Annotated in this window: 233 protein-coding genes, 8 tRNA genes, 1 other RNA gene and 1 pseudogene (2 of these 243 cut by a window edge); 100 read left to right on the forward strand and 143 right to left on the reverse strand. The window is 66.5% G+C overall.

Going from position 1 to position 221,854, the window contains the following annotated elements; all coding sequences use genetic code 11:
* On the forward strand, positions 1–2 hold a 2-nt sliver of the coding sequence (locus EG854_RS04140; protein WP_123286461.1) for a M48 family metallopeptidase. The gene continues 1,012 nt to the left of window position 1, outside the view; a 2-nt sliver of its 1,014-nt coding sequence is all that appears in the window; the start codon falls outside the window, past its left edge; only part of the stop codon is in view: it crosses the left edge, with 2 bases visible at positions 1–2.
* A gap of 67 nt (positions 3–69) precedes the next feature.
* Here EG854_RS04140 and EG854_RS04145 read toward each other — a convergent pair whose 3' ends face one another.
* Entirely contained in the window at positions 70–804 is a 735-nt protein-coding gene (locus EG854_RS04145; protein WP_123286852.1) for an arginyltransferase, read from the reverse strand.
* A 139-nt stretch (positions 805–943) separates the two neighbouring features.
* Complete coding sequence (locus EG854_RS04150; protein WP_123286462.1) at positions 944–1,843, reverse strand: flagellar motor protein MotB; 900 nt, start codon at positions 1,841–1,843, stop codon at positions 944–946.
* A 104-nt stretch (positions 1,844–1,947) separates the two neighbouring features.
* On the opposite strand from EG854_RS04150, the gene EG854_RS04155 reads away from it, so the two are divergent.
* Together EG854_RS04155 and EG854_RS04160 are read left to right on the forward strand one after the other, a co-directional pair.
* On the forward strand, positions 1,948–2,454 hold the full coding sequence (locus EG854_RS04155) for a flavin reductase family protein (RefSeq protein ID WP_241153124.1): 507 nt from the start codon (positions 1,948–1,950) through the stop codon (positions 2,452–2,454).
* On the forward strand, positions 2,451–3,317 hold the full coding sequence (locus tag EG854_RS04160) for an NAD(P)-dependent oxidoreductase (RefSeq protein WP_123286463.1): 867 nt from the start codon (positions 2,451–2,453) through the stop codon (positions 3,315–3,317). The genes EG854_RS04155 and EG854_RS04160 overlap by 4 nt, the downstream gene beginning before the upstream one ends.
* On the opposite strand, the gene EG854_RS04165 is transcribed toward EG854_RS04160, so the two are convergent.
* The gene (locus EG854_RS04165; protein WP_164461823.1) at positions 3,314–3,991 is read right to left on the reverse strand and encodes a carbonic anhydrase; all 678 of its coding nucleotides are present in this window, start codon (positions 3,989–3,991) and stop codon (positions 3,314–3,316) included. The two genes, EG854_RS04160 and EG854_RS04165, sit on opposite strands and share 4 nt — an antisense overlap.
* A 94-nt stretch (positions 3,992–4,085) precedes the next feature.
* The gene (hemB, locus tag EG854_RS04170; RefSeq protein WP_123286465.1) at positions 4,086–5,090 is read right to left on the reverse strand and encodes a porphobilinogen synthase; all 1,005 of its coding nucleotides are present in this window, start codon (positions 5,088–5,090) and stop codon (positions 4,086–4,088) included.
* Between the two features lie 112 nt (positions 5,091–5,202).
* On the opposite strand from hemB, the gene EG854_RS04175 reads away from it, so the two are divergent.
* The 20 genes from EG854_RS04175 (at position 5,203) to EG854_RS04265 (ending at position 21,246) form a co-directional block, all read left to right on the forward strand.
* The gene (locus EG854_RS04175; protein WP_123286466.1) at positions 5,203–6,342 is read left to right on the forward strand and encodes an isobutyryl-CoA dehydrogenase; all 1,140 of its coding nucleotides are present in this window, start codon (positions 5,203–5,205) and stop codon (positions 6,340–6,342) included.
* On the forward strand, positions 6,339–6,701 hold the full coding sequence (locus EG854_RS04180; RefSeq protein ID WP_123286467.1) for a hypothetical protein: 363 nt from the start codon (positions 6,339–6,341) through the stop codon (positions 6,699–6,701). The genes EG854_RS04175 and EG854_RS04180 overlap by 4 nt, the downstream gene beginning before the upstream one ends.
* A gap of 38 nt (positions 6,702–6,739) precedes the next feature.
* Entirely contained in the window at positions 6,740–7,801 is a 1,062-nt protein-coding gene (locus EG854_RS04185) for an enoyl-CoA hydratase/isomerase family protein (protein ID WP_123286468.1), read from the forward strand.
* Between the two features lie 30 nt (positions 7,802–7,831).
* Positions 7,832–8,626 (forward strand): class I SAM-dependent methyltransferase, encoded by a 795-nt coding sequence (locus tag EG854_RS04190; protein ID WP_123286469.1) that lies wholly within the window; start codon positions 7,832–7,834, stop codon positions 8,624–8,626.
* A 73-nt stretch (positions 8,627–8,699) separates the two neighbouring features.
* Positions 8,700–9,605: a 3-hydroxyisobutyrate dehydrogenase gene (gene mmsB / locus EG854_RS04195; protein WP_123286470.1), complete on the forward strand. Its 906-nt coding sequence runs from the start codon at positions 8,700–8,702 to the stop codon at positions 9,603–9,605.
* A gap of 4 nt (positions 9,606–9,609) precedes the next feature.
* Positions 9,610–9,873: a hypothetical protein gene (locus EG854_RS13075; RefSeq protein ID WP_164461825.1), complete on the forward strand. Its 264-nt coding sequence runs from the start codon at positions 9,610–9,612 to the stop codon at positions 9,871–9,873.
* Positions 9,874–9,996: 123 nt separating this feature from the next.
* Entirely contained in the window at positions 9,997–11,223 is a 1,227-nt protein-coding gene (hemA, locus tag EG854_RS04200) for a 5-aminolevulinate synthase (RefSeq protein ID WP_123286471.1), read from the forward strand.
* A gap of 41 nt (positions 11,224–11,264) precedes the next feature.
* The gene (locus EG854_RS04205) at positions 11,265–11,621 is read left to right on the forward strand and encodes a hypothetical protein (RefSeq protein ID WP_123286472.1); all 357 of its coding nucleotides are present in this window, start codon (positions 11,265–11,267) and stop codon (positions 11,619–11,621) included.
* Positions 11,618–11,815 carry a DUF6898 family protein gene (locus EG854_RS04210; RefSeq protein ID WP_123286473.1) on the forward strand — a complete coding sequence of 66 codons (198 nt, stop codon included), beginning with the start codon at positions 11,618–11,620 and terminating at the stop codon, positions 11,813–11,815. Before EG854_RS04205 ends, EG854_RS04210 begins: the two co-directional genes overlap by 4 nt.
* A 30-nt stretch (positions 11,816–11,845) precedes the next feature.
* Positions 11,846–12,280: a hypothetical protein gene (locus EG854_RS04215; protein WP_123286474.1), complete on the forward strand. Its 435-nt coding sequence runs from the start codon at positions 11,846–11,848 to the stop codon at positions 12,278–12,280.
* A gap of 83 nt (positions 12,281–12,363) precedes the next feature.
* The gene (glyA, locus tag EG854_RS04220; protein WP_123286475.1) at positions 12,364–13,647 is read left to right on the forward strand and encodes a serine hydroxymethyltransferase; all 1,284 of its coding nucleotides are present in this window, start codon (positions 12,364–12,366) and stop codon (positions 13,645–13,647) included.
* A 7-nt stretch (positions 13,648–13,654) separates the two neighbouring features.
* The gene (gene nrdR / locus EG854_RS04225; protein WP_123286476.1) at positions 13,655–14,140 is read left to right on the forward strand and encodes a transcriptional regulator NrdR; all 486 of its coding nucleotides are present in this window, start codon (positions 13,655–13,657) and stop codon (positions 14,138–14,140) included.
* Entirely contained in the window at positions 14,137–14,769 is a 633-nt protein-coding gene (gene ribD, locus EG854_RS04230) for a bifunctional diaminohydroxyphosphoribosylaminopyrimidine deaminase/5-amino-6-(5-phosphoribosylamino)uracil reductase RibD (protein ID WP_123286477.1), read from the forward strand. Before nrdR ends, ribD begins: the two co-directional genes overlap by 4 nt.
* Positions 14,770–15,360 (forward strand): riboflavin synthase, encoded by a 591-nt coding sequence (locus EG854_RS04235; RefSeq protein ID WP_123286478.1) that lies wholly within the window; start codon positions 14,770–14,772, stop codon positions 15,358–15,360. It abuts the gene before it with no gap.
* Positions 15,357–16,490, forward strand: coding sequence for a 3,4-dihydroxy-2-butanone-4-phosphate synthase (gene ribB / locus EG854_RS04240; RefSeq protein ID WP_123286479.1), 1,134 nt, complete (start codon positions 15,357–15,359; stop codon positions 16,488–16,490). Before EG854_RS04235 ends, ribB begins: the two co-directional genes overlap by 4 nt.
* Positions 16,487–16,948: a 6,7-dimethyl-8-ribityllumazine synthase gene (gene ribH / locus EG854_RS04245; protein ID WP_123286480.1), complete on the forward strand. Its 462-nt coding sequence runs from the start codon at positions 16,487–16,489 to the stop codon at positions 16,946–16,948. The genes ribB and ribH overlap by 4 nt, the downstream gene beginning before the upstream one ends.
* Positions 16,945–17,457 (forward strand): transcription antitermination factor NusB, encoded by a 513-nt coding sequence (gene nusB, locus EG854_RS04250; protein ID WP_123286481.1) that lies wholly within the window; start codon positions 16,945–16,947, stop codon positions 17,455–17,457. Before ribH ends, nusB begins: the two co-directional genes overlap by 4 nt.
* A complete protein-coding gene (thiL, locus tag EG854_RS04255; RefSeq protein ID WP_123286482.1) occupies positions 17,457–18,446 on the forward strand; it encodes a thiamine-phosphate kinase in 990 nt (329 codons plus the stop codon). The genes nusB and thiL overlap by 1 nt, the downstream gene beginning before the upstream one ends.
* 88 nt (positions 18,447–18,534) lie before the next feature.
* Complete coding sequence (locus EG854_RS04260) at positions 18,535–18,915, forward strand: hypothetical protein (protein WP_241153125.1); 381 nt, start codon at positions 18,535–18,537, stop codon at positions 18,913–18,915.
* 171 nt (positions 18,916–19,086) lie between these two features.
* Positions 19,087–21,246 (forward strand): sodium-translocating pyrophosphatase, encoded by a 2,160-nt coding sequence (locus EG854_RS04265; protein WP_123286484.1) that lies wholly within the window; start codon positions 19,087–19,089, stop codon positions 21,244–21,246.
* An 80-nt stretch (positions 21,247–21,326) separates the two neighbouring features.
* Here the strand turns inward: EG854_RS04265 and EG854_RS04270 are convergent, their stop codons facing one another.
* Entirely contained in the window at positions 21,327–21,803 is a 477-nt protein-coding gene (locus EG854_RS04270; protein ID WP_123286856.1) for an outer membrane protein assembly factor BamE, read from the reverse strand.
* Between the two features lie 88 nt (positions 21,804–21,891).
* Between EG854_RS04270 and EG854_RS04275 the strand changes: the two genes are divergently transcribed.
* The 7 genes from EG854_RS04275 (at position 21,892) to EG854_RS04305 (ending at position 26,051) form a co-directional block, all read left to right on the forward strand.
* On the forward strand, positions 21,892–22,422 hold the full coding sequence (locus EG854_RS04275) for a ubiquinol-cytochrome C chaperone family protein (RefSeq protein WP_123286485.1): 531 nt from the start codon (positions 21,892–21,894) through the stop codon (positions 22,420–22,422).
* Entirely contained in the window at positions 22,419–22,943 is a 525-nt protein-coding gene (locus EG854_RS04280) for a YceD family protein (protein ID WP_123286486.1), read from the forward strand. The genes EG854_RS04275 and EG854_RS04280 overlap by 4 nt, the downstream gene beginning before the upstream one ends.
* 80 nt (positions 22,944–23,023) lie before the next feature.
* Positions 23,024–24,106: a phosphate acyltransferase PlsX gene (gene plsX / locus EG854_RS04285; RefSeq protein WP_123286487.1), complete on the forward strand. Its 1,083-nt coding sequence runs from the start codon at positions 23,024–23,026 to the stop codon at positions 24,104–24,106.
* Positions 24,103–25,080 carry a beta-ketoacyl-ACP synthase III gene (locus EG854_RS04290; protein ID WP_123286488.1) on the forward strand — a complete coding sequence of 326 codons (978 nt, stop codon included), beginning with the start codon at positions 24,103–24,105 and terminating at the stop codon, positions 25,078–25,080. Before plsX ends, EG854_RS04290 begins: the two co-directional genes overlap by 4 nt.
* 76 nt (positions 25,081–25,156) lie before the next feature.
* Positions 25,157–25,459 (forward strand): integration host factor subunit alpha, encoded by a 303-nt coding sequence (locus EG854_RS04295; RefSeq protein WP_123286489.1) that lies wholly within the window; start codon positions 25,157–25,159, stop codon positions 25,457–25,459.
* 14 nt (positions 25,460–25,473) lie between these two features.
* Complete coding sequence (locus EG854_RS04300; RefSeq protein WP_123286490.1) at positions 25,474–25,902, forward strand: MerR family transcriptional regulator; 429 nt, start codon at positions 25,474–25,476, stop codon at positions 25,900–25,902.
* 72 nt (positions 25,903–25,974) lie between these two features.
* A tRNA-Pro gene (locus tag EG854_RS04305) sits at positions 25,975–26,051 on the forward strand.
* Positions 26,052–26,604: 553 nt separating this feature from the next.
* Here EG854_RS04305 and EG854_RS04310 read toward each other — a convergent pair.
* The 3 genes from EG854_RS04310 to EG854_RS04320 all read right to left on the reverse strand — a co-directional run bounded on the left by EG854_RS04310 (position 26,605) and on the right by EG854_RS04320 (position 27,405).
* Complete coding sequence (locus EG854_RS04310) at positions 26,605–26,868, reverse strand: DksA/TraR family C4-type zinc finger protein (protein WP_123286491.1); 264 nt, start codon at positions 26,866–26,868, stop codon at positions 26,605–26,607.
* A gap of 79 nt (positions 26,869–26,947) precedes the next feature.
* Entirely contained in the window at positions 26,948–27,154 is a 207-nt protein-coding gene (locus EG854_RS04315; RefSeq protein WP_123286492.1) for a DUF2842 domain-containing protein, read from the reverse strand.
* The gene (locus EG854_RS04320) at positions 27,154–27,405 is read right to left on the reverse strand and encodes a transglycosylase (RefSeq protein ID WP_123286493.1); all 252 of its coding nucleotides are present in this window, start codon (positions 27,403–27,405) and stop codon (positions 27,154–27,156) included. The genes EG854_RS04315 and EG854_RS04320 overlap by 1 nt, the downstream gene beginning before the upstream one ends.
* A gap of 133 nt (positions 27,406–27,538) precedes the next feature.
* On the opposite strand from EG854_RS04320, the gene EG854_RS04325 reads away from it, so the two are divergent.
* Positions 27,539–28,639 (forward strand): COX15/CtaA family protein, encoded by a 1,101-nt coding sequence (locus EG854_RS04325; protein ID WP_123286494.1) that lies wholly within the window; start codon positions 27,539–27,541, stop codon positions 28,637–28,639.
* Here EG854_RS04325 and EG854_RS04330 read toward each other — a convergent pair.
* The 6 genes from EG854_RS04330 to EG854_RS04355 form a co-directional block, all read right to left on the reverse strand.
* Entirely contained in the window at positions 28,608–29,990 is a 1,383-nt protein-coding gene (locus EG854_RS04330; RefSeq protein ID WP_123286495.1) for an alkaline phosphatase PhoX, read from the reverse strand. The genes EG854_RS04325 and EG854_RS04330 overlap by 32 nt on opposite strands.
* 80 nt (positions 29,991–30,070) lie before the next feature.
* Positions 30,071–32,140, reverse strand: a complete 2,070-nt coding sequence (gene parE, locus EG854_RS04335) for a DNA topoisomerase IV subunit B (RefSeq protein ID WP_123286496.1) — start codon at positions 32,138–32,140, stop codon at positions 30,071–30,073.
* Positions 32,141–32,144: 4 nt separating this feature from the next.
* On the reverse strand, positions 32,145–33,446 hold the full coding sequence (locus tag EG854_RS04340; protein ID WP_241153126.1) for an O-antigen ligase family protein: 1,302 nt from the start codon (positions 33,444–33,446) through the stop codon (positions 32,145–32,147).
* 75 nt (positions 33,447–33,521) lie between these two features.
* Complete coding sequence (locus EG854_RS04345) at positions 33,522–33,800, reverse strand: type II toxin-antitoxin system RelE/ParE family toxin (protein WP_164461827.1); 279 nt, start codon at positions 33,798–33,800, stop codon at positions 33,522–33,524.
* The gene (locus EG854_RS13080; RefSeq protein ID WP_164461829.1) at positions 33,797–34,066 is read right to left on the reverse strand and encodes a hypothetical protein; all 270 of its coding nucleotides are present in this window, start codon (positions 34,064–34,066) and stop codon (positions 33,797–33,799) included. The genes EG854_RS04345 and EG854_RS13080 overlap by 4 nt, the downstream gene beginning before the upstream one ends.
* A gap of 43 nt (positions 34,067–34,109) precedes the next feature.
* Complete coding sequence (locus EG854_RS04355) at positions 34,110–36,419, reverse strand: ATP-dependent helicase (protein ID WP_123286860.1); 2,310 nt, start codon at positions 36,417–36,419, stop codon at positions 34,110–34,112.
* Between the two features lie 119 nt (positions 36,420–36,538).
* Here EG854_RS04355 and EG854_RS04360 point away from each other — a divergent pair, with 119 nt between their 5' ends.
* Positions 36,539–36,763 carry a hypothetical protein gene (locus EG854_RS04360; protein ID WP_123286499.1) on the forward strand — a complete coding sequence of 75 codons (225 nt, stop codon included), beginning with the start codon at positions 36,539–36,541 and terminating at the stop codon, positions 36,761–36,763.
* A gap of 28 nt (positions 36,764–36,791) precedes the next feature.
* Here EG854_RS04360 and EG854_RS04365 read toward each other — a convergent pair whose 3' ends face one another.
* Positions 36,792–37,511, reverse strand: a complete 720-nt coding sequence (locus EG854_RS04365; RefSeq protein WP_123286500.1) for an SIMPL domain-containing protein — start codon at positions 37,509–37,511, stop codon at positions 36,792–36,794.
* Between the two features lie 49 nt (positions 37,512–37,560).
* The gene (locus EG854_RS04370) at positions 37,561–37,797 is read right to left on the reverse strand and encodes a ribbon-helix-helix domain-containing protein (RefSeq protein WP_123286501.1); all 237 of its coding nucleotides are present in this window, start codon (positions 37,795–37,797) and stop codon (positions 37,561–37,563) included.
* A gap of 75 nt (positions 37,798–37,872) precedes the next feature.
* On the opposite strand from EG854_RS04370, the gene EG854_RS04375 reads away from it, so the two are divergent.
* Positions 37,873–38,649 (forward strand): Coq4 family protein, encoded by a 777-nt coding sequence (locus EG854_RS04375; protein WP_123286502.1) that lies wholly within the window; start codon positions 37,873–37,875, stop codon positions 38,647–38,649.
* On the opposite strand, the gene EG854_RS04380 is transcribed toward EG854_RS04375, so the two are convergent.
* Positions 38,646–39,173 carry an OmpA family protein gene (locus tag EG854_RS04380; RefSeq protein ID WP_123286503.1) on the reverse strand — a complete coding sequence of 176 codons (528 nt, stop codon included), beginning with the start codon at positions 39,171–39,173 and terminating at the stop codon, positions 38,646–38,648. The genes EG854_RS04375 and EG854_RS04380 overlap by 4 nt on opposite strands.
* Complete coding sequence (locus EG854_RS04385) at positions 39,170–41,035, reverse strand: cation:proton antiporter (RefSeq protein ID WP_123286504.1); 1,866 nt, start codon at positions 41,033–41,035, stop codon at positions 39,170–39,172. Before EG854_RS04385 ends, EG854_RS04380 begins: the two co-directional genes overlap by 4 nt.
* A gap of 183 nt (positions 41,036–41,218) precedes the next feature.
* Between EG854_RS04385 and EG854_RS04390 the strand changes: the two genes are divergently transcribed.
* A complete protein-coding gene (locus EG854_RS04390; protein WP_241153127.1) occupies positions 41,219–42,130 on the forward strand; it encodes a DMT family transporter in 912 nt (303 codons plus the stop codon).
* A 140-nt stretch (positions 42,131–42,270) separates the two neighbouring features.
* On the opposite strand, the gene EG854_RS04395 is transcribed toward EG854_RS04390, so the two are convergent.
* Positions 42,271–42,456: a DUF4169 family protein gene (locus EG854_RS04395; protein WP_123286506.1), complete on the reverse strand. Its 186-nt coding sequence runs from the start codon at positions 42,454–42,456 to the stop codon at positions 42,271–42,273.
* Between the two features lie 72 nt (positions 42,457–42,528).
* Between EG854_RS04395 and EG854_RS04400 the strand changes: the two genes are divergently transcribed.
* Both EG854_RS04400 and EG854_RS04405 read left to right on the forward strand, forming a co-directional pair.
* Positions 42,529–42,930, forward strand: a complete 402-nt coding sequence (locus tag EG854_RS04400) for a YccF domain-containing protein (RefSeq protein WP_123286507.1) — start codon at positions 42,529–42,531, stop codon at positions 42,928–42,930.
* A gap of 77 nt (positions 42,931–43,007) precedes the next feature.
* Complete coding sequence (locus tag EG854_RS04405) at positions 43,008–43,241, forward strand: DUF2171 domain-containing protein (RefSeq protein ID WP_123286508.1); 234 nt, start codon at positions 43,008–43,010, stop codon at positions 43,239–43,241.
* A 55-nt stretch (positions 43,242–43,296) separates the two neighbouring features.
* Here the strand turns inward: EG854_RS04405 and EG854_RS04410 are convergent, their stop codons facing one another.
* Genes EG854_RS04410 through fumC form a run of 3 tightly spaced genes read right to left on the reverse strand, consistent with a single transcriptional unit; the run spans position 43,297 to position 45,309 of the window.
* Positions 43,297–43,611 (reverse strand): CcdB family protein, encoded by a 315-nt coding sequence (locus EG854_RS04410; protein WP_164461831.1) that lies wholly within the window; start codon positions 43,609–43,611, stop codon positions 43,297–43,299.
* Positions 43,608–43,856 carry a type II toxin-antitoxin system CcdA family antitoxin gene (locus tag EG854_RS04415; protein ID WP_123286510.1) on the reverse strand — a complete coding sequence of 83 codons (249 nt, stop codon included), beginning with the start codon at positions 43,854–43,856 and terminating at the stop codon, positions 43,608–43,610. Before EG854_RS04415 ends, EG854_RS04410 begins: the two co-directional genes overlap by 4 nt.
* Positions 43,857–43,911: 55 nt before the next feature.
* Positions 43,912–45,309: a class II fumarate hydratase gene (gene fumC / locus EG854_RS04420; RefSeq protein ID WP_123286511.1), complete on the reverse strand. Its 1,398-nt coding sequence runs from the start codon at positions 45,307–45,309 to the stop codon at positions 43,912–43,914.
* Positions 45,310–45,428: 119 nt separating this feature from the next.
* On the opposite strand from fumC, the gene EG854_RS04425 reads away from it, so the two are divergent.
* A complete protein-coding gene (locus tag EG854_RS04425; RefSeq protein ID WP_123286512.1) occupies positions 45,429–46,031 on the forward strand; it encodes a peptidylprolyl isomerase in 603 nt (200 codons plus the stop codon).
* Positions 46,028–46,384, forward strand: coding sequence for a RusA family crossover junction endodeoxyribonuclease (locus tag EG854_RS04430; protein WP_123286513.1), 357 nt, complete (start codon positions 46,028–46,030; stop codon positions 46,382–46,384). Before EG854_RS04425 ends, EG854_RS04430 begins: the two co-directional genes overlap by 4 nt.
* A gap of 1 nt (position 46,385) precedes the next feature.
* Here EG854_RS04430 and EG854_RS13085 read toward each other — a convergent pair whose 3' ends face one another.
* The 8 genes from EG854_RS13085 to ssrA all read right to left on the reverse strand — a co-directional run bounded on the left by EG854_RS13085 (position 46,386) and on the right by ssrA (position 52,345).
* Positions 46,386–46,799 carry a hypothetical protein gene (locus tag EG854_RS13085; RefSeq protein WP_164461833.1) on the reverse strand — a complete coding sequence of 138 codons (414 nt, stop codon included), beginning with the start codon at positions 46,797–46,799 and terminating at the stop codon, positions 46,386–46,388.
* 66 nt (positions 46,800–46,865) lie between these two features.
* Positions 46,866–47,273: a GFA family protein gene (locus EG854_RS04440; protein ID WP_123286515.1), complete on the reverse strand. Its 408-nt coding sequence runs from the start codon at positions 47,271–47,273 to the stop codon at positions 46,866–46,868.
* Positions 47,274–47,345: 72 nt separating this feature from the next.
* Positions 47,346–48,119: a C13 family peptidase gene (locus EG854_RS04445; protein ID WP_164461835.1), complete on the reverse strand. Its 774-nt coding sequence runs from the start codon at positions 48,117–48,119 to the stop codon at positions 47,346–47,348.
* A 98-nt stretch (positions 48,120–48,217) separates the two neighbouring features.
* The gene (locus tag EG854_RS04450) at positions 48,218–49,120 is read right to left on the reverse strand and encodes a prolyl hydroxylase family protein (protein ID WP_164461837.1); all 903 of its coding nucleotides are present in this window, start codon (positions 49,118–49,120) and stop codon (positions 48,218–48,220) included.
* Between the two features lie 112 nt (positions 49,121–49,232).
* Entirely contained in the window at positions 49,233–50,147 is a 915-nt protein-coding gene (locus EG854_RS04455) for an endonuclease/exonuclease/phosphatase family protein (protein WP_164461839.1), read from the reverse strand.
* A 121-nt stretch (positions 50,148–50,268) separates the two neighbouring features.
* The gene (locus tag EG854_RS04460) at positions 50,269–51,381 is read right to left on the reverse strand and encodes a hypothetical protein (protein ID WP_123286519.1); all 1,113 of its coding nucleotides are present in this window, start codon (positions 51,379–51,381) and stop codon (positions 50,269–50,271) included.
* A 35-nt stretch (positions 51,382–51,416) separates the two neighbouring features.
* Positions 51,417–51,902: an SspB family protein gene (locus EG854_RS04465; protein WP_123286520.1), complete on the reverse strand. Its 486-nt coding sequence runs from the start codon at positions 51,900–51,902 to the stop codon at positions 51,417–51,419.
* 79 nt (positions 51,903–51,981) lie between these two features.
* Positions 51,982–52,345, reverse strand: a transfer-messenger RNA (tmRNA) gene (gene ssrA, locus EG854_RS04470).
* Positions 52,346–52,427: 82 nt separating this feature from the next.
* Between ssrA and EG854_RS04475 the strand changes: the two genes are divergently transcribed.
* Positions 52,428–52,994, forward strand: coding sequence for a hypothetical protein (locus EG854_RS04475; protein WP_164461841.1), 567 nt, complete (start codon positions 52,428–52,430; stop codon positions 52,992–52,994).
* 3 nt (positions 52,995–52,997) lie between these two features.
* Here EG854_RS04475 and miaA read toward each other — a convergent pair whose 3' ends face one another.
* A complete protein-coding gene (gene miaA, locus EG854_RS04480; RefSeq protein WP_123286862.1) occupies positions 52,998–53,966 on the reverse strand; it encodes a tRNA (adenosine(37)-N6)-dimethylallyltransferase MiaA in 969 nt (322 codons plus the stop codon).
* Here miaA and EG854_RS04485 point away from each other — a divergent pair.
* Together EG854_RS04485 and EG854_RS04490 are read left to right on the forward strand one after the other, a co-directional pair.
* Positions 53,944–55,020, forward strand: coding sequence for an Mrp/NBP35 family ATP-binding protein (locus tag EG854_RS04485; RefSeq protein WP_123286522.1), 1,077 nt, complete (start codon positions 53,944–53,946; stop codon positions 55,018–55,020). The two genes, miaA and EG854_RS04485, sit on opposite strands and share 23 nt — an antisense overlap.
* A gap of 81 nt (positions 55,021–55,101) precedes the next feature.
* The gene (locus EG854_RS04490; protein ID WP_123286523.1) at positions 55,102–56,199 is read left to right on the forward strand and encodes an NADH:flavin oxidoreductase; all 1,098 of its coding nucleotides are present in this window, start codon (positions 55,102–55,104) and stop codon (positions 56,197–56,199) included.
* A gap of 109 nt (positions 56,200–56,308) precedes the next feature.
* Here EG854_RS04490 and EG854_RS04495 read toward each other — a convergent pair whose 3' ends face one another.
* The 6 genes from EG854_RS04495 to EG854_RS04515 all read right to left on the reverse strand — a co-directional run bounded on the left by EG854_RS04495 (position 56,309) and on the right by EG854_RS04515 (position 60,145).
* Complete coding sequence (locus EG854_RS04495; RefSeq protein WP_123286524.1) at positions 56,309–56,827, reverse strand: dihydrofolate reductase; 519 nt, start codon at positions 56,825–56,827, stop codon at positions 56,309–56,311.
* Positions 56,824–57,120: a nucleoside triphosphate pyrophosphohydrolase family protein gene (locus tag EG854_RS04500; RefSeq protein ID WP_123286525.1), complete on the reverse strand. Its 297-nt coding sequence runs from the start codon at positions 57,118–57,120 to the stop codon at positions 56,824–56,826. Before EG854_RS04500 ends, EG854_RS04495 begins: the two co-directional genes overlap by 4 nt.
* Positions 57,121–57,128: 8 nt before the next feature.
* Positions 57,129–57,512 carry a hypothetical protein gene (locus EG854_RS04505; protein ID WP_123286526.1) on the reverse strand — a complete coding sequence of 128 codons (384 nt, stop codon included), beginning with the start codon at positions 57,510–57,512 and terminating at the stop codon, positions 57,129–57,131.
* Positions 57,491–57,913, reverse strand: coding sequence for a DNA-binding protein (locus EG854_RS13090; RefSeq protein WP_164461843.1), 423 nt, complete (start codon positions 57,911–57,913; stop codon positions 57,491–57,493). Before EG854_RS13090 ends, EG854_RS04505 begins: the two co-directional genes overlap by 22 nt.
* Positions 57,914–57,916: 3 nt before the next feature.
* On the reverse strand, positions 57,917–58,771 hold the full coding sequence (locus EG854_RS04510; RefSeq protein WP_123286527.1) for a thymidylate synthase: 855 nt from the start codon (positions 58,769–58,771) through the stop codon (positions 57,917–57,919).
* Positions 58,772–59,602: 831 nt separating this feature from the next.
* Entirely contained in the window at positions 59,603–60,145 is a 543-nt protein-coding gene (locus tag EG854_RS04515; protein WP_123286864.1) for a DUF924 family protein, read from the reverse strand.
* Here EG854_RS04515 and EG854_RS04520 point away from each other — a divergent pair.
* Positions 60,137–60,895, forward strand: coding sequence for a hypothetical protein (locus EG854_RS04520; RefSeq protein ID WP_164461845.1), 759 nt, complete (start codon positions 60,137–60,139; stop codon positions 60,893–60,895). The two genes, EG854_RS04515 and EG854_RS04520, sit on opposite strands and share 9 nt — an antisense overlap.
* A gap of 5 nt (positions 60,896–60,900) precedes the next feature.
* The gene (gene ilvC, locus EG854_RS04525) at positions 60,901–61,893 is read left to right on the forward strand and encodes a ketol-acid reductoisomerase (RefSeq protein ID WP_183211062.1); all 993 of its coding nucleotides are present in this window, start codon (positions 60,901–60,903) and stop codon (positions 61,891–61,893) included.
* A gap of 57 nt (positions 61,894–61,950) precedes the next feature.
* Here the strand turns inward: ilvC and EG854_RS04530 are convergent.
* Positions 61,951–62,027 (reverse strand) — tRNA-Pro (locus EG854_RS04530).
* A 175-nt stretch (positions 62,028–62,202) separates the two neighbouring features.
* Here EG854_RS04530 and EG854_RS04535 point away from each other — a divergent pair.
* Positions 62,203–62,276, forward strand: a tRNA-Gln gene (locus tag EG854_RS04535).
* A gap of 99 nt (positions 62,277–62,375) precedes the next feature.
* Complete coding sequence (locus tag EG854_RS04540; protein ID WP_123286530.1) at positions 62,376–62,825, forward strand: surface-adhesin E family protein; 450 nt, start codon at positions 62,376–62,378, stop codon at positions 62,823–62,825.
* A gap of 3 nt (positions 62,826–62,828) precedes the next feature.
* Here EG854_RS04540 and EG854_RS04545 read toward each other — a convergent pair whose 3' ends face one another.
* Positions 62,829–63,431 carry a sensor histidine kinase family protein gene (locus EG854_RS04545; RefSeq protein ID WP_123286531.1) on the reverse strand — a complete coding sequence of 201 codons (603 nt, stop codon included), beginning with the start codon at positions 63,429–63,431 and terminating at the stop codon, positions 62,829–62,831.
* Positions 63,432–63,587: 156 nt separating this feature from the next.
* Here EG854_RS04545 and EG854_RS04550 point away from each other — a divergent pair, with 156 nt between their 5' ends.
* Positions 63,588–64,037 carry a response regulator gene (locus EG854_RS04550; RefSeq protein ID WP_123286532.1) on the forward strand — a complete coding sequence of 150 codons (450 nt, stop codon included), beginning with the start codon at positions 63,588–63,590 and terminating at the stop codon, positions 64,035–64,037.
* Positions 64,038–64,051: 14 nt separating this feature from the next.
* Here the strand turns inward: EG854_RS04550 and EG854_RS04555 are convergent, their stop codons facing one another.
* Both EG854_RS04555 and EG854_RS04560 read right to left on the reverse strand, forming a co-directional pair.
* Positions 64,052–66,274, reverse strand: a complete 2,223-nt coding sequence (locus EG854_RS04555) for a S9 family peptidase (protein WP_123286533.1) — start codon at positions 66,272–66,274, stop codon at positions 64,052–64,054.
* Between the two features lie 91 nt (positions 66,275–66,365).
* Positions 66,366–68,150, reverse strand: a complete 1,785-nt coding sequence (locus EG854_RS04560; protein WP_123286534.1) for an acyl-CoA dehydrogenase — start codon at positions 68,148–68,150, stop codon at positions 66,366–66,368.
* A 104-nt stretch (positions 68,151–68,254) separates the two neighbouring features.
* On the opposite strand from EG854_RS04560, the gene EG854_RS04565 reads away from it, so the two are divergent.
* Complete coding sequence (locus EG854_RS04565) at positions 68,255–68,806, forward strand: cytochrome b (protein WP_123286535.1); 552 nt, start codon at positions 68,255–68,257, stop codon at positions 68,804–68,806.
* The gene (locus EG854_RS04570; RefSeq protein WP_123286536.1) at positions 68,803–69,723 is read left to right on the forward strand and encodes an L-threonylcarbamoyladenylate synthase; all 921 of its coding nucleotides are present in this window, start codon (positions 68,803–68,805) and stop codon (positions 69,721–69,723) included. Before EG854_RS04565 ends, EG854_RS04570 begins: the two co-directional genes overlap by 4 nt.
* On the opposite strand, the gene EG854_RS04575 is transcribed toward EG854_RS04570, so the two are convergent.
* The 4 genes from EG854_RS04575 to EG854_RS04590 all read right to left on the reverse strand — a co-directional run bounded on the left by EG854_RS04575 (position 69,720) and on the right by EG854_RS04590 (position 73,936).
* A complete protein-coding gene (locus EG854_RS04575) occupies positions 69,720–70,754 on the reverse strand; it encodes a patatin-like phospholipase family protein (RefSeq protein ID WP_123286537.1) in 1,035 nt (344 codons plus the stop codon). The two genes, EG854_RS04570 and EG854_RS04575, sit on opposite strands and share 4 nt — an antisense overlap.
* Before the next feature lie 5 nt (positions 70,755–70,759).
* Positions 70,760–71,548: a 3-hydroxybutyrate dehydrogenase gene (locus EG854_RS04580; RefSeq protein ID WP_123286866.1), complete on the reverse strand. Its 789-nt coding sequence runs from the start codon at positions 71,546–71,548 to the stop codon at positions 70,760–70,762.
* A 132-nt stretch (positions 71,549–71,680) separates the two neighbouring features.
* Positions 71,681–72,451 (reverse strand): peroxide stress protein YaaA, encoded by a 771-nt coding sequence (gene yaaA, locus EG854_RS04585; protein ID WP_123286538.1) that lies wholly within the window; start codon positions 72,449–72,451, stop codon positions 71,681–71,683.
* A 78-nt stretch (positions 72,452–72,529) separates the two neighbouring features.
* Positions 72,530–73,936: an FAD-binding oxidoreductase gene (locus tag EG854_RS04590; RefSeq protein WP_123286539.1), complete on the reverse strand. Its 1,407-nt coding sequence runs from the start codon at positions 73,934–73,936 to the stop codon at positions 72,530–72,532.
* A gap of 40 nt (positions 73,937–73,976) precedes the next feature.
* Between EG854_RS04590 and EG854_RS04595 the strand changes: the two genes are divergently transcribed.
* The 3 genes from EG854_RS04595 to EG854_RS04605 all read left to right on the forward strand — a co-directional run bounded on the left by EG854_RS04595 (position 73,977) and on the right by EG854_RS04605 (position 75,988).
* Positions 73,977–74,417, forward strand: coding sequence for an NUDIX hydrolase (locus tag EG854_RS04595; protein ID WP_375782286.1), 441 nt, complete (start codon positions 73,977–73,979; stop codon positions 74,415–74,417).
* 93 nt (positions 74,418–74,510) lie between these two features.
* Complete coding sequence (locus tag EG854_RS04600; protein WP_164461882.1) at positions 74,511–75,509, forward strand: SPFH domain-containing protein; 999 nt, start codon at positions 74,511–74,513, stop codon at positions 75,507–75,509.
* Between the two features lie 17 nt (positions 75,510–75,526).
* Complete coding sequence (locus EG854_RS04605; protein ID WP_123286542.1) at positions 75,527–75,988, forward strand: NfeD family protein; 462 nt, start codon at positions 75,527–75,529, stop codon at positions 75,986–75,988.
* A gap of 65 nt (positions 75,989–76,053) precedes the next feature.
* On the opposite strand, the gene EG854_RS04610 is transcribed toward EG854_RS04605, so the two are convergent.
* Complete coding sequence (locus EG854_RS04610) at positions 76,054–76,266, reverse strand: cold-shock protein (RefSeq protein ID WP_123286543.1); 213 nt, start codon at positions 76,264–76,266, stop codon at positions 76,054–76,056.
* A gap of 171 nt (positions 76,267–76,437) precedes the next feature.
* On the reverse strand, positions 76,438–77,199 hold the full coding sequence (locus EG854_RS04615; RefSeq protein ID WP_123286544.1) for a DNA polymerase III subunit epsilon: 762 nt from the start codon (positions 77,197–77,199) through the stop codon (positions 76,438–76,440).
* 494 nt (positions 77,200–77,693) lie between these two features.
* Here EG854_RS04615 and EG854_RS04620 point away from each other — a divergent pair, with 494 nt between their 5' ends.
* A complete protein-coding gene (locus tag EG854_RS04620) occupies positions 77,694–78,842 on the forward strand; it encodes an ImmA/IrrE family metallo-endopeptidase (protein WP_123286545.1) in 1,149 nt (382 codons plus the stop codon).
* The gene (locus tag EG854_RS04625) at positions 78,842–79,309 is read left to right on the forward strand and encodes a PIN domain-containing protein (RefSeq protein ID WP_123286546.1); all 468 of its coding nucleotides are present in this window, start codon (positions 78,842–78,844) and stop codon (positions 79,307–79,309) included. Before EG854_RS04620 ends, EG854_RS04625 begins: the two co-directional genes overlap by 1 nt.
* Before the next feature lie 6 nt (positions 79,310–79,315).
* On the opposite strand, the gene EG854_RS04630 is transcribed toward EG854_RS04625, so the two are convergent.
* Positions 79,316–79,405, reverse strand: a tRNA-Ser gene (locus EG854_RS04630).
* A gap of 103 nt (positions 79,406–79,508) precedes the next feature.
* On the opposite strand from EG854_RS04630, the gene EG854_RS13440 reads away from it, so the two are divergent.
* The 6 genes from EG854_RS13440 (at position 79,509) to EG854_RS04660 (ending at position 84,093) form a co-directional block, all read left to right on the forward strand.
* On the forward strand, positions 79,509–80,105 hold the full coding sequence (locus EG854_RS13440) for a septal ring lytic transglycosylase RlpA family protein (RefSeq protein WP_375782287.1): 597 nt from the start codon (positions 79,509–79,511) through the stop codon (positions 80,103–80,105).
* Positions 80,106–80,172: 67 nt separating this feature from the next.
* Positions 80,173–80,817 carry a dTMP kinase gene (gene tmk, locus EG854_RS04640; RefSeq protein ID WP_123286547.1) on the forward strand — a complete coding sequence of 215 codons (645 nt, stop codon included), beginning with the start codon at positions 80,173–80,175 and terminating at the stop codon, positions 80,815–80,817.
* Positions 80,814–81,791: a DNA polymerase III subunit delta' gene (locus EG854_RS04645; protein ID WP_123286548.1), complete on the forward strand. Its 978-nt coding sequence runs from the start codon at positions 80,814–80,816 to the stop codon at positions 81,789–81,791. The genes tmk and EG854_RS04645 overlap by 4 nt, the downstream gene beginning before the upstream one ends.
* Positions 81,785–82,573 carry a TatD family hydrolase gene (locus EG854_RS04650; protein ID WP_123286549.1) on the forward strand — a complete coding sequence of 263 codons (789 nt, stop codon included), beginning with the start codon at positions 81,785–81,787 and terminating at the stop codon, positions 82,571–82,573. Before EG854_RS04645 ends, EG854_RS04650 begins: the two co-directional genes overlap by 7 nt.
* Complete coding sequence (locus EG854_RS04655) at positions 82,570–83,373, forward strand: MBL fold metallo-hydrolase (RefSeq protein WP_123286550.1); 804 nt, start codon at positions 82,570–82,572, stop codon at positions 83,371–83,373. Before EG854_RS04650 ends, EG854_RS04655 begins: the two co-directional genes overlap by 4 nt.
* 15 nt (positions 83,374–83,388) lie before the next feature.
* A complete protein-coding gene (locus tag EG854_RS04660; RefSeq protein ID WP_123286551.1) occupies positions 83,389–84,093 on the forward strand; it encodes a flavodoxin family protein in 705 nt (234 codons plus the stop codon).
* 102 nt (positions 84,094–84,195) lie between these two features.
* Here the strand turns inward: EG854_RS04660 and EG854_RS04665 are convergent, their stop codons facing one another.
* The 16 genes from EG854_RS04665 to lipA all read right to left on the reverse strand — a co-directional run bounded on the left by EG854_RS04665 (position 84,196) and on the right by lipA (position 99,121).
* Positions 84,196–86,016, reverse strand: coding sequence for an LVIVD repeat-containing protein (locus tag EG854_RS04665; RefSeq protein ID WP_123286552.1), 1,821 nt, complete (start codon positions 86,014–86,016; stop codon positions 84,196–84,198).
* 15 nt (positions 86,017–86,031) lie between these two features.
* On the reverse strand, positions 86,032–86,763 hold the full coding sequence (locus EG854_RS04670; protein ID WP_164461847.1) for a DUF305 domain-containing protein: 732 nt from the start codon (positions 86,761–86,763) through the stop codon (positions 86,032–86,034).
* A gap of 124 nt (positions 86,764–86,887) precedes the next feature.
* Complete coding sequence (lpdA, locus tag EG854_RS04675; RefSeq protein WP_123286554.1) at positions 86,888–88,294, reverse strand: dihydrolipoyl dehydrogenase; 1,407 nt, start codon at positions 88,292–88,294, stop codon at positions 86,888–86,890.
* Positions 88,295–88,304: 10 nt separating this feature from the next.
* Positions 88,305–89,570 carry a pyruvate dehydrogenase complex dihydrolipoamide acetyltransferase gene (locus tag EG854_RS04680; protein ID WP_123286555.1) on the reverse strand — a complete coding sequence of 422 codons (1,266 nt, stop codon included), beginning with the start codon at positions 89,568–89,570 and terminating at the stop codon, positions 88,305–88,307.
* A gap of 7 nt (positions 89,571–89,577) precedes the next feature.
* Positions 89,578–89,877 carry a DUF5076 domain-containing protein gene (locus EG854_RS04685; RefSeq protein ID WP_123286556.1) on the reverse strand — a complete coding sequence of 100 codons (300 nt, stop codon included), beginning with the start codon at positions 89,875–89,877 and terminating at the stop codon, positions 89,578–89,580.
* Positions 89,874–91,232: a pyruvate dehydrogenase complex E1 component subunit beta gene (locus tag EG854_RS04690; RefSeq protein ID WP_123286557.1), complete on the reverse strand. Its 1,359-nt coding sequence runs from the start codon at positions 91,230–91,232 to the stop codon at positions 89,874–89,876. Before EG854_RS04690 ends, EG854_RS04685 begins: the two co-directional genes overlap by 4 nt.
* Positions 91,229–91,612 carry a hypothetical protein gene (locus EG854_RS04695; protein ID WP_123286558.1) on the reverse strand — a complete coding sequence of 128 codons (384 nt, stop codon included), beginning with the start codon at positions 91,610–91,612 and terminating at the stop codon, positions 91,229–91,231. The genes EG854_RS04690 and EG854_RS04695 overlap by 4 nt, the downstream gene beginning before the upstream one ends.
* Complete coding sequence (gene pdhA, locus EG854_RS04700) at positions 91,613–92,632, reverse strand: pyruvate dehydrogenase (acetyl-transferring) E1 component subunit alpha (RefSeq protein ID WP_123286870.1); 1,020 nt, start codon at positions 92,630–92,632, stop codon at positions 91,613–91,615.
* 116 nt (positions 92,633–92,748) lie between these two features.
* Positions 92,749–93,081, reverse strand: coding sequence for an FtsB family cell division protein (locus EG854_RS04705; protein ID WP_241153128.1), 333 nt, complete (start codon positions 93,079–93,081; stop codon positions 92,749–92,751).
* A gap of 111 nt (positions 93,082–93,192) precedes the next feature.
* A complete protein-coding gene (gene eno / locus EG854_RS04710) occupies positions 93,193–94,470 on the reverse strand; it encodes a phosphopyruvate hydratase (protein ID WP_123286560.1) in 1,278 nt (425 codons plus the stop codon).
* 82 nt (positions 94,471–94,552) lie between these two features.
* Complete coding sequence (locus EG854_RS04715) at positions 94,553–95,170, reverse strand: hypothetical protein (protein ID WP_164461849.1); 618 nt, start codon at positions 95,168–95,170, stop codon at positions 94,553–94,555.
* A 104-nt stretch (positions 95,171–95,274) separates the two neighbouring features.
* Positions 95,275–95,457, reverse strand: a complete 183-nt coding sequence (gene rpmF, locus EG854_RS04720) for a 50S ribosomal protein L32 (protein ID WP_123286562.1) — start codon at positions 95,455–95,457, stop codon at positions 95,275–95,277.
* Between the two features lie 108 nt (positions 95,458–95,565).
* Positions 95,566–96,600, reverse strand: a complete 1,035-nt coding sequence (locus EG854_RS13405) for a GNAT family N-acetyltransferase (RefSeq protein ID WP_123286563.1) — start codon at positions 96,598–96,600, stop codon at positions 95,566–95,568.
* Positions 96,593–97,702, reverse strand: a complete 1,110-nt coding sequence (locus EG854_RS04730; protein WP_123286564.1) for an NAD(P)/FAD-dependent oxidoreductase — start codon at positions 97,700–97,702, stop codon at positions 96,593–96,595. The genes EG854_RS13405 and EG854_RS04730 overlap by 8 nt, the downstream gene beginning before the upstream one ends.
* Positions 97,699–98,151 carry a type II toxin-antitoxin system RatA family toxin gene (locus tag EG854_RS04735; protein WP_123286565.1) on the reverse strand — a complete coding sequence of 151 codons (453 nt, stop codon included), beginning with the start codon at positions 98,149–98,151 and terminating at the stop codon, positions 97,699–97,701. The genes EG854_RS04730 and EG854_RS04735 overlap by 4 nt, the downstream gene beginning before the upstream one ends.
* Before the next feature lie 7 nt (positions 98,152–98,158).
* On the reverse strand, positions 98,159–99,121 hold the full coding sequence (gene lipA, locus EG854_RS04740) for a lipoyl synthase (RefSeq protein WP_123286566.1): 963 nt from the start codon (positions 99,119–99,121) through the stop codon (positions 98,159–98,161).
* A 206-nt stretch (positions 99,122–99,327) separates the two neighbouring features.
* On the opposite strand from lipA, the gene EG854_RS04745 reads away from it, so the two are divergent.
* A complete protein-coding gene (locus EG854_RS04745; protein ID WP_123286567.1) occupies positions 99,328–100,872 on the forward strand; it encodes an AMP-binding protein in 1,545 nt (514 codons plus the stop codon).
* 76 nt (positions 100,873–100,948) lie between these two features.
* Positions 100,949–101,347 carry a DoxX family protein gene (locus EG854_RS04750; RefSeq protein WP_123286568.1) on the forward strand — a complete coding sequence of 133 codons (399 nt, stop codon included), beginning with the start codon at positions 100,949–100,951 and terminating at the stop codon, positions 101,345–101,347.
* Positions 101,348–101,389: 42 nt separating this feature from the next.
* Here the strand turns inward: EG854_RS04750 and wrbA are convergent, their stop codons facing one another.
* From wrbA to EG854_RS04765, 3 genes are all read right to left on the reverse strand, one after another.
* On the reverse strand, positions 101,390–101,992 hold the full coding sequence (wrbA, locus tag EG854_RS04755) for an NAD(P)H:quinone oxidoreductase (RefSeq protein ID WP_123286569.1): 603 nt from the start codon (positions 101,990–101,992) through the stop codon (positions 101,390–101,392).
* An 82-nt stretch (positions 101,993–102,074) separates the two neighbouring features.
* Positions 102,075–102,524, reverse strand: coding sequence for a hypothetical protein (locus tag EG854_RS04760; protein WP_123286570.1), 450 nt, complete (start codon positions 102,522–102,524; stop codon positions 102,075–102,077).
* A complete protein-coding gene (locus EG854_RS04765; protein WP_241153129.1) occupies positions 102,521–103,408 on the reverse strand; it encodes a D-alanyl-D-alanine carboxypeptidase family protein in 888 nt (295 codons plus the stop codon). The genes EG854_RS04760 and EG854_RS04765 overlap by 4 nt, the downstream gene beginning before the upstream one ends.
* A gap of 123 nt (positions 103,409–103,531) precedes the next feature.
* Between EG854_RS04765 and EG854_RS04770 the strand changes: the two genes are divergently transcribed.
* Together EG854_RS04770 and mazG are read left to right on the forward strand one after the other, a co-directional pair.
* Positions 103,532–104,923 carry an MFS transporter gene (locus tag EG854_RS04770; RefSeq protein ID WP_164461851.1) on the forward strand — a complete coding sequence of 464 codons (1,392 nt, stop codon included), beginning with the start codon at positions 103,532–103,534 and terminating at the stop codon, positions 104,921–104,923.
* Positions 104,924–104,932: 9 nt separating this feature from the next.
* The gene (gene mazG, locus EG854_RS04775) at positions 104,933–105,733 is read left to right on the forward strand and encodes a nucleoside triphosphate pyrophosphohydrolase (protein ID WP_123286573.1); all 801 of its coding nucleotides are present in this window, start codon (positions 104,933–104,935) and stop codon (positions 105,731–105,733) included.
* Positions 105,734–106,412: 679 nt separating this feature from the next.
* On the opposite strand, the gene EG854_RS04780 is transcribed toward mazG, so the two are convergent.
* From EG854_RS04780 to EG854_RS04815, 8 genes are all read right to left on the reverse strand, one after another.
* On the reverse strand, positions 106,413–109,610 hold the full coding sequence (locus EG854_RS04780; protein WP_241153130.1) for a discoidin domain-containing protein: 3,198 nt from the start codon (positions 109,608–109,610) through the stop codon (positions 106,413–106,415).
* Positions 109,611–109,626: 16 nt separating this feature from the next.
* Positions 109,627–110,448, reverse strand: coding sequence for a carbohydrate ABC transporter permease (locus EG854_RS04785; protein ID WP_164461853.1), 822 nt, complete (start codon positions 110,446–110,448; stop codon positions 109,627–109,629).
* A complete protein-coding gene (locus EG854_RS04790; RefSeq protein WP_241153131.1) occupies positions 110,445–111,398 on the reverse strand; it encodes a carbohydrate ABC transporter permease in 954 nt (317 codons plus the stop codon). The genes EG854_RS04785 and EG854_RS04790 overlap by 4 nt, the downstream gene beginning before the upstream one ends.
* On the reverse strand, positions 111,395–112,672 hold the full coding sequence (locus EG854_RS04795) for a sugar ABC transporter substrate-binding protein (RefSeq protein WP_123286574.1): 1,278 nt from the start codon (positions 112,670–112,672) through the stop codon (positions 111,395–111,397). The genes EG854_RS04790 and EG854_RS04795 overlap by 4 nt, the downstream gene beginning before the upstream one ends.
* Positions 112,669–114,105 (reverse strand): glucoamylase family protein, encoded by a 1,437-nt coding sequence (locus tag EG854_RS04800; RefSeq protein ID WP_123286575.1) that lies wholly within the window; start codon positions 114,103–114,105, stop codon positions 112,669–112,671. Before EG854_RS04800 ends, EG854_RS04795 begins: the two co-directional genes overlap by 4 nt.
* Before the next feature lie 97 nt (positions 114,106–114,202).
* Positions 114,203–117,244, reverse strand: a complete 3,042-nt coding sequence (locus EG854_RS04805) for a TonB-dependent receptor (RefSeq protein ID WP_241153132.1) — start codon at positions 117,242–117,244, stop codon at positions 114,203–114,205.
* A gap of 1 nt (position 117,245) precedes the next feature.
* Complete coding sequence (locus tag EG854_RS04810) at positions 117,246–118,334, reverse strand: LacI family DNA-binding transcriptional regulator (protein WP_123286577.1); 1,089 nt, start codon at positions 118,332–118,334, stop codon at positions 117,246–117,248.
* A gap of 389 nt (positions 118,335–118,723) precedes the next feature.
* On the reverse strand, positions 118,724–120,220 hold the full coding sequence (locus EG854_RS04815) for a carboxylesterase/lipase family protein (protein WP_241153133.1): 1,497 nt from the start codon (positions 120,218–120,220) through the stop codon (positions 118,724–118,726).
* Positions 120,221–120,375: 155 nt separating this feature from the next.
* Here EG854_RS04815 and EG854_RS04820 point away from each other — a divergent pair, with 155 nt between their 5' ends.
* Complete coding sequence (locus tag EG854_RS04820) at positions 120,376–121,884, forward strand: PAS domain-containing protein (RefSeq protein ID WP_241153134.1); 1,509 nt, start codon at positions 120,376–120,378, stop codon at positions 121,882–121,884.
* A complete protein-coding gene (locus tag EG854_RS04825) occupies positions 121,881–122,261 on the forward strand; it encodes a response regulator (protein ID WP_123286580.1) in 381 nt (126 codons plus the stop codon). Before EG854_RS04820 ends, EG854_RS04825 begins: the two co-directional genes overlap by 4 nt.
* Here the strand turns inward: EG854_RS04825 and EG854_RS04830 are convergent.
* Positions 122,248–123,837 (reverse strand): phytoene desaturase family protein, encoded by a 1,590-nt coding sequence (locus EG854_RS04830; RefSeq protein ID WP_123286581.1) that lies wholly within the window; start codon positions 123,835–123,837, stop codon positions 122,248–122,250. The genes EG854_RS04825 and EG854_RS04830 overlap by 14 nt on opposite strands.
* Positions 123,838–123,976: 139 nt before the next feature.
* On the opposite strand from EG854_RS04830, the gene EG854_RS04835 reads away from it, so the two are divergent.
* On the forward strand, positions 123,977–124,486 hold the full coding sequence (locus EG854_RS04835; protein ID WP_123286582.1) for a hypothetical protein: 510 nt from the start codon (positions 123,977–123,979) through the stop codon (positions 124,484–124,486).
* A 139-nt stretch (positions 124,487–124,625) separates the two neighbouring features.
* On the opposite strand, the gene EG854_RS04840 is transcribed toward EG854_RS04835, so the two are convergent.
* Positions 124,626–124,717, reverse strand: a tRNA-Ser gene (locus EG854_RS04840).
* A 139-nt stretch (positions 124,718–124,856) separates the two neighbouring features.
* On the opposite strand from EG854_RS04840, the gene EG854_RS04845 reads away from it, so the two are divergent.
* The 4 genes from EG854_RS04845 to EG854_RS04860 are packed head-to-tail and all read left to right on the forward strand — an operon-like array spanning position 124,857 to position 129,763.
* The gene (locus tag EG854_RS04845; protein WP_123286583.1) at positions 124,857–126,428 is read left to right on the forward strand and encodes an exopolysaccharide biosynthesis polyprenyl glycosylphosphotransferase; all 1,572 of its coding nucleotides are present in this window, start codon (positions 124,857–124,859) and stop codon (positions 126,426–126,428) included.
* 13 nt (positions 126,429–126,441) lie between these two features.
* The gene (locus EG854_RS04850) at positions 126,442–127,893 is read left to right on the forward strand and encodes a lipopolysaccharide biosynthesis protein (RefSeq protein WP_123286584.1); all 1,452 of its coding nucleotides are present in this window, start codon (positions 126,442–126,444) and stop codon (positions 127,891–127,893) included.
* Entirely contained in the window at positions 127,890–128,825 is a 936-nt protein-coding gene (locus tag EG854_RS04855) for a glycosyltransferase family 2 protein (protein ID WP_123286585.1), read from the forward strand. Before EG854_RS04850 ends, EG854_RS04855 begins: the two co-directional genes overlap by 4 nt.
* Positions 128,825–129,763: a glycosyltransferase family 2 protein gene (locus EG854_RS04860; RefSeq protein WP_123286586.1), complete on the forward strand. Its 939-nt coding sequence runs from the start codon at positions 128,825–128,827 to the stop codon at positions 129,761–129,763. Before EG854_RS04855 ends, EG854_RS04860 begins: the two co-directional genes overlap by 1 nt.
* On the opposite strand, the gene EG854_RS04865 is transcribed toward EG854_RS04860, so the two are convergent.
* Positions 129,760–130,461, reverse strand: coding sequence for a P-loop NTPase family protein (locus EG854_RS04865; RefSeq protein ID WP_123286587.1), 702 nt, complete (start codon positions 130,459–130,461; stop codon positions 129,760–129,762). The genes EG854_RS04860 and EG854_RS04865 overlap by 4 nt on opposite strands.
* Positions 130,462–130,514: 53 nt before the next feature.
* On the reverse strand, positions 130,515–131,957 hold the full coding sequence (locus tag EG854_RS04870; RefSeq protein WP_123286588.1) for a GumC family protein: 1,443 nt from the start codon (positions 131,955–131,957) through the stop codon (positions 130,515–130,517).
* A gap of 121 nt (positions 131,958–132,078) precedes the next feature.
* On the opposite strand from EG854_RS04870, the gene EG854_RS04875 reads away from it, so the two are divergent.
* Positions 132,079–132,816 carry a polysaccharide biosynthesis/export family protein gene (locus EG854_RS04875; protein WP_123286589.1) on the forward strand — a complete coding sequence of 246 codons (738 nt, stop codon included), beginning with the start codon at positions 132,079–132,081 and terminating at the stop codon, positions 132,814–132,816.
* On the opposite strand, the gene EG854_RS04880 is transcribed toward EG854_RS04875, so the two are convergent.
* The gene (locus tag EG854_RS04880; RefSeq protein WP_420886906.1) at positions 132,813–133,109 is read right to left on the reverse strand and encodes a sel1 repeat family protein; all 297 of its coding nucleotides are present in this window, start codon (positions 133,107–133,109) and stop codon (positions 132,813–132,815) included. The two genes, EG854_RS04875 and EG854_RS04880, sit on opposite strands and share 4 nt — an antisense overlap.
* 192 nt (positions 133,110–133,301) lie before the next feature.
* A complete protein-coding gene (locus tag EG854_RS04885; protein WP_123286591.1) occupies positions 133,302–134,027 on the reverse strand; it encodes a glutathione S-transferase N-terminal domain-containing protein in 726 nt (241 codons plus the stop codon).
* A 165-nt stretch (positions 134,028–134,192) separates the two neighbouring features.
* On the opposite strand from EG854_RS04885, the gene EG854_RS13350 reads away from it, so the two are divergent.
* Together EG854_RS13350 and EG854_RS13270 are read left to right on the forward strand one after the other, a co-directional pair.
* Positions 134,193–134,768 (forward strand): RcnB family protein, encoded by a 576-nt coding sequence (locus EG854_RS13350; protein WP_123286592.1) that lies wholly within the window; start codon positions 134,193–134,195, stop codon positions 134,766–134,768.
* A 177-nt stretch (positions 134,769–134,945) separates the two neighbouring features.
* Positions 134,946–135,839 carry an RcnB family protein gene (locus EG854_RS13270; RefSeq protein WP_241153136.1) on the forward strand — a complete coding sequence of 298 codons (894 nt, stop codon included), beginning with the start codon at positions 134,946–134,948 and terminating at the stop codon, positions 135,837–135,839.
* A 103-nt stretch (positions 135,840–135,942) separates the two neighbouring features.
* Here EG854_RS13270 and gatB read toward each other — a convergent pair whose 3' ends face one another.
* Entirely contained in the window at positions 135,943–137,460 is a 1,518-nt protein-coding gene (gene gatB / locus EG854_RS04905; protein WP_123286595.1) for an Asp-tRNA(Asn)/Glu-tRNA(Gln) amidotransferase subunit GatB, read from the reverse strand.
* Positions 137,461–137,587: 127 nt separating this feature from the next.
* Here gatB and EG854_RS04910 point away from each other — a divergent pair, with 127 nt between their 5' ends.
* The gene (locus EG854_RS04910) at positions 137,588–137,911 is read left to right on the forward strand and encodes a hypothetical protein (protein WP_123286596.1); all 324 of its coding nucleotides are present in this window, start codon (positions 137,588–137,590) and stop codon (positions 137,909–137,911) included.
* Positions 137,912–138,108: 197 nt separating this feature from the next.
* Here the strand turns inward: EG854_RS04910 and EG854_RS04915 are convergent, their stop codons facing one another.
* The 4 genes from EG854_RS04915 to EG854_RS04930 all read right to left on the reverse strand — a co-directional run bounded on the left by EG854_RS04915 (position 138,109) and on the right by EG854_RS04930 (position 140,914).
* The gene (locus tag EG854_RS04915) at positions 138,109–138,498 is read right to left on the reverse strand and encodes a hypothetical protein (RefSeq protein ID WP_164461855.1); all 390 of its coding nucleotides are present in this window, start codon (positions 138,496–138,498) and stop codon (positions 138,109–138,111) included.
* Positions 138,489–139,967 (reverse strand): Asp-tRNA(Asn)/Glu-tRNA(Gln) amidotransferase subunit GatA, encoded by a 1,479-nt coding sequence (gene gatA, locus EG854_RS04920; protein ID WP_123286598.1) that lies wholly within the window; start codon positions 139,965–139,967, stop codon positions 138,489–138,491. Before gatA ends, EG854_RS04915 begins: the two co-directional genes overlap by 10 nt.
* 1 nt (position 139,968) lies before the next feature.
* Positions 139,969–140,256, reverse strand: coding sequence for an Asp-tRNA(Asn)/Glu-tRNA(Gln) amidotransferase subunit GatC (gene gatC / locus EG854_RS04925; RefSeq protein ID WP_123286599.1), 288 nt, complete (start codon positions 140,254–140,256; stop codon positions 139,969–139,971).
* Positions 140,257–140,350: 94 nt separating this feature from the next.
* Positions 140,351–140,914, reverse strand: coding sequence for a hypothetical protein (locus EG854_RS04930; RefSeq protein ID WP_164461857.1), 564 nt, complete (start codon positions 140,912–140,914; stop codon positions 140,351–140,353).
* A 71-nt stretch (positions 140,915–140,985) separates the two neighbouring features.
* Here EG854_RS04930 and ruvX point away from each other — a divergent pair, with 71 nt between their 5' ends.
* From ruvX to topA, 6 genes are all read left to right on the forward strand, one after another.
* Positions 140,986–141,450: a Holliday junction resolvase RuvX gene (gene ruvX / locus EG854_RS04935; protein WP_123286601.1), complete on the forward strand. Its 465-nt coding sequence runs from the start codon at positions 140,986–140,988 to the stop codon at positions 141,448–141,450.
* A gap of 51 nt (positions 141,451–141,501) precedes the next feature.
* The gene (locus EG854_RS04940; RefSeq protein WP_123286602.1) at positions 141,502–142,488 is read left to right on the forward strand and encodes an aspartate carbamoyltransferase catalytic subunit; all 987 of its coding nucleotides are present in this window, start codon (positions 141,502–141,504) and stop codon (positions 142,486–142,488) included.
* Positions 142,485–143,771 (forward strand): dihydroorotase, encoded by a 1,287-nt coding sequence (gene pyrC, locus EG854_RS04945; RefSeq protein WP_123286603.1) that lies wholly within the window; start codon positions 142,485–142,487, stop codon positions 143,769–143,771. Before EG854_RS04940 ends, pyrC begins: the two co-directional genes overlap by 4 nt.
* Positions 143,772–143,831: 60 nt before the next feature.
* The gene (gene plsY / locus EG854_RS04950; protein ID WP_123286604.1) at positions 143,832–144,470 is read left to right on the forward strand and encodes a glycerol-3-phosphate 1-O-acyltransferase PlsY; all 639 of its coding nucleotides are present in this window, start codon (positions 143,832–143,834) and stop codon (positions 144,468–144,470) included.
* On the forward strand, positions 144,470–145,552 hold the full coding sequence (gene dprA / locus EG854_RS04955; protein ID WP_123286605.1) for a DNA-processing protein DprA: 1,083 nt from the start codon (positions 144,470–144,472) through the stop codon (positions 145,550–145,552). Before plsY ends, dprA begins: the two co-directional genes overlap by 1 nt.
* A 112-nt stretch (positions 145,553–145,664) precedes the next feature.
* Entirely contained in the window at positions 145,665–148,286 is a 2,622-nt protein-coding gene (gene topA, locus EG854_RS04960; protein WP_123286606.1) for a type I DNA topoisomerase, read from the forward strand.
* Here topA and EG854_RS04965 read toward each other — a convergent pair.
* Positions 148,273–149,112: an NAD(P)H-hydrate dehydratase gene (locus EG854_RS04965; protein ID WP_123286607.1), complete on the reverse strand. Its 840-nt coding sequence runs from the start codon at positions 149,110–149,112 to the stop codon at positions 148,273–148,275. The genes topA and EG854_RS04965 overlap by 14 nt on opposite strands.
* Before the next feature lie 127 nt (positions 149,113–149,239).
* Here EG854_RS04965 and EG854_RS04970 point away from each other — a divergent pair, with 127 nt between their 5' ends.
* Together EG854_RS04970 and glnA are read left to right on the forward strand one after the other, a co-directional pair.
* Complete coding sequence (locus tag EG854_RS04970) at positions 149,240–149,578, forward strand: P-II family nitrogen regulator (protein ID WP_123286608.1); 339 nt, start codon at positions 149,240–149,242, stop codon at positions 149,576–149,578.
* Between the two features lie 69 nt (positions 149,579–149,647).
* Complete coding sequence (gene glnA / locus EG854_RS04975) at positions 149,648–151,054, forward strand: type I glutamate--ammonia ligase (protein ID WP_123286609.1); 1,407 nt, start codon at positions 149,648–149,650, stop codon at positions 151,052–151,054.
* Positions 151,055–151,123: 69 nt separating this feature from the next.
* Here the strand turns inward: glnA and EG854_RS04980 are convergent, their stop codons facing one another.
* From EG854_RS04980 to EG854_RS05005, 6 genes are all read right to left on the reverse strand, one after another.
* The gene (locus tag EG854_RS04980) at positions 151,124–151,363 is read right to left on the reverse strand and encodes a hypothetical protein (protein WP_123286610.1); all 240 of its coding nucleotides are present in this window, start codon (positions 151,361–151,363) and stop codon (positions 151,124–151,126) included.
* A 58-nt stretch (positions 151,364–151,421) separates the two neighbouring features.
* Positions 151,422–152,309, reverse strand: a complete 888-nt coding sequence (gene tatC, locus EG854_RS04985) for a twin-arginine translocase subunit TatC (protein ID WP_123286611.1) — start codon at positions 152,307–152,309, stop codon at positions 151,422–151,424.
* Positions 152,306–152,806: a Sec-independent protein translocase protein TatB gene (tatB, locus tag EG854_RS04990; protein ID WP_123286612.1), complete on the reverse strand. Its 501-nt coding sequence runs from the start codon at positions 152,804–152,806 to the stop codon at positions 152,306–152,308. Before tatB ends, tatC begins: the two co-directional genes overlap by 4 nt.
* A 29-nt stretch (positions 152,807–152,835) precedes the next feature.
* Positions 152,836–153,042 (reverse strand): twin-arginine translocase TatA/TatE family subunit, encoded by a 207-nt coding sequence (locus EG854_RS04995; protein WP_123286613.1) that lies wholly within the window; start codon positions 153,040–153,042, stop codon positions 152,836–152,838.
* A 94-nt stretch (positions 153,043–153,136) separates the two neighbouring features.
* Complete coding sequence (locus tag EG854_RS05000; protein WP_123286614.1) at positions 153,137–153,532, reverse strand: type II toxin-antitoxin system death-on-curing family toxin; 396 nt, start codon at positions 153,530–153,532, stop codon at positions 153,137–153,139.
* Complete coding sequence (locus EG854_RS05005) at positions 153,529–153,756, reverse strand: AbrB/MazE/SpoVT family DNA-binding domain-containing protein (RefSeq protein WP_123286615.1); 228 nt, start codon at positions 153,754–153,756, stop codon at positions 153,529–153,531. Before EG854_RS05005 ends, EG854_RS05000 begins: the two co-directional genes overlap by 4 nt.
* A gap of 80 nt (positions 153,757–153,836) precedes the next feature.
* Here EG854_RS05005 and rnhA point away from each other — a divergent pair, with 80 nt between their 5' ends.
* A complete protein-coding gene (gene rnhA / locus EG854_RS05010) occupies positions 153,837–154,286 on the forward strand; it encodes a ribonuclease HI (protein ID WP_123286616.1) in 450 nt (149 codons plus the stop codon).
* A gap of 9 nt (positions 154,287–154,295) precedes the next feature.
* Here the strand turns inward: rnhA and hutI are convergent, their stop codons facing one another.
* Together hutI and EG854_RS05020 are read right to left on the reverse strand one after the other, a co-directional pair.
* Positions 154,296–155,501, reverse strand: a complete 1,206-nt coding sequence (hutI, locus tag EG854_RS05015; protein WP_123286617.1) for an imidazolonepropionase — start codon at positions 155,499–155,501, stop codon at positions 154,296–154,298.
* Complete coding sequence (locus tag EG854_RS05020) at positions 155,498–156,391, reverse strand: arginase family protein (RefSeq protein WP_123286618.1); 894 nt, start codon at positions 156,389–156,391, stop codon at positions 155,498–155,500. The genes hutI and EG854_RS05020 overlap by 4 nt, the downstream gene beginning before the upstream one ends.
* Before the next feature lie 24 nt (positions 156,392–156,415).
* On the opposite strand from EG854_RS05020, the gene hutU reads away from it, so the two are divergent.
* From hutU to hutH, 3 genes are read left to right on the forward strand one after another with little or no spacing between them, the layout of a single operon-like run.
* Positions 156,416–158,086, forward strand: a complete 1,671-nt coding sequence (gene hutU / locus EG854_RS05025) for a urocanate hydratase (protein ID WP_123286619.1) — start codon at positions 156,416–156,418, stop codon at positions 158,084–158,086.
* A 37-nt stretch (positions 158,087–158,123) separates the two neighbouring features.
* A complete protein-coding gene (locus EG854_RS05030; RefSeq protein WP_123286620.1) occupies positions 158,124–158,996 on the forward strand; it encodes a bile acid:sodium symporter family protein in 873 nt (290 codons plus the stop codon).
* Positions 158,993–160,519 (forward strand): histidine ammonia-lyase, encoded by a 1,527-nt coding sequence (gene hutH / locus EG854_RS05035; protein WP_123286621.1) that lies wholly within the window; start codon positions 158,993–158,995, stop codon positions 160,517–160,519. The genes EG854_RS05030 and hutH overlap by 4 nt, the downstream gene beginning before the upstream one ends.
* On the opposite strand, the gene EG854_RS05040 is transcribed toward hutH, so the two are convergent.
* The 9 genes from EG854_RS05040 to dusB form a co-directional block, all read right to left on the reverse strand.
* Positions 160,516–161,283 (reverse strand): hypothetical protein, encoded by a 768-nt coding sequence (locus tag EG854_RS05040; protein WP_123286622.1) that lies wholly within the window; start codon positions 161,281–161,283, stop codon positions 160,516–160,518. The genes hutH and EG854_RS05040 overlap by 4 nt on opposite strands.
* A gap of 50 nt (positions 161,284–161,333) precedes the next feature.
* Positions 161,334–162,098: a hypothetical protein gene (locus tag EG854_RS05045; RefSeq protein WP_123286623.1), complete on the reverse strand. Its 765-nt coding sequence runs from the start codon at positions 162,096–162,098 to the stop codon at positions 161,334–161,336.
* Between the two features lie 752 nt (positions 162,099–162,850).
* The gene (locus EG854_RS05050) at positions 162,851–163,990 is read right to left on the reverse strand and encodes a GNAT family N-acetyltransferase (protein ID WP_123286624.1); all 1,140 of its coding nucleotides are present in this window, start codon (positions 163,988–163,990) and stop codon (positions 162,851–162,853) included.
* A 69-nt stretch (positions 163,991–164,059) separates the two neighbouring features.
* Positions 164,060–165,376: a GTPase HflX gene (gene hflX / locus EG854_RS05055; RefSeq protein WP_123286625.1), complete on the reverse strand. Its 1,317-nt coding sequence runs from the start codon at positions 165,374–165,376 to the stop codon at positions 164,060–164,062.
* 91 nt (positions 165,377–165,467) lie between these two features.
* Positions 165,468–165,710 carry an RNA chaperone Hfq gene (hfq, locus tag EG854_RS05060; protein WP_123286626.1) on the reverse strand — a complete coding sequence of 81 codons (243 nt, stop codon included), beginning with the start codon at positions 165,708–165,710 and terminating at the stop codon, positions 165,468–165,470.
* Positions 165,711–165,828: 118 nt separating this feature from the next.
* Positions 165,829–166,692, reverse strand: coding sequence for a D-amino-acid transaminase (locus EG854_RS05065; RefSeq protein WP_123286627.1), 864 nt, complete (start codon positions 166,690–166,692; stop codon positions 165,829–165,831).
* Positions 166,692–168,104 carry a nitrogen assimilation response regulator NtrX gene (gene ntrX, locus EG854_RS05070; RefSeq protein WP_123286628.1) on the reverse strand — a complete coding sequence of 471 codons (1,413 nt, stop codon included), beginning with the start codon at positions 168,102–168,104 and terminating at the stop codon, positions 166,692–166,694. Before ntrX ends, EG854_RS05065 begins: the two co-directional genes overlap by 1 nt.
* Before the next feature lie 9 nt (positions 168,105–168,113).
* On the reverse strand, positions 168,114–170,402 hold the full coding sequence (locus EG854_RS05075) for a sensor histidine kinase NtrY-like (RefSeq protein ID WP_241153137.1): 2,289 nt from the start codon (positions 170,400–170,402) through the stop codon (positions 168,114–168,116).
* A gap of 62 nt (positions 170,403–170,464) precedes the next feature.
* Complete coding sequence (dusB, locus tag EG854_RS05080) at positions 170,465–171,454, reverse strand: tRNA dihydrouridine synthase DusB (protein WP_123286630.1); 990 nt, start codon at positions 171,452–171,454, stop codon at positions 170,465–170,467.
* 63 nt (positions 171,455–171,517) lie between these two features.
* Here dusB and EG854_RS05085 point away from each other — a divergent pair, with 63 nt between their 5' ends.
* The gene (locus EG854_RS05085) at positions 171,518–172,687 is read left to right on the forward strand and encodes a bifunctional 2-C-methyl-D-erythritol 4-phosphate cytidylyltransferase/2-C-methyl-D-erythritol 2,4-cyclodiphosphate synthase (protein WP_123286631.1); all 1,170 of its coding nucleotides are present in this window, start codon (positions 171,518–171,520) and stop codon (positions 172,685–172,687) included.
* Here the strand turns inward: EG854_RS05085 and EG854_RS05090 are convergent.
* Positions 172,684–174,951, reverse strand: a complete 2,268-nt coding sequence (locus EG854_RS05090; RefSeq protein ID WP_123286632.1) for a spermidine synthase — start codon at positions 174,949–174,951, stop codon at positions 172,684–172,686. The genes EG854_RS05085 and EG854_RS05090 overlap by 4 nt on opposite strands.
* A gap of 78 nt (positions 174,952–175,029) precedes the next feature.
* Between EG854_RS05090 and EG854_RS05095 the strand changes: the two genes are divergently transcribed.
* Complete coding sequence (locus tag EG854_RS05095; RefSeq protein ID WP_123286633.1) at positions 175,030–175,518, forward strand: CinA family protein; 489 nt, start codon at positions 175,030–175,032, stop codon at positions 175,516–175,518.
* Positions 175,515–175,760 (forward strand): sulfurtransferase TusA family protein, encoded by a 246-nt coding sequence (locus tag EG854_RS05100; protein ID WP_123286634.1) that lies wholly within the window; start codon positions 175,515–175,517, stop codon positions 175,758–175,760. Before EG854_RS05095 ends, EG854_RS05100 begins: the two co-directional genes overlap by 4 nt.
* On the opposite strand, the gene EG854_RS05105 is transcribed toward EG854_RS05100, so the two are convergent.
* The gene (locus EG854_RS05105; RefSeq protein WP_241153138.1) at positions 175,726–176,682 is read right to left on the reverse strand and encodes a YihY/virulence factor BrkB family protein; all 957 of its coding nucleotides are present in this window, start codon (positions 176,680–176,682) and stop codon (positions 175,726–175,728) included. The two genes, EG854_RS05100 and EG854_RS05105, sit on opposite strands and share 35 nt — an antisense overlap.
* A 167-nt stretch (positions 176,683–176,849) precedes the next feature.
* Between EG854_RS05105 and EG854_RS05110 the strand changes: the two genes are divergently transcribed.
* Positions 176,850–178,184: a diguanylate cyclase domain-containing protein gene (locus tag EG854_RS05110; RefSeq protein ID WP_123286635.1), complete on the forward strand. Its 1,335-nt coding sequence runs from the start codon at positions 176,850–176,852 to the stop codon at positions 178,182–178,184.
* A gap of 187 nt (positions 178,185–178,371) precedes the next feature.
* On the opposite strand, the gene mfd is transcribed toward EG854_RS05110, so the two are convergent.
* Together mfd and EG854_RS05120 are read right to left on the reverse strand one after the other, a co-directional pair.
* Positions 178,372–181,809: a transcription-repair coupling factor gene (mfd, locus tag EG854_RS05115; RefSeq protein WP_123286636.1), complete on the reverse strand. Its 3,438-nt coding sequence runs from the start codon at positions 181,807–181,809 to the stop codon at positions 178,372–178,374.
* Complete coding sequence (locus EG854_RS05120) at positions 181,809–182,117, reverse strand: FAD assembly factor SdhE (RefSeq protein ID WP_241153139.1); 309 nt, start codon at positions 182,115–182,117, stop codon at positions 181,809–181,811. Before EG854_RS05120 ends, mfd begins: the two co-directional genes overlap by 1 nt.
* Before the next feature lie 95 nt (positions 182,118–182,212).
* Between EG854_RS05120 and recG the strand changes: the two genes are divergently transcribed.
* Positions 182,213–184,300, forward strand: coding sequence for an ATP-dependent DNA helicase RecG (gene recG / locus EG854_RS05125; protein ID WP_123286637.1), 2,088 nt, complete (start codon positions 182,213–182,215; stop codon positions 184,298–184,300).
* A gap of 20 nt (positions 184,301–184,320) precedes the next feature.
* On the opposite strand, the gene EG854_RS05130 is transcribed toward recG, so the two are convergent.
* The 4 genes from EG854_RS05130 to kdsA are packed head-to-tail and all read right to left on the reverse strand — an operon-like array spanning position 184,321 to position 188,776.
* On the reverse strand, positions 184,321–185,418 hold the full coding sequence (locus EG854_RS05130; protein WP_123286638.1) for a DUF3089 domain-containing protein: 1,098 nt from the start codon (positions 185,416–185,418) through the stop codon (positions 184,321–184,323).
* Positions 185,415–186,416, reverse strand: a complete 1,002-nt coding sequence (gene rfaD, locus EG854_RS05135; RefSeq protein ID WP_206423373.1) for an ADP-glyceromanno-heptose 6-epimerase — start codon at positions 186,414–186,416, stop codon at positions 185,415–185,417. Before rfaD ends, EG854_RS05130 begins: the two co-directional genes overlap by 4 nt.
* Positions 186,413–187,861: a D-glycero-beta-D-manno-heptose 1-phosphate adenylyltransferase gene (gene rfaE2 / locus EG854_RS05140; RefSeq protein ID WP_123286640.1), complete on the reverse strand. Its 1,449-nt coding sequence runs from the start codon at positions 187,859–187,861 to the stop codon at positions 186,413–186,415. Before rfaE2 ends, rfaD begins: the two co-directional genes overlap by 4 nt.
* 48 nt (positions 187,862–187,909) lie before the next feature.
* Positions 187,910–188,776 carry a 3-deoxy-8-phosphooctulonate synthase gene (kdsA, locus tag EG854_RS05145; RefSeq protein ID WP_375782288.1) on the reverse strand — a complete coding sequence of 289 codons (867 nt, stop codon included), beginning with the start codon at positions 188,774–188,776 and terminating at the stop codon, positions 187,910–187,912.
* 102 nt (positions 188,777–188,878) lie between these two features.
* On the opposite strand from kdsA, the gene EG854_RS05150 reads away from it, so the two are divergent.
* Genes EG854_RS05150 through sseA form a run of 3 tightly spaced genes read left to right on the forward strand, consistent with a single transcriptional unit; the run spans position 188,879 to position 192,413 of the window.
* The gene (locus tag EG854_RS05150) at positions 188,879–190,324 is read left to right on the forward strand and encodes a cryptochrome/photolyase family protein (RefSeq protein WP_123286641.1); all 1,446 of its coding nucleotides are present in this window, start codon (positions 188,879–188,881) and stop codon (positions 190,322–190,324) included.
* A gap of 36 nt (positions 190,325–190,360) precedes the next feature.
* Entirely contained in the window at positions 190,361–191,581 is a 1,221-nt protein-coding gene (locus tag EG854_RS05155) for an SAM-dependent methyltransferase (protein ID WP_123286642.1), read from the forward strand.
* A gap of 4 nt (positions 191,582–191,585) precedes the next feature.
* Positions 191,586–192,413, forward strand: coding sequence for a 3-mercaptopyruvate sulfurtransferase (sseA, locus tag EG854_RS05160; RefSeq protein WP_123286643.1), 828 nt, complete (start codon positions 191,586–191,588; stop codon positions 192,411–192,413).
* A gap of 4 nt (positions 192,414–192,417) precedes the next feature.
* On the opposite strand, the gene EG854_RS05165 is transcribed toward sseA, so the two are convergent.
* The 13 genes from EG854_RS05165 to EG854_RS05225 all read right to left on the reverse strand — a co-directional run bounded on the left by EG854_RS05165 (position 192,418) and on the right by EG854_RS05225 (position 202,325).
* The gene (locus EG854_RS05165; protein WP_206423374.1) at positions 192,418–193,731 is read right to left on the reverse strand and encodes a dicarboxylate/amino acid:cation symporter; all 1,314 of its coding nucleotides are present in this window, start codon (positions 193,729–193,731) and stop codon (positions 192,418–192,420) included.
* 152 nt (positions 193,732–193,883) lie between these two features.
* On the reverse strand, positions 193,884–195,176 hold the full coding sequence (locus EG854_RS05170) for a dicarboxylate/amino acid:cation symporter (RefSeq protein WP_123286644.1): 1,293 nt from the start codon (positions 195,174–195,176) through the stop codon (positions 193,884–193,886).
* A gap of 96 nt (positions 195,177–195,272) precedes the next feature.
* Positions 195,273–196,403 (reverse strand): amino acid ABC transporter substrate-binding protein, encoded by a 1,131-nt coding sequence (locus tag EG854_RS05175; protein WP_123286645.1) that lies wholly within the window; start codon positions 196,401–196,403, stop codon positions 195,273–195,275.
* 62 nt (positions 196,404–196,465) lie between these two features.
* Positions 196,466–196,542 (reverse strand) — tRNA-Arg (locus EG854_RS05180).
* A gap of 37 nt (positions 196,543–196,579) precedes the next feature.
* Positions 196,580–196,885 (reverse strand): ETC complex I subunit, encoded by a 306-nt coding sequence (locus EG854_RS05185; protein WP_123286646.1) that lies wholly within the window; start codon positions 196,883–196,885, stop codon positions 196,580–196,582.
* Between the two features lie 88 nt (positions 196,886–196,973).
* Positions 196,974–197,050, reverse strand: a tRNA-Pro gene (locus tag EG854_RS05190).
* A 51-nt stretch (positions 197,051–197,101) separates the two neighbouring features.
* Positions 197,102–197,602, reverse strand: a complete 501-nt coding sequence (locus EG854_RS05195; protein WP_123286647.1) for a DUF192 domain-containing protein — start codon at positions 197,600–197,602, stop codon at positions 197,102–197,104.
* 4 nt (positions 197,603–197,606) lie between these two features.
* Positions 197,607–198,098 (reverse strand): DUF192 domain-containing protein, encoded by a 492-nt coding sequence (locus tag EG854_RS05200; protein ID WP_375782289.1) that lies wholly within the window; start codon positions 198,096–198,098, stop codon positions 197,607–197,609.
* 17 nt (positions 198,099–198,115) lie between these two features.
* A complete protein-coding gene (locus EG854_RS05205; protein ID WP_311716671.1) occupies positions 198,116–198,826 on the reverse strand; it encodes a cold-shock protein in 711 nt (236 codons plus the stop codon).
* Between the two features lie 57 nt (positions 198,827–198,883).
* Positions 198,884–198,958, reverse strand: a tRNA-Glu gene (locus EG854_RS05210).
* A gap of 70 nt (positions 198,959–199,028) precedes the next feature.
* Entirely contained in the window at positions 199,029–200,840 is a 1,812-nt protein-coding gene (recJ, locus tag EG854_RS05215) for a single-stranded-DNA-specific exonuclease RecJ (protein ID WP_123286649.1), read from the reverse strand.
* Positions 200,841–200,847: 7 nt separating this feature from the next.
* Entirely contained in the window at positions 200,848–201,807 is a 960-nt protein-coding gene (glpX, locus tag EG854_RS05220) for a class II fructose-bisphosphatase (protein WP_123286650.1), read from the reverse strand.
* Between the two features lie 59 nt (positions 201,808–201,866).
* On the reverse strand, positions 201,867–202,325 hold the full coding sequence (locus EG854_RS05225; protein WP_123286651.1) for a hypothetical protein: 459 nt from the start codon (positions 202,323–202,325) through the stop codon (positions 201,867–201,869).
* Between the two features lie 94 nt (positions 202,326–202,419).
* Between EG854_RS05225 and phaC the strand changes: the two genes are divergently transcribed.
* Complete coding sequence (gene phaC / locus EG854_RS05230) at positions 202,420–204,381, forward strand: class I poly(R)-hydroxyalkanoic acid synthase (RefSeq protein ID WP_123286652.1); 1,962 nt, start codon at positions 202,420–202,422, stop codon at positions 204,379–204,381.
* Between the two features lie 5 nt (positions 204,382–204,386).
* Positions 204,387–204,752, forward strand: coding sequence for a hypothetical protein (locus EG854_RS05235; protein WP_164461860.1), 366 nt, complete (start codon positions 204,387–204,389; stop codon positions 204,750–204,752).
* On the opposite strand, the gene msrB is transcribed toward EG854_RS05235, so the two are convergent.
* From msrB to EG854_RS05260, 5 genes are all read right to left on the reverse strand, one after another.
* Entirely contained in the window at positions 204,749–205,249 is a 501-nt protein-coding gene (gene msrB / locus EG854_RS05240; protein ID WP_123286654.1) for a peptide-methionine (R)-S-oxide reductase MsrB, read from the reverse strand. The genes EG854_RS05235 and msrB overlap by 4 nt on opposite strands.
* Before the next feature lie 33 nt (positions 205,250–205,282).
* Complete coding sequence (gene argC, locus EG854_RS05245) at positions 205,283–206,215, reverse strand: N-acetyl-gamma-glutamyl-phosphate reductase (protein ID WP_123286655.1); 933 nt, start codon at positions 206,213–206,215, stop codon at positions 205,283–205,285.
* A 697-nt stretch (positions 206,216–206,912) separates the two neighbouring features.
* On the reverse strand, positions 206,913–207,434 hold the full coding sequence (gene rpsI, locus EG854_RS05250) for a 30S ribosomal protein S9 (protein WP_123286656.1): 522 nt from the start codon (positions 207,432–207,434) through the stop codon (positions 206,913–206,915).
* A gap of 2 nt (positions 207,435–207,436) precedes the next feature.
* Complete coding sequence (gene rplM, locus EG854_RS05255; protein WP_123286657.1) at positions 207,437–207,913, reverse strand: 50S ribosomal protein L13; 477 nt, start codon at positions 207,911–207,913, stop codon at positions 207,437–207,439.
* Between the two features lie 185 nt (positions 207,914–208,098).
* Complete coding sequence (locus EG854_RS05260; RefSeq protein ID WP_123286658.1) at positions 208,099–208,494, reverse strand: hypothetical protein; 396 nt, start codon at positions 208,492–208,494, stop codon at positions 208,099–208,101.
* Positions 208,495–208,733: 239 nt separating this feature from the next.
* On the opposite strand from EG854_RS05260, the gene EG854_RS05265 reads away from it, so the two are divergent.
* The 3 genes from EG854_RS05265 (at position 208,734) to EG854_RS05275 (ending at position 212,313) form a co-directional block, all read left to right on the forward strand.
* Entirely contained in the window at positions 208,734–210,317 is a 1,584-nt protein-coding gene (locus EG854_RS05265) for a DEAD/DEAH box helicase (protein ID WP_123286659.1), read from the forward strand.
* A 126-nt stretch (positions 210,318–210,443) separates the two neighbouring features.
* Entirely contained in the window at positions 210,444–211,499 is a 1,056-nt protein-coding gene (locus EG854_RS05270; RefSeq protein ID WP_123286660.1) for a GGDEF domain-containing protein, read from the forward strand.
* Positions 211,483–212,313: a lysophospholipid acyltransferase family protein gene (locus tag EG854_RS05275; protein WP_375782290.1), complete on the forward strand. Its 831-nt coding sequence runs from the start codon at positions 211,483–211,485 to the stop codon at positions 212,311–212,313. The genes EG854_RS05270 and EG854_RS05275 overlap by 17 nt, the downstream gene beginning before the upstream one ends.
* Here EG854_RS05275 and EG854_RS05280 read toward each other — a convergent pair.
* From EG854_RS05280 to EG854_RS05335, 12 genes and pseudogenes are all read right to left on the reverse strand, one after another.
* Positions 212,301–212,693 carry a HesB/IscA family protein gene (locus EG854_RS05280; RefSeq protein WP_123286661.1) on the reverse strand — a complete coding sequence of 131 codons (393 nt, stop codon included), beginning with the start codon at positions 212,691–212,693 and terminating at the stop codon, positions 212,301–212,303. The genes EG854_RS05275 and EG854_RS05280 overlap by 13 nt on opposite strands.
* A gap of 4 nt (positions 212,694–212,697) precedes the next feature.
* Positions 212,698–213,084 carry an SUF system Fe-S cluster assembly protein gene (locus EG854_RS05285; protein ID WP_123286662.1) on the reverse strand — a complete coding sequence of 129 codons (387 nt, stop codon included), beginning with the start codon at positions 213,082–213,084 and terminating at the stop codon, positions 212,698–212,700.
* Between the two features lie 2 nt (positions 213,085–213,086).
* A complete protein-coding gene (locus tag EG854_RS05290; RefSeq protein ID WP_123286663.1) occupies positions 213,087–214,469 on the reverse strand; it encodes an aminotransferase class V-fold PLP-dependent enzyme in 1,383 nt (460 codons plus the stop codon).
* Positions 214,448–215,509, reverse strand: a complete 1,062-nt coding sequence (gene sufD, locus EG854_RS05295; protein ID WP_123286664.1) for a Fe-S cluster assembly protein SufD — start codon at positions 215,507–215,509, stop codon at positions 214,448–214,450. The genes EG854_RS05290 and sufD overlap by 22 nt, the downstream gene beginning before the upstream one ends.
* Entirely contained in the window at positions 215,506–216,255 is a 750-nt protein-coding gene (sufC, locus tag EG854_RS05300) for a Fe-S cluster assembly ATPase SufC (protein ID WP_123286665.1), read from the reverse strand. Before sufC (EG854_RS05300) ends, sufD begins: the two co-directional genes overlap by 4 nt.
* Positions 216,256–216,561 (reverse strand): hypothetical protein, encoded by a 306-nt coding sequence (locus EG854_RS05305; RefSeq protein WP_123286666.1) that lies wholly within the window; start codon positions 216,559–216,561, stop codon positions 216,256–216,258.
* Positions 216,558–216,818: a hypothetical protein gene (locus EG854_RS05310; protein ID WP_123286667.1), complete on the reverse strand. Its 261-nt coding sequence runs from the start codon at positions 216,816–216,818 to the stop codon at positions 216,558–216,560. Before EG854_RS05310 ends, EG854_RS05305 begins: the two co-directional genes overlap by 4 nt.
* Positions 216,819–216,856: 38 nt before the next feature.
* Positions 216,857–216,973, reverse strand: a pseudogene (sufC, locus tag EG854_RS13275) (Fe-S cluster assembly ATPase SufC); the annotation flags it as partial.
* A gap of 2 nt (positions 216,974–216,975) precedes the next feature.
* On the reverse strand, positions 216,976–217,392 hold the full coding sequence (locus tag EG854_RS05320) for a hypothetical protein (RefSeq protein WP_164461862.1): 417 nt from the start codon (positions 217,390–217,392) through the stop codon (positions 216,976–216,978).
* Positions 217,393–217,442: 50 nt separating this feature from the next.
* Entirely contained in the window at positions 217,443–218,909 is a 1,467-nt protein-coding gene (gene sufB, locus EG854_RS05325; protein ID WP_123286669.1) for a Fe-S cluster assembly protein SufB, read from the reverse strand.
* A complete protein-coding gene (locus EG854_RS05330; RefSeq protein WP_123286670.1) occupies positions 218,909–220,033 on the reverse strand; it encodes a cysteine desulfurase family protein in 1,125 nt (374 codons plus the stop codon). The genes sufB and EG854_RS05330 overlap by 1 nt, the downstream gene beginning before the upstream one ends.
* Positions 220,030–220,524, reverse strand: a complete 495-nt coding sequence (locus EG854_RS05335; protein ID WP_123286671.1) for an Rrf2 family transcriptional regulator — start codon at positions 220,522–220,524, stop codon at positions 220,030–220,032. Before EG854_RS05335 ends, EG854_RS05330 begins: the two co-directional genes overlap by 4 nt.
* A gap of 160 nt (positions 220,525–220,684) precedes the next feature.
* On the opposite strand from EG854_RS05335, the gene EG854_RS05340 reads away from it, so the two are divergent.
* A complete protein-coding gene (locus EG854_RS05340) occupies positions 220,685–221,335 on the forward strand; it encodes an alpha/beta hydrolase (protein ID WP_123286672.1) in 651 nt (216 codons plus the stop codon).
* A gap of 6 nt (positions 221,336–221,341) precedes the next feature.
* On the opposite strand, the gene EG854_RS05345 is transcribed toward EG854_RS05340, so the two are convergent.
* A protein-coding gene (locus tag EG854_RS05345; protein WP_123286673.1) for an exo-beta-N-acetylmuramidase NamZ family protein crosses the window boundary here: on the reverse strand, positions 221,342–221,854 show its final stretch. The gene runs 690 nt beyond the window's last position; 513 of the gene's 1,203 nt are visible here — the last part of the coding sequence; its start codon lies off the right edge, out of view — the gene reads right to left on this strand; its stop codon occupies positions 221,342–221,344.

Below are 221,854 nucleotides of genomic sequence, written 5' to 3' on the forward strand. Positions count from 1 at the left end.
AGAGCCTGATCGGTTGAGGTGGAATCGCTTCGCGATTCCGCCGATGCCGTGAATCAGGATCTCGAATAACTAGGGCAGGTCGCGCCAGCCCTCGCGGGTCAGGGCCTGTAGCGGGCGCAGGCGGGCCTTGTAGTCCATCTTGGCCGACCCCTGGATCCAGTAGCCCAGATAGACGAACGGCAGGGCCTGTTCGCGCGCCTGCATCAGATGGTCCAGAATGGCGAACTGGCCGAGGCTGCGGCGACCCAGCAGCGGGTCGAAGAAGCTGTAGACCATCGACAGCCCGTCCGAGAGCATGTCGGTCAGCACCACCCCGACCAGATCGCCCGGACCGGCGCCGTCGGCGGGCAGGCGGTATTCGATCAGATGGGTGCGCACGGCCGTGTCCTCGACCATGGCGACATAGTCCTCCCAGCCCATGTCGCTCATGCCGCCGCCGGCGTGGCGGGCCAGCAGGTAGCGGCGCAGGAGGTCGAACTGCTCCATGGTGGCTTCGGCCTCGACCTGGTCGCGGGTCAGATCGGCATTGCGCTGGAGGATCCGCTTCTGCGAGCGTGACGCCGAGAACCCACACACCGGGACCCGAACCGAGACGCAGGCGTCACAGCCTTCGCAGGCCGGGCGATAGGCGATGTTCTGGCTGCGGCGAAACCCGGCCTGGGTCAGTTCGTCATTCACCCAGGCACCGTCGCTGAAGGGCAGATTGGCGAACACCTTGCGTTCGATCTTGCCCGGCAGATAGGGGCAGGGCGCCATGGCCGTCAGATAGAAACGCAGCTGACGCTGGGGCACATGCCGGGTCATGACCGCGCTCCGCATTCCCGGTCGCGGGGATGGCCTGCAATGTCTGTCAGACGCGCACCATGCATGGCGCGATGGGAGACCAGTCCGGGCCCCGGCGCAAGGCCCTTCGCCATCAAGGCGCGAAGGGCCGGGGCCGCTGTCACAGGCTGGTATCGCTGGGCAGGACCGGCGCCTCGCGCAGCAGGATGATCGAGATGCGCCGGTTGCCCGCGAGGCTTGGATCGTCGGGATAGAGCGGGTCGGACCCCGCCTTGCCGTTCACCGAATAGATGCGGTCGACATCGACCCCGGCCCCTTCGAGGATCAGGCGGGCGGCGTCGGCGCGGCGGGCCGACAGGCTCCAGTCCGCCGGCGCGCTGGCGCGATTCGATCCGGCGACCGAACTGGTGTGGCCGGTGATCGAGATGCGGTTGGGTAGGGCCGTGATGATCCGCGCCACGGCCCGCAACAGGATCTGGGCGCGGGCGTTGGGGCGGGCCGAGTCTTCCTCGAACATCGACCGGCCTTCCTGATCGACGATCTGGATGCGCAGCCCCTCAGGGGTCTGGTCGATGATCAGCTGTTTCGACAGCTCGGCCAGCTCGGGCATGGACTGCATCGCCTGACGCAGCGATTCCGCAGCGCTGGCAAAGTCGGAGGCCTCGCGGCGGGCGATCTCCTCGCGCAGCTGGTCCTCGCTGGCGGCGGCCAGATTGCTGTTCTGGCCGGCCTGATCCGGGGCCTCGGGGGCCTCGGGCGCCATCTGGGTGATGACCGACATCGAGCCCGAGCTCTTGGAGCCGTCGTCGCCCAGGGATGTCCCGCCCAGAATGCCGCCCGATCCCGAGGTGGTCGTCGAGATGCTGGCCGGGGCGAAATATTCGGCGATGCCGCGCTTCTGCTCCGGGTCAGTCGTGTTGATCAGCCACATCAGGAGGAAGAAGGCCATCATGGCCGTGACGAAGTCGGCATAGGCGACCTTCCACGCGCCGCCGTGGTGGCCGTGTCCCGCAACCTTCTTGACCTTCTTGATGAGGATCGGACGATCGCTCAGGGACATGGGCGCCTCACTGGATTCGGGGCAGTCTTGGGCGATCAAGGTTAAGGCGACGTTTCCCGTGTCGCCCGGCTTGTATGCGCAAGCCCGGACGCTAAGGTCGCCGCGTGACCGACATTTCCCTTTCTGAACCTGACGGCGTCGACGCCCGTGCCTATCGCCGCGCCATGGGGGCCTTTGCCACCGGCGTCTGTGTCGTGACCGTCGACGGCCCCGAGGGCGCGGTCGGCATGACTGTGAACTCGGTGACCTCGGTGTCGCTCGAGCCGCGGCTGTTGCTGTGGTGTCTGGACGACAGCGCCGAGCGGGCCGGGGCGTTTCTGGATGGACGGCCCTTTTCGGTCCACGTGCTGGAGGCGGATGAAGCCGATTGGGCGGATCGATTCAGCCGGGGAGACTGTCGCCTGTCGGCCGAAGAAATCGATCGGGCCGAGACGGGCGCGCCGGTGCTCAAGGGCGCGCTGGCGCGGTTCGACTGTGTGCTGCACGAGCAAATCCCCATGGGGGACCACCAGATTCTGGTCGGGCGGGTGGATCATTTCGAGGCCCGGGAGGGCGCCGGCCTGACCTTCTTCCGGGGTCGCTACGGACGTATCCAGGAGGGCGTGGAATGAAGATCGCATTTTCCGGTCTGGGCGTGATGGGCGCGCCGATGGCGGGGCATCTGATCGCGGCGGGGTATATGGTCACGGGCCATAACCGCAGTGCGGCCAAGGCCGAGGCCTGGGCGCAGAAGACCGGCGGGACGGCGGCGGCAACCGCAGCCGAGGCCGCGCGGGGCGTGGACCTGTTGATCCTGTGCGTCGGCAATGATGACGATGTGCGCGAGGTCGTGGGCCCGGCCCTGCCGGAGCTGGCCCCGGGTGCCGTGATCGTGGATCACACCACCACCTCGGCCAAGGTGGCGCGCGAGATGGCGGAGCGGGCGGCCGAGCAGGGCGTGGCCTTCCTCGACGCGCCGGTGTCGGGCGGGCAGGCCGGCGCCGAGGCGGGCAAGCTCAGCATCATGATCGGCGGCGATGCCGATGCGCTGGCCCGCGTCGAGCCGGTGCTGGCCGTTTACGCCAAGGCCATCAAGCACATGGGCCCGGCGGGCAGCGGACAGCTGACGAAGATGGCGAACCAGATCGCCATCGCCGGTGTAGTGCAGGGGCTGGCCGAGGCGGTGCATTTCGCCCAGAGCGCGGGGCTCGACACCGATGCCGTCTATGAGGCCATTTCGCAGGGCGCGGCCCAGAGCTGGCAGATGGACAACCGCTGGAAGACCGCGGCGGCGGGCCAGTTCGACTTTGGCTTTGCCGTCGACTGGATGCGCAAGGATCTGGGGCTGGTGCTGGAGGAGGCCCGCGCCAACGGCAGCCATCTGGCCGTTACCGCCCTGGTCGACCAGTTCTATTCCGAGGTGCAGGCGATGGGCGGCACCCGCTGGGATACCTCAAGCCTTGCGGCCCGACTGCAGGCCCGCAAGCGCACCTAGCCGAGGAATTTCACCTCACCCGAATGCATCTGTTTGACGGCGGCAACGACCTTGAGGGTGCCCGCCTCCAGCGCATCGGCCAGCGAGGCATCGGCCACGCGCAGCTTGTCGGCGACCCGCTGGGCGTTCAGCTCGACAGCGCGGACGGCCATGTCGGTCGCGTCTGACCGGCGGGCTTCCAGCACGGCGGGAATGATCGGCACGATCATCTCTTCCAGCGAGGGATCCAGCGGCATGACCCCGTCGACGATGGCCTCGGCCGCCGCCACGGCGCCGCAGCCGGTGTGCCCCATGACCACGACCAGCGGGCAGTTCAGGTGTTTGACCGCATAGACGATGGAGGCGAGGCCCCGGCGGTCCACCGTATTGCCTGCGACCCGAATGGAGAACAGTCTGCCAAAACCTTGATTGAAAAGAATTGTCGGGGGCGTACGGCTGTCGGCACAGCCGACGATGGTGGCGATCGGGTTCTGGCCACCCTGCAGGGGTTCGAGATCGTCGACCTTGACGTAGCCGAGGTTGTTTTCGCCGCGCAGGAAGGCGTCGTTGCCGGCCTTCAGCTCGGCGAGGGCCTGATCGGGCGTGGGGCCAGCGGGGGCCGGGGCCTCGGGTTCAGGCGTCGGCGCCTCTCTCTCAAGAACCGCCACTCCGGGACGCACGGGTTTTTTGCCCAAGCCAAACAGACCCATGATGTCCCCCCGTTGAACTGATCAGGCTGGTTAACAGCGTTCGGCGTAAATCCGGTGACAGTGCGCGTCTGTCAAGCGGTCAGCGGTTCAGCCATTCAGCGACGCGCGGCGCGAAATAGGTCAGCACCCCGGAACAGCCCGCGCGTTTGAAGGCGCCGAGGCTCTCGAGGATGGCGCGTTCCTCGTCCAGCCAGCCGGCGTCGATGGCGCCCTGCATCATGGCGTATTCGCCGGACACCTGGTAGGCGAATATGGGCACTGAGAAGGTGTCTCGAACCCGCTGGATTATATCGAGATACAGGGTTCCCGGCTTGACCATGACGGCGTCGGCGCCCTCGGCCAGGTCCATGGCGACCTCGCGCAGGGCCTCGTCGGAATTGGCAGGGTCCATCTGATAGGTGCGCTTGTCGCCGATGAGGGCGCGGGCCGATCCGACCGCATCGCGGTACGGCCCGTAGAAGGCTGAAGCGTATTTGGCGGCGTAAGACAGGATCATAACGTTCTGATATCCATTGGCCTCAAGCGCCTCGCGGATGGCCTGCACCCGACCGTCCATCATGTCGGAGGGCGCCACGACATCGGCCCCGGCATGGGCGTGGATGAAGGCCTGTTCCGCAAGCCGTTCCAGCGAGCCGTCGTTGACGATCCGCCCGTCCTCGACGATGCCGTCGTGGCCGTGGTCGGTGTAGCAGTCGAGCGCCACATCGGTGATGACCCCGATCTCGGGCACGGCCGCCTTGATGGCGCGCAACGTCTCGGGGACCAGGCCGTCGGGGTTGGTGGCCTCGGTGCCGACGGCGTCCTTCAGGGCATCGTCGATATTGGGGAACAGGGCGACGGCCGGAATGCCCAGATCGCGCGCCTGGCGGGCGGCCTCGACGGCTGCGGCGGTCGACAGCCGGTCGACGCCGGGCAGGGTGGCCACCGGCACCCGGTCGGCCTTGCCGTCGTGCAGGATCAGCGGCCAGACCAGATCGGCCGGGGTCAGGGTGGTCTCGGCGACCAGACGTCGCACCCAGGGCTGGCTGCGCAGGCGGCGACCGCGGGTCAGGGGGAAGCTGGCGGGAAAGACGAGCTTGGACATGGGGCCTCATAGCCTTTGCCGGGCGGGGGGAGAAGCCATCCGGGCGGCCCGAGGGGGTTCAGTTTGCCGTTCCATGGTCTAGAAGGCCGCAACGACAGATGAGAGGACCCCCATGGATTTCGCCCTGACCGAAGACCAGCGCGCCATTCAGGACGCCGCCCGCGCCTTTGCCGAGGCCGAGCTGGCGCCGCACAGCGCCGAATGGGACGAGACCAAACATTTCCCGGTCGATGTGATGCGTCAGGCCGCCGAGATGGGATTCTGCGGCATCTATACCAGCGAGGAGCACGGCGGCATGGCGCTGGGCCGGGTTGAATCGGCGGTGATCTTCGAGGAGCTGTCGAGCGGCGATGTCTCGACCGCTGCCTTCATCTCGATCCACAATATGGCGACCTGGATGATTGACAGCGTCGGCTCGGCCGAGCTGCGGGCCCGCTATGTGCCGTCGCTGGTGACGATGGAAAAGATCGCCTCCTACTGCCTGACCGAGCCGGGCTCGGGCTCGGACGCGGCGGCGCTGCGGACCACGGCGGTGCGGGACGGCGATCACTGGGTGCTGAAGGGCTCCAAGGCCTTCATCTCGGGCGCGGGCACCTCGGACGTCTATGTGGTGATGGCGCGGACGGGCGCAGACGGGCCCAAGGGCATTTCGACCTTCGTCGTCGACAAGGACGCGCCGGGCCTCAGCTTTGGCGGGCAGGAACGCAAGATGGGCTGGAACAGCCAGCCGACCGCCATCGTCCAGTTCGACGACTGCCGCGTGCCGGCCGAAAACCTGATGGGGCAGGAAGGGCACGGCTTCCGCTATGCCATGATGGGGCTGGACGGCGGGCGGCTGAACATCGCCGCCTGTTCGCTGGGCGGGGCGCGGCTGGCACTGGAGACCGCGCAGGACTATGTCGCCAGCCGCAAGCAGTTCGGCAAGCCGATCGGCGACTTCCAGAACACCCAGTTCAAACTGGCCGACATGGCGACGCAGCTGGAGGCCGCCCGGCTGATGGTGCTGCGCGGCGCCTGGGCCATCGACACCAACCACCCGGAAAAGACCAAATGGTGCGCCATGGCCAAGCGGCTGGCCACCGACGCCTGTTTCCAGATCGCCGACGAGGCCCTGCAGCTGCACGGCGGCTATGGATACCTCAAGGACTATCCGCTGGAACGCATCGTCCGCGACCTGCGGGTGCACCGCATCCTGGAAGGCACCAATGAGATCATGCGCGTGATCACCGCGCGGGAGATGATGCGGCAGTGAAGCCCGGCTTCTATTCCATCGCGCAGGCAGGCGGAGATCAGGATCCGGCCGACGATGAGGCGTACGGCCTCGCGGCTCTTACGCATTTTCGGGACGGGCAATTCGTTGGCGTTGATCCCGGTGGGTGCAAGGTGTCCGGCGAATACCGGATCGACGAAGACGGGCGGATCGCCCTGCATCTCAACTACGATTTTCGAGCCGGGATCGAGCTGGCGAATGGCACGATCTTCGACCGGGCGACCCGACTGGAGGCCGACCTTGTGCTCGCGCCGGCGGCCGCAGAAGGAGAGCCCCAGCCCGTGAATATAGGCCTGGGCCCCATGTTCATTCGCCTGAACTGGCTGGCCGACCCGATCTGAGGCTGGACCGGGCAGGCGACGTTTCGTAGACGCAGCACATGACCGACGAACCTGAAATCCTCGCGCGTATCCAGTCCGGTCTGGGTCGGATCACGCTGAACCGGCCCAAGGCGATCCATGCGCTGAACAAGGGCATGTGCGACGCCATGATCGCGGCGCTGCTGGCATGGAAGGACGATCCGGCGGTCAAGTCCGTGCTGATCGACCATGCGGGCGAGCGCGGCTTCTGTGCCGGGGGCGATATCCGCATGATCGCCGAAAGCGGGGCGGGGGATGCGTCGGAGGCCAAGGCCTTTTTCCATGCGGAATATCGGCTGAACCACCTGCTGTTCGAATACCCCAAGCCGGTGACGGCGCTGGTGGACGGCATCGTGATGGGCGGCGGCGTCGGCATTTCCGAGCCCGCCGAGGTGAGGATCGCGACCGAGAACACCACCTATGCCATGCCCGAGACCGGGATCGGCCTGTTCCCCGATGTCGGCGGTGGCTGGTTTCTGCCGCGACTGCCGGGCTTCGTCGGCACCTGGCTGGCCCTGACGGGGGCGCGCCTGAAGGCGGCGGATACGGTGTTTCTGGGCATTCACAGTCACTATCTGCCGGCAGATGCGGTCGAGGCCTTCCGGTCCATTCTGGCGGCGGATCCGGCCCATCCGGCCGACTTCGCCGACGGGCTGGAAGATGACGCGGGCGAGGCCCCCATCGAGGCGCATCTGCCGACCATCGACCGGCTGTTCGGCCTTGACACCCTGGAAGAGATTTTCGCGGCGCTGGAGGCCGACGGCTCGGAGTGGGCCACGGCGCAACTGTCGACCTTGAAGACCAAGTCGCCCCTATCGATGAAGGTCACCCTGCGCCAGCTGCGCACCGGAGCGACGCTCGACAGCTTTGCCGACAATATGGCGATGGAATACCGGTTGGGCGGTCGGGTCGTCCGCACCCACGACTTCCAGGAAGGCGTGCGGGCCGTGATTGTCGACAAGGACAATGCGCCGAAATGGTCGCCGGCCAGCATCGAAGGCGTGACCGATGAGACGCTGGACGCCCTGTTTGCGCCGCTGCCGGCCGATGAGGAATGGACGCCCCTGCCGCAACTGGCGTAATCCTGAACCGAACCGGCCGGGAGTCAGACCATGCGCACCATCCTGAAGACCACGCTTGTGATCGCGGCGGCGCTCGCTGCGTCGGGCTGTATCATCATCGCCAATGACGGCGGGGGGCAGACGGTCATCACCTCGACCTCGCCGGCCAGCGCCCGGGCCGATACCCGCGCTGCCATGGCCCTGTCGGATGACCGCCGTCCGGAAGAGGACCGCGCCCGCGACTCGCTGCGCATGCCGCTGCAGGTGATGGTGTTCTCCGAGATCAGCCCCGGTGACCACGTGGCCGACATCCGGCCTGAGGAGGGGTATTACACCCGCCTCTTCGCCCCGGCCGTGGGCGACGAGGGCCGGGTCTATGCCTTTGTTCCCACCCGCACAGCCGAGCGCGAAAAGCCCTATGCCGATGCCCTCGCCGAGACCTATGGCAATGTCGTGCCGGTCGTGGGCCTGCTGGACGAGATGCGCTTCGACACCCCGTTGGACGTGGTGTTCATGAGCCAGGAGTATCACGACTTCCACATCCCGGCCTTTGGCGTCGACGTCGCCCGGATGAACCGTGCGGTCTATGACGCGCTGAAGCCCGGCGGCCTTTATATCGTCATCGACCACTCGGGCCGGGCCGGAACCGGCAATACCGAGGTGCAGAGCCTGCACCGGATCGAGGGCGACTTCCTGAGGGCCGAGGTCGAGGCGGCGGGCTTTGTCTTCGAGAGTGCCAGCCCGGCGCTGGCCAACCCGGATGATGACCGCACCGTCAGCGTGTTCGACGAATCGATCCGCGGCGAGACCGACCAGTTCGTCTATCGCTTCCGCAAGCCGGGCTAAGGTCACGCTGGCCTTGCCCGGTCCAAACGGCTAACCCTCCGCGCAAGAAACGCGACCACAGGGAGACGCCGACATGACCGAGACCATCGCCTTCATCGGACTGGGAAACATGGGCGGGGGCATGGCCGCCAACCAGGCGAAGGCGGGCCGCAAGGTCCGGGCGTTCGACCTGTCCGAAGCGGCGGTGGCACGCGCGGTCGAGGCCGGCTGCGAGGCCGCCGGCTCGGTCGTCGAGGCGGTCAAGGACGCTGACATCGTCATCACCATGCTGCCCGCGGGGCCGCACGTGCTGAAGGTCTATTCGGAGCAGATCATCGGGGCCGCGCCGTCCAGCGCCCTGTTGCTGGATTGCTCGACCATCGACGTCGACACGGCGCGCAAGGTCGCGGGTCTGGCCAAGGAGGCGGGCTATGCCTTTGCCGACGCGCCGGTCTCGGGCGGGACCATGGCGGCCGATGCCGGAACGCTGGCCTTCATGGTCGGCTGCGACGAGGGCGACTTTGCCCGGATCGAGCCGGCGCTGGAGCCGATGAGCCGCGCCACCTTCCGCGCCGGTGACCACGGGGCGGGGCAGGCGGCCAAGATCTGCAACAACATGATCCTCGGCATCACCATGCTGGGCACCTGCGAGGCCATCGGTCTGGCGGAAAAGCTGGGGCTGGACCCGGTCAAGATGTTCGACATCGTCTCCAAGTCGTCGGGCCAGAGCTGGTCGACGACCACCTATTATCCCTGGCCCGGGCCGGTGCCGACCGCGCCGTCCAACCGCAACTATGACGGCGGTTTCGCCACGGCCATGATGCTCAAGGACCTCAAGCTGGCGCAGGATGCGGCGGCCAAATCGGGCGCCTCGACCCCGCTCGGCGCGCAGACCGAGGCCCTGTTCCAGATGTTCGACCGGCTGGGCTATGGCGGACGGGATTTCTCGGCCATTCTGCAGTTGCTGCGCGGCAAGCTGGATGAGCTGCCGAGGGATTGAGGCAGTGTCGGCCCTCTGGATCGTGCAGGTTTCCGCCGAGAATGGCGGGAGTTCATTCAATGTCATCGTTTACAATGAGGAGCGGTCAGTCGCAGAAATGACGGCGGAAAGCGCGGTGTCCGCTGACGGCTGGTCGGACGTGCGTGTCTTGCGCTCAGGGATGGTTGCGGAAGATCGTTTGCATGAACGTAATTCCGTTTTTCGCGACGCAGCAACGGCGGCGCGCGCAATGGGCTGGGCTATCATCCGCTATCGACCCACGATCTAGACTTTGAGAACCGTTATCAATTAAAGGTTTGCGGCCAATTCGCCGCACTCTGAACATGGACTTTCAGCCGTCCGGAGCGCAAAAGAGCCGCGTCCGGAATGCATAAGCGAAAGACCGCCGATCTTGTTCGACTATAAGGCCGCCTTTGGAAACGCCGTGGACCAGGTCCGGGCCGAGGGGCGCTATCGCGTCTTCGCCGACCTGAAGCGTGTGCGTGGCCAGTTTCCGCGCGCGGTCTGGCGTCGGGATGACGGCACCGAGCAGGACGTGGTGGTCTGGTGCTCGAACGACTATCTGGGCATGGGCCAGCACCCCGAGGTGCTGACCGCCATGCAGGCCGAGATCGATTCGGTCGGCGCCGGGGCCGGGGGCACGCGCAACATCTCGGGCACGACCCGTTCGGCGGTCGATCTCGAGGCCGAACTGGCCGCCTGGCACCACAAGGAAGCGGCACTGCTGTTCACCTCGGGCTATGTGGCCAATGAGGCGACCCTGACGACCCTTCAACGGATCATGCCGGGGCTGATCATCTTCTCCGACAGCCTGAACCATGCCTCAATGATTGCGGGCATCCGCAACGGCGGCTGTGAGCGGCACATCTATCAGCACAATGATCTGGAGCATCTGGAGGCCCTGCTGGCGGCGGCGCCGGCCGATGCGCCCAAGCTGATCGCCTTCGAGAGCGTCTATTCCATGGACGGCGACATCGCCGATCTGGCCGGGACGATTGCGCTGGCGAAGAAATATGGCGCCCTGACCTATCTGGACGAAGTCCATGCCGTGGGCCTGTACGGGGACGCCGGCGCCGGCATTGCTGAACGCGACGGCGTGCTGGACCAGATCGACATCATCGAATGCACCCTCGGCAAGGCCATCGGCGTGATGGGCGGCTATATCGCTGCCGACGCCCTGATCATCGATGCCGTGCGCAGCTGGGCCGCGGGCTTCATCTTCACCACCAGCCTGCCGCCGGCCCTGACCGCGGGGGCACTGGCCTCGGTGCGTCACCTGAAAGCCCACCCGGAACTGCGCGCGGCGCATCAGGCCCGGGCCCAGGCGCTGAAGGAGCGGTTCCTGGCCGCCGGCATCCCGGTGATGCCGTCCGAGAGCCACATCGTGCCGGTGCATGTGGGCAATCCGGTACACTGCAAGATGATCTCGGACATGCTGCTGGAAGAGCACGGCATCTATGTCCAGCCAATCAACTATCCGACCGTGCCCAAGGGCACCGAGCGCCTGCGCTTCACGCCCTCGCCGAACCACGACGACGGCATGATGGACGCGCTGGTGACGGCGATGGACAAGCTGTGGACCCACTGCAACGTGGCGCGCCTACCTGCGGTGGCTTGAGGCCGTTTTCGATACGTCCGAAATTGCGGTATGCTGGCGCTATGAACATCCAGCGGCCCATCCGTGAGACACCGGTCGAGGAGGAAGACTTCTTCGACATGTCAAACCTGCGTCCCAAGCACACCGGGCTGCCGATGGTCGTCTGGGTCAGCCACCGAGGCCGTGCACGCCATGACGCCCGCGAGAAGGTATGCCGGACCCCGGGGGACCGGATCGACATCGACGACATGGCGGTTGTGGGGATCCGTCCGACGCCCACCCTGATTGAAGGACCGCTTGATGCCGCCAGCCTGAAGCTGGTCCAGAAGTGGATCGTGCTGAACGAAGCGACCCTCATTGGCTATTGGGACGGCGAGCTGGATACGGTCGAAATGCTGCAGAGGCTGCAGCGCATTTGACGAACCGGGAAGGCCCCGACGAGGTGATCGTAGAGTTTGTGCGCAATGGCGCATACCTGAAATGCTCGGTCGTGCATGTGGCGTCGGGGGTCGAGGTCTCGGCCGTCGGGCCGGTGACCGAGCGTCACGGTCTGGAACGCATCGCCCTTTCCAAGCTGAAACGGGCGCTGGCGGCGCGGGGACAGTGGCAGTAGGGTTTGCCCCCGGCCACGGAGACGAATGCTATGGGCGACTGCGTAATGGCATTCCTTTATGTCTGCCTGAGTTCGCAGGGGCTCCAGACTGCTGAATATGAGCAGCACCATGGGTTGGAAGTTCGCGCCGACTATGCTGGCTTCGACCTTCGCGTGATTGCGCCTGACCTCGTCTATACGCTCGACAAGGACGCTGAAGATGTGGCCTGCGGCGCAGGGCTTTGCGTCACCTATCACCAGTGGTGTGAAGCCGACCTAACCTCTTGTGAGTACACGCTGCAGCGACACGGCCCTCCAGAACTCATCGTCGTTCAAGCAACCTCGAAGGATGGGCCTCTGCCGAGCGACTGGCGCCAGCGCGTGGCCATCCGCTCGCCAGGCTCTGACACCGAGGTGCGCCTCGAAGAGATGACGCGGATCAGTCAGACGCGAGAGCCGGCAGTGGCGCGGCGGCCTCGCGACTGAGCCTGCGTCTCCGCTGACCACAAGATGTTGTGGTCGCCCCGTGTGAGGCCTAGATAGGTTCATCATCGAATTCGGGGACTGCCGTGACTGCTCATACCCATGACGCCTTCTTCTCGCGCACGCTGGCCGAGGCCGATCCGGACATATTCGGCGGCATCCAGGGCGAGCTGGCCCGGCAGAAGGAACAGATCGAGCTGATCGCGTCGGAAAACATCGTCTCGAAGGCGGTGCTGGAGGCGCAAGGCAGCGTCCTGACCAACAAATATGCCGAGGGCTATCCGGGCCGTCGCTATTACGGCGGCTGCGAGTACGTCGATGTGACCGAGAACCTGGCGCGGGAGCGGGCCAAGGAACTGTTCGGCTGTGCCTTTGCCAACGTCCAGCCGCACTCGGGCGCGCAGGCCAACCAGGCGGTGTTCATGAGCCTGCTACAGCCGGGCGATACCTTCCTCGGCATGGATCTGGCGGCGGGCGGGCACCTGACCCACGGGTCACCGGCCAACCAGTCGGGCAAGTGGTTCCGGCCCGTGACCTATACGGTGCGCCAGGACGACCACCTGATCGACTATGACAACGTGGCCGAGATGGCCGAGCGCGAAAAGCCGAAGCTGATCATCGCCGGGGCCAGCGCCTATTCCCGCCACATCGACTTTGCGCGGTTCCGCGAGATCGCCGACAGCGTCGGGGCGTATCTGATGGTCGACATGGCCCATTACGCCGGCCTGATCGCCGGCGGCGTCTATCCCGACCCGCTGCCGCACGCCCATGTGGTGACGACCACGACGCACAAGACGCTGCGCGGGCCGCGCGGCGGCATGGTGCTGTCGAACGACATCGACCTGGGCAAGAAGATCAACTCGGCCGTCTTCCCGGGCCTGCAGGGTGGACCGCTGGAGCATGTGATCGCGGCCAAGGCCGTGGCCTTTGGGGAGGCGCTGAAGCCGGAGTTCAAGACCTATGCCCAGCAGGTGGTCGACAATGCCCGGGCACTGGCGGCCGTGCTGGTCGAGCGCGGCGCTGCCATCGTGTCGGGCGGCACCGACAGCCATCTGATGCTGGTCGACCTGCGGCCCAAGGGCGTGACGGGCAAGGCGACCGAGGCGGCGCTGGAGCACGCCCTGATGACCTGCAACAAGAATGGCGTGCCGTTCGATACGGCGCCCTTCACGGTGACGTCGGGTGTTCGTCTGGGGACTCCTGCGGGCACGACGCGCGGCTTTGGCGTGGGCGAGTTCCAGCAGGTCGGTCACTGGATCGCCGATGTCATCGACAGCATGAAGGGCGGCGACGAGGCCGATCCTGAGGTCTCGCGTCGCGTGGCGGGAGAGGTGCGCGAGCTCACGCGTCGCTTCCCCATTTACGGATAACCGTCTGATGAAATGTCCCTTCTGCGGTCACGCTGATACCCAGGTGAAGGACAGCCGGCCGTCCGATGACGGGGCGGCGATCCGCAGACGTCGGTCCTGCCCGCAGTGCAGCGGCCGGTTCACGACGTTCGAACGGGTGCAGTTGCGCGAGCTGGTGATCCTGAAGCGCAATGGCCGGCGCACGCCGTTCGACCGCGACAAGCTGGAGCGGTCGCTGGGGATTGCGCTGCGCAAGCGCCCCGTCCAGCCCGACCAGATCGAGCAAATGGTCAGCCGGATCGTGCGCCAGCTGGAGAGCCTCGGCGAGACGGAGATCCCGTCCAGCGTGGTCGGCGACTTCATCATGAAGGCGCTGAAGGGGCTCGATGAGGTGGCCTATGTCCGCTATGCCTCTGTTTACAAAGACTTCCGGCACACGGGCGACTTCGCCCGCTTCCTCGGCGACGAGGGCTACAACGACGACAAGCCGGGTGGCGACGGCGCGCCGGAATGACCGGTCGTCCGACTGTCACGCTGAAGCTGGCCACCTCGCTGGATGGCCGTATCGCCATGGCGTCGGGCGAGTCCCAGTGGATCACGGGCGAGGCGGCTCGGCTTGAGGGGCACCGGCTGAGAGCCTGTCATGACGCGGTTCTGGTCGGTATCGGCACGGTACTGGCCGACGATCCGGCGCTGACGGTTCGGCTGCCCGACCATAGCGGCCCCCAGCCCCTGCGCGTGGTGCTGGACAGCCGACTGAGAACGCCGGAAACGGCACAGGTGACCGGGGGTAACAGCCTGATCCTGACCACGGTTGAACCGCGCCCCGTTGGCGAGGCCGAAGTGGTAGAGGTTGTCGAGGTGGACGGCCGCGCGGACCTCCATGCCGCCCTCGACACCCTGTATGCGCGCGGCGTTCGCTCGGTCCTGATCGAGGGGGGAGGCGAGGTTGCGGCCTCCTTCCTGCGCGAAAGCCTGATCGACCGCATGGAATGGTTTCGCGCACCGATCCTGCTGGGCAGCGAGGGACGGCCCTGTGTCGCCGCCCTGTCGCTTGCAAAGCTGGCGGATGCCCCCAAGTTTCGGCGCAAGGCTGTCCAGGTCGTCGGTGACGATCTGTGGGAGCGGCTTGAAAGGATCTGAATGTTCACCGGCATCGTCACAGATGTGGGTCGGGTGCGCCGCATCCAGGCCACCGCGCGCGATCACCGCTATGAGATCGAAACGGCGTTCGACACGGCCACGATCGAGCTGGGTGCCTCCATCAGCCATGCGGGTTGCTGCCTGACGGTCACCGAAAAGGGGCCCGACTGGTTCGCAGTGGAGGTCTCGGGCGAGACCCTGTCGAAGACGACGCTGGGGGACTGGGCCGAGGGCACGCACATCAATCTGGAGCGGGCGGCGAAGCTGGGCGACGAGCTGGGCGGCCATATCGTTTCGGGCCATGTGGACGGACTGGGCACCGTCGTGTCGATCACACCTGAGGGCGGGTCGCACCGGCTGGTGATCGAGGTGCCGGCGCCGCTGCACCGCTATATCGCGGCCAAGGGGTCGATCACGGTCGACGGCGTGTCGCTGACGGTCAACACGGTCGAGGGCCGGACCTTTGGCCTGAACATCATCCCCCACACCTGGGATCACACGACGCTGGGCGGGCTTCAGGTCGGAAATTCCGTCAATCTGGAGATCGACATGCTGGCGCGTTACCTTGCCAGGTGGCAGGAGACGCAATGATGCAAACCGCGCACCAGACCGACACCCCGATCAGCCCCATCGAGGACATCATCGAGGACGCCCGCAACGGGCGGCCCTATATCCTTGTGGATGCCGAGGATCGCGAGAACGAGGGCGATGTCATCATCCCGGCCCAGTTCGCCACGCCCGACCAGATCAACTTCATGGCCAAGCACGCGCGCGGCCTGATCTGTCTGGCGATCACCGCCGACCGGGCGCGCCAGTTGCGTCTGCCGCCCATGGCCGCCGAGAACCGCGAGAGCATGGGCACCGCCTTCACCGTCTCGATCGAGGCGAAGGAGGGGGTGACGACCGGCATTTCGGCCGCCGACCGGGCCCGCACGGTGCAGATCGCGGTCGATCCGAACCGGGGCGCGGACGATCTGGTCTCGCCCGGCCATGTGTTTCCGCTGGTGGCGCGTGATGGCGGGGTTCTGGTGCGCACCGGCCATACGGAGGCCGCGGTCGACATCAGCCGCATGGCCGGGCTGACGCCCGCCGGGGTGATCTGCGAGATCATGAATGACGACGGCACAATGGCCCGCATGCCGGATCTGGTGGCCTTTTCCCAGTTGCACGGCATCAAGATCGGCACGATTGCCGACCTGATCGCCTATCGCCGCCGCACCGAAACCTTTGTTGAGCGGGTGCTAGACACCGATCTCGACAGCATCCACGGCGGCCCGTTCCGCATGGTCCTGTACCGCAACACGATCGAGGGCGTGGAACACGTCGCCCTGGTCAGCGGCAAGGTCGATCCGTCGAAGCCGACCCTGGTGCGCATGCATCAGGTGGACTTTGCTGCGGATCTGCTGGGCCATGTCGAGGGCCGTCAGGACTATGTGCCCAAGGCGATGAAGACCATCAGTGACCATGGCGGAGCCGGCGTGGTCGTCTTCCTGCGCGATCCGGAACTGCATGGTCTGGCCGAGCGGCTGATGGGCGCCCCCCGGCCCCAGGCCGTGGACCGGTCGATCCGGAACTATGGCGTGGGGGCACAGATCCTGAAGGACCTCGGCGTGCGCGACATGATTGTGATGAGCTCGACCCGCCCCAATCCGACCGCGCTGGAGGGCTATGGCCTGCGCATTGTCGGCTGGCGTGACATGGATGGAGAACCGGTGGCGTGAAGGATCCCGATCGTATTCTGATCGTCGAGGCGCGGTTCTATGACGAACTGGCCGATGCCCTGCTGGACGGCGCGACCGACGCGCTGAAGGCCCAGGGCGTCCAGTATGACGTCGTGACCGTGCCCGGTGCGCTGGAGGTGCCCGGCGCCATCGCGGCGGCCGAGGAGGCCGGGCGGTATCCGACCGCGCCGCGCTATGACGGCTATGTGGCGCTGGGCTGTGTGATCCGCGGTGAGACCTATCATTTCGAGATCGTCTCGGACCAGTCGGCGGCCGGCCTGATGAACCTGAGCATCAAGGGCCTGTCGATTGGCAACGGCATTCTGACCACCGAAGACGAGGATCAGGCCTGGGCCCGGGCCCGCCGTAGTGAAGGCGACAAGGGGGGCGGTGCCGCCCGTGCGTGTCTGGAGATGATTGCCCTGAAGAAGCGGTTGCGCGTAGGACTGAACCGGTGACCGAACCGAACAGCCTCAAATCCATCCTCGACCTTCTGGACGAGAAGTCCGGGGACACGCTGACGTCGCGTCAGCGCCGCGCGCGCACGGTTGCGCGGTTGGCCGCCGTGCAGGCCCTCTATCAGATGGAGCTGGCCGGAGAGGGCGTCGACACCGTCATTGAGGAGTTTTCGCGCCACCGCTTCGACGGGGACATCGAAGGACAGATGCTGGCCGAGGCCGATGAGGCCTGGTTCGCCGATGTCGTGCGCGGCGTCGTGACCGAGCAGAAGGCCGTCGATGCCGCCATTCGTGCGCGTCTGGCCTCGAACTGGAAGATCGAACGGCTGGACGCCACCCTGCGTGCGCTGCTGCGCTCCGGGGCGTGGGAGCTGATGCGCAAGCCCGAGGTCGCCCTCGAAATCGTCATCGATGAATATGTGGAGCTGGCCAAGGCCTTCTTCGACGATGCCGAGGCCAAGTTCGTCAATGCTGCCCTGGACGGGGTGGCGCGCGACACGCGGTCCTGATGCCGGCGGTCGACGTCGCCGACGAGTTTGAGACCATCCGCCGATTGCTTGCGCCGCTGGCCCACCCCGAATGGGGCCGGGGGCTGGCCGATGATGTGGCCCTGATCCCTTCACGCAAGGGGCATGATCTGGTGGTGACCAAGGACGCCCTGGTCGAGGGGGTGCATTTCCTTGCCACCGATCCGCTGGATACGGTCGCCCAGAAGCTGCTGCGCGTGAACCTGTCGGATCTGGCCGCCAAGGGCGCCGAGCCGTTCGGCTATCTGCTGGCGTGCCACTGGTCCGAGCGTTGCGGCTGGCCGGAGCGCAAGGCCTTCGTCGAGGGATTGGCCCGGGATCAAGTGGAGTTTGGCGTGGCCCTGCTGGGCGGAGACACGGTCTCGACGCCGGGACCGGCCTCGTTCTCGATCACCCTGATGGGCTGGGCGGCGAAAGGCCGGATTGTCGGTCGGGCAGGGGCCCAGCCCGGAGATCTGGTGTTTGTCACGGGCACGGTCGGCGAGGGCTGGCTGGGCCTGCGAGCTGCGCGGGAGCTTTTGCATCTTGAGCCTGCGCGGCTGGCGGCGCTGGTGGAGCACTATCGCCGGCCTCTGCCGCGCACAGCCTTTGCGACTGCGATCCTTGAGCATGCCAGCGCGGCGCTGGACGTGTCGGACGGCCTGATCGGTGATCTGGGGCATCTGGCGCGGGCGAGCGGGGTCGGGCTGGAAATGCAGCTTGAGAGCCTACCCCTGTCGCTGGCGGCCCAGGCCTGGTTCGACGGTCGGGCCGATGCGGTCCAGGCCCTGTCGCAGCTGGCGACCGGAGGCGACGACTATGAGATCGCCTTCACCGCCCGGCCCGGCCATGAATCGGCCCTGCGCCGGGAGGCCGAGCGGTTGCATCTGCGCCTGACCCGGATCGGTGAGGTGAAGGCGGGAGAAGGCGTCCGGGTCCGCTACCGGGGCGAAGACGTGCCGATCTCGCGACCCGGCTGGGTTCACAGCTGAACCCGGCAACGGAATTCTAACGCCTGTCGGGTATCCGGGCAGGATGGATCGCAGACATTTTCTCTCCCTCATGGGCGCTGGCCTCAGCATGGGCGTCGCCGGACCCGCTCTGGCCTCGGGCGACGAAAAGCCCGCCGCCGCTGTCGTCAACCTGCAGGGCGTGGGCCTGCCGGTGATCTCGGGCGGGCGGATTCGCAACTATGTGTTCGTCAGCATCCGGCTGCATCTGTCGGCATCGGCCGTGATGGAGACCGTCCGGGCCAAGGATGCGCACTTTCGCGATGCGCTGGTCAAGGCGGCCCACCGGACGCCCTTTACGCTTGCTGATGACTGGTCACAGCTGGACACGGCGGCTCTGTCGCGCAGCCTGATGGCGTCAGCGACGCGTATCGCCGGGCAGGGCAAGGTCGCCCGGGTCGAGGTCCTGCATCAGGCACCCCGCCGACGTACGGGCATTCCCACCGGCTGATCAGCGTTCTGCTGTTGCGATTCGTCCGGGCATTTGGCACGTTTCCGCCGCAATCCCGAAGGACGCATTGTCGCGTCCATCGCGCACGGGGGGACCGGAAGGCGGACAGAGGCGAAAAGCCCGCCGCGCCAAGGGTCCGGGCGCCTTGCATGAACAGGGTACGGAAACGCCATGACAAACTATCTGTGGCTGGTCATCGCCGCAGGCGCGCTGGGGGTCCTTTACGGGCTTGTCCAGACCGCCGCGCTGATGAAGGCCTCAACCGGCAATGACAAGATGCGCGAGATCGCTGCGGCGATCCAGGAAGGGGCCTCGGCCTATCTGAAGCGCCAGTACACCACCATCGGCATGGTCGGGATCGTCATCCTGATCGCGGCCTATTTCCTCATCGGCGAATGGGCCGCTATTGGCTTCGTCATCGGCGCAGTGCTTTCGGGCGCCGCGGGCTATGCCGGGATGCTGATCTCGGTGCGGGCCAATGTTCGCACCGCGCAGGCGGCATCGGAAAGCCTGTCCAAGGGTCTGGATCTGGCGTTCCGCTCGGGCGCCATCACCGGCCTGTTCGTGGCGGGCGGTGCCCTGATCGGGGTCGCGGGCTATTATGCGATCATGACCGAGATGATGGGTCTGGAGCGGACCGGTCGTGAAGTGATCGACGGTCTGGTGGCGCTGGGCTTTGGGGCCTCGCTGATCTCGATCTTTGCCCGTCTGGGCGGCGGCATCTTCACCAAGGGTGCGGACGTCGGCGGCGACATGGTCGGCAAGGTCGAGGCCGGCATCCCCGAGGATGACCCCCGCAACGCCGCGACCATCGCCGACAATGTGGGCGACAACGTCGGCGACTGCGCCGGTATGGCCGCTGACCTTTTCGAGACCTATGCGGTGACCACGGTCGCCACCATGGTGCTGGCGGCGATCTTCTTCCGCGACCAGCCCTATGTCGATGTGATGATGCTGCTGCCGCTGGCGATCTGCGGCGTCTGCATCGTGACCTCGATCATCGGCAGCTTCTTCGTCCGTCTGGGCAAGTCCAACAACATCATGGGGGCCCTGTACCAGGGGCTGATCGTGACCGGCGTACTGTCGGTCGCGGCGCTGTGGTTCGTGGTCGACCAGATGGTCGGTGGACCGGTGACGGCGCTGGGCGGTCAGGCAGGTGAGCGGATCATCGAGCCCATGAACCTGTTCTGGGCCGGTCTGGTCGGTCTGGCGGTCACGGCCGCCATCGTGGTGATCACCGAATACTATACGGGGTCGAACTTCCGTCCCGTGCGGTCGGTGGCCAATGCCTCGGTCTCGGGTCACGGCACCAATGTCATCCAGGGTCTGGCGGTCTCGCTGGAATCCACGGCCCTGCCGGCGCTGACGATCATCGTCGGCATCGTCACCAGCTATCAGCTGGCCGGTCTGTTCGGCATCGCCATTGCCACCACCACCATGCTGGGTGTGGCGGGGATGATCGTGGCGCTGGACGCCTTTGGTCCGGTCACCGACAACGCCGGCGGCATTGCCGAGATGGCGGGTCTGCCGAGTGAAGTGCGTCAGTCGACTGACGCGCTGGACGCCGTGGGCAACACCACCAAGGCCGTGACCAAGGGCTATGCCATCGGCTCGGCGGGCCTTGGCGCGCTGGTGCTGTTTGCCGCCTATACCTCTGACCTCGACTACTTCGCGGCCAATCCGGAGCTTTATCCGTTCTTTGCCGGGATGGGCGAGATCAACTTCGGCCTGACCAACCCCTATGTGGTCGTCGGTCTGCTGTTCGGGGGGCTGCTGCCCTTCCTGTTCGGTGGCATGTCGATGATGGCGGTCGGACGCGCGGCCGAGGCCGTCGTGGCCGAGGTTCGTCGTCAGTTCCGCGAGAACCCGGGCATCATGACCTATGAGACCAAGCCTGAGTACGGTCGCGCGGTCGACATCCTGACCAGGGCGGCCATCAAGGAGATGATCGTGCCGTCGCTGCTGCCGGTACTGTCGCCGATCGTGCTGTTCGTCGGCATCCTGGCCATCTCAGACAAGGCCACGGCCTTTGCCGCGCTGGGTGCCATGCTGATGGGCGTGATCGTCACCGGTCTGTTCGTCGCCATCTCGATGACGTCGGGCGGCGGGGCCTGGGACAATGCCAAGAAGGTGATCGAGGAGGGCTTCACCGACTCGAACGGCGTGCTTCACGGCAAGGGATCCGAGGCCCACAAGGCCGCGGTGACCGGCGATACGGTTGGCGATCCCTACAAGGATACGTCCGGCCCGGCCGTGAACCCCATGATCAAGATCACGAACATCGTGGCCCTGTTGCTGCTGGCCGTGCTGGCCAGCGGGAATATCGGCTGATCGAGGACATCAAGACCTGAAACTGAAAACGCCCCGGAGAGCAATCTCCGGGGCGTTGTTCTGTGTGGGAATATGAAAGGTCAGTCCGGGCGGCGCTGGCCGGGGACGTCCTCGTCGGTGCGGGGCAGCTGGCCGCGGCCGACGTTGCCGAGCAGCTGTTCGATGATGGTCAGCTCGCGACCGCGGGTCGGGGTCTCGTTGCGGTTCATGGCGACTTCCTGACCGTCTTCGAGGCCGAGGGTACGCACGCCCGCGACATTGCCGGCGCCGTCGAAGGTGATCTCGGTCACATTGCGTTGCGCGATGAAGGCCCGGTTGAAGGTGTATTTCCGCGTTGTCTGGCTGATGTAGTACCAGACGCTGTCGTCCTCGAAGACCGAAGTGGCCGACGGCGAGCCCAGCCGGGCCAGCACGGTTTCCTTGGTGTCGGTACCGACCGCGATGTCGGCGGGCTTCACATCCACGGCCTGAAAGCCATGCACACCCACGACCGGGGCACAGGCGACCAGCCCGGCGGACAGGACAAGAGCGGCGACGAGGGACTTGGAACGGTTCATGGACAGCGCCTGCGACAATACAAGGTCTTTGACCTAGACCCTGCCGCGTCCTAGTTCAACGTCGCGGCGGAAAAGGGGCCGTACGATCATGCTGAAAAATCTTCTCGGGCTCAGGGAAAAGGCCACACCGGGCCGCGAGGCCTACGGACTGGCGGTCGCCCGGGCCCGGGCGCGCGACTTCTACGTCGATCATGGGGTCGACGACCGGATCGACGCGCGATTCGAGCTCTACACCCTGCACGTGCTGCTGCTGGTGCTGCGTCTGCGGGACGAAGACACCGCACCAGCCCGCGATGCGGCCCAGGACCTGTTCGACACCTATGTCTCGGCGCTCGACAACGCCCTGCGGGAGCTGGGGGTCGGCGATGTCGCTGTGTCCAAGAAGATGCGCAAGCTGGGCGAGGCGCTCTACGGCCGCATGCAGGCCTATGAGACGCCCCTGCGTGCGGGCGATGCGGCCGGTCTGGCCGAGGCGCTGGAGCGCAATGTCTATGCGGGCGCGGGTGCGGATCATGCGCCCTGGCTGGCGCGTTATGCCCTCGAGTCGCGGCAGCGTCTGGCGGCCCAGTCTGTCGAATCCTGTCTGAAGGCCCCCGACTGGGCCGGAGTGTCCGCATGAGTGCCCAACCGCCCGTCCTGCTCGAGGCCGTCCGCATCAACCAGATCGGCGAGAAGCGGACCTTCAGCCTGGCCCCCGATGCCGAGGCCCGCCGGACCATCGCCAGGTGGCTGAAGATCCTCGACCTGCCCCGGTTCGAGGCCGAGCTGACGCTGGTGCCCTCGCGCGCGGGCTGGCACCTGTCGGGGCGCCTGACGGCCGAGGCCGTCCAGGCCTGTGGCCTGACGCTGGAGCCGGTCGAGGAGCAGATCGACGAGACCTTTGGCCTGGATCTGGTCGAGGCCGATGAGGACGCCGCCAGCCCCGAGGTCGAGGTAAGTCTGGAGGAGGATGCGCCCGATCTGGTCACCGACGGGCGGATCGACCTGAGTCGCCATGTGCTGGAACATCTGTCGCTGGCGCTTAACCCGTTTCCGCGCAAGCCGGGGGCCGTGTTCGAGGCCCCGGAGGAAACAGCCGAGATCTCGCCCTTTGCCGTGCTGAAGGGCCATGTGAAGCCGCGCACCGATAGCGACGACTGACTCGGCAGAACGGTTGCATCCGGCGGGCCGGGCGCTATCGTCCGGCACCCGAGCCGACCGGCCCCCAGGAGTTTTTCTGCTTGTCGAAGACCCTCGTCATTTCGCTGGACGCCATGGGCGGCGACCACGGCCCCTCCGTGGTTGTGGGCGGCGTTGCGGACTATCTGAAAGCCCATCCCGATTCGGACCTCCGGTTTCTGGTTCATGGCGATGCGGCTGCCATCGAGGCCCAGGTCCGGGCGCATCGCCTGCCCGCAGACCGGATCGACGTCCGCCACACCGACAAGGTCGTGGCCATGGACGAAAAGCCGGCCCAGGCCCTGCGGCGGGGCAAGGGCTCGAGCCTGTGGAACGCCATCGAGTCGGTGAAGTCCGGCGAGGCCGCCGCCATCGTCTCGGCCGGCAACACCGGCGCCCTGATGGCGATCTCCAAGCTGCAGCTGCGCATGGCTGCGCCGGGACTGGAGCGGCCCGCGATCGTCGCCAGCTGGCCGACCCTGCGCGGTATCACGGCGGTGCTGGACGTCGGCGCCAATATCGACTGTGACGCGGCCCAGCTGATCGAGTTCGCCATCATGGGTGAAGCCTTCCAGACGGCGGTCCACGGCACGAAACGCCCGACCATCGGCCTGCTGAATGTTGGCTCGGAAGACATGAAGGGCCACGAACAGGTGCGCGAGGCCCACCGCCTGCTGCGCAGCGGGGCGTTTGATCTGGACTATCACGGCTTTGTCGAGGGCGATGACATCGCCAAGGGCACGGTCGATGTGATCGTCACCGACGGCTTTACCGGCAATGTCGCGCTGAAGACGGCCGAGGGCACGGCGCGCTTCATCTCGGCCCTGCTGAAGGAAGCGCTGATGTCGGGTCTGCCGTCGCGGTTCGGGGCCATGATGGCTCTGCCGGCGCTGAAGAAGATGCGCAACCGCATCGACCCCAATGCCATCAACGGCGGGCCCCTGCTGGGCCTGAACGGCATCGTCGTCAAAAGCCATGGCGGTGCCAGCGCCTATGGGTTCGGCAATGCCATCCGCGTGGCTGGCGACCTGGCCCGCAGTGATTATATGACCAAGGTCAGCGCCAATCTGAAGCGCATGACGACCGTCCTCGAGGAGGACGATGCCGGATCGGCGTCCGGGACCGGTGTGGAGACTGCCCAGTGACTGTTGTTCGTAGCGCCGTGACCGGCGTCGGTGCCTATCTGCCGGAAAAGGTCGTGACCAATGCCGATCTGGCGAAATTCGTCGATACCTCTGACGAATGGATCGTCGAGCGGACCGGCATTCGCCAACGCCATCAGGCGGCGCCCGACCAGCCGACCAGCGATCTGGCCGTTGAGGCGGCGCGCAAGGCCTTGGCCGAGGCCGGCAGGACGCCTGCCGATGTCGATCTGATCATCGTCGCCACTACCACGCCGGACATGACCTTTCCGGCCACAGCCTCGATCGTGCAGCGCAAGCTGGGCGTGCCGGTCTGTGTGGCGTTCGACATCCAGGCGGTGTGCTCGGGCTTTGTCTATGCGCTGAGCGTGGCCGACGGCTTTGTCGCGCGCGGCACCTCGACATGCGCGCTGGTCATCGGCGCCGAGGAAATGACCCGGCTGATGGACTGGGAAGACCGCACCACGTGCGTGCTGTTCGGCGATGGCGCCGGCGCCGTGGTGCTGGAACCGGTCGAGGGGCAGGGGACGCCTGCGGATCGCGGCATTCTGGGCTCGGCCCTGCGCTGCGACGGCACCAAGACCGACCTTCTGTACGTCGACGGGGGCCCGGCCACGACCGGTCAGGTCGGCCATCTGCGTATGCTGGGCAATCAGGTGTTCCGCCACGCGGTTGTGAACATTGCCGAAGCCATCACCGCTGCCGCCAAGGCCGCCGGGATCGAGATCGCCGATGTCGACTGGTTCGTGCCGCACCAGGCCAATCAGCGCATCATCAAGGGGGTCGGCGACCGCCTGGGTCTGGACGAGAACAAGGTTGTCTCGACGGTCGCAATGCACGCCAATACCTCGGCCGCGTCTATCCCGCTGGCCCTCGATTCAGCCATCCGCGACGGTCGCATCAAGCGCGGCGATCTGGTCCTGCTGGAGGCCATGGGTGGCGGTTTGACGTGGGGCGCCTGCGCGCTTCGCCTGTAAAACGAATTTACGCCTTTCCATTTCAACGCCTTTCAGCCTTTATTGGCGGTTGGAACTTCAGAGAGGGGAGGGACGCTTGGACGACCATCACACGCTGACCCGGGCCGATCTGTGCGACGCCGTGCACGAAGCGCTGGGCCTGTCGCGCAATGAATGCGCGACGCTGGTCGAACGGACCCTCGGTCTGATCGTCGAATCGCTGGAACGCGGCGAGACCGTAAAACTGTCCGGGTTCGGCGTCTTTCAGGTCCGCGAAAAGCGCGCCCGCATGGGCCGCAATCCCAAGACCGGCGTACCCGCCGCCATCAATCCGCGCCGGGTGATCAGCTTCCGGGCCTCGCAGATCATGAAAAGCCGCGTCCACGGCGCCGCTGGCTGAACGGAGGGCCGCGCGTGGCCAAAAGCCCCGAAGCCTTTCGCAGTATTTCCGAAGCCGCCACCGAGGTCGGCGTCCCCCAGCATGTGCTGCGCTTCTGGGAGACCAAGTTCGCCTTCGTGTCGCCCGTCAAGCGCGCCGGCGGACGGCGTTTCTATCGCCCCGAGGACATCGACATCCTGAAGGGCGTGCGGCGCCTGCTGCATGAAGAGGGGCTGACGCTCAAGGGCGTGGCCCGCCTGCACAAGGCCCAGGGCATCAAGCGCATCCTGGGCAAGGAGGCGGCCGGACCCGCACCCGAAGCCCCCGTTCCGGAGATGCCGGTGCGGCCGGCAGCGCAGCCGGCTCCGACCGGCCTGTCCTCCGACCAGCGCCAGCGTCTGGCCGAGGTCCTGCGCGACATTGAGGCCGCGCAAAGCCGACTGGAAGCCGCCCTCAGCCGCTGACAGCTTTATTGTGCCGCCCAGCCCCAATTTGGGTTTACGACGCAACGGCTCCCCGTCTATAGGGAGCGCCTTCGGAGCGTGGCGCAGCCTGGTAGCGCACTTGACTGGGGGTCAAGGGGTCGCAGGTTCGAATCCTGTCGCTCCGACCATCTTCCGCAATGAAGACGGTTGGTTGAAGGGGTCGCACTCGAGCGGCCCCTTTGCAATTGCGGCGGTTGTCGCGGGCTGGTCCAGGGTCCGCAATCTGGCATGGCGCCGATGACCGATCTCGACCCATAGCGGAAGTTCGGCTGGTCGACTAATGTGCAAATCGTGGATGGCGAATTCTTCTTTGCAGTCGCTTGGGTGGCCCTGGTTGTCCACGGACTCACCTTCTTGGGCGCAGCCGGCCTAGAATGGGTTTCTAATCCGCGTGGGTGGAACCGAGGGGTGATTAGCATCCAAGGCAGGCTGTTTACCGCCCGACGTGGAGACGTGCGGTCCCCTTTCTCATGGCTCCTGATCTGGACAGCCAGATTGGCCCTACTGGCTGCAGCGGCTGCCGTGGTCGCGGGACTCATTCTACATAATCTATGAGGTCCACTCCTAACCCTTCCGAGACCTCCCGCAAGTCCGTTGGTCGGTGACTGGCGGTGTTGCAGACTCTCCGGCGGGGCCATGTTCGTCGGGCTCGAGCAGACGTCGCGCTCGCCCCCGCGGCGCCTACCGCAGCTGGCTGTCCTTGCTGCCGCAGCGGTTGATGGCGGAGTGGCGGATGGTGGCATCGCGGCCGGACTGGCACTGGACGCAGGTGGTGACGCCGGGCAGGGCCAGGCGCCGCCGTTCGGGAATATCCTCGCCGCACTCGATGCACTCTTCCGTGCCGGGACCGGTGGGCAGGCGGGCGCGCGCCGACGACACACCGTCGCCGACCGTGTCCTCGATCTGGTCAAGAACCGCGCCGTCGCGTGTCCAGCCGCCTGCCATCGTGTCGTCACTCCATCCGGTTCGTTCCGTATGGATATGGAAAGCTGGCAGGAATTTTAAAGTTCCCGAAGGGCGCGGGTCAGCGGGGCGGGGGCTCTTGCTCGGCCCATTTCAGCAGGGGGAACAGGGGGATGCCCCAGGCGATGCCGGCGATCGGATAGAAGATCAGGTCGGTCCAGAAGGAGCGCGGCAGGAGGGCGTGGATCGCCAGCACGGCCCAGATGTAGAAGGCCAGAAAGGCGATGATGCCGATCATGGCCACCAGACGCCGGACGCGCACCGGCATCAGCGGGTATTCCGGAACAGGAAGTGAGCCCCCAGCGCCAGCGCCGCCCCGACGACCGACCAGATGACCCACGGCCACTGGTCCATGGTCGCCACGCCGAACACCCGCACGGCCAGAAAGCCGCCGCACAGGGCGCCGGTGAAGGCCACCAGCAGCGGCGCGGCCAGGCCCCGCCGTCCGGTCACGGCATCAAACCCGAAGGCCAGGGCGGCTGTCAGGATGACGGCCACCGCGATGTCCAGATTGCCCATATCCGTCTCCGATCCTGTGCGACGGCATGACCGTCAGAAGCGACTCGATCTTGCCGTCATCGACAGGCATATCGCCTGTATCGAGGTCGGGTCCATCGGCCTTTCACTGTAGTGTACCCGTGGCGAGCTTTGAATGAACCGATTTGGTCAGCCCGAGCGTAGCGTTTCCGTGGCCGTGTGGCTGTTCCTTGTGGCCGGACTGGTGTTCGCCATGGTGGTGGTGGGGGGCATTACCCGCCTGACCGGTTCGGGCCTGTCGATCACCGAATGGAAGCCGCTGATGGGCGCCATCCCGCCGATGAACGCGGCCGACTGGCAGGAAGCCTTCGACAAGTACAAGGCCATTCCCCAGTACCAGCTGGTCAATGCGGGCATGAGCCTGTCGGAGTTTCAGGGCATTTTCTGGTGGGAGTGGATCCACCGGCAACTGGGCCGGTTGATCGGTCTGGCCTTTGGCCTGCCGTTTCTGGTGTTCCTTCTGGCCCGCCATATCCCCCTGTTGCGGCGTGTCGGGCTGCCGTCGCTGCCGGATCGGCTGGTGTGGCGGTGCCTGATCCTGCTGGTTATGGGCGGGATGCAGGGCGCCGTCGGCTGGTGGATGGTGTCGTCAGGGTTGCAGGACCGGGTGGATGTGGCGCCCGAGCGGCTGGCCTTCCACCTGGGGCTGGCGCTGCTGATCTTCTCGGCCCTGATCTGGACGGGGCTGGAGGCGCTGAACGGGCCCGAGCGGTCCGAGTCGCCGTCCGGCTGGACGCTGGGCGCCGGCCTGCTGCTGGGGCTGGTGTTTGTGCAGTGCCTGCTGGGGGCGCTGGTCGCGGGGGGCAAGGCGGGGCTGGTCTATACCGACTGGCCGCTGATGAACGGCGCCTTGCTGGCGCCGGTCGACTGGGGGCAGGGGGCGCTGGCCTTCCTGCACGATCAGGCCCTGACCCAGTTCAATCACCGGATGACCGCCTATGCCCTGATGCTGGCCGTGGTCGTGTATGCGGTCCAGGCTTGGCGGTGGAGACTGGCCGAAGGGGCGGGGGCCTCGGCCTATGTCGTGCTGGCAGCCGTGATGATACAGGCGGGGCTGGGCATCGCCACCCTGATGCAGGCCGTGCCCGTCTGGCTGGGCGTGCTGCACCAAGCCGGGGCCGCCGTAGTGCTGGCGGCCGCGACGGTCAATCTGTGGCTGGTGATGCGGTCGCGGCCCCGGCGGTTTATCGCCGGACCGAGGTCCATGGGCCTCTGATCGCCAGGGTCATGCCCGGGTACATGATGTTGACGAACAGCACCTGGCCGTCCGGCGAGAAGCAGGCGCCGGCGAACTCGGCATTGCCGGTGAACACATTGCGGGCGATCGTATAGAGCTTGCCGTCGGGCGTTACGCCCTTGATGTGGTTGCGGATCTGGCTGGAATAGTTGTCCTCGCACAGGATCAGGTCGCCCCACGGCGCGATGGTCAGATTGTCGGCCATATTGACCATCTTCTCGTCGGTGCTCTCGACGAACAGCTGCAGGCGGTCGGGCCCGCCGTCGACGTTCGGCTGCAGGCGCATGACCTGACCGCGGCGGACCGGCCCGCCCGAGGTCGCGGTCATGTAAAGCTCGTCCTGCCCCCACCACAGGCCCTCGCCGCGTGCCACAAGGGCCGCGCCCGCTGCATGGCCGCGCTGGCGCAGGTCGTCTTTCGGCGACTCGACGTCCTCCATGTCGATCCAGTCGACCTCCAGCCAGTCGCCGACGTTCCATGACCGGCTGTCCTGGTTGCGGGTATCGGCACCGCCCTGACCCCGGATCACCATGGCCTGCAGCGTGCCACCCTCGGCCAGCTTGTCCGGAACATTGGGAATGAAGCGGTAAAACAGGCCGTCGTTCATGTCCTCGGTCAGATAGACAATGCCGGTGCGCGGATCGATGCAGACCGCCTCGTGATCAAACCGGCCCATGGCCTTGAGCGGCACGGGCTCGACCAGTCCTTCGGCCGTGGCCGGGACCTCGAAGACAAAGCCGTGCGGCCGGGTGACGTTGTCCGTCTCCGGCAGTTCGGTGTTCTCCTCGCAGGTCAGCCAGCTGCCCCAGGGGGTGATGCCGCCGCAGCAGTTGGTCGAGGTGCCGATCAGTGACAGATATTCGCGAACCGTCTGGCGGCTCTCGAGGTCATAGACAAGAGTCGTGGTGCCGCCCGGCAGGGGGCGCCCGTCCTTGTAGGTGTCATACGACAGCGCGGCATCGACGCCGTTGATGCGCTCCTGATTCAGACCGCCCGGCCCGAGGTTCCGGTGCAGGGCGCTGGAGCCCTTCAGTTCGTGATTGCGGACCAGCGCCACGCGCCCGCCGCCGAGGTCGAAACAGCCCATGCCATCCGGCTGGCCGGGCACGAACAGCCCGTCATCCATGGTGTCGCCGCTCTGGGAGATGACCTGATAGGTGAACCCCTCTGGCAGATCCATAAGCCCGGCGGGGTCCGTCTTCAGCGGACCATAGCCCTCGACCTCATTGATATAGGTCTCTTCAGACTGCGCATGGGCGAAACGGGCGAGGCCGGAGAAGGCCAGGCCGGCAGCACCGGCGGTCAGCAGCTGTCGACGGATCAGGGACATGGGGCTCTCCTTGTGCCCCGTGTATGCCGCCTCAACATGCCCGGATCATCACCATTCGATGACGATTGCGGGACGGATCGTCACAGGTCCAGATCGGCCTGTGCAAAGCGGGCGTTCTGCTGGATGAAGTCGAAGCGCGGTTCGGCCTTCTTGCCCATCAGCCGCTCGACCAGATCGGCGATTTCGTCCTCGGACTCGGGCAGGGTAACGCGCGCCAAGGTCCGCTTCTTCGGATCCATGGTGGTTTCCTTGAGCTGGGACGCCATCATCTCGCCCAGGCCCTTGAAGCGACCGATCTCGACCTTGCGGCCCTTGAAGGTGGTGGCCAGCAGCTCGTCGCGGTGGGCGTCGTCGCGGGCGTATTCCGACAGGCTGCCCGCCTGGATGCGGTACAGCGGCGGCAGGGCCATGAACAGCCGGCCCTCACGGACCACCTCGGGCATGACGCGATAGAAATAGGTGATCAGCAGGGCGGCGATGTGGGCGCCGTCCACGTCGGCGTCGGTCATGATGATGACCCGCTCATAGCGAAGATCGCCGAGGTTGAACCGGTTGCCCGGCTGGACCCCGAGGGCCAGCGCCAGATCGGACAGTTCGATATTGGCGCGCAGCTTGTCCGCCGTGGCCGAGGCCACGTTCAGGATCTTGCCCCGCAGCGGCAGGATGGCCTGGGTGGCCCGGTCGCGCGCCTGCTTGGCCGAGCCGCCGGCCGAATCCCCCTCGACGATGAACAGTTCGGTGCCCTCGGCCGCCTGACGGGTGCAGTCCGCCAACTTGCCCGGCAGGCGCAGCTTGCGGGTGGCGGCGGCGCGCTGGACTTCCTTGTCCTTGCGGCGCTTCAGCCGGTCCTCGGCCCGGTCGATGACAAAGCCCAGCAGGGCGTTGGCCTGTTTCGGGCTTTCGGTCAGCCAGTGGTCAAACGGATCGCGCAGCAGGGCCTCGACCAGCCGCTGCCCCTCGGGCGACGACAGCCGGTCCTTGGTCTGGCCCTGGAATTCGGGATTGCGGATGAAGACCGAGATCAGGGCACCGGCATTGGCGATGACATCCTCGGCGGTGATAATGGCGGCGCGCTTCTCGTTGGACAGCTCGCCATAGGCCTTGAGGCCCTTGACCAGAGCGGCGCGGAAGCCCGCCTCATGGGTGCCGCCATCGGGCGTGGCGACCGTGTTGCAATAGGACTGGACGAAGCCGTCGGCCTCGCCAAAGCCGATCGGGCTCCAGGTCACGGCCCATTCGACGGCCCCGGCCTCGCCCTTGCGCTCGACCCGGCCGCTGAAGGTCGGGGTGACGGTCTCAAGCTCGCCGATCCGCTCGACCAGGGCATCGGCCAGACCATTGGGGAAGTGGAAGACCGCCGTCTCGGGCGTCGCATCGACGATCCGTTCGGACGCGCAGGTCCAGCGGATTTCCACGCCCCGGAACAGATAGGCCTTGGACCGCGTCATGCGGAACAGGCGCGCGGGCTTGAACGCCACGCCGGTGCCGAAGATTTCGGCGTCTGGCCGGAAGCGGATCAGGGTGCCGCGCTTCTTGGACGGCTGACGCTTTTCGAGGCCGCCCTGCGGCAGGCCGCGTGAGAAGCTCTGGTGCCACTCAAAGCCGTCGCGCCAGACGGTGACCTCCAGCTGGTCCGACAGGGCGTTGACGACGGACACGCCCACGCCGTGCAGGCCGCCCGAGGTCTCATAGGCCTTGCCCGAGAATTTGCCGCCGGAGTGCAGCACGGTCATGACGACTTCGAGCGCCGACTTGCCGGGGTGTTTCGGGTGGGGGTCGACCGGGATGCCGCGGCCGTCGTCCTGCACCGACAGAAAGCCCTCGGCGTCCAGCTCGACCTTGATCAGCTTGGCATGGCGGGCCACGGCCTCGTCCATGGCGTTGTCCAGCACTTCGGCGAACAGGTGGTGGAGCGCCCGCTCATCCGTCCCGCCGATATACATACCGGGGCGTTTGCGGACAGGCTCCAGCCCCTCCAGCACCTCAATCGAGGAGGCGGAATAGCCGGTCGTGCCCGCAGGAGCCGCCACCGGCTCTGACGCCTTGATCGCCGCGACAGGTGCAGCAACCGGGCGCACGGGCTCGACCGCCGGCTTCTCGGGCTCGGGCTCGGGCAGGTCGAACAGGGACGGCGAGGAGGTGGGAGGCATGACCTCAGTTTGGAACGATTCGAGGGGAGGTGAGGTAGGCCCCTCTACGGCGTCGGGCAAGCGGAACCGTGGCAGTGTGGCGTCGGGGCATCGGATCGGGCGTCAGCGCCCGGGCCGTCAGGGCCAGGAACAGCGCCCACGGCAGGTTGGCGTGGCTGAGCAGTACGCTTTCCGACGCGCTCAACAGCGCAAACACCAGCAGATAGGCCAGTGAGAATCCGCCCTCACGAAAGCCCTGTCCGCCCAAACGGATGACGAGGGCAAACAGGGTAATGGCCATCACCGTGCCGACCAGGACGGCGCCGGGCCAGCCGACCTGCACCAGCAGGTCGATCCAGCCATTGTGGGCCGACGGCACCAGCCAGCCGGTTTCAAGCCGCACATAGTGGGCTGGCACCGACTCCTTGCCCCAGAAGGCGCTGTAGCCAAAGCCGGTCCAGGGCCGCTCGGCCACGCGCCGCATCAGGCTTTCCCAGATGTCGGTCCGCCCGGTCAGGGTCGGGTCCTTGCCCAGCAGTTCCAGGATCAGCGCGGAATTGTCGGTCCAGACCCAGGCGGCGATGCCGACAGCGGTCACCGCCCCCCAGACGGCGACGACGGACAGCACCGGTCCGCCCCGGCGCATGATCCACAGGCCCCCAATGACTCCAAGCCCGGCCATCAGACACAGCAGCGAGGTCTTGGATTGGGTCCCCAGCATCAGGCCGATGCTGATCGCCAGGGTCAGCAGGGCTGTCCAGACCGTCCGTTCGTGCCGGTCGGGGGCGGCCAGCACCGCGGCCGAGGCCACGGCGGTTGCCACCATGACGATGCCCATCTGGTTCTTCTCGTACCAGAGCCCGCGCCACAGGCCGGCATTGTCGTCCTGATGGATGCCGATGGCGGGGAAGGCCAACACCATGACCAGACTGCCGATCGCCATCACGAGGCCGGTATGCATCAGCAGACGCGGCAGCTGTGCCCCGGTAAAGGCGACGCCCAGATAGACGGCAAAGGCGCTGGTCATGAACAGGGCGATCACCCGCCGGTCGGTCACGCCCGGATCGATTGACCAGTAGCGCGAGGCAAGCGCCAGCAGGGTCAGAAGGCCGAGAATGATCCACGCCGGCCATGCCGATGCCATCCGTCCGAGCCGGTTAAGAATCAGCCCCAGGGTGATGGCATAGACGGGCAGCCAGATCAGCCGCAGGATCGGCGTCTCCCCTTGGTCCGGCGCAAAAACGGGGCCGATCAGCGCCCCCGTCAGCATGACGATCACAAACCCCGCCGCCACCTGTTCCCACAGGGGCGGCGCGGGTAGGGACAAACCCGAATCTCTGGCTGTTGCGCGCACCCCCGGAAGGTGAGCGTTTGGCGTTAACGAAGCGTTGGGGAAGGGGCTTCAATCCCGCTCCTGGCGACTGTGAAATATCCTGCGCACCAGCAGGTGATCCGGCATGACTTGGTAGCGCAAGACGTATCCGTCCCGTCCAAAGCGAACCGGAAACTGCCGTGTGCTGTCTGCGCAGGACGAACCGCTGAGCGGAAAGAGAGTCAGCAGGTCGATGGCCAGATAGATGGCCGCTTCAGCCCTGTCCGCCGCCGACGGCGACCGGTCATCCAGCCAGGCGATATGCCCAAGCAAATCGGTCCTGGCCTGAGCCGACAGCCGAACCTTCACGCGCGCTTGCGGCGGGCCCCGGCACGCTGCGCCTGAAGCTCGCCCTTCACGTCCTCCCAAGCATGGGTAGGCTCATTCACGTCGAGCGGTGGAAGGAGTTGATCGGGATCGCCATTGCCCCATTCGACGTCGCGAGCATCAAAGAAGTGCTGATCGAGCAGCATCGCAGCCAGATGTTCGACCGGCATGCCAAGAACCTTGGCCTTTTCCGCAATGCGGATGGCCGTCGCGTCGCTGAGCTTGAGGGTCAGGCTACCGTCGGGCATGCGCGATAATACTCCATTTCGGTAGCCCCGACCATGTGATCGCTCACGCCTTCTCGACGAAGCTGTCGATGACCTTCTTCTCGCCGGCCTTGTCGAAGGCGACGCGCAGCTTGTTGCCCTCGATCCCCTGGATGCGGCCATAGCCGAACTTCTGGTGAAACACGCGCTCGCCCCGGCTCCACTGGCCCGAAGGGGCCGCCGTTGCCGGGCTTTCGATGCGGCGGGCGACGCCATCGATGGGCGGGGTGCGCTGGGCCGAGCCGGAGGTCGCCCTCTGCTGGGCGCGCTTCCAGCCCGGGCTGTCGTACCCGCCGCCAAAGGTTGTGCCTTCGGACCACCGGTCCTGCACCTGACGGGCGCTGGGGGCGGCGCCGTAATAGCCGGTCTCGCTTTCCGGCTGGACGTTGTCGATCGGCAGTTCGTCGACGAATCGGCTGGGCATCTGGGCGGTCCAGCGGCCATAGACCAGACGGTTGGCGGCAAAGCTGATGCGGGCATCGCGGCGCGCGCGGGTCAGGCCGACGTAGGCGAGGCGACGTTCCTCCTCGAGGCCCTTTTCGCCCTTCTCGTCGATGCTCCGCTGGCTGGGGAAGACGCCTTCCTCCCAGCCGGGCAGGAAGACCAACGGGAACTCCAGCCCCTTGGCGCCGTGCAGGGTCATGATCTGGACGGAGTCGTCGCCCGAGGCCCGCTCCATCTCCATCACCAGCGAGACATGCTCCAGATAGGCCTGCAGGGAGTCAAAGCCCTGCATGGCCTGGACCAGCTCCTTGAGGTTATCCAGCCGCGTCTGGCCGGTCAGCCGGTCAGCCTTCTGCATGTCGGTATAGCCGCTCTCCTCCAGAATGACTTCGGTCAACTGGGGGTGGGGGGTGTCCGAGGCGAGCGTGCGCCAGCGGTGCAGGTCGCGTGCAAAGCCGGCCAAGGCCGTGCGTGTCCGGGCCTGAAGCTCGTCCGACTCGATCAGCCGATGGACAGCCGCCATGGCGGATATGCCGGCGGTGCGCGCCAGGTGCAGGATCTTCTGAACCGAGGTGTCGCCGATGCCGCGCTTGGGCACATTGACGATCCGCTCGAAGGCCAGATCGTCGTCCTCGGACTGGATCAGCCGGAGATAGGCATGGGCGTCACGGATCTCGGCCCGTTCGAAGAAACGCGGCCCCCCGATCACCGTATAGGGGATGGCCAGCATGACGAACCGTTCCTCGAACGCCCGCATCTGAAACGACGCGCGAACAAGGACGGCCATGTCCTTGTATTTCAGCCCCGTCTTGCGCGCTGTCTCGATCTCGTCAGCGATCAGACGGGCCTCGGCCTCGCCGTCCCAGACGCCGCGCACGCGCACCTTGTCGCCGCCCTCATCCTCGGTCCACAGGGTCTTGCCCAGCCGGTCACGGTTGCCGGCGATCAGGCCCGAGGCCGCGCCCAGGATATTGCCGGTCGAGCGATAGTTGCGCTCCAGCCGCACCATCTTCGCGCCGGGAAAATCGCGCTCGAAGCGGAGGATGTTGTCGACCTCGGCCCCGCGCCAGCCATAGATCGACTGGTCGTCATCGCCGACGCAGCAGACATTGCCGGTCGAGGACGTCAGCAGCCGCAGCCACAGATACTGGGCGACATTGGTGTCCTGATATTCGTCGACCAGAATGTAGCGGAACCGACGGCGATATTCCTCTGCAATATCTGCATGCTCGGAAAGAATCGTCAGGTTGTGCAGCAACAGATCGCCAAAGTCGCAAGCGTTCAGGGTCTTCAGCCGGTTCTGGTAGGCGGCGTACAGCGACTTGGCCTTGCCGTTAGCGAAATCCTCCGTCCCCGGAAGTTTGGCCGGCGTCCAGCCGCGGTTCTTCCAGTGGTCGACCAGGCTGGCCAGGGTGCGGGGCGTCCAGCGCTTGGTGTCGATCCCCTCGGCTTCCATCAGCTGTTTCAGCAGCCGTTCCTGATCGTCCGTGTCCAGAATGGTGAAACTGGACCGCAGGCCCACCAGCTCGGCGTGACGGCGCAGGATCTGGGCGGCGATCGAGTGGAAGGTGCCCAGCCAACGCAGGCCCTCGGCCGACGGCCCGATCAGATGGGTGATCCGCTCCCGCATCTCGCGCGCGGCCTTGTTGGTGAAGGTGACGGCCAGCAGCTCCCACGGGCGCGCCTTGCCGGTCGCCAGAATGTGCGCCAGCCGCGTGGTCAGCACACGCGTCTTGCCCGTGCCCGCCCCCGCCAGCACCAGCAACGGGCCCTCGGTCGTCTCGACAGCCTCACGCTGTTCGGGATTCAGCCCCCGCAGATAGTCGGGCAGGGGCGCGGCCGCCCGGGCCAGGTCGGAAATGCGGGGAGAGAGGGGGAGCGAGTCGGACATGAGCGAAACATAATAGGAACCGGCGCACGCCAAGGCCACCGCCTGCAGCAATACAGAGGTTGGCGGGAACCTGTGCCGTTCGCCTCCGTTTGGATCAGCAGGTTTAACCGGAGGAAGACATGTCGGATCAATCGAACAATACGGGTGGCAACAACGGCGGCGGCGGCGGCGGCAATGCCGGGCTGGCCTTCATCGTAGGCGGGGTCGTCGTCGTTCTGGCCATCATCGCCTATTTCGTCTTTGCAGGCGGTGGCATGGGCACCCAGGACAAGAACATCGACGTCGACGTCGATATGCCTGAAGTGTCGGCACCTGACGTCCCTACGCCCGCGCCGGCTGAATAAGCCGATGTGATCGACCGTCCGTTATGGCCTAGCGCAGGCTGTAGCGGACGGTCGTCACCACCCGCACCTTCTTGTCGGGGGATTGGCTTTCGTCGCCGATCTCATCGCGCGACAGGATCTGGAACGACCCCTGGGTCGCTTCACGTATCGGGCCCAGCGGTGTGCCCGAGTCCTTGGCAAACTGTTCGGCGCCTGTGCGGGCCGAGGCGGTGGCTTCCGCGATCATTTCCGGGCGCACATCGTTCAGCTGGGTGAAGACATAGGTCGGCCCGCTGAAGTCCTGAATGACCACCCCCTGCCGGACCAGATCGTTGAGCGACCGCGTCGTGGTCTGGACCCTGTCCACATCCGTCGTCCGTACAATCACCGTCTGCGCCAGAATGAAGCGCGGCCCGTTGTTCTGGCCGCCGTACTCCCGCGATTGCATGTCTGTGACCTCCAGCCGCCCGAGGGTGATGGCGTCGGCGGGATAGCCCTGGGCCGCGAGGAACTGCCGGACCGTCGCCAGGTCCGCATCAATGCGCGCCTGCACCTCGGACAGGATCTCGCCTGTCGCCGTGAACCGGACCGGCAGGATGGCGAGGTCGGCCACGACGTCTCGCTCGGACAGGCCGCGCACGGTCACCACCCGGTCGCCGACGCGGGCGTTGACCACGCCCTGACCGATCAGGGCTCCGGCCCCGATCAAGCCAACCGAAATCACCCCGGCCACAATGACTGCGGGGACAAGACGTGGATCGATTTTCATGGGAGCATCCTGTGGATATCTCCGCACCATGCGCCGATGACCCGGCGAGTCAAACGCTATCGGAAGCAGGACTTTCCGGAGCGGATTGCACCACCCATTCCAGTGCCTTGACCCTGCAGGCCGAGGCCAGTGGCCGCCGCCCACGCGTGGCGTCGATCTGCTTCAGCAGTGCGGCCAGACTGATATCCAGCGCCGCCGCGCGAGCCTCCAGAACGGCCCAGAATTCCGGCTCCAGCGCGATGGATGTCGCATGGCCGGCCAGCAGGACGGACTTCTTCTTCAGCATGGCCCCTCCTGATCGGGCGTGACGTCCAGACGGGCTGAGGGTATGCTAAAGCAACCGTCCTGTCCGGAACCCGCCATGACCGACCTTGTCACACATATCCCCGGCATCGACAGCTTCAATCCGGTGCGGGTCGAGCGTCTGCGCCCCCTGACCGCGTTTCGGGCCTTCCGGCGGCTTGTGCGGAACAAGGAAGACACCACCCAGGTGTTCGAGATCATGAAGGCCCTCAACGGTCGCTCGACCACGCGCGGCTATCAAAAGCTGCTGCGCACCTTCGAGGGCGGGCGCCAAGCCTATCTGCGCGAGGAACTGGCGCACAAGCTGGATGACCCCGACTGGCTGGCCCGCTTCCCCGAGGGCTCGGTCGGCGCCACCTATCGGGCGTTCCGCGAGGTGCGCGGCTTCACCGCCGACGGTCTGGCCCAGGTAGAGCGCGAAGTCGTGCCCTTCATCGACGCCGAGCATCCGACCGTGTGGTATTCGCGACGTCTGCGTGATGTGCACGACATCTGGCATGTGCTGACCGGCTTTGAGACCGACGCTCTCGGCGAGGCCTGTGTGGTGTCGTTTTCCTACGGCCAGACCGGCAGTCTGGGCTTCGCCTTCATTGGCTGGGGCGCGGCCCGGGAAACCCAGCGCGAGAACCACAGCGTCCCGGCCCGTCGCGCCGTCTGGCAGGCCTGGCAGATGGGACGGCGCGCCAAATGGCTGCCCGGGCTGGATTACGAGGCCCTGTTCGCCTGTCCGCTGGATGAGGCCCGTCAGCGGCTCGGTATCGGCACGCCGGACATCTACCTGTCGGTCCCGGCCGGGGTTCGCCAGTCGCTGAAGCTGCGCGGCCAGGGCGTCTAGCGACGGGCCTCGGCCCGGATATCGACGCGGCGGTGCTGCATCGGGCTGGCGGCGGTGGCGGCGTCCAGCTCTGGCTCTCCGGCCGCGACGACCTCGATACGAGCCCCCGGCACGCCTCGCTCAACCAGATGGGCCCGCACCGCTTCAGCACGGTCTTGTGCCACCCGTTGATTGGTCTCGGCATCGCCACTGGCATCGGTTCGCCCGGTCAGCGTCAGGGACCAGTTTCCGTCGGCCAGCGCCTTGCCCTCAATCAGGGCGTCCAGCATGGCGCGGGCCTCATCCGTCAACGTCGTCTCGCCCAGTCCGAACAGGACCCTGGCCTCGACGGGATCGGGCAGGGGCGCAGGCGGCTCGGCCTCGGCCAGCACTTCAGGGCGCATGATCGATGTGCCTTCAGGCGGCGTCTCCGTCTCGACGCGGGGCGTGGGCGGTTCTACCGGCTCAGGAGCCGGCTCGGGTCGGTCCTGACAGGCGGATACGATCAGCCCCAGACCCAGCAAGGCGGGAAAGAGAGGTCTCATGTGCCTGACGGCGAAGGAAGCGGGATCATGCCTTCGTCTCCTTTCGGGGGCGGTGTTTTCTTGGCGCGGGCCAGAGCAGGCTCGCGCAGCGGGGCATAGGATACCACGGTGTCACCGGGCTGGGGTTTCGGCCGCGAGGCGTGGCTGAAGAAGTGCAGCTTGCCGCCGTCGCGCACCAGCACAAGCAGATCCGCATCGGGCGGCAGGTCGGCGCGCGCGTCCTCGAGCGTATATTTGTCGGTAAGCCGGGTCTTGCGGAAGTCCCAGCCCTCTCGTTCGCGCCGCGCGATCTCCTCGACCCCGAGACCCGAGGCGAACAGGGTCCGGCCGCGCAGGGTGGGGGGCAGGGCGCGCGGATTGTCGTCCGAGGTGTCGCCCAGCTGGAACACCGCATGTCGCCCGACCTCGGGGGCCAGTTCATTGCAGACCAGCGCGTTATAGGCCTCGTTGTCCGTGGTCGCGACGAGAGCCTGAAACTCGCTCATGTCGACATGATCCTCTGTCACCTCGGCCAGGATTTCGCCGTGGAAGACCCGCATGCCCCGTTGCCGGGCCGTGGCCAGACGTTGCCAGCTGGTGTCGGCGATCAGCACCGGGATGTTCAGCGACTTGAGCAGTTCCGCCAGCGACAGGCTCCACTGCGTCGTCCCCACGATCAGGACGCCCTTGTCACCCGATCCTGTGACCTTGAGCCAGCGGGCGGCCAGTTTGGCGGTAAAGCTGTGCGCAAGGATGGTGGCGATCACCACGGCGAACGACAGGGTGACCAGGGTGCCGCCGTCGGCATAGCCAAGCTCGCCCAGCTTCAGCGCGAACAGGCCGCTGATGGCCACGGCGACAATGCCGCGAGGGGCGATCCAGCCGATGAACAGCTGTTCGCGCATCGGCACCCGGCTGAAGGCGAGGCTGAGGAGTACAGTCGCCGGTCGCACCAGAAACAGCAGCACCAGCAGAAAGGCCAGGAACCGCCATTCGAACTGGCGCAGCACCTCGAGATTGAGCGAGGCCGACAGCATCACGAACACGCCGGACACAAGCAGGACGGTGACGTTCTCCTTGAAATGCATGAAGTCGCGGAAGCTGGCCAGCTTCATATTGGCCAGCGCCACGCCCATCACCGTCACGGTCAGCAGGCCGGACTCCTCCTGAATCATATTGGCGCCGACGAACACGCCGATCACGGTGATCAGCAGGATGGGCGACTTCAGGAATTCGGGCACATAGCCCCGGGGGAAGGCCCAGGCGACGATCCGGGCCGCACCCCAGCCGATCAAGCCGGCGACCACAGCGGCCAGCAGCAGCGACATGACCACGCCGACGACCGTATCGCCCTCGCCGGCGCGGTGCAGGACCTCATAGGTCAGCACGGCACACAGGGCGCCCAGCGGATCGTTGACGATGGCTTCCCACTTGAGGATGGCGCGGGGCCGCTGGGCCAGGTTGGTCTGGCGCAACAGGGGCAGGATCACGGTCGGCCCGGTGACCACCAGAATCCCGGCGAACAGGATGGACACCGGCCAGATCAGCCCGGCGACATAATAGCAGGCCAGCGCTCCCAGCGCCCAGGCGATCGGCACGCCCAGAAACACCAGCCGGTGGACCGCGCCCTCGGCGTGGCGCAGCTCGCGAAAGTTCAGGTTCAGCCCGCCCTCGAACAGGATGATGGCGACGGCCAGGGCGATGATCGGCTCCAGCAGAGGGCCGAAGACCTCTTCGGGACGGATAAAGCCGGTGACAGGTCCGCCGATGATTCCGGCCAGCAGCATCAGGGCAATGGCGGGCCAGCCGGTCTTCCACGCGACCCATTGCGCGCCAATTCCCAGCACGCCGATCGCCGCCAGTACCAGTGCCTGATGTTCCATTATCCCCGCCGTGACGCGCAACGCTCCCGGCCCTAATGGACCAGCCGCCCAAGCGTTACAGGGAAAGTGCCCCGGCTGAAACCGGCTGGAACCCGATGTGACCGCCGAACCCCGGGCAAGGCTCGCAATGGCAGGCGATTCGGCGCAAGGGTCCGGGCGTCTCCCGCTCCCATGGTTGCCCCCGTGCCTGCTCCGTCTGCCGTCCCTGTTGCCACCCGCTGGTTGATTGCGGGCATTGTCGTGTGCGCCATCATCTGGGGCACGACCTGGTATGCCATCACCCTGCAACTGGGGCCGGTTGCGCCGACGGTCTCGATTGTCTGGCGGTTCGGACTGGCGGCGCTGGCCCTGTTTGTCTTCTGCCTCGCGACCCGACGTCCCCTGCGTCTGAACCGGGTCCAGCATCTGGCAGCGCTGGGGCAGGGGGCCTTCGTCTTCGCCATCTCCTACGGCTTCGTCTACGCCTCGGAAGAGCGGGTGCCGTCGGCCGTGGTCGCGGTCATCTTCGCCGGTCTGGCCTTCATCAATCTGGTGCTGTTCCGCGTCATCGCCGGGCAAAAGGCCTCGCTTCTGGCCTGGGGTGGGGCGGCGCTGGGCCTCTTGGGCGTCGCCGTTTTGTCGGGCTCGGAGATTCTGGGCAGCGACATGACTGAGGCGGCGGGCCTTGGCGTCGGCATGGCGGCGCTGGCGGTGCTCAGCTCGGCCTTCGGCAACTATTTCGCCTGGAGGGGACAGGTCGCCGGATCAGCCGTCATGCCCGCCACCGCCTGGGCCATGGCCTATGGCACCGCCATGCTGGCCGTCTTCGGCCTGACGCAGGGGGTCGAATGGCGGATCGAGCCCACCTTCAGCTACATCGGCTCGCTGCTCTATCTGTCGCTGTTCGGCTCGGTCGTCGCGTTCGTGATCTATTTCACCATCGCCCGCAGCCGGGGCTATGCTCTGGCCAGCTATATCTCGGCCCTCACCCCGCCCATCGCCATGCTGGTGTCGGTGCTGTTCGAGGGGGCCAGCTTTGGTTTGACGGCCCTGATCGGCCTCGCCCTGGTACTGGCCGGTCAGGTCCTGCTGATCCGCGCGCCGAAGGTCAGCTAGCGTCCGGATCGTCGAGATCCCGTTTCGCGGCCTTCTTGCCGCTCTTTGCGGATTTTCGCGCCTCCTCGATCATGGCCTTGCGGCGCAACATGACCATCAGCAGGATCAGTCCGTGGCTGACACGCTTGTCCTAGCGGGGATCACTCATCGTCGTCTTCCCGTTTGTGGCCGTCCAGGTGGCGGTCTGCGCGGTTTCGCGCGGCGTCCTGCCCGGTCCGGTCGGCGCGGGTCCGCCCGTGACGTGCGCGGCTGGCTTCTGCGGCCGCCTTGCTCTCGGCTTTGGCGCGCGCCTTGCGGGCGCGGTTCAGGTTGATGATCTCGGCCATGTGGCGAAGCCTACTCCAGCATGTCAGGGAATTCACTCGGTGCCAGCCGGGTCCGTCCTTATATTTCCGCGCATGGACCTCATTCGACTCATTCTCAACGTTCTCTGGCTGATCTTCGGCGGCCTGATCTCGGCCTTCGGCTGGTTCTTTGGCGGGGCGCTGCTGGCGCTGACCATCGTCGGCCTGCCGTGGACCTTCGCGGCCTGGCGGATCGGCGCCTATACCCTGTGGCCGTTCGGGCGCGAGGTCGTCTGGCGCGACCCGGACGCCGGCGACATCGGCGCCGGCCCGGTGGGTGTGGTGTTGAACGTCATCTGGTTCATCTTTGCCGGCTGGTACATCGCGCTCAGCCACCTGATCGCGGCCTTCTTTGAGGCCATCATCATCATCGGCATCCCGTTCGCCATCAAGGATCTGGAGTTGGCCAAGCTGGCGCTGGCGCCTGTCGGACGCACCATTCGCGACAAACCCTGACGCGTCTTTCAGCGCTGCCGTATGCAACGGCCTTCTGCCCCTTCCCGTTGATTGGAGACATCCAACAGACAGGGAGCATGACCATGCTGGAAGCCATCAAGGAACATATGGACGTCATTGGGTCGGACGGCGGTCGCATCGGCCGCGTTGACCACGTCAAGGGCAACCAGATCGAGCTGGCCAAGCTGGATCTCGACACCGGCTTCAAACACCGGATGATCCCCATGGACTGGGTGACCCGCGTCGATGAGCACGTCCACCTCAACCTCACCGAAGACGAGGCCAAGGCCCGCTGGACCGACAAGCCGTAGGCTGGTCCGCCGACATTCTGGAAGGCCCCGCTATCGTCGGCAGGGCCTTTTCGCGTCAGAAGCCGGTGAGCAGCCGATCCAGCGCGCGGCGGATGTCGTCTTCACGGTCACCCAGCGACCCTCGGGTCGCCCCGAGCGAGCGGCGATCCAACGCCGCCAGTTCTGAGAGCATCAACACGAACGCCTCATTCGCGTGGACAACCCTCAGGGTCACCTTCGTAAGGACCGCCTCATCCGGCATGCGGAAGAGCGGGGCCACCAGCACCGTCGGCCCCTCATCGTAGAGGTGGGACTGCACGACCATCACGAAGGGGGCGATCTCGCGGGATCGCGGCGCCGGATTGTCCAGAATGTCGAACTGGCGGATCACCAGGTGCGGACATCCTCGCCAAACACACCGTGGCGGTCGATCCGGTCACGGTGCAGGGCGATGGCCTCAGCGTTTTCGGAGGCCCACTGACGGGCCTTGTCGGGGTCTGGAACGACACCAGCACGCTTATGGTCCAGCACGGATCTGAGACTTTCGACGGTCAGGGCCTCGACGTCGATATTCAGCGCGCGTGCCTCATCCAGCAGCGCCTGATCGATCTCGAGTCTGAGCTCGGCCTTTCCCATCCCGGAATCCTAGCACGAAGTCGTGGCGTGGGCGATCCAGCCGCGCCACGCCTCGTCAGCCCGGGGCGATCATCGTCTCGGGCCGGACGATGGCGTCGAAATCCTCGCCGGGGATGCCGAGGGCGATGGCTTCCTCGCGCAGGGTGGTGCCGTTTTTGTGCGCGGTCTTGGCCACCTTGGCGGCCAGGTCATAGCCGTATTTTTCCTTGAGCGGCGTCACCAGCATCAGCGAGTTCTTCAGGCCGCGCTCGATGTTGTCGAGGCGGGGCTCGATGCCGACCACGCAGTTGTCGGTAAAGCTGACGGCCGCATCCGCCAGCAGCCGCACCGACTGCAGGAAGTTGTAGGCCATCATCGGATTGTAGACGTTCAGCTCGAAATGCCCCTGCGAGCCGGCAAAGCCGATGGCGGCATTGTTGCCGTGGATGTGGACGCACACCTGGGTCAGGGCCTCGCACTGGGTCGGATTGACCTTGCCCGGCATGATCGAGGAGCCCGGCTCATTCTCCGGCAGGGCCAGCTCGCCCAGACCCGAGCGCGGGCCTGATCCCAGGAATCGGATGTCGTTGGCGATCTTGAAGCACGACATGGCGACCGTGTTGATCGCGCCATGGGTCATGACCATGGCGTCGTGCGCGGCCAGGGCCTCGAACTTGTTCGGGGCCGAGGTGAAGGGCAGGCCGGTGATCTGGGCGATCTTGTCGGCCACGCCCTCGGCGAATCCGACGGGCGCTGACAGGCCGGTGCCGACCGCCGTGCCGCCCTGGGCCAGCTGCATCAGGTCGGGCAGAGTCGACCGGATCCGCTCGATTCCCTTGGCGATCTGCTGGGTATAGCCGCTGAACTCCTGGCCGAGGGTGATGGGCGTGGCGTCCTGGGTGTGTGTGCGGCCGATCTTGATGATGTCCTTCCACGCCTGGGCCTTGTCGTTCAGGGCGTTGTGCAGGGTCTGCAGCGCCGGCAGCAGGCGGTGCACCACCTCTTCGGCGCAGGCGATGTGCATGGCCGTTGGATAGGTGTCGTTCGACGACTGGCTCATGTTCACATGGTCGTTCGGGTGCACCGGCGCCTTGGAGCCCATCTCGCCGCCCAGCATCTCGATGGCGCGGTTCGAGATCACCTCATTGGCATTCATGTTGGACTGGGTGCCCGATCCGGTCTGCCAGACCACCAGCGGGAAGTGGTCGTTCAGCTTGCCTTCGATCACCTCATCGGCAGCCTTGAGGATGGCCTGACCCAGCTTCGGATCCAGCTTGCCGAGCGCCATATTGGTCTCGGCCGCCGCCTTCTTGACGATGCCCAGTGCGCGCACGACCGGCAGGGGCTGCGTCTCCCAGCCGATCTTGAAATTCCCCAGGCTGCGCTGCGCCTGGGCGCCCCAGTAGCGGCTTGCGGGCACATCGATCGGGCCAAAGGTATCGGTTTCGACGCGGGGCTTGTTGGTATCGGTCATGAGCGGATTTCCGGGTGCGGGGATCAGGGGCTTGGCGCGGGAATGGGCGGGGGTGTAGCACGAAGTGTCAGGGGGGCAAGCGACCCCGGGGGGCGGAGGATAAGATGCGATACCGGGCCATGATCACCCTTGCCGCTGCGGCCCTCGCAGGGTGCGCGACCGAGGCGCCCGTGACCGGTGAGCCGGTGCGGGTCGATCTGGTGACCGAGCGGGGGGTCATCACGCTGGAACTGGCTACGGACAAGGCGCCGCTGACCGTCTGCAACTTCCTGTCCTACGTCACCGACGGTCACTATGAGGGCGGCAGCTTCTTTCGCACCGTGGTCGCCTCGACCAATGACAATCCCAACCCGATCAGCGTGATTCAGGGGGCCACGCCGCGCGGCTCTGACGACGACCTGAACTCGCCGATCCCGTTGGAGCGTACGCGCGACACCGGCCTCAGCCACGTCGCCGGCACCATCTCCATGGCGCGCGACGGGCCCGATACGGCGACGTCCAGCTTCTTCATTGTGGTCGAGGATGCGCCGGCGCTCGACTATGGCGGCGCCCGCAATCCAGACGGGCAGGGCTTTGGCGCCTTTGGCCGGGTGACCGCCGGCATGGAGGTGATCCACGACATCCATCGCAGCCCGGCCGACGCCGACGAACAGCTGACACCGCCGGTCAAAATCCTGACCGCGACCGTGGTGGGCGAGGTGCCCGCCCCCTGTCGTCCATGAGCGCCGACTGGATAGGGATCGGCAAGGTCCGGGCGCGGGAGACGGGGCAGGGGGTCGAGATCACCATCGACGGCCTGACCACCCAGGCCAAATACTACAAGCCGCTGGTCTATGAGTTCATGCGCAAGGAGTGGCGCGGTGCCCGGCCCTCATGGGGTGATCACGTCGTCGAGATCGACATGGAGCATGTCGGCGAGCCCCCGCACATGGACCTCGACAATCTGGCCAAGGCCCTGCTGGACGCCATCAAGGGTTATCTGTTCCACGACGATGCCCAGGTCGCCCGCCTGCTGGTCCAGCGGCACGAGGGCGAACGCGAGCGGATCACGATCCGGGTGTTTCCCAGACCCTGACTCAAGGGACGATCGTATACCCCGGCGGAGCTTTGGTTTCGACGTGGCTGGGGTGATACATATCCAGGTAGATCACATTGGTTGCCGGCTGTGAGCCGGGGCAATCGACCTGATAGCCATCCATGATGGTGCCATAGGGCCCATCTCCAGCGCTGCCGAGACGCTCGAACGTCGGGGCCTTTCCATCGGCGCAGCGAAGGCGGGACAGATAGGCTCTTTGCCCGGCCGGCATGTTGACCCGTACGGGATTTTGCTCTGTGCCAAGGGGATGGGCAGCTGCCTCGACTGCAACGCGTGCAGCCCGATCTTCAGGAACCCCGCCAAACATATCGGCGAATGGATCGTCAGCCTCCATATCAGAGGCACACCCCCCCAAAACCAGCACGGCAAGGACGGGCACAAGTCGCTTCAGCATTCAGACCTCCCAAAACACGGGTGCAGGTTGGAACCGATACGCGGCCGAGGCAAGGTTAGGTCAGTCTCAGGCGTCGGGCCCGATCGGCGGATAGCGGTCAAAGGCCGGGATCTGGTCCAGAGTCGCCATCCAGCCGATGCGTTCGGCCGTCTGGATCTGGACCTGAATCGGCAGGGCGTCGGGATCGTCCAGCGTGGCCCCCTGGATATCCGTCATGCCCGGGAAGATGACCTCATTCGCATAGAAGAGGCCCGTTCCGCAGGCGACGCAGAAGGACCGCCGCCCATGTTCGGAGGAGGCGTACGCCCGGGTCTCACCCGTGATCGTCAGGCTGTCGGTCGGCACCAGACACCAGCTGACGGCCGGAGCGCCCGCCGATTTTCTGCAGTCCAGACAATGGCAAAGCGCGTGATGCTCAACCTTGCCGTCTGTCTTGTATCGCACCGCCCCGCAGTGGCATCCGCCCTCAAGCATGTCGTCCTCCCTCGCTCCATGTTCCGCAAATGTTCCACACCTGACGGGTCGTGGCAAGCGGCGAAGGCGGCCTCAGCGACGGAAGGCGTATATGGTGCTGAGCAGCGGTGCGATGTCCACGCCGACCAAGGTCTGCGGCTCCGAGGCCGGGCTGAGCCCTTCCTCCCGCTCACGCCGCTGGACGCATTGCGCTGCCTGATCCGCCAGGACCAGGAAGTTCGGCGCGGTCGGCAGGCTTTCCAGAATACAGCCGTCGAAATAGGGGTAGGTGGCATCCTCCGAGCAACCGAACGACGACCGGTCCCGCCGGGCCGCGCTCATGATCATCCGGTTGGGCGCGGCCAGCCGGTCCGTGAACACGCCCGAGAAACAGGCCGAGACAATCACGACGGTCGGGCGGGTGCCGCACCAGTCGTCGACCCGGCGCGCCATCTCATCGGGGCTCAGAAGACGATTAGGCCCGAACACGATCCCGCGCGGCGATCCGTGCGAGGTAAAATACAGGAAACACCCCCGCGTCGCCTGTTCGGCATTGCGCCCAATGGCATTCAGCGCCTGATCGGCCGAGGTCGGATTGGGCACATCGGGGCGCAGGGCGAAGTCAACCATGTCGGCCCGCGCAAAGCCGACCTCCTGAAAGCCGGCCACCAGATCGCGCCGCGCATTGTCAAAGGCCTGGATCGGCGTACCCCGGCTGGTGGTCCAGTCCGCCGCCACGATCGACGCGGCCCATCCGTCAAACGCTCCGCTCGAGGGCTCCCCGCCCGTCGCCGCCCCGCCCGAAGTGGTGGCACAGGCCGCCAGCGACAGGCTGGCGATGAGTGTGACGACGACACGACGGATCATGATGCAACTCCCCGGCCCAATCAGCATTGCCCGCCATTGATCCCCGCGCAAGGCGGGCGGTCAACCCGTCCGGTCCTGATTCCGGATCCCCGCTCGACTCAGCCCGGCGGACGCCACTTGCCGGGGGGCTGCCAGGTGGGGGCCTGACCGCCGGGTGACAGGACGGACAGGGGACTTCCGGCGGGCCTGGACTGGGGCGGTCTGAGGAGAGACGCCAGGGACTGGACCGGGGCCGGAGTGAGGGTCGTGGCGGGAGCGGGCGCCGGCGCATTCAGCTCCGGATAGATGTGCCCGTCCGCCTTGCGTTGATCGAAGGTGTAGAAGGCCGGCATCGTGATGCGGCGGCCCTGGGTCACCTTCAGTACGCCGTGCTCGTGGTGATAGCCGGCGCTGAACGCCACCAGCATGCCGCGCTGCGGCTTCAGCACCCGGTCCTTGGCGGTGAAATACAGCTCGCCGCCCTCATAGTCGTCGTTCAGATAGACGATGCTGGAAAAGTCCCGCCACGGCGTGCTGTGGGCGGTGCCGTCCGGGTTGCTGTTGTCGGTATGCGGCGGCAGGCACGAGCCTTGCTCCCAGATGTTCAGTTGCACCGTATCGGTCCACAGCGGCCGGGTCAGGGCGTAGAACTCGCCCAGCATGGCCGTGGCCCGTTTCTGGAAACCGCCCATGATCTCCGCCGCCGAGGCGTCGTGCGCCGCCACATCGTTCATATAGACGATGCGGCCCTCCCAGAAGTCGATCCCGATCCGGCGATGCTTCACCAGACCATGCACCTGATCAAACATCTCCAGCAGGCGATCACACTCAGCCGGCGTCAGAAAATCCGGGACGATGATGAAGTCCTGCGCGCCATACTCGGCCGGCGTGATCGGGGCAGTGGCCTCGGACGGCGTCAGCACACCATCGACGACCCGCCTGCGCCCCGCGAAATTGGCCTCGGTCTGACCGGGATCAATGGACGCCATCCGGCTGTCCGACGCCCACGCCCTGCGATCCACGCGTTACACTCCTTCGGCGATTTCAATGGTTTCGCCGGGCACCGTGCATTGCAAACGGAAACATATCAAGCGGCTGGTTACCGTCTACCCCGGCGGCAATGCGAGGGTCGCATCAGCCCTCGCAGCGCGCCTGCGGTAAACCTTCGCCGGCCTTGAATCGCGCGCGCACCGGCTGATGGTCCGAGTGACGGAATCCCAGCTCGACCCCGGCCACGGACACAACGTCGACACCCGGGGAGACAACGAAGCCGTCGATCACCGTCGTGTAGTTTTCGCCCGGCTGATAGGCCCGCTCGTTCGTCCGCACTGAGGGCGTCGCGCCATCAGCGACCACACGCCAGCCCTCGGGCAAGACCTCGGGATCGAAGTCATGGATCCAGCCCAGATACTCATCCTCCGTTGTATGAGGGAACTGCGTGGCGACCAGTCGCAGGTTGAAGTCACCGCCCATCACGACTCGATACCCCAGGGCGTGTGCAGCCACGGCCCGCTCCAGCAGCGTCGCCACCTGACGCTTGCGCAGGGCTCCCCCCTCGTCGAAGGCCGAAGTATGAAGGTTGACGAACACCCAGCACCCGCCGGGCCCCTCGACATAGGTAGCAAGCGCGCCGTAGCGCCGTCGGATCAGCCCGTCGTACGGATCTCCGTCACTGGGCATGGGCCAGATCTCTGACTGCACCAGCCCGTGACGGGCGTAGGTGGCCATACCGTTACTGATGCGGAGCGGCGGCGGCAGATAGCGGGTGCGGAAGTCCGCGTGGAAGAGCCTCTGATACCCAGCCAGCGCCCGGTCGGTGCGACCCTTGAGATCGGTCCAGTAGTTGACCACGCTGGCGCGCGCGTTCTCCTGCGTCAGAATAATGTCGGCATCGCTCTCGCCCAGCCAAGCGGCGATTGCACCGGCCGATTCACGCGTCGTGCCCGGCCCGGGCGGCAACCACGACCGCCCGCCATCGGCGAAGAAGTCCGACCCTCGACCGAGCCCGCTGTAGCCCAGGTTCCAGGTGATGACGCTGATCGTGTCCATGGACTGCGGCCACTCCGGGTGCGCGGGGAAGCTGCGCGACGTACCCTCTTTCCCGGTCGTCGAACAGGCATGCAGAACAAACAGGCCCGCGCAGAACACGGCCGCGGCGGCCAAAGTGGCTCTAGCCCGCATTTGGCCGGAACCGCGCATTGGGCAGACGCAGGGGCACAGCTGCCTCCTTCTTGTCGGAAATCTTGTCGAGCGCGAATTGGACACCCCAGGCCAGAATGGCGAATCCGCCGCCCTCGCCGGCGATCATCCGGATGAAGCCGAACAGGTTCATGGAATTGGCCAGCTCCGAAACCATTTCCGCGTGACGCTGGGCCAACTCCCAGTCGTCCGTGGCGGGGGGCGGCGTGAATGCCTGGACATTGTCCAGAACACCCTGAAGAAGGGTCTCGTAAGAGCCCATGTACACAGCCAGGGCGAAGGCTCCGATGATGGCAAGTGGCCCATAGGTGAAGACGGCCGTCATCACGACCGCCTCGCCCATGAACATATGCTTCAAAGACGTGAAGTTGATCAGCATGTTGATCCCAATCAGCAGGCCGGCGAACACGAACAAGGGATTGAACTGGCTCTGCAGCAGCTTGGCGGCGAGGGCGATGTGGCCGAACCCGCTCTCTGCCAGGATCATGGCGCCGACATAGCCGTCGCCCGATCCGGCGGTCGGTGACGGACCGGAGACGGCGGTCTCCCGCGCAAGGACAAAGATGTCCGAGATCACGCGAGCCTCGGCCCGAAAGGATGCGCCGTCACTGAGGTATTGTGCGGCGAGCATCAGCAGGACCATGGCCCCCACGCCGAACAGGCAGACGCTGTAAAAGTTGTAGGTGGCATAGGCGGCCTGCAATCGCTTGCAGTAGACCGGCTTTCGGCCTTCCTTCACAGCCGCCCGGGTCACGGTCGTCGAATAGATGTGAACGACAAGAACAACGAGGAGAGTGGCGAGCAGGGCCTGCCACCACCAGCGTGCAAGGATGCCCACCAGCGAAATGTCCGGCGTGAAATAGGCGATGATCAGGCTGGCTGCGGCGGCGATGGTCAGGATGACAGCCTCGCCGACCCATCCCTCTACATAGGCGCGCTGTGAGGGTCGGCGGGCGTGCGGCACCACGATGCAATGCCGCAGGACCCACACCCTTCCGCTGCGCTGGTAAGAAGCACGCAGCAGGGCGAAAGCGACAGCGTAGACGAACGCGATCAGCAGGGCATCGGCAGCGAGTGAAGGCAATGGCGGGCTCCGTCAGCTTGCCCGCCGAACCTTAGCTATTTTTTCCGGAACTGGTCCAGTGAGACGACCTTGGGGCCGTCGTCGCCGGTGGAGGGGGGCGGCGCCTCGGGTTCGGCCGGGGCCACCTCGACCTCGTCCTCGATCACCTCGACCGTCTCGAACTGCAGCAGGAACTGCACCGAGGGGTCGAAGAAGCGGGTGATGGCGCGGTAGGGCACGGTCATCGCCTTGGGCACGCCGCCAAAGCGCAACATGATGCTGAACTGGTCGGCGTCGACCACCAGATCCTCATACTGGTGCTGCAGCACGACCGTCATCTCTTCCGGATATTTGGCCACCACATCGGGCGGCAGCATCACACCGGTCGCCCGGGTCTGGAAGGTGATGTAGAAATGGTGGCCGCCGGGCAGGCCCTCGGGCTGGGCCGCGCGTTCCAGCGCCGCACGAATCACGCCGCGCAGGGCATCCTGCGCCAGGCGTTCATAGTGCATTTCGTCGACGGGAGGGGTCGGGTTGGTCATGCCTGCCTCTGTGAGGGTCGCCTCCTGATAGCCCCGTGGGTCCACCAGTGAAAGGGGCGCATTGCCCTCAATGCAGGAAAGCGCCGGGATTCTGTTGCCAGGCTCCCGACAGGCCCCGCCTGAAGATCTGAACCTCCAGGAGTTTAGATTGGAATTACCGGAACCGCATTACGCGGCGACAGCGTATTCCCCAGCGAAGTTATCGTTCGCAGTTACAAAATGGCCCGATAACGATGGGCCAGCACGGGCGAAAGCAATCCTCTTTACACGTCCGTCGATGCTAGTCGGCCCCATACATTCCGCCGATAACGCGGGGGAAAATGGTGGAGCCGCCGGGAATCGCACCCGGGTCCGGTCCGCTTATTACAAGCGCCTTTATCGCCATAGTCCGGGCGAACCCGGACGCCCCCAATATAGGGGCGAAGGGATGAAAATCCAATAACCTGATGCCGTCATCCGTTTGCACTGGCCAGCGGTGCGGACGTCGGGCAATCATCGGGGCTCATTTTTCCGAGGAGCGTCCCCGTGTTCACCCGTCTTGCAATGTTCGCCATGGTTCTGGCACTCGGCTCGGGCCTCGCCGCCGCGCCCGCCCTGGCGCAGGAGGCTCCGAAAGCCACCCTGTCCGCTGCCGACCGCGCCGGCCTCGACGCACGGATCGATCAGCTGAACGGCATGGTCGAAGCCGGACAGTTCTCGGCCATGATAGAATTCCTGCCGCCGAAAGTGCTGCAGACGATTGCCGACACCTATGGGGCCACCGTCGAGGAAGCGCAGAACGCCAGCCGGGAGATGGTCGATGAGCTGATGAGCCAGGTCGCCATCCTTGCCTTCGACATCGACCGGGCCGGGGCCCAGACCTTCGTCACCCCGGATGGCAGCCGGCAGTATGTCGTCCTCGACCTCACCATGCTGATGGAAACCCAGGGCATTCAGATCAAGGCCGTATCGCCCAACCTCGCCTTCAAGGACGACGGTGTCTGGTATCTCATGGACGTCAACGATCCCGCCCAGGCCAACATTCTGCGCGAGGCCTATCCCGAGTTCGAAGGCGTGACGTTCGAGCCCGGCACCATGGACATGATCGAGTAGCCGTCAGACCCGGTCCCAGTCCGGCATCTGGTTCCTGAACCAGGTCAGCTGGCGCTTGGCATAGTTGCGAGTGGCCTGACGCATCTGGTCCAGCGCCTCCTCGCGCGAGGTCTCGCCGCGTAGGTGGGCGGCCAGTTCGCGCACGCCGACGGCCTTCATCACCGGCAGGGCAGGGGACAGGTCCCGGTCCAGCAAGGCCTGCACCTCCTCCAGCGCCCCCCGCTCCAGCATCACCGCGCAGCGGGCGTCGCAGGCCGTATAAAGGGCCTCGCGCTCGGGCATCAGCACCTGTCCGGTCCAGCTGCCCGGCGTCAGCACTGGCCGCGTGTCCGCCTGCCAATCCGACAGGGCGCGCCCCGTATGGTCCGCGACTGCCATGGCCCGGATCAACCGTTGCCGGTCGTTCTCCTCGATCCGGGCTGCGGCCCCGGGATCCACCTCCGCCAACCGCTGACGAAAGGCCGCTTCGCCCAACCGGTCATAGTCCGCCTCAACGGTCTGTCGCACGGCACCCGGGACCGGCGGAATGTCGGCCAGCCCCTTCGTCAGAGCGGTAAAGTAGAGGCCTGTGCCGCCCACCAGCACCGCGGGCCGCCCGTCGAGCTCTTCCAGCAAGTCCTGCACCGCCCGCACCCAGCGCCCGACCGACCAGGGGTCATCGCCTGCTGCCACGCCGTACAGCCGGTGCTCGGCCCGCACCTCTTCCTCGGCATCCGGCCGGGCGCTCAGCACGCGCAGCTCGGCATACAGCTGCTGGCTGTCGGCATTGACGATCACCGCCCCGGTCCGTTCGGCCAGCTCGAGCGCCCGCGCCGACTTGCCCGAGGCGGTCGGCCCCCCGATCAGGGTCAGTCTGGCAGGCTCGCCCTGGGACAAATGGAACCTCGCGCCGATGCGGTCAGGGGGATAGAAGGCCCGGTAAACCCCCTCGCGCGCCAAGGAGCAAGCCGTGCCCGACAGACAGGCCGTCATCGATCTGCTGAACCGCCTGACCGATCCGGTCACCGGCGGCGGCCTGATGGACGGCGGCAAGGTCAAGGGGCTGGTGGTGGCCGAGGATCGTGCCGGCTTTGTGCTCGAGGTCGATCAGGCCGAGGTGGCCCGCTATGCTCCCGTCCGCGATCAGGCCGAGGCGGCGCTGAAGGGCCTGCCGGGCATCACGCGCGTGTCGGTTATCCTGACGGCCGAGACCGCCCCCGCGCCCGCCCGCCGCACCGCCGGCCTGTCCAAGGCGGCCGTCGATCAGGGCCGGGCCAAGGCCCCCGTGCCGACCGACCGCCCCGACCATGTGCGCCGCGTCATCGCCGTCGGCAGCGGCAAGGGCGGCGTCGGCAAGTCGACCGTCGCCGTCAACCTGGCCATTGCCTTGTCGCAACAGGGGCTGCGCGTCGGCATCCTCGACGCCGATGTCTATGGCCCGTCCCTGCCGACCATGCTCGGCATCTCGGGCAAGCCTGAGTATGTCGAGGGCAAGATGGAGCCGCACCGCGTGCACGGTCTTGCGGCCATGTCGGTCGGCCTGCTGACCGAAGCCTCCGACGCAATGATCTGGCGCGGTCCCATGGCGTCTCAGGCCCTGACCCAGATGCTGACCCAGACCCGCTGGGGCACAGCCGAGGTCCCGCTCGATGTGCTGGTCGTTGACCTGCCGCCCGGCACCGGCGACGTTCACCTCAGCCTGATCCAGAAGACCCCGCTGGACGGCGCGATCATCGTCACTACCCCGCAGGAGGTCGCCCTCGCCGACGCCCGCCGCGCCCACCGGCTGTTCGAAAAGGTCGGCACGCCGGTCCTCGGTCTGGTCCAGACCATGAGCGGTGACATCTTCGGCACCGAAGGCGGCCCGGCCGAGGCGGCCCGCTTAGGGATCCCCGTCCTCGGCGACATCCCGCTGGACGCCGCCGTCCGTCAGGCCGGCGATGCGGGCCGTCCCCTGACCCTCGACAGCCCCGACGGGGAGGCCGGCCGCCGCTTCACCGACTTGGCCCGCGCCGTCGCCGACACCCTCAATCTCAAGGCCTCCTGAGAAAAATCGCGGCCAAGGGTTTTCAAACGCAACGCTAATCGCCACCTTGCCGGTTCCAGTCACACGAACCGCGAGCCTGCCATGTCCGTCGATGCCCTGTTCCAGCCCTTCCAGATCAAGTCGCTGAAACTGCCCAACCGCATCGTCATGGCGCCCATGACCCGCTCCTTTTCGCCGGGAGGCATCCCGACCGAGGACGTCGCGGGCTATTACCGGAGGCGTGCCGAGGGTGATGTCGGCCTGATCATCACCGAGGGCACGGTCGTCGAGCGCCCCGCCGCCCGCAATGACGCCAATGTCCCCGTCTTCCACGGCGAGGCCCTGCCCGAATGGAAGAAGGTGGTGGACGAGGTCCACGCCGCCGGCGGCCTGATCGCGCCGCAAATCTGGCACGTCGGCTCGGCCCGCGGCCAGGGGGCGGACTGGACGCCGCTCGGCAAGGTCGACAGCCCGTCCGGCATGACCACCCCCGGCAACCGCAAGCTGGAGCCGATGACCGAGGAGGACATCGCCGACACCATCGCCGCCTTCGGTCGCTCGGCCAAGGCCGCCCGCGAGCTGGGCTTTGACGCGGTCGAGATCCACGGCGCCCACGGCTATCTGATCGATCAGTTCTTCTGGAGCGGCCTGAACGACCGCAACGACCGCTGGGGCGGCCCGACCATCGCCGACCGCGCCCGCTTCGGCGCCGAAGTCGTCAAGGCGGTGCGCGAGGGCATCGGCGAGGACATGGCCCTGATCCTGCGCATCTCCCAGTGGAAGTCGCACGACTTCGCCGCCAAGAACGGCCACGATCCCGATGAGTTGGCCCAGTGGCTGGCCCCGCTGTCGGAGGCGGGCGTCGACGTCTTCCACGGCTCGCAGCGCCGCTTCTGGGAGCCCGAGTTCGAAGGCTCGGACCTCAATTTCGCCGGCTGGATCAAGAAGCTGACCGGCAAGCCCACCATCACCGTCGGCTCGGTCGGACTGGACGGCGAGTTCATCGCGGCCTTTGGCGGTGCCGGCTCAAAGCCCGCTTCGCTGGACGGCCTGATCGACCGGCTGGAGCGCGAGGAGTTTGACCTGGTCGCCGTCGGACGCGCCCTGCTGGCCGACCCTTACTGGGTGCAGAAAATCCGCGACGGCCGCCTCGACGAGCTCAAGGATTTCGAACGCAGCGCGTTGGCGACGCTCAGCTAGGAAGCGGTGAATAGTGAGTGGTGAGTGGTGAGTGGTCAGTGGTGAGTAGAAATCAGTACAGCCAGACGTTCGCGGCTCTACTCACGACTCACTAACACTACTCACCCTCTCACCGCCTCCGATCCAGCACCCGAAACACATAGGGGTGGTCGTCCTTCTCGCCCGCATCATGCGCCTCGGACGCCACCTCGACAAAGGCCGCCTCGTCAAAGGCCGGAAACAGGGTGTCGCCCTCGGGCTCGGCCTCGACCTCGGTCAGGTACAGCCGGTCGGCCCGGTCCAGCACCGCCTCATACAGCTGCGCCCCGCCGATCACGCAGATCTCGTCGACGCCGTCCTCGCGCGCCTGTTCCCGCGCCATCTCCAGCGTCTCGGGCAGGCTGGTACAGACGACCGCCCCGGTCGCCTCAAAGCTCTCATCGCGGGTCAGCACCAGATTCAACCGCCCGGGCAGGGGCTTGAGCGGCAGGCTCTCCCACGTCGCCCGCCCCATCAGACACGGCTTGCCCATCGTCACGGCCTTGAACCGCTGCAGATCGCCGCGCAGCCGCCAGGGCAGATCGCCCTTCATCCCGATCACGCCATTCCGCGCCCGGGCCGCGACGAGGGACAGGCGAGGGCGGATCATGCGGGGGCCTTTTCAAGCCAGTGCAGCCATTTCCGCTGCATGGCGGCTTCCAGATCGATGCCCGCGCTGTCGCAATAGATCAGCAGCATGCCCAGCACATCCGCCGCCTCATCGCCCAGCTTTGACGTATCCGCCTTACCCCGCGCCCGCCCGCTCATCCGCAGATGCTCGGCCGTCAGCTCGCCCAGCTCCTCCTGCAGCTTCAGCAGCGCCCAGTCGCGGTCACGGTCGATCCCGTGCTCGGCCGCATAGATGTCGGAGATGCGCAGGACGTCGGCCTGCAGGTCGGCCATTTTTAGGTTCAAGCTGGAAGCCTGTAGATCATCGCATCTTCCAGATAGACGCCATTGATGCGGTTCCTGCTGAAGCGGACGCGGTTATTACCTTCGACGCCAATCACACCCTTCAGGGCCGCGAAGATGGAACGGTCCGGATCAACGATGTCCACGCGAGACAAGTCGAGGAGGTTCTGGGTGCCTGCCTTCGAAGTGGCCTTCGCAACGTCCAGATAGAAACTGGTGATGTCCTTGCGTGCTTCCTTGAATGCAATCACGAACCGCCACCGCTCAGCGTCGCTGTCGTAGAGCCACAGCGCACCGCGCACCGCCAAGCCATGGTCATCCAGAAACGACACAAGCTGTCCGGCCGCTTCGATGTCTTCGGCTACCAGTGCGTTTTCAACCATTGCAGAACTCCGGACCTTGGATCACCGACAGCCATGATCATGCGGTTGGCAGTGAACGGGTCGATAGTCTCATATCGAGAGCTCTCTTTCCATCCGGCTATGAAAGCCCAGTTCGCCTCTAACTCAGGATTCTCCGCAGCTGCGATATCGAGCTGCTGCTTAAGGCCCGCGAGCGCAATCAAGGCTTCCAAATTGTGAGTGTGGATCGCACTCACGAATTTCGGGGAAGGAATCACGGTCGCGCGAAATGACAATGCAATGATCGCCTTCAGTCCGCACTCAACAACGTAACCGGCGAGGTAATAGGCGCCACTGTGCCTGCCAGCACCGAGTAGGACTTCAGCGTCGTTCCACCGTAGTTGGGCCAGAGCTTTCAGATGTTCTGCGCTGGGATCTGCCATGAACTAAACCGCGACCGCGGCCTTGATGTGAGGCCAGGGGTCGTACCCCTCCAGCGTCACGTCCGACAGTTCATAGGCGAACAGGTCGTCGCGCGGGGCCAGTGTCAGGGTGGGGAAGGGGCGCGGCGCCCGCGACAGCTGCTCCTCGGCCTGATCCATATGGTTAAGATACAGGTGCACGTCCCCGAAACTATGGACGAAATCGCCGGGCTCCAGTCCCGTCGCCTGGGCGATCATCAGGGTCAGCAGCGCATAGCTGGCGATGTTGAACGGCACGCCGAGGAAGATGTCGGCCGAGCGCTGGTACAGCTGGCAGCTCAGCTTGCCGTCGGCGACGAAGAACTGGAACAGGCAGTGACAGGGCGGCAGGGCCATGTCGTCGACATCGGCCGGGTTCCAGGCCGTGACGATGTGCCGGCGGCTGTTGGGATTGGCGCGGATGCTCTCGACCACCTTCTCGATCTGGTCGATCACCCGGCCGTCGGGCGCGGTCCAGCTGCGCCACTGCTTGCCATAGACGGGGCCCAGCTCGCCCTCGGCATCGGCCCATTCGTCCCAGATGCGGACGCCATTGTCCTTCAGCCAGCGGATATTGGTCTCGCCGCGCAGGAACCACAGCAGCTCGACGATGATCGACCGGGTGTGCAGCTTCTTGGTCGTCAGAAGCGGAAACCCCTTCGACAGATCAAAGCGGATCTGCCGCCCGAACACACCCAGCGTGCCCGTGCCCGTCCGGTCCCCGCGCTGGACGCCATTGTCCAGAATGTCCCGCAGCAGGTTCAGATATTGATATTCGGGATGCGCGGGATCGACCGCCGGTCCGGCATGGTCGGTCAGGGTCGGGGCGAGCGCGTTCATCGCGCCACTCTGCCCGATTCGCGGGGCGGCGGCAGGTCTGCCGAATCAGCATCCACAGAAAACTGGGCGGGTGCGTCCCCCGTTGCCGTCATCCTCCGACTTGATCGGAGGATCGGTCCGGGCAGGCCGTCACCCGTTCAGGGTGACACCGATCCTCGGGTCGAGCCCGAGGATGACGATGGGTTGGGGGCAGTGGCCCGGATGGCTGGTCCCCGAATGCCCAAGCCCTTCAACACCCTCGCCGCTTCCCGGACCGTTCTTCCCGACCTGGTCCGCGCCGCGCCCATACTGTCCGGTTGCTCAAGCCACCGAAGGCCCGGACGTGATTTCAGACCATTCAGACCATTCAGACGGTTCAGACGGTTCAGACGGTTCAGACGGCAAAGTACATCCCCTCTCCCGGGGGGAGAGGGGGCAGGGGGTGAGGGGCTCTCTGCATCTTTCGGCGTGAGCCGTCGCACCGCCCCTGCCACGGCTTGCGCCGACATACACCGCCAACCCTCATCCGGCGCTCACGCGCCACCTTCTCCCACTGGGAGAAGGGGACCACCTCGTTGGAGCACCGCGATTTCAGACGGTTCAGACTGTTCAGACGGTATTTTACCATCACCTCCCCATCTTGATGGGGAGGGGGACCACGGAGTGGTGGAGGGGGCGGCGCTGCCTTGCCCTGCAAAGCCGCTGTCCGCACCCACAGTCATGGCAAGCCGTCCCGCCGCCCCCTCCGTCACGTTGGCTACGCCGCCGCGCCAGCTCCCCATCACGGATGGGGAGGTGATGGAGAACGCCATTCAAGACCATTCAGACGGTTCAGACGGTATTTTACTCGCGCTACCCCCCGAACCCGCCCTCATCCAGAAACGCCTGCTCCTCGGCCGTGGTCTCCCGACCCAGCGCAGCGTTGCGGTGCGGGAAGCGGCCGAAGCGGACGATGATGTCGCGGTGGATCTCGCCCCATTTGCGCAGGTCGGCGTTATCCCCGGCCAGTTCCAGATACCGGTCCTGGTCCTCCAGCCGCTCGGAATGCTCGAAGGGCAGCAGGATGAAATTCCGCAGGTCGGGGGGCACGGCGCGATCATACTCCCGCGCCACGGCGTCCCGGGCCAAACTCAGCGCCAGCGGGTCGGTCGCGAACTGGTGCGCCGTGTCGCGAAACGCATTCCGGGGCAGCTGGTCCAGCAAGATGATCAGCGCCAGCGCCCCCTCGGCCGTCTCCATCCACCCGTCCAGCTCGCGCCGCGCCCCGGCCATGTGCGCCTCCAGAAACCGGTCCTTGAAGGCGGCATCAAACGCCTCATCCTTGGCGAACCACTTGCCGGGGCCTGCCTCTTTCCAGAAGGCGATCACGTCATTGGGAGAAACATCTTGGGTCATGCCAACCATAATCCTTTCAAAGTGAACCTGCTTTCAAGCCTGCTGCTCGCGACAGCGCTGCTGGCGTTCGCAAGTTCGACGGCTAATGGCCAGGACGCGGGGGCTCGTGCCGATGCCTATCTGGCCTGCCCTGCCGCGGGAATAGCCCTGTGGATACCTGCGCCCAGACGCGCGCCTTCGCCCCCGGATGATCCGACCTTGATCGTTATGGAGCGGGATCCAATCGACGTCCGTTGGGCCGGCGACGATGACTGGATCGATCCTCGGGCAGTGCCTGAGGACGTGTTGTCGGACCCGGAGACTTGGATCCGGCCTGCTTCCGTGCGCGAGGAGCACGAGGCGGTCAGGGGACAGGCCGTGGCCGAATTTCCTGCGGGTTCGCCGAGCGTCCTGCTGTTCCAGCGGACAGAACATTGGGCCTGGCACTCCGAAAGCACCGTTGCCGTACGCTTCCCGGATGGGAGTTGGCGGGTAGACTACGTGCAACGCTACGACGATGGCACTGTCAGGCGCGATCAACGCACTCTGGACTCCGAGGCATCTCGGCGCATGGACGAACTCGTTTCCGACCCTTGCCTCGCTCGTGAGCCGTTCGTTTCAGAGTTTGCCCATGTCACCTCATCCGATAACACGCGCTGGACGCTTGAAGTTGATGACGGCTCACTGACGACGAGGATCGCCGGCCGGGATTCCGGTTTCGGGCGCGCCGGGGCCATTATTTATTTACTCCTTGGAGGGACTGCGTTTTGACCCCGCTGCCCGTTTTCCACGACCGTGATTGTGACCTGTCCATCATCCGCGGCAAACGCGTCGCCGTGATCGGCTATGGCAGTCAGGGGCGGACCCATGCGCTGAACCTGCGCGATTCGGGGGTCGCCGACATCGTCGTGGGCCTGAAGGCCGGATCGAAGACCCGGGCGGTGGCCGAGGCGGACGGCTTTGAGGTCATGACCGCCGGCGAGGCCACGGTCGGGGCCGATGTCGTGGCCATCATGGTCTCGGACGAGGCGCACCGCGATCTGTGGGCCGACGAGATTGAACCGGCCATCAAGCCGGGCGCCGCCCTGATCTTTGCCCACGGCCTGTCGGTGCGGTTCGGTCTGGTCCAGCCGCGCGCGGATCTGGATGTGATTCTGGCCTCGCCGAAGGGCATCGGGCCGCGTATCCGCGACCTCTATGAAGAGGGGCAGGGGGTCTTCTGCCTGTTCGGCGTGCATCAGGATGCCTCGGGCAAGGCCCATGCCCTGGGCCTGTCCTATACTGCGGCGCTGGGCTGTGGGCGCAAGGGTATTATCGAGACCACCTTTGCCGCCGAGTGCGAGAGCGACCTGTTCGGCGAGCAGGTGGTGCTGTGCGGCGGGGTCAAGGATCTGGTCGATGGCGCCTTCACGAAGCTGGTCGAGGCCGGCTATCCGCCCGAGGTCGCCTGGTTTGAATGCTTCTATGAGCTGAAGCTGGTCACCGATCTGATGTTCGAAAAGGGCATCGCCGGGGCCTTTGGCCGGATCTCGAACACCGCCGAATACGGCGCCTATCTGACCGGGCCGCGCGTGCTGGGCGAGGCGTCAAAGGCGGCCATGGACGAGGTGCTGGCCGAGGTCCGCTCGGGTGCCTTCGTGCGCACGCTGATGGCAGACTATGACGCGGGCTCTCCCGACCTGCTGGCGCGCAGGAAGGCCTTGGGCGAGCGGCCGATCGAGGCCGTGGGGCGGCACCTCGCCGAGGTGGCTGGCAGATTTAAGGAGTAGGGAGGGGGAGGGGCCGGAAGGCCCCCGATCAGCGCCCGGGTCGCGCTGCAGATAAAATGGTCGGAGTGAGAGGATTCGAACCTCCGACCCCTGCGTCCCGAACGCAGTGCTCTACCAGGCTGAGCCACACTCCGACTTGAGGAGGGGGCTTATACCGAGGCCGGACAGCCCCCGCAAGCCGGGATCGCGGCTATTTCTCAGGAAGGAAGAAACCGCTGCAAAGAAGCGAAAAGGGGGTGTTGCATCGCCCGCGACCTTGGCGTATCTCGGCGCCTCTCGCGAGCCTGTCTCGCGACGCACCGGCCCTGCTGGGGAATGGTGTAATGGTAACACTCCGGTTTTTGGTACCGTCATTCTAGGTTCGAGTCCTAGTTCCCCAGCCACCGCCTCCGGGCCCGCCTCGATCAGATTTCATCAGGATGCCGCGCTCGACGGCCCGCCCATCCTGAGGCAGGCTGGGCTCCTCATCGGGAGAGGCCAACATGTTCAAATCCATCGGTATTGCAGCGACCCTGGCGGTCATCGGGGCCACCCCCGTTCTGGCCCAGAGCTGGGAAGCGGTGTCATCGTCCGACTCGGCTGTGGCGGCGATCGACTGGAGTTCGATCGACATCAACGGTAACCGCCGCGAGGTGACCTTCGCCATGGTCTCGCTGGTCCCGGACGCCGTGCCGTTCGACTACGCCGTCTCGACCATCAACATGGACTGCTCACAGCTGCGCTACGCTACGCTCCGATCCAGCTTCTACGATCGTTCGGGGACCAGCGTGATCGACGATTTCGTCGGCGACGGCTCCTGGACCGCTCTGGCTGAGGGCACGATCATGGGGGATGTGCGTCGCGAGGTCTGCGCCAGCGATTCCTCGCGCACCGGCGCGTTCACGAGCGCCCAGCAGTTCGCGACCAACGCCTGGCGCATTGTGGAACAGTAGGCCCTACTGCAACTGACGCGCTGTAAGGGGCAGGTGGACCTTCACGGTCAGCCCGCCCCGTTGCGGCTCTGAGGCGGTAGCCTGACCGCCCAGCAGGGCCACCAACCCCTCCACCAAGGCCATGCTCTCGGCGTGGACCGCGTCGTCGCCGGCCGGTGTCGTCGCGCTGACGACCATGCTGATATCGGTCGCGGAGGCCGCAAACGCCACGGCAGCGGCCTGACCGACCGCGCCCGGCTCGTAATGCCGTACGACCTCGCCCATGATCTCATGCAGGACGAGGGCAAGCGGCAGGTGCAGATTGTCCGGCAGGGCGGGAACCTCGCCGTTCACCGACAGCTTCAATCCACGCGACTCGCACAGCCTCGTCCAGAAGCTGAGGGTCTCTTCCATATAGGTGCCGAAGTCCGGAGCTCCGGATCGCGTGCCCCGCTCAACCATCAGGCTCATGGCGCTGACCAGGTCGCTGACCCAGTTCATGTGCCGCCGCCCTTCGGGATCGGTCACGCCGCGCAAGCGGATGGAAATGAGCGTCTGGATGAGCCTCAGTTCACGCGTCGACGCCGGTTGCGCCCCGTCCAGAGGATCGATTGCTGATACGCCCATTTGATACCCGAAAGACACGCCCCGACCGGGTGAATAGCAAAGGTCGAACCAATCCGATACAGGTGCGTTCCAAGTGTACGCAATCGGACAATTGCGGTCTTTGGTCTGTGACGCCGCCCTGTTCAGCGGTGCGTGGTAGTGTTGTTGAACCTTAACTTGCCCAAAGACATCAAGGTCATGGTCGTCGAGGACCAGCCCATCCTGGCGATGGAGCTGGAACTGATGCTGACCGATTACGACTGCGAGGTCGTGGGCCTGGCCATGGATCAGTCAAGCGCGCTCATGCTGGCGGGCCGGCACGAGCCCGACCTGGCCTTCGTCGACGTCAATCTGCTGGATGGGCTGACCGGGCCGCAGGTCGCCCACGAGCTGGTCGAGCACCACGGCGTGGCTGTGGTCTTCATGACCGCCAACCCCGAGCAGATTCCCGAGGGCTTTGCAGGCGCGCTGGGCGTGGTCTGCAAGCCGTTCGACGAATCGACCTTGCGCGACGTGGTCGACTTTGCCTGCCGCTTCCGGCTGTCGGGCGATATCTCGTGCCCGCCGCGACGCCTCAAGTTGGCCCCTTGGCTACGCACCCCGCCGTCGAGCATCGCCCCTCACTAGGCGGTGCGCGGCTCTCATGCCGCTTCCCAGCCCTTGTCGATTGCCCAGATAGCGAAGGCATAGTCGTGGGCGACTTCCTTCAGATAATCGAAGCGCCCCGATGATCCGGCATGGCCGGCCTCCATATTGATCTTGAGCAGCACCGGCTTGCCAGAGGTCGTGGCGGGGCGCAGGCGGGCGACCCACTTCTCGGGCTCCCAATAGGTCACGCGGGGGTCTGACAGGCCACCGGTAGCCAGCACGGCCGGATAGGCCTTGGCCTCGATGTTGTCATAGGGGCTGTAGCTGGCGATGTAGTCGTAGGCTTCGGCATCCTCGAGCGGATTGCCCCACTCGGGCCATTCGGGCGGGGTCAACGGCAGGCTGACGTCGCTCATGGTGTTGATCACATCGACGAACGGCACCTGGCCGATCACCCCCGCCCACAGGTCGGGCCGCATGTTGTTGACCGCGCCCATCAGCAGACCGCCAGCCGATCCGCCCTGGGCCACGATGTGCCCGGCCTTGCCGTGTCCGGTCGAGATCAGGTGCTCGGCCGCCGCGATGAAGTCGGTGAAGGTGTTCTTCTTGGTGAAGCGGCGAGCGTCGAGGAACCAGCCCCAGCCCTTGTCCGAACCGCCCCGGATGTGCGCGATGGCATAGATCCAGCCCCGGTCCACGAGCGAAAGCCGGTTGGTGGAGAAGCTGGCCGACATGGGGATGCCATAGGAGCCATAGCCGTAGAGCAACAGCGGCGCCGAGCCGTTCACCGGCGTCGTCTTGCGGCGCACGATAGTGACGGGCACCAGCTGTCCGTCACTGGCCGGGGCATTCAGCCGCTCGACGACGTAGTCAGCGGCGTTGTGGCCAGAAGGGATTTCCTGAACCTTGCGCAGGGTCCGCTCGCGCGTCGCCAGATCATAGTCATAGGTCGACGTCGGCGTGGACGGCGAGTTGTAGCCATAGCGCATGACCGTGGTGTCGAACTCGGACGCCCCGGCCAGATTGAGCGCATAGGCGGGCTCGTCGACGGCGATCTCATGCTCGGCGCCCGCGCGGTCGCGGATCACGATCCGGGTGTTGGCATCGGCGCGCTCCTGGCGGGCGATGAAGTCCTTCACCAGCGAGATGCCCTCGATGTAGCGGCCCGGCGTGTGGGGGATCAGGTCGGTCCAGTTGGCCTTGCCCGGCGATCCGGTCGGCGCCTCACAGACCTTGAAGTCGATCGAGTCGTCGGCATTGGTGTGAATGACCCAGCGATCACCCCAGTGGTCGGCGTCATACTTGCGGGCGACCTCGCGCGGCTCAACGACTCGCGGCGTGGCGGTGATGTCGTCGGCGGGAATGTAGCGGGTCTCGGAGGTTTCCTGATTGCCGATGCCCACGATCATGAAGCGGTCATCGGACGTGCGCCCGACGCCGATGAACATGCCCTCGTCCTCTTCCTCATAGACCAGGGTGATGTCGCCGCCGCGTGCCGGGCGGCGGAAGATCTTGTCCGGGCGGCCGTTGTCGTTGCGGTTGGTCCAGAAGATCCACTGGCTGTCCGGCGAGAAGGTCAGGCCGCCCGAGGCGGACTCAATCGGCTCGCCCACCAGTTCGCCGGTCGCCAGATCCTTGACGTAGATGCGGTAGACCTCGGACCCCTGTGCGTCCTCCGAATAGCCGAACAGGGCGTGGTCGGGGCTGTGGGTCGCCTGACCGACATCGGAGTAGGCCTTGCCCTCGGCGAGCGTATTGGCATCGAGGAGAAGCTCAGGACCATGAAGCACCCGCACAGACGTGAGCCGGATGCCATCTATGTTGAAGGGAGGGACACGCCCCTTTCGCATGTAGCGAGGGTGCTGGTCGCCCTCTAGGTATTCGACGTAATACTCCCAGTAGCCGTCCGGTTCGGGGACCGAGCTGTCCGCTTCCTTGATCCGGCCCTTCATCTCCTCGAACATCGCGGCCTGGAGCGGGAGGGTCGAGGCCATCATGGCCTCGCGGTAAGCGTTCTCGGCGGTCAGGTGCTCCTTGACGTCGGCCTTGATCAGGGTCGGATCGCGCAGCACGGCCTGCCAGTTGTCGTCCTTCATCCACTGATAGTCGTCGACCCGGACGCGGCCCAGCTGTTCGATGGTGACCGGGATCTTCTTGGCGACGGGGGGGACGGGCATGTTGGAGAGGGCGCCTTTCGCAGAGCGGGCAAGGGTCGGGGAGGCGGCGGCCGCAAGGGCGGTGGCGGCGGTGGACGCGATCATCTGCCGACGGTTCATGACAGGCTCCAGAGAAGGGCGGAAATCGGAATGCGGCACCATGATCCGCGCCGCGCCGGGGCGTCAAATGAACTAACGGCCATGATGGGGTTCAGGGGGCCAGAACCGCCGGGGTCATGCGCAGCAGCAGGTCGCCGCCCTGACCAATGGCGGCCAGACGGCTCGACACATGGCCGAGCACATTGGCGGCATAGACCTCGTAAAGTGCGATGCGGCCGTCCAGCCAGTCGGCGTCCCCCTCGCCATTGGCCTTGAGCGTCTGGGCCGCCAGCGCGCCCCGGGCCAGGAACCAGCCACCGATCACGTCGCCCATCAGCTTCAGATAGGCGTCGGCCGCAGTCAGTACATCGGCGGTGCCATCTTCGGCCGCCTTGCGATCCAGCAGCCACAGGGTGGCGTCCTCGACTGCCGACAAGGCGTTGGCCATCCGCTCGACCGGCTTGCCGTCATAGAGGGCCGCAAGAGGAGTCAGGACCGTCTTCATCTCCTCTATCAGCAGGCGCGCCGAGGCCCCACCGTCCTGCGACAGCTTGCGGCCAACCAGATCCATGGCCTGGATGCCATTGGTGCCCTCATAGATCGGGGCGATGCGGGCATCGCGGTAGTATTGGGCCGCGCCCGTCTCCTCGATGAAGCCCATGCCGCCGTGGATCTGGATGCCCATCGAGGCGACCTCGACCCCCATGTCGGTTGACCAGGCCTTGGCGATCGGCGTCAGCAGGTCCTCGCGGCCCTTCCACTGGCGGGCGACATCCGGATCGGCCGAGCTACGGGCCAGATCGGCGGCCATGCCGGTCGCCAGACAGATAGCGCGCCCGGCGGCGATCCGGGCCTTCATGACCGACAGGGTGCGGCGCACATCGGGGTGGTCAAGGATCGGGGCCGAGGCCTCGCCGGTCCAGACCGACCGGCCCTGACGGCGGTCCGTGGCATAGGCCAGGGCGTTCTGATAGGCGCGCTCGGCGATGCCCACACCCTCGACGCCCACGGCCACGCGGGCGGCGTTCATCATGGTGAACATATGGGCCAGCCCCTCATTGGGAAGGCCGACCAGTTCGGCGGTGGCGCCTTCATAGGCCATGACACAGGTGGGCGAGGCGTGGATGCCCAGCTTGTGTTCGACCCCGACCGGGCGGAAGGCGTTGCGTTCGCCCCGCGAGCCGTCGGCGTTCAGCAGGTATTTGGGCGCCAGGAACAGGCTGATGCCCTTGGGGCCCAGGGGGGCGTCGGGCAGGCGGGCGAGGACCATGTGGACGATATTGTCCGTCATGTCGTGGTCGCCCCAGGTGATGTAGATTTTCTGGCCGTTGAGGCTGTAGGTGCCGTCGCCCTTGGGCGTTGCTGTGGCCGTCAGGGCGCCGAGGTCCGAGCCGGCATTGGGCTCGGTCAGGACCATGGCCCCGGTCCATTCGCCGGAGATCAGCTTTTCGAGATAGGTGGTCTTCTGGGCCTCGGTGCCGTGGGCCTCCAGCGCCTCGATGGCCGCCAGCGACAGCATGGGACACAGGCCAAAGGCCATATTGGCCGAGTGCACGGTCTCGAACGCGGCCAGCTCCAGCGCCTTGGGCAGGCCCTGACCGCCGTGCGCCGTCGGGGCGGCCAGCCCCATCCAGCCCCCCTCGATGAAGGTGCGATAGGCCTCGCCAAAGCCCGGCGCGGGAATCACCCCGTCGCCTTCCAGCTTCGAGCCCGCGCGGTCCCCGGACACGTTCAGGGGCGCCAGCGTGCCCTCGGAGACCTGACCGGCGGCCTCGAGCACAGCATCGACCACATCGGCGTCAAGGTCGGGATAGGCCCCGGTGGCCTGAAGGTCCTCAAGGCCGAGGACGTGCTTCAGGGTGAAACCCAGGTCGCGAAGCGGGGCGCGGTAACTCATTGGGACTCCCTTGATCGAACAGGTAGCGATACGATTGCGCCGACACTTGGCCGGGATCGCTTCATTTGCCAAGTTTGCTCCACTGCCGTCACGGAAGGGAAGTCATGGCTGAGCCCCGGAACCGATACTCGCAGGTGTCCCTGATCCTGCACTGGCTGATCGCCCTGATGGTGATCGGTCAGATCGCCCTGATCATGGCGCATGACGCCACCGAGGGCGATCTCAGCCGGTCCTTCGTCATGCTTCACAAGGCTGTGGGGTTGTCGATTCTGGTGCTGACGCTGGTGAGGCTGGGCTGGCGGATCGCCAATCCTGCCATTCCGCTGCCGGCGGAGATGCCGAAATGGCAAGCCCTGCTGGCCCGCGGCACGCATGTGCTGTTCTATCTGGTGCTGATCAGCATGCCGCTCGGCGGGTGGGCCGCATCCTCGGCCGCAGGTCGCGACATCGACTTCTTCGGCCTGTTCAACTGGCCGCTGCTGCCGATCTCCGGCGGGCGCGAGGTCGCGGGGCAGTTCATGGATGCCCACGAAATGGGCGCCAAGCTGCTGTACGTCCTGTTGGCGATGCATATCCTCGGGGCGCTCAAGCACCACTTCGTCGACCGTGACAATGTGCTGCACCGGATGCTGCCCTTCATTCCCCGCCGCCCGTGAGTGATCGGGTCGCGGAGGCCGCGGCGGCCCTGTCGCGCGGCGAGCTTGTGCTGTTGCCGACCGAGACCGTCTACGGGCTGGCCGCCGACGCCGGCAATGCCGAGGCCGTGGCCCGCATCTTTGCCGCCAAGGGCCGCCCACGCTTCAACCCCCTGATCGCCCATGTCGACAGCGTCGAAGCGGCCGCGCGGGTGGGCCAAATGACCCCGATGGCCGAGGCCCTCGCCGCCCGCTTCTGGCCCGGTCCGCTGACGCTGGTGCTGCAGGCCCTGCCCGACGGTCCGGTCTGTGATCTCGCACGGGCGGGGCTGGACAGTGTGGCGGTGCGGCTGCCCGCCCATCCGCTGGCGCGTGCGGTCATCGGCGCGTCTGGCGGCCCTGTCGTGGCCCCGTCGGCCAACCGCTCTGGCCGCCCCAGCCCCACGACCTTTGCCGACGCCGTGGAGGAGACCGGACCGTCCGCTGCGGTGACGCTGGACGGTGGGGACTGTGAGGTCGGGCTGGAGAGTACCGTCGTCTCCCTGCTGGGGGATCGTCCGCGCCTGTTACGCCCCGGCAGTGTCACGCGCGCCGGGATCGAGGCCGTGATTGGGCCGCTGGAGGCCGACGCGGGCGAGGGGCACCGGTCGCCCGGGCGACTGACCCTGCACTATGCGCCCGACGCGCCGGTCCGGATCGAGGCCGCAGATGCCGCTCCGGGCGAGATCCTGCTGGGCTTCGGCCCCGGCGTCGGCGATCCGCGCTGGAGCCTCAGTCCCTCAGGCGATCTGACCGAGGCGGCTGCGCGCCTGTTCCGCCTGTTGCGCGAGGCCGACCGTGAGCATCCAACCGGGATTGCCGTGTCGCCGATTCCCGACACGGGGCTGGGTGAAGCCATCAACGACCGCTTGCGCCGGGCTGCAGGGTTCGTCGGTTAGAGGAAACGAGCCTTGAGATCGACGCTGGGCGTCCTGCCGACGTGGGCCAGACAGTCGCTGATCCAGACGTCCGCCGCTGCCCGGCCCTTGTCCTTCAGCCGGTTGAGGAAGGTCCATTCCGTGTCGAATTTCGACCGTAGCGGCAGGTCCGACAGATGGGTGTCAGCCTCGATGGCGTGCATCCGCAGCTTGCGATAGCCGTCGTCGCCGGTCTGGTTCAGCCGCCCGGCCTCAATCAGGTCCTGAACGAAGGCGACGGCCCGCAGTTCGGCCACCAGCGGGGCGTTGAAGACGATCTCGTTCAGACGATCCATGATCACATCGGCGTCCCGGGGCGTCTCGTCCCGCTGGAACGGGTTGAGCGGCAGCAGCAGGATATCATCGGGGGTCGAGGCATAGAACAGCGGCCACAGCGGCGGATTGGCCAGATAGCCCCCGTCCCAATAGGGCTCGCCCTCGATCTCGACCGCCTGGAACAGGTGCGGCAGACAGGCCGAGGCCAGCAGCACATCCGCGGTCAGTTCGGCATTGTCGAACAGACGAACGCGGCCCTGTTTGACCGCCGTCGTGGCCACGAACAGCTGGATGTCAGATCCCCGGACCGCCTCGAAATCGACGACCGCGCCCAGAACTCGTCGAAGAGGATTGAGGTTGAACGGATTGAATTGATAGGGCGACATGGTCATGGCCAGGCTTTCGGCCGACCGCCACAGGGGCGTATCCTTCATCCAGGCCGGGCTGAAGGTTGCGCTCCAGATCGAGCTGTCGCCAAAGACGTTGCGGCCACCGGACAGATTGATCTCGCGCCACAGCTTGTCTAACGCCTTCCGGGCCCCGTCGAAGCCTCCAGCCTCGAGACCGGAAATCAGGGCGGCGGCGTTCATGGCACCGGCCGAGGCGCAGGTCACGGCGCGGTAATCCAGCGCCTCAGTCTCCAGCAACCGGTCCAGCACACCCCACTGGAAGGCCCCATGCGAGCCTCCGCCCTGCAGGGCCAGGCAGACCGGCGGAGGAGGGGCCTTGCGCGCCATCCGGCCTAATGCGCCGTCCAGCCACCGTCGATCGAGAAGGCGGTGCCGTTGGCGGACGCCCCGAGGTCGGAGACCAGATAGAGGAAGATGCCGACCAGTTCATCGGTCGTCACGAACCGCTTGGTCGGCTGGGATTTGAGGATGATCTCTTCCAGCACGCGGTCCTTTGAGATGCCGTGGGTGCGGGCCTGATCGGCGATCTGCTTGTCGACGATTGGCGTCTCGACAAAGCCGGGGCAGATGGCGTTGCAGGTGATCCCCTCGCGCGCCAGTTCCAGCCCGACGGTCTTGGTCAGGCCGATCACGCCGTGCTTGGCGGCGACATAGGCGGACTTGAAGGGGCTGGCCACCAGACCGTGAGCCGAGGCGACATTGATGATCCGGCCGCGGCCCTGGGCCTTCATGATCGGCACCGCCGCCCGCGTGGCATAGAAGGCCGACGACAGGTTGATGGCGAGGATCTGTTCCCACTTGTCGGCGGGAAATTTCTCGATGGCCTCGACGTGCTGGACGCCGGCGTTGTTGACCAGAATGTCCAGCCGTCCCAACTCGTGCTTGGCAAAGGCCACCATGTCGGCGACCTCTTCGCCGTGACGCATGTCGGCCCCGTGATAGCGGACGCGCACGCCACAGGCGGCCTCCATCTCGGCGCGATTGCGCTCGATCTCGGACGGGTCACCCAGACCGTTCAGCACCACATCGCCGCCGCGCGCAGCCACAGCCCGGGCCAGAGCCAGCCCAATCCCGGAGGTCGACCCCGTGATCACCGCGACCTGGCCGCGCAGGTCATTCATGTCGCGCGGGCGGGCCTGTTCGGACTCTGCCTTGTCACCGCGCTTGGGCCACTGGAACATCGAATGCCTATTCGTGAGTGAAACGTGGCGTGATCTATAGCGGGTGATGCTGCGGTGCGCCACGCGGCGATGTCAGGAATTTCCTGTTCGGGTGAATATCCAGTCGTTCTCGGTCGACGGGCTGGCCTGAAAGCCATAGCCGTCGCGGTCAAAGGCCTTGAGATCCTCGGCCCGGTCGATGCGATTTTCGATGGCGTAGCGCGCCATCGTGCCGCGCGCCTTCTTGGCAAAGAAGGAGATGATCCGGCTTTCGCCGTCCTTCTCTTCGCGGAAGTGGATGTTGACAACCGGCAGCTTCAGCGCCTTGGCGTCCACGGCACCGAAATACTCCTGGCTGGCCAGATTGACGAGGGTCGGATCAGCATGGCCCTCGGCATCGGCGTTGAGGGCCTTGGAGATCCGGTCGCCCCAGAAGTCGTAAAGGCTCGACCCCCGGCGGGTCTTCAGCCGCGTGCCCATCTCAAGCCGATAGGGCTGGATCCGGTCCAGCGGCCGCAGCAGGCCGTACAGCCCCGACAGGATGCGCAGGTGATCCTGCGCCCAGCCCAGATCGTCTGCGGCAAGGCTGCGGGCGTCCAGGCCCTGATAGACATCGCCGGCGAAGGCGAGCGCGGCCTGCAGGCCGTCTTCACTGTCGGGGTCAAAGGCCTTGAACCGAACCTGATTCAGCTTCGCCAGATCGGCCGAGATACCCATCAGCCGCCGCAGATCGGCCTGGGTCTGGCGCCGCGCCGTCACCGACAGGCTGCGGACGTCATCGGTCATCCGGTGCGCCGTCGCGGGCACGTCGGTTGCGGGGTCTGAGAAGTCCAGCCGCTTGGCCGGAGACAGGATCATCAGCACATCGGGTCTCCCTTTGACGGGGGCTGACTTAGTCAGGTTCGTCCGGGAATGAAACCGGCGGCAGTCCGTCGCAGGGGTTCAGAACAGGACGCCGGGGTTGAGGGTCCCCAGCGGGTCCAGCGCCTTGCGAACCGCGCGCATGGCATCCAGTTCGACCTCCGATTTGTAGCGGCGTGCCTCGTCGGTCTTCAGCCGCCCCAGGCCATGCTCGGCCGATATCGAGCCGTCATAGCGCGCGACGATGTCGTGGACGATCCGCGACCCGGCTTCCCAGCGGGCCAGAAACGCTTTCAGGTCCGCGCCTTCGGGACACAGGACGTCATAATGAAGATTGCCGTCGCCGACGTGGCCGAAGACGCTGATCCGGGCGCCGGGCTCAAAGGCCTCGACGGCTGCCGAGGCCTCCTCGATGAAGTCTGCAATCTGCGAGACGGGCACGGAGACGTCGTGCTTCCAGCCGCCGCCCTCGGGCTTCAGCCCTGCCGACTGTTCCTCCCGCAGCCGCCAGAAGGCCGCAGCCTGGGTCTGGTTAGCAGCTATGGCGGCATCCTGGATCAGGCCATCCTCGAAGGCCCCGGCCAGCAGCCGTTCCAGCGCCGCAGGAGCTGTGTCGGCATCGCCCGAGCCCAGCTCGATCAGCACCGACCAGGGCGGAGCGCTCTCCAGCGGTTCACGTGTGTCGGGGATCCATTTCAGGACCAACTCGGTGCCGAGCCGCTTCATCAGTTCGAAAGCCTCAACGCCGCCGCCCGACTCGGCCTTCGCGCGGGCGAGCAGTGCGACCGCCTGCTGCGGCGTGTCCAGCCCAACCATGGCCGTGGCCCGCCCCCGCAGAACCGGCGACAGCTTCAGGGTCGCGGCTGTGATGATGCCCAACGTCCCCTCGGCCCCGATCAGCAGCTGTTTCAGATCATAGCCCGTGTTGTCCTTGCGCAGTCGCTTCAGCCCGTTGAACACGCGCCCGTCGGCCAGAACGGCCTCGATGCCCAGCACCAGGTTGCGCGCCATGCCGTAGCGCAGCACCGACGTGCCGCCCGCATTGGTCGACAGCACCCCGCCGACGGTCGCCGTACCCTCGGACGCGAGGCTGAGCGGAAAGCGCCGCTGGACCGCCAGTGCTGCCTGCTGGGCTTCGTGCAGGGTCACCCCCGCTTCGACCGTCAAGGCGTCATCGAGAGGGCTGACGTCTCGAATGGCGCGCAGACGGCGGGTGGTCAGCAGGACCTCGCCCATCGGGATCTGGCCGCCGACCAGGCCCGTGTTGCCGCCCTGGGGGGTGATCGCCACCCGATGCCGCGCACAGATGGCGACCACGGCAGCAACCTCGGCTGTCGAGCCCGGCTGCAGCAACAGGGGGGTGTGGCCCTGCCAGCGATCCCGCCATTCTCGCAGATAGGGGGCGAGGGTATCGGCATCCTCGCTCCACCCCTTGGGACCAAGGGCGGCTTTCAGCTTGGAGAGGGCCTGGGGGGAGGGGACAGCCATATCCGCTTGTCTCAGATGCCGGGGCCGGGGAAAAGGGCGGATGACTGATCTGCCATCGACCGACTGTCCTCCGATGAGCGCGCCGGTCGCGGCCGTGGGGGTGATCTGCTTGCGCGGCGATCAGGTCCTGCTGATTCGACGGGGTCAGCCGCCGCGACTGGGCGAGTGGAGCCTGCCGGGCGGGCGGGTCGAGCCCGGAGAGACCCTGCGCGACGCCGCCTTGCGTGAACTGGCCGAGGAAACCGGAGTCGAGGCGGACCTCGGCCCGCTGGTCGATGCGGTCGACGGCATTTTCCCCGAGAGTGGACGCCACTATGTGCTGATCGACTTCCTCGCGCGCTGGACGTCGGGCGAGCCGGTTGCCGGAGACGACGCTGCTGATGCTCGCTTCTGGCCACTGGACGAGGTCGAGCAACACGTCGCCTGGGCTGAGACGATCCGCGTCATCCGGCTGGCGGTGGCGCGGCTCGCGGCAGAGTGATGCACCCTTGTCCGGTTTCTGTGGCGGGGCGGCGTTTTACCGCCTAGCCTGTCGCAAACACAGGGAGACGCGTGGCTGATGCAAATCTTGGATATCTTTGGAATCGTGGTCGTCGTCTTTGCGGTGATCCTGCTCTTCAGCGTGATCAAGATCGTGCCGCAGGGCCGGGAGTTCACGGTCGAGCGCTTCGGCAAATACACCAAGACCCTGTCGCCCGGCATCAGCCTGCTGACCCCGTTCGTCGAGCGCATCGGGCGCCGTATGAACATGATGGAGCAGGTCCTCGACGTCCCCCAGCAGGAGGTCATCACCAAGGACAACGCCATGGTGAAGGTCGACGCCATCGTCTTCATCCAGGTGATGAGTGCCTCGGCCGCGGCCTATCGGGTTGAGGACCTGCCCTATGCCATCACCCAGCTGTGCTCGACCAACCTCAGGACCGTGATCGGCTCGATGGAGCTGGACGAGGTCCTGTTCCAGCGCGACAGCATCAACAGCCGCCTGCTGACGGTTATCGACGCGGCGACCGAGCCCTGGGGCGTCAAGGTCAACCGGATCGAGATCAAGGACCTGACCCCGCCGGTCGACATCACCAATGCCATGGCCCGCCAGATGAAGGCCGAGCGCGAGCGGCGCGCCGTCATCACCGAGGCGGACGGCGAGAAGCAGGCCGCCATCGCGCGCGCCGAGGGCGCCAAGCAGTCGGCCATCCTCGAGGCCGAGGGCCGCCGCGAAGCTGCCTTCCGCGACGCCGAGGCCCGTGAACGCGAGGCCGAGGCCGAGGCCAAGGCCACCGCCATGGTGTCGCAGGCGATCGCAGCCGGCGACGTCAACGCCATCAACTACTTCATCGCCCAGAAGTATGTGGAGGCGTTCGCCGAGCTGGCCCGCAGCCCGCAACAGCGGACCGTCATCGTGCCCGCCGAGATGTCGGGCCTGGTCGGCACCCTGGCCGGAGTCGGCGAACTGGTCGGCCTGGCCCGCGAGCAGCAGACCCGCACGCCGCCGACCGCGCCGCAACCGCAGCGGACCGCCGCGCCGCGCACCCCGCCGACCCGCCCCGCCGGGGGTGGTTCGGTGCCCCGTACCTGACGGCAGGACAGACGCACATGGACGCGCTCATTTCGCTTCACGCCAGCCAGCCGTGGTGGATATGGCTGGGCCTCGGCCTCGTACTGCTGGCCGTGGAGTCGGCCCTGTCGAGCGAGTGGCTGCTGTGGCCGGCGGTTTCGGCCGGGATCGTCGCGGTGCTGACGGCCATCGGCCTGCGCTACGGCTTTGCGGTCGAGATCATCGCCTTCGGCCTGCTGACAGCGGGGCTGACCCTGCTGTCGAACCGGCTGATCAAGCGGATGAACCCGGTCGACATGCCCGACATCAACGACCGGGATTCGCGGCTGATCGGACAGCAGGCCCAGGTCATCACGCCGTTTCTGGACGGGCGGGGCCGGGTGTTCATCTCGGGCTCCGAGTGGGCCGCCGAGCTGGAGGGCGAGGCTTCTCCGGCTATCGGCTCGCGCGTCGTTGTCGAGGCCATCCAGGGCGCTCGCCTCAAGGTCCGGACCCCCTGAACAGCAAAAGGCCCGTCCCCTCCGAAGAGAGGGCGGGCCCCGAAAACATCGGATAAAACCGAGGTTTAGGCTTGGACTTGCAGTTGTCCGGCCGACGTCTTGCCGCTGCGCTGATCGCGCTCCAGCTCGTACGAGACCGTCTGGCCTTCATTCAGAGAGCCGAGGCCCGCACGCTCGACGGCCGAGATGTGGACGAACACGTCCGTGCCGCCGTCGTTGGGTTGGATGAAGCCGAAGCCCTTGGTGGTGTTGAACCATTTAACAGTGCCGGTAGCCATGTTGAGACCTCCGTTGGCGTTGGCCCGGAGAAACACTCCCTGGGCCCGTCGTGTCTGAGGTAACGGCTTATCTCGATGCGTCGCAAAGTAGAAAAAGGGCGTTGCGCAGAGATGTTGACCCGCGCCTTATGCGCCGGAACCCGGGCGAAAGCAAGGCACTCCTCGTGTCCGTCAGAGCAAGGTCGGCTGAGCGGGCTTGCCCGACCCGACCGAAGCCTGCCCGCCGCGACGCCCGATCTCGGTCGCGGCGCTGAAGCGAATGTCGATGTCCCGGTCGCGGGCGAGGGTCGCCAGCACCGTATCGCTCAGGCACGACCACGGCTGGCCCCGGTGCGCGCCACTCGGCACACGGGGCAGCAGGCCGGGCTCGCGGCTCCACTCCAGCAGCTGCTCCAGCGACACGGTGTTCAGCATGTCGCGCAGATGGTGGGCGGTGACATAGGCGTCGGGCAGGGCCCTGTGGGCGGGCAGGCCCTTGTCGTGGTCCAGCCCCTCGGGCCGACGCAGATAGCGTAACATCTGGTTGGAAAACCGCGGCAGGTCCGGCCACAGCCGCAGGGCGCATTTCCAGGTACAGATCCAGTCCGCCGAACCGGTCAGGTCGGGGGTGCAGAACCGCTGTTCAAAGCTGGCCCGGTGGGCGGCCAGGGCACTCACAGCACCATCAGGCCGGAGAACCGCGGGCGCCACATCCCGCCAGTAGCCGGCGCCTTGAACCCATTCGTCGAGGATATGGTGGATCGCCATGGTGCCCGGCGAGATCGGTCGCCCCGGATCGACGAAGCGGGCCCCGCGTGAGCCGGCCGAGACCTGCCAGGTGCCGTCGGTCTGCTGCTCGACATCTTGCCAGCCAACCTCGCACACGTCGGACGGGCTGCTTCCGGCGGTCTCCAGGTCGATGACCCGGACGCGGAGGGTAGCTGTCTGGCTCATGCGGGGCTCAATGGACCGAGGGCCGGCCGGTTGCCGACCCCGGCGGGTGGGTGCGAGAAAGACCGTCTGAACCGTCTGAATAGTCTGAAAGGGAGTCAGGAACCAAAACAGACTCCCCTTTCTCCATAGAGCCAAAAAGCCCCGTGTGCATTGGGGTTCAGGGCCATCGAGCGCCTGGAGTCTACGGTCCAGACTCCACGCCCGTTCCCGGAAATTACCATCTGAACCGTCTGAAATGGAGGATTGGAATTCCCACCGTCAGAGTTGGATGCCGATACCGCGCGGCCCTTCATGAATGCCCTCGCTGTTGTTGAGCGCGGAGTCTGCCACAGCTCACAGGTAAGGCGGGAAGATTGGGTCGGGCGTCGTGGATGTGGGGCGTGGATGGCTTAAGATGAGGTGCCTGTGTCCTCGAGGTTGATGTAAACCGAAGTCGAACTGCCCTCGGATTCAGGATAGGAAAGACGCCTGTCATCGCGGTAGGCTGAGGGGGCATGGCCGATCAGATTCCCATCAACCCTGTCCTGTTGTCATGGGCGCGCGAGCGCGCGGGCCTCAGTCGGGAGGAGGCGCTTCAAAAGTTCACGCGACTGGACGAGTGGGAAGCTGGCGAATCCGCTCCGACCTACCCGCAACTTGAGCAGCTGGCAGCCTTGCTGAAGGTCCCAATCGCGGTCTTCTTTTTTCCCGAGCCTCCGGATGTCCCAGCAATCAACGAGACCTTCCGAACGCTTCCAGAAGCTGAGATGGGACAGCTCCCGAGCCGTATCCGTCTCCTCATGCGGAAGGCAAAGGCTATGCAGCTCAGCTTGGCCGAGCTGACGGAGAACCGAAACCCCGCCGAGCGGCTGATCACCCGAGATTTAAGGTTTTCCGCTGACGTGAATATTCAGGCGATGGCTGCGGCAGTGCGCGAGTACATCGGCTTGTCCGTCGATGATCAGCGGGGATGGCGCGACGACGAAGCCGCGCTGAAGGAATGGCGTGCGGCTCTTCTCAGGGTCGGCATTTTTGTATTCAAGGACGCTTTTCGAGTCGAGGAGTTTTCGGGTTTCTGCCTCTACGATGACGAGTTCCCGGTCATCTACGTCAACAACAGCTCAACCAAGACGCGGCAGATTTTCACCTACTTCCACGAGCTGGCACACCTGATCTTCCACACCAGTGGCATAGACAAGGTCCGCGACAACTACATTCAGCGGCTGGCTGTCGACGCTCAGCAGATCGAGGTCCTCTGTAACCGTTTCGCTGCGGCCTTTCTGCTCCCGGAAGATGACTTTAGGGCGGCAATGGCGGGCCGGGAGGCAACTGAGGCGACAGCCGAGGTGCTCGCGGCCCAATTTCATGTAAGCCGAGAGGTGGTTTTCCGGCAGCTCATGGACCAGGGCAGGGTCACCGAGCAGCAGTATATGCACGCGGTAGAGCGCTGGAACGGGCAGCGGCAGGGGGGTGCCGGAGAGGGTGGAAGTGGAGGGAATCACTACTGGACCAAGCTGGCATACCTCGGCCGCGATTATGTGGGTTTGGCCTTGCGGGAGTTCCATCGCAACCGGATTGATGAAGACCAGCTCGCCGACTACCTCGACACGAAGCCGAAGAACATCGGTACCTTGGAAGCGTATTTCGAGCGGGGGAACGCCTGATGTACGTGTTCGACACCTCGCCGCTTTCCACGCTCTTCAAGAACTACTACCGGGCACGTTTTCCGTCTTTGTGGAATCGCTTCGACGGCTTGGTGGGGGACGGCCACATCGTGTCCACCCGAGAAGTCCTGCGCGAGGTCGATGACGGGCCGGTAGAAAGCCTCCGTGTGTGGGCGGCGGACAGATCAGAATTTTTTCACATTCCAAATGCCTCTGAAGGCGCTTTTGTCGCCGAGATCTACCGGGTCGCGCACTTTCAGCAGAATATCGAGCAGAGGAAGCTCCTGAAGGGCGGACGCAACGCAGACCCATTCATCGTGGCCAAGGCCGCGTCAGAGGGGCGGTGCGTGGTCACTATGGAGCTGTATAAGGACAATGCCGCCAAAATCCCGAACATTTGTCGCCACTTCCGTGTCGACTGCCTGACGCTCGAGGAGTTCATGGAGCGCGAAGGCTGGCAGTTCTAGTATGGATGGCGGACAGGGTGGGATTCGAACCCACGGTAGGCTTCCACCTACGGCGGTTTTCAAGACCGCTGCCTTAAACCACTCGGCCACCTGTCCCCGGTGTGGGTCGGCGTCATAGCAGGGGGAGGGGGCGTTAACCAAAGAAGAAAATGATGCCGGCATTCTGACGGCCTCAAATTGATTTCGGGGCCGGTGCGTCATGTCCACACCTGTATCTGCGGTTCGCATTCTGACGGTTGTGCTGGCGGGCTTAAGCCTGTCGGCCTGTGGCACGGTGGGGGCCGCTGCGGGCCTGGCGGGGGATGTGGCCGAGGGCGGCTATAACCTGGCGGCGGGTACGGTGCGGCTGGGGGCGCGGGCGACGGGTCTGACCGGCGGGTCGCGGTCCGGGGCCTCGGTCCGGGTCGACAATCCGGCGCCGATCGTGTCGGGGACCATGCGGCCCTATCAGATCCGGGGGCGCTGGTACCATCCGGCCGAGGACCCGGATTACGAGGAGGTCGGCATGGCCTCCTGGTACGGGCCGGGCTTTGACGGGCGGCCGACGGCCACCGGCGAGCGGTTTGACCAGAATGCCCTGACAGCGGCGCACAAGACCCTGCCCCTGCCCGGTCTGGTCGAGGTGACCAATCTGGACAATGGCCGCACCGTGGTGCTGCGCCTGAACGACCGGGGGCCGTTCGTGGATGGCCGGATCATCGACCTGTCGCGCGGGGCGGCGAACGAACTGGGCCTGCTGCAGAGGGGCGTGGGCCGGGTGCGGGTGCGTTATCTGGGGCCAGCGCCGAGGCTCTGACCGTCGCGCCTGTTGAAATCGACGCATCGGGCTTGGTTTCGCCCCGGCATGTCGCCATTCTGGACGGATGACGCGCGGACGGTTCATCACCTTTGAAGGCGGGGAGGGCAGCGGCAAGTCGACCCAGGCGGGGCGGCTGGCCGAGCGGCTGCGCGCGCGGGGCCTCGAGGTCCTGCTGACGCGGGAGCCCGGCGGATCGGCCGGAGCCGAGGCGATTCGTGAACTGGTGGTCAATGGCGAGGGCGAGCGCTGGTCGCCCCAGACCGAGGTGCTGCTGATGTTTGCGGCGCGCAACGACCATCTGGAACGTACCATCCGCCCGGCACTGGCCGCGGGGCACTGGGTCATCTGTGACCGGTTTGCGGACTCCAGCCGGGCCTATCAGGGCGGCGGCGGCGGGGTCGACCGGACCTTTATCGAGGCGCTGGACCAGGCCGTGGTCGGGGCGGACCAGCCGGATCTGACGCTGATCTTTGACCTGCCGGTCGAGGAGGGGCTGGAGCGCGCCTTTGGTCGCGGGCTGTTCGAGACGCGGTTCGAGTCCAAGGGGTTGGCGTTTCACGAGCGGCTGCGGCAGACCTTTCTGGACATCGCCGCCGAGCATGAGGACCGGTGCCGGGTGATCGATGCGCGTGGGACCGAGGATGGCGTGGCGCTGCGCGTCTGGGATGCGATCGAGGCCCGGCTGCCCCTGCCGAAGGTGCCGGCGTGACGGACCATCCGCGCGATCGCTATGACGAGGTCAGCCATGAGGCGGCCGAGCAAGCGTTCGTGGACGCCATGGCCGGCGGTCGGCTGCACCATGGGTGGCTGCTGTGCGGGCCCGAGGGCGTGGGCAAGGCGGGCTTTGCCTATCGCGCCGCGCGACGGCTGTTGGGGGCCGCGCCGGACCCGCAGCGGGGGCCGCTGGGGAGTGCGCCCGACGACCCGACCAACCAGCTGGTCGCGGCCCAGTCGCACCCCGACCTGATGGTGCTGGAGCGGGTGACCGAGGGGACCAAGGCCCGCAAGACCATCTCGGTCGATCAGGCACGCGAGCTGCCGGGGTTCTTTTCCAAGAGCCCGTCCCGGTCGCAGTGGCGGGTGGCAATTGTCGACAGCGCTGACGACCTGAACGTCAATGCAGCCAATGCCTTGCTGAAGATTCTTGAGGAACCGCCACAGAGGGGGGTGCTGTTCCTCGTGGCCCATGCGCCGGGACGGCTGCTGCCGACGATCCGGTCGCGGTGCCGACGGCTGAGCTTTCCAATCTGGGGCGAAGACCGGCTGGCGGCCCTGCTACAGAATCGGCTGGGGCTGGAGGGCGAGCAGGCCCGGGCGACCGCGCGGGCGGCGGGGGGATCGCCGGGACGCGCCCTGTCGCTGGCGGGCGATGAGGTCGCGGGCATCGACGCCCTGGTCAACGGCTGGATGCAGGGGGCCGACATGAGCGCGGTGATCCCGGTTGCCGAGAGCCTGAAGCGCGCCGATGGCGGGCCGAAGTTCGAGCTGATCCTCGATCGGCTGGCTGCCGCCGTGAAGGGGCGGGCGCTGTCGGGCGGGCCGGGCGCGGATGCCTGGGCCGAGCTGTGGTCCAGCATCCAGACGCGAGCGGATCAGACGGCGGGGCTGAACCTCGACCGGCAGGATGTGCTGTTCACCCTGATGGCCGAGGTGGACCGGGCAAGGGCCCGCGCCGCATGCTGATCGACAGCCACGTCAATCTGCACGCGCCCCAATTCGACGAGGACCGCGATGCGGTCATCGCCCGGGCGCGCGAGGCCGGGGTCGGGATGATGGTCGAGATTTCGGACCGCCTGTCGACCTTTGACGCCACCCACGGTTTGGCCATGGCGCATGACGACATCTGGTGTACGGTCGGTGTGCATCCTCATGAGGCGCGGCACTATGAGGATCTGAGCGTCGACCGTCTGGTGGAGCTGGCGGGGCGAGAAAAGGTTGTCGGAATAGGGGAGTGTGGGCTGGACTTCCACTATGACCTCAGTCCGCGTGAGGTTCAGGCAGCCGTGTTTCGCGTGCATATTGAGGCTGCGCGCCGGACGGGTCTCCCGCTGGTGGTCCATACACGCGAAGCCGATGGCGTGATGGCCGACATCCTGCGCGAGGAGATGGCGGCTGGACCCTTCAAGCTGTTGATGCACTGCTACACCAGTGGCCCAGAACTGGCGGAACTGGCAGCAGAATTGGGCGCCTGGTTCTCGGTCTCGGGCATTGCCACCTTCAAGGCGGCCGAGGACGTGCGGGCGATCATCCGCGACATGCCGGGCGACCGGATCATCGTCGAGACCGACTGTCCGTATCTGGCGCCGGTCCCGCACCGGGGGCGGCGGAACGAGCCGGCCTATGTGGGCCATGTCCTGGACAAGCTGGGCGAGATCCGGGGCTGGAGCCGCGAGGAGGCCGAGGTGCGCACGACGGATGCCTTCTTCGGCTTGTTTGACCGCATCCCCCGACCGGAGGGCGCATGAGCCGCGAGCTTGAGATAGTCATTCTCGGCTGCGGGTCGTCGGGCGGGGTGCCACGCGGGGACGGCGACTGGGGCGCCTGTGATCCGGCCGAGCCCAAGAACCGGCGTATGCGCTGTTCGATGCTGGCGCGGCTGACGGGGGCAGAGGGCGAGACGACGGCGCTGATCGACACGTCGCCGGACCTGCGCGAGCAGGCGCTGATGACCGGGCTGAAGCGGATCGATGCGGTGCTCTATACCCACGATCACGCTGACCAGACGCACGGGATCGATGATCTGAGGGTGTTCGTGCTGCGCAACCGGGCCCGTATTCCGGCCTGGATGGACACGCCGACCCGGGCGGCCCTCGAGAGCCGGTTCCCCTATATCTTCATGGACCAGCAGGGCTATCCGGCGCTGCTGGAGGCGCGGGACATTCCCCCGCACGGCACGCCCTGGACCGTTGAGGGGGCAGGGGGGGGCATCCCGGTTGTGACCTTTGATCAGGGGCACGGACCGATCCGCTCGGTCGGCTACCGGCTGGGCCCGGTCAGCTATTCCAGCGATGTGGATGCGATGGATGAGGCGGCGCTGGACGCCGTGCGCGGAAGTGACCTCTGGATCGTCGATGCGCTGCGCTGGACCCCGCATCCGACCCACGCCCATGTCGACCGGGCACTGGAGTGGATTGAACGAACGGGCGTCCCGAACGCTCTACTGACCAACCTGCACCTCGACCTCGACTATCGGTCGCTGAAGTCGCGCCTGCCGGCCCATGTCGATGTTGCCCATGACGGATGGACCGCGCGCTTCAATCTTTGACGAAAGGACTTTCGCGTGGCCCGATATGATGACCTCAAGGCCCTGTTCCTGAACTGCAGCCTGAAGCGGTCCAGCGAGCCCTCGCATACCCAGGCCCTGATGGACGTGGCCATCGCCATCATGAAGGCCAATGGCGTCTCGACGATGACGATCCGCTGCGCCGATCTGGATATGCCGCCGGGCGTGCAACCCGACATGACGGAACACGGGTTCGAGAGCGACGGCTGGCCGACTGCGCAGAACCAGGTGATGGACGCCGACATCCTGGTGGTCGGAACACCGATCTGGCTGGGCGACAAGTCGTCGATCTGCACCCGGGTGATCGAGCGGTTGTACGGCTATTCCGGCAAGCTGAACGACAAGGGACAATATGCCTATTACGGACGGGTCGGTGGCTGCATCGTCACGGGCAATGAAGACGGCATCAAACATGTCGGCATGAACGTGCTGTATTCCTTGCAACATCTTGGATATGTGATCCCGCCGCAGGCGGATGCGGGGTGGATCGGCGAAGCGGGCCCCGGGCCATCCTATGGCGACGACGGCACGGTCGGGCTGGACAATGAGTTCACCCAGCGCAACACGACCTTCATGGCCTGGAACCTGATGCATATGGCGCGGATGCTGAAGGACGCGGGCGGTATTCCGGCCCACGGCAACCAGAAGACCCTCTGGGACAAGGGCGAGCGGTTCGACCATCCCAACCCGGAATACCGCTGAGCAGCCTCATAAATTTCGCATAATATATCTTAGGCGACATTTCGATATCGGGAATCACCCGCCGGAATCGCACCGGCGGGCTCCCCTTTTGTCAGATCAGCGTCAGCTGGCGGCGCTGGCCAGCACCTCGGCGAGAGCCTTCATGCGGCGGGCCGCCAGAGGCGTAACGCCCTGGGTCTCGGCCGTGACTGCGAGCGACGCGACCGCAGCGGCAGCGGCGATCGGATCGATCTCTCCTGCACGCCATCCCTCAATCACGGAGTCAATCTGCTGAGCAAGATCGGCCTCGATCGCATCGGCACGACGCAGCTGGGCGAGATAGGCCCCGGCGACGTCCGGGGTATTGGCCCAGCTGACACGGGTCTGGGTCTGCGGGTTGATCTCGTCTTCCATGACGGCCTCGGCAGCGGCGATTTCAGCGGCCGACAGCTGATCCGACGGGACCAGACGCAGAACGTCGAGCCCGCGGGCGATCTCGCTGGAGTAGATGCGACCGTTAAACCAGTAAGCCGACCACGAACCGCCGATCATCAGCCGCTCGCCCAGCGGGCCACGGTCGAAATAGGCGATTTCCATCGGGTTCATCGGATCGGTGAAGTCCATGATGGAGATACCGCCTTGGTACCAAGCCTGGACCATCAGGTCGCGACCGGGCACCGGGATGATGTTGCCGTTATGGGCCACGCAGTTTTCGTTGGCGCCCTGGACCGACGGCAGCTTGTGGAAGGCGCGGCCGCGCAGCTCGCCATTGGTGATGGTGGCGACCAGGTTGGCACCCCAGTTGCCGGGCGCATCGGCCGTGCAGCGCGGCGAGGTGCCGCCGCCCCACTCATCCGTGAAGACGACCTTGGAGCCGGTGTTGTCGAAGGTCGCCGAGTGCCAGTAGGCCATGTCAGCGTCGAAGATTTCCGAGATGCGCGTCGGGTTCTTCGGGTCCGAGATATCCAGCAGGATGCCGTTGCCCGAGCAGGCGCCGGCGGCCTGGCCGATTTCCGGGAAGACCGTGATGTCGTGGCAATGGTTGGTGCGGGCCGTGGCCTGGCTGGCGACACCGGCGCGACCGCCCATCCAGAGACCGGCCACGGCGCCCGTCTCGCGATCCTCGAAGATGCGCGGGCGGTTAACAATGGCGGCGTCCTGCGGGCGATCCAGCGGCACTTCGATCACGTCGATGGAATACAGGGCCGTGTCGGGGTTGGTACCGGGCTCGCCGTCCGAACAGATCGACAGTTCGTCGCTGCGGCGGACGCCCGAGGTGGCCGAGTTGTAGACATAGAGAATGTTCGAGTCGGCCGGGTTCGGCACCAGGGTATGGGTGTGCGATCCGCGGCAGGTCTGGACGGCCGCGACCTGCTGCGGGGCCCTGATGTTGCTGATGTCGAAGATCCGCACACCGCGGAAGCGCTCAGGGTTCACAGCGCCGTCGGCACCCGATGCGCCGCAATCGATCCGGCCGTTGTTCTGCTCGACCGACATGAACAGCAGATTGCCGTGAACCGACACATCGCCCTGCCCGCCCGGGCAGACGACCGAGGTCAGCAGTTGAGGCTCCCCTCCCCCGCTGATGTCATAGATGTTGAAGCCGTTGAAGTTACCGACGAACAGCTTGCCGTCCGACACGGCCATGTCGCTGTTGGCCAGGGCCAGAGGGCTGTAGCGCGGCGGGTTGGCGCGGTAAGCTGCGGCCTCTTCCCGCGTGGTCGGCGGCGCGAAGATGGCGTCCGGATCGAAGAAGCCGGGAGGCGGGGCCAGCGTGTGCTCCAGCGCGAGGCCCGAGCTGGCCTCGGCTGCGTCATAGATGCCCGGTGCGAGCTCGGTGCGTTCGTCGGACGGAATGGTCTGGACCTGGGCCGAGGCGACGCTGGCCCCGAGCAGGACGGCCATGGCGGCGACGGATGAATACAGGGCTTTGCGAACAAACATGGCCGCTCCTCAGGGTCAGAGTTCAGACAGAAGGGATTGCATACGCAGGATTTCGGCCGACTGGTCGGCCACGACGGATGAGGCGAAGTCCGAGAGCATCGGGTCATTGCCGGAGTCGGAATAGGACAGCAGCTCGTCGACCATGTCGAGGGCACCCTTATGGTGCTGGATCATGCCTTCAAGGAACAGGCGATCGAACTCGGGGCCTTCGGCTGCGGCAAGGGCGCGCATCTGGGCGGGCGACAGCATGCCCGGCATGATCGGGACGGTGTCGGGATCGACCGGGGCCGCGCCGTGATCGCCATGGCCGGCGTGGGCGTCGTGCCCCGCGTGCGCATCATGGGACGGTGAGGCCGGCGCTGTGGGCCCGTGACCGGCGTGCAGGTCTGCGGCTTCCAGCGGCAGGCCACGCGACAGCAGCCAGTTCTGCATCAGGTCGATCTCGGCTTCCTGGCTGAGGGCGATGCGGCGGCCGATGGCCCGAACGGCGGGCGAACTGGCCCGGGTCTGCAGCAGTTCGACCATCTCCACGGCCTGACCGTGGTGGACGATCATGTGCTGCATGAAGCGCACGTCTTCGTCGGTGTAGGTGGTGCGGCTGAGGTCGACGGCCTCGGCAGCCGTGATCTGGCGCGAAGCCGCGCCGGGCGCGCCCGGGTTGACGATCGGGGCTGCTGCCGGGTCCTGAACGACCGGGTCCTGGCCGATAATCAGACCGGCCAGGGCAATGCCCAGATAGTGCAACAAGACGCGAACCCTTACCCGTTTCAGACGCGGGGCAGACTAGGTCCGCAACGGTCGGGCGCGCAAGGACAAAGACCCCTGCCCCAACCTTACAAATCGCTCATGTTAGAGGCGGGTGGCGCCGGTCCTAGATGTGGATCACCCGGCCGTAGGCGTCCAGCGCGGCCTCGTGCATGGCTTCGGACAGGGTCGGGTGCGGATAGATGATGCCGTGGATGTCTTCCTCGGTCGCCTCAAGCGTGATGGCGGTGACATAGCCCTGGATCATCTCGGTCACCTCTGCGCCGATCATATGGGCCCCGATCAGGGCGCCGGTCTTCGCGTCGAAGATGGTCTTGACGAAGCCCTCGGTCTCGCCCGAGGCGATGGCCTTGCCGTTCACCTTGAAGGGGAAGCGGCCGATCTTGACCTCGCGGCCCGCCTCCTTGGCACCCTGCTCCGTCACGCCGACCGAGGCGACCTGGGGCTGGGCATAGGTGCAGCCGGCGATGGGGGAATGGACGTTCGGGGTTTTGAACCCGGCGATATGCTCAGCGGCGTGGATGCCTTCGTGCGAGGCCTTGTGCGCCAGCCAGGGGGCGCCGGCGCAGTCGCCGATGGCGTAGAGGCCCTTCACATTGGTCTGGCAATGACCGTCGATGGTGATGTGGCCCCGGTCCATGTTGACGCCCAGCGCCTCCAGCCCGATGCCGTCGGTGTTGGCTGTGATGCCGACCGCCGAGATGCAGACCTCGGCCTCGAGCGTTTCGTCCCCTTTGGCCGATTTGATCGAAACGGCGACTCCCTTGGTCGATTTTTTCACCGAATTGACCGTGCAGCCGGTGCGAAACTTCATGCCGCGCTTTTCGAACGCCTTTTGCGCAGCCTTGGATACCTCGATGTCCTCGACCGGCATGATGCGGTCGATGGCCTCGACGACCGTGACCTCGGCGCCGAGCGCCCGATAGAAGCTGCCGAACTCGATGCCGATGGCGCCCGAACCGATCACGACGATGGATTTGGGCATGAATTTCGGCGCCATGGCCTCACGATAGGCCCAGATGCGGTCACCGTCGGCTTCCAGCCCGATCTGGGGAATGGCCTTGGCCCGGGCCCCGACGGCCAGGATAACGGCTTTCGTTTCGACCGTGCGGCTACCGCCGGCCTTGAGATCGATCACGACCTTCGGCGCCGTCTTGCCCTTTTCCAGCTTTGCCGTGCCCTCGATGACCTCGATCTTGTTCTTTTTCATCAGGAAGCCGACGCCGCTGTTCAGCTGTTTCGCGACGTTCCGCGACCGCTGGATGATGGCGTCGAAGTCGAACCCGACCTTGTCGGCGCTGAGGCCATAGTCCTTGAGGTGGCTCAGGCTCTCGTACTTTTCGCCCGACTTGAGCAGCGCCTTGGTCGGGATACAGCCCCAGTTCAGGCAGATGCCGCCCAGGTTCTCGCGCTCGACGATGGCGACCTTCTGGCCCAGCTGGCTTGCGCGAATGGCCGCCACATAGCCGCCCGGGCCCGAGCCGATGACGATGAGATCGAAGGTGTCAGCCACAGTGTCGTCCTTACGCCAGCATCGTCACGGGGTTTTCGATCATCGGCTTGAAGGCCTGCAGGAAGCGGGCGCCGATGGCCCCGTCAACCACGCGGTGATCGCAGGTCAGGGTGACGGTCATGACGGTGGCGACCGCCAGGCTGTCGCCGCGCACGACGGGGCGCTTCTCCCCTGCCCCGACACTCATGATCGCACCTTGCGGCTCGTTGAGGATCGAGGCGAAGGACTTGATGCCGAACATGCCGAGGTTCGAGACCGAGAAGGTGCCGCCCTGGAACTCCTCGGGCTTCAGCTTGCGGTCGCGCGCGCGCTTGGCCAGGTCCTTGGACTCGGTGGCGATTTCGGCCAGCGACTTGGTCTCGGCCGCACGAATGATCGGCGTGATCAGGCCGCCGTCGATCGCCACCGCCATGGCGACATCGGCATGATGGTGCATGGCGATGCCTTCGGGCGAATAGCTGGCATTGGCTTCCGGCACGGCCTTCAGGGCCATGGCCACCGCCTTCATGATGAAGTCGTTGACCGAGACCTTGATACCCTGCGGTTCCAGCAGGGCGTTGACCTGGGCGCGAGCGGCCAGCAGGCCGTCGATCTCGCAATCGATGGTCAGCGGGAAGTGCGGCACATCGCGGAAGCTGTCGGTCAGGCGGCGGGCGATGGCCTTGCGCATGCCGTCCAGCGGGATGAGGTCATAGCTGCCGTCCGGGATGCCCATCTGGGCCAGCGACTGAACCTTGCGGGGTTCGCCGGCGGTGGCGGCGGCAGTGGCGCTCTTGGCCGTGCCGCCCTTGCCGGCGGATTCGACGTCCGCCTTGACGATACGGCCGTGCGGGCCGGTGCCCTTGAGGGTCTTCAGATCCAGACCGGCGTCCTTGGCGAGACGACGCGCCAGCGGCGAGGCGAAGATGCGCTCACCGTCCTTGGCCGGTGCGGGCGGCGCCTTGGTGGCCTCCGCCTTTTCTGCCGCAGGTTCAGGCTTCGGCCCAGCCTTGGCGTCTTCCTTTGCGGTCTCGGGCTTTTTCGGCGCGGGCGCGGCGTCGTCGCCGGCCAGACGGGCGATGGGGGTGTTGACCTTCACGCCTTCGGTCCCGGCCTCGACCAGGATTTCAAGCACTTCGCCCTCATCGACCGCTTCGACCTCCATGGTCGCCTTGTCGGTCTCGATCTCGGCGATGACGTCTCCGGCCGAGACGGTGTCGCCGACCTTGACGTGCCATTTGGCCAGAACGCCCTCTTCCATCGTCGGGGACAGGGCGGGCATCAGAATGTCGGTCATGCGGCGCTCACTCCTTCTCGACGAGGGTCTGGACGTCGTTGCGCTTCAGGACTTCCGAGAAGCCTTCGAGGATGGCGTTATAGGCCTTGCGCTCATCGTGGCCGTGACGCACCGCATAGCCGTGGGCCATGTGCTTGGCCGCGAGCGCCAGCATGTGGCCGTACTGGCGCGGGTCGCTGAAGGCCGGCTTGATCGACATGACCGGCTCGCCCTTCGACCACCACATGCGGGTCAGCTCGATGGCATTGGGGTCGGACGCGACGCTTTCCGGCGTCGTCAGCTGGTATTCGGACGGTTCCTGGGTCATGCGGTCACCGCCTTCACAGCCTTGATGATCTTGTCGACGCCCGGAAGCGACAGGGCCTCCAGATTGGCGGCATAGGGCAGCGGCACATCTTCCTGATGCACGCGCAGTGGCGGGGCGTCCAGATAGTCAAAGGCGTGCTCGATCACCCGGGCCACGACCTCGGCGCCGACGCCCATGGGCCCCCAGCCTTCCTCGGCCGAGACCAGCCGGTTGGTCTTCTTCACGCTCTCGACGATGGTTTCGTGGTCCAGCGGGCGCAGGGTGCGCAGGTCGATGACTTCGCAGTCGATGCCTTCTTCGGCCAGCTTTTCAGCGGCCTGCAGGGCAAAGCCGACCATACGGCTGTGTGCGGTGATGGTGACATCGGTGCCTTCGCGGCGGACCTTGGCCTTGCCGATCGGCAGAACGTAGTCGTCGACCTCCGGAACGTCGAACTCGATGCCGTACATCATCTCGTGCTCGAGGAAGACGACCGGATTCGGATCGCGGATAGCCGCCTTCAGCAGGCCCTTGGCATCGGCCGCATCATAGGGGGCGATGACCTTCAGGCCGGGCACCTGGGCGTACCAGGCGGAATAGTCCTGGCTGTGCTGGGCCCCGACGCGGCTGGCGGCGCCGTTGGGCCCGCGGAACACGATGGGCGCGCGGATCTGGCCGCCCGACATATAGAGGGTCTTGGCCGCCGAGTTGATGATGTGGTCGATGGCCTGCATGGCGAAGTTGAAGGTCATGAACTCGACGATCGGCTTCAGCCCCGCCATGGCCGCGCCCACGCCCAGACCGGCAAAGCCGTGCTCGGTGATCGGGGTGTCGACGACGCGCTTGTCGCCGAACTCCTGCAGCAATTCGCGGCTGACCTTGTAGGCGCCCTGATACTGGGCGACCTCCTCGCCGATCAGAAAGACACTCTCGTCGCGGCGCATTTCCTCGGCCATGGCGTCGCGCAGGGCGTCGCGGATGGTCGTCTTGACCAGCTTGGCATCGGCCGGGATTTCCGGATCTTTCAGCTCGGTTTTCGGCTTGACCGGCGCATCGGCAGGGGCGCCTTCAGACTCAGGCGCCTCCTCGGCTTTGGCATGGGCCTTGGGAGCTTCGGGCGCAGGGGCGGCGGCGCCATCCTCACCGGCCAGACGGGCGATGGGCGTATTGACCTTCACGCCCTCGGAGCCCTCGGCCACGAGGATTTCAAGCACTTCGCCTTCATCGACGGCCTCGACCTCCATGGTTGCCTTGTCGGTCTCGATCTCGGCGATCACATCCCCGGCGGAGACCGTGTCCCCCGCCTTGATGTGCCATTTGGTCAGCGTACCCTCTTCCATCGTGGGGGACAGCGCCGGCATCAGAATGTCGGTCATGCTTGAACCTTCAGATCACGGATCAGCAAGCTGCCGTCCTTCTCAAATGCGTGTTGCTCCAGGAGTCTGCGACCAGCCTCCAACGCGTCATTTCTCAGCGCTACCAACGACGTGAACAGATCCTTCCACTGAGGGTCTGCCAGGCGGATAGCGTCAATGGTCACTCCCCACCTTGCCGATCGATCACCAATTTCCACCAGGAAGCTGGCGTAGCCTCGATCACGATGAACCAGCTCGCCGCCGATATATGCGAATGGTCCCTGCGCGTCGAAATTGCGCATGTCGTCGAGGTCGTTTGACTTGGGTTCAACACCATACGCCCAAGCCGTCAGCGACCGTTGGGCGGACTTCGGCAGCACCGAGAACAGGCGATCTAACACCTAAACCTCCACGTAGACGTCAGTATAGAGCTCGGAGGGGTCCGGTTCGGGACTTTCCTGGGCGAACTGGACAGCCTCGGCGACGATACCCTTGATCTCGGCGTCGATGGCCTTGATCTCGTCCTCGGTGGCCTTGGCCTCGGCCAACAGTTTTTTCACATGCTCGATCGGGTCGCGAGTGGTCTTCATTTCGTCGACCTCTTCCTTGGCCCGGTATTTGGCCGGATCGCTCATGGAGTGGCCGCGATAGCGATAGGTCTTCATCTCGAGGATGAAGGGGCCGCCGCCTTCGCGGGCGCGCTTGACCGCCTTGGCCACGGCGTCGCGCACGGCGATGACGTCCATGCCGTCGACCTGTTCGCCCGGAATGCCGAAGCTGGCGCCGCGCTCGCTGAGCTGGGTCGTCGAGGACGACCGCTCGATGCTCGTGCCCATGGCGTACTGGTTGTTCTCGATGATGTAGATGGCCGGCAGCTTCCATAGCTGGGCCATGTTGAAGCTTTCGTAGACCTGGCCCTGGTTGGCCGCGCCGTCACCGAAATAGACGAAGGCGACCGAGTCATCACCGCGATAGCGTCCGGCAAAGGCCAGACCGGTGCCGAGCGCCACTTGGGCGCCGACGATGCCGTGGCCGCCATAGAAGCCGGTCGGCACGTCGAACATGTGCATCGAGCCGCCCTTGCCCTTGGACGAGCCGCCGATGCGGCCGGTCAGCTCGGCCATGACCTCTTTCGGGTCCATGCCGGCGCACAGCATGTGGCCGTGGTCGCGGTAACCGGTGATGATCTTGTCGTGGCCCTGTTTGACGCTTTCCTGGACGCCCACGGCCACGGCTTCCTGGCCGATGTACAGGTGACAGAAGCCGCCGATCAGGCCCATGCCGTAAAGCTGGCCCGCGCGCTCCTCGAACCGGCGGATCAGCACCATCTCGCGGTAGTAACGCAGCAGGTCTTCCTTGGTCGCGGCGGGGCCGTTGGACCGTTTGGCGGACGTGGATTTCTGTGCGGCGGCTTTCGCCATCCGGGCCTCCCGGCGTTGCGGCCCGTCGCCCATGCGCGCGCCTGTCATTACGAAAGCGGCTTTAGCAGCCTTCGTTCCGAAAACGCAAAGCGGCCCGTCCGGGCTGTAACATTAGTTTAGAGGCTGGGGGCGGCCTGTGTGGCCACGGGTGTCGCGAGGCTGACCCGGATCACATGGTCTGCCGGGTCGGCATAGCCCAGCAGCACCCGCGCACGCTCTTCCAGCAGGTCGCGCGACAGGTGGTCGGTCTGGAGATAGCGAACGCGGAGTTCCAGGTCCTGGCGCTCCTCGGTCAGCCGCAGGTAGGTGGCTTCGCGTTTGGCCAGGGTCGCGGCGCGTTCATCACCGGTCAACAGGCCGTACTGCCCCGTCAGGGCCTGCACCCCCAGATAGAGGACGCTCAAGACAAGCAAGGCAGACAGGACGTAGGGCTTCATCCATTCAGGCACTGAGAACGCTCCTTCTGAGCGTGAACTATGGTTCTCGATGCCTGCACGAAAATGCCTAACGAACCGTAGCTTGGCCGTAAGATTTCAGCGCCTGAAGGGCGTTGTTATGGCCTATTTCAGCAGCATGCCGTCGCCGAAATAGAGGCCTTGGTCGCCCAGCATCTCCTCGATGCGCAGCAGCTGATTGTATTTGGCCGTGCGGTCCGAGCGGGCCAGCGATCCGGTCTTGATCTGTCCGCAGTTGGTGGCGACCGCCAGATCGGCGATGATCGAGTCTTCGGTCTCGCCCGAACGGTGGCTCATCACGGCGGTGTAGCCCGCGCGGTGGGCCATATCGACCGCATCCAGAGTCTCGGAAAGCGTGCCGATCTGATTGACCTTGATCAGGATTGAGTTGGCCAGACCCTCGCCGATGCCGGCGGCCAGACGCACGGGATTGGTCACGAAGAGATCGTCGCCGACCAGCTGGATCTTGTCGCCCAGACGGTCGGTCAGCAGTTTCCAGCCGTCGAAATCATCCTCGGCGCAGCCGTCCTCGATCGAGACAATCGGGAAGCGCTCACACAGGTCGGCCAGATAGGCGACCATGCCATCCGATTCGAGCGTCTTGCCTTCGCCTTCAAGGCGGTACTTGCCGTCCTTGTAGAATTCGGTCGACGCCACATCGAGACCCAGGTGGAAGTCCTCGCCCGCCAGATAGCCGGCCGCCTGCCCCGCCTTTGTGATGAACTCCAGCGCGGCCTCGGCCGAGGCCAGGTTCGGGGCAAAGCCGCCCTCATCGCCGACGTTGGTGTTGTGGCCCGCATCCTTCAGCGCCTTCTTGAGCGCGTGGAAGATTTCCGCGCCCATACGCAGGGCTTCCGAGAAGCTCTCGGCCCCGGTGGGCAGGATCATGAATTCCTGAATGTCGATCGGATTATCGGCATGGGCGCCGCCGTTGATGATGTTCATCATGGGCGTCGGCAGGATGCGGGCGGTCACGCCCCCGACATAGCGGTGCAGCGGCAGGCCCGCCGACATGGCGCTGGCCTTGGCGCTGGCCAGGCTGACGCCGAGGATGGCGTTGGCGCCCAGACGGCTCTTGTTGGCGGTGCCGTCCAGGCCGATCAGGGTTTCGTCGATGCGGCGCTGGTCTTCGGCATCCAGACCGCTGAGGGCGTCGAAGATCTCGCCGTTGACGGCATCGACCGCCTTCATCACGCCCTTGCCGCCCCACAGCGACTTGTCGCCGTCGCGCAGCTCGACCGCTTCATGGGCGCCGGTGGAGGCTCCCGACGGTACAGCCGCACGCCCGAAAGCGCCATCTTCCAGCGTCACATCGACCTCGACCGTGGGATTGCCCCGGCTGTCCAGAATCTGGCGGGCGGTGATGTCGGCGATGTCGGTCATGGGGCTCGGCTCGGGGGCTGCGAATTATCAGGTCGCGCGGGTGTAGCGCAGCCCCGGCCAAACGCCAATCAGGCGGACGCGATCAGAGACACCCTTCGACGTACTGGATCGAGGGGCCGCCCGCGTGGATGGCCATGACCGTCCCGTCAGATCCGATCTCATAGACGATACCGCGGGCGTTCTCGTCCTCGACATAGCCCTCGCCGCCAGCGCGGGTCCAGACGGTGACATATTCGGCGGGCGCATCCTGATATTTGTGCGGGGTGACAATCGCCCGATCCCCATAGGCGGCTTTGACGCGTTCGGCCGTGTCGCCGACGCGGAGCCCCTTGTCCGTCATGATTTCAGACGGATCGGTCAGCGAAATACGGGTCAGGCGATCGCTCTGAACCATCAGCAGCATAGATTCGGGTGCGCGCTCCGGACGGAACTGATCGCAGCTTTCGGGGTCGGGGCCACCGACGGCATTGGGGTTGGCGTCTTCGCCCAAGGCCTCGACGATCTCGGCGCGGGTCATGCCGATCCGCAGGGACTCCCAGCCCTCTCCGGTCAGAGTGACGCCCGTCGTCGCAGCAGCCGTGGGATCCGTGGCCGCAGGCGGCGGCACAGGGTCGGTCGGGGTCTCGGTTTCAGGGCTGCAGGCTGCCAGCAAGGCGATCATACCGGCGGCGCCGAGCAACTGCTTCAGGTGGTGTGACATGTGATGACTCCCCCTCGTCGGCAGCGTAACGCACAAAACGCCGCCCGGGTGCCCCGGACGGCGCTGAAATGTGCAGACAGTCAGGTGTCGCCGAAGCGACGGACCTAGTCTTCCTTGGGCGTCAGGACCTGGCGGCCACGATAGGTGCCGGTCTTCAGGTCGATGTGGTGCGAGCGGCGCAGCTCACCGGTGTCCTTGTCCTCGACGTGCGGGTTGGAGCCCAGCGAGTCGTGGGCGCGGCGCATATTGCGACGCGAGGGGGATACTTTGCGCTTCGGAACGGCCATTTCCGTCTCAATCTCGGTTAGAGGCACCCGTTGGGGCGCGAAAACAATTGCGGCGGCCCAGAAGAGCCGCCAGCGGAGGGCGGCTTATGCCTCAACCCGCGCCGGAGTTCAAGCGTCTGTGCGCCACCGCCATTCCTCGCGCGAAACGGCGTAGAAATAGCTGTTCTTCCACTCGCCCCCGACATTCCAGGTCCGCTCGGCAAAGCCAGTGCGGCGAAATCCAAGACTTTCCAGCAGGCGAATCGATGCGGCATTGTCGGGATCGACGTCGGCCGTGGCCTCCGCGTGGTCGGTCAGGGCGAACAGACGAGCCAGGACGGCGACCACAGCCTCACGGGCCAGCCCCAGCCGCCAGTGGTCGGGGTGCAGGATGTAGCCGATGTCCGGCGCAGCAAAGAAACCGGCCTTGCCGATCACCTGACCGTCGCGTTCGATCAGGAAGTCGAGGCCGGAGTGCTGATGGGCTATCATGCTGTCCAACCAGGCACGGGTCTGGTCGAGGGTCTCATGCGGCGGTGACGACCACCATGTCATGGCCTCGGGCCGGGTGAAGACGGCGTGCAGGGCGTCGAGGTCGTCGGGTCGGGCCGGTCGCAGCACCAGCCGGTCCGTAACGATCCGGTCCAGCGGCTTTTCAAGCACGGTGAAGGCCAGGTCGTCGCGTTTCGGTAAACCAAACCGGGGGTCGGTCGCGGGAAACGGGCGAGTCTCGCTCGTCAGGCGGTAGCCGCGCCGCTGATACCATTCGATCAGTTCGTGCCGGTGGACGATGACGGTCATCTCCATCCGGCGGGTGTGGAAATGCCGGAACGCGTGCGCTTCAGCTGCGGCAATCAGACGACGGCCCAGCCCCCTGTCTTGCAGCGCGGGATCCACGGTCAGCATACCGAGGTAGGCCAGCTCCGCGCCGCGATCGGTGACGTGGACGCAGCCGGTCAGGGCCGCGCCATCCGTGGCGACCAGCACGACCTGACCGGTCGTGGTGATGGCAGAGCGAAGGGAGTCACGGTCGATGCGGCTGCCGTCCAGAAGGTCGGCCTCATGGGTCCAGCCGCGACGGGCGCTGTCGCCGCGATAGGCGGCGTGCACCAGAGCGTCCAGCGCCTCAAGGTCGTCGGGTGTGGCAGGGCGGAACTCAGACATCCAGCCGATCCGCGACGATTTCGCCGAGGGCGAGCGAGCTGGTCAGGCCGGGGCTCTCGATGCCGAACAGGGCCATCAGACCGTCGAGGCCATGGACCTCGGACCCATGGAGCTGGAAGTCAGGCTGATCCTCGCCGGCCCCATGCAGTTTGGGCCGGATCCCGGCATAGTCCGGGACCAGACGTTCGGCCTCAACACCGGGCCAGAAGCGACGGATGTAATGAGCAAACACGTCGCGCTTGTCCGGATCGACGGCGTAGTCCTCGGTCTCGACGAAGGCGAGGTCCGGACCGAACACCCCCTGCCCACCCAGATCCTTGCGGTAATGGGTGCCCAAGGCCCCTGCGATGGGCGGCGGATAGATCAGGCGGTTGAAAGGGGCCGGACCGGTCAGGCGGAAATAGACGCCCTTGCCGAAATGGCCTGCGGGAATCTCGTCGGCGGGATAGCCCTCGATCGACCGGGCGACGGCCTGGGCTGACAGTCCGGGTGCGGTGACCAGAAGGCGGCTGGTGACCGTCATGGCTCCCTCACCGCCGACCCGGATCGAGAAGCCGCCACCGGAAAGCGGCTCGGCCCCCTCGAGCGGTGCCGAGATGACGACCGACCCGCCTGCGTCCTCGATCTCGCCCTGCAGCGCCAGCATATAGCCGTGGCTGTCGAACACCCCGCTCTCGGGCGACAGGATGGCAGCATGGGCATTGAGGGCGGGCTCGAGCGCCCGGGCCTCGGCGCCTGTGAGATGTTCCAGCCCCTCGACGCCATTGGTGGTCGCTTGCCGGAAAATGGCTTCGATGCGGGCGACCTCGGTCTCATCGGTGGCCACGACCAGCTTGCCGCATTTCCAGTGATCGACCTTGCGGCTCTCCAGAAAGGCATAGAGCCGGCGCCGCCCCTCGACGCAGGCGCGCGCCTTCAGCGATCCGGTCGGATAGTAGAGGCCGCCGTGGATGACCTCGGAATTGCGCGAGGACACGCCCTGGCCGATGTGGCCTTCTTTGTCGAGCACCAGAACCGTCAGACCGCGCTTCGACAGCGCCCGACCGCAGGCCAGACCCACGGCCCCTGCCCCCACGACCGTGGCGTCGAAGTCGAAGGTCATGACGCCCCGTAGCGCCGCGCGGCCTCAGCCTCGAACCGGCGGATCAGGGATTCGACCGCGCGGTCGAAGTTGGCCTTCAGCATGGCGTCGAGGATCGGCGACCGGAAGGCGAAGTCGATCATGAACTCCAGCCGCGCGCCCTCAGGATGCTGGAAGAAGGCCCAGCGGTTCTTCAGATGTTTGAACGGCCCCCGGATCAGCCCGACCTCGACCTTCGACTGATTGACGTCATGCCGGACCCAGGTGGAGAACCGCTCTTTCAGAAAGGCGAAACCGACACCCGCCTCGGCATCCAGCAGGCTGACACCGGGGGCTTCCTCACGCGCGTTCCAGACGCGCATGGAGGTGACCCAGGGCACAAAGTCCGGATAGGCACGCACGTCAGCGACCAGCGCGGCCAGCTGGTCCGGCGCATAGGGCAGAACTCGGGTCAGGGTGTGGACGGCCAAGCGAGGCTCAGCGTCCGGTCTGGGCCAGTCGCGCCGCCTTGAGCCGGGCGAAGTCGTCGCCGGCGTGGTGCGAGCTGCGGGTCAGGGGCGAGGACGACACCATGAGGAAACCCTTGGCACGGGCGATGGCCTCATAGGATTTGAACTCGTCCGGGGTGACGAACCGGTCGATGGCCGCGTGCTTGCGGGTCGGCTGCAGGTACTGGCCGATGGTGATGAAGTCGACGCCGGCCGAGCGCATGTCGTCCATGACCTGCATGACCTCTTCCTTGGTCTCACCCAGGCCGACCATGATGCCGGACTTGGTGAACTGGTTGGGGTCGCGTTCCTTGACCTGCTGCAGCAGGCGCAGGGAGTGGAAGTAGCGGGCCCCGGGCCGGATCTTCAGATACAGGCGCGGGACGGTTTCAAGGTTGTGGTTGAAGACGTCGGGCTTCGCGTCGATCATCACCTCGGCCGCGCCGTCCTTGCGCAGAAAGTCGGGCGTCAGGATCTCGATGGTCGTGTTCGGCGCCTGGATGCGGATCTGGCGCACGACCTCGGCGAAATGAGCCGCGCCACCGTCGGAGACGTCGTCCCGGTCCACCGAGGTGATGACGACGTGGTTCAGGCCCAGCTGGGCCACGGCCAGCCCGACCTTGGCCGGCTCTTCGGGGTCGAGCGGTTGGGGCAGGCCCGTCTTGACGTTACAGAAGGCGCAGGCGCGGGTGCAGGTGTCGCCCATGATCATCAGGGTGGCGTGCTTCTGGCTCCAGCACTCGCCGATGTTGGGGCAGGCCGCCTCCTCGCAGACTGTGACGAGGCCCTTGTCCTTCACGATGGCCCGGGTGGCATTGTACTGGCCCGACCCGGGGGCCTTGACCCGCAGCCAGTCAGGCTTTTTCAGCACAGGGCTTTCCGGCCGGTTGCGCTTTTCCGGGTGGCGCAGTTCGGCGGGCGACCGTTGCAGGGTGTCGATCAGGGTGACCATGGCGTCAGGGCTTCGGCGGCGGCGTAAGGGCTCAAGAGCCGCTATGTCGGCCTTCAGCACCCGGATGGCAAGCCGCAACGGCCATTGGCGTGTCCTCACGCCGTGTAACTTATCTTTTCAAGGGCCGTTCGGGTCTCTAGTTTGGCCCCAGACATCAAGGAGGGGCGCCAAGACCCCTCACAGGGAGGTATCGTTTGTCGTCAGACATGCACGCCAGGGCCGTTCAGGAAACCATCTTTGACGCCCTCGTCGCGGCTCGCGACAAATATGGTGACAAGCCGATCCTTGAGGACCTGGACCGTAACCCGTTGACCTATACCGGGCTGATCCGGGCCGCCATGGTGCTGGGTCGCAAGATCGCCGCCATAACCGAGCCGGGCGAGCGGGTCGCCATCCTGTTGCCGTCCAGCTCGGGCGTCGTGGTCACCTTCTATGGTCTGCACGCCATGGGACGGGTGCCGGTGATGCTGAACTTCACCTCGGGCGAGATGAATCTGAAGGCCGCGATCAAGGCCTCGGGCGTCAAGCGCATCCTGTCGGCCAAGCGGTTCATCACCCAGGCCAAGCTGGAGGCGCTGACCGACAGCCTGGCCGAGGTCGCCGAGATCATCTGGCTGGACGACATCCGCAAGACCATCGGCCTGCCCGACAAGCTGTTCGGCCTGATGGCCGGGTTCTTTCCCAAGCAGTTCCGCGTGGAGACCCAGCCGTCGGATCCGGGCGTGATCCTGTTCACCTCGGGCAGTTTCGGCAGCCCCAAGGGGGTGATGCTCAGCCAGTCGAACCTGGTCTCGAACGTGCGTCAGGTGGCCACCCACATCGACCTCGATCCCGACTGGGTGATGTTCAATCCCCTGCCGACCTTCCACTGTTTCGGTCTGACGGGCGGCGTGCTGCTGCCGCTGCTGACGGGGATGAAGGCATTCCAGTATCCCTCGCCGCTGCACGCCAAGCAGATCGTCGAGCTTTTGCCCGATGTGAAGGCCTCGATCCTGTTCGCCACCGACACCTTCCTGAACCAGTATGCGCGGGTGGCGGGGCCGGACGATTTCGCCACACTGCAGTTCGTGGTGGCCGGGGCTGAGCGGGTCCGGGACGAGACCCATCATCTGTTCAATACGCGCTTCGGCGGCCTGAAGCTGCTGGAGGGGTACGGGGCGACCGAGGCCGCCCCCGTCGTTGCCGTCAACCATCCGGACCGGAACCGCCCCGGTACGGTCGGTCAGATGCTGCCGGACATGGAATGGCGGGTGGATCCTGTCGCCGGGATCGAGACCGGCGGGCGCCTTTACCTGCGCGGCCCGAACGTCATGGCGGGCTATATATCGCCCGACGATCCGGACCGGCTGGAGCCCCTGCGCGACGGCTGGCACGACACCGGCGACATCGTCGAGATCGACACTGATGGCTATGTCAGCATTCTTGGGCGCGTAAAGCGGTTCGCCAAGGTCGGCGGCGAGATGATCAGTCTGATGGCGGTCGAGGGTCTGGCCAGCGCGGTCTGGCCCGAGTCCCGCCATGCCGTGGTCGCCGTGCCGGACAGCCGCAGGGGCGAGAAGCTGGTGCTGGTCACCGACCGCATGGACGCTGATTCTGCCCGCCTGACCGAATGGGCGCGCAGCCACGGGGCCCCGGATCTGGCCGTGCCCAAGCGGATCATCAAGGTGAAGGAAGTGCCGGTTCTGGGCACCGGCAAGACCGACTATGTCGCCATCCAGCGCATGGTCGAGTCCGAGGCCGAAGCCGCCTGACCGTCCTTAGAACGACGATTGATCTGAAACCGTAGCCATTGCAGTCTCGCCATTCCAATCAAGGGAGGCTGTCACCATGTTCGATTCGCTTGAGCGTCACCGTCCTACGGCCCTGGCGGGCCTTCGGATCATTACCGGTCTCATGTTCATGCAGCACGGGACCCAGAAGATCTTCTCCTTCCCGGCCGAGGCCCGGGGGCCGTTCGAGCTGATGAGCCAGATGGGCATCGGCGGCGTGCTGGAGCTGGTCGGCGGCGCGCTGATCGTGCTGGGCCTGTTCACGCGGCCGGTCGCCTTCCTGCTGTCCGGCATGATGGCCGTGGCCTATTTCCAGTTCCACGCCATGTCAGGGGGTCTGTTCCCGATGGTCAATGGCGGTGAGCTGGCGGCGCTGTACTGCTGGGTGTTCCTGTATCTGGTGTTTGCCGGTCCGGGCGCACTCAGCGTGGACGGCATTCTGGCCAAGAAGGCCTGATCAGCCCCCTGCCCCGGTTTTGCCCCGGGGCAGGGATCGCCGTCAGCCGAACAGCTTCTTCGCGGTCTCGGCCGCCAGTCGCCCCTGGAAGCGGGCGCCTTCCAGTTCGTTGTCGCTGGGCATGCGCGACCCGTCACCGCCGGTGATGGTCGTCGCGCCATAGGGTGAGCCGCCGGTGATCTCGTCCATGCGCATCTGACCCTGCCAGGTGTAGGGCAGGCCGACAACCAGCATGCCGTGGTGCATGATGGTCTGGATCAGGCCGATCAGGGTCATTTCATTGCCGCCGTGCTGGGTGGCGGTCGAGGTGAAGGCGCCACCGACCTTGCCGGCCAGGGCGCCCTTGGCCCAGAGACCGCCCGTCTGGTCGAGGAAGTTCCGCATCTGGGAGGCGGCGGTGCCATAGCGGGTGCCTGCCCCGATCAGGATGGCGTCATAGTCGGCCAGCTCCTCCACCTTGGCGATGGGCGCAGCCTGATCCAGCTTGTAGCCGCTCTTCTTCGCCAGTTCCTCGGGGACCAGTTCGGGTACGCGCTTGATGTCGACGACCGCGCCGTCAACCTCACGGGCGCCTTCCGCGATGGCCTCGGCCATGCGCTCCACGTGTCCGTAAGTCGAGTGATAGAGGACGAGAACCTTGGGCATAAAAGCCTCCTTGTAATACGTAACCGTTACAGTGTCGAAATAGGATGCAGGTCAACGCATTCAAGGGCCGCTCAGCACATTTTCAGAAAGGGCAGACCCGCCTGTAAAAGGCATCGTCACCGGGAACGGTTGCACCGTGCGCCAGCAAAAACCGGTGCTCAACGACAGAGGCCTGCTGCTCGATGTTGAGGGTGGCCCAGTTTGTCCGGGGGCCGCAGTCGTAGGCATAGGCGGCGGGGTTGTCGCCGGCCTTGAGCTTGGCGATCAGCAAGTTGACGCCCTGCTGGGCCTGCCAGACGTGGACCAGTTCGTGGATCAGGGTCGCCTGACGCCTCAGCGGTCCCTGTGACAGGTCGTCCGCCCAGACGGCTGTCGGCCAGCAGATCCACTCGCGCCCTGCCACCCCGCCCGGCACGAAGGCGCGCCGGAGCAGGGGCGGCAGGCGGAGAAGGCGGACGGTGTCGGTCCGCAGCACCGGACCGAAGACCGACCGGGCCAGATCGACCTCGCCCGGAGCGAGGGCCCGGATCATTTCACCATCATCGGCGGGATGTGCGGCCGGGGCGCCAGCCGTTCGGAGTTCAGCACCTCGGTGGTCGGGCCGGTCCATTCCCAGTGCCAGGGCTCATAGACATAGGGGACGAAGCCGAAGCGGTGGGCGTTCTCGACCAGCCAGCGATAGGCCGGACCGCGTGTCTGGTGCCGGCGGTTGGCCCAGCGGGTCGAGTCGACCCCGTGTCCCGCCAGATGGCCGACATAGAGGTCGATCGCGGTCCCCGTGCGATGGGGCGAACAGACCGCGCGCCTGAGGCCATCGCAGTTGCCTTCTCGGGCACAGCGGGCGGCGTCGGCCTCGGGATCGCGATAGCTGGAGAAGACCTGCAGCAGTTCGGGGTTGTCGGCGATCTCGGGCACTTCGGCGCGGGCGGCGCGGACCATCAAGCGATAGGCATTGAGGACGTCATACTGGAGCAGGCGCACCATGCGGTCGGCGTGCTCCTCGGTCGGGTCGAGATACCCCAGCTCGCTCTGGGGCGGCGGTTCCGGGCAGATGTCGGCCACACGGGCCATGACGAACGGACGGCGCTCCTGCCACAGACCCTTGAAGACCTGGAAGGTGTCGCGGGTGAACAGTCCGTTGGCGACGAGACCATAGCGCTTCTGGAAACCGGCGAGGGCCACGGCAAAGCCGGGGGTGTCCGGGCCGCAGGCGGTGCCGAGTTCCCGCGAGATCAACGGCAGATAGGCCAGCCAGCCGCGCTCGGTCTGGTCGAACGGCCGCCACACCATCCAGTCGAAGGAGTAGCCGTTGACCATTGCAATCCCGGCAAAGCCCGGTCGGCCGCCGCAGTCGTCCTCGGCCAGGGCCGGGCGCGCCACGCCCAGTCCGATCAGGAGAACAGCTACAAGGGTCACGATCCGCGTCATGGCGAGAGGAAGCCTGACGCCGGGCCGGAGAGCAAGGGGGCACTCGCCAGAAGCGGATTCGCGGTATGACGGGAGGCGCGGTCGAGTCGCGCCTTGAGCCAGCGGATCTTCATGACGTCTGCCCCCTCGCCCGCCAAACGCCTGCCGAACCGGACGCTGGCCGCCTTTTCGGCCGCCTGCCTGCCCTATGCGGCGCTGGGCCTGCCCGTCTATGTGACCCTGCCCGAGTTTTACGCCAGCCATGTCGGCGTCGATCTGGCGCTGGTCGGGGTGATCTTTCTGGTCATCCGGCTGGCCGATATCGTTGTCGACCCGGCGCTGGGCATGGTCATTGATCGCACGCACAGCCGCTTTGGCCGCTATCGCCTGTGGATGGGCATGGCCGCGCCGGTGCTGATGCTGGCGGTCGGCATGCTGTTCATGGTCAGTCCGGGTGCGGGCGGCGCCTATCTGGCGATCTGGCTGATCGTCATGTCGCTCGGCTTTTCCGTCAGCCTGTTGTCGCAGGTCAGCTGGGCCTCGACCCTGACCAGCGACTATGACCAGCGATCCCGCATCTACGGCTGGTGGCAGACGGCCAATATCGTCGGTGTTCTGGTGGTCCTGTTGATCCCGGCGCTGGTGCAGAATTTGGGCCTTGGCGACTATGCCTCGGCGGTGCGCTGGCAGGGGTGGTTCATCATCGTCGCCCTGCCCCTGACCCTGGCCATCACCTTTGCCTTTACGCCCGAGCCCAAGGCGGGCCCCAGCCCCGACAAGGCCGCGCGGTTCGCCTATCTGTCGCTGTTCAAGTTGCCGGTGATGCAAAGGCTGCTGACCGCTGACCTGATGCTGGGCATTGCGCGGGGCGTGGTCGGGGCGCTGTTCTTCTATTTCTTCGAGGCGGTGCAGGGCTTTGCCCGGGCCGAGACCTCGATCCTGCTGCTGGTCTATTTCGTTGCCGGGCTGGCGGGGGCGCCGGTGTGGAGCGCGCTGGCGGTGCGGATGGGCAAGCACGCGGCGCTGATCCTGGCCTGCGTCTATTTCGCCGTGACCCTGCTGCTGGCCGCCTTTGCCGGGCCGGTGCTGGTGCCGCTGGCCGAGGCGGCGGGGCTGGGCAATGCCGAGGTGGTGGTCGCCGGCCTGATGGTGGCGCTGGTCGGGCTGGCCTTTGCCTCGGGTGATCTTTTGCTGCGCGCCATGATGGCCGATGTCGCTGATCAGGTGCGGCTGGAGCAGGGTGAGGACCGGACGGGGCTGCTGTTCTCGATCCTGACGGCGACCTCCAAGCTGGGCTATGCCGTGTCGGTGATGACCTTTGCCGGGCTGAGGCTGACCGGGTTCGATCCGGCGCTGGGCGGGGCCAACAGCGAGACTGCGCTGATCTGGCTGCAGGCCATGTTTGCGGGACTGCCCGCCCTGTGCCTCGTGGTCGGGGCCTGGGCCCTGTGGCGCTACCCGCTGGACCAGAAGCGCCACGCCGAAATCCGCGCAGCGCTTGAGGCCCGGGGCGGAGCCGGTTAGGTCCGACGCATGACCGACATGCCCCCTGCCCCGCTCGACCGCCTGCGCGCCATCATGGTCCGGCTGCGCGATCCCGTGACCGGCTGTCCGTGGGATGTGGAGCAGACGTTTTCGACCATCGCGCCCTATACGCTGGAGGAGGCCTATGAGGTCGCAGACGCGATCGAGCGCGGAGATTTCGACGAGCTGAAGTCCGAGCTGGGCGATCTGCTGTTTCAGGTCGTCTTCCATGCGCGGATGGCCGAGGAGGCCGGACTGTTCGATTTTGATGCCGTGGCCGGGGCCATCGCCGACAAGCTGGAGCGGCGCCACCCGCATGTGTTCGGCGATGAAGCGGCCAAGGCCGATGCCGCCTCGCAGAAGGCGCGCTGGGAGGACATCAAGGCCGCCGAGCGCACCGCGAAGGCCCAGCATGGGGTGCTGGACGATGTGCCCGTCGGCCTGCCGGCACTGGCCCGGGCGGCCAAGCTGACGAAGCGGGCGGCGCGGGTCGGATTCGACTGGCCGTCGACCGCCGAGGTGTTCGCCAAGCTGGACGAGGAGGTCGCCGAGCTGAAGGTCGAGATCGCCGCCGGGTCCCCCGAACGCATGAAGGACGAGGTCGGCGACCTGCTATTCGTCGTCGCCAATCTGGCCCGTAAGCTGGGCATCGAGCCCGAGGATGCCCTGCGCGGATCCAATGCCAAATTCGTGCGCCGGTTCGCCTTCATTGAGGCCGAACTGGCCAAGGATGGGCGCACGCCCGATCAGTCGGACCTGACGGAGATGGACGCCCTGTGGAATGGGGCCAAGGTCGCGGAACGCGGGTGAGCGGAAGCCCCCGTCCGTGTTTGCGGCGGGTTGGAGGGCAGGCGGAGCGCCGGGCCTTCGCCCGGAGTGAATGAGTATTACCGTTTCGACGAAAGCTGACGCTCCGCGCGGTGGTTTTCCGGAAGCTTGCGTCGGGTGGCCGTATTCGGGCCTTACCGCAGCGCCCCCGGCGGGCAGGGCCTTCCTGCGAAGGCTCCCGGACGATCGAGTATCCCCCTCGACCCAATGTTTTTGGGGCCTACCGTTCGCGCCGCGGGCGCTCACTGCTTGAGGCCCGAAGTTTGATCGGCGGTGTCCCAACAACCCCGCTCCATCCGCCCCCGCCGCTCACAAGGTCGCAGGCCTTACGAGCCCTCCGTGCCACGGGACGTGAGGAGTGTGGCACACGGCGGGACCTGGTCGGGCAGAACGGTCCGGGAAACGACGGTGACGTTGAAAGGGGTGGGCTTTCGGGCGGCGGCTATCCTATTTGCTGGTCTCAGCCAGACACAATGACCCTTCTCCCGGTGGGACCCGAAGGGCCGCGCGAAGCCTGAGAAGGTGGCGCGTGAGCGCCGGATGAGGGTCAGCGGCCTCTGTCGGCGAATGCCGTGGCAGGACCGGTGCGACGGCTCACGCCGAAGGATGCAGAAAGCCCCTCACCCCCAACCCCCTCTCCCGCCGGGAGAGGGGAAACGTTTTAGCGCAGCTCCACGCGGCGGGTGCCGGGGGGCAGGACCAGCTCGCCGCCGGACCACTCCACGGGGCGACCGTCGATGCGGGCGGTGCGGACGTCGCTGCCCGGAGGCCAGGCGAGGACGAAGCCGCCGGGCGGCGTGGCGGTGGTGTCGAGGTCGAGCAGATAGCCGCGACCGTCCTGGCGCAGGTGCCAGCTGACGGGGCCGTAGGCGGTGCGCAGATTGGCGATGCCGACCCCCTCCTCCGTCTCGATCCAGTCCATCGGGATGCCGGCGGCCAGCACCAGGGCGTGGTCGCGGTCGCGCTCATGCACGAACAGATCCAGCGCCGAGCGGATATAGTCAGAGCTGATCCAGGCGTGGGGCATGTCGCCGATGAAGCGAGGCTCGCGCTCGTGACGGCCGACGACCTCGGCCCAGCCGTTCCAGGCCTGCGGGCGCAGGTCGCCGAAGAAGTAGTCGAGGGCGGCGATGGCGCGGTCGCGCTGGCCCAGCCGCACGAAGGCCCCGACTGAGCGCAGCTCGTACGGCGTGTAGTCGGGCCAGTCGGGGCGGGGATCCCAGTCCTCGGCCATCAGGGGAGTCCAGTCGCCGGTGCGGCGCGCCTCGAAATTCAGCCAGTAGAGGTCGAAGGTCCGTTGCAGCAGGTCCTGCGGCAGGACGTCGATCAGGCCGCCGGGCGACAGGCCAATGGTGGTCGAGGTGGCGTCGAAATCACCCCTGTCAGCCGCGCCCGCGATCCAGTCGATGTCGTGGAAGGCGGCGGTGGCGATGATGGCGGCCGAGATGTCGGCGCTGAACTGATCCCGGCCGGCGGCGAAGCGGGCCTCGGCCGCGTCCTCGCCCAGCACATCGGCGATGAAGACGGCGTCGCGATAGCCGACCAGCCCCCAGAAGTCGTCCCAATAGGAATAGGCGATCTTGTCCGAATAGCCCTCGTGGCTGATCGTCGGGGGCAGCAGGCCGTACAGGTGGCGGGTGTCGGGGGTCTGGAACTCGGCCGTGCGAGTCTCGGCGCGGAGTTCATCCATATAGGCGATCGCGCCCTCGACCTGGGGCCAGACGTCGCGCAGCAGAGCCTGATCACCGGTGTAGCGATAGACTTCGGCAGCGAGGAAGACGAACTCGCCATGGCTGTCGTTCTCGGGCACGGGGTCGGCGCCGCGGGCATCGACGCAGCACGGCACCTTGCCGTTGTCGAACACATAGGGGGCGAACCAGCGGAGATAGTCGGCCGAGATGTCGGCGTGACCCAGCCGGTTCAAGCCCTCGGCGATCATGGCGCCGTCGCGGATCCAGGACCGGTTGTAGGAGCGGGTGCCGGGCTGGAGTATCGGCCCCTGACGCGACATCAGGATGTGGGCCAGCGAGGACTTCAGCACATCCTCGACCTGCTGGGCCTGGGGCGGCAGGATCAGGTCGACGCGGTCGATCTTCGCGCGCCAGTCGGCGGCGACGCGGTTCTCGACGGCATCCAGCGCAGCCTCGACCGAGCCGGTGACCGGCAGCGGCTCGGGGACACCGGCCATGGGCAGCATCCAGCCGAACTGGCGGGTTTCGCCGGGCTGGAGGGTGACTTCATAGAACAGCGCTCCGGCCATCAGGCCGTCGTCGGATTCCACCAGGCGCTCATCCACCGGCTGGCGGCGGTCGGGTTGGGTCAGCAGGCTATGGGGATCGGCGCCGGACGCAAAGATGGATGCCGCAACCGCATCGGGCATCACCAGCGGACGCACGCGGGTGTCGTCGTTCAGCACCAGCTCGCCGCCGGTCCAGTCGATCTGGAGGATGGGGCCGACGCCGCCGGGGACGGCAAGGAACTGCCGGGGGCCGTTGACCTGATAGGGGCGTGCCATCAGGGCCAGAGTGACGGTACGCGCTCGGTCCGAGGTGTTGGTCAGATGATAGCGACCGAACAGTCGCGAGCTCTCGGGCGTGCCGTCGGCGAAGGCCTCGATCTTGAGCGTCAGGCCGTCGGCCTGCCACTCGACCCAGGGCATGGGCAGGTCGTCGTCGCGCAGCCCCTGGGTGATGTTGACGTCGGCCCAGGTGGTCAGGCGGCCGTCTTCCAGAATGAAGGGTTCGATGGAAGGGCCGCCGCGGCGCAGCTCGATGGCGCCGTCCTCGCCCATCAGGCCGCTTTCGCCGCCGCCATCGACGCCAACGAGGGTCCAGTAAGGCTGTTCGCCGTGGAAGCCACGCGGATACTGGCCACGGCGCGAGTCCGAGGCGATGGCGGTCACAAAGGCGGTCTGCGAGGCGCCGAACGCCAGCGGCCGGATCTCGATTTCCGAGAGGCCATAGGTCGGCTCGCCGTCCATCAGGTCGAACTGAAGATAGCGCCCCGAGGCTTCGGGTGTGCGCAGCCAGTCGGTGCCGCCATCGCCGTATTCCACGCGGGCGATTTCGGTCCATTCAAGACCGTCATTGGAGGTTGAAACGCTATAGCGATCAGCCTCCCCGCCGTCTTCCCAGTGCAGGACCAGGCCGCCGAACTCGCGCTCATAGCCGAGGTCGAGGGTCACCCCCTGGGACACACCGTATTCGCTGCGCCAGACGGTCGAGGGATCGCCATCTACGGCATTGGCGATCGGAAAGGCCGCCAGTTCGGAGGTCGTGGTGGCCAGCGGGCGCGGCGGCACCGATGGCTCGGGCGGCAGTTCGCGCAGGGTCAGCTGGTCGATCTCGATATGGCCGGACCCGCCCTCGGCCGCGACCACGACAAACTCCATCCGCGCGGCCTGACGCAGGACGGGGTCCTCGCCCGGGCCCCAGGCCTTGGACACCTGACGGCGCTTGATGGTGAACAGGGTCCAGTCGTCGGGGAAGTCATAGCGGGTGGTCTGGCGCCACCAGACGTTCTCGTTCTCTGCGTCGGTGAATTTGACCTCGAAGGTGTTGAGCGGACCGACTCCGCGCACCCAGAAGCTGATCTCGTAGTTCTCGGGCAGGGTGAGGTCGATCTCACGCGCGGCAAAGGCATAGCCCGCGCGGCCGTTGAAGTCGAAGTCGAGGCGCAGCGCCTGCCCTTCCCGCCCCGGAACGGTGCGGATGGTTGACGTCACATCCGTCGAGGCGTCGGCTTCCCACGCGCCGGTGGTCTCGAAGGCGTCGAGCACGCGAGTGTCCTGGGCGAGCGCGGGCATGGCAGCCAGAAGACAGGCCGTGATCGCCAGAAGGCCGTTTCGGATCATGGGCATACGGAGCACTCCTTACTCAGCCTTTGACGCTGCCCGCCAGCATTCCCCGGATGTAGTAGCGCTGCAACGCGAGAAAGAGGATCAGCACGGGGGCGACGGTGATGACCGAACCGGCCATCATCATTTCAATGTCCTGCACATGCTCGCGCGACATGGCGGCCAGCGCGACCGGCAGGGTGTAGTTTGACTGGTCTGTCAGGATGATCAATGGCCAGAGGAAGTCGTTCCAGCTGCCGAGGAAGACGAACAGGCCCAGCGTGACGATGATCGGCTGCATGGTCGGCAGCACCACGCGGCGGAAGATCTGGCCCTCGCTGGCGCCGTCGACGCGGGCGGCCTCGAGCATCTCGTCGGGGATCGACAGGGCGTACTGGCGCACCAGAAACAGGCCGAAGATGGACGCCAGCCACGGCACCAGGGCGCCGGCATAGGTGTTCACCAGCCCCATGCCCTTGAGCATCAGAAACAGGGGAAGCGTGCCGATCTGGGCCGGGATGACCAGGGCCCCGATCAACAGTTGAAACAGGCGGTCGCGCCCGGCGAACTTCAGCTTGGCAAACGCGTAACCGGCCGGAACCGTGAAGCCGAGCGCCAGAAGGGTGGCCATGGTGGCCAGCGCAAAGCTGTTCCACAGGTACTGGCCCATGCCCTGGGTGACGAACAGGGTGCGGTAGTGTTCCAGCGTCCAGCTGTCGGGCAGCAGCGGCGGCGGGAAGGTTGCCGCCTCGCCGGTCTGCATGAAGCTGACAGAGACCATCCAGGCCAGCGGGAACAGGACCATCAGGGCGATGAATGCCACGGCGACATTCAGCGCGATGACGCGGGGCTTCAGCTTCATGACGTGGCCCCCAGACGCTTCGACACCCACAGCTGGATCAGGGTGATGGCGAAGATGCACAGGAACAGGATGAAGGCGACGGCCGAGGCGGAGCCGAGGTTCCACCATTTGAAGCCCTCTTCGTACATGAAGTAGAGGACGGTCACGGTCGACTGGGCGGGCCCCCCTTGCGTCATCACATAGGGCTCGGCGAACAGCTGGAAGAAGGCGGCGACCGAGATGATGCTGACCAGCAGCAGGGTCGGCGCGATGGCCGGCAGGGTCACGTGGCGGAACTGCTTCCATGGGCCGGCGCCGTCGATGCGGGCGGCCTCGTACAGCTCATCCGGGACGGTCTGAAGCACGGCCAGGAAGATCAGCATATTGTAGCCAAAGGTCTTCCAGACCACGAACATCAGGATGGCCGGGATGGAGGTCGAGGGCTGGCCCAGCCAGTCGACGGCGGGCAGGCCGACCGAGGTCAGGCCCCAGTTGATGATGCCGTAGCGGGTGTGCAGCAGGTAGTTCCAGAGCACTGCCGTGGCGACCAGGGTCGTCACATAGGGCGCAAAGAACATCACCCGCCAGATCGGCCGCCACAGCACCATGCGGGCGTTCAGAATGACGGCGGCGGCCAGCGACACGGCCAGCGTCAGGGGCACGCCCAGCACGCTGAACCAGACAGTGTTCCTCATCGCCCCCCAGAACAGGGAATTACCCAGCAGGTTCTGGTAGTTGTCGAGACCGACGAAGCGCAGATTGTTCAGATCGGCCAGCGCATAGATGTCGAAGTCGGTCAGGCTGAGCAGCAAGGCCGAGACCATCGGAATGACGAAGAACAGCCCGATGGCGATCAGGGACGGGGCGACAAAGCCCCAGGCGGCGCGGCTGCGCTTGCGGTGATCCGAGCGGCGGGGCGGTCGGGTCGCCTCGCGCGTGGCGGCGGGGGCCGTGACGGTCTGCATGGTCATGAGGCCCCTCCCCGCTCCAGCATCCAGCGGCGTTTTTCAAGCAGGCGGTCGGCGCGGCGGTCAATCTCGGCGGCGGCGGTCTCGGGCGTATACTCGCCGCGCACCATGCGTTCGGCGACGATCTGCATTTCGGTGACGATCCGCTCCCACTCAGGGGCCTTGGGCACGGCCTCGGCGCGGGCCAGCTGGGCCTTGAACGGCTGGATCATGGGATCGGAGGCCAAGGCGGGCGCCTCCCATGCGCTTTGGCGGGCCGGGAGGCTGCCGGTGATCTGGTTGAAGCGGACCTGGGTCTCGGGCTCGAGCAGGTAGCGGACCCAGGCCCAGGCGGCCTCGGGGTGGCGGGTGGAGCGGAACACGGCCAGCGAGGAGCCGCCGGGCGCCGAGGCCCCGGGGCCGGTCGGACCGGGAATGCCGGCGGTGGCCCATTGGGTCTCGGGCGGCAGGCGACGGCGGAAATCGCCGATCGACCACGGGCCGGAGAAGTAGAAACTGAAATAGCCGCGCTGGAACTCGGTCCAGACGTTCGAGATCTGGGTGGCGGAGACCAGCGGGGCCAGACCCTCGTCGAACAGGCTCTTGTAGAAGGCCAGCGCGGCGATGAAGCCGGGGCTGGAGAAGTTGCCGCGCGTCGCCTGATCGGCGAGCAGGGGTTCGTCGGCCTGAAGCCCGAAGGTCAGAAGCTGCTCGAACTCATTGACCGGCAACAGGATTGCATAGTTGCCCTCGCCTGCCACGCGCTTGATGGCGTGCATGGAGGCCTTCCACTCGGCCCAGGTCGTGGGGACGGTGTCATAGCCGGCGCGGGACAGAATATCGGTGCGGCAAAACAGCAGGCGGGTGTCGACATACCAGGGCGTGGCGACGGCCTGACCGTCGACACGGTTGGTTTCCAGCACCGCCGGGAACTGGTCGGTCAGCAAGTCGGAGGCGAAGGCCGGCGTGGCCGACAGGGCGCCGATGGCGGCCATTTCGGAGACCCAGGTGTTGCCGATCTGGCTGATGTCCGGGAGGGAGTCGCCGGCGTAGGCGGTCAGCAGCTTCTGGTGGGCGGCGGTCCAGGGCACGGCCTGGACCTCGACGGCGATGCCGGGATTGCGGCGTTCGAACTCGGGCACCAGTTGTGGCACGGCCGTGCCCTCGGCGCCCATGGCCCAGAAGGTCAGATGCGTACGCCCGTCGCTGCGGCCTGTGCAGCTCGCCGTCGCAAGCGCGGCCGTCGATCCGGCCAGCCAGCCCAGTGCCGTCCTGCGGTCGGGCCGGACCAGCGTCATGCGCGATCCAGCCAACCGCCCTCGAACCCGGCGCGCTGCAGGCCCCGGATCAGATTGGGCTCGCCGTGCATGTGGTTCCAGACGAGGTTGGTGCGGTGGTTCTCGATCATGACCACGATCGGCCCCTGATCGATGCCCAGATAGTCGCCATTCACCCAGCCGATGTCAGGCACGATCTGGCCGTGCCGGAGCGGTCCGTCGCGCTCGGTCAGCGTCGGGTTGAAGGAGTCGAGGAAGCCCCACTGCGTGTACAGGGCCTCGCCATAGCGGGCCTTCATGGCCTTGAGGCAGGCGGTCACCGCATCCGGCGCGAAGGGCATGGAGGCCATGGCGGCGGTCGGGGCGATGGTGCCGTCGTCGCGCTCGCCCGGGCCACGGGCCGAATAGCTGAAGAACTCACGCTCGCGGCCGTCGACGGTCTGGGTGAAGTCGCCCGGTCCGTCGCAGGCGGTCAGGCCCCAGACCTCGGCGTCATAACCCACCCAGCCCATGGGGTTGGTGCGGGCGTAATACTGCTGCGCCTCGGCGGCGCGGACGCTGTTCTGGAAGTAGTCGAAGTCGCCGATCTCGGCCGATTTCTCGCGCATCCAGGAGTCGCGGATGCCGCGGAAGTCGATGAACATATGGCTGTACTGATGCCCGAACATCGGCGCGAAATGCAGGTGCGGCGAGCCGTATTCGTCGGTCCAGCTGTCGCCGTAAGCCGAGCACCACTCGGTCCAGACGTCGGGCGACACCGGATGGGTCTCGCTACCCATCGCCATCAGCAGGACGATCATGCCCTCGTTATAGACGTGCCAGTCGTAGGGGATGTGGCCCGTCTCGGGGTGCCAGCCCATGGAGATAAGGTTGGGGCGGGCGACGGCCCAATCCCACTCGACCCGGTCGTAGATAGCCTGGGCCTTTTCACGGATTTCGGTCTCGCCGGCGTCGTCGCCGTCGAAATAGCGGGCCGCGAACAGCATGCCGCCCAGCAGCAGGGCGGTGTCGACCGTCGACAGCTCGGTCGTGCCGAAGCGGTGGCCGGTGTCCATATCGAGGAAGTGGTAGAAGAAGCCCTTGTAGCCGGTCATGCCGGTGGCCTCGGGCCCCTGGGGCGCATCGTGGAAGAAGCGGATGGTGGTCAGAGTGATGTCGCGGGCCTCCTCGCGCGTCATCCAGCCGCGTTCGACGCCGACCGGCCAGCAGGCCAGGGCAAACCCGACGGCGGCGACCGACGAGAAGGACGGGGTGGGCCAGCGATCCGGCGTCAGGCCGGTGCGCGGGTCGGTGACATGGCGGAACCAGTCAAAGGTGCGCTTTTGCAGTTCCTCGACATCGGCATCGAGGGTGACAGGAGCCCCAGGGGCGTCGCTCTGACCACGTCCGCAGGCAGCAAGCCCCACAAGACCCGCACCCGCCACCGAAGCCAGAAGAAACCGTCTGCGATCCATGATCACACCTTACGCGACTGTCGGGCCAAACCCGAAAACACAAAAAAGAGGGGCCGCCCCCCCACGCACGGTGAGAGGCGGCCCCAGGCTCAGGAGATCAGAACTTGTAGCGAGCACCGATCTGGAACGTCCGCGTCGGGAACAGAACCGACGACGGCTGTCCGAAGTTCGGGTTCGGGTTCGTTGCCGAACCGGTACCGCCATCGAAGCCGTTGTAGTTGTCGAAGTTGAAGACGTTGATCGCGTCCAGATAGACTGACAGTTCCGAACCGTTCGGCAGGCCGATGTCCTTGGTCAGGCGCAGGTCCAGATTCCGGTACGCAAAGGCGTTCGGAATGATGAAGCTGTACTTCTCAGGCTCGCCGCCATACGGGCGGAAATAGAAGCGCGAACCGGTGCCGTCGAACACGTTGAACGGCGTGCCCGATCCCAACGTCAGTATACCCGACAGCTGGAAGTCCCACGGCAGATCGACGATGCCGTTGGCGACGATGCGGTGCTCTTCATCATTGGCCGAAGGCCGGGTCGGCGAGGTCTCGACGCTGAAGCAGTCGAAGCAGAAGGCATCGTTGCCACCGTTCTGGGTCGATTCCGACCAGGTGTAGGCCACGTTCATGCCCCAGCCGGATTCCCGCGTGTAGGGCTTGTCCAGCTTGACGTAGAGGGCGGTGAACTCGCGCTCCTTGTTGTGGTCCGAGACCAGGTAGGTCCGGTACGGGTTCGAGCCGCTCGGCGAGCAGAAGCCACCGTTGTCGCCGAAGCCACCACCGTCGTTGCCGAACGTAGGTTCGCGGCAGCGGTTCAGATACTGCCAGGTGAACTCGTTTTCGGTCTTGCCATAGGCCAGGGTGAACTCGGTCTGCCAATCGCCGAAGCGCTGACGGACACCCAGGTTGAACTGATCGGTGCGCGGCGGTTCCCACTCGTTCTGGAGCAGGAAGGCCTCACCCCGCCCGGCGATGGTGGCGAAGACCGGATCCAGACCGGCGGCCGTACGATAGGACTCCTGCCACAGGATCGGGTCACCGGCCGAGCCGGACGCCACGCCCGGCGGCCCGCCCGTGGTGCTGAAGAAGACGTTCTGGCGGATGTCGTTCGGCTTGACGATCTCGTCGTACGAGAAGTTGAAGTTGATCCGGTCGTAGTAGCGACCGGCCCCACCGAAGATCACCGTCGCGCGGTCTCCGAACACATCATACGAGAAGCCGATCCGGGGCTGGAAGGCGCCCATGAACGGGTCGCGGTTGTCACCGGTCGAGATGTAGTCGTCGCGATTGAACCAGCTGGGGGCATAGCCGGCGGGCTTGCCACCGTCCGTGGAAGCGATCCACTGGTCCAGACCCGCGATGACGCTGGCGGGGGTGACATAGTCCTTGTTGCCGGCGTTCGATTCATAGTCCCAGCGGAGGCCGAGGTTGATCTCGAGCTGATCGGTGATCCGCCAGTCGTCCTGAACGTACAGGCCGATGACCGTGTTATCGAGGTCGACGTTCGGGAAAGACCGGCCCAGTTCGACGCGGTACGGAACCGTGGTCGAGCCGCTCAGTTCCGGACGGCCGTCCACGTCGTAGTAGAACTGCGGGTTGCGACCAAACTGCTTCAGGACCTCATAATTCTGCATCGATATCTTGCCGCCGATCTTGACGGTGTGGAAGCCGTTCATTTCCAGCTGGTCGAATGTCAGATCGTTGCGGATGGTGAAGGCGCGGTCGTGGATGTCCTGGGCACTGTCACGACCGCCCAGGTTGAGGATCGTGGCCCCGCCGAAATAGTCGGGCTGGAAGCCCGGCATACCCGGATTGGTGTCGTTTTCGAACAGGCGATAGCTTTCGCCGGCGTCGCTGAAGTTCAGGGCGCCGGGGGCGTAGTTGTAGTCCCGGTAGTCGACGGCGAGTTCATTCAGGAAGCCATTACCCTGCCACTGCCAGCGCAGGTTGCTGGTCAGGGTCTGCTGGCTGAGGTTGGTTGCCCGCTCATAGGCATTGGCCCCGCCGAAATCGCGGATGTCGAACTCGTCGCGATAGGTGACCGACCAGTCGACGAGGTGACCTTCGCGCGGCTGCCAGCTGAGCTTGCCGAAGAACAGGTCTTCCTCGAACGGCGCCGCGAAGGTGCCGATGTATTGGCCGAACTGGGTCTGGAAGCGCGGATCCTGACGGCCCAGGTTGACCACGGCCGCGCGGTTTTCTTCCTTGCGCTCATAGGTGCCGAAGAAGTGGAGACGGTCGCGAATGATCGGGCCGCCGAAGGCAACGCCCCACTGCTCGACGCTGAGATCGGCCTTTTCATCCCCGCGACGTTGCGCGAAGACGTCCTGCTCGATCATGCTCTGGTCGCGGTAGGACCCGAAGATCTCGCCCTCGAACTCATTGGTGCCGGAGCGGGTCACGGCCGTGATGATGGCCGAGGAGGCCTGTTCATACTCGGCCTTGAAGTTCTGGCTGATGACCCGGAACTCCTGGATGCCGGCCTGCGGGAACGGGTTCCCGCGGCTGTCGTCCTGACCGATGATGCCACCGGCGATGACGTTCGACTTGAGGCTGGCGCCATCGATGAAGGCGTTCACCGATTCCGCGCGCTGGCCACCAGCGGTGATGGTCTGTTCCTGCTCATTCACCGAGACCCGGACACCGGGGGCCAGGGCGGCGAAGTTCAGGAAGTTGCGGTTGATCTGCGGCAGGGTCTCGATCTGCTGGGTCGTGACGTTGGTCGCGATTTCCGGGGTCCGGACCTCGGGCAGACGGCGGCCGACGACCACGATGTCATCGACGCTCGTGCCGCCGGGGACGCCCGCGACGACCGTGCCGCTGACGTCCAGGTCCAGGTCACCGACCTGGCCGACGCCGATGGTGACGACGTCGCTGGCGGTTTCACCCTCGGCGGTCGTGACGGTGATCTCATAGGTGCCGGGGCGCAGGCCCGACAGGACGTAGCCGCCGTTGGCATTGGCAGTGGTCCGCGAGGTGAACCCCGAGGCCACGTCGCGGGCCACGACCGTGGCGCCGGCTTCGCCGACACCGCTGTCGGTCACTTCACCCCGGACGGTGGACGTCGCCACCTGGGCCGTGGCCATTCCAGCCATGCCCAGCGACACGGCCATGGCGAGGGCGGAGGCCGCCCCCAGATATCGAATGTTCATTTTAGCCATCCTGGTTTTCCCCCTGAGCGGAAGCTGTCACGCCCGACGGCCGCCCGTCCGCCGCGCGTGTGGTTGAGACCGACGCCCGGGTGGACGTTCGGATCACGAGTTCAGGCCGAACGACCTCGCAGGCGGAGGACGACTGGGTCGCCTCACGTCCGGCCTGCGCGGCCTCGATCTGACCGACCAGACGCTGCAGGGCGCGGCGTCCGGTTTCGGCAATACGAATTCTGAGGGTGGTCAGGCCGGGCCTGACGAGGGCGGCGATCGGCACATCGTCGAAGCCGACCACGGCCACATCCTCGGGGCAGCGAACGCCGGCCTCCTGGAAGGCCAGAAGGGCCCCGATGGCCATCATGTCATTGCCGCAGAACACACCGTCGAAGCGGCGCGGGGCCGCCATCAGCGCTTGGGCAGAGGCATGGCCGGAGCCCTGGTTGAAGTCGCCCTCGACCACATGCGGCTCAAGCCCTGCTTCGGCCATGGCCTCGAGATAGCCGGCCAGGCGGGCCTCGGCCTCAAGGTTTCCGGCCGGACCGGCGATGTGGGCAATCGACCGGCATCCCGTGGCCAACAGGTGGTCCACTGCGGCATGCGCGCCGCCATTGTTGTCGACCACGATCGACGGGAGGGTGCTTTCGCCTGCGCCGCCATGCATGAGCACGACGGGCAGGCGTCCGGCCATGGCGGTCGCCAGATTGGCCGAGTCGATCTGGGGCGACAGGACGAACAGGCCGTCCACGCGTCCGCGCATCGAGCGGATCGCGGCGGCGGCGCCGTCTGCGTCGTCATGGGAGCTGGAGACGATAAGGTGATAACCGTGCTCGCGCGCGGCCAGATCCATGCCCCGGATCAGTTCCGAGAAGAACTCGCCGTACAGGTCGGGCAGGATGATGCCGAGTGTATTGGTCTTGCTGGTCGACAGGCTGCGGGCGCCGCTGTGAGGCACATACTGCAGGGCCTCGGCCGACTCGAGAATTCGCTTGCGGGTTTCCTCGGTGACGGTGTCCGAGCCGTTCAGAGCGCGCGAAACAGAGGCCACCGAAACCTGGGCATGACGCGCCACATCGCGAATTGTAGCCGGTTTCATTTTCCGGCCTCGCAGACTGGCGAAGGACATCGATGAAAGGTCACGTGTACAGGCTCCCTGGACAATCCAGCCGTGCCGACCCCTTGGCGAGGTTCGTCGGTCAAATCGTGTAATCGGTTACATGACACACGAGTCATGAGACGCGCAAGTGCCCCGATTTGGGCACAGGGCCACGGGGCCGTGGGGCCACACCTCCCTGCCCCTGCTCTCACACACGGCGATGTTCGGCACCGGATAACGTCGTTAACGCTGTATATCCTGATATTTTTCGTATGCCGATCCGCTGTCGGGGGCCGGGCCGTAGCCGCCTCGAACGGCCGACGTGCTGGCACTGGCGCGCCACAGTTCAGTCCAAAATGTCACGGGAGCGCGGCCCGATGGGCGGCTCTCTATCCCCCGGGACGCACCCGAGCATAGAAGGATTCGATCAGATCCAGGCGCTCCGCATGGGGCATCGGCCGGGCGACCGGCCCGTCATTGGTGAACTCCAGCAGCCGGTCCGGCGCCGCCCGGACATCGGGCCATATAGCCGCTGTCGGGGCGTTCGGATCACCGGCCCGTGCGAAGCGGGTCCAGTAGCCGGCCATGGCATCGGCGGCGTCCTGATCGCGCTGGCCCAGAGGCCGACCGACGGTGTCGAGCGTATCAAAGACATAGGGGCGCTCGGAAGCGTGGGTCGCGCCGCCGCTGGGCTCGGGGTTGGATTCCGGCACGACATCGAAACGGTAGAGGAAGGTCGGATACCCGGCCGCCGCGTGCAGGCGCGTCAGATGGCGGGCGGGCTCGTTGAAGATCAGGTCGCTGACGATATGGGCGTCATAGCCGTCGGGACCGCCATACGCCGCCAGCAGGGCGTCGTGCTCGACCTCGGTCAGAGCGTCGTCGGTGCGGCCGTAGGCACCCGCGTCAACAGGACGGATCCACCAGAACTCGGCGCTGTTGGTGCCAAGGATCAGGGGCACGGGAGCCTGACGCCCGGCGGCAAAGGCCTCGACCACATCCTCGGGCAGGATGATGCCGTCGACGATCAGATTGTCCGAATAGAAGGCCGGCATGGGGCTGAGCAGGACTTCCGCAGGTACGGCGCGGAGCTGTGCCGCATCGGCATCGGCGGGCAGGCCGGCGCTGCGGGCAAAGGCCACACCCAGCGATTGGGCCGAGGGCCTGCCCGGGCGGTCCAGCGCCAGTTCGGCGGATCGCTGACGGCCCAGGCCGGACTGGACGATGGCCTTGTGGAACAGGCCGCATGCCGAGGGGGCGACCATCAGCTGGGTGACGGCCACGCCGCCTGCGGACTCGCCGAAGATCGTCACATTACCGGGGTCACCGCCCAAAGCCGATATATTGTCGCGTACCCATTCCAGCGCCGCGATCTGGTCCATGACGCCATAGTTGCCGGCGGGCTCATCCGCTGGACGCTCTACGGCCAGCGCCGGGTGATCGAAGAAGCCGAGGCGGCCGAGGCGATAGTTGATCGTCACCACGACGACGCCGCGCCGGGACAGCGCACTGCCATCGTAGAGAGCCGCCGTGCCCGAGCCGTTGTTGTAGCCGCCACCGTGGATCCAGACCATGATCGGCAGAGGCCCGTCCCGCTCGACCGGGGCCCAGACATTGAGCGTCAGGCAGTCCTCACTCATCGGCAGGGGGCCCACGCCGGGATCGCCGTTGGCGGGCGGCTGGATGCAGAGGGCGCCATAGTCCGTGGCGTCCCGTACGCCGTCCCAGTCCGGGGCCGGAGCCGGGGGACGCCAGCGCCGCTCGCCCACCGGCGGCGCAGCATAGGGCAGGCCCTTGAAGGCCACGACATCGCCCGAAACGACGCCCTGCGCGGCCCCGTTTTCAAGCCGGACGAGTTCGACGGGATCGGGCACAGGCTCAGACATGGGCGCAAGGACCATCATCAGGGAAAGCAGACCGGAGAGTATCATCGGGCGACCCTAGACGTCGGCTCCGACAATCCCAAGTCAATCACTTGACATCCGTCGGGAACCGCTTTCGGGATCAGGCGTTTCGACGGCTTCGTCGAGGGGGCTGCCGCTTGAAGTATCTTGAGTTGAGCGATGTGGCAGCGCGGGACATGGCCCGCGCGTTCGATGCCTCGCCCAATCCCTACACCATGCTGACTACCGACTTCTGTTACGTGGGGGTCAACCAGGCCTATCTGGATGTGGTCGGGCGCGAGCGGGATGACCTGATCGGTCGCAATCTGTTCGACCTGTTCGACGGAGGCGGCCAAGGCGATCAGGCGCGCGAGAATGCTCGCCAGCTGAGGGCCTCGTTCGAGCGGGTCCTGTTGACCGGCGAACCGGATCACCTGGCCCTGATCCACTATCCTATCGAGATAACCGATGCCGACGGCCGGACGCGGATCGAGGATCGCTACTGGAGCGCGACCCATACGCCGATCCGGGATGTCGACGGTCAGGTCGCCTACATCCTTCAGCACACGACGGACATCACCGAACTGCAGAACCTGCGCAAGCGCGTGATGGGCGACCGGGACAAGGCCACGGTCACCGACCTGCTCAGCAGCAACGTCATGGCGCGGGCCGAACACCTGCAGACCGACAATCTCCGCCTGCAATCAGAACGCAACCGACTGCTCGACATCTTCATGCAGGCGCCGGGATTCATCGCGGTGCTGACCGGGCCGGATTTCGTCTTCCAGATGCACAATGAGGCCTATGCCGAGCTGACCGGCCACAGATCCCTGAACGGCAAGCCTGTGGTCGAGGCCCTGCCCGAGATCGTGGCCCAGGGATTCCTCGACCTGCTGAAGCAGGTGCGGGAGACCGGCGATGCCTTCGAGGGGCACGCCATGCCCGTTCAGCTGGGTACCGGACCGGACGGCGCCCTGCGCACCCGCTACCTCGACTTTGTCTACCAGCCCCTGCGGGACGGCCAGGGCGATGTGGCGGGCGTGTTCGTGCAGGGGCACGATGTGACGGACGTCGTCGAGGCCGGCAATCGGCAGAAGCTGATGATCGACGAGCTGAACCATCGTGTGAAGAACACGCTGGCGACAGTTCAATCCATTGCCATGCAGACGGCACGGACACATGCCGAGCCCGAGACCTTCGCCGAAGGGTTTCAGGCGCGTCTGATGTCGCTGTCGCATACCCACAACCTGCTCACGCGCACCCACTGGGAGGGGGCGGAGCTGGCGGATATCCTGACGCATGAGACCGAGGCCCACGGCTCCATGCGTATCCTGCCGAACGGGCCGGTCGTGTCACTAGACCCGGCCCAAGCCCTGTCGCTGGGGATGATCTTCCACGAACTGGCCACCAATGCCGCCAAGCACGGTGCTCTACAGTCCGGCGACGGCCGCGTCCTGGTCGACTGGTCCATTCAGGATGCGACGGTGTCGCTGGTCTGGCGTGAGATCGATGGTCCGCCGGTCGTGGCGTCCGAACATCGCGGGTTCGGCAGTCGTCTGATCGAGCGGAATGTGCGTCATGATCTGGCGGGACAGTCCCGCTTCGACTATGCCCCTGACGGGTTGATCTTTTCACTGACCTTTCCACTCGAGAGAACCGCGTCATGAGCATTCCGGGACTGGAGGGCCGAACGGTATTCGTCGTCGAGGACGAATCGCTGGTCGCCATGCTGCTGGAGACCATGCTTGAGGACATGGGCTGTACGGTTTTCGGCACGGCGGCTCGCATTGAGGACGCGCTGGAGATGATCGCAGGAGATGCCCGGCCCGATGCGGCACTGCTGGACGTCAACGTCGCCGGCCAGACCGTCTATCCCGTGGCCGAGGCGCTGGATCGCAAGGGCGTGCCGCTGGTGTTCTCGACTGGCTACGGCCAAGGTGGGCTGGCCGAGGGGTGGGAGGGCCGGCCGACGGTCCAGAAGCCCTATACCGAGGCCATGATCCGAGACGCCCTGATGCGGGTGCTGGACATCAAAAACGCCTGAAGTCGCGGATCACGGACCGGGCCGCATTATGGCCGGGCGCGCCGGTCACCCCGCCGCCCGGATGGGCGCCGGATCCGCACAGATAGAGCCCCGGCACCGGCATACGGTAATCGGCATGGCCCAACACCGGGCGCGCGCTGAACAGCTGATCGAGACTGAGGCGGCCGTGGAAGATGTCGCCGCCGATCAGGCCGAAGCGTCGCTCCAGATCACGCGGCCCGAGCGCCAGCCGGCCGACGACAGAATCCCTGAACCCCGGGGCCTGGGCCTCGACCGTATCGATCATCAGGTCGGCGACCGCATTGCGGTGCGTATCGGCCAGATCGGGGGCAACGTGCTGACAGAACAGGCTGGCGACGTGGTGCCCCTCGGGGGCGAGGCTGTCGTCGAGGGTCGAGGGGATCAGCATCTCGACGATCGGCTGGCGGGACCAGCCGTCGCGGCGCGCGTCCTGATACGCCCGGTCCATATAGTCGAGGCTGGGGGCGATGATGATGCCGGCGGTCAGGTGGTCGCCGACCCCCGGCCGGGCCGTAAAGTCCGGCAGGCGATCCAGCGCGACGTTCATGCGAAAGGTGCCCGAGCCCGAGACATACCGGTCCATCCGCTCGCGGAAGTCGGAGGGCACCACGGCCGGATCGACCAGCCGGTCGAACAGCAGGCGCGGATGCAGGTTCGACACGACCGCCCGACCCCGCACGACTTCGCCCGCTTCGGTGACGGCGCCGACGGCCCGGCCCCTTTCGGTCAGCACCTCGGCGACGGGGGCGTCGAGGGTGATCTCGACGCCCGCCTCCACGCAGGCGGCGGCCATGGCCTGGGTGATGGCCCCCATGCCGCCGAGGGCATGGCCCCAGGCCCCGCGCTTGCCATTCACCTCCCCGAACACATGGTGAAGCAGAACATAGGCCGAGCCCGGTGTGTACGGACTGCCATAGGCCCCGACGACGCTGTCGAAGCCGAACAAGGCCTTGATCGGGTCGCTTTCGAACCAGCCGTCCAGCCATTCCCCGGCCGAGCGGGTGAACATATCGACGAGGTCGCGCTGTGTGGTCTGGTCCAGCGTCTTGACGCGCAGGCCCAGCGCCCCGGCAGCCAGCGCTGGCCCGAGGCTGGAGAGTCCGAGGCCCGGGGTCAGGTTCGGCGGGGCCTTGAGGATCTGGTCGCGCAGCACATCGGCCACGGCGTCCAGCCTGCGTCCATAATCATCCAGCCGTACCGCATCGCGCGCGGAGAAGCGGGCCACCTCGCGCGCGGTCAGCCCCCCCTCGCCCACCGACAGGCTGTCGCCGTCCGGCAGGGGAAGGAAGTTCGACATGCGCCGCTCGACAACGCGAAGGCCATGGCGGGCCAGCTGCATGTCGGCGATCACTTTGGGATTGAGCAGGCTGACGGTGTAGCTGGCCGTCGAGTTGCGATAGCCGGGATGGAATTCCTCGGTGATCGCCGCACCGCCGACGACGGGACGTCGCTCCAGCACCCGCACCTTGAGCCCGGCGCGCGCCATATACCAGGCGCAGACCAGCCCGTTGTGGCCCCCGCCCAGCACCACTGCATCCCACGTCTCACGCGCCATTCTGCCTCGCTTCGCTCTCGCCTTGGGAGGAGCCTAGTCCGGGAGAGGACCTGAGGGAATCGATTCCCCGGCCCGTCACGGACCGTCAGTCGACAGAACGCGGGTCCGGGTTCACAAATGGCCGCAAAAGGAGGGAAGTATGTTTCGATCCAGACCTGTCCTGACCGGGGCCCTGTCGCTCGCGTTCTCACTCGCGGTGATGACACCCGTCGCCGCCCCGGCCCGCGCGCAGGACGGAGGCATGTGGCAGGTCTATATCGCGGGCGTGCCGCTGAGCTGTGCCAGCTATTACGGCGAGCCGGTGCGCATCTACATGACCCGCGACCTGAACAATGTCGGCATCGCCACGCGGGTCCAGAATGGCCAGCCGATCATCGTCATGAACCCCGATGTTCTGGCCCGCTTTCAGCCGCTGGTGCAGGTGTGGTGGTTCGCTCACGAGTGCGGGCACCATGCGCTCGGTCCCTACAACAGCGAGACCAATGCGGACTGCTGGGGTGTGCGGGTGCTGCGCGATCAAGGCTTCATCCGCAATGTCTATGATCTTCAGGCCTTTGCCTATGACCTCAGCAGTCTGCCGGGCAGCGCCGTGGGGCATCTGCCCGGGCCGCAGCGGGCGCAGAACGTGATCAACTGCTCCCTGACCTGAGTGGCCACGACCTCGACGCCGCAGCGGGTCAGCCCGGCCAGCTGAGTTCCGAAACGCACAATCAGGTCGATACGAGTGTCATCGGCCGCTCGCCGCGCTGATCCGATTGAATGCGACAGGCTCAAAGCGGGAAGGGATCTGGCGGAGACGGAGGGATTCGAACCCTCGGTACCCCTTACAGGGTACGACGATTTAGCAAACCGTTGCCTTCAGCCACTCGGCCACGTCTCCGGCAGGCGCCGTCGATAGCCGAGCCGGCGCGGGTGCGCAACAGGCTGTTCAGCAGTGATGACAGGCTTGTGCGTTAACGGGACAGTCAGCCGCATGTGGTGTGGTGTGGGCCACTGTCGACAGGAAGCCGCCCTGCCCCATGCCCAACCCGCTCGCCAATGCCATCGCCGATGACGTGACCGGTTCGACAGGCGAGCTGGATGCCACAGGCCTGCAGGCGCTGGCGCGCGCATCGCTGTCGGACGACGCTTCGGCGGACGAGGCGGCCAGTCACAAGCGGGGTCCCTTCCGGCCCGGGGTCTGGCTGAATGCGCGGGAACGGGCGCGCGCGCGCCTGTCGGTTCACTATTTTCATGCCATCGACGTGCTGGTGGCAACGATCGTCACTCTGCTGAGCCTTTTCCTGCTGACACCGCAGGGTCTGGGCCAGGCGAGCGTCGGTAATGTGCTGCCGGTGGGTCTGGGGGCGGTGGTCACCCTGGGCCTGATGCGGTCGATCGACATCTACCGCTTTGGTCGGGACACCTCGGGCATCATACACCTGGGCACGGTCGGCGGGCTGGTAATGGTCGGCGGTCTGGCAGCCGTCGCCGCCGGGCTGGCTCTGGGCGGCAGCAATTTCACCCTGTGGCTGGTCTGGCCAGCCCTGATGATCGTCAGCCTGTACGGCCTTCACCTGTGCTGGCTGGAGTTGATCCGGCGCATGCGGACGACCGGAGCCCTGACCCCCAACGTCGTGCTGGTCGGGGCCACCAAACATGCCGAGGCCATGATCCGCGAAGCCATGCAGCGGCGCGACCTCAACATCATCGGTGTGTTCGACGACCGCATGGCGCGGTCCCCCAAGGCGGTCGAGGGCGTGCCGGTTCTGGGTGACAGCGAGGCGCTGATGGCCCATCGCATCCTGCCCTATGTCGACCGCGTTGTTCTGGCCATCGATCCCAAGGCGGAGGAGCGGGTGCGCGACCTGACCCGCCGTCTGGGCGCGCTGCCCAATCCGGTCAGCCTGCTGGTCGATACGGCGGACGGAAAACTGCGCGCGGCGGCCATGGACCGGTTGGCGCGGACCCGACTCGCCCGCCTGAACGGGCCAGTCGATGACGACCGCCGGGCCTTCAACAAGCGGCTGCAGGACATGATCATTGGGGGCATCGCCCTGATCCTGCTGATGCCGGTCATGGCGGTCATTGCCGTGCTGGTGAAGATGGACAGCCCCGGGCCGGCCTTTTTCCGCCAGCGACGCCACGGCTTCAATCACGAGGAGATCGTGGTCTGGAAGTTCCGGACCATGAAGCAGGAGGCGGCCGACGCCACGGCCAGTCGCCAGGTCACCCATGACGACGACCGGATCACGCGTCTGGGCAAGGTCCTGCGCTCAACCAGTCTGGATGAGCTGCCGCAGCTTCTGAACGTGCTGAGGGGCGAGATGAGCCTGGTCGGGCCGCGCCCCCACGCCATCGGCATGAAGACCGGCCAGATCGAGTCCGCGCGACTGGTCGCCGACTATGCCCACCGCCACCGGATCAAGCCTGGCATGACCGGCTGGGCCGCCATCAAGGGCTCGCGCGGGCCCCTGCACACGGCCCAGGATGTGCGGCGCCGCGTGCAGCTGGACGTCGAATATGTCGAGCGGCAGTCGTTCTGGATGGATCTGTGGATCATGATGGTCACCGTGCCCGTGCTGCTGGGCGACCGGCTGGCTATCCGGTGAACGGCGGGTCCTGATGTTCTGGCGCGGTGTCTGGGGCTATCTGCCCGCCAATATTGTTCAGGGGCTGGTCGGCTTTCTGACGCTGGTGCTGTTTACGCGCCTGCTCAGCCCCGACGACTTCGGGCGCTATGCCGTCGCCTTTGCCGTGTTCAGCCTGACCCATGTGGCGGTGTTCACCTGGATCGAAGCGGCCATGGCGCGCTTCTGGGCCGCCGAGAGCCAGGGGCCCTCGCTGGCCGACCATTTCGCCGGCCTCTATCAAGCGACCTTTGCCCTGACGCTGATCTTCCTGCCGGTCATGGGGCTGGCCCTGTGGCTGTGGCCCATGGACATGGAATTCCGGATCGCCGTGGCGGTCGGCGTGGCCGGTGTGCCGATCCGCTGCTTCGCTCGGCTGGCGCAGGAGCGCTATCGGGCTTCCGGCGAGGTCACGAAGTCGGCGCGGCTGGACATGCTGACCAGCATCGGCAGCCTGGGTTTCGGGGTGCTCTTTGCGCTGCTGGGGGCCGGTGCTGCGTCGCCGCTGCTGGGACTGGCACTGGCGCCGCTGGTGCTGCTGCCCTTCGTGCTGCCGGCCGAGTTGAAGTTTGCACGAGGCGGTCGAGCCGATCCGCAGCGGCTGCTGTCCTATGCCCGCTATGGCTACCCCATCGCTGTGTCGCTGATGCTGACCCTGGTGCTGAGCTCCACCGACCGGATCCTGCTGGCGGTGTTTCTGGATGAGGCCGCGACGGGCGCCTATCACGCGGCCTACAGCCTCGCGAACCGGACGCTGGATGTGCTGTTCATCTGGCTGGGTGCGGCGGGCGGGCCAGCGCTGGTCATGGCACTGGAGCGGCACGGTCTGTCCGGATTGAAAGAAGCCGCGCGCGAACAGGCCTCGACCTTCCTGTTGATCGGCATTCCGGCGGCGGTCGGTCTGGCGCTGGTGGCCCGGCCAATGGCGGAGTTCATGATCGGTGAGGATCTGCGCGGGGCGGCGGCGGCCATCACCCCCTGGATCGCCTTTGCGGCCCTGATGTCGGGGTTGTCGAGCTATTACTTCGGACAGGCCTTCACGCTGGGCAAGCGCACCAGTCTGCTGTTTGTGACCATGGCCATTCCGGCGCTGGCCAATGTCCTGCTGAACCTGATCCTGATCCCGGCCTACGGGGTCATGGGCGCCGCCTGGGCCACTGCGGCCAGTCTGGCACTGGGCCTGACCTCGGTCATCGTGATCGGGCGACGGGTCGTGGCCCTGCCCATTCCGGTCGACAGCCTGATCCGCATTGCAGTAGCCTCGGTGGCGATGGCCGCCGTGGTCATGGCCCTGCCCTCGCCGGGTGGCTTCGTCGAGCTGATGCTGGATGCCGGGGTGGGTGCCGTCGTCTATGGGCTGGTCGCCATTACGCTCAATGCGGCGGACGTGCGCGATGTGCTGGTGGAGCGCTATCGGCGACTGAGAGCCCGAGGGGCCCCGGCATGAGCCGCGCGCGGATGACCGACAGCCCGGCCTATGAGGCGGCCCAACCGATCCTCTCGGTGCTGATCCCGTTTTTGAGGGATGATCCCGCCGCGCTGCTGGTGCGGCTGGACGCCGAGGCTTCGGCGCTGGGCGGGGCTGTCGAACTGGTCGTGCTGGACGACGGGACGGGGGATACGGCACTGACCGCCGCCCTCACCCGGCAGCTCAGGGAGGCAGGGCTGCCCGTGCGCCTGATCACCCTGACGGCCAATGAAGGCCGGGCGCAGGGGCGTAACTGGCTGGCAACCGCGGCGCGGGGCCGGACCTGGCTGTTCCTTGACAGCGACATGCGGCCGGACCGGCCGGACTTCCTGAAGGCCTGGGTTGCCTTGGTTCAAAAGCACGACCCCGCCGTCGCATTCGGCGGCTTTTCGCTGCTGCAGGCACCGACGGACGCGCAATTCGCCGTGCATCGGGCGCTGGCGACACGATCCGAGTGTCTGCCCGTCGAGGTGCGCCGCCTGAACCCCGAGAAGTACGTCTACACCTCGAACCTGCTGGTCCGGCGAGATGTGTTCGAAAGCGAGGCCTTTGATCCCGGCTTCACCGGCTGGGGGTGGGAGGATGTGGAATGGGCCATGCGGGTCTCGCGCGCCCACCCGGTCCAGCATGTCGACATCCCCGCGACCCATATGGGGCTGGACACGGTCGAGAGCCTGATACGCAAGTATGAGCAGTCGGCGGGGAATTTTGCCCGGGTGATCGCGCGGCATCCGGACATCATCGCCACCTATCCCAGCTATCGCGCGGCGCGATATATCCGTCGCCTGCCCGGACGGGGGATGCTGCGAGGGCTTGCCCGGACGTGGGCGCAGCGAGACGGATTGCCGGTCGCCAGCCGGGCCTTTGCCCTGCGATTGTACCGCGCCGCCCTCTACGCCGAGGCAGTGTGATGAGCCGGGTAGCCATTATCGTCCCCACACTGCGACGCCCGGAGGGGCTGGTCAGCGCGCTGGCGTCGCTCATGGCGCAGCAGGGTGTCGAGGGGTGGCTGACCGAGGTGGTGGTGGTCGACAATGACCGCGAGCCCAGTGCGCGCGCGGTGGTCGAACGCTTTCAGGGGCAGGCCTTTCCCGTCATCTATGTGCATGAGTCGACGGTCGGCGTGGCCTCGGCGCGCAACGCCGGGCTGGCCGCGACGGACGCCCCGCTGATCGCCTTTCTGGACGATGACGAGATCGCCTCGCCCGGCTGGCTGGCCGCGCTTCTGGCCACGCAAGCGAGCAACGGCGCGGATGTGGTGTTCGGCCCGATCCGGGGACGCGCGCCCGAGGCCGCCGCCGACGTTCGCCCGTATCTGGAAGCGTTCTTCGGGCGGGCCGGACCTGACCGTGACACGCTGATCGATCACCCGTTCGGCTGCGGCAACAGTCTGATGGTGCGGGCGACCGCCCTGCCCGGCCCGGGGCCGTTCGAGGTGCGCTGGGACCAGTCGGGCGGCGAGGACGACGCCCTGTTCGCCGCCCTGAGCGCGCGCGGCGGCCGGTATGGCTGGTCGGCGGCGGCATGGGTGGACGAGGTCGCGCCCGCCCACCGCGCCAATCTGGCCTATACCCTGTCGCGCGCCTTCGCCTATGGCCAGAGCCCGGCCCAAGCCGCATGGGCGAAGCGGGACATGGCAGGCGTGATCAAATGGATGGCGGTGGGTGCGGTGCAGGTGCTCGGCTGGGGCCTGATCGCAGTGCCGCTAACCCTGCTGCGACGCCCCGGGCGCGCCCGGGCGCTGGATCGGGCGGCGCGGGGTTTGGGCAAGATCCTGTGGATGCCGGGACTGGAGCCGCGCTTTTACGGCGCCTCGGAACTGCAGCGACTGGACCGCGCCGGGAGCTAGGCTGACCGGCGGCGCAGCAGGGTCGGTGCCCGATAGGTCGACCGGTTGACGACCACCCCCGCGATACTGCCGCCGACAGCTTCGATCTCATCGCGCAGGGCGACGGGCGCGGACGCCTCGGTCGCCTGACCGGCCACCACCAGCACAGAGACGTCCGCCAGCGGGGCCAGAACCAGCGCCAGATCGCTGCGATCGGCAGACGGGGCGTCGATGACGATGGTCTCGGCATGGGCGCGGATGGCGTCCCAGTAGCGGCTGTCGTCGGTCGCCTCGACGCGTTGGCCGGAGCGCAGGATTTCCTGATTGAAGCGGGTGACCCACAGGCGACCGCCCAGAGCCGGACGGGCGGTCAGCAGGCGTGCGGGGGCCACGGCTTGGCCATCCCGCCCCACCAGCGGCGGGCTGACGGCAAAGAAGCTGGATCCATCGGGCGATGCCTGGGCAGGGCGCCCGAGCTGGCCGAACCGGTCGGGTTCGCGGCCCACGGTCTCCATCTGGCCCTGCTGGACGAGGTCGGCATCGATCAGCCACACGGGGCGGCGGGCGCGCACGGCGGCGAGGCGGGCGTATTCCCGCGCGACGGTCGAGGTCCCCTCGCCCGCCAAGGCCGAGACAAACAGGATCACCCGGCCGCGATGCCGACGGCCCGGCCCCAGGGCGGCCCACAACTCTGCCATTTCAGTTGTCAGGTCGATCATCGAATCGCAATCACACGCGCCACTACACCGATGAAGCTAGCACGCCCGCGCACTCATCGAGCCTTCATTGGCGCGACGGCCAGAACCGGCATGTCGAGGGTGCGCCCGACGACCTCGGCGGTGGCGAAATCGCGCCGCGAAAAGATGCGCGCAAGCCCGACGCACAGGGCGGTAAATCCGGCAAACAGGATCACCAGAGCCAGCAGGGGCAGCTTCAGGCTCTTGCCGGTCATGGGCGCGGTGGCGCGCTCGATCACGGTGACATTGTCGGCGCCAGCCTGGACAAGGGCGCTGTCAGCGCGGCTTTGCGAGGCGCGCTGCTGGAACTCGCGGATGTTGGCCGACAGAACCTCGCGTTCGCTGGACAGGGTGGCGTTCTGCGATTCGACCTGGACCAGTTCGCTCTGGCGGGCCTTGATCTGCGCCAGTTGCCCGTCGAGCGCGGCCAGCCGGGCCTGAAGCGAGTCGCGCTCGGCCTGAACGGTAATGCGGGTGGTCTCCAGCTCGGTCCAGATCGGGTTCGGACCCGTGCGCACTTCCTTGACGCCAACACCCCCGCCCGAGGCGACATAGGCCTCCAGCTGGGCAATGCGCGCCTCGATATCCCGAACCGGTTGGGAGTCCGGCAGGTATCGCGCCAGCAGGGCCTCGCGCTCGTTGCGGGCCTGAAGAATCTGGTCGCGGGCCGAGACGTTCAGGTCCTGGGACAAGGCAACCTCGGGCGGGGTGCGGGCCAGTTGGGCCTCCAGCGTCTGCAGGCGCTGGTCAGTCTGTCTCAGCAGGGCCTGGGTCGACAGCCGGTCGGCATAGACAGTCTGGTAGCTGGTCGCATAGCCGGCCTTGGCCGCCGCGAAATCGCCAATGTCGTTGGAGCGCAGGAAGGCCTGATACTCGGCATCGGCCTGGGCGAGGTCGTCCTCGAAGGCTTGCTGCTGGGCCAGATTGGCGTCCGTCGAGCGATCCGTGAACAATTCGCGGCGATAGGTCAGATAGGAATCGACGATGGCGTTCAGCACGGTGGCCGAGCGCGCGGGATCTGAACTTTCATAGCCGACGGCGATGATCGGGCTGCCCGGGGCGACCCCGATCGCCAGACCGCCCTCCAGCGCCTTCATGGCCTGGGCTTCCTGAACCGCCCGGCTGCCGCTGGCCTTGTCGCCAAGGATGGCGGCCGGGCCGAGGGACTGGATGACGCGCTGTTTGACTTCCTGGCTGCTGAGGATGGCGGCTTCCGACTGGGTCACGGCATCGCCTTCCGGGGCCTGACCGCGTTCCGCGACGCCGACGCGGGGCTGGTAGACATATTCCTGGCCCACGCCGGCGAAGATCCGCGCCTCCGCCGTATAGGTTTTTTGCAGGGTCATCACCGCCAGGGTGCCGAGCACCGCGATCACCAGAAACACCACCAGCATGATGCCGATCTGACGGAACAACAGCCCGACGATGTCCGCCAAGTCGTACCGGGGTCTGGCAGAGGTGTAGGCGGTGGAACGCATACGGGGGGAGAATCCTGTCGGTCGGGTCAGGGTGATCCTCTGCCCCGCGCGTTAACCATCGGTTACCCACGTTCACCGACAGTGCAGGGGCCATGGTCAGAATGAGTCGAGGTAAGCCCGAATGACGGTCGATCGCAGACACCTGCTTCTGCTGGGCGTGGCGCTGGGTCTGTCGGCCTGTGGGGGCAATGCGGGGCGCATGCCCTCGCCCGGGTATGGCCGGGCGGACGCCGCGACCGCACCCGGGGCCTTCCCGGACATCCCGTTTGCCGACTGGACGGATGCGGAGCCCGAATACGTTCTTTACCCCGGCGACGAGATCGAGGTCGCGACCCCGACGGCTCCGGAGCTTACCCGCACGCTGAAGGTCGGGCCGGACGGGCGGGTGTCCCTGCCCCTGATAGGTCAGGTGATGGCGGCGGACCGCACGCTGTTCGAGCTGGAATCGGATGTCAGCGCCGCGCTCTCGACCCAGCTGGTGCGCCCGGTGGTCGAAGTAACGCTGAAGCAGGCAGGGCCTGTAAGGGTCTGGGTCGACGGAGAGGTGCGCACCCCGGGCGTTTACGAGATGCTTGGCGACATTGATGCCTATCAGGCGGTCATTCAGGCGGGCGGCTTCCTGCCCACTGCAAAACTGACCCAGGTGGCCCTGATCCGTCGGGGTCCGGGCGGCCGGCGCATGATGCGGGTTCTGGACCTCAGACCGCGCCGGGGCGAGATCGTGGCGCTGCGACGCGGCGATATCCTGTTCGTGCCCCGCTCCAACCTGGGCGAGCTGGCCAATTTCTTCACCCAGATCCGCAACGCCCTGCCCGTCGGCTTTACCTATTCGATCAACGGGCAGTATCAGCAGTTCTAGGCTGCGAGGGTAGCGGTGCCGGCGTCGATCCAGCGGCGGGCCGCACGCTGGGCCTCGCTGATTTCCTCGCGGTCCATCTCCATCGACATCTCGCGGCGATAGTCGCGCGCCTCGATCGAGCCCTTCATGGCCGCCAGATTGAAGATCATGTGGGCCGAGACCCGGTCGAGGGGACAGCCCCCCTGCCCGGCCGAATACATCAGGCCCAGTTTGAACAGGGCGTCGCCGTCCATGTCCGGGGTGGGCAGCGGCAGGCCGCCCGTTTCAGCGTCTTGCGCGAGTTCTTGCGCCATCATCACCAGTCCCTCCAGCCAAGGCCTTTCTGGCCCGCCGATGGTCTGGATAAAACAGCCGCGGATTGAAGTTAGCGTTAACAGCAGAGGCGCCGACGACGACTTTTGTGTCACCAAGTCATGAATGCAAGTTACTGTATTTACTTGCTGTAAATCGATTGTTCAGAGCCGGTTTACGGTTGACGCCTCGGGCTAGGCTCGTCGGGCACGCTGGCCGAACAGCAGCTTGCGGGCCTCTTCGGCGTCCTTGCCGGCGGCAGCGAGATTGCCGCGCAGGGCGTCGCCGACCGCCCGACCAGCCTTGACCCCGGGCCTTGCGCCGACCCGCTCCATCCAGGCGGCGAGGTTGGGGAATTCGGCCAGGTCCTGGCCCTGATGCGTCGGCAGGATCCACGGCCAGATGGCCATGTCGGCGATGGAATAGTCCCCGGCGACAAACTCGCGGTCGGCCAGACGGCGATCCAGCACACCGTAAAGACGGTGGGTCTCGTCCGTATAGCGGCGGACGCCATAGGCGATCTGGCGCTGGTCCTTGATCATGGCGGGCGCGTACTGGCGGAAGTGGTGGGTCTGACCCGCCATGGGGCCAAGGCCGCCGACCTGCCAGAACAGCCACTGGTCGATCTCGGTGCGGGTGCGGACGTCCTGCGGATAGAACTGACCGGACTTCAGCCCCAGATACTGAAGAATGGCGCCGGACTCGAAGATCGAAAGGGGCTGGCCGTCCGGCCCCTCCGGGTCGATGATGGCTGGCATGCGACCGTTCGGGCTGATGGCCTGGAAGGGAGGTTCGAACTGTTCGCCCCGCCCGATGTTCACCGGCTTCATCTCATAGGGCAGCCCCATCTCCTCGAGCGCGATCGAGACCTTCCAGCCGTTCGGCGTGGGCCAGTACCAGAGTTCGATGGGTCGGGTCATGCGGAGGCCTCCTGCGGCTGGCTCCAACATCTGGGCACCTGCGAGAGCCGCCACAAGGGGCTTCCTGACCAGAGCGTTCAGGTCGGGTTCATTTCGGACCCGACAGCCTGAGCCTATCGCGGATCGGCTCCGTCGATCCACCGGACCCCTCACCGGAGTAGTGTTATGAGACACCTTGCCCGCGCGGCCGTCGTCGCGCTCACCATGGCCACCCTGGCCGCCCCCGCCATCGCCGAAGCCCAGAGCCGCCGCGACCGCGACGACCGCCGTGAGTGGCGTCAGGACCGTCGCGACGACCGCCGGGACTATCGACGGGATCGCCGCGAAGACCGGCGCGACTGGCGCAGTGATCGCCGGGATGACCGTCGCGACTGGCGCGAGGATCGTCGGGATGACCGGCGCGACTACCGTAACCATCGCCGCGCGGACCGCTGGGACCGCAACAATCGTGACTGGTGGCGCGGTCGGTCCGACTTCCGTGATTTCCGCGGACACCGCAGGGGCTACTGGTATGCGCCGGGATACGGCTATCACCGCGTCGAGCCGCGCTATTACGGCTATCGCTGGCAGCGGGGGTCGCGCCTGCCGTCGAGCTATCACCGGTATTATGTGCGGGACCCGTATTACTATGGTCTGAGGCCGGCGCCGCGCGGCTATCGCTGGGTCCATGCGGACAATGACATCCTGCTGGTGGCGCTGGCCACGGGCGTCATCGCCGACCTGGTGCTGGATATCTGGTAGGTACCCGGCAGGATTGGGCAGGAAGCCCCGCGCGGTTCGCCTCGCGGGGTTTTCTGTGTTTGAACAGCAGGCGGCAGGGCGGTCAGGTTTCGTTCACATACGGTTCAGCCTGGCCCTGCCAAGGCTAGGGACAGATCATCGATCGGGATGACAGACAGGGGCGACAAGGACATCGAGATGAAACGCACTCTTCTGGTCTTCAGTGCCCTGACGGCGTTCGCGGCTCCCGCGATTGCGCCTGCAGTCGCTCAGGCTCAACAGGCCGAGGCCCGCGAGGACCGCGGCGACCGCCGTACCGAAGCCCGGACGGAGCGACGCGAGCAGCGCCGTGAGGACCGCCAGCAACCCAGGACCGAGCGGCCGCAACCGCCGCAGGACCGTGGCGGTGGACGTCAGGACCGACGCGAGGACAGACAGGATCGGCGCGAGGATCGGCGGGATGACCGTCAGGATCGGCGCGAAGATCGTCGGGAGGATCGGCAGGACCGCCGTCCCGACACGCGCCAGGATCGCCGCGAGGATCGGCGGGACGACCGTCAGGACCGTCGCGAAGATCGTCAGGACCGCCGTCCGGATAATCGGGATGACCGTCGCGACCGCCGGGAAGACCGACGCGAGGATCGTCAGGACCGGCGAGAGGACCGCCGGGAGTGGCGTGAAGACAGGCGTGAAGACCGTTTCGAGAACCGCCGCGACCGCCGGGATTACCGCGAGTTCAGGCGCGGCTGGAACCGGGATAACTGGCGCCGCGACTGGAACCGCAGCCACCGGTCGGACTGGTGGCGCAACCACCGCTCGTTCCGCGGCTATTCGGGCGTGCGGGTCGGATTCTATTTCGCCCCGGATTACGGCTACTACTCAGTCCCGCGTCAGTACTGGAACCAGCGCTGGCACGAGGGCCAGTACCTGCCGTCGATCTTCTGGCGCTACCAGTTGAATGACTATCGCACCTACGGGCTGGGCTTCCCGCCCCAGGGCACGCGCTGGGTCTATGTCGACAACCACATCTATCTGATCGACGACTACGACGGCTACATCATCGAGGTCGTCTACGACTTCTGGCGCTGGTAGGCGTCAGGCCAAATGAGGAAGGGCCCGGAGAGCGATCTCCGGGCGCTTTTCATGTCGGCGCTCAAGCAGCTAGGTGCCGCGCACCGAGCGATAGCGCCAGGTGTCAAATACCCAGCTTGGCCTTCAGGATGTCGTTGACGGCGGCCGGGTTGGCCTTGCCGCCGGTGGCCTTCATCACCTGACCGACGAACCAGCCGAGGGCCTGGGGCTTTTCGGCGACGGCGGCGGCCTTGTCGGGGTTGGCGGCGATGATGTCGTCGATGGCCTTTTCGATCGCGCCGGTGTCGGTGACCTGTTTGAGGCCGTGCTTCTCGACGACCTCGGACGGGCTGCCTTCGCCATTCCAGACGTGGTCGAAGACTTCCTTGGCGATCTTGGAGGAGATGACATTGGTCTCGATCAGTTCGACCAGTTCGGCCACATGGGCGGCCGGCACCGGGCTCTGGTCGAAATCCAGATGGTCGGCCGCCAGGCGCGCCGACAGCTCATTGGTGACCCAGTTGGCGACCAGCTTGGCATCCCGCCGCCCTGTTCCGTTTCCTTGGGCAGCCGCCTCGAAATAGTCGGCCTTGGCCTGTTCCGAGATCAGGACGATGGCGTCGTATTGCGACAGGCCATAGTCGGCCATCAGCCGCTTGCGCTTGGCGTCGGGCAGTTCTGGCAGGGAGGCCTTGATGCTGTCGATCCAAGCCTGTTCGATTTCCAGCGGCAGCAGGTCCGGGTCGGGGAAGTAGCGGTAATCGTGCGCCTCTTCCTTGGAGCGCATCGAGCGGGTCTCGCCCTTCACCGGGTCGAACAGGCGGGTTTCCTGGGTGATCGATCCGCCATCCTCGAGGATCTCGATCTGGCGGCGGGCCTCGTACTGAATGGCCTGGCTGATGAAGCGGAAGCTGTTGACGTTCTTGATCTCGCAGCGCGTGCCCAGATGGCTGAAGTCACCCGTCGCCTTGAAGGCGTCATAGCCCCCGGCGCGGCAGACCGAGACGTTGACGTCAGCGCGCAGATTGCCCTTCTCCATGTCACCGTCGCAGGTGCCCAGATAGATCAGGATGGTGCGGATCTTCTTGACGTAGGCGACCGCCTCTTCGGGGGTGCGCAGGTCAGGGCGCGAGACGATCTCCATCAGGGCCGTACCCGACCGGTTCAGGTCGACATAGCTTTCGGTCGGCGACAGGTCGTGGATCAGCTTGCCGGCATCCTGCTCCAGGTGCAGGCGCTCGATGCCGACGTTGAAGAAACTGCCGTCCTCGGCCTCGACCTCGACCACGCCCTCGCCCACGATCGGGTGATACAGCTGGCTGATCTGATAGCCGGTCGGCAGGTCGGGATAGAAATAGTTCTTCCGGTCGAACTGGCTGAATGTGTTGATCTGCGCATTCAGGCCCAGGCCCGTGCGCACGGCCTGTTCGACGCAGAACTTGTTCAGCGTCGGCAGCATGCCGGGAAAGCCCGCATCGACCAGCGAGACCTGCTCGTTCGGCCCGGCACCAAAGCCGACGGCGGCACCCGAGAACAGCTTGGCCTTCGAGGCCACCTGGGCGTGGATCTCCAGCCCCATGACGATTTCCCAGTCGCCGGTCCGGCCCTGGATGGTTTTGGTGGTGGTCGCAGTGTCAGTCATGCCCTGCTTTTAGGACGGTGTTTGCACGGGGTGAAGGTGTTTTCGCGGGCGGGGCGGGAATCCCGTCTTGAGCCTGTCGTGAAAACGGGGTTCTCTGGGCTGGACGTTAACCTTGGAGACGCCCGCCATGTCCAAATTCATCACCGCCCTCGCCGCTGCCGCTCTTGCCACCGGCAGCCTCGCCGGCCTGACCGCCCCGGCCCACGCCACCGAAGTGTCCGCCGTGTCGGTGCGTGCCAACCCGACCATCGACAGCCCGATCAAGGATCTGCTGGCCGATCCGGACACCGCCGCCATCCTCGAAAAGCACCTGCCTGGCATCAGTGATCACCCGGCCCTGCCCCAGTTCGAGGACATGACCCTGGCCGAGGTCGCCCCCTATTCCGAAGGCGAAGTGACCGACGCGATCATCGCCGCCATCGACGCCGACATCAAAGCGCTGGAAGAGTAGTCCGGCCTCTACTCCGCTCATCCCCGCGGAAGCGGGGACCCAGCGTTCTGGCTTCATCAAGAGGCTTCGCCCTTGAGCAGTACTGGGTTCCCGCTTCCGCCGGAATGAGCGGCGAATTGGGATGAGTTTAGGGATGGCTATCCGGCCATCTGACGACTCCCAACGACCCGCACCCCTTGATCAGTCGCCGGTGCCAGTCACTTCTTTTTCCGCCCCAAGGCTACGTCGAGGTCGTCAAGAGCGTCGAACAGTTCGCTCGCAGCGTTCTGCTCGTGATAGTTGCGCCTTAGGACGTCGGCATACCGGCCAACCGCGCCAGCGTCGGCCTTGTATCTCCGCAGTTCATAGATCGCGAGCAACTGCGCGCCCAATCCGTATTTCAAGCCATTGTTGAAGATGATTTTTGCCAGCTCCTGAAGACGTTCGTCTCTTGCCCTTTTGGCGCGTTCCCATTCCGTCGTGGCATGGCGCCATGCTGCCCAAGCAAGCGCGACTAGCGACGCAATGCCAAAGAACACCGTGGCCAAAAGCGCCAGGAACGCAAGCCAATCAGACAGACTCTCGGGCGTTGACCAAATCACCACCACCGCTCCGGCTTCGCCACGAACCCGGCGGATTGCTCGAGCACATCGGCCACCTGGAACACGGTCGCCTCATCCAACGCCTTGCCGATCACCTGAAGGCCGAGGGGCAGGCCGCCGCTGTCGACTCCGGCAGGGACCGAAATACCGGGCAGGCCCGCGAGGTTGGCCGTGACGGTGAAGATGTCGTTCAGGTACATCTGGATCGGGTCGATCTCTTTGTCGCCGAGAGCAAAGGCGGCCGAGGGGGTCGAGGGGGTCAGGATGGCGTCGACCTTGTCCCAGACGGCATCGAAATCCTGGGCGATGCGGCGGCGAACCTTGAGCGCGCGGACGTAATAGGCGTCATAGAAGCCCGCCGACAGCACATAGGCGCCGATGGTCAGGCGCCGCTGGACCTCGGTTCCGAAGCCTTCGGCGCGGCTGGTCTCGTAAAGATCGGTCAGGGACTTCGCCCCGGTCGCCCGGTGGCCAAAGCGCATGCCGTCATAGCGGGCCAGGTTCGACGAGGCCTCGGCCGGGGCGATGATGTAATAGGCCGGCAGGGCGTATTTGGTGTGCGGCAGGCTGATCTCGACGATCTCGGCACCCGCGGCCTTCAGCCACTCGACGCCCTTGTCCCACAGCGCCTGAATCTCGGCCGGCATGCCGTCGACGACGTATTCCCTGGGCACGCCGATGCGCAGGCCCTTGACGCCCTTGCCGAGGCTGGCGGTCCAGTCGGGGGTTTCGACGTCGAGGCTGGTCGAGTCCTTCGGATCGAAGGAGCACATGGAGCGCAGCAGGATGGCGGCGTCCTCGACCGTCTTCGTGATCGGCCCGGCCTGATCCAGCGAGGAGGCGAAGGCGACCATGCCGAAGCGGCTGGCGCGGCCATAGGTGGGCTTGATCCCGACGGTGCCGGTGAAGGCGGCGGGCTGGCGGATCGAGCCGCCGGTGTCCGAGGCCGTGGCGGCCAGGCACAGGTCACCCGCGACGGCCGAGGCCGAGCCGCCGGAGCTGCCACCCGGCGTCAGCTCTGCGTTCGAGGTCTTTGATTTCCAAGGATTGCGAACGGGGCCAAAGGCAGAGGTCTCGTTCGACGAGCCCATGGCGAACTCGTCCATGTTGAGCTTGCCCAGCATGACCGCACCGTCGGCCCACAGATTGGCCGTGACGGTCGATTCATAGGGCGGCACGAAGCCCTTCAGCATGTTGGAGCCGGCGGTGGTCTGGACCCCGTCGGTGCAGAACAGGTCCTTGATGCCCAGCGGCGCGCCCTCCAGCGCTCCGCCCTCTCCCTTGGCCAGTCGGGCGTCGGAGGCGCGGGCCATGTCCAGCGCCTTGTCGGTCGTCTGGACGACATAGGCGTTCAGGGCCGGATTGGCGGCCTCGATATTGGTCGCGAAGGCGCGGGTGATCTCTTCCGACGAGAAGTCGCGGGCCTTGAGGCCGTCCAGCACGGCCTTGAGGGTCAGTTTGGTCAGGTCGGACATACTATTCGACCACCTTGGGCACGACGAAGAAGCCATCCGCTGACTTCGGGGCGTTGGAGAGCACTTCGGCGACCTTGTCGCCGTCGGTGACCACATCCTCGCGCAGGCGCAGGGGCTGGGCCACGTTCGAGGTCATGGGCTCGACGCCGTCGACATCGACCTCGTTCAGCTGCTCGATCCAGTCCAGGATGCCGCTCAGCTCGCGGGCCAGCGGCTCCAGCCGCTCCTCGGGGGTCTTGATACGGGCGAGATGCGCCACCTTGCGCACCGTCGCGGCGTCGATCGCCATTCCGGCCTCTCCACAACACGGGTGAACGGGCACGCGGCCCGACACGGCGGGATTAGCGGGACAGACCCGGTTTCACAAGGCGGCGGCGTGAAGCCTAGCGCGCCGGGGTGACGGTGACCGTCTCGGGCACCGCGCCGTCGGGGCCGGGCGTGAAGCTGAGGATGATGGCCGTCTGGCGGCTGCCGATCTCGCTGGTGGCCTGATCCATCACGCTTTCGCTGAGGCGCAGTTCGACCCGGCCCGCGGACACGGCCTGGATCTGGTAGTCGAGGTAGTCGCCGATGCGGAACACCCGCCAGCCCTCGGCCGGGCTGTGGTAGAAGGCGATGTAGGTATAGAGGCCGTTCATCGCCGGATCGCCGCCTGCCGTGCCGAACATCTTGGCGGTCAGATCGCCCTGATCCGGGAGATAGTCGAGCTCGACCACCGCGGCAGCGGTCTGGAGTGCGTCGTCGGTCTCGGGTTGCAGAACCACGGCCTGACCGGCCTCGACCAGGGCGCCGCCCGGCGTGGGGGCCGGGGTCGATGTCGGCGCGGTCGAAGGGTGCTCGGCGGGCGCGGGGTTGTTGAAGCCTTCCCACGCCGCCGACAGGCGATCACACCCGGCAAGCCCGCTGATCAGCAGCCCGCACGTGCCCGCAATCATGATCCGTTTCATACCCGACCTCCCGTTTCCCGCAATCAGCTTCGACCTTGCCAGCCCCGGCGGCAAGGCCTATCGCCTGCCGCGTGTCTGTCCATGCCCTGCCTGACCTTGCCGCTCACTGCCCGCCCGGCACCCCGTGGCTGGGGCTGGACCTCGGCAGCAAGACGATCGGCGTTGCCGCCTCGGACGCCACGCGCATGATCGCTTCACCGTTCGAGGTGATCCGCCGGACGAAATTCACCGACGACGCCCATGCCCTGTTCCGCCTGATGGACAGCAGGGGGGCCACGGCGCTGGTCATCGGTCTGCCGCTCAATATGGATGGGTCCGCGGGGCCGCGCGCCCAGTCCAGCCGCGCCTTTGCCCGCAATATGGACCGGCTGCGCGATATTCCGGTCGCCTTCTGGGACGAGCGGCTGTCGACTACGGCGGTCGAGCGGTTCCTGATCGACGACATGGACATGAGCCGGGCGCGGCGGGGCCAGGTGGTGGATCGCAATGCCGCCGCATGGATTCTGCAGGGCGCGCTGGACAGTCTGCGCCGCTGATCGCGGTTCGCGCTTTCGTTTTGTCGCACATGGGACTATAGCCGCCCGTCGATGGCTCGCCCTGACTCAGACCTTCTGACTGTCATTCAAGAACGGCTGAGGCCGTTCCCCCGCGACCATTTCCTGTCCGTCACCGATCTGAACGCCCAGACCGCGCGCGAGCTGCTGGATCTGGCCGACGGCTTTGTCGAGCTGAACCAGGGCTCGGCCAAGTCGCTGGACCTGATGGCCGGGCGCACGGTGGTGAACCTGTTCTTCGAGAACTCGACCCGCACGAGCGCCTCGTTCGAGATCGCCGCGCGGCGGCTGGGCGCCGATGTCATCAGCCTGAGCCCGCGCGCCTCGTCGGTGGCCAAGGGCGAGACCCTGATCGATACGGCCGCCACCCTGAATGCCATGAAGCCGGATATTCTGGTGGTCCGCCACTCGGCTTCGGGGGCCGCCGACCTGTTGTCGCAGAAGGTCGGATGCGCCGTGGTCAACGCGGGGGACGGCCGTCATGAACATCCGACCCAGGCCCTGCTGGACCTTCTGACGCTCAAGCGTGAGTTCGGCGACGTCGGCGGCCTGACCGTGGCCATCTGTGGCGACGTGGCCCACAGCCGGGTGGCGCGATCGAATGTGGCCCTGCTGTCGATGATGGGGGCGCGGGTGCGGCTGGTCGGACCGCCGACGCTGGTGCCGGGCGATGCCGACCGGTGGGGCTGCGAGGTGTTCCACGACATGCGTCAGGGGCTGGAAGGCTGTGACGTGGTCATGATGCTGCGCCTGCAGCTGGAGAGGATGCAGGGGGCCCTGGTCCCCTCCACGCGGGAATACTACCGGTTCTGGGGGCTGGACCGCGAGAAGCTGAAGGTCGCAGCGCCCGGCGTGCGGGTGATGCACCCCGGCCCGATGAACCGCGGCGTCGAGATCGACTCCGACATCGCCGACGATCCGGTGATCTCGCTGATCCAGACCCAGGTCGAGATGGGGGTCTCGGCTCGCATGGCCGTGCTGGCGGGGCTGTCCCTGCGCCGCGAGGGGGCCGGACTGTGAGCGCGCCCGTCTGGATCGTGAACGCCCGGCTGCTGGACCCGACCAGCGAATACGACGGCCCCGGAGCCGTGCGGGTCGAGGACGGCCGGATTGCCGACGTGGTCCGGAGCGCCGCCTTTGTCCCCTTCGACGATAGGGAGACGATTGACGCGGGTGGCCTGTGCCTGTCGCCCGGCCTGATCGACATTCGTGTGAAGACCGGTGAACCGGGGGCCGAGCCAAAGGAAACGCTGAAGTCTGCGGCACTGTCTGCGGCCGCCGGGGGCGTGACCACACTGGTGATCCAGCCGGACACGGCGCCGGCGGTCGACGATCCCGCCATGGTCGACTTCATCCAGCGACGGGGGGCGGCGCTGGGGCTGGTCAACATCCTGACCGCAGGGGCGGCGACGCAGGGCTGTGAAGGCAAGCTGATGGCCGAGATCGGCCTGATGCAGGAGGCCGGGGCTCTCTATTTCACCGACGTCGATCAGGTCATCGCCGACAGCGGGACGCTGATGCGGGTGATGGCCTATGCGACGGCCTTCAATGCCCTGATCGCCTGCCGCCCCCACGACCCGTGGCTGTCGAAGGGCGCTGTCGCCACCTCGGGCGAGCTGGCCACCCGGCTGGGTCTGTCGTCGGTGCCGGCGATTGCCGAGCGCATGCAGATGGAGCGCGATCTGGCGCTGGTCGAACAGACCGGTGTGCGCTTCCTCGTCGACCAGATTTCGACCGCGGGCGCGCTGGAGACGCTGGACCGGGCTCGCCTGCGCGGGCTGGAGGTCGCGGCCAGTGTCTCGATCAACCATCTGCGCTTCAACGAGGTCGACATCGGCGACTATCGGACCTTCTACCGGATGGACCCGCCGCTGCGCGACGAGAACGACCGGCTGGCCCTGATCGAGGCGGTGCGCGACGGGCGGATCGATGTGATCACATCGGCCCACTCGCCGGCGCCGGCCGAGGACAAGCGCCGTCCGTTCGCCGAGGCGACGCCGGGGGCGGTGGGCCTGCAGACCCTGCTGCCCGCCGCGCTGGGACTGCACCATGAAGATGACCTGCCGCTGCTGGATGTGCTGAGGCCGATGACTGTCGGCCCCGCCGAGCTTCTGGGACTGGCCGCCGGGCGACTGGCGACGGGCGCGCCCGCCGACCTGATCCTGTTCGACCCCGACGCGCCAGTGGTCATCGACGCCGACGCCCTGCGTTCCAAGTCCAAGAACTCGCCCTTCGACAATCGCCGCCTTCAGGGACGGGTGGAGCGGACCTGGGTCGGGGGACGGTCGATCTTCTCGGCCTGACTTGCAGCCCTGCGGCCGAAGCCTCATCGTCAGGGTCTGGACTGAGGGAGGCCGAATCAGGTGCAGGATCTGGCAGGAATCGCGGTGCTGACGCTGCTGATGGCTGCGCTGGGCGGCTATCTGGTGGGCTCCATTCCGTTCGGCGTGCTGCTGACCCGGGCCGCCGGAGCGGGCGACGTCCGCAACATCGGCTCGGGCAATATTGGCGCCACCAATGTACTGCGCACCGGGCGCAAGGACCTGGCGCTGGCCACCCTGTTGCTGGATGCCGGAAAGGGCGCTGCGGCCCTGCTGATCGCGCGGGCAGTCACCGACAGTGATGCTGTGGCGGCCATCGCGGGTGGCGCGGCCTTCCTTGGCCATCTCTATCCCGTGTGGCTGGGCTTCAAGGGCGGCAAGGGCGTTGCGACCTTCTTTGGCCTGATGCTGGCGGCGGCCTGGCCGCTGGGGCTGGTCGCGGCGGCGGTCTGGCTGCTTACCGCAGCCGTGTTTCGGGTGTCGTCCCTGTCCGCCCTGATCGCCACGCTCGTTACTCCCGTGCTGGCCCTGATGCCCATTGCCGCCCTGAACCTGCCGACCTCGAACAGCGTCTTCCTGCTGGCGCTGGCGGCGATGACGCTGATCTGGCTGCGCCACTTCGACAACATCATCCGGCTGATCAAGGGCAAGGAACCCCGCATCGGCGCGAAGTCTGCCTGATGGCGCTGGAGGCAGCCGAACGGATCGCCCGGCTGCAACTGGCCCGCAGCGAGCGGATCGGGCCTGTCACCTTTGCCCAGTTGATCGCGAGATATGGTAGCGCGCAGGCGGCCCTCGACGCCCTGCCCGGCGTCATCCGCAAGGCCGGCGGCGCAGCCTATACTGCTGCCCCTCGTGACCAGATCGAGGCGGAGATCGCGAGCGGTGAGGCCCTCGGCGCGAGGCTGGTGGTCATCGGCGACGCCGACTATCCGGAGACGCTTGCCGCAGTTGACCCCGCCCCACCGGTGCTGTGGGCCAGAGGGAGCCTGGACAGCCTTCGGAAGGACGCCGTAGCCATTGTCGGCGCGCGCATCGCCTCGGCCGGGGGGCAGCGGATCGCCCGGGGGCTGGCGTCACAACTGGGCGAGGCGGGGATGACCGTTGTCTCGGGACTGGCTCGGGGCATCGATGCCGCCGCGCACTGGGGATCCCTGTCGACAGGCACGGTGGCCGTGCTGGGGGGTGGCGTCGATGATGTCTATCCGTCGGACAATCAGGACCTGTACGAGCGGATTGTGGCCGAGGGCTGCGTCCTGTCGGAGAGCCCGCCGGGCACCCGGGCCCAGGCCCGCGACTTTCCAAGGCGCAACCGGATCATCTCCGGCCTGTCGCGCGGGGTGATCGTCGTCGAGGCCGAGATCCGTTCAGGCTCCCTGATCACCGCGCGGCTGGCCGCCGAACAGGGACGAGAGGTGTTCGCCGTCCCCGGATCGCCCCTGGATCCCCGATCACGCGGCCCCAACGCCCTGCTCCGCGACGGTGCGACCCTGTGCGAACGGGTCGAGGATGTGCTGGACGCGCTCGGCACCCTGCGAGCCGCCCGGATCAAGGCCCCGACACCGGCTGCCGTCGAGATTTCCACCGACCTCGACAATGCTACCCTGGGGGCCGTCGAGGCCTTGCTATCCCCCACTCCGACCCCCCGCGATGATCTGGCACGCTCGCTGGGACTGCCGGTCGCTGTGGTGTCCGGGACCCTGCTGGAGCTCAGTCTGGTCGGCCGGGCCCGCCTGCTCCCGGGCGGACTGGCGTCGCGCTGACTCGGGTTTTCCGGACTGGCGATTGACACGGGACGAGAGGCGAACCACGTTCCCCGGCCTTCTTCTCCGGCCCGAACCCTGGGCCCCTCCCCCCGAAAAGCGCCACGCCCGTATGAATCTCGTCATTGTCGAAAGCCCGGCCAAGGCCAAGACCATCAACAAATATCTGGGTCCCGACTTCGAGGTTCTGGCCTCCTATGGCCACGTCCGCGACCTGCCCTCCAAGGACGGCTCGGTCCTGCCCGACGAAGACTTCGCCATGTCGTGGGAGGTCGATGCCCGGGGTGCCAAACGCCTGTCCGAGATCGCCGAAGCGGCCAAGCGCGCCGACCGCGTCATACTAGCGACTGACCCCGACCGTGAGGGGGAAGCGATCAGCTGGCACGTGCTGGAGGTGCTGCAGAAGAAGAAGGCGCTGAAGGACACCCAGGTCGAACGGGTCACCTTCAACGCCATCACCAAGGCCGCCGTGCTCGAGGCCATGGCCAATCCGCGTCAGCTGGATATGGAGCTGGTCGAGGCCTATCTGGCCCGCCGCGCGCTGGACTATCTGGTCGGGTTCACCCTGTCGCCGGTGCTGTGGCGCAAGCTGCCCGGCGCGCGCTCGGCCGGTCGGGTGCAGTCGGTGGCGCTGCGGATCGTCGTTGACCGCGAGTTGGAGATCGAGAGCTTCAGGCCGCAGGAATATTGGTCGATCGAGGCCGATCTGACGGCGGATAGCCCGCCTTTCACCACCCGGCTGGTCAAACACGCGGGCAAGCGGGTGCAGCGGCTGGACATCAAGGACGAGGCGACGGCGACGGCCGCGCGCGCGGCCATCCAGGCCGGTCAATTCACGATCCGCTCGATCGAGAAGAAGCCGGTCAAGCGTAACCCCTCGCCCCCCTTCACCACCTCGACCCTGCAGCAGGAAGCCTCGCGCAAGCTCGGCTTCACGGCGCAGCGCACCATGCAGGCGGCGCAAAAGCTGTACGAAGGCGTCGACGATACGGGCGGCCTGATCACCTATATGCGGACCGATGGCGTGTCGGTCAGCCCCGAGGGCATCGCCCAGGCCCGCGAAGTGATCGCCGAACGGTTCGGCCCCGCCTATGTCCCGTCCGAGCCGCGCTACTACAAGGTCAAGGCCAAGAACGCCCAGGAGGCGCACGAGGCCATCCGCCCGACCAATATCGCGCGCCATCCGGACTCGGTGCGTCTCGATGACGACCTGCGGCGCCTGTATGAGCTGATCTGGAAGCGTATGGTCGCCAGCCAGATGGAGGCGGCCCGCATGGACCGCACCACGGTCGAGATTGAGGAGCCCTCGGGCCAGACCGGCCTGCGCGCCACGGGCCAGGTCGTGACCTTCGACGGCTTCATCGCCGCCTATGAAGAAGGCCGTGACGACAAGCCCCGCGCCGGGTCGTCGGACGACGACGAGGATGACGCGACCCGCCTGCCCGCCCTGAAGGAAGGCGCTGTGGCCAAGGTCGAGGCCATCCGCACAGACCAGCATTTCACCGAACCGCCGCCGCGCTATTCCGAAGCGACCCTCGTCAAGAAGCTGGAGGAGTTGGGCATCGGTCGCCCCTCGACCTATGCCTCGATCCTGACCACCCTGCGGGATCGCGAATACGTCCGCATGGACAAGAACCGCTTCTATCCCGAGGACAACGGGCGTCTGGTCACGGCTTTTCTGGAGCAGTTCTTCGGCCAATGGGTCGAGTATGACTTTACCGCCGCGCTCGAAAACGAACTGGACGAGGTCTCGGCCGGCCAGATGGACTGGAAGGCCCTGCTGCGGGATTTCTGGGCCAAGCTGAAGCCCGCGACCGCCGTGGTGCTGGAGCGTCAGGGCGTCATCGACGAGTTGGACTCGGCCATCGGGCCGTTCCTGTTCCCCGAGAAGGACGACGGGACCGACGCGCGCCTGTGCCCGCTGTGCAAGTCCGGGCGGCTGCATCTGAAGGCCAGCTTCAAGATGAAGTCCTCCTTCATCGGCTGCTCGAACTATCCGGAGTGCCGCTACACCCGGGGCTTTGGTGCCGGAGCCAATGCCGCGGGTTCGGCGGACGGCGGCGACCGCGACCTGGGCATCGATCCGGACACGGGCCAACCCGTCCAGCTGAAGATCGGCCGCTTCGGGCCCTACGTGGAGACCACCCCGCCCGAGGCTGAAAAACCGAAACGGTCCTCCCTGCCCAAGGGGTGGAGCCCGGCGACGCTGACGCTGGAACAGGCTCTCACGCTGCTGGCCTTGCCGCGTCAGGTCGGAGCACACCCCGAGGACGGCAAGCCGATCACGGCCGGGCTGGGTCGCTATGGGCCCTTCGTTCTGCACGACGGCGTCTATGCCAATCTGCCGGACATCGAGGAGGTGTTCGAGGTCGGTCTGAACCGCGCCGTCGCCCTTCTGGCCGAGAAGAAAGCCTCGCGCGGGGCCCGGGGCCAGACGGCACCGCTGAAGGAGCTGGGGGCCCATCCCGAGAGCGGTGACCCGATCCAGGTGATGGCCGGTCGGTTTGGCCCCTACGTCAAATGCGGCAAGATCAACGCCACCCTGCCCAAGGGAACGGCGCCCGAAGACCTGACGCTGGAGGCGGCCCTCGAACTGGTCGCGGCCAAGGCGGCGGCGGGCGGCAAGGGCAAGAAGGCGCCCGCCAAGAAAGCAGCGGCCAAGAAAGCTCCGGCGAAGAAGGCGGCAGCCAGGAAGGCCCCGGCCAAGTCCAAGGCCAAGTCTAAGACGGCCTGAGGTCTTTCGGCGCCAGACCGGCGAGGATACCGGGAATGAGATCCGGCAGGTCCTCGGCGATCAGGCCGGGGCCGAAGCGGCGCGCAGCTTCGGCGTGGATCCACGCTGCCGCGCAGGCGGCGTCAAAACTGTCCATGTGCTGGGCCGCCAGTCCGCCGATCATGCCCGCCAGCACATCGCCGGTGCCCGCCGTCGCCAGCCAGGGCGAACCGTTCGGGTTGACGGCAACGCGCCCGTCGGGCGCCGCGATGACGGTCTCATGACCTTTCAGCAGCACGACGGCATCGGCCCGCACCGAGGCCTGAGCGGCCGCTTCGGTCGAGGGCAGATCGGCCAGATCCGGAAACAGGCGCACGAACTCTCCCCCGTGCGGGGTCAGCACATCATCGCGGTCCAGCAAGGCGAACAGATCATCAGGGTGGCTTTCAAACACGCTGAGCGCATCGGCATCGACGACGAGCACGGCACCGGTTCTGGCCAATGCATGCAGATTGCCGACCGTTTCCTCTCCCATCCCCGCAGCCGGGCCGATCACCACGGCATCAACCTCCCTGAGGCGGTGACCCAGATCGTCGGCGCCGTCGAAGGGTTCCACCATCACTGCCTCCAAAGAGGCTGCCAGCACCGGGATGGCTGCGGGCGACGCCATGACCCGGACCAGACCCGCACCAATCCGAAGCGCTGCCCGCGCCGCCAGACGGGCCGCTCCGGTGCGGTGCGCCGGGCCCGAGACCACGGCCAGTCGCCCGCGCGCATGCTTGTGGGTGTCCGCCTCGGACCAGGGCAGACGGCTTCTCCAGTCTCCGGCTTCAGGTAGGACAGTCATGACGCCTCCGTTCACGGATGATGATAATTATCAAAAGGGCCTTGCCTTATGGTGCAATGCAATGTCCCATTGCGGTCCGAGTGCACAGACCAATTCCGGGCCAATTCCGGGTCGCCTCGGGGACGCCATGAAAAAGATCGAAGCCGTCATCAAGCCGTTCAAGCTGGATGAAGTCAAAGAGGCACTGCAGGACGTCGGGGTCCAGGGGATGACCGTCCTCGAGGCCAAGGGCTATGGCCGCCAGAAGGGGCATTCCGAACTGTACCGTGGCGCCGAATACGTCATCGACTTCCTGCCCAAGATCAAGATCGAGGTGGTCGTCAGCGATGACCTGGCCCCGGCTGTGATCGAAGCCATCCAGACATCGGCCCGCACGGGCAAGATTGGCGATGGCAAGATCTTCGTCTCGGACGTCCAGGACGTCATCCGTATCCGCACCGGCGAAACCGGTGCCCAGGCCGTCTGACCCTTTCACCGACCGTCCCTCGCGGACGGTCTTTCTGTTCTCCTCCCCCAGCCACAGGATACGAAATCCATGAGCGTCAAGGCCATCCTTCAGGACATCAAGGACAAGGACGTCAAATACGTCGACCTTCGCTTCACCGACACCAAGGGCCGACTTCAGCATGTGACCTTTGATATCGACCTGGTCGATGACGAGTTCCTTGAGGAAGGCACCATGTTCGACGGCTCGTCGATTGCCGGCTGGAAGGCGATCAATGAGTCCGACATGCTGCTCAAGCCGGATCTCGACACCGCCTATATCGACCCCTTCTACCAGCACACCACCCTGTTCCTGTTCTGCGATGTGCTGAACCCCGACACCAACGAGCCCTACAACCGCGACAGCCGCTCGATGGCCAAGAAGGCGCTGGCCTTCGTCCAGTCCGCCGGCGTGGGCGACAAGGTCTATTTCGGTCCCGAGGCCGAGTTCTTCATCTTCGACGATGTCCGCTGGTCCACCCAGGCCCACGACACGGGCTACACCTATGACTCGCTGGAACTGCCGGCCAACACGGGCTCGGAATACAGCGAAGGCAATATGGGCCACCGCCCGGGTGCCAAGGGCGGCTATTTCCCCGTCAATCCGGTCGACTCCGGCCAGGACCTGCGCGCGGAAATGCTGTCGGTGATGAAAGATATGGGCCTCAACCCCGAAAAACATCACCACGAAGTGGCCCCGGCCCAGCACGAACTGGGCCTGAAGTTCGCCGAGCTGGTGACCATGGCCGACCGGTTGCAGCTGTACAAATACGTGATCCACAACGTCGCCGCCGCCTATGGCAAGTCGGCCACCTTCATGGCCAAGCCTATGTTCGGCGACAACGGCTCGGGCATGCACGTGCACCAGTCGATCTGGAAGGACGGCAAGCCCCAGTTCGCCGGTGACAAATACGCCGGTCTGTCGGACATGTGCCTGTGGTACATCGGCGGCATCATCAAGCACGCCAAGGCGATCAACGCCTTCGCCAACTCGACGACCAACAGCTACAAGCGCCTGGTCCCGGGCTATGAAGCCCCGGTCAAGCTGGCCTATTCGGCCCGCAACCGCTCGGCCTCGATCCGTATTCCGTGGGTCAGCTCGCCCAAGGCCAAGCGTATCGAAGCCCGCTTCCCCGATCCGATGGGCAACCCTTATCTGACCTTCACCGCCCTGCTGATGGCGGGCCTCGACGGTATCGAGAACCGCATCGATCCGGGCGCCCCGGCCGACAAGAACCTCTACGACCTGCCGCCGGAAGAGCGCGGCAACATCCCCGAGGTCTGCGGCAGCCTGAAGGAGGCCCTGGACGCGCTCGACAAGGACCGCGCCTTCCTTAAGAAGGGCGGCGTCATGGATGACGACTTCATCGACAGCTACATCGAGCTGAAGATGGAAGAGGTGATGCGCCTGCAGCTGCATCCCCACCCCGTCGAGTTCGACATGTACTATAGCTGTTGATCAGCAGGCTGAATTGACGACGGCCCCGGCGAGCGATCACCGGGGCCGTTTTCATGTCTGGAGACCGACCTAGCGGTTGGTCGTTTCGACCTCGATACCGTCCGAACCGGCGCGGACGGTGGTAGAGTCCCCGGCCTCGCGTTCGACCACGACCGGGGGCGGCGCTTCACGCTCTACGACGACCGGCACTTCCTGGACGACCGTGCGGGTTTCAGGCTCCGGGGCCGGTTCGGGCTCGGCGGGGGAGCAGGCGACGGCACCGGCCATCAGGGTCGCGGAAGCCATCAGGCTGAAGGTAAGGCGGGACATGGGCGTCTCCTGTCGTGAAAGGTCCACGACTAACGGCCCCGCTTGGTTCCGGTTCCGGTCAGGCGGTCAGGCCGTCCTCGACATCGCGCTTGCGTCGACGCATCTCGATCAGCCGCACACACCAGATCGAGACCTCGTAGAGCAGCACCAGCGGGATCCCCAGCATGATCTGGCTGAGCGGGTCGGGCGGCGTGACAAAGGCGGCGACCACGGCGATGGCGACGATGGCGTATTTGCGCCCCTTGGCGAGGGCGCTGGAGCTGACAATCCCGGCCATGCCCAGCAGGGTCATGACCACCGGAAGCTGGAAGCAGAGGCCAAAGGCCAGCAACAGGGCCATCACCAGGTTCAGATAGTCGGAAACGCGCGGCAGCAGCTCGGCCGATATACCGCCGCCGGTCACCTGCTGGCCCAGCGAGAACAGCATCACGAAGGGCAGCATGACGTAATAGACCATCGCCGCGCCGAGCAGGAACAGCATCGGGGCGGCGACCAGGAAGGGCAGAAAGGCGCCCTTCTCGTTGCGATAGAGGCCGGGTGCCACGAACCGGTAGACCTGAAAGGCCAGCACCGGGAATGTGACCACAACCGCGCCGAAGGCCGCCAGCTTCATCTTGGTGATCAGGAATTCGAGCGGCGCCGTGAAGATCAGATTCACGGTCTCGCCGTCACCCCGGGGCACGGGGACCAGCCCGGCCGTCCCGAGGATCAGGTCGAACGGTGACACACTGCCGCCGGGCCCGGCGGCCTCGCGGAACTGGGCCGCCACAGCGAAGGGCTGGACCAGAAAGACATAGATGGGGTCGGCGACGATGAAACAGCCGATGAAGCCGACGACGAACGCCACGACACAGACCACCAGCCGCCCGCGCAACTCGATCAGATGATCCATCAGGGGAGCGCGGGACGATTCGATCTCGTCTTCGTCGCGATCAGGACGGCTCACAGGTCCACCGCCTTCTTGCGGGTGACCTTGGCCCGGGTCGGGGTGGCCGCCTTCGTTGCGGGAGATTTGGCGGCCTTCGCCCGGGGCTTGCGGGCCGCCTTGGGCTTGGTGGCGGCCCCGGACGCTTTCGCTTCAGGCTTCGGAAGAGCTTCTGGCTTCGCCTCCGGAACCGGCGTCGGCACGGACGGCGGGACAGCCAGCGGTTCCTTCAGGCTCTTGTCGATGTCGCGGAAGGCTTCCTCGGCCTCGGCGCCCAGCGGCACGGCCTGGGCGTTGCGCAGGGCCTCGACCTCCTTGCGCAGTTCGTCCAACTCGGCCTGCCGGGCCATTTCGTCAAAGCTGGAGCGGAACTCGGAGGCCATGGCCCGGGCCCGAGCCAGAAACTGGCCCACCTTGCGCATCATCAAGGGCAGGTCCTTAGGGCCGACCACGATCAGGGCCAGCAAACCGATTACAAGGATTTCCAGCCCGCCGATGCCGGGACCCAGACCACCCATGGATCACACGCTTCCGTTCTGAAGGACGTTCAGTGCTTCAGATCTTCTTTTTCAGCATCGGTGCGGGGCAGAACGCTCTCACCGGTCGACTTGTCGTCTTCACCCTTCAGGCCTTCGCGGAATGCGCGGATGCCCTTGGCGGCATCGCCCATCAGGCCGGAAATCTTGCCGCGTCCCCCGAACAGCAGGAGGGCCAGAGCAGCGATAAGAAGAATTTGCCAGATGCCGGGCTGCATGATTCCACGTCTCAACACGAAGGGCGGCGGGATTGCCGATGATCTTTGATCACACCCCATATAGGCCTTGTAATGGCCATGCGCCAAGCGCCGGTTAGGTCTTGCTGCTGTTTGCCCTGATCCACCGAGCCAATGGATCAATGTCGATCTGCCCCGCCGCCACCGCCCGCATGGTCAGGGTGGCGTCCACGCTATCCGCCTGTAGAGGCTGCCCATTCAGTGCCAGAAACAGCAGTAGCGCCTGATAGGCCGCGCGTTTGTTGCCATCGATAAATGGATGATTGGAGGCAATGCCCACGGCATAGGTCCCGGCAAGCACCGAAAGATCAGTTACCTGTTGATACAGGAACCGATTGATTGGCCGCTGCAGAGCAGACTCAAGCAGCCCCTCATCGCGTATCCCGGCAGGGCCGCCATGAAGCGCGAGAGTGCGGTCATGCAAGGAAACCAGAGCTTCCCTGCGAATCCAGACCGGCTCGCGGGCTGTCATTTTGCCAGGGCGCGGAAGACGTCTCGATTCTGATCCATCAGTTGCTCTCCCAGTTCAATCTGGCGCCGGACCTCGTCATCATATGCCGTGACACGCATCGACCCATCCGGCCCCTTGGTCAGATACAGGGTGTCGCCCTTGGTCACACCGAGCTCGTTCAAGGCCTCTTTGGGAAAGACGGCACCGACCGAATTGCCGACCTGGGTCAGTTTGATTGCGATCATCACTGGTCTCCTTGCGCGCCTCCTGTATAACAGATGTTATAACGTCTTACGAGCCCCCTGCCCTTTTGAGCCCTCCCCCTGTGTCAGACCTCTCCCATGTCATCATCCACACTGACGGCGCCTGTCGCGGCAATCCGGGGCCGGGGGGCTGGGGTGCGATCCTGCAGACCGGGGCTGGCCATGTGCGCGAGTTGAAGGGGGGCGAACCCCACACCACCAACAACCGCATGGAGATGACGGCTGCCATCATGGCGCTGGAGGCCCTGAAACGGCCCTGCCGCGTCGATCTGCACACCGACAGCCGCTATGTGATGGACGGCATCACCAAATGGATCAGCGCGTGGAAATCCCGTGGCTGGAAGACAGCCGACAAGAAGCCGGTCAAGAACGAGGACCTGTGGCGCCGTCTGGACGAGGCCCGGGCGCGTCATCAGGTGAAGTGGCACTGGGTCAAGGGTCACGCAGGCCATGAGCTGAACGAGCGGGCGGATACCCTCGCCAATGAGGGCATCGACGGCCTTAAAGCCTAGGGCAGGCGCTCAGCAGCCGCCGACATACCGGCGGTTGAGCAGCGGCTTGCCGAGCCAGTAGGACAGTTCTGCGGGGCGGGTCACATCCCAGACCGCCAGATCGGCGGCCTTGCCGACCGCCAGCGTGCCGACCTGATCGGCGATGCCGAGGGCCTGGGCGGCGTGGCGGGTGGCTCCCGCAAGCGCCTCCTCTGGCGTCAGGCGGAACTTCATACAGGCCAGCGCCATGGCCAGCGTTATGGAGGCCAGCGGTGAGGTGCCGGGATTGCAGTCGGTCGCCACCGCCATGGGGACGCCCGCGTCGCGGAAGGCCTGCACCGGCGGCAGTTGCGTCTCGTCCAGCATGACGAAGGCGCCGGGCAGCAGGACGGCGATGACACCGGCCTTGGCCATGGCGGCCACGCCGTCATCTGAAATGTATTCGACGTGGTCGGCGGACAGGGCCTGATACCGCGCGGCCAGCGCGGCCCCTCCCCCGTCGCTGAGCTGGTCGGTGTGCAGCTTGACCGGCAGGCCCAGCTGTCGCGCCTTGTCGAACAGCCGCGCGACCTCCTCGGTCGTGAAGGCGATCGGCTCCAGATAGGCGTCGACCGCATCGACCAGCCCCTCGGCTTGGGCGGCGGGCAGGATCTGATCGACCATCAGATCGACATAGGCCGCACGCTGGTCGGCGAACTCGGGCGGGATGGCGTGCAGGCCGAGGAAGGTGGTCCGGACGCGGACCCCGCTGGCCCACTCCAGCCCCTTGGCCACACGAAGCATGCGCAGCTCGGTTTCGGCATTCAGCCCGTAGCCGGACTTGATTTCGACGGTCGTGACGCCGCTGTCGGTCAGGGCGTTCAGTCGATCCAGCGCGCTATCCGTCAGTTCGGCATCAGTCGCAGCGCGTGTGGCGCGGACGGTCGAGGCGATGCCGCCCCCCTCTCGGGCGATCTGGGTGTAGGGCACGCCGGTCAGGCGGCGCTCATACTCGCCCGAGCGGTCGCCGCCGAATACCAGATGGGTGTGGCAGTCGATCAGGCCGGGCGTGACCCAGCGGCCGTCCAGCCGGTCGACCTCGGTGGCCTGATGGTCGGGCAGATCCGCCCGCGTGCCGATCCAGACGATGCGTCCGTCCCGGATCAGGATGGCGCCGTCCTCGATCGCGCCGTAGGGCTCGCCGCCGGGGACCATGGTGGCGAGGCGGCAGTCGGTGATCAGCCGATCGACCTTCATCGGGTCTCGAACCCGGCCAGCAGTTCGCAGAACCAGCGGCCTGCGGTCAGCGATCCCAGATCGCCGACTTCAAGCGACGGATCGTACTCGGTCAGATCGACAGCGCGGACCTTGGGACAGGCGCCGATCACCCGCGTGGCCTCGAAGAAGGCATGGACGCCGACTCCGCCCGGGCGGGCGCCGGGGCTCGCGGGCCACTGGCTGCGGTCGATCACGTCGATGTCGACATCGACATAGATGCGGTCCACCCGCGCGCTCAGGCGCTCCAGTTCTTGGAACACGACCTCGGCAAAACCCGTCCGGTGACACTCGCCCGCCGTGCGTACCGAAATGCCGGCCGCCTTCGCCTTGTCGTGGGCCCGCTTGGTATTGGCGAAGGGGGCAAGGCCGATCTGGCTGATCAGGGCGCCGTCCATGCCGTCGTCCAGCAGGGCCTGGACCGGATTGCCATTGGTCAGGCCCTGATCGGTGTCGCGCAGGTCGAAATGGGCATCGAGCGTCAGCAGACCCGTGCCCTTGAGGCCGAGGCCGTGCAGACCCGGGCGGGTGACGGCATTGTTGCCGCCGATGATGACGGTCAGACGCCGCCCGGACTGGGCCGCGACGGCATCGCGCAAGGGCTGGAAGGCGGCCTCGGGGGCCAGCGCCTTGAGCGCCACATCGCCGGCATCGTGGACCCGCGTCTCCAGCGAGCGGCCCGTCTCGACGTCATAGGTGGAAAAGCGCGGCAGGACGGCGCGGAAGGCGCGCGGGCCCAGGTCGCACCGGCCGGGTGTCAGCGAGCGTTCGCCCAGGGGCGCCCCGATCAGGGCCACCGCCGCGTCCGGATGATCGCCGATCATGTCCGCAACCGAGCGCCAGCCCAGGGCCTCTGAGTCTTCCATCGTCATGGAGGGGAACGTAGAGACGGGATCATGACGACTCAACCGATCTCGAACACCCGCATCATTCGCAGCCCGCGCGGTCCGGAAAAGACCGCCGCCACCTGGGCCGCCGAAGCCGCCAAACGCATGCTGATGAACAACCTCGACCCCGAGGTTGCCGAGCGTCCGCAGGATCTGGTCGTCTATGGCGGGATCGGCAAGGCGGCGCGCGACTGGGCGTCCTTCGACAGGATCGTCGAGACCCTGGATGCCTTGGCCCCGGACGAGACCCTGCTGGTGCAATCGGGCAAGCCGGTCGGGGTGTTCCGCACCCATGCCGATGCGCCACGCGTGCTGATCGCCAACTCCAATCTGGTGCCGAAATGGGCGACCTGGGAGCATTTTGACGCGCTCGATCGCAAGGGGCTGATGATGTACGGCCAGATGACGGCCGGGTCGTGGATCTACATCGGCACCCAGGGCATCGTTCAGGGGACCTATGAGACCTTCATGGAGGCTGGCCGGCAGCACTATGGCGGCGACTGGTCCGGCAAGTGGATCCTGACTGCCGGGCTGGGGGGCATGGGCGGCGCCCAGCCGCTGGCGGCGACCATGGCGGGGGCGTCGTGCCTCGCCGTCGAATGCCAGGCCAGCCGGATCGAGATGCGGCTGAAAACCCGCTACCTCGACGTCATGGCCGAGGATCTGGAGGACGCCCTGGCGAAGATCGAGGCGGCGAACGCAAGCGGCCGGCCGATCTCGGTGGGCCTGCTGGGCAATGCGGCGGAGGTCCTGCCCGAACTGGTGCGGCGGGAGGTGCGCCCCGATCTGGTCACCGACCAGACCAGCGCCCACGATCTGGTCAACGGCTATCTGCCGAAGGGCTGGACGGTGGCCGAATGGGAAGACAGGCGCCAATCCGATCCGGAGGCGGTCCGGACCGCAGCCAAGGCCTCCATCGTCGACCATGTGAAGGCCATGCTGGACTTCCAGCGGATGGGGATTCCGACCACCGATTACGGCAACAACATCCGGCAGGTGGCGCTGGACGAAGGGGTCGAGGACGCCTTTGCCTTCCCCGGCTTTGTGCCCGCCTATATTCGTCCGCTGTTCTGCCGGGGCATCGGGCCGTTCCGTTGGGCGGCGCTGTCGGGCGATCCGGAAGACATCTTCAAGACCGACCGGGCGATGAAGCGGCTGTTCCCGGACAATGCCGGCCTGCACCGCTGGCTGGACATGGCGGGCGAGCGCATCGCGTTTCAGGGCCTGCCGGCGCGGATCTGCTGGATCGGGCTGGGCGACCGGCACCGGGCGGGCCTGATGTTCAACGATATGGTGGCCTCGGGCGAGCTGAAGGCCCCCGTCGTGATCGGGCGCGATCATCTGGACTCGGGCTCGGTCGCCAGTCCCAACCGCGAGACCGAGGCCATGCTGGACGGCTCGGATGCCGTGTCGGACTGGCCGCTGCTGAACGCCCTGCTGAACACGGCCTCGGGCGCCAGCTGGGTGTCGCTGCACCACGGCGGCGGGGTCGGCATGGGCTATTCCCAGCATTCGGGCGTCGTGATCGTCGCCGACGGCACGCCGGAAGCGGCGAAGCGTCTGGAGCGGGTGCTGTGGAACGACCCGGCCACGGGCGTCATGCGCCACGCGGATGCCGGCTACGACATCGCGAAAGACGCCGCCCGCGAGAACGGGCTGCATCTGCCAAGCCTGCGCTGACCTGACCCCGACGACCTTCGCCCCCTGAGGACCCCGCATGGAATTCGCCGCCGTCGCCCTGCCTCTCGCCCTCGGGATCATCATGTTCGGCCTCGGGCTGGACCTGACACCCGCCGACTTTGCCCGCGTGGCGAAACAGCCGAAGGCCGCCGCCGTGGCCCTCGCCTGTCAGTTGCTGTTGCTTCCGGCGATCTGCTTTGGGCTGGTGCTGCTGTTCCGGCTGCCGCCGATCCTCGCGGTCGGGATGATGCTGCTGGCGGCCTCGCCCGGCGGCACGACAGCCAACCTCTACAGCCACCTGTTCCGGGGCGATGTGGCGCTGAACATCTCGCTGACCGCGATCAATTCCGTCATCGCCGTCGTCACCCTGCCGATCCTCACCAATCTGGCGATTGCGTATTTCCAACCGGGCGACCTCAGCGTGGGCCTTCAGTTCCGCAAGACGCTGGAGGTCTTCCTTATCGTCCTCGTTCCTGTGGCGCTGGGCATGACCGTGCGCAGGCTGAGCCCCGGGTTCGCTTCGGCCATGGACAAGCCCGTCCGTATCGCCTCGGTGGCTATCCTCGTGCTGGTCATCGCCGGATCGGTGGCGAGCAGTTTCGATCTGCTGGCCGCCAACTTCCTGCTGCTGGGGGGCATCTCGACCGTCTTCTGCTTGCTCAGCCTGACGGTCGGCTATGTCGTGCCGCGCCTGATGAAGATCGAGAAACCCCGGGCGGTGGCCAGCGCCTTTGAGGTCGGGATTCACAACGCCACCCTCGCCATCGTCATTGCCCAGGGCGTGCTCGGCCGGCCGGATATGTCGTTGCCGGCGGCCGTGTACGGCGTGCTGATGTTCCCGATCGCGGCCCTGTTCGGGCTGTGGGTGAGTCGACGAGGTCCCGCACGGGAGGATAAGGGGAGCGCATGACCCTGACCCTCGGACAATCCCCCCTGACGCTCGCCCAGCTTCGCGCCGTGCTGGATGGCCCTGTGCGTCTGTCGCTGACCGATGCGGCGTGGAAGGCGGTAGACCGGGGTGCAGCGACGGTGGCCGCCATCGTGGCCGATGGCCGCACGGTGTACGGCGTGAACACGGGGTTTGGTCTGCTGGCCAACACCTCGATCAAGCCGGAGGATCTGGAGACGCTGCAGCGCAATCTGGTGCTGAGCCATGCCTGTGGGGTGGGTCCCGATCTGGAAGACCGGGTCGTGCGGCTGATGATGGTGCTGAAGGTCGCCAGCCTGTCGCGCGGGGCCTCGGGCATCCGGCGCGAGACGCTGGAGATGCTGATCGCCCTGCTGGACGCCGAGGTTCTGCCCTGTGTGCCGTCCAAGGGATCGGTCGGAGCATCGGGCGATCTGGCCCCGCTGGCGCATATGAGCTGCCTGTTGCTGGGGGTCGGTGAGGCCCGGGTGAAGGGCGAGCGGATGGCCGCCACCGAGGCCTTGGCAACCGCGGGGCTTGAGCCCCTGACGCTGGGGCCCAAGGAGGGCCTGGCTCTGCTGAACGGCACCCAGTGTTCGACGGCGCTGGCCCTGACCGGTCTGTTCGCGACCGAAGACGCCTTTGCTGCCGCCCTGGTGGCGGGAGCGATGTCGGTCGACGCGCTGAAGGGGTCGGACGCGCCGTTCGATGCCCGCATCCACGCCCTGCGCGGCCAGCCGGGGCAGATTGCGGTAGCCGAGACCCTGCGCGATCTGATGGCGGGGTCGGCGATCCGCGACAGCCACCGGACGGATTGCTCCAAGGTGCAGGACCCCTATTCGCTGCGCTGTCAGCCGCAGGTGATGGGGGCGATCCTGGACCTGATGCGGTCGTCTGCGACGGTACTGGAATGCGAGGCCAATGCGGTGACCGACAATCCGCTGGTATTCGTCGAGGAGGGCGACGTCATCTCGGGCGGGAACTTCCACGCCGAGCCGGTGGCCTTTGCCGCCGACCAGCTGGCCATGGCCCTGTGCGAGATCGGCAATCTGTCCGAGCGCCGGACCTCGATTCTGGTCGACCCCAAGATGAGCGGCCTGCCCGCCTTTCTGGTGCGGGAGTCGGGCCTGAATTCGGGCTTCATGATCGCCCAGGTGACGGCGGCGGCTCTGGTGGCCGAGAACCGCATGGTGGCTCATCCGGCCAGTGTCGACACCGTGCCGACCAGCGCCAATCAGGAGGACCATGTGTCGATGGCGACGCATGGGGCGCGACGCCTGCTGGACATGGCGCAGAATACGGCGACCGTGGTCGGGATCGAGCTGCTGGCGGGGGCCCAGGGTCTGGACTTCCACCGCCCGCTCACGTCGTCGCCTGCGCTGGAGCGGGCCTGGGCGATCGTGCGGGAAGCCGCGCCGGAATATGCGTCCGACCACTATTTCGCGCCCGACATCGCGCGGGCGACCGACGGAGTGACCGCCGGTCGCTATCGCGACTTCGTGCCGGGCCTGTTGCCCTCGGCCTAAAGGCCGGAGGCGCCGAGGCAGGCGGCGCGGGTGGGCACCGGCGGCAGCTGGGCCATGGCGTCGGGATCCTGAATGAGCCCGGCCGCCAGCTCGGCGATCTCGTTGTTCACATCGTCCGAGGACTTGCCGAGGGCCGCGCCGGACTGTTCGGCATTCGTCAGCAGGGTGTAGTTGTCCGAGAGGAGCTTCTGCAGCTCTGCATCACTCATTTCCTGCTGCATCAGCTCGATCATGCCGAGGGTGCCGAAGGCCGCGCAGGTCAGGTCGAAGTCATAGCGGTCGTCCGCCTCTCGCGGCCGGGTCAGATTCGGGACCTGGGCGGCTGACGTGGTGGTGCCGCGCTCCGTGACGATCAGGCGGTAGGCGCCGGTCGCGCCTGCCGCGTAGCTGTTGGCGAGGATGAAATAGTCGCCGCCCGAAGAGGTGAAGATCAGGCGCGAATTGGTGTTGTCCTCGCTGATGTCGTCATTGGTCTGCTCCACCGGCGGCTGGCAGGCCCGACCTGGCCCCATGCCGATGAAGGTGTCAAAGTCGCTGGACGTCAGATCAATGGCATAGGACTGCCCCGCACGGGTCGAGACGATGTAGCAGTCATAGCTGCTGCCATCGACCTCCATGACGGGATCGCTGGCGCTCAGCGTGCCTCTGACCGGCTCGCCGAGGCGGATCGCGGTCTGGGCCGAGGCCGTCGTCGAGACGGCCAGGGCCGCCATCAGGGCCGTCGCGGCCACAGCGCCCGTGCGGGCCAGAATTTTCAGGGACATGAAACGAACTCCGGTCGGGGCTACAGCCCCCGTTGAAAGAGGACAGCAGATCAGCGGAAGCGGGTCACCGGTGTGAAGCCATTGGCCCGGTCGCAGTCCGCGAGGGCGGTCAGATAGTCCGAGACCTGCTGCGGCAGATCATCGATGAAGCCGTTGAGCGTGCTGAGCACAAAGGCACTGGACATGAAGTCAGCGCTGCCTTCCTGGGCCGGGGAGAGGCGCGACGAGACCCGACGATTGCGTTCGGCATAGTCGATCGAGCTGACATTGCCGTAGCGGGTCAGATACTGGCGCAGTTCCGGCATGGCACGATAGGCGCCGGCGCAGACGTAGGGGTCCGTGCCCCACTCGTTCTCGACGACCGGCAGGGCATCCATCGACCCCTGCGCCGTCTCGGACTCCACGACACCGGCGGTGACCTTGACCCAGTAGTTGCCCCCCTCGCCCGCGTTGAAGGCATTGGCGCGGATGAGCAGGCGCGGCTCGTTGAAGGTGCCGCTTACCCGGGCATTGGTGTTGTCGCCGCTGTCGTCATCGGCGGCGAGCGCGGTCATATTGTCCCCGCAGTCCCGGCCCGTGCCGACTACCAGAAAGGTATCGAAGAAGCCGCTCATCAGGTCGATGGTGATCGGCTGACCATTGGTCTCGACCACCCAGCACTCATAGGAACTGCCGTCCGCCAGTTTGGGCGACTGGGCATTGAGGGTTGAGCCGGACTGTTCGCCGACGGCGATCCGGGTCTGGGCCGAGGCGGTGCCGGCGGCGGCGACAAGCGCGAGGCCAACGGCCGTGGCGGTAACGAAGCGTGCGAGCATGGGAGTCCCTCCAGATGTGTGCGGCACCCTAGACCCGAAGCTGCAGCAAGGCTTCTGACAGAGTCTGACGTGACGCGGGTTGGCGACGAGAGCGGGAACGCCAAAGCCCCTCTCGCCCGGGGGGCAGAGGCTATGGAGAGGCGGGCGGCGCATGGGCCGGGGGCCCGGAACCGTATGCTCCCGTGCTTTCGCCGTCAGGGAGCGTGTGTGATTTTCGGCCCCGTAGCCTGGCGCCGCCCCGGTCGGTTCACGCGAGCGCCTGGGGGGACTGTCTCTTCCGCCGGGGGTCGGGCACCCGGATGCTTGTGCGCCCGACTTCGCCTGTCCCGGTTCGACAGCATATCCCAGTCTCTCGGCCCGCGACGGGCGAGGCGTCCAGAAACGCCCCGGACCCCGGGGTTTCGCCCCGGGCAGTCCCGCTCGACCGGCCCCCGCCGCCGCTTCAGTGCCTGGGTCCCGAGGCGCCTCTCCTGCGACGGAGACGGGCAGAGGGTGGCACACCGCTGCACCTGGTCGGGAAGAACGGTACGAGAAACGGTGGGGGCGTTGAAAGGGTTGGGAAATTTGCGGGCGGCTATCGCACTATCTGTCTCCTCCCTAGCAAAGCTGGAGAGGTGGATCGGATGCGAAGCAGCCGAGACGGAGGGGCTCTTGAGGGCGTGCCTGTGGTGGAGAACCCCTCCACCGCCCCGCGGTCCCTCTCCCCATCATGGTGGGGAGGAGACGGAAAAACTTCCCTCGCAGGAAGCCGCTCAGCCCTCGATCGGGCCGGAGGGGGACAGCCGGCGGGGGATGGCGCGCATGGCGTGGACGAGGGCGAGGGCGCGGCCGGCGGGGGTGGGGTCGATGGCGGCGATGTGGTCGAGGCGGCGGCGCACCTTGGCCAGCGGGGCATCGGCGCCCGAAGCCCAGGCGGTCGAGCCGAGGGTCATCAGGCCCCTGCCCTTCCCCTCGACCAGGGTGAGGCCGACGCCGACCTGTTTGCGGATCGAGGCCCAAGGCTGTTTGTAATGGTCGTGGCCGGGTCCGAGGTCATAGGTCGTGATTCCCAGCCGGGGCATCGCGCGGATGGCCTGATCGAGGAAGGCGTTGCCCGGCGACACATGCGCCAGCGCCGGATTGGTCGAGGCGATCCACGGGTGATAGGTGCCCCCGCCGAACACGCCGAAATGGCCGCCGACGAGGGTGTCGCCCGCGTGCAGGGTCAGCATGAGGCCGCGGAAATGGGGCGTGTCCGCCTCGAACAGGTCTGACATCAGGGCGCGCACCCAGAGCGGGCGCAGAACGTCCTGAAGCCCGGTGCGCTCGAACTGCTCGGACTTCCACGACAGCAGGGCGTCGAGGTCGTCACGGGACTGGCTCTGGTCAAAGCGCAGGGGGCCAAGCTCGGCGAGGCGGTTGGACAGCCGTCGCCAGTTCTTGAACTTCTTGGGGCTGACGGCGCGCATGGACTCGAGGTGGGCCTCGGGACCGTCGGGCGTCTCGATGGCAAAAGCGTCCGGCCCGGTACCGACCGGCGGGAACAGGCCATAGGGATCGACCAGACCGATGTGTCGGAAGGCGCCGATGCCCGCCAAGGTCAGGGCCTGCGGGCCATCCATGCCGGGCGCAGGCCCGGTGATGAGAGCGTGATAGTCGGAAAAGGGGGCGCCCAGCGGGCGGGCAAAGCCGCCGGGACGCCGGTGCAGGCCGAGGAAGCCGACGATCTCGTCTCCCCGGCGATAGGTAACGACCTCGGCATCGTCGCGGACCCGCCCGATGGCGCGGGCGAAGTCCGGCCCCATCAGCGGATTGGCAAAGGCCGTCTGCTGTCCCTGAAAGGCACGCCAGACGTCGGCTTCCCGGTCGGGAAGGTCCGTCGCGGGACGGCGGGTGGCGATGATCTGTGCCATTGCGGGAGGCTTTCAGGGCAAACGGTGGACGCTGGCCCGCCCCCTGCAAGACCCTGACCGAAAGCCGGCTCAGTTCAGAGCGAACAGCCGCTGGTACCGACCGAGAGCGGGCTCGGAGAGGCGCACGCTGATCTCGAGGCGGCCGTCGGCGTCTTCGGTGCGGGCGGTGATGCGGCCGTGCTCATAGAGCCAGGCGAGGGCCTCGCCGTCCTGGGGTTCGAGCGTCAGGTGGATTTCGGGGTCGGTATCGATGCGTTCGGCGATGGCCTGACGCAGGGCCTCAAGCCCCTCGCCCGTCAGGGCCGAGACGGCGACCGCGCCCTCGGTCCGGGCGCGGGTGACCATGGCGGCGTGGGTCTCGGGGTCGAGGCGGTCGATCTTGTTCCAGACCTCGAGGGTGCGGACCTGAAGCGAGGCCTCTTCCTCGCCCTCTGCGGGGGCGATGCGGGCCAGAACCTCTTCGACGTCCTTGGCCTCGGCGTCCGTCTCGGGGCTGGAGATGTCGCGGACGTGCAGGATCAGATCGGCTTCGGCCACCTCCTCAAGCGTGGCGCGGAAGCTCTCGACCAGTTCGTGCGGCAGGTCGGAAATGAAGCCCACGGTGTCGGCGATCAGGGCCGACCGCCCCTGCGGCAGGCGGATCATGCGCTGGGTCGGGTCGAGGGTGGCAAACAGCAGGTCCTTTGCCACCACCTCGGCCCCGGTCAGGTGGTTGAACAGGGTCGACTTGCCCGCATTGGTGTAGCCGACCAGGGCGACGGTCGGGAACGGCACCTTCTTGCGCGCGGTGCGGTGCAGTCCCCGGGTGCGACGGACGTCCTGGAGGTCGGTCCTGAGCTTGACGATGCGGTCGGCGATCAGGCGGCGGTCCAGCTCGATCTGGGTTTCGCCGGGACCGCCGGTCGAGCCCGTGCCGCCGCGCTGGCGCTCCAGGTGGGTCCAGGTACGGACGAGGCGCGAGCGTTCATATTCCAGCCGGGCCAGTTCGACCTGCAGCCGGCCCTCGCGGGTGCGGGCCCGCCGGCCGAAGATCTCGAGGATCAGACCGGTGCGGTCGATGACCTTGGCCTCCCACGCCTTTTCCAGATTGCGCTGCTGGACCGGTGTCAGGGCGTCGTCGATGACCACCACCTCGGCCTCGGCGGCGCGCACGAGAGCCGCCATCTCGTCGACCTTGCCCGAGCCGAACAGGGTGGCGGGCGTGGTGCGGCGAAGGGCGATGACCTCCTGGCCCCGGACGTGGAGGTCCAGCGCCTGGGCCAGGCCCACGGCCTCGTCCAGCCGATCCTGCGGACGGCGGCCCCCTGCCCGGCCGGCCGACCGGTCAGGGTGGAGAACAAGCGCCCGAACGGGCGGAGCGGTATGGTCGATCAGCAGTGAGGACACGCAGGTTCCGGGCTTTGAATGGATGAAAGCGTCCCGTCCGCGAACGCACGGACAGGACCACAGGCTCCCTCAGCACTCCGGACCGGACGGATCAGTCCTGATCTTCCGGCTCGCGCAGGTCGACCGGAGCCGAGGGCATGATGGTGGAGATGGCGTGCTTGTAGACCAATTGCGACTGGCCATCGCGACGCAGCAGCACGCAGAAATTGTCGAACCAGGTGACGATGCCCTGCAGCTTGACGCCGTTGACGAGGAAGATGGTCAGCGGGGTCTTGGTCTTGCGGACCGTGTTGAGGAAGGTGTCCTGAAGGTTCTGACGCTTGTCTTGCGACATGGCAGGTTGATCCTGTTCTTGCTTGTTGTCCGGCAAGGGGGAGCCGCCGGAGCCGCGATGTGCCGCGACGATGTGACCTTAGTCACCGCCATGCGCCACGGCAACCGCAACTGCCCTGTCAGACGGCGTTGTCGCGGGCGGCGTCGAGATAGGCTTCGCGGAGGCGGCGGGTGACGAGGCCGGGCTTGCCGGTTCCGATCTTTGTGCCATCGATGGATATGGCGGGCAGGACGAAGGCGCCGGCGGCGGTGAAGAAGGCCTCCTGGGCCGCCTTTGCCTCCTCGACGGTGAAGGCGCGTTCCTCGAACGGAATGCCCTCGTCCTTGATGATCTGCATCAGGGTCGAGCGGGTGCAGCCGCGCAGGATGTTGGCCTGGGTATCGCGGGTGCGCAGGACGCCGTCGGCATCGATGATCCAGGCATTGGTCGAGGTGCCCTCGGTGACCAGACCCAGCTCGTCGACCAGCCAGCATTCATAGGCGCCGACCTCGCGCGCAGCCTGTTTGGCCAGCACATTGGGCAACAGGCCGACGGTCTTGATGTCGCAACGGCCCCAGCGCAGGTCGGGGCGGGTGACGACGGCCACGCCCTTTTTTGCTGTGGCCTCGGCCTTGACCTGATCGACGCGGCGCGAGGTGACGATGACGCTGGGCGGGGTGTCTGCGGACGGAAACGGATGGTCGCGGCGGGCCGTGCCGCGCGTGATCTGCAGATAGACGATGCCGTCGTCTACGCGATTGCGGCGGATGGTTTCCTTGAGGACGATGGTCAGGGCCTGGGGCGTCATCGGCATGCGGATACGCAGTTCCGACAGGCTGCGCTGCAGGCGGGTCATATGGCCCTCGAAGTCGGCCAGCCGACCGTCGAATACGGACCAGACCTCATAGACACCGTCGGCGAACTGGAAGCCCCGGTCCTCGATATGGACGACCGCCCCGGTGTGGGGCAGGTACTGGCCGTTGACGTAGGCGATGCGGGACATCAGGCGTCGCTCGCCTCGATCTCGTCGTCGCCACCGCGCGCGGGGGAGACGCCCAGAGACTTGAGCTTGCGGTGCAGGGCCGAGCGCTCCATGCCGATGAAGCCCGCCGTGCGCGAGATATTGCCGCCGAAGCGCATGATCTGGGCGGCCAGATATTCGCGCTCGAACACCTCACGGGCCTCGCGCAGCGGCAGGGCGATGATGCGCTCATTGCCCATCGACAGGGTGGCGTTGTCCGACGGGCCGTCCTGGGGAAGCATGTCGGCGGTGATCGGCTCGGATGGGTCGCCGGTGGCGAGGATCAGCAGGCGCTCGATGTTGTTGCGCAGCTGGCGGACGTTGCCGGGCCAGGGGTTGACCTGCATGACCGCGACCGCGTCGTCGCCGATGCGCCGGCGGGGCAGACCCTGGGAGATGCAGATGCTCTCGGTGAAATGCTCGATCATTTCGGCGATGTCCTCGCGGCGCTCGGTCAGGGGCGGAACGCGGATCGGCACGACGGCGAGGCGGTGGAACAGGTCCTCGCGGAAGCGGCCCTCCTCGATCTCCTGCTTCAGGTCACGTGAGGAGGAGGTGATGACGCGGACATCGACCTGGACGTCCTGCTCGCCGCCGACGCGACGGAAGCGCTGCTCGACCAGCACCCGCAGGATGCGGCTCTGGCTCTCGCGGGGCATGTCGGCGACCTCGTCGAGGTAGAGGGTGCCGTTGTGGGCGCGCTCGAACACACCGATCTTGCTGGGGCGGCCGTCGACGCCCTCCTCCCCGAACAGTTCGAGGTCGAGACGTTCGGGCGTCATGCCGGCGGCGGCGATGGCCACGAACTCGGACCGGCCGCGCGGGCTGGCCTCATGGATCTGGCGGGCCACCAGCTCCTTGCCGGAACCGGGCGGGCCTGAGATCAGCACGCGGCTGTTGGCGGGGGCGACCTTGGAGATGGTGTTGCGCAGGGCGACCGCGGCGGCCGACTTGCCGATGATGCCGGTCGGCGTCATGGCCTGGGCGCGCAGCTGGCGATTTTCGCGCTTGAGCGAGGCGGCCTCGAGCGCGCGCTGGATGACCACCACCAGCCGGTCGGACTTGAACGGCTTTTCGATGAAGTCATAGGCGCCGCGCTGCAGGGCGCTGACGGCGGTTTCGATATTGCCGTGACCCGAGATCATGACGACCGGCAGGTCGGGGTCGATGGTGCGGATGATGTCGAGCAACTCCAGCCCGTCGATGCCGCCCCCCTGCATCCAGATGTCCAGCAGGGCCAGCGACGGCTTGCGCGCGCGAATGGCAGCGAGGGCCTCGTCAGAATTAGAGGCGGTGCGGATCGAATGCCCCTCATCTTCGAGCAGGCCGGCGACCAGGTCGCGGATGTCGGCCTCGTCGTCGACGACCAGTATGTCGGCTCCGTTGCTTTTCATGAGCTCTCTCTATTCAGCCGCGGGGATGGTGGAGGGGGAAGGGGTGGCAGGCACGGTCCCGGTCCGGGAGGGCGCCTTGAGCGGGAAGACCAGACAGACCCGGGCTCCCCTCAGCGTTTCGGCATCGGCCAGTTTCAGCTCGCCGCCGTGGTCCTCACAGATACGGCGGACGATGGCGAGGCCCAGCCCTGTGCCCTTGTCGCGCGTGGTGACATAGGGTTCGGTCAGGCGGTCCCGGTCCTTTTCGGGCAGGCCGACGCCGTCGTCCTCGATGACGAAGGTGATCGTGTTCGGGTCGAGGTCCAGCCAGGCGAGGATGGCGGTGCCGGCGTCCGTGTCGCCGGTCATGGCGCGGCGGGCCTGCACCGACTCCCCGGCGTTCTTGAGGATGTTGGTCAGGGCCTGGCCGACCATGCGGCCGTCGCACTGAAGCTCGGTCCTGGGCAGGCCGCGCTGGAGGTCGATGGCGGCGTCGGGCACCGCCACGCGCTGGGCAAAGACCGCCTGACGCAGCAGTTCGGCGGGGTTTTCGGGCGCAAAACGAGGCGCCGGCATGCGGGCGAAGGAGGAGAATTCGTCGACCATGCGGCCGATGTCGCCGACCTGACGGATGATGGTCTCGGTGCAGCGATCAAAGACCTCGACATCATCAACCACCTGCGAGCGGTATTTGCGGCGCAGACGCTCGGCCGACAGCTGGATCGGGGTCAGGGGGTTCTTGATCTCATGGGCGATGCGGCGCGCGACATCGCGCCAGGCGGCATTGCGCTGGGCCGTGACCAGCCGGGTGATGTCGTCGAAGGTCAGCACCATCTCGCCGCCCAGACCGCCCTCGATCCGGACGCGCAGGCGGCGGGTCTCGCCGTCGCGGGTGACGTCGATGTCTTCCTCGATGTGGGCCTCGGCCCGCTTGAGCAGCTCGCTGAGCTCCGGCGAAAAGGCCGCCAGTTCGCGACCTGTCAGGTCAGCATCGGGCAAGCCCAGCAACTCGATGGCGCTGGCGTTGATGGCGGAGACGCGGCCCTTGCGGTCCAGACCGATGACCCCGGCACTGACGCCGGACAACACGGTTTCGATGAAGCGACTTCGGCCCTGGGCATCCTCGCTGGCGGCTTTCAAGGCCTCTTGCTGTGCCTGAAGATCGCTGGTCATGCGGTTAAATGCATTGGACAAGGCGGCGATTTCGTGAGGTTCTTTATCGACCGCAACGCGGGCCGAGAGGTCGCCGCCCGCGACCTGATCCGCGGCCTGTGCCAGACGCCCGATCGGCACCGAAATGGCGCTGGCGGCCGACATGCCCAGCCAGACGGCGCCCACGAGAACCAGCAGGGCGGTCTCGAGATAGCTGAGGGCAAAGGCGGTCTGGATGCTGGCGCGGCTTTCCTGGGCCTCGCGATAGGCCTGGATGGACTGCTCGCTGTTGCGCATCTGCGAGATCAGCCCGGGCTGTAGGGGACGGACGGCATAGAGGTAGGCGTCGCCATACCCGGACAGCGGATAGAGGGTGCGGATGGTGTCGGGGTTTTCGGTGACGCCGCTTGGGGCGATTTCGCCCTGCGCCGCCATTTCAAGATCGCTGCGGGGCGGTCCGACATAGGCGGGAGCGCCCGGCAGTTCGCCGCTGGCCAGAACCCGCCCCTGACCGTCGAGGATATAGAGGGCGGGATAGCCGAAGATGTCCGCCGTCTGGGCCAGAAGGCCGGAGAAGCGGATGCGGCTGGTCTGGAAGTCCGCGCGGGCTTCGGGGGCCGTCAGCTCATTGGCCATGGTCGCGAGGTCGGATTCGAGTTCGAGGCTGACATCGCGGACATAGGCGCGGCCGATATCGGCGCCATTTTCGACCGCCGCGCTGACGTTGACGCTGAACCACTGGTCCACGCCGCGGTTGACCAGCACGCCGAACACCAGGGCGATCAGGATGGCGGGCACCACGGCCACCAGCGAGAACAGGGTGACGAAGCGCAGGTGCAGGCGCGCGCCGGCCTGTTTGCGATTGCGGACCAGATCCAGCACCTGGATGCCGACGCCGGACGCCAGTGTCAGGATCAGGACCAGATTGCCCAGAAGAATGTACAGCACCGCCCGGCTGGTCGCTGCCCGGGCCCCCTCCTCGCCGCCGGCCTCGGGCGCGACGGCCACAAGCCAGATGGCCGCGACGGTGATCAGGAAGGCGACGGCATAGGCCACACCGAACACGGGACGCCCGGCCGGGGTCGAGATACCGGCCCGCAACGCGCCGAGCGCCGCATCCAGCGGCCGGCTTTTAGGCATTTCATCTGCTGTCACAGGGCCGGTCATGCGTCCGGCACCATCCGATACCTGTGGCCGATGATCAACAGGTTAGTTGCGAATATGCGGCACTATGCGGTCCAGAGCTCCGACAGGGACCGGGCCACGGCCTCGGGATCGTCCATGCGGCACAGGCGTGCCTTGGCGGCGCGGCGGTCGGCGGGGTCCGCAGGCCAGGGGGCCTGTTCGATGTACCAGCCGAGGTGTTTGCGGAACATCTTCAGCCCCAGCGGATAGCCATAGAAGTCCAGCGAGGCCTGCATATGGTCGATGACCAGCGTCAGACGGTCGGCGCGGTCGGGAGCATCGGGACCGGTGTCGCCGTTCAGGCCGGCCTCAAGCCGGGCCGCCAGCCAGGGCCGGCCATAGACCCCGCGCCCCAGCATCAGGGCATCGGCGCCCGATTGCTCCAGCGCATCGCGGGCGTCTTGCAGCGTCAGCACGTCGCCATTGACGACAACGGGGATGGAGACCGCGTCCTTGACCTCACCCACCGCCTGCCAGTCGGCCTTGCCGGTGTAGAATTGCTTCCGTGTGCGGCCGTGTACCGTGACGGCCTGCACGCCGATCTGTTCGGCGCGTCGGGCCAGGGTTGCGGCATTGCGGTCGGTGTCGTCCCAGCCCAGACGCATCTTGACGGTGACCGGGCGGCTGACGGCTCCCACGACCGCCTCCATGATGCGGCAGGCGAGATCAGGCACCCGCATCAGGGCCGACCCTGAGGCCGAGCCGGTGACCTCCTTGGCCGGACAGCCGAAGTTGAGGTCGATCAGGTCAGCGCCCGCGCGCTCGGCCATGCGCGCGCCCTCGGCCATGGCCTCGGGATCCCGCCCGACCAACTGGATGACGGTCAGGGGCAGGCCATCGCCCACCGCCGCCCGGCGGACGACATCCGGGCGACCGCGAGCCAGCTCGGCCGAGGCGACCATTTCGGTGGCGACATAGGGCGCACCGAGGCTCGAAGCCACGCGCCGGAACGGCAGGTCGGTGATCCCCGTCATGGGGGCCATCAGCACCCGGCCGGGCACGGTCACATCGCCGATGGTCAGGGAGGAAGCCATCGGCCCCTATCTTCGCCCCGCCCCCCTCTCGTCAAGTCTGCGACCGCGCCCTAGAAGAGCGGCATGAGATTTCAGGCGGTTGTTGTGGCGGCGGGCTCGGGCTCTCGCGCCGGTGTGGAAAAGCCCTGGGCGGCGCTGGCGGGTGTGCCCGTGCTGCGCTGGTCGGTGCGCGCGCTGCTGGACGCCGGGGCCGCAGACGTCGTGGTCGTGGTGGGCCCTCATCGTCTGGCTGATGTGGGGGACGCGCTGGCAGGCCTGACCGGCTGGCGGGCCGTTGAGGGCGGCGCGACCCGCGCGGAGTCGGTCTTGCGGGGGCTGGATGCCATTGAGGCGGCCGATCTGGCGGGCGCGGATACGCCGGTGCTGATCCACGATGCGGCGCGGCCGTTTCTGGAGCGGGCCGTGATCGACCGCCTGATCGATGCGCTGGGTGATGCCGACGGAGCGGTCCCTGCCCTGCCCGCCGTCGACAGCCTGCGGCGGGGCGATGAGGCCGGGCTGGGCGACAGCGTCGATCGCGACGGCCTGTTCCGGGCCCAGACGCCGCAGGCCTTCCGGCTGGCCACGGTGCGGGCGGCCCTGACCGACTGGCCGGGCGAGACGCCGCCGACCGATGAAGCCGAGGCCGTGCGTGCGGCGGGCGGCCGGGTTGTGCTGGTCGCCGGCGATCCCCGCCTGTTCAAACTGACCTATCCCGAGGATTTCATCATGGCCGAGGCGCTCGCTGCCGGTTTGACCCCGCCGTCCGTGACGCGCGTCGGACAGGGGTTCGATGTGCACCGCTGGGGACCGGGGACGTCGGTGTGGCTGTGCGGGGTCGAAATGCCGCACGACCGGACCCTGATCGGCCATTCGGATGCGGATGCCGGCCTGCATGCCCTGACCGATGCCATTCTGGGCGCCATGGGCGACGGTGACATCGGCGACCACTTCCCGCCCTCCGACCCGCAATGGAAGGGGGCATCAAGCGACCGGTTTCTGGTGCATGCCGTGCAGCGGCTGGCGGCGCGCGGCGGGCAGCTGGTTCATGTCGATGTGACCCTGATCTGCGAGGAACCGAAGATCAAACCGCACCGTCAGGCGATGCGCGAGCGGATGGCCGAGCTGTGCGGCCTTCGTCTGGATGGGGTCAGCGTCAAGGCGACCACGACCGAACAGCTGGGCTTTACGGGGCGCGGTGAAGGGCTTGCCGCGCAGGCGGTGGCCACGATCACCCTGCCCGCTTCACGCTAGAAGTTGGCGCGGACCAGGGCGCCCCACAGATTGACGTAGTCGTCGGTCCACGGCCGGACCTCGGTGTCGGCGATCACGCGCCAGGTCGGATCGTCCACGAAGTCGGCCAGGCCTTCCTCGGTGGGGGCCATGATCAGCACCTCGGTCGAGGCCTCGGCCATGTCGGGCTGGTCGGGACGCTCGAAGAAGATGCGGTGGCGCTCGGCAGCGCCCAGCTGACGCGCGGCAGCGACCGTCGGCAGGGTGATGTCGAGGTTGCGGTTCGACACATGCAGGACCACCATCCCGTTCGGTCCGACCAGCCGCAGATAGTCTGCCAGCGCCTCGACCGTCAGCAGGTGCGTCGGCACGACGTCGGAGGAGAAGGCGTCGATGACCAGAAGGTCGAAGGCGGCGTCGGGCTGTTGCGCCAGGGTCAGGCGGGCATCGCCGAGGACGGTCTGGACGGGGCCTGCGGCACAGTCCGAGATATAGGTGAACCAGCGCGGATCGCGCGCCATGCGGTCGACCATGGGGTCGATCTCGAAGAAGGTCAGGGTGTCGCCGGGCCGCTTGTAGGCCGCCATGGCCCCGGCTCCGAGCCCGACCACCCCCATGCGCACCTCGGGCGAGCGAGACTGGACCTCAAGGGCCGCGAGGCCGATCGGGGTGGAGTAGGCATAGTACATGGTCGGGTTGCAGGCATGGTCGGGATGGCGCGCCTGGGCCCCGTGCAAGGTGGTGCCGTGCATCAGCACATGGACCGGGCCGCCCATGCCGGAGTCCTCGATCTCGGCCACCCGCATGACTCCGAAGAAGCTGCGCTCGGTCAGGCTCCAGTCATAGCCGCGGGCCACATGCTGGGCCGACAGGGCGATCATCAGCAGGACGCCGGTGAAGACCAGCGCCTTGTCCCGCACCAGAAAGGCGCAGATGGCCGCGCCGCCGAGGATGATCGAGGCCAGCTTGAGGGTGGTCAGGTCCTGCACATAGGGCCAGAGCGACGGGGTCCGGGCGATCACCTCCATCACCACATGCGGCATGACCGACAGGAAGGCGGCGCCGAGCAGGAAATAGCCGTGACGCAAGGTGAAGGGGCCGCCCCGGGGCCGGGCCAGACCGACGGCCACCAGCACCAGCGGATACTCCCACACCATGTTGAAGATGACGGGCGCGATCAGGGCGTTGAACACCCCGCCGAGCATGCCGCCGACCGACAGCAGCAAATAGAACTCAGTCAGCCGGTCCGGAGGCGGGCGTCGCCCTGCCAGCAGCTGGTGACACAGCAGGGCGGTGAAGAAGAAGGTCGTGAGGTGGACCACCAGGATCAGCATCCAGCTGGAGCTGCGAAAGGCGACCATGCTGACAGTCACGGCCAGCAGGGCCGACTGGACGATCAGGGTGATCGGCAGGGGGATCCACGGCCGGCTCTGGAAGGCGATGACGAAGGTCAGCAGATAGAGGGCCAACGGCAGGACCCACAGGAAGGGCGCCGAGGCGACATCGGTCGTCAGATGGGCGGTCACGCCCAGCATCAGGCTGGACGGGGCCGCGGCCAGCAGCACCCAGATGCCGCGCTCGCGCCAGTCGATGGGCGTGGTCCTGGCCAGCCGCGGCGGGTCGGACCGGGTCAAGGCGCGGGCGCGCCAGACGGTCAGGCCCAGCGCGACGATCATCAGGACGAAGACGCCATAGCCCACGCTCCAGCCCCAGCGCTGACCGGACAGGGAGCTGAGCGGCTCGATCAGGACGGGATAGGCCAGGAGGGCGAGGAAACTGCCGAGGTTGGAGGCGGCATAGAGGACATAGGGGTTCTGGCCGTCGGCGTGCCCCACGCGGACGCGGGCGTACCAGGCCTGAAGCAGGGGGGCGGTCGCCGACAGGATGGCGAACGGCAGGCCGACCGAGATGGCCAGCGTCGCCAGCAGCCAGCCGATCGGTGCCGAGGGGTCCGGATCCCCCAGCAGGCCATTGACCCGGAGCGGCAGGAAGATGGCCGCGATCAGCAGCAGGACCAGATGGATGCCGACCTGAAGGCGGAGGGAGGCGACCTTCTGCAGCAGGTGGGCATAGGCATAGCCGGCCAGCAGGCCCGTCTGGAAGAAGACCATGGCCGTGTTCCAGACCGAGGGCGAGCCCCCCAGCACCGGCAGGACCAGTTTGGTGATCATGGGCTGGACGGAAAAGACCAGCATGGCCGAGGTGAAGATCGCCAGACCGAAGATCAGCGGGGTCAGGCGGACGCCGAGCGGCTCGACCCCGTCGGTCACGCTGGTCTGGCTCATGCATGCTCCATCGACAGGCGGGCATCGGCGCGGCACCCTGTGGGCCACCGTAAGGCTGACTCGCCAAGGCTTAAAGCCATGTTTACTCCCGATCTGATGACCTTGGCCGAGGCGGTCCTGGCGCGCGCGCAGGCGCGGGGGATGACGCTGGCCACGGCCGAGAGCTGTACGGGCGGTCTGGTCGCGGCCCTGATCACCTCCGTGGCGGGATCCTCGGCGGTGCTGGAACAGGGGGCGGTCACCTATTCCAATGCGGCCAAGACGCGGATGCTGGATGTACCGGCGGCCCTGATCGAGGCGCATGGCGCGGTGTCTCAGCCTGTGGCGGAAGCCATGGCGACCGGGGCGCGAGCCCGGGCGGGTGTAGGTCTGGCGGTCTCAATCACCGGGGTCGCCGGGCCCGGTGGCGGGTCAGCCGAGAAGCCGGTCGGACTGGTCCATTTCGGGCTCGCGACCGCAGACGGTGTGCGGCATCTGGAGCGCCGCTTTGGCGAGGGCGACCGTCAGGCGATCCGACTGGCGGCCACCGAGCAGGCGCTGAGGCTTTTGCTGGACGGGCTGGCGTGAGCCCTGCCCCGATCCTCGTCGATGCCCGCGGTCACCGGTGTCCGGTGCCGAGCCTGAGGCTGGCGCGCGCGCTGGAGGCGGCGGCGCCGGGTGAGACGGTTGTGTTGATGGCGACCGACCCGATGGCGCGCATCGATGTGCCGCACATGCTGGCCGACGGGCCGCACAGGCTGATCGGGATTGAGGACGCAGACGGCGTCCTGCGGATCACTGTCGAGACTGGCGCCGCGCCGTCAGGCTGACGACCTTCGGCGTCTGCATCAAGGCTTCCTCGGCCTCGACGATCAGGGCTTCGTCGCGGGCGCGCGCGACGATCTCCATCTCGGTGGCGAAGGCCCCGCCGTAGAAGATGGCGTTGACGTTCCACGACAGCCAGATCAGCAGGACCACGACCGCACCGACCGAGCCATAGGTCGCGCCCAGCACGGCGATCTGCTCGACATAGACGGCGCACAGCCAGGACGAGATCATCGACAGCAGGGTGGCGATCACCCCGCCGGTGATGGCGGGACGCCAGGCCACGCGCGACTTGTGCGACATGGCATAGCGGTAGAGCAGGCTCAGGCCGAACGACAGGCCGGCTGCGGGCAGCAGGACGTCCAGCGGCATATAGCCCCCGCTGGAGGCGCCGGTCGTTGCGGCCGATCCGGCGTGGGACATCAGCCGGGCCGTGACCACGGCGCCGGACACGACGGTGAACAAGCCGAAGGCAAACAGGGCGACGAAGAAGGCCAGCAGGTTGAACCTGAGGAAGCCATGCGGCTCGGCTTCGTCATGGATGAGGTTAAGACCGGCTAACAAGGCCTTGAAACCCCTGTGCGCAGCATAGGCACCGATGATCAGGGCGAAGGCGCTCTGCGTCGACACGGTGCGGGCCGAGGCATTGGTCAGCCGGCTGATTTCCTCGAGGAAGATGCTGCGGGCGGCAGCGGGCATGACGTCGGCGAGCGCCGTGGCCTGGGCGCTGACCTCGCTGATCGACAGGCCGACCTTGTAGAGACCGATCAGGATGGCGATCGCGGGGAATACGGCCAGCAGGGCGAAGAAGGACACCCCGCCCGTGTAGAGCATGACATCGCGGCCCCAGCTGCGGGCAAACGCGCGTCCGGACAGCCTGAGCCAGAAGCCGATCCGGCTCCGGAGAGAGTCAAAGGTCAAAGTCATCCTCGCCACAACCCGGCGCGAAACTAGACTTTTTTGTGACTTTGCAAACCCTCTTGCGTGAAGCGGTCATGGAACCGGTTGCGGGGGCGCCGGGGGGCTGTCTATGGTCCGGCACCATCGGGCTGGTCTCCGGATCGCAGAATCCGGGCTGAAGGGGGCGTACCGTTTTGGATTTCGATCCGCGTATTCTGGTCGTTACCGGCGATGAGACCGAGGGCGAGGCCCTGTGCCGTCAGCTTGATTCGGAAGGCTGGACCACGATCACCGCACCCTCGCCCGAGGCTGCGGCGATTGTGCTGGAAGATTTCCCGATCGAGGCCGCCGTCCTCGTGGCTGGTGCCGGGGATGCCGATGTCTCGGGCGTGGCTGCGCGGCTGAAGGGGCTGGCCTCGCCGCGATACCTGCCTGTCATCGCCCTGATGGGACGCGCGCCGACGCCCGAGGAATCCACGACCGTCGATCTGGCCATGACCGCCCCGGCCCATCCGGTTCAGCTTCGGATCCGGCTGGAGCAACTGGTTCGCGCGGCCCTGGCCGAGGAAGAGCTGAACCTGCGGATCGACACCTTCCGCCAGCAGGGTCAGGCCATCGATCTGCCGGTGACCGATCTGACCCCGGTGCGGGTGCTGGCGGCGGGCAAGCCGGATCGCCGGTTCCTGGCGCTGTCGAACGCCCTGACGGAGGATGGCGCGGAGGTGGTGGCCGCCCCCACGCCCTACACCGCCTTCGACTATCTGCACGAGAGCCCGTTCGACGCCGCCGTCCTGTGGGGGGCGGAGGACCACGCCCCTGCGCTGTCGATCGCGTCGGGCATGAAAAGGAATACAAGGCTCTATCATATTCCAGTGATGCTTTACCTGAACGACGGGGCCCAGATGGACGCCTCGGATCTGTTCGGTCGGGGCTTTGCCGACGTGGCCGCCGCGGACACGGATGAGCGCGAGACGGCACGGCGACTGCTGGCCATGGCGCGCTTTCACCGGCGCCAGACCGGGGTGCGGCGCGCGCTGGAGTCGGTGCGGGGCTCCGGCCTGACCGATCCCGACACCGGCCTGTTCACGCGCGATCTGTTTGCCCAGCATCTGGGCCGGGTCAGCGAGGCGTCGCGCGAGCGGCGGCGGCCCCTGTCGCTGTGCGTGCTGAAGGTGACCATGACCGATCCGGTCGAGGAGGCGCGCCGCGATGGCTGGCTGGCCCGCGCCCTGCCCCAGATCGGCACCATGGTGTCGCGTCTGATCCGCACCGAGGATACGGCCGCGCGTCTGTCGAGCGTGGTCTTCGCCCTGGCCCTGCCCGGCACGACCGAAGCCCAGGCCCGGATCGCGGCCCAGCGGATCGTGGCCGTGATCGGCTGCACCGCCTTTGAGGCCGGCCCGGGACGCTCGCCGTTTGTGGTCGACTTCGAACTGGGCGTGGCCGAGCAACGCAGCGGCGAGGCTCCAGCCCGGACGCTGGAGCGGGCCTCTGCGTCGCTGGCCACCGACACCCGGGTCGCGAGCTGAGGCCTGAGACATCAATACCGCTCATCCCCGCGAAAGCGGGGACCCAGTTCTTCCCTGCACATGCCGCTTGGGATGACCGTTGCGGGGCCGATAGAGAGCCTAGATCGCCCAAAACTCTGGGTCCCCGCTTTCGCGGGGATGAGCGGAGGGTTGGGGGTGCCAGCTTCGCTGACCTCGCTTGAGAGACCTAGTTCTCCAGCGCCGCCACGGTGGCCAGCGAGTCGGTGATGCGCTCGGCGGCCTTGAGACGCTCTTCCGGATTGGCCCATTCGCCCATGACGACGATCTTCTGATCCGGGCGCAGCTTCCACACACCGGCATTCTTCTGGATCAGGCCGACCAGCCCCAGTGGGTTGGGGAAGTCGTTGTTGCGCAGGGTCAGGACCGCGCCCTTGGGGCCCATGTCGATGCGCTCGATCTGGGCCTTGCGGCAGGACGACTTGATGCCGACGATGCGGAGCAGCTGGCGGGCTTCGTCCGGCAACGGCCCGAACCGGTCGATCAGTTCGGCGGCCAGGGCCTCGCGGTCCTCGCCTCGCTCGGCATCCGACAGGCGGCGATACAGGCTGAGACGCAGATTGAGGTCCGGGACATAAGACTCGGGAATGAGGACTGCCGCGCCGACATTGATGGTCGGGGACCAGTCGCGGTCGCGCAGGTCGCCGCCCTGCTCGCGCATCTCGGCCACGGCGTCTTCCAGCATCTGCTGATACAGTTCGACACCGACCTCGCGGATATGGCCGGACTGTTCGTCGCCCAGCAGATTGCCCCCGCCCCGCTGGTCGAGGTCGTGGCTGGCCAGCTGGAAGCCGGCACCGAGGTTGTCGAGCGACTGCAGCACCTGCAGCCGCCGTTCGGCCGACAGGCTGAGCGGGCGTTTGGGGTCGGTGGTCAGATAGGCGAAGGCGCGCGCCTTGGACCGGCCGATGCGGCCGCGGATCTGGTGCAGCTGGGCCAGGCCGAACATGTCGGCCCGGTGCACGATCAGGGTGTTGGCCGTCGGGATGTCGAGGCCGCTTTCGACGATGGTCGTCGACAGCAGGACATCATATTCGCCCTCATAGAAGGCGCTCATCACCGCCTCCAGCTGGGTCGGCGACATCTGGCCGTGGCCGACGACGGCCTTCACCTCGGGCACCTGTTCGCGCAGGAACTGTTCGATGTCCGGCAGGTCGGCCAGACGCGGCGCGACGTAATAGGCCTGACCGCCGCGGTATTTCTCGCGCAGCAGGGCCTCGCGCACCATGACCGGATCCCACGGCGCGACATAGGTGCGGACGGCCAGTCGGTCGACCGGCGGGGTGGCGATGATCGACATCTCGCGGATGCCGGACAGGGCCATCTGCAGGGTGCGCGGGATGGGGGTCGCGGTCAGGGTCAGCAGGTGCACATCGGCGCGGAGGCTCTTGAGCTTCTCCTTGTGCTTGACGCCGAAATGCTGCTCTTCGTCGACGATCACGAGGCCGAGGTCCTTGAACCCGACCTGTTCCGACAGGACGGCGTGGGTGCCCACCACGATCTCGAAACTGCCGTCCTTCAGGCCCGCGCGGGTCTCGTTGGCATCCTTGGCCGTGACCATGCGTGACAGGTGGCGGACGGTGATCGGCCAGCCCGCAAACCGCTCGCTGAAGGTCTTGAAGTGCTGGCGCGCCAGCAGCGTGGTCGGGCAGACGATGGCCACCTGCTGGCCCGTCATGGCGACCACAAAGGCGGCCCGCAGCGCCACCTCGGTCTTGCCGAATCCGACATCGCCACAGATCAGCCGGTCCATGGGCGTGCCCTTGGCCAGATCGGACAGGACGTCGCCGATGGCGTTCAGCTGGTCGTCGGTTTCCTCATAGGGGAAGCGGGCACAGAACTCGTCGAACAGCCCCTGCGGCGGAACCACGACTTCGCTCTCGCGCAGGGCCCGTTTGGCGGCGAGCGCGATCAGGCCCTCGGCCATTTCGCGCAGGCGGGCCTTGGCCTTGGCCTTACGGCCCTGCCATCCGGCGCCACCCAGCCGGTCCAGCTGCACCCCGTCGCCCTCGGCTCCGTAGCGGGTCAGAAGGTCGATGTTTTCGACCGGCAGATAGAGTTTGGCATCGCCGGCGTAGGCCAGCTCCAGACAGTCGTGGGGGGCCTCCTGGATGTCCAGGGTGCGCAGCCCCTCATAGCGACCGATGCCGTGGTCGAGGTGGACCACCAGATCGCCGGTGGTCAGGGCCGAGGCTTCGGCAAGGAAGTTGGAGGCACGGCGCTTCTTGCGCGGGCGGGCCAGCCGGTCGCCGAGGATGTCGGTCTCGGTGATGACGACCAGATCGTCGGTCTCGAACCCCGTCTCGACCGGCAGGACGGCGCGCAGATAGAGGGTGTCGGTCGCCGCCTGCACATCGGCCCAGTCGCGCACCGGCACGACCGGTTCCAGCCCGTGGTCGGCCAGCATGGAGGCGAGGCGCTCGGACGAGCCCTCGCTCCAGGAGGCGAACAGCACCTTGCGACCGTCGGCGCGCCGGGTCTTGGCGTAGGCCGCGACGGCCTCGAACAGATTGACGCTGTCCTGGGCCCGTTCGGCGGCGAACGACCGGCCCAGACGGCCGCCGGCATCCTCGCCCGGTCCGGACAGGGCACTCAGCTGGATGACGGGCCGGGCCGCCAGCGCGCGGGTCCAGTCTTCGGGCGACAGATAGAGGGCCTCCGGCGGCAGCGCGCGGCCGCTCTGGACGCTGCGACCGGGCGCGGCCTGGGCGGCTTCACGCCGGGCCTCGAAGGCATCGACGGTCAGGTCCCAGCGCTCGGAGCGTGCCCTGTCGGCCTGGTTGTCGAGCCATACGGTGGCGTCGGCCGGAAGATAGTCGAACAGGGTCTCAAGGTGCGGATAGAGCAGCGGCAACCAGTGCTCCAGCCCCTGCCGGCGCGCGCCTTCGCTGACGGCGGCATAGAGGGGATCATCGCCCGCCGTGCCGAAGCGGTTGAGATAGCCGGTGCGGAAGCGCGAGATGGCCTCGGGATTCAGCAGGGCTTCGGACACCGGGGCCAGCTGCACAGCGGCCCTCTGGCCGGTCGAGCGCTGGGTGGCCGGATCGAACGTGCGGATCGACTCCAGTTCCTGGCCGAACATGTCGAGGCGCACCGGCTCGTCAAAGCCCGGCGGGAAGACGTCGATCACCCCGCCCCGCACGGCATATTCGCCGCGTTCCGACACGGTCGAGGCGCGGACATAGCCATTGGTGGCGAAATAGGTCTCGAGCGCGGCGGTATCGAGCTCGCGGCCGACGTGGGTCTCGAAGCCGGCGCCGGCGGTGATCTCACGCGGCGGGGTGCGCTGCAGGGCAGCACCGACCGTGGCCACGATCAGCAGGGGCTTGTCGGGGGCCTTGCCACCCGCGAGGCGGCTGAGCGTCGCCATCCGCTGGGCCGAGACCGAGGACGAGGGGCTGAGACGGTCATAGGGCAGACAGTCCCAGGCCGGATAGGAAACCACCTCGATCCCCTCGGCAAAAAAGCCGATGGCGTCGATGAATTGGGCGGCGCGCGAGGCGTCGCGGGCGATGAACAGGGCGGTGCCGCCCTCGCCCAGCCGGTCGGCGACGCGCAGGGCGTCCAGACCCTCGGGCGCGCCGCTCAGCGTGATGGGGTCCGCCATTACCCGATGCCCCGCGCCACCTCGGACGAGACCGACTCGGCGACGAACCGGCGGATGCGGTCCATCAGCGGCCCTTCCCATTCGGGCGGCGTGGGCGTCGAGCCCTTGATCCAGCCGTAGAGGGTGTGGTCGTCCTCATCCAGTAGGGCCTCGAACAGGGCGAGGTCGGCTTCGTCCAGTTGCGGCGCGACCTGTTCCGAGAACGGACCGAGGATCATGTCGGCCTCGCGAAAGCCCCGACGCCAGGCGCGAAAGCGGATGCGGTTCAGCCGGGTCGTCATTTCGGCACGTGCGATGTCTTCGGCCACAAGAAGTCTTGCCCGGTCAAAAGGAATGGAGCCGTGTCAGATAGCGGTCGCGGGTCCATTTCGCCACCCGTCCTGTCCGGCTATCGTGACGCATCATGCGGCCCGAGATTCTGTTTCCCCTGTTCGTCGCGGTCGAAAGCCTGAAGGGCGTCGGCCCGCGCATGGCCCCGGCGGTGCACCGGCTGGCCGGGCCGCTGGTGCGCGACCTGATGTTTCTGGCCCCCACCGGCCTGATCCGCCGGCGCGAGATGACCGTGCAGACCGCGGTCGCCGGTGAGGTGGGCATCTTTGACCTGATCATCGGCGGCCTGACCAAGCCGGGGCGGCCGGGCCTGCCGTTCAAGCTGCGGGCCAATGATGAAACGGGCTTTCTGACCTTGGTCTGGTTCGGCGGATCGGAGGCCTGGATCCGCAAGCAATGCCCGGACGGGGAGCGGCGGATCGTCAGCGGCAAGGTCGAGACTTTCAACGATCTGGTTCAGATCGCTCACCCGGATTATGTGGTCTCTGCCGAGAAGCGGGACGAGATTGTACCGGTCGAACCCGTCTATCCCGCTACCCAGGGGATCACCTCGCGGCAGGTGCGCAAACTGGTGATGACGGCGATGGAGTCGCTGCCGGACCTGGCCGAATGGCAGGATGCGGCGTGGCTGGCGAAACAGGCCTGGCCCTCGTGGCCCGACGCGATGAAGGCCCTGCACGCCCCCGAGAGCGAGATCGATCTGGATCCGCAGGCCCCGGCACGGGCGCGGCTGGCGTTCGACGAACTGCTGGCCCACCAGCTGGCGCTGGCCCGGCGGCGACGGAACCGGCAGGCGGTGCGGGCGCCGCGGCTGGCGCCCGGCGCGGCGGCAGAACGGTTGCTGGCCGCCCTGCCCTTCACCCTGACCGGGGCCCAGCAACGGGCGGTGGCCGACATCCGGCGCGATCTGGCCAGCGGTGAGCAGATGGCGCGGCTGCTGCAGGGCGATGTCGGGTCGGGCAAGACGGCGGTGGCGGCGCTGGTGCTGGCGGACGCCATCGACAGTGGCTTTCAGGCGGCGCTGATGGCCCCGACCGATATTCTGGCCCGCCAGCATCATGAGCGGCTGGCCCCCCTGTTTGCCGAGGTGGGTGTGGCCTGCGCCCTGTTGACCGGGCGAGACCCGGCCAGTGTGCGGCGGCCGGTGCTGGAAGGACTGGCGGGCGGGCGTCTGCCGCTGGTGATCGGCACCCACGCCCTGTTTCAGGACAGTGTGCAGTTCCATCGGCTGGGGCTGGCGGTCATCGACGAACAGCACCGGTTCGGGGTGCGCGAGCGTCAGCGACTGCTGGACAAGGGCGGGGCCGACGGGGCCGTGCACCTGCTGACCATGTCGGCGACGCCCATCCCGCGAACGCTGGAATTGACCCAGTATGGTGAGCTGGACGTCTCGCGGCTGGATGAGAAGCCGCCGGGGCGCCGGCCGATCAAGACGGCGGTCCTGCCGCTGGACCGGCTGGGCGAGGTGGCGGTGCGACTGAAGGCGGCGATCGAGGGTGGGGCACAAGCCTACTGGATCTGTCCGCTGATCGAGGAGTCCGAACACATCGACCTGGCCGCCGCCGAGGACCGGGCGCGGGATCTCGGCAAGCTGATGGGGCGTCCGGTCGGGCTGGTGCACGGACGGATGCCGGGTCCGGAGCGCGAGACGGTCATGCAGTCGTTTCTGGACGGGCATCTGCCGCTGCTGGTGGCGACGACCGTGGTCGAGGTCGGCGTCGATGTGCCCAACGCCACCCTGATGGTCATCGAACACGCCGAACGGTTCGGGCTGGCGCAGCTGCACCAGCTGCGCGGGCGGATCGGCCGGTCGGACAAGCCCAGCGCCTGCACCCTGCTGTACGGCCAGTCAGAGACCGGGCTGGGCAAGACGGCGGTCGAGCGGCTGGATATCCTGCGCCGCACCGAGGACGGCTTCGAGATCGCCGAGGCGGATTTCCGGATCCGGGGGGGCGGTGACCCGCTGGGGCTGAAGCAGAGCGGCTTTCCGGCCTATCGGTTTGCCGACCCCATGGCCCATGCGGGGCTGATCCGGGCAGCCGCCGATGACGCCCAGCTGATCCTGGGACGGGACCCGGGCCTAACGTCAAACCGCGGGCGGGCGGTTCAGATGCTCGAGGCGCTGTTCGACTGGCGCTCGGGACGACCGTCCGGCGACTGATCGACCGGCGCGTCCGGCGCCTAGCGGGCGATCCAGACGGCCAGACGTTCCTGAACGTCGTGTTCAATATCGCTGTAGAACAGATTGTACGGACGCGATTTTCTGCGGTCTGACCAGTTGCCCGTCTCGCGGAAGGACTCCATGTCCGGCTGGGTGTGACGCAGCAGGCCGTCCTGGCAGACCGTGGCGACCGAGCGGGCGATCAAGGCCGGGCGCGCGCCCCACTCGAGCCCTGTGGCATTGGTGGCACCCAGATGCACCCGGGCCGGAACCTGGACCTCATCCGGCGAACCGGTAACCGGGTTGACGCAGACGGCGGCCCGATCATCCAGCTCGACCAGACGCCCGCGATCGTCCCAGACGAGGGCCCGACGAAGCCTGCGACGGGCGGCGCCGTCGTTGTCCTCTGTGACCGGCGAGAAGGCTACGAGACAGGCCGTCTGGTCGCGCGCGCTGCAAGGCGGCAGGGAGGGCGTGGCCGGGTCGGCCGCCAGAATGGTGTCCATGGCATAGACGGCGACGATGCGGCGACGCAGGGCCGGGTCACCAACGATCCGCTCGCGCACCAGCCGCTCAGCCAGTTCGCCCCCTTGCTCAACCCCGGCGATGACGATCGGCCCGGACGGATGGCGGGCCAGAAAGACCTCGAACGCCGCCTCGATGTCCCGGTACGCGAAGGCACGGGCTTCGCGTGCGTCATCGCGAAGGGTCAGGCGGGTGTAGAGGCTGCCCTGTCGATAGCGGGGAATGCTGAGCCGGCCCGAGCGGGCGAAGGGGCCCGCATAGTTGGGGATGACCACCCGGAACAGATAGGCATCGGCGTCGGCGTCGCCGATCGGGCCGTTCCATTCCTCGCCGCCGTCATAGGTCGTGGAGTGGATGAAGAAGACGGCCGCAGGGCCTGACCCTGCGATCCCCCTGTCCTGCATGGCCCAGGCCGGGGCCTGCTGATAGTCCGGGGCCGGAGGCGGGTCATAGGTCTGGAAGGGCACCTCGGGGTCCATGCCGGCCTGCAGGATATCCCCGCGCCAGACGGCCGCGGCAGCCACGATCAGAAACACCAGGGCAAAGCCGGCATAGCCGATCAGGGTCCTGAGGCTGACCGCGCGGGACTTCATCGATACGGGTCTTCCGTTGCCAGATACGACTGGACGTAGCGGCGCACGCCCTCCTCCAGCGGTGTCGACTGGCCGTCAAAGCCCAGCGCCCGGACCCGGTCCATGCGAGCCTGGGTGAAATACTGATAGCGGTCGCGGATCACCTCGGGCATGTCGATATAACTGATCTGCGGCTCCTTGCCGGCCGCGGCAAAGGTGGCCCGTGCGAGGTCGGCGAACGAGCGGGCCTGTCCCGATCCGGCGTTGAAAACGCCTGAGATCTCCGGCTTGCCGAGCAGCCAGTCGATCACATCGACCACGTCATCGACATGGACGAAGTCGCGCAACTGGCCCCCGTCCGCGTAGTCCGGGTGATGGGAACGGAACAGCTGGACCGGCTCACCCGCCTGCACCTTGGGCCAGATCTGGGCCACAACCGACTTCATACCGCCCTTGTGATACTCGTTCGGACCATAGACGTTGAAGAACTTCAGGCCCGCCCATTGGTTGGGGGCATGCCCGCGCTCCGCCTGTTGCCGGGCATAGAGGTCGAACAGATATTTCGAATATCCATACGCATTTAGCGGACGAAGCTTTTGCAGCGACGCAAAGTCATCCTCGTCATCAAAGCCTTTGTGACCGTCGCCATAGGTGGCCGCAGAGGAGGCATAGACCAGCCGCACACCGCGTCGCACGCACCAGTCCCACAGGTCGCGGGACAGGGCAAAATTGGTCCGGAGGATCAGGTCGGCGTCCGGCTCGGTCGTCGAGGAGATCGCGCCCATGTGGATGACCGCCTCGATGCGATCGGCGTTCGCCTCCAGCTTTTCAAACATCTCTTCCGGCCACCAGAAGTCGGCGACCGGATGTTTGGCCAGGTTCTTCCACTTGCCGAGATCTGCGCCTTCGAGGCGGTCGCAGACGACCACATCGTGGCGATCCGCAGCGCACAGCCGGGCGACGATGTTGGAGCCGATGAAGCCGGCGCCGCCGGTGACCACGATCATGCGGCGCGTCATTGGCCCTCGCCTTTCGCCAGTTTCTGGATGGTGGCCGTGGTCGAGTGACCGGGCGAGAATTCCGCCAGCCGGACCTCTCCGCCCCAGGATTCAACCTCGGCCGCGCCGACGACGGTGTCGCGCGTATAGTCCGCACCCTTGATCAGCACAACCGGTCGCAGGGCCTTGATCAGGTCCAGCGGTGTTTCCGTATCGAAGGACGTCACCCGATCCACGCTGGCCAGGCCGCCGATGACCGCCGCGCGGCTGTCGAGATCGTTGACGGGACGGCCCTCGCCCTTCAACCGGCGCACAGACTCATCCGTGTTGAGCGCCACAACCAGCCGGTCACACCAGGCCCGCGCCTGGGCGAGATAGGCGACATGACCGCGGTGCAGGATGTCGAAACAGCCGTTGGTGAAGCCGACCTTAAGCCCCGCCGCCTTCCACAGTTCGACCTGATCGACCAGGGTCTCGACCGGCACGATCCGGCCGTGGTCGATGTCCATGGCGCCGGTGAGCTCGGCCTCGAGCAGTTCGGGAGGCGTGACCGTGGCGGTGCCGCTTTTGCCCACGACGACGCCCGAGGCCAGAATGGCAAAGGCGGCCGCCTCGGGCAGGTCATGCCCGGCAGCCAGCGCGAGGCCGAGGGCCGCAAGGCCCGTATCACCGGCACCCGACACATCGAACACTTCGCGGGCGCGGGCGGGAATGTGCTGGACCGGACCGCCGCGCCGCATCAATGACATGCCCTTGCCCGCGCGGGTGACGATCACAGCCTTGGCCGTCGTCTGATCCAGCAGGGCCGAAAGCGCGCGCTCGACCTCGGCGTCGGTGTCGGTCGGCAGGCCGGTGGCCCCCGCCAGTTCGGCGGCATTAGGCTTGATCAGGTCGACCGCGCCATAGCGGGCGAAGTCGCGGCCCTTGGGGTCAACGATGACCGGCACCCCGGCCTGTGCGGCATGGGCGAGCGCCGCCGCGATCAGGGCGTCGCTGACCACGCCCTTGGCATAGTCCGAGATCAGGATGGCGTCCGCGCCCTCGAACACGCCCTCGCCTGCATAGTCAGTGTCGAGAGTGTCTTCCTCGTCGAGACGCAGCAGTTGCTGGCCCGCGGCGACATAGCGCGTCTTGACCACGGTGCGGGCCGTATCGGTGTAGCGCACGGCGTCGGTCAGGCCGGGCTCGGCGGCCAGAAGATCGGCCAACGCCCGGCCCTCGACATCCTGTCCCGCGACCGAGCCGAGGGTCACGCGCGTGCCCAGCGAGGCCAGATTGCGCGCCACATTGCCGACGCCGCCCGGCATGGAGACCGAGCGGTGGGTGCGAAGGACGGGCACCGGGGCCTCGGGCGAGATGCGGCTGACCTCGCCATAGACGAACCGGTCCAGCATCAGGTCACCGACGCAGGCAAGGCTCAGGGACGGCGCCCGGGCGAGCAGGCTTTGAAGACCGGCGAGGTTCATGCGTCGGAGCTATCCCACAGGACCGGGCACGTCCAGTCGCGGACCGGTTCAGGCCGCGCGCTTGATGCCTTGGGCGATGACCAGATCGTCGAAGGCGATCAGTTGACCGGCGAGGGATTCGAACTGGTCCAGCGGCACCATGTTCGGGCCGTCCGACGGGGCGTTGTCCGGGTCCTGGTGGGTTTCCATGAAGACGGCATCCACGCCGACCGAGACCGCAGCGCGGCCCAGAACCGGCACGAACTCGCGCTGGCCGCCCGAGGACGTCCCTTGCCCGCCTGGCTGCTGGACGCTGTGGGTGGCATCGAACACCACCGGGCAGCCGATGTCGCGCAGCACCGGCAGGGCGCGCATGTCCGAGACCAGGGTGTTGTAGCCAAAGCTGGCGCCGCGCTCGCAGGCCATGACGTTCGGATTGCCCGCGCCCACGACCTTGGCGATGACGTTCTTCATGTCCCAAGGGGCGAGGAACTGGCCCTTCTTGATATTGATGACCTTGCCGGTCGCGGCAGCAGCCAGCAGCAGGTCGGTCTGACGGCACAGGAAGGCGGGAATCTGGATGACGTCGACGGCCTGGGCGGCCTCGGTACACTGGGCCTCGGAATGGACGTCGGTCAGAACCGGCAGGCCGACGCTCTCGCGAATCTCGGCAAAGATGGGCAGGGAGTCCCGGAGCCCAAGCCCCCGGGCCGCGTTGGCCGAGGTGCGGTTGGCCTTGTCAAAACTGGTCTTGTAGATGATGCCGACGTTCAGACGCTCGCCGATCTCCTTGAGCGCGTTGGCCATTTCCAGCGCGTGCTGGCGGCTTTCCAGCTGGCAGGGGCCGGCGATGAAGACGATGCGGCGACCGCCGCCGATGGTGACCGGACGCTTGAGACCTTCGGAGATTTCAATGACGGCGTTGGGACGGCTCACGATATTCACTTTCGACAGGATGGGAGCCCAAGGCTCAAATCAGACAGGACGTCATATGGGGTGGATGATTTTGGATAACAGGTTTTCCGACGGGATGCGCGCATGAGCGGGACGGATGCGCCGGTGATCCTGTGGTTCCGGCGGGACCTGCGGCTGGCGGACAACCCGGCCCTGACCGAGGCGGTGGCCAGCGGGCGGCCGGTCATGCCGCTGTATGTTCTGGATGAGGCGGCGGAGGGACGCCCCCTGGGCGGAGCGTCGAAATGGTGGCTGGAGCGCTCGCTGCAAGCGTTGGCCGAGGCGCTGGACAAGGCCGGGGCGCCGCTGATCCTGAAACGCGGCCCGGCCGAGGCGGTGCTGCGGGCGCTCATTGAGGAGACCGGGGCGAAGACGGTGTTCATGAATCGCCGGTTCGAGCCTGCGGCCTTCGCCGCGGATGCCGACATCGCCCACGCGCTGAAGGCTGAAGGCATCGAATGTCGCGGCTTCAACGGGTCGCTGCTGGCCCGGCCGGGATCGGTGCTGACCCAGGCCGAGAAGCCCTACAAGGTCTTCACCCCCTTCTATCGCGCGCTGATGGAGGCGATCGAGCCGCCGCCCGCGCGCCCGGCGCCGGAGCGGATTGCCGGCGTGAAGGGCGTCGCGTCTGATCCGCTGGAGGACTGGGGCCTGTATGAGGCGCGCCCCGACTGGGCCGCCCGGTTCGACGCGAAGGCCCCGGGCGAGGCGGCGGCGTCGAAGCGACTGGCCGACTTCATCCGCCGGGATCTGGCGAACTATGGGGTGATGCGGGACCGGCCCGGCAAGCCCGGGACCAGCCGGCTGTCGGCGGCGCTGCACTGGGGCGAGATCAGCCCCTGGCGCGTGGTTCTGGATGTGCGCGCCGCGGTCGAGGCCGGCACGGTCACCGAACAGCAGGCCGAGGCCTTTGTGCGCGAGATCGGCTGGCGTGAGTTCTCGGCCCATCTGCTGCACCAGTTCCCGACCCTGCCGGACCGGAATTTCCAGCCGAAGTTCGACGACTTCCCCTGGCGGTCGGACGGCGCTGGCCTGAAAGCGTGGCAGGCGGGCCAGACCGGCTATCCCATGGTCGACGCGGGAATGCGCGAGCTGTGGACCACGGGCTGGATGCACAATCGGGTGCGGATGGTGGTCGCCTCGTTCCTGGTGAAACACCTGCGAATCGACTGGCGCGAGGGCGAATCCTGGTTCTGGGACACGCTGATCGATGCCGATCTGGCCAGTAATTCGCAGAATTGGCAGTGGGTCGCGGGATCCGGAGCCGATGCCGCGCCGTATTTCCGTATCTTCAACCCGGTGTCGCAGGGCACCAAGTTCGATGCGGATGGTGAGTATGTTCGACGTTGGGTGCCGGAGCTCAAGAAGCTTCCCGATCGCTGGTTGCACAGCCCGTGGGAGGCTCCGGCCGAAGTCCGTGCCGATGCGGGTGTCCAGCTGGGCAAGACCTACCCCCGTCCGATTGTCGATCACGCCGAGGCGCGCGACGCGGCGCTCGCGGCCTTCAAGAGTCTGGGCAATGAGGGGTAGACTGCCGGTCCTTGCCCTCTCCTGTGGAGGTCTGTGATGACGACGACCACCCTGAGCGACATTCAGGCCCCGGCACATGCGCCGCGTGGATTCGGCCTGTTCCTGCGCCTGCTGGCGGCGAACTGGACCTGGGGGCGGCTGACGCTGAAGCTGCCGGACGGGGCCATGCACGAACTGGTCGGCAAGGTTCAGGGCCGCAGCGCCGTGCTGGAAATCCGCGACTACAACGTCGCCCGCCGGGTGCTGGCCAATGGCGATATCGGCTTTGCCGAGGGCTATATGGCCGGAGAATGGGACAGCCCCGATCTGGCGGTCCTGCTCGAGGTTCTGGTCGAGAACTACGACCACATCCACAGGCTGTTCAACGGCTCCCTGCCGATGAAGGTCATCAACTGGGTCAGCCACCGACTGAGGCGCAACAGCCGCCGGGGCGCACGCAAGAACATCCACGCCCACTATGACCTGGGCAATGAATTCTATGCGTCATGGCTGGACGAGACCATGACCTATTCCTCGGCGCGCTATGCGGCCAAGGACGAGGCGTTGGCGGTGGCCCAGGCGCGCAAATACGAAAGTCTGGCCCGGCGCATGGACCTGCAAGCCGGGCAGTCGGTGCTGGAAATCGGCTGCGGCTGGGGCGGGTTCGCCGAATATGCCGCGCGCGAGGTCGGGGCCAAGGTCACGGCCATCACCATCTCGCAGGAACAGTATGATTTTGCCCGCCAGCGCATGCAGCGGGCGGGGTTGGGCGAACAGGTCAACATCCAGCTGGTCGACTACCGCGATGTGACCGGCCGGTTCGACCGCGTCGCCTCGATCGAGATGTTCGAGGCCGTGGGACAGGAATACTGGCCGACCTATTTCAGCAAGATCGCCGAGGTGCTGGCGCCAGGCGGCCGGGCGGCCCTGCAGATCATCACCATTCAGGACGCGCTGTTCGAGGAGTATGCGGTCCGGACCGACTTCATCCAGAAATACATCTTCCCTGGCGGGATGCTGCCCAGCGAGGAACGGTTGAAGCCGGTCATCGAGGCGGCGGGCCTGAACTGGCAGTCCGTCGAGCGGTTCGGGCAGGATTATGCCGACACTCTGGCCGCCTGGGACCGCCGCTTCCAGTCCAGCTGGAGCGACATCCAGCGCATGCAGAGCTTTGACGAGCGGTTCCGGCGGATGTGGCGCTTCTATCTGGGCTATTGCGAAGCCGGGTTCCGGTCGGGCCGGACGGATGTGATCCAACTGGCGATCGGCAAGGGGTGATCCGATGTCGCCGCTCATCGAAGCCCGTGACCTGCTGGCTCTGATGCGCGAGGGGGCCGTTCGGGTCGTCGATGCCGGGTGGCGGCTGGATGGGACCGATACGCGGGCCCTGTTCCGGGAGGCGCATATCCCGGGGGCGGTGTTCTTCGATCTGGAGGCGGTGTCCGACCCGACCTCGCCCCTGCCCCACACCCTGCCGGACGCCGCGCATTTCGGGCGGGCCATGGGGGCGCTGGGCCTGTCAGAGGGCGACCGGATCGTTGTGTATGAGGCCGGGCCGATGTTCTCGGCCCCGCGCGCCTGGTGGATGCTGAAGACCTTCGGGGCGACGCAGGTTCAGGTTCTGAATGGCGGGCTGAACGCATGGACCAAGGTCGGGGGCGAGACCGAAGGTGGGGATGCCCGTCCCCTGCCCGCGCGCTTCGATGCCCGACTGGATCGTAACGCGGTGGTCGATATCGAGACCGTGCGTCAGGCGCTGAACGAGGGCACCACACCTGTTCTGGATGCGCGGGGTGCCGTCCGGTTCCGGGGCGAAAGCGCCGAGCCTCGCCCCGGTGTGCGGCCCGGTCATATGCCGGGAGCGCGGAACCTGCCCTATGCAGCCCTGGTCGATGAAGCGGGGCGTCTGCGGGACCGCGCCGACCTTGAGGCCGCATTCGAGGCGAGCGGGCTGGACGACACGGCTGTGCCGATCACCACCTGCGGATCCGGCGTGACCGCCGCCATTCTGGTGCTGGCTCTGACCGTGCTGGGCCGCCCGGCGCGGCTCTATGACGGGAGCTGGACCGAATGGGGGAGCCGCACGGACACCCCCATCCAGACCGGCTGACGCCTCAGGACGTCGGCGGGGCGACGGGCAGCGGGCCCGAGACCTCGGCCGGGATGTCCTTCTCGCCGCGCGAGACCACGGTCGCGGCCACCAGATCGCCGGTGACGTTCAGCGTGGTCCGGCACATGTCGAGGAAACGGTCGACGCCCAGGATCAGGCCGATACCTTCGGGCGGAACCCCGACCATTACCAGGATCAGCGCCACGACCGGCAGGGAGCCTGCGGGCACACCGGCCGTGCCGATACCGCCCAGAATACAGACCAGCATGACCACCAGCTGCTGCTGGAGGTTGAGGTCGATACCGAAGAACTGGGCCAGAAACAGCACCGTCACCCCCTCGAACAGGGCGGTGCCGTTCTGGTTGGCCGTGGCTCCCACGGTCAGCACAAAGCGCGAGATGCGCTTGGGCAGTTTCAGCTGCTCCTCGGCGGCCTTGATGGCGACCGGCAGGGTCGCGTTCGACGACGCGGTCGAAAAGGCCACCACAAAGGGCTCGCGGACGCCCCGGGCGAACTTCAACGGGTTCATGCCGCCGAAGATCATCACCAGCAGCGGATAGACGATGAACATGTGGATCGCCATGGCGCCGACGGCGACCCCCGCATAGGCGCCGAGGCGGATCAGCAGATCCCAGCCGAACACGGCGGCCAGGTTGAACATCAGGGCGGCGATGGCGATCGGGGCCAGTTTGATGACGGCGTTGATCAGTTTCATCATCACTTCCAGCAGACCCTGCAGGCTTTCCTGAAGCGCATCCGTGGCCTTTGACTTGGCCATCACCATGCCGATGCCAAAGATCAGGGCGAACACCATGACCGGCAGGATCTGGTTGTCGGCGGCCGCCGTGATGACGTTCGACGGGATCATGTCGAGGAAGAACTGGCCGGCCTCGATGCTGGTGGGCGCATTGCCTACGATGGCGGCGGCGCCGTCGCGGCCGTCCTCCAGCAGTTGCGCGGCCAGCGCCGGATCAACGCCTGCGCCCGGCTGGAAGTAGTTGACCATGACCAGGCCGATCCCGACCGCGATGGCGGAGACCATGATGGTGAAGACCAGCGTCTTGAACCCGACCCGGCCCAGCGACTTCAGGTCGCCCATCTCGGCTACACCGACGGCCAGCGCCGCGAACAGCAGCGGAATGACCAGCATGAACAACAGGCGCAGGAAGATCTGCCCGACCGCCTGGATCAGTTCCATGACCCATGGAATGACCACCAGATCATTCAGATTGACGTAGAGACCGCCGCCAAGGCCGACGGCAAAGCCGAGCAGCATCCAGAGATAGAGCGGCACACCGCCACGTTTCGTCTTTTCCACAGGTCCCCCCGGCCGAGGCCGATATCACAACACGTCGGCAAGCCTCGACCAGGTCGCGGGCCCGAACAGCCCATTGTGCGCCAGCGCTACGGCCTTCGTCGAGGGGAGATTTTCATGCCGGAGACGGCCCGTCTTCACCGCCTGATGGTCCCCTATTTGATCGGCGGCGCCTTATAGGCCTCGATGTCGATTTCCTTTTCCCAGCGCCCTACGATGGTCGCCACAGCCAGGTCGCTGATGACATTGGCCACGGTGCGGGTCATGTCGAGGATGCGGTCGAAGGGCAGGATAAATCCGACCATCAAAGCTGTCTGGGCCGGGCTGACCCCGATCACCTGCAGCACGGCCGCCAGCATGAACAGCGAGGCCGATGGTACCGGCGCCGTGCCGATGGACACCAGCACGGTAGTCAGGGCGATCAGCGCATAGTCGACCATCGACAGGTCGATGCCAAAGGCCTGGGCCGCGAACGAGGCCAGCAGGGCGATGTAGAGTGCCGTGCCGTCCATTGAAATGGTCACGCCCAGTGGGAGGACGGTCGAGAAGACCGGCTTCTTGATGCCCAGATTGGCCTCGGCCACCGCCATCGATACCGGCAGGGTGGCCGACGACGAGGAGGTCGAGAAGGCCACCAGTCCGGCGTCGGTCACGCCCCGGAAGAACGGCAGGGCCGGCAGCCGCGCCAGCAGCTTGATCAAGCCGCCGTGCACGATCAGCACCTGCAGGAGGCAGCCGGTGATCACGCAGAAGGCCAGCAGGGCGACGTTGACGAAGGTCGCCGGTCCGGTGGTGCCCATCACCCAGGCGATCAGGGCGAAGACACCGAAGGGGGCGATCTCCATGACAAAATTGACCACCTTCAACATGGCCTCTGCGCCAGCGTGGAAGGCACCGGCCAGCGGCTCGCCCTTGGCTCCTGCGGTCAACAGACCGGCCCCGAAGATCAGGGCGAAGAAGATGACCGACAGCACCTGGCCCTCGGCCAGGGCGGCAATCGGATTGGTCGGGACGATGGATTCCAGCAGCCCCGCAAACGGCTGGGCCGCCTCAAGCTCGCGCGGCACGGCGCCGGCGAAGTCCACACCCAGTCCCGGCTGGACCAGGGCGCCGAGGATCATGCCGATGACGATCGCGAACGCCGTCGTCAGAATGTAGAGGAAGATCGTCTTCAGCCCCAGCGAACCCAGTCGCTTGGGGTCCTGCAGGCTGAGCACGCCCGAGACGATGGTCGCGAACACCAGCGGGATCACGATCATCTGGATCAACCGCACGAACAGGTCGCCGATCCATTTGATCTGCACCGCGCCCTCGTCCCAGATCAGGCCGGCGATCGCCCCCAGCAGAAGGGCCGCGAGAATCCGTTTCCACAGCTTGATGCCGAACCAGTAGCGGTAGAGAGGCCCGCGTTCACGTTCCCCGGCGGCAGTGTGGCTGTCGTCAGTCATGGAGTTCCCGTATGGATACGCTCGGGCTGTGCCCCGGCACTACCTGCACACGTTATCGACTGAGACGCCGGATCGCCAGTGCAGTCCCGACCCGGTCTATCGGATCGGCAGGCCGTAGATCAGCCCGCCCGGTGTTGCGTTCCACTGTGCATTCAGGCCGCGGGCAAGGTCCAGTGCAGAATCCGATCCCAGATTGCGGGCGAAGACCTCGCCATAGTTCCCCACAGCAGAAATCGCCTGATACGCCCAGCGGTCCGACAGGCCCAGACGGGTGCCGAACTCGCCCTCGACGCCCAGCAGACGGCGGATGCGCGGGTCGCGGGCCTCCTTTGCCTGATCCGCAACGGTATCGCGGGTGACGCCATATTCCTCGGCCAAGATCAGGGCATTCAGAGTCCAGCGGACCACCCGGGTCCAGTGGGGATCCTCGCGACGCACGATCGGACCCAGCGGCTCCTTGGAAATCACATCGGGCAGAATGGCGTGCTGTTCGGGATTGGCCAGGGTCGTGCGGGCGGCGGCCAATGCCGAGACGTCGGCGGTGAAGGCGTCGCAGCGCTCCTCGGCATAGGCGCGCCGGGCCTCCTCCTCGGTGGCCACCACCACGGCCTCATACTCCAGCCCGCGCAGGCGGAAATAGTCGGCCAGATTGAGCTGGGAGGTCGACTCGGCCTGCACGCAGATGCGGGCCCCGTTCAGCTCGGTCGCGCTGCCCAGATTGAGCGCGCGCCGCACCAGGAAGCCCTGGCCGTCGTAATAGTTGGTGCCGGCGAACGAGACATCCTCGGTCACGTCGCGGTCCATGGTCCAGCTGGTGTTGCGCCACACCACATCGACCCGTCCCTCGCGCAGGGCCTCGAACCGCTGGGCGGTGGTCAGGGGCACGAATCGCACCGCGTCCGGATCATTGAATATGGCCGCCGCCATGGCCCGACAGAAGTCGACGTCAAAGCCGCGCCACTGACCCCGGTTGTCGGTATAGGCAAAGCCGACCAGACCCTCGTGCACGCCACAGTTCAGACGCCCGCGCCGGCGTACGGCGGCCAGCGTCGGGCCGATGGTACCGGGCGCGGTTGCCTCGACTGGCGGCAGACCGGCCAGATCGTCATCCGGGGTGGCGGCCTTCTTGTCATCATTGCCCCCGCAGGCGGCCAGCACCAGCGCCGCCGCAAGGGCGGTCCCGGCGGCAAACAGGCGGGTAAGGCGTGACGGCGTACGGATCGTCATGACCGCCTTATAGACGGCATCCGCCCCCGCTTCGCAACCGCCCGGATGTGGAAAGCTAAGGGTGGCGCGCCCTGCAGGATTCGAACCTGCGACCGTCCGCTTAGAAGGCGGGTGCTCTATCCAGCTGAGCTAAGGGCGCCTCGGGTTCGCCTCAGAGCGGTGGCATGCGCCAGGGCTCAGTGCGTCCAGGGCTGTTTGCGGTGGGTGGCGAAATTGTCGGCATAGGCCTTGAGGATCAGCGGAGCCTCTTGCGGCTCCTGCAGGCGGAAGGCGATCCCGTGACGCTCTGCATAGGCGACGGCCTCGTCCTGGGTGTCGAAGGTCAGGCGCACCTGGCCCTTCATGTCGGTCGAACCGGTCCAGCCCATCAGCGGATCGATAAAGCGCGCAGACGCCGGCATGAACTCCAGAATCCAGGCGGTCGTCTTGGCCCTGCCCGACTGCATGGCGGTTTTCGCCGGTCTGTAGATACGCGCCAACATGTCCGTCTCGTTCGCCTCAAAGGGGCCCTCGCCCCGCGCTGACCCTCGTTTAGCGAGCGTCGCCCCGGCGGTCCAGCCGCCCGGCCCTTGGTCGGGGCGAGAGGATTCGAACCTCCGACCCTCTGCTCCCAAAGCAGATGCGCTACCAGGCTGCGCTACACCCCGACATCAAGGGACGGCTCTCATGCCACGCCCCCGCCCGGCCCGCAACGCGGATCAGCGATCGCAGGGCGCGTCGGTATCAAAGAAGGGATGGCGGACCCGGTCGCCGGGCTGCGCGCCGATCTCGCCCATGCGCCCGGCCCGGACCTCGAGCACGCCGTTGGCGGCCCCGCCTGAGGGATAGGTGGTCTCGGTATAAGGGGTGGTGTGGGCCGCGATCGAGATGATGCAGCCCTGCGGATCCAGATAGACGATATCCAGCGAGCTGGGGGTGTTCAACATCCAGAAGCCGCGCTCGGCCGCCTCGGGATACTGGAACAGCATGCCCCGGTCGTCGGGCAGCGGAGGACGGTTCATCAGGCCCCGCTGGCGCTCTTCGAACTCGTCCGCGATCTCGACCTCGAAGTCGAAACTGCCCTTGGCGGTGACCACCGTCAGCGGCTCGACCGGCAGGGACTGCCCCCCGCTGCCCGTCACCGCGTCCTGGGCGCAGGCGCCGGTGAACAGCAGTGCCGCAAACAGGGCGGCGACGGGCAGGCTGCGGGTGAACGTCATCAGATCAACTGCAGGGCGTCTGGGTGTCGAAGAAGGGATGGCGGACGCGGTCGCCGGGCCCGGCTCCGATTTCGCCCATGCGGCCGGCCCGGACCTCAAGCACGCCCTTGGCGGCGCCGTTCGAGGGATAGGTGGTTTCGGTATTGGGGGTGGTGTAGGCCGCGATCGAGATGATGCAGCCCTGCGGGTCCAGATAGACGATGTCGAGCGAGCTGGGGGTGTTCTGCATCCAGAAGGCGCGCTCGGCCGCATCCGGGAACTGAAACAGCATGCCCTTGTCGTCTTCGAGCGGCGGGCGGTACATCAGGCCCCGCGCCCGCTCGGCCTCGTCGTCGGCGATCTCGACGTCGAAGTCGAAACTGCCCTGATCCGTAACGACGCTGAGGGTTTCGACCGGCAGGGTCTGGCCGTCAGCCGAGCCGTCATCCTGGCTGCAGGCGCCGGTGAACAGAAAGGCCGCCATGATCGCGGCCGCAGGAAGATAACGCTTCAACACCTGTTCCACCTCTTTCGTCAGGCGGACTGGTCTCCGCCCATTCTGATTTCCGCGACGACCAGGCCCTTGGGGCCCTCGGCGAAGCGAACCTGAACCGGATCGCCGGGCAACAGATCCTCTATGCCACACCGACGCAGGGTCTCGACGTGGACGAAGATATCGCCCTCGGCCTCATCGCGCACCACAAAACCATATCCCTTGGTGCGATTGAACCATTTCACGACGGCGGGTTGAAGCGGGAGGCCGGACAAGGGCTCGGCCGTGGCCGTCGACGGCGCATGGCCAAGGGCCCTCAGGCCATCATATCCGCTGCGCGTCGCGGGCGGATCGGCAGCCTCTTCGTCGTCGGATAGATCGAGTACCTCAAGCACCTGCCAGCCCTTGGGGCGGCGCACGCATTCGCAGCGGATGGACGCGCCCTCGGGCGCGCTGTCCCGACCGGTGTCGCGCAGGCTGCTGATGTGCAGCAGGACATCCTTGAGGTCCGTCATGTCCGGATCGTCCGGAACGATGAACCCGTATCCCTTTCCGGGATCAAACCACTTGACCTTGCCGACGATCTCGATCGTTCCCGGCGTATCAAGCCCCTCTAGGTCAGACACAGCAAAACACCCCCGCCCGCGAACAGCAGACACGGCCATGCTTAACACGGTTCTGTGAAGCCTGTGGAGTGCGAAAACGCCGGTTTTACGCCGCAGGTTGCCGCTGCGACGCAGTTGCAGGACCATCCCCGTCTCGAATCCGAACGGATGGCGCAATAAATTTCCGATGGGGGAAACCCCGCGTGGCAGTCCCTAGGGGAATCGAACCCCTCTTTTCAGGTTGAAAACCTGACGTCCTAACCGATAGACGAAGGGACCGCTGCGCGGGAGGACGGCGATATAGCGGGCGATTCCGGCGCTTGCAACCCTCTTTGGCGAACTGAATCGATCAGGCGCGTCGCGGGTCGGCGACATCGTCGATTTCGAACTGGACGCCGCGTCGGCCATTCCAGTCGTCGGGCTTGAGACGACCGACGATATTCAGGGCGTCACCCGCCGCCAGGGCCTGACCGCTCTCCTGATCGGCACAACGCCAGGCGACCGCGCGCAGCGACCGGCCATCGGCCCCGCGCAGCAGACAACGCAAATGCCCGCCCTTCATGGGTCGCACGTCAACGGCCCGGACCCGCTCGAGCGCGAAGACCGGCTCGGGGTTACCGGGACCGAAAGGCGCCAGTTTCTCGAACGACTCGAACAGGGCCCGATCCGCCGCACCCGGCTCGATCAGGGCATCGATCAGGACAGCGTCCAGCGCGCGCGCCGCCTCGGTGTCGGTCTGGGCCGAAAGGGTCTGGTTCAGATAGTCGCGCAAGGCATCAATGCGGTCGATGCGCACCGTCAGCCCCGCCGCCATGGCGTGCCCGCCCCCCGCCAGCACTACGCCCTCGTCAAAGGCCTGCTGGACGGCACGGCCCAGGTTGTATCCCGCTTGCGACCGGCCCGAGCCCTTGCCGATGCCGTTGATGGTGTCCAGGCCGATGACCACCACGGGCTTGCGCCAGCGTTCCCGCAGACGCCCGGCGACGATGCCAACCACGCCGGGATGCCAGCCCTCGCCCGCGATGACGGCGGCAGCAACGGACGGATCCTCGACACCCATGGCCTCGCCCTGACGGACGGCGGCCTCGGTGACTTCGGCCTCGACCTCGCGCCGGGCGATATTCAGCGCATCCAGCTCGCGGGCCAGGGCCATGGCCTCGGTCGGGTCGTCGGTCGACAACAGGCGCGCGCCCAGATCGGCCCGACCGATCCGCCCACCGGCATTGATGCGCGGGCCAAGGATAAAGCCCGCATGATTGCTCTTGGCCTCGCCGGGTTCGCTGCCGGCGACGTCCAGCAGGGCCTTCAGCCCGGGGTTGGCCCAGGAGGACATGACCTGCAGCCCCAGCCGCGCCAGCGCCCGGTTGAAGCCCGTCAGGGCGGTAACGTCGCAGATGGCGCCCAGCGCCGCGAGATCCAGCCAGCGGCGCAGGTCCGGTTCGCTCCGCTCCTCGAACAGGCCGCGCCTGCGGGCCTCACGATTGAGCGCTGCCAGAAGGACGAAGACCACGCCCGCCGCCGCCAGATTGCCCTGTCCCGAGCGACAGTCGGCGCGGTTGGGGTTGACTACGGCCAGACAGGCTGGCGCCTCGCCGCGCATCAGGTGGTGGTCAATGACCACGACGCCGAGCTGGATGTCAGCCGCATGAGCCAGGGCGATTTCGGCCGCCGCGCCGCAGTCGACGGTAATGACCAGATCGGCCCCGGCGGCCTTGAGCGTGTCGAACGCCCGGGGACTGGGGCCATAGCCCTCGGTCAGGCGGTCGGGGACATAGAGGGGCAGGTCGTGGCCCATCTCGCGGAACCAGCGGACCAGCAGGGCCGCGCTGGACGCACCGTCCACGTCATAGTCGGCAAAGACATGGATGTTGGCCCGACGCTCCAGCGCATCGACGATGGCCGAGGCCGCGGCGTCCATATCGGCAAAGCTGGACGGATCCGGGAACAGGGCGCGCAGGGTCGGATCCAGGAAGTCGGCCCCCTCCTCCGGCCGGACCCCGCGTGAGGCCAGGGCACGGGCCAGCGGCTCGCCCAGACCCAGCGACTGGGCATGGGCACGGGCTACGGCCGGGTCATAGGGGCGCTCGCGCCACTGGCGCCCGGACAGCGAGCGTTCGACCCCGAGAAAAGCCGGTGTGTCAGAAGGTGCGGACCCGTCCACCGTTCCGTCAGGCCGGGCGCGAGGTGCGGATGCGGCGCACCGTGCGCGTAAAGGAGTCCATCACCAGCGTATGGGTTTCGATCCGCCCGCCGACATGACGGACTCCATCCAGCATGGCGCCCTTGGTGACGCCGGTGGCGACGAAGATGGCATCCTTCGACACCAGCTCATGCAGGTCATAGGTGCGGTCAAAGTCGGTGACGCCGGTGCGCTCGGCGCGCGCGCGCTCATCGTCGTTGCGGAAGATCAACCGGCCCTGGAAATGGCCGCCGACGCATTTCAGGGCAGCTGCCGCCAGCACGCCCTCGGGCGCCCCGCCGGATCCGAGGTACAGGTCGATCCCGGTCTCGGGCTCGGCCGTATGGATGACGCCGGCCACGTCGCCGTCGGTGATCAACAGCACCCGGGCCCCGACCTCGCGCAGGGCGGCGATCAATTCGGCGTGGCGCGGACGGTCCATGACACAGACGGTGATGTCGGATGGGCTGACCCCCTTGGCCGAGGCCAGCGAGCGGACATTGTCCTGCGGCGACATTCCCAGATCGACCGTGCCCGGGGCATAGCCGGGGCCAATGGCGATCTTGTCCATATAGGTGTCGGGCGCGTGCAGCATGCCGCCGCCCGGCGACATGGCCAGCACGGTCAGGGCATTGGCCATGGCCTTGGCCGTAAGCGTCGTGCCTTCCAGCGGGTCCAGCGCGATGTCGATGGCCGGACCTTTGCCGGTGCCGACTTTCTCGCCGATGTAGAGCATGGGGGCTTCGTCGCGCTCGCCCTCGCCGATCACGATCTTGCCGTCGATATCGAGCGCGTTCAGGGCGGTGCGCATGGCGTCGACCGCCAGTTGATCGGCGGCCTTTTCATCGCCGCGCCCGATCTGGGCATAGCTGGCGATGGCGGCCAATTCGGCGACTTCGGCGGCCTCGAACGGCAGGCTGGCGGCGTAGGGTTTGGCGTCCTGGGCCATGGGTGTCTCCTGAGGGTGCGTGACCCCTGCGGTCCGCGCCAGTTTCTTGGTGTCAGATGTCAGCGTCTGGGAACGGGCGGAGGGGCGCGGCCCCGGTCGCGCAGACCCTGGGCGAAGGCTTCGACCTCCCCCCGCGTCTGGAGGGTCGCCGGGGCGATGGGCCGCGAGGCGATGTCCTCGGCGATCCGGCGGGCGAAACCTTCGGGATCGTCGAGCGTCCAGTCGATGGCGGCGACGTCGGCAGCCGTGGCCGCCGAGGTTGTGTTGAGCGCCGCGACCTGGACCGAGACAGCGGCCGCGTCGGGGGCAGCTGTGCCCTGGCGCGGAAAGTTTCGCCATTCCGGATAGCGGCGATTCTCGTCGACGAGGGCGACGATTCGCGGCGAAAGCGGCGCGACCGTGCTGTCCGTGACGGGATCCGGCGTGGCGCAGCCGACCGCTCCTGCGGCCAGCACAGGGCCGAGGCCGACCACCGTCCACTTTTTCGTCCGCTGCGCATTCATCTCGGGCACGGTCATATGCCATGATCCCCCCGCAAGAAAGGGCAAGGACGCGATCCGGCACGCCGTAGTGATGTGCCCCTCGTGACGCCGCGCCCGACGAGAGGATTCCATGGCCAAACGCCCGACCGACTCCAGCACGCCTTCGAAGAGCGCAGGCAAGACGGCACCGGCGCGGGCGCCGCGCAAGTCGGGGCGACCGACCTCGGCCAAGCGCCCGGCGAAGCCCCGCGCCGCCAAGGCCAAACCCGAGGCGGCCCCGAAGGTGGAGGCCGAGGCCAGGGCTGCCCCCTCCCCCGCAGCCGCGCCGGATGAAGCCCTGCCTGATCTGGAAGCCCTGTCGATGAACCTGGCGCGGGCGGCGATGATGGCCCAGGCCGCCATGGCCGAATCGGCGATGAGCCAGGCGGGACGGACGCCTTCGCTGAACCCCGACCCGTTCAATGTCGGCCCGGCCATGGCCTCGGTGATGAGCGGGCTGGCAGCACGGCCGGACAAGCTGTTCCAGGCCCAGGCCGATCTGTTCTCGCGCTATATGGACCTGTGGTCCTCGACCGCCAGCCAGACGCAGGGTGTGCCGACCGCCGAGCCCCGGCCCGACAAGCGGTTCAAGGATCCGGCGTGGAGCGAGAACCCGACCTTCGACATCATGCGCCGGTCCTATCAGCTGTCGGCCGACTGGATGAATGAGTTGGTGTCGTCAGTCGAGGACATCGATCCCCGCACCAAGCGACGGGCCGAGTTCTTCACCCGTCTGTTGACCGACGCTTTTTCGCCCTCGAACTTCCTGGCCTCCAACCCGGCCGCACTGAAGGCGCTGGCCGAGAGCAATGGCGAGTCGCTGGTCAAGGGCATGCAGAACTTTGCCGCCGATATGGAGCGCGGCGGCGGCACGCTGAAGATCAGCCAGGCGGACTATGGGCGCTTCAAGGTCGGCGAGAACGTCGCCACAGCTCCGGGTCAGGTGGTCTGGCGCGACGAGTTGTTCGAACTGATCCAGTACGCCCCGGCCACGGAGCAGCAGCACCAGATCCCGCTGCTGATCTTCCCGCCCTGGATCAACAAATTCTACATCCTGGACCTGCAGCCGGCCAATTCGATGATCCGCTGGCTGTCGGCCCAGGGGTTCAGCGTGTTCGTGTGTTCTTGGGTCAACCCCGAGGCCGACAAGGCCGGATACGGCTTTGACGACTATCTGGAGAAGGGCCTCTATCGCGCCATCGACAAGGTGCGCGAGCAGTGCGGGACGGAGACGGTCAACACGGTCGGCTACTGCATCGGCGGGACGCTGATGGGGGCGGCGCTGGGCCATATGGCGGCGACGGGGCGCAAGGATGTGGGGGCGACGACGTTCTTTGCCGCCCAGCATGACTTTGCCGAGGCCGGCGACCTGCTGCTGTTCACCGATGAGCATTGGCTGGAAGAGATCGAGCGCCAGATGGACGAGGCGGGCGGCGTGCTGCCCGGCAGCGCCATGGCCGACACCTTCAATGCCCTGCGGGCCAACGATCTGATCTGGTCCTTCTTCGTCTCCAACTATCTGATGGGCAAGGACCCGCCGGTGTTCGACCTGCTGTTCTGGAATGCGGACCAGACGCGGATGCCCAAGCGGCTGCACATGGACTATCTGCGCTCGATGTACGGCCGAAATGCCCTGACGGCGGGCGAGTTCGAGCTGGGCGGGGTGCGGATCGATCTGTCGAAGGTGACGATCCCGCTCTACTTCCAGGCCAGCCGCGAGGACCATATCGCCCCGACCCGGTCGGTCTATCGCTCGGCGCGGGCCTTCTCGGGCGCGGATGTGACGCTGACGCTGGCGGGCTCCGGCCATATCGCCGGGGTGATCAACCCGCCGTCCGCGAAGAAGTATGCCCACTGGACCAATGACGCCCTGCCCGGGAGCTTCGACGACTGGATGGCGGGGTCGAAAGAGCATCCGGGCAGCTGGTGGCCGCACTGGGCCGAGTGGCTGGCGGCGCGGTCCGGACCCAAGGTCGCCGCCCGCGATCCGGAAAAGGGGCCCCTGCCCGCGATCGAGCCCGCCCCCGGCAGCTATGTGAAGGTCCGCTCGTGAGGTCGGTGGGGCCCAATCTGCTGCTGGCGATCACCACGGGCACGGCCTATGCGCTGCAGGTGCTGACGACCTCGGTCTATGGCCGGACGGACCAGACGCTGAAGTACATCCTGCTGGCTCTGTTGGTGCCCGCCCTGTTCGTGGTGATGAACGGCTGGCTGCTGAAGCGCATGGGGCGGGCGCCCCTGCCGTTGGTCCATATGGACGCGCCGAGCACGGCGATGTGGGCCTTGGTCTTTCCCCTTTTGACCCTGATCGGGGCGGCCATTCCGGTGTTCATGCCTGGCTATGACTACGGCCTGCTCATCGTCATCGCCGGGGTGTGGGTCGGCCTGACGGTGCAGTCGGCGCTGGCGGCCCGCAAGGCCTAGGCCGGCCGGAAGATCAGGGCGACGCCGTTGTTGCAATAGCGTTTTCCGGTCGGGCGCGGGCCGTCGTTGAAGACGTGACCCTGATGCCCGAGACAGCGGGCGCAGTGGTATTCGGTGCGCGGCACGCCGATCAGCCAGTCCGTCTTGGTGCCGATATTGCGGGACATGACGTCCCAGAAGCTGGGCCATCCGGTGCGGGAATCGTACTTCCAGCGCGACTCGAACAGCGGCAGTTCACAGCCCCGGCACAGGAAGGTGCCCGTGCGGCGCTCGCGGTCCAGCGGGCTGCTGTACGGGCGCTCGGTCGCCTCTTCGCGCAGCACCGCATAGGACAGGCCCGGCAGGCGTTCCCGCCACTGGGCCTCGGTCAGGCGACGAAAGGGCGAGTCGGCAAAGCGGGGATCGCCCGCGCTGGCGGTCTCGGAGGAGCACCCCGCGAGGGTCAGGCCACCAAGGCCGGCCAGCAGGGATCGACGGTGAAGGATCGGGTGGGTCATGTTCCGATATACGACGGGCCGATCCGAAAGGTTTCAGGTCAGGCCGGTGCCCTCGTCGAGGCCCAGCACGAGGTTCAGGTTCTGGACCGCTGCGCCGGAAGCCCCCTTGCCCAGATTGTCCAGCAGGGCGACGAGACGGGCCTGATGGCCGTCGCGGTCGCCGAACACGTGCAGGCGCAGGCGGTTGGTACCGTTCAGGCCCTCGGGCGTCAGGCCGGTCATGGCCTCGGTCTCCTCCAGCGGGGCTACCTCAACAAACCGTGCGCCGTCATAGGCCTCAACCAGCGCGCCATGGATGACCTCGACCGACGGCTGGGCCGGCAGGGCCGACAGGTGCAGGGGCACCTCGACCAGCATGCCCTGGCGGTAGTTGCCGACTGCGGGCGAGAACAGGACGGGACGCGAAAGTCCTGCATGTTTCGTCATTTCCGGCACATGCTTGTGCTTGAGGGTGAGGCCATAGGCCCGGAAGGGGTCGGGCGTGCCCTCTTCGAACTCGGCGATCATGGCCTTGCCGCCGCCGGAATAGCCCGAGACGGCATTGAGGCTGACCGGCCCGTCGGCGGGGATCAGGCCCGCGCGCACCAGCGGCGCGACGAGGGCCAGGAACCCGGTCGGATAGCAGCCGGGGTTGGACACGCGGGTCGAGCCGGCGACGGCCTCGCGCTGACCGGGGCGGAGCTCGGGAAAGCCATAGGTCCAGCCGGGCGCGACGCGATAGGCGGTCGAGGCATCGATCACCCGGACCGCCGGATTCTCGACCATGGCCACGGCCTCACGCGCCGCATCATCGGGCAGGCACAGGATGACGGCATCGGCGCTGTTCAAGGCCTCGCGCCGGGCCTCGGGATCACGCCTGCGGTCGCCCAGCAGGATCAGTTCGAGGTCGGATCGCCCCTCAACCCGCTCGCGGATCTCAAGGCCCGTGGTGCCGGCTTCGCCATCGATGAACAGGGTGTGGGTCATGGGAGGGTTCTAACGCGTGGATTGGAATTTGGGACTCGGGAAAATACCGTCTGAATGGTCTGAAGGATCTGGAAGGGGGCTGCCGCCAGTTGGACTTCGTCCTTCTCCCGTTGGGAGAAGGTGGCGCGGGAGCGCCGGATGAGGGGCGGCGGTATCCGTCGGCGACCGCCGTGGCAGGGACTATGCGACGGCTCACGCCGAAGGAACCGGTTAGCCCCTCACCCCCTGCCCCCTCTCAGGCTCCGCGCTGCCCTTCGGGTCCCAACGGAGAGGGGGTGAATAATACCGTCTGAACCGTCTGAACCGTCTGAATGGTCTGGAATGGCGCCTCCGCTGGTCGGGGCATCGGCAACCGGACAGTATGGACGGCACCCGGACCCGGTCCGGAAGAACGGTGCGAGAAAAGTAGAGGACGTTGAACGGGCTGGCGGTTTGCACGGCAGCCATCGCAGTCGGAGCCGCCAACCCAGCCAGCCTTCTCCCCTTGCGGGAGAAGGTGGCAGGCGAAGCCTGACGGATGAGGGGGGGCACAGGGCGGGGGTGCGGCTCATCACTTCATGCGGCAGCGTGACCCCTCATCCGCCCCCTTCTCAGTGGGCACCTTCTCCCGCAGGGGGAGAAGGGGAAGGCGACGCCCAACCAAAAAACGCCCCGGGTTTCCCCGAGGCGCCTTTTGTAGACCAGATCGTGTCGGCGCTTAGCGCTTCGAGAACTGGAAGCTGCGGCGGGCCTTGGCGCGGCCGTACTTCTTGCGCTCGACGACGCGGCTGTCGCGGGTCAGGAAGCCGTGGGGCTTCAGAACCTTGCGCAGCTCGGGTTCGTAGTGCGTCAAGGCGTGCGACAGGCCGTGGCGGATGGCGCCGGCCTGGCCCGACAGGCCCGAACCCTGGACGGTGCAGACCACGTCGAACTGGGTGGTGCGATCGGTGACGGTCAGCGGCTGGGCCACCATCATCTGCAGCACGGGGCGAGCGAAGTAGGCGTTCAGCTCCTTGCCGTTGACGGTGATCTTGCCCGAGCCGGGCTTGAGCCACACGCGGGCAATGGCGTTCTTGCGCTTGCCGGTCGAATAGGCGCGGCCCAGTGAGTCCAGTTCCTGGACGTAGGTCGGCCCGGATTCGACTTCGGAACCCATGCCCTTCAGGGCATCGAATCCGGTGGCGGCGGGCGTTCCGGCCGGGGCGGCGGTGTCGATTTCGGTATTGGTCGCGTCGGTCATGATCAGACGGTCCGGGTGTTCTTGGAGTTGGCCGACTTGAAGTCGATCGTTTCCGGCTGTTGGGCTTCGTGGGTGTGCGAGCCACCGACGAACAGGCGCAGGTGCGTCATTTGCTTGCGGGCCAGGGGGCTTTCCTTGGGCAGCATGCGCTCGACGGCCTTTTCCATGACGCGCTCGGGGAAGCGGCCATTCAGGACCTTCTCGGGGGTGGTTTCCTTGATCCCGCCCGGGTGACCGGTGTGACGGTAATAGGTCTTGTTGGTCAGCTTGGCGCCGGTGAACACCACCTTGTCGACGTTGGTCACGATGACATAGTCACCGCAATCGACGTGCGGGGTGTAGTCGGGGCGGTGCTTGCCGCGCAGGCGGTTGGCGATGAAGGTCGCGAGGCGGCCCACCACGACGCCTTCGGCGTCGATGTGGATCCACTTCTTCTCGACATCGGCCGGCTTCAGCGAAGCCGTGGTGCTCTTCAGCATGTCTGGAGGTCCTGATGGTCGGTCGGGGCCCCAGAGATGCGGAGCGCCGGAATGAAGGCGGGCTGCTACAGGACACCAGTCCGCCCGTCAATCCCCACCACGACACGCATATGCCATTAGTGCGTTGATTTTACTAAAAAATATATATGCGGTATTAAATTACCGTATAAACCGGGCGGAATTGTTCAGCTTCGGCCCCGGACCAGGGTGTTCCGGACGTGCCGGCCCAGGGGGTCACGGGCCATCCAGCTGTCGCCGATCTCGGCCTCGACGATGTCGCTGCAGAAGCGGGGCAGCATGAATCCGGGCCGGATGCGGGTCAGGCACACCTTGTTGCGGTCGACCTGCCAGCGCGCGGTAATGCGGGTGCCGTCGGAGAAGCGGCCCTCATAGCTGCCGTCCCGATTGAACCAGTGCTTGACCCAGCCGCCGTCGGGATAGTGGGACATGACCGTATTGTCGAAGGCCACAGCCATGAACGGCGGCACATCGCCGGCGCGGGTATCGCCCGCCTGCAGACCCGTGCCGGACCCCAACACCAGACCCATGGCCATCACGGCCAGCAAAAGCGGCTTGCGCATGCGCGGCCCCCCTCCCCTTCCAATCTCCCGGGGCGGACTATTAACGATCTGTTAGGTTTTGCAAGACCGCCGGCCGGTCAAATACTTGACTTCGACGTGTGGATATCTATATCCGGCCCTCGTGCTCGGGACAGGAACGGCAACGGGGCCGCCCGCACGCCCAGAGGGGCGGTTTCGTGCACAGTCGGCTCCACACGGGGGCCCGCTCTTTCTCCTGTTCCCGAACATACAAGGTTTGAATGACCGACTTTTCCCAGCTGGGCCTTTCGCCCACGACGCTGCAGGCCGTAATCGATACCGGCTACACCTCCGCCACCCCTATCCAGGCCCAGGCCATTCCGGTCGCCCTCGCCGGGCGCGATGTTCTGGGGATTGCCCAGACCGGTACGGGCAAGACCGCCGCCTTTACCCTGCCGCTGGTCGAGCGGCTGGCGTCGGGCCGGGCCAAGGCCCGGATGCCGCGCGCCCTGGTGCTGGCGCCGACCCGCGAGCTCGCGGACCAGGTGGCCGAGAGCTTTGCCAAATACGCCAAGGGCACCAAGCTGAACTGGGTGCTGCTGATCGGCGGCGTGTCGATGGGCGACCAGGTCGCGGCCCTGAACAAGGGCGTGGATGTGCTGATTGCCACGCCCGGTCGCCTGCTGGACCTGTTTGACCGCGGCAAGATGCTGCTGACCGGCGTCGAGATCATGGTCGTCGACGAAGCCGACCGCATGCTGGACATGGGCTTCATCCCGGACATCGAGAAAATCTTCAAGCTGACGCCGCCCAAGCGCCAGACGCTGTTCTTCTCGGCCACCATGCCGCCCGAGATCACCCGGCTGACCACCCAGTTCCTGAAAGACCCGACCCGGATCGAGGCCTCGCGCCCCGCCATGACGGCCGAGACCATCACCCAGTATCTGGTGCGTATTCCGGGCTCTGACCCCAAGCTGAAGCGCGAGGCGCTGCGCGCGCTGGTCGGCCGCGATGACGTCAAGAACGGCATCGTCTTCTGCAATCGCAAGTCGGAAGTGAACGTCGTCGCCAAGTCGCTGAAGCAACACGGCTTTGACGCTTCGCCGATCCATGGCGATCTGGACCAGAGCCTGCGCACCAAGACGCTGGCCGACTTCCGCTCGGGTGCGCTGAAGATCCTGGTGGCCTCGGACGTGGCCGCGCGCGGTCTGGACATTCCCGACGTCAGCCATGTGTTCAACTATGACGTCGCGCACAATGCCGACGACTATGTGCACCGCATCGGCCGCACGGGGCGTGCCGGCAAGACCGGCCAGACCTTCATGATCGTGACGCCGTCGGATGACCGCTCGCTCGACAAGGTGCTGAAGCTGATCAAGATGACGCCGGAAGAGCTGACGCTGGACCTGTCTTCGGGCGGCAAGGCCCGTCCGGCGAAGACGGAATCGGCGAAGGCCGCTGATGAGGGCGCCGCTGTAGAAAAGCCCACTCGGTCGCGTCGTCAGGCCAGCCCTGCCGTTGCTGAAGAGACCTCCGGCGAGGCCCCTGCCCACCGGTCGCGGTCGCGTCGCAAGCCCCTGAGCGAAACGGCCGAGGTGGAGACGGAAACGGCTCCGGTCGAGGTCCGGCCTGTCGACCAGCCGATTGAGGCACCGAAGCCGGAAGCCGCCGATGCCGAACCCCGCAAGCGCTCGCGCTCACGTGGTGGACGGGGTCGCAAGTCTGATGGTGCGCCGGAGGCCCGAAGCGACACGAACGCTCGCAAGGACAACGACGCCCGTAAGGACTCCGCGCCGATCAAGGCGTCGGACAGTTCGGCCTTCGGCAATGACGGCGTGCCCGCCTTCCTGCGGCGTCCCATCTGACGTCGGGCTTGATCCCCCTCACGAATCCCGGTTCTTCGACCCCGCTTAACCCGCTGTTACGCTTCGGCGGTTAGGCTTTTTAGCGTCGATCCAGAACGGGTCGGGGTACCCGGGGGGACAGGACGCATGACGGAAAAGGTCGACACCACCGTTCGGGGGCCGGAAGCCTATGGCCTGGCCCGGCGCGTGCTGGACGACATGGAAGCGGCCGGCGTCTGGCCGACCCCCGTCAACTTCGAGCTGTGGCTGCACTATGTCGGCGATCCGGAGGGCGCGCTGGGCCGCGAAATCCGGCGCATCCTGGCAACCAAGGAGCCCTTTTCGGAGTCGACCTCGGAGATGCTGGCCTCGGAATATCTGCCGCGCGGCCGCCTGAGCGAGGAAATCCGCGATGCGGGGCGCCTGCTGGACAAGGAACTGTCCTCGGTCGCCAGCACCATCGCCAATACCCACAAGGCGCAGGCCGAGTACGGCGCCACCCTGGCCGACGCCTCCGGCAAGATGGACGGGGTCGAAAACGCCGAGAGCCTGAAATCACTGGTCAGCACGCTGGCCGACGCGACCCACAAGGCGCAGACCCAGAACAGCACGCTGGAAAAGAAGCTGGAAAGCTCGACCCGCGAAGTGGCCAAGCTGCGCGAGCACCTGGAGCAGGTGCGGCGCGATGCCATGACCGACGCCCTGACCAATCTGGCCAATCGCAAGGCCTTTGACGAACATCTCGAAGGCTCGGTCGACGCGGCCCATGCAAACGGCAAGGCCCTGACGCTGGCGGTCATCGACATCGACCATTTCAAACGCTTCAACGACACTTGGGGTCATCAGACCGGCGACCAGGTGCTGCGCTATGTGGCCAGTGTGCTGGGCCGGACGGCCAAGTCACCGCGCCTCGCCGCCCGCTATGGCGGGGAAGAGTTCGCCATCATCTTCCCCGACGAGAACACTGCGGCCGTCGAGAAGGCGCTGAACGGGGTGCTCAAGGAAATCTCGTCGCGCGCCCTGCGGCGCCGGTCGACGAATGACGAGCTGGGGGCGGTGACCATTTCGGCCGGCTTTGCCCGCCTGCGTCCCGAAGAGACCGCCGCCTGCCTGCTGGAGCGGGCCGATGCGGCCCTCTATGCCTCCAAGCGAGGCGGCCGGAACCGGGTGACCAACGCGGACCAGCTTGAACAGGCTGCCTGATATTCCCGCCGAGGGGCGCCTCGCCCCGTTCAGCCGCCCGCGCAGCCTCGCCTTCGCGGCGGCCTATTGGACCCTGTCGATCGTCTATTGCCTCGCCGCCGTGATCGCAGCCGTGCTGCCGGGGCGCAAGGCGACCGGCTGGATCATCCGGCGCTATGTGCGGCGCATGGTGCAGGCCATGCGGCTGCTGGCCGGGATCCGAACCGAGGTGCGCGGGCGTGAGCGCCTGCCCGACGGCGGCTTTATCGTTGCGGCCAAACACCAGAGCTGGGGAGACGGCTATACGGTCTATGACCAGTTTCCGGACCTGGCCTTCGTCACCGGCGACCACCTCGAGAAATTCCCGCTGATGAGTACGGTGCTGCGCAAGCTGGGCGCCATTGTGGTCAACAACTGCGGCGGCCACGAAGCGCGGGCGGCGCTGAAGCGTCGGGCGGCGGACGCCCACGCCGAGGGGCGCCGGATCCTGATCTATCCCGAGGGCAATCTGGCCAAGGTCGGGGAGAAATTCCGCTATCGCAGCGGCGTCTGGCATATGTACCGCGACTTCGACATGCCGGTCGTACCGGTGGCGACCAATCTGGGCCTGTTCTGGCCGCAGGAGCAGTTCCTGAAACACCCGGGGACAGCGACGATCGAATTTCTTGAGCCCCTGCCGACCGGTCTGGGCAAGGAGGAATTCATGGCCGGGCTGGAAGCGGCGATCGAGGGCCGCACCGCAGAACTGGTCGCCGAAGCAACCGGTCAGCCGGTCACGCCTGCCGTACAGGTGCCGACCCCGGATGAGTTACGCAAGGCCGCTCAGGCGTCCTGAGCCACCGGGGTGATGGTGACGCTCTCGCCGCAGCCGCAGGCGTCGGTCTGGTTCGGATTGCGAAACACGAATTTCGAAGCCAGGTCGGTGACCTGAAAGTCGATCTCGCTGCCGATCAGGAACAGGATGGCCTTGGGGTCGATCAGCACTTTCGCCCCCATGTCTTCCACCACCTCGTCCAGCGGCTCGACGCGTTCGGCGTACTCAACGGTATATTCCTGACCCGCGCAGCCGCCGTTCTTGACGCCGATGCGCAGACCCGCGCACGGGCCCGAGGCCGCCTCGGTCAGCTGGCGGATGCGGGCGGCGGCGGCCTCGGTCAGGCGAACGGCCTGGGGGCGCGGACGGCGGGCGGGGCGTGTGGCGGTCAGATCGGTCATGGGCCTAGAACATATTGAGGGCCAGTTTGGCCTCATCGCTCATCTTGGAGGGATCCCACGGCGGGTCGAACACAAGATTGGCCCTGGCCGAGCGAATGCCCTCGACCGTCATGACAGCGTCCTCGACCCAGCCGGGCATTTCTCCGGCGACGGGACAGCCGGGCGCGGTCAGGGTCATTTCGACCAGCACGTCCTTGTCATCGGAAACGTCGACCTTGTAGATCAGGCCCAGCTCATAGATGTCGACCGGGATTTCCGGGTCGAACACGGTCTTCAGCGCCGTGACCAGATCGTCGGTCAGGCGGTCGAGCTCGGCCTGGCTGAGGGCGCTCTTTTGCGGGGCGTCCCAGCTCTCGGCGAAATCGGCGCTTTTGGTGATGGCGTCGTCCATGACTAAACGAAAAATTCCCTGGCCTTGATGAGAGCGGCGGCGAAGGCGTCGGCGTCCTCCACTGTATTATATAGGGCGAAACTGGCCCGCGTGCTTGAGGTCAGGCCAAATCGGGTGGCCAGCGGCTCGGCGCAGTGCAGACCGGCGCGCACCGCCACGCCATAGCGGTCCATGATCTGGGCGATGTCGTGGGCGTGGGCGCCGTCGACGGTGAAAGTGAAGATGGCCCCCTTGCCGGGCGCCGTGCCGATCTCGGTCAGCCAGTTGAGGCCCGACAGGCGCTCGCGCACCCGCTCCAGCAATGCAGCCTCATGCGCCTGGACCGCTGCCCGGTCGTAGGTGGAGTACCACGTCAGGGCGGCCCCCAGACCGATGGCCTCGAGGATCGGCGGGGTGCCGGCCTCGAACCGCTGGGGCGGCTTTGCATAGGTGACGCGGTCCTCGCTGACCGACTGGATCATCTCGCCCCCGCCCTGATACGGCGGCAGGGACTCCAGCGCTTCGGCGGTGCCATAGAGGGCACCGATGGCGGTCGGGCCGAACAGTTTGTGGCCGGTCAGGACATACCAGTCGCAGCCCATGGCCTGAACGTCCGGGTCGGCATGGACCGCACCCTGACAGCCGTCGACCAGCACCCGGGCCCCGGCGGCGTGCGCCAGACGGACGATGTCGGCCACCGGATTGAGGGTGCCCAGCACATTGGACATATGGGTGACGGCGACGACCCTGGTCTTCGGGCCCAGCAGCTCGGCATAGGCCTCCATGTCGAGGGTGCCGTCGTCCTTGACCGGGATCCACTTCAGCACCGCGCCATGGCGCTCGCGCAGCATGTGCCAGGGCACGATGTTGGAGTGGTGCTCCATCTGGCTGACGAGGATCTCGTCGCCGGGCTGGAGGGACTGGCCAACACCGGCGGCGACCAGATTGATCGCCTCGGTGCCGCCCCGGGTCCACACGATCTGGTCGGCGGAAGTAGCATTCAGATAGCGGGCGACGGTCTCGCGGGCGGCCTCGAAGGCCTCGGTCGTTTCATTGGCCAGGGTGTGCAGGCCGCGGTGGACATTGGCATAGCTACCCTCCATCGCCGCCGTCAGGGCGTCGATCACCGCGCGCGGCTTTTGCGCCGAGGCGGCCGAGTCCAGATAGACCAGCGGCTTGCCGTTCACCTGCCGCGACAGGATCGGGAACTGGGCCCGGACGGCGTGGACGTCGAAGTCTACTGATCCTCCCCTGCTTGCGGGGGAGGGGGACCGCGAAGCGGTGGTGGGGGCGGACCCAGCGGCGGCGTTTGAAGTCGCCCCCTCCACCGCCGTTCCGGCGGTCCCCCTCCCCCGTTCCGCTGCGCTACCCGGGGGAGGAGCTATCACGAGCTTTCCATCAGCCATGTGCGGACCTCCTCTCGCGCACCCTCGTGCTCGATGCGGTCGACGACCTCGAACAGGAAGGCGCGGGTCAGAAGCGCCCTCGCCTCCTCCGCCGACAGGCCGCGCTGCTGCATGTAGAACAGGGCGCTTTCGTCCAGATTACCGACCGTATTGCCGTGGGCGCACTGGACGTCGTCGGCATAGATGATCAGCTCGGGCTTGGCATCGACCTCACCCCGGTCTGAAAGGATCAGGGCGTGATGACCCATGCGGGCATCGGTGCCGTCGGCCCCGCGCTCGACCACGATCTTGCCCTGAAAGACGCCGCGCGCCGTGTCGCGCACCACGCCCTTGATCAGCTGCGAGGTCTGGCCGTCGGGCCCGGCGTGGGTGACGATGCTGGTCAGGTCGGCATGGCGATCCCCGGTCAGGGCATAGAGGCCGTCGGCACGAACGGTCGCGCCGTGACCGGGGTGGGTCACGTTCGTTTCGAAACGTTGGAGTTTCGCGCCCGTGGTCAGGATGGTTTGATTGAACTCCGAACCCTCGCTCAACGTCACATCAGCACGGGAAATAGAGATGGCTTCGGCGGTGTCATCGGCCAGAACGATCCGGTCAAGACGACCGCCTTCGAGGACAACGAAGTTGATCGCAGCGTTGGCGATATATGCGCCTGCCCGGCCCTCATAGCTTTCAAGCAGCACGACATGATCATTTGGGCCGACTGTGTAGCCCAACGACGCCTGCCAACCACCAAAGGCGCTATCACTCACGAAGCGAATGGCATCTAGCAAGGGAGCATCAGGACGGACCGTCAGTCCCTTCCTGCCAAATCCCTTCAGTAAATTGTCGCCTTCATGGGTCCGACCGTTGCCAAAAGTCTGGTATTCATTGGTGCAGAGCGCCCGGAACGGCCCGCCGTCGACCTCCACATCGATACGCTCCGCCGCAGCAGGCACCTCCCGAAGGTATCGGCGTACATCAGTGTACTTCCACTGCTCGACCCGCCGTGACGGGAAGCTGGAGACGTCGTTCAGGTCGATCCGGGTAGCGAGGTTCAAGCCGCCACCGGAAGGTATTTGTCATACCCTTCCGCCTCGAGCTGGTGCGCCAGCTCCGGGCCGCCCGAGGCGACGATCTTGCCAGCGGCCAGCACATGCACCTTGTCCGGTTTGATGTAGTCCAGCAGGCGTTGATAGTGGGTGATGACCAGCATGGACCGCTCGGGTCCGCGCAGGGCGTTCACGCCGTCGGCGACGATCCGCAGGGCGTCGATGTCGAGGCCGGAGTCCGTCTCGTCGAGGATCAGCAGAGACGGCTCCAGCAGGGCCATCTGCAGGATCTCCATCCGCTTCTTCTCGCCGCCCGAGAAGCCGACATTCAGGGGCCGCTTCAGCATGTCGAAGTCCATCTTCAGGGCTTTCGACGCGGCCTTGACCTGCTTCAGGAACTCGGGCGCGGAGACCTCGGCCTCACCGCGCGCGCGCTTCTGGGCATTCAGCGCCGTGCGCACGAAAGTCAGGGCCGGAACGCCGGGGATCTCGATCGGATACTGGAACGACAGGAACACGCCCTTCGCCGCCCGCTCGGCCGGGTCGAGACCCAGCAGGTCCTCGCCGCGCCAGGTGACGGTGCCCTCGGTCGCCTCATAGCCGGGACGTCCCGAAACGGCATAGCCGAGCGTCGACTTGCCCGCGCCATTGGGGCCCATGATGGCATGGACCTCGCCCGCCGGGACGTCGAGCGTCAGGCCCTTGAGGATGGGGGTGTCGGCGACAGAGACGTGGAAGTTGGAAATGGAGAGCATTCAGTGGGACTCGGGTAAGGGGAAAACGCGGCCAAGGTCCTGACGGGCGTCGTAGAACGACACGATCACGACCTCATCCTGCAAAACCTGAAAAACGACGATCTTGTGCCAGCGTAGCAGGCTGGCCTCGCGCAAGCCTTTCCAGCGGGACGGACGATAGGAGAATGGATGTGCGCCGGTCCTGAGCGACAGGGCCTCGCTTTCCGAGAGGGCGCGATCGGTCAGGCGTGTGTCCTGGGCCTCCAGTCCATCCAGCCAGTCGCGTTGCGCGCTGCGAGCTTCCTGCGACCATCGCACGCGCCTCATCGCTTGTAGCGGGCCTTGAGCTCATCAAAGACCTCTGAATGATCATAGAGACGACCGGCCGCAACATCCTCCAGTCCACGCCTTATGGAAGCCGCCTGCTCTTCGGTCAGCGAGGCCCCGGCCTGCCCCTCATGGTCGGCGGCAACCTGCTCTGCCGCCGAGGCAATGAACTCTTCGAGCGACATGCCGATCTCGGCCGCCGCACGCTTCAGACGATCCGCAGCGTCAGCATCAAAGGGAATGGCTATGGTTTCCATCAGACAGTCCTCCGGTGACGCAGCATCTTATCATAGTGGCCCCCACCCGTCGGACCCGTGACCACGTGCACCTCACCCGCCGGAACGTCGAGCGTCAGGCCCTTGAGAACGGGGGTGTCACCGACGGCGACGTGGAGGTTGGAGACGGAGAGCATTGCTAAAGAGCCTTGGGATTTAAACCGATTGGAATTTCGTCATATCCCTCAATGTCAAGCCAAGCTCCTGCCGCCTCATTCAAGGCTGATCGAGCATTTACGGCATGAGGAAACCCGCGAGAAAGTTCGGTCCACATTTCGCGCGCTTTGGCTCTGAGTCTCAGCGAATTCCCGGCTCTCAACGTGTGGACCCAAACCATAAGACCCGAGGCCACTTGTGGAATGCCCTGCTTCTGAAGTCCGTGAACTACTTTCACGAGAGAGCTAACAGCGGTCGGATTCAGCGCATGAAAAACTAAGGGGTCCATCAAGTCGTAGCCTTGATCCTCCAACTCGTTCCGCCAACTAGCCGCCTGCGCGACCACGAAGCCAAGCTCGTCAGCATCCACCGCCTTCAATCCATCGACGAAGGTTTGCATCTCCTTGAGCTGCACTCCCTCCCAGAAGTTCGCCATTAGACGCCCGAACACTAGCCCACACTCCCCTCGAGACTGATCGCCACCAGCTTCTGGGCCTCGACGGCGAACTCCATGGGAAGTTTCTGCATGACATCGCGGACGAAGCCGTTGACCAGCAGGGCCACGGCCTCTTCCTCCGACAGGCCGCGTTGCTGGGCGTAGAACAGCTGGTCGTCGGACAGGCGGGTGGTGGTTGCCTCGTGCTCCAGCTGGGCCGAGCTGTTCTTCGCCTCGATGTACGGAATGGTGTGCGAGCCGCAGTCCTTGCCGATCAGCAGGCTGTCGCACTGGGTGAAATTGCGCACGCCCGTCGCCTTCGGGTGCACCGACACCAGGCCGCGATAGGTCGAGTCCGACTTCCCGGCCGAGACGGCCTTGGCGATGATCCGGCTTTTCGAATTCTTGCCGAGGTGGATCATCTTGGTGCCGGTGTCGGCCTGCTGGTGGCCGTTGGTGATGGCGATGGAATAGAATTCGCCCGAGCTCTCCTCGCCCTTGAGGATGCAGGACGGATACTTCCACGTCACCGCCGAGCCGGTCTCGACCTGGGTCCAGCTGACCTTCGAGCGGTCGCCGCGGCAGTCGGCACGCTTGGTGACGAAATTATAGATGCCGCCCTTGCCCTCGGCGTCGCCGGGGTACCAGTTCTGGACCGTCGAATATTTGATCTCGGCGTCGTCCAGCGCGACCAGCTCGACCACGGCGGCGTGCAGCTGGTTCTCGTCGCGCATCGGGGCGGTGCAGCCCTCCAGATAGGAGCAATAGCTGCCCTTGTCGGCGATGATCAGGGTGCGTTCGAACTGGCCGGTCTGGGACGCGTTGATGCGGAAATAGGTGGACAGCTCCATCGGGCAGCGCACGCCCGGCGGGATGTAGACGAAGCTGCCGTCCGAAAAGACCGCGCTGTTCAGGGCGGCGAAATAGTTGTCCGAGACGGGCACGACCGAGCCCAGATACTGGCGCACCAGATCGGGGTATTCGCGCAGGGCCTCGGAGATCGGCATGAAGATGACGCCGACCTTGGCCAGCTCGGCCTTGAAGGTGGTGACGACCGAGACGCTGTCGAACACGGCGTCCACGGCGTAGCGCGGGGCGCCCTCGACGCCGGCCAGCACGGCTTGTTCCTTCAGCGGGATGCCCAGCTTTTCGTAGACGGCCAGCAGTTCGGGATCGACCTCGTCGAGGCTCTTCGGCCCCTCCTTCTTTTTCGGCGCGGCGTAGTAGAACAGCTCCTGATAGTCGACCGGCTCATATTTGACCGAGGCCCAGGTGGGTTCCTCCATGGCCAACCAGCGCTCATAGGCGGCCAGGCGCCACTCCAGCATCCAGTCCGGCTCGCCCTTTTTCTCCGAGATGAAACGGACGATGTCGGCATTCAGGCCACGCGGGGCGTATTCGGTGTCGATGTCGCTTGTGAAGCCATGCGCGTATTTTTCCAGCGCGGCGACGGCGTCGACGGTTTCCTTGACGGCGGCCATCAGGCGATCTCCCCGACGGGTTGGCGGGCGCGCAGGCGGGCGCGGGCCTCGCACCAGGCGTCGGCAAAGGTCTGCCAGTCGCTCTCGACCGTGCCCCAGCCGCCCGAGACGCGGATGGCGAAGGTGGCCAGCGGCTCCAGCCCCATGGCGACCATGGTTTTCGACGGTTTGGTCTTGCCCGAGGAACAGGCGCTACCCGCCGAGACCATGACGCCCTTGAGGTCGAGGCTGATCAACTGTTGCGGGCTGTCCCAGCCGTCCGTGGCGACGAACAGGGTGTTGGGCAGGCGGGGTGCGCCCTCGCCGACCACCACCGCGCCCTCGGCCTTGAGGCGTTCGGCGGCGGCGTCGCGCCAGGCGCTATGGTCGTGCGCGAGGTCACGCGCGGCGCATTCGGCGGCCACACCAAAGGCGGCGATGCCGGGGACATTTTCGGTGCCGGCGCGCAGGCCGCGCTCCTGCCCCGCGCCGTGCAGGATGCGCACGGCGCTGCGGCCCGGGGCCAGCACCAGGGCGCCGACGCCCTGCAGTCCGCCCAGCTTGTGCCCGGACAGGGTCAGGGAGTCTGCGGCCAGGTCGGCCATGGAGACCGCGATCTTGCCCGCCGACTGGATGGCATCGACGTGCAGCCAGCCGTCGGCGGCGGCGACCAGCGCGCGGGCCTCGGCGATGGGCTGGATGACGCCGCTTTCATTATTGGCGTGGTGGATGCCGACCATGGCCCGGCCCGGACGTTTCAGCGCCCCGGCCAGCCATTCCAGATCGACCTGACCGTTGGCATCGACCGGCAGGGTCTCGACCGGGACCGACGACATGGCCGCGGTCTCGGCGACGCAGGGATGTTCGGTGGCCGAAACGATCAGCCGCTCACAGCCCGCCGCGATGGCGCTGGCGAGCGCCTGGGCGTTCGACTCAGTGCCGCCAGAAGAGAAGATCACCGCGCTGGTGTCGACCCCGACCAGATCGGCGACGCGGGTGCGGGCGGTCTCGATATGGGCGCGGGCGCGGCGGCCCCGGGCGTGGACAGCGTTGGGATTGCCACCCTCGGCCATGATCTGGGTGACCAGGGCCTGGACCTCGGGCCGGATCAGGGCGGAGGCGTTGTAGTCGAGATAGACGGTCATGCGGCGGCTCCCACGCCGGGCGCGGATACAGACGGAGAGCAGGCCACACGACGGCGGCTGCCGGTGCGGTTCAGGACCACATCTTCCAGCGACACCCCGGCCAGATAGGCGTGGATCTCGGCGCCGAGGTCTTCCCAGAGGTTATGGGTGATGCAGCGCTCGCCCGAGGCCATACAGCCGCGCGGCGAGGCGTGGGCGACGCAGCGGGTGGCGCGGATCGGCTCATCGACGGCCAGCACGATATCGGCGACGACCGTCTCGTCCGCCGGTTTGGCCAGACGATAGCCGCCACCGGGCCCGCGTACGCTTTTCACCAGTCCGCAGCGGCGCAGGCGGGCGAACAGCTGTTCCAGATAGCTGAGGGAAATCTCTTGCCGCTGGGCGATTTCGGACAAGGAGACAGAGCGGTCAGACCCGTCGAGCGCACGACCGTTGCGGGCCAGATCGGCCATCGCCATCACCGCATAGCGTCCCTTCGTCGACAGTCGCATCCCGCACCTTCAAAAATACCGCGCAGAGGCGACGAGGTATGTTAGAACCCGCGCCTTCGCCGCCGCGCCCATTGGGTACCGGCACTTAGAAAGTCCTACTACAGCAGTCAAGTATTCGCCCGACCGCTGTGACCTTTTGAACCGGATGGTTTGAAGACACATGCCTGAAGTGATTTTGCCGGGTGCCTCCGGTCGTCTCGAAGCCCGCTATTCCCCCGGCAAGCGCCCCGATGCCCCGATCGCGCTGATCCTGCATCCGCACCCCAAGGCCGCCGGCCACATGAACAATCCGGTAGTGGTGACGCTGTTCCAGCTGTTCCAGCAGCGGGGCTTTGCCACCCTGCGCTACAACAGCCGCGGCGTCGGCAAGTCGCAGGGCGAGTTCGACTCGGGCATCGGCGAGCTGGCGGATGCCGCCACCGCGCTGGACTGGCTTCAGGCCGAGAACCCCGCCGCCAGCCAGACCTGGGTCGCGGGCTATCAGTTCGGCGCCTATATCGGCATGCAGCTGTTGATGCGCCGGCCCGAGACGGACGGCTTCATCTCGGTGTCGCCGCCGTCCAACATCTATGATTTTTCCTTCCTGGCCCCCTGCCCGGCCTCCGGCCTGTTCCTGCACGGGACGGCCGACACCATCGTGCCGCCGGTCGAGGTCGAGCGCGTGGTCAACAAGCTGCGCACCCAGAAGGGCATCGTCATCGACTATGAGCTGGAGGACGGGGCCACCCACTTCTGGCAGGACCACATCGGTGCCGTCGACCGCCGCGTCGCCGCCTATCTGGACAAGCGGCTGGAAGAACGCCCGGCGTAAGGCCGCTCAGTAGATCAGGAACGCCTTGCGCGTTTCCGCCCACGCCGCTTCATCCGGCGTGGCGATGGCGTCGAGGTCGCCCGCCTCGGCCCCCGCGTCGTCCACCCACTCCCTGAGCGACCGGCCGCCGTTGATCACATCGATCGGTAGCTTGCCGAACGCATATTCGTACGGAAAATCCCGCCACAGGTCGTAGTCGGGCCAGAGGGCCCGGATGGCCTTGAAGCCCAGCGCCTGGACCCGCCAGGGGCGGAAGGCGGCGTGGTCATAGTGCGGGCCTTCGACGTGAATCTGCACCCCGTGGCACAGCTGGCCAACGTGTTTGTGGAAGGTCGGCTGGAACCACATTTCGCGGAGGGTACACCCGGCCAGCCAGTCGGGGGCTCGGCGCTGCATCTCGGCGATTGCGGCGCGGGCGTCGATGTCGGGGGCGCCGAACAGTTCCAGCGGGCGGGTGGTGCCGCGCCCTTCGGACAGGGTGGCGCCCTCCAGCATGACCGTGCCGGCATAGGTGCGGGC

Origin of the sequence: Brevundimonas halotolerans (assembly GCF_003730275.1) — a bacterium.
Taxonomy (GTDB): Bacteria; Pseudomonadota; Alphaproteobacteria; order Caulobacterales; family Caulobacteraceae; genus Brevundimonas; species Brevundimonas halotolerans.

What these genes read in the sequence shown, in the direction of transcription:
- glpX (WP_123286650.1), bottom strand. Translation starts at nt 201,807, where the DNA reads ATGGCCCAGGACGCCAAACCCTACGCCGCCAGCCTGCCGTTCGAGGCC.
- EG854_RS05155 (WP_123286642.1), top strand. Translation starts at nt 190,361, where the DNA reads ATGACGACGACCACCCTGAGCGACATTCAGGCCCCGGCACATGCGCCG.
- EG854_RS04795 (WP_123286574.1), bottom strand. Translation starts at nt 112,672, where the DNA reads ATGACGCTGGTCCGGCCCGACCGCAGGACGGCACTGGGCTGGCTGGCC.
- EG854_RS04565 (WP_123286535.1), top strand. Translation starts at nt 68,255, where the DNA reads ATGGCTGAGCCCCGGAACCGATACTCGCAGGTGTCCCTGATCCTGCAC.
- EG854_RS04400 (WP_123286507.1), top strand. Translation starts at nt 42,529, where the DNA reads ATGGACCTCATTCGACTCATTCTCAACGTTCTCTGGCTGATCTTCGGC.
- EG854_RS04810 (WP_123286577.1), bottom strand. Translation starts at nt 118,334, where the DNA reads ATGAAACCGGCTACAATTCGCGATGTGGCGCGTCATGCCCAGGTTTCG.
- hutU (WP_123286619.1), top strand. Translation starts at nt 156,416, where the DNA reads ATGACGACTCAACCGATCTCGAACACCCGCATCATTCGCAGCCCGCGC.
- topA (WP_123286606.1), top strand. Translation starts at nt 145,665, where the DNA reads ATGAATCTCGTCATTGTCGAAAGCCCGGCCAAGGCCAAGACCATCAAC.
- EG854_RS04425 (WP_123286512.1), top strand. Translation starts at nt 45,429, where the DNA reads ATGATCACCCTTGCCGCTGCGGCCCTCGCAGGGTGCGCGACCGAGGCG.
- EG854_RS04610 (WP_123286543.1), bottom strand. Translation starts at nt 76,266, where the DNA reads ATGGCTACCGGCACTGTTAAATGGTTCAACACCACCAAGGGCTTCGGC.
- EG854_RS04730 (WP_123286564.1), bottom strand. Translation starts at nt 97,702, where the DNA reads ATGACCTTCGACTTCGACGCCACGGTCGTGGGGGCAGGGGCCGTGGGT.
- EG854_RS04970 (WP_123286608.1), top strand. Translation starts at nt 149,240, where the DNA reads ATGAAAAAGATCGAAGCCGTCATCAAGCCGTTCAAGCTGGATGAAGTC.
- miaA (WP_123286862.1), bottom strand. Translation starts at nt 53,966, where the DNA reads ATGACGGCCTGTCTGTCGGGCACGGCTTGCTCCTTGGCGCGCGAGGGG.
- EG854_RS04885 (WP_123286591.1), bottom strand. Translation starts at nt 134,027, where the DNA reads ATGACCCGACCCATCGAACTCTGGTACTGGCCCACGCCGAACGGCTGG.
- EG854_RS04865 (WP_123286587.1), bottom strand. Translation starts at nt 130,461, where the DNA reads ATGATCGACCTGACAACTGAAATGGCAGAGTTGTGGGCCGCCCTGGGG.
- EG854_RS04430 (WP_123286513.1), top strand. Translation starts at nt 46,028, where the DNA reads ATGAGCGCCGACTGGATAGGGATCGGCAAGGTCCGGGCGCGGGAGACG.
- recG (WP_123286637.1), top strand. Translation starts at nt 182,213, where the DNA reads ATGCGGCCCGAGATTCTGTTTCCCCTGTTCGTCGCGGTCGAAAGCCTG.
- EG854_RS04315 (WP_123286492.1), bottom strand. Translation starts at nt 27,154, where the DNA reads ATGCCGGTGCGCGTCCGGCGTCTGGTGGCCATGATCGGCATCATCGCC.
- EG854_RS04625 (WP_123286546.1), top strand. Translation starts at nt 78,842, where the DNA reads ATGTACGTGTTCGACACCTCGCCGCTTTCCACGCTCTTCAAGAACTAC.
- EG854_RS04365 (WP_123286500.1), bottom strand. Translation starts at nt 37,511, where the DNA reads ATGAAAATCGATCCACGTCTTGTCCCCGCAGTCATTGTGGCCGGGGTG.
- EG854_RS04355 (WP_123286860.1), bottom strand. Translation starts at nt 36,419, where the DNA reads ATGTCCGACTCGCTCCCCCTCTCTCCCCGCATTTCCGACCTGGCCCGG.
- rfaE2 (WP_123286640.1), bottom strand. Translation starts at nt 187,861, where the DNA reads ATGAACCTCGCCGGTCTTCAAAGCCTGCTCGCCCGGGCGCCGTCCCTG.
- EG854_RS04560 (WP_123286534.1), bottom strand. Translation starts at nt 68,150, where the DNA reads ATGAGTTACCGCGCCCCGCTTCGCGACCTGGGTTTCACCCTGAAGCAC.
- EG854_RS04750 (WP_123286568.1), top strand. Translation starts at nt 100,949, where the DNA reads ATGTTCGATTCGCTTGAGCGTCACCGTCCTACGGCCCTGGCGGGCCTT.
- EG854_RS05085 (WP_123286631.1), top strand. Translation starts at nt 171,518, where the DNA reads ATGAGATTTCAGGCGGTTGTTGTGGCGGCGGGCTCGGGCTCTCGCGCC.
- EG854_RS05105 (WP_241153138.1), bottom strand. Translation starts at nt 176,682, where the DNA reads ATGACTTTGACCTTTGACTCTCTCCGGAGCCGGATCGGCTTCTGGCTC.
- hemB (WP_123286465.1), bottom strand. Translation starts at nt 5,090, where the DNA reads ATGTCCAAGCTCGTCTTTCCCGCCAGCTTCCCCCTGACCCGCGGTCGC.
- EG854_RS04500 (WP_123286525.1), bottom strand. Translation starts at nt 57,120, where the DNA reads ATGGCCGACCTGCAGGCCGACGTCCTGCGCATCTCCGACATCTATGCG.
- sseA (WP_123286643.1), top strand. Translation starts at nt 191,586, where the DNA reads ATGTCGCCGCTCATCGAAGCCCGTGACCTGCTGGCTCTGATGCGCGAG.
- sufC (WP_123286665.1), bottom strand. Translation starts at nt 216,255, where the DNA reads ATGCTCTCCATTTCCAACTTCCACGTCTCTGTCGCCGACACCCCCATC.
- EG854_RS04575 (WP_123286537.1), bottom strand. Translation starts at nt 70,754, where the DNA reads ATGGCGCGCAAGGCCCCTCCTCCGCCGGTCTGCCTGGCCCTGCAGGGC.
- nrdR (WP_123286476.1), top strand. Translation starts at nt 13,655, where the DNA reads ATGAAATGTCCCTTCTGCGGTCACGCTGATACCCAGGTGAAGGACAGC.
- EG854_RS04310 (WP_123286491.1), bottom strand. Translation starts at nt 26,868, where the DNA reads ATGGCAGGCGGCTGGACACGCGACGGCGCGGTTCTTGACCAGATCGAG.
- dprA (WP_123286605.1), top strand. Translation starts at nt 144,470, where the DNA reads ATGGCGCTGGAGGCAGCCGAACGGATCGCCCGGCTGCAACTGGCCCGC.
- mfd (WP_123286636.1), bottom strand. Translation starts at nt 181,809, where the DNA reads ATGGCGGACCCCATCACGCTGAGCGGCGCGCCCGAGGGTCTGGACGCC.
- EG854_RS05170 (WP_123286644.1), bottom strand. Translation starts at nt 195,176, where the DNA reads ATGACTGACGACAGCCACACTGCCGCCGGGGAACGTGAACGCGGGCCT.
- EG854_RS04545 (WP_123286531.1), bottom strand. Translation starts at nt 63,431, where the DNA reads ATGGGCGTATCAGCAATCGATCCTCTGGACGGGGCGCAACCGGCGTCG.
- EG854_RS04845 (WP_123286583.1), top strand. Translation starts at nt 124,857, where the DNA reads ATGCCCAACCCGCTCGCCAATGCCATCGCCGATGACGTGACCGGTTCG.
- EG854_RS04965 (WP_123286607.1), bottom strand. Translation starts at nt 149,112, where the DNA reads ATGACTGTCCTACCTGAAGCCGGAGACTGGAGAAGCCGTCTGCCCTGG.
- EG854_RS04785 (WP_164461853.1), bottom strand. Translation starts at nt 110,448, where the DNA reads ATGAAGCTGAAGCCCCGCGTCATCGCGCTGAATGTCGCCGTGGCATTC.
- EG854_RS04280 (WP_123286486.1), top strand. Translation starts at nt 22,419, where the DNA reads ATGAGTGCCCAACCGCCCGTCCTGCTCGAGGCCGTCCGCATCAACCAG.
- EG854_RS04415 (WP_123286510.1), bottom strand. Translation starts at nt 43,856, where the DNA reads ATGGGAAAGGCCGAGCTCAGACTCGAGATCGATCAGGCGCTGCTGGAT.
- EG854_RS05090 (WP_123286632.1), bottom strand. Translation starts at nt 174,951, where the DNA reads ATGAGCCAGACCAGCGTGACCGACGGGGTCGAGCCGCTCGGCGTCCGC.
- EG854_RS05260 (WP_123286658.1), bottom strand. Translation starts at nt 208,494, where the DNA reads ATGCGCAAGCCGCTTTTGCTGGCCGTGATGGCCATGGGTCTGGTGTTG.
- EG854_RS04815 (WP_241153133.1), bottom strand. Translation starts at nt 120,220, where the DNA reads ATGTCTGAGCCTGTGCCCGATCCCGTCGAACTCGTCCGGCTTGAAAAC.
- EG854_RS13085 (WP_164461833.1), bottom strand. Translation starts at nt 46,799, where the DNA reads ATGCTGAAGCGACTTGTGCCCGTCCTTGCCGTGCTGGTTTTGGGGGGG.
- parE (WP_123286496.1), bottom strand. Translation starts at nt 32,140, where the DNA reads ATGCCTCCCACCTCCTCGCCGTCCCTGTTCGACCTGCCCGAGCCCGAG.
- EG854_RS05005 (WP_123286615.1), bottom strand. Translation starts at nt 153,756, where the DNA reads ATGATCGCAATCAAACTGACCCAGGTCGGCAATTCGGTCGGTGCCGTC.
- EG854_RS04595 (WP_375782286.1), top strand. Translation starts at nt 73,977, where the DNA reads ATGACTGATCTGCCATCGACCGACTGTCCTCCGATGAGCGCGCCGGTC.
- EG854_RS05150 (WP_123286641.1), top strand. Translation starts at nt 188,879, where the DNA reads ATGAGCGGGACGGATGCGCCGGTGATCCTGTGGTTCCGGCGGGACCTG.
- EG854_RS05045 (WP_123286623.1), bottom strand. Translation starts at nt 162,098, where the DNA reads ATGCTCGCACGCTTCGTTACCGCCACGGCCGTTGGCCTCGCGCTTGTC.
- EG854_RS04620 (WP_123286545.1), top strand. Translation starts at nt 77,694, where the DNA reads ATGGCCGATCAGATTCCCATCAACCCTGTCCTGTTGTCATGGGCGCGC.
- EG854_RS04275 (WP_123286485.1), top strand. Translation starts at nt 21,892, where the DNA reads ATGCTGAAAAATCTTCTCGGGCTCAGGGAAAAGGCCACACCGGGCCGC.
- EG854_RS04265 (WP_123286484.1), top strand. Translation starts at nt 19,087, where the DNA reads ATGACAAACTATCTGTGGCTGGTCATCGCCGCAGGCGCGCTGGGGGTC.
- glnA (WP_123286609.1), top strand. Translation starts at nt 149,648, where the DNA reads ATGAGCGTCAAGGCCATCCTTCAGGACATCAAGGACAAGGACGTCAAA.
- EG854_RS04375 (WP_123286502.1), top strand. Translation starts at nt 37,873, where the DNA reads ATGACCGACCTTGTCACACATATCCCCGGCATCGACAGCTTCAATCCG.
- EG854_RS04770 (WP_164461851.1), top strand. Translation starts at nt 103,532, where the DNA reads ATGACGTCTGCCCCCTCGCCCGCCAAACGCCTGCCGAACCGGACGCTG.
- phaC (WP_123286652.1), top strand. Translation starts at nt 202,420, where the DNA reads ATGGCCAAACGCCCGACCGACTCCAGCACGCCTTCGAAGAGCGCAGGC.
- dusB (WP_123286630.1), bottom strand. Translation starts at nt 171,454, where the DNA reads ATGGCTTCCTCCCTGACCATCGGCGATGTGACCGTGCCCGGCCGGGTG.
- EG854_RS04360 (WP_123286499.1), top strand. Translation starts at nt 36,539, where the DNA reads ATGTCGGATCAATCGAACAATACGGGTGGCAACAACGGCGGCGGCGGC.
- rpsI (WP_123286656.1), bottom strand. Translation starts at nt 207,434, where the DNA reads ATGACCGACGCGACCAATACCGAAATCGACACCGCCGCCCCGGCCGGA.
- EG854_RS05195 (WP_123286647.1), bottom strand. Translation starts at nt 197,602, where the DNA reads ATGACGTTCACCCGCAGCCTGCCCGTCGCCGCCCTGTTTGCGGCACTG.
- EG854_RS04685 (WP_123286556.1), bottom strand. Translation starts at nt 89,877, where the DNA reads ATGACCCAGGAACCGTCCGAATACCAGCTGACGACGCCGGAAAGCGTC.
- EG854_RS04270 (WP_123286856.1), bottom strand. Translation starts at nt 21,803, where the DNA reads ATGAACCGTTCCAAGTCCCTCGTCGCCGCTCTTGTCCTGTCCGCCGGG.
- EG854_RS05280 (WP_123286661.1), bottom strand. Translation starts at nt 212,693, where the DNA reads ATGACCGATCTGACCGCCACACGCCCCGCCCGCCGTCCGCGCCCCCAG.
- EG854_RS04800 (WP_123286575.1), bottom strand. Translation starts at nt 114,105, where the DNA reads ATGGATCGCAGACGGTTTCTTCTGGCTTCGGTGGCGGGTGCGGGTCTT.
- lipA (WP_123286566.1), bottom strand. Translation starts at nt 99,121, where the DNA reads ATGGTCACCCTGATCGACACCCTGCAACGGTCGCCCGCCGAACTGCGC.
- EG854_RS05130 (WP_123286638.1), bottom strand. Translation starts at nt 185,418, where the DNA reads ATGAAGTCCCGCGCGGTCAGCCTCAGGACCCTGATCGGCTATGCCGGC.
- tmk (WP_123286547.1), top strand. Translation starts at nt 80,173, where the DNA reads ATGACGCGCGGACGGTTCATCACCTTTGAAGGCGGGGAGGGCAGCGGC.
- EG854_RS04940 (WP_123286602.1), top strand. Translation starts at nt 141,502, where the DNA reads ATGGCTCGCCCTGACTCAGACCTTCTGACTGTCATTCAAGAACGGCTG.
- EG854_RS04830 (WP_123286581.1), bottom strand. Translation starts at nt 123,837, where the DNA reads ATGGCGCGTGAGACGTGGGATGCAGTGGTGCTGGGCGGGGGCCACAAC.
- fumC (WP_123286511.1), bottom strand. Translation starts at nt 45,309, where the DNA reads ATGACCGATACCAACAAGCCCCGCGTCGAAACCGATACCTTTGGCCCG.
- EG854_RS05075 (WP_241153137.1), bottom strand. Translation starts at nt 170,402, where the DNA reads ATGACCGGCCCTGTGACAGCAGATGAAATGCCTAAAAGCCGGCCGCTG.
- EG854_RS04190 (WP_123286469.1), top strand. Translation starts at nt 7,832, where the DNA reads ATGCGCACCATCCTGAAGACCACGCTTGTGATCGCGGCGGCGCTCGCT.
- EG854_RS04175 (WP_123286466.1), top strand. Translation starts at nt 5,203, where the DNA reads ATGGATTTCGCCCTGACCGAAGACCAGCGCGCCATTCAGGACGCCGCC.
- EG854_RS13080 (WP_164461829.1), bottom strand. Translation starts at nt 34,066, where the DNA reads ATGCCCGACGGTAGCCTGACCCTCAAGCTCAGCGACGCGACGGCCATC.
- EG854_RS04690 (WP_123286557.1), bottom strand. Translation starts at nt 91,232, where the DNA reads ATGACCGACATTCTGATGCCGGCGCTGTCCCCCACGATGGAAGAGGGT.
- EG854_RS13270 (WP_241153136.1), top strand. Translation starts at nt 134,946, where the DNA reads ATGAAACGCACTCTTCTGGTCTTCAGTGCCCTGACGGCGTTCGCGGCT.
- wrbA (WP_123286569.1), bottom strand. Translation starts at nt 101,992, where the DNA reads ATGCCCAAGGTTCTCGTCCTCTATCACTCGACTTACGGACACGTGGAG.
- EG854_RS04880 (WP_420886906.1), bottom strand. Translation starts at nt 133,109, where the DNA reads ATGGCGCAAGAACTCGCGCAAGACGCTGAAACGGGCGGCCTGCCGCTG.
- EG854_RS04455 (WP_164461839.1), bottom strand. Translation starts at nt 50,147, where the DNA reads ATGGACACGATCAGCGTCATCACCTGGAACCTGGGCTACAGCGGGCTC.
- EG854_RS04505 (WP_123286526.1), bottom strand. Translation starts at nt 57,512, where the DNA reads ATGGTTGAAAACGCACTGGTAGCCGAAGACATCGAAGCGGCCGGACAG.
- EG854_RS04875 (WP_123286589.1), top strand. Translation starts at nt 132,079, where the DNA reads ATGACGGTCGATCGCAGACACCTGCTTCTGCTGGGCGTGGCGCTGGGT.
- EG854_RS04655 (WP_123286550.1), top strand. Translation starts at nt 82,570, where the DNA reads ATGAGCCGCGAGCTTGAGATAGTCATTCTCGGCTGCGGGTCGTCGGGC.
- EG854_RS04495 (WP_123286524.1), bottom strand. Translation starts at nt 56,827, where the DNA reads ATGATCCGCCCTCGCCTGTCCCTCGTCGCGGCCCGGGCGCGGAATGGC.
- EG854_RS04185 (WP_123286468.1), top strand. Translation starts at nt 6,740, where the DNA reads ATGACCGACGAACCTGAAATCCTCGCGCGTATCCAGTCCGGTCTGGGT.
- msrB (WP_123286654.1), bottom strand. Translation starts at nt 205,249, where the DNA reads ATGACCCACCCGATCCTTCACCGTCGATCCCTGCTGGCCGGCCTTGGT.
- EG854_RS04850 (WP_123286584.1), top strand. Translation starts at nt 126,442, where the DNA reads ATGTTCTGGCGCGGTGTCTGGGGCTATCTGCCCGCCAATATTGTTCAG.
- pdhA (WP_123286870.1), bottom strand. Translation starts at nt 92,632, where the DNA reads ATGGCGAAAGCCGCCGCACAGAAATCCACGTCCGCCAAACGGTCCAAC.
- EG854_RS04445 (WP_164461835.1), bottom strand. Translation starts at nt 48,119, where the DNA reads ATGATCCGTCGTGTCGTCGTCACACTCATCGCCAGCCTGTCGCTGGCG.
- EG854_RS05290 (WP_123286663.1), bottom strand. Translation starts at nt 214,469, where the DNA reads ATGGCTGATGGAAAGCTCGTGATAGCTCCTCCCCCGGGTAGCGCAGCG.
- EG854_RS04615 (WP_123286544.1), bottom strand. Translation starts at nt 77,199, where the DNA reads ATGAGCCAGACAGCTACCCTCCGCGTCCGGGTCATCGACCTGGAGACC.
- hutH (WP_123286621.1), top strand. Translation starts at nt 158,993, where the DNA reads ATGACCCTGACCCTCGGACAATCCCCCCTGACGCTCGCCCAGCTTCGC.
- EG854_RS04715 (WP_164461849.1), bottom strand. Translation starts at nt 95,170, where the DNA reads ATGTCACACCACCTGAAGCAGTTGCTCGGCGCCGCCGGTATGATCGCC.
- EG854_RS05040 (WP_123286622.1), bottom strand. Translation starts at nt 161,283, where the DNA reads ATGTCCCTGAAAATTCTGGCCCGCACGGGCGCTGTGGCCGCGACGGCC.
- EG854_RS04215 (WP_123286474.1), top strand. Translation starts at nt 11,846, where the DNA reads ATGGGCGACTGCGTAATGGCATTCCTTTATGTCTGCCTGAGTTCGCAG.
- ntrX (WP_123286628.1), bottom strand. Translation starts at nt 168,104, where the DNA reads ATGAAAAGCAACGGAGCCGACATACTGGTCGTCGACGACGAGGCCGAC.
- EG854_RS04320 (WP_123286493.1), bottom strand. Translation starts at nt 27,405, where the DNA reads ATGGGCAATCTGGACATCGCGGTGGCCGTCATCCTGACAGCCGCCCTG.
- EG854_RS04205 (WP_123286472.1), top strand. Translation starts at nt 11,265, where the DNA reads ATGAACATCCAGCGGCCCATCCGTGAGACACCGGTCGAGGAGGAAGAC.
- EG854_RS04995 (WP_123286613.1), bottom strand. Translation starts at nt 153,042, where the DNA reads ATGCAGCCCGGCATCTGGCAAATTCTTCTTATCGCTGCTCTGGCCCTC.
- EG854_RS05270 (WP_123286660.1), top strand. Translation starts at nt 210,444, where the DNA reads ATGACGGAAAAGGTCGACACCACCGTTCGGGGGCCGGAAGCCTATGGC.
- EG854_RS05335 (WP_123286671.1), bottom strand. Translation starts at nt 220,524, where the DNA reads ATGCGACTGTCGACGAAGGGACGCTATGCGGTGATGGCGATGGCCGAT.
- EG854_RS13440 (WP_375782287.1), top strand. Translation starts at nt 79,509, where the DNA reads ATGTCCACACCTGTATCTGCGGTTCGCATTCTGACGGTTGTGCTGGCG.
- EG854_RS05000 (WP_123286614.1), bottom strand. Translation starts at nt 153,532, where the DNA reads ATGACAGCCCGCGAGCCGGTCTGGATTCGCAGGGAAGCTCTGGTTTCC.
- EG854_RS04650 (WP_123286549.1), top strand. Translation starts at nt 81,785, where the DNA reads ATGCTGATCGACAGCCACGTCAATCTGCACGCGCCCCAATTCGACGAG.
- EG854_RS04910 (WP_123286596.1), top strand. Translation starts at nt 137,588, where the DNA reads ATGTCCAAATTCATCACCGCCCTCGCCGCTGCCGCTCTTGCCACCGGC.
- EG854_RS05050 (WP_123286624.1), bottom strand. Translation starts at nt 163,990, where the DNA reads ATGGCACAGATCATCGCCACCCGCCGTCCCGCGACGGACCTTCCCGAC.
- EG854_RS05310 (WP_123286667.1), bottom strand. Translation starts at nt 216,818, where the DNA reads ATGGAAACCATAGCCATTCCCTTTGATGCTGACGCTGCGGATCGTCTG.
- EG854_RS05185 (WP_123286646.1), bottom strand. Translation starts at nt 196,885, where the DNA reads ATGTTGGCGCGTATCTACAGACCGGCGAAAACCGCCATGCAGTCGGGC.
- EG854_RS04235 (WP_123286478.1), top strand. Translation starts at nt 14,770, where the DNA reads ATGTTCACCGGCATCGTCACAGATGTGGGTCGGGTGCGCCGCATCCAG.
- EG854_RS04555 (WP_123286533.1), bottom strand. Translation starts at nt 66,274, where the DNA reads ATGAACCGTCGGCAGATGATCGCGTCCACCGCCGCCACCGCCCTTGCG.
- EG854_RS04325 (WP_123286494.1), top strand. Translation starts at nt 27,539, where the DNA reads ATGAACCGATTTGGTCAGCCCGAGCGTAGCGTTTCCGTGGCCGTGTGG.
- EG854_RS04150 (WP_123286462.1), bottom strand. Translation starts at nt 1,843, where the DNA reads ATGTCCCTGAGCGATCGTCCGATCCTCATCAAGAAGGTCAAGAAGGTT.
- EG854_RS04145 (WP_123286852.1), bottom strand. Translation starts at nt 804, where the DNA reads ATGACCCGGCATGTGCCCCAGCGTCAGCTGCGTTTCTATCTGACGGCC.
- EG854_RS05320 (WP_164461862.1), bottom strand. Translation starts at nt 217,392, where the DNA reads ATGCAAACCTTCGTCGATGGATTGAAGGCGGTGGATGCTGACGAGCTT.
- EG854_RS13350 (WP_123286592.1), top strand. Translation starts at nt 134,193, where the DNA reads ATGAGACACCTTGCCCGCGCGGCCGTCGTCGCGCTCACCATGGCCACC.
- EG854_RS05205 (WP_311716671.1), bottom strand. Translation starts at nt 198,826, where the DNA reads ATGGTCCTGCAACTGCGTCGCAGCGGCAACCTGCGGCGTAAAACCGGC.
- rpmF (WP_123286562.1), bottom strand. Translation starts at nt 95,457, where the DNA reads ATGGCCGTTCCGAAGCGCAAAGTATCCCCCTCGCGTCGCAATATGCGC.
- EG854_RS13090 (WP_164461843.1), bottom strand. Translation starts at nt 57,913, where the DNA reads ATGGCAGATCCCAGCGCAGAACATCTGAAAGCTCTGGCCCAACTACGG.
- EG854_RS04870 (WP_123286588.1), bottom strand. Translation starts at nt 131,957, where the DNA reads ATGCGTTCCACCGCCTACACCTCTGCCAGACCCCGGTACGACTTGGCG.
- eno (WP_123286560.1), bottom strand. Translation starts at nt 94,470, where the DNA reads ATGACCGACATCGCCGACATCACCGCCCGCCAGATTCTGGACAGCCGG.
- EG854_RS04930 (WP_164461857.1), bottom strand. Translation starts at nt 140,914, where the DNA reads ATGAAACGGATCATGATTGCGGGCACGTGCGGGCTGCTGATCAGCGGG.
- EG854_RS04760 (WP_123286570.1), bottom strand. Translation starts at nt 102,524, where the DNA reads ATGATCCGGGCCCTCGCTCCGGGCGAGGTCGATCTGGCCCGGTCGGTC.
- EG854_RS04490 (WP_123286523.1), top strand. Translation starts at nt 55,102, where the DNA reads ATGTCCGTCGATGCCCTGTTCCAGCCCTTCCAGATCAAGTCGCTGAAA.
- tatB (WP_123286612.1), bottom strand. Translation starts at nt 152,806, where the DNA reads ATGGGTGGTCTGGGTCCCGGCATCGGCGGGCTGGAAATCCTTGTAATC.
- EG854_RS05175 (WP_123286645.1), bottom strand. Translation starts at nt 196,403, where the DNA reads ATGACGATCCGTACGCCGTCACGCCTTACCCGCCTGTTTGCCGCCGGG.
- EG854_RS05095 (WP_123286633.1), top strand. Translation starts at nt 175,030, where the DNA reads ATGTTTACTCCCGATCTGATGACCTTGGCCGAGGCGGTCCTGGCGCGC.
- rplM (WP_123286657.1), bottom strand. Translation starts at nt 207,913, where the DNA reads ATGCTGAAGAGCACCACGGCTTCGCTGAAGCCGGCCGATGTCGAGAAG.
- EG854_RS04665 (WP_123286552.1), bottom strand. Translation starts at nt 86,016, where the DNA reads ATGTTTGTTCGCAAAGCCCTGTATTCATCCGTCGCCGCCATGGCCGTC.
- EG854_RS04580 (WP_123286866.1), bottom strand. Translation starts at nt 71,548, where the DNA reads ATGAATGACCTGCGCGGCCAGGTCGCGGTGATCACGGGGTCGACCTCC.
- EG854_RS04590 (WP_123286539.1), bottom strand. Translation starts at nt 73,936, where the DNA reads ATGGCTGTCCCCTCCCCCCAGGCCCTCTCCAAGCTGAAAGCCGCCCTT.
- gatA (WP_123286598.1), bottom strand. Translation starts at nt 139,967, where the DNA reads ATGTCCGACCTGACCAAACTGACCCTCAAGGCCGTGCTGGACGGCCTC.
- argC (WP_123286655.1), bottom strand. Translation starts at nt 206,215, where the DNA reads ATGACCCACACCCTGTTCATCGATGGCGAAGCCGGCACCACGGGCCTT.
- EG854_RS04510 (WP_123286527.1), bottom strand. Translation starts at nt 58,771, where the DNA reads ATGAACGCGCTCGCCCCGACCCTGACCGACCATGCCGGACCGGCGGTC.
- EG854_RS04825 (WP_123286580.1), top strand. Translation starts at nt 121,881, where the DNA reads ATGAGCATTCCGGGACTGGAGGGCCGAACGGTATTCGTCGTCGAGGAC.
- ribD (WP_123286477.1), top strand. Translation starts at nt 14,137, where the DNA reads ATGACCGGTCGTCCGACTGTCACGCTGAAGCTGGCCACCTCGCTGGAT.
- EG854_RS04405 (WP_123286508.1), top strand. Translation starts at nt 43,008, where the DNA reads ATGACCATGCTGGAAGCCATCAAGGAACATATGGACGTCATTGGGTCG.
- EG854_RS04780 (WP_241153130.1), bottom strand. Translation starts at nt 109,610, where the DNA reads ATGCCCATGATCCGAAACGGCCTTCTGGCGATCACGGCCTGTCTTCTG.
- gatB (WP_123286595.1), bottom strand. Translation starts at nt 137,460, where the DNA reads ATGACTGACACTGCGACCACCACCAAAACCATCCAGGGCCGGACCGGC.
- sufB (WP_123286669.1), bottom strand. Translation starts at nt 218,909, where the DNA reads ATGGCCGCCGTCAAGGAAACCGTCGACGCCGTCGCCGCGCTGGAAAAA.
- EG854_RS04330 (WP_123286495.1), bottom strand. Translation starts at nt 29,990, where the DNA reads ATGTCCCTGATCCGTCGACAGCTGCTGACCGCCGGTGCTGCCGGCCTG.
- EG854_RS05030 (WP_123286620.1), top strand. Translation starts at nt 158,124, where the DNA reads ATGGAATTCGCCGCCGTCGCCCTGCCTCTCGCCCTCGGGATCATCATG.
- EG854_RS04680 (WP_123286555.1), bottom strand. Translation starts at nt 89,570, where the DNA reads ATGACCGACATTCTGATGCCCGCCCTGTCCCCGACGATGGAAGAGGGC.
- EG854_RS05065 (WP_123286627.1), bottom strand. Translation starts at nt 166,692, where the DNA reads ATGTCCCGCATCGCCTACGTCAACGGCCAGTACCTGCCCCACACCGGG.
- EG854_RS04370 (WP_123286501.1), bottom strand. Translation starts at nt 37,797, where the DNA reads ATGCTGAAGAAGAAGTCCGTCCTGCTGGCCGGCCATGCGACATCCATC.
- EG854_RS13405 (WP_123286563.1), bottom strand. Translation starts at nt 96,600, where the DNA reads ATGTCTGAGTTCCGCCCTGCCACACCCGACGACCTTGAGGCGCTGGAC.
- EG854_RS05305 (WP_123286666.1), bottom strand. Translation starts at nt 216,561, where the DNA reads ATGAGGCGCGTGCGATGGTCGCAGGAAGCTCGCAGCGCGCAACGCGAC.
- EG854_RS04385 (WP_123286504.1), bottom strand. Translation starts at nt 41,035, where the DNA reads ATGGAACATCAGGCACTGGTACTGGCGGCGATCGGCGTGCTGGGAATT.
- EG854_RS04465 (WP_123286520.1), bottom strand. Translation starts at nt 51,902, where the DNA reads ATGACCAACCCGACCCCTCCCGTCGACGAAATGCACTATGAACGCCTG.
- EG854_RS04980 (WP_123286610.1), bottom strand. Translation starts at nt 151,363, where the DNA reads ATGTCCCGCCTTACCTTCAGCCTGATGGCTTCCGCGACCCTGATGGCC.
- EG854_RS05265 (WP_123286659.1), top strand. Translation starts at nt 208,734, where the DNA reads ATGACCGACTTTTCCCAGCTGGGCCTTTCGCCCACGACGCTGCAGGCC.
- thiL (WP_123286482.1), top strand. Translation starts at nt 17,457, where the DNA reads ATGCCGGCGGTCGACGTCGCCGACGAGTTTGAGACCATCCGCCGATTG.
- hutI (WP_123286617.1), bottom strand. Translation starts at nt 155,501, where the DNA reads ATGAAGGTCGATCGGCTGATCACCGACTGCCGCCTCGCCACCATGGTC.
- EG854_RS05225 (WP_123286651.1), bottom strand. Translation starts at nt 202,325, where the DNA reads ATGACCGTGCCCGAGATGAATGCGCAGCGGACGAAAAAGTGGACGGTG.
- gatC (WP_123286599.1), bottom strand. Translation starts at nt 140,256, where the DNA reads ATGGCGATCGACGCCGCGACGGTGCGCAAGGTGGCGCATCTCGCCCGT.
- EG854_RS04805 (WP_241153132.1), bottom strand. Translation starts at nt 117,244, where the DNA reads ATGAACATTCGATATCTGGGGGCGGCCTCCGCCCTCGCCATGGCCGTG.
- ribB (WP_123286479.1), top strand. Translation starts at nt 15,357, where the DNA reads ATGATGCAAACCGCGCACCAGACCGACACCCCGATCAGCCCCATCGAG.
- EG854_RS04380 (WP_123286503.1), bottom strand. Translation starts at nt 39,173, where the DNA reads ATGAGACCTCTCTTTCCCGCCTTGCTGGGTCTGGGGCTGATCGTATCC.
- EG854_RS04790 (WP_241153131.1), bottom strand. Translation starts at nt 111,398, where the DNA reads ATGACCATGCAGACCGTCACGGCCCCCGCCGCCACGCGCGAGGCGACC.
- EG854_RS04160 (WP_123286463.1), top strand. Translation starts at nt 2,451, where the DNA reads ATGAAGATCGCATTTTCCGGTCTGGGCGTGATGGGCGCGCCGATGGCG.
- EG854_RS05285 (WP_123286662.1), bottom strand. Translation starts at nt 213,084, where the DNA reads ATGGACGACGCCATCACCAAAAGCGCCGATTTCGCCGAGAGCTGGGAC.
- EG854_RS04860 (WP_123286586.1), top strand. Translation starts at nt 128,825, where the DNA reads ATGAGCCGGGTAGCCATTATCGTCCCCACACTGCGACGCCCGGAGGGG.
- EG854_RS04540 (WP_123286530.1), top strand. Translation starts at nt 62,376, where the DNA reads ATGTTCAAATCCATCGGTATTGCAGCGACCCTGGCGGTCATCGGGGCC.
- EG854_RS04440 (WP_123286515.1), bottom strand. Translation starts at nt 47,273, where the DNA reads ATGCTTGAGGGCGGATGCCACTGCGGGGCGGTGCGATACAAGACAGAC.
- EG854_RS05330 (WP_123286670.1), bottom strand. Translation starts at nt 220,033, where the DNA reads ATGACCGTCTATCTCGACTACAACGCCTCCGCCCTGATCCGGCCCGAG.
- EG854_RS04395 (WP_123286506.1), bottom strand. Translation starts at nt 42,456, where the DNA reads ATGGCCGAGATCATCAACCTGAACCGCGCCCGCAAGGCGCGCGCCAAA.
- EG854_RS05020 (WP_123286618.1), bottom strand. Translation starts at nt 156,391, where the DNA reads ATGACGATGGAAGACTCAGAGGCCCTGGGCTGGCGCTCGGTTGCGGAC.
- rfaD (WP_206423373.1), bottom strand. Translation starts at nt 186,416, where the DNA reads ATGACGCGCCGCATGATCGTGGTCACCGGCGGCGCCGGCTTCATCGGC.
- EG854_RS04745 (WP_123286567.1), top strand. Translation starts at nt 99,328, where the DNA reads ATGCACGCCAGGGCCGTTCAGGAAACCATCTTTGACGCCCTCGTCGCG.
- mazG (WP_123286573.1), top strand. Translation starts at nt 104,933, where the DNA reads ATGACCGACATGCCCCCTGCCCCGCTCGACCGCCTGCGCGCCATCATG.
- EG854_RS04605 (WP_123286542.1), top strand. Translation starts at nt 75,527, where the DNA reads ATGGACGCGCTCATTTCGCTTCACGCCAGCCAGCCGTGGTGGATATGG.
- hfq (WP_123286626.1), bottom strand. Translation starts at nt 165,710, where the DNA reads ATGTCGCAAGACAAGCGTCAGAACCTTCAGGACACCTTCCTCAACACG.
- EG854_RS04515 (WP_123286864.1), bottom strand. Translation starts at nt 60,145, where the DNA reads ATGACCCAAGATGTTTCTCCCAATGACGTGATCGCCTTCTGGAAAGAG.
- EG854_RS04855 (WP_123286585.1), top strand. Translation starts at nt 127,890, where the DNA reads ATGAGCCGCGCGCGGATGACCGACAGCCCGGCCTATGAGGCGGCCCAA.
- mmsB (WP_123286470.1), top strand. Translation starts at nt 8,700, where the DNA reads ATGACCGAGACCATCGCCTTCATCGGACTGGGAAACATGGGCGGGGGC.
- EG854_RS04835 (WP_123286582.1), top strand. Translation starts at nt 123,977, where the DNA reads ATGTTTCGATCCAGACCTGTCCTGACCGGGGCCCTGTCGCTCGCGTTC.
- EG854_RS04260 (WP_241153125.1), top strand. Translation starts at nt 18,535, where the DNA reads ATGGGCGTCGCCGGACCCGCTCTGGCCTCGGGCGACGAAAAGCCCGCC.
- EG854_RS05340 (WP_123286672.1), top strand. Translation starts at nt 220,685, where the DNA reads ATGCCTGAAGTGATTTTGCCGGGTGCCTCCGGTCGTCTCGAAGCCCGC.